The organism is Anaerosporomusa subterranea, from assembly GCF_001611555.1.
GTDB classification, from domain to species: domain Bacteria; phylum Bacillota; class Negativicutes; order Sporomusales; family Acetonemataceae; genus Anaerosporomusa; species Anaerosporomusa subterranea.
On sequence record NZ_LSGP01000017.1, the window covers coordinates 519044 to 749729 of the forward strand.

The 230686-nt window shown below is 47.9% G+C and carries 199 protein-coding genes (2 of these 199 cut by a window edge); 188 read left to right on the forward strand and 11 right to left on the reverse strand.

The window, feature by feature from the left end:
* From AXX12_RS09905 to AXX12_RS10130, 46 genes are all read left to right on the forward strand, one after another.
* Positions 1-131, forward strand: the final stretch of a protein-coding gene (locus AXX12_RS09905) for a TolC family protein (protein ID WP_066241697.1). The gene continues 1156 nt to the left of window position 1, outside the view; only the last 131 of its 1287 coding nucleotides appear in the window; its start codon lies beyond the left edge, outside the window; it ends in the stop codon at positions 129-131.
* Between the two features lie 542 nt (positions 132-673).
* Complete coding sequence (locus AXX12_RS09910; RefSeq protein WP_066241700.1) at positions 674-4999, forward strand: translocation/assembly module TamB domain-containing protein; 4326 nt, start codon at positions 674-676, stop codon at positions 4997-4999.
* 333 nt (positions 5000-5332) lie between these two features.
* Positions 5333-5971, forward strand: a complete 639-nt coding sequence (locus tag AXX12_RS09915) for a sigma-70 family RNA polymerase sigma factor (protein WP_066241703.1) — start codon at positions 5333-5335, stop codon at positions 5969-5971.
* A 584-nt stretch (positions 5972-6555) separates the two neighbouring features.
* Positions 6556-7116, forward strand: coding sequence for a hypothetical protein (locus AXX12_RS09920; protein ID WP_082816793.1), 561 nt, complete (start codon positions 6556-6558; stop codon positions 7114-7116).
* Positions 7117-7139: 23 nt separating this feature from the next.
* A complete protein-coding gene (locus AXX12_RS09925) occupies positions 7140-8888 on the forward strand; it encodes a BamA/OMP85 family outer membrane protein (RefSeq protein WP_066241708.1) in 1749 nt (582 codons plus the stop codon).
* Between the two features lie 327 nt (positions 8889-9215).
* On the forward strand, positions 9216-10502 hold the full coding sequence (locus AXX12_RS09930) for a hypothetical protein (RefSeq protein WP_156478626.1): 1287 nt from the start codon (positions 9216-9218) through the stop codon (positions 10500-10502).
* An 81-nt stretch (positions 10503-10583) separates the two neighbouring features.
* Positions 10584-11048 carry an OmpH/Skp family outer membrane protein gene (locus AXX12_RS09935; RefSeq protein WP_066241713.1) on the forward strand — a complete coding sequence of 155 codons (465 nt, stop codon included), beginning with the start codon at positions 10584-10586 and terminating at the stop codon, positions 11046-11048.
* 268 nt (positions 11049-11316) lie between these two features.
* Positions 11317-12231 carry a coiled-coil domain-containing protein gene (locus AXX12_RS09940; RefSeq protein WP_066241716.1) on the forward strand — a complete coding sequence of 305 codons (915 nt, stop codon included), beginning with the start codon at positions 11317-11319 and terminating at the stop codon, positions 12229-12231.
* Between the two features lie 51 nt (positions 12232-12282).
* Complete coding sequence (locus tag AXX12_RS09945; protein ID WP_066241719.1) at positions 12283-12702, forward strand: OmpH/Skp family outer membrane protein; 420 nt, start codon at positions 12283-12285, stop codon at positions 12700-12702.
* 176 nt (positions 12703-12878) lie between these two features.
* Positions 12879-13901 carry a UDP-3-O-(3-hydroxymyristoyl)glucosamine N-acyltransferase gene (gene lpxD / locus AXX12_RS09950; RefSeq protein ID WP_066241721.1) on the forward strand — a complete coding sequence of 341 codons (1023 nt, stop codon included), beginning with the start codon at positions 12879-12881 and terminating at the stop codon, positions 13899-13901.
* Between the two features lie 351 nt (positions 13902-14252).
* The gene (locus tag AXX12_RS09955; protein ID WP_066241724.1) at positions 14253-14876 is read left to right on the forward strand and encodes a YjbH domain-containing protein; all 624 of its coding nucleotides are present in this window, start codon (positions 14253-14255) and stop codon (positions 14874-14876) included.
* A gap of 17 nt (positions 14877-14893) precedes the next feature.
* On the forward strand, positions 14894-15754 hold the full coding sequence (locus AXX12_RS09960) for a lysophospholipid acyltransferase family protein (protein WP_231881858.1): 861 nt from the start codon (positions 14894-14896) through the stop codon (positions 15752-15754).
* Between the two features lie 467 nt (positions 15755-16221).
* Entirely contained in the window at positions 16222-18534 is a 2313-nt protein-coding gene (locus tag AXX12_RS09965) for a hypothetical protein (protein WP_066241729.1), read from the forward strand.
* Positions 18535-18711: 177 nt separating this feature from the next.
* Positions 18712-19476, forward strand: coding sequence for an amino acid ABC transporter ATP-binding protein (locus tag AXX12_RS09970; RefSeq protein WP_066241732.1), 765 nt, complete (start codon positions 18712-18714; stop codon positions 19474-19476).
* Positions 19477-19801: 325 nt separating this feature from the next.
* Complete coding sequence (gene lpxC / locus AXX12_RS09975; RefSeq protein WP_066241735.1) at positions 19802-20620, forward strand: UDP-3-O-acyl-N-acetylglucosamine deacetylase; 819 nt, start codon at positions 19802-19804, stop codon at positions 20618-20620.
* Between the two features lie 10 nt (positions 20621-20630).
* Positions 20631-21059, forward strand: a complete 429-nt coding sequence (fabZ, locus tag AXX12_RS09980; protein WP_066241738.1) for a 3-hydroxyacyl-ACP dehydratase FabZ — start codon at positions 20631-20633, stop codon at positions 21057-21059.
* A 193-nt stretch (positions 21060-21252) separates the two neighbouring features.
* Positions 21253-22077 carry an acyl-ACP--UDP-N-acetylglucosamine O-acyltransferase gene (gene lpxA, locus AXX12_RS09985; protein ID WP_066243024.1) on the forward strand — a complete coding sequence of 275 codons (825 nt, stop codon included), beginning with the start codon at positions 21253-21255 and terminating at the stop codon, positions 22075-22077.
* A gap of 183 nt (positions 22078-22260) precedes the next feature.
* Positions 22261-23064, forward strand: a complete 804-nt coding sequence (locus AXX12_RS09990; protein WP_066241741.1) for an LpxI family protein — start codon at positions 22261-22263, stop codon at positions 23062-23064.
* 307 nt (positions 23065-23371) lie between these two features.
* The gene (gene lpxB, locus AXX12_RS09995; protein WP_066241744.1) at positions 23372-24520 is read left to right on the forward strand and encodes a lipid-A-disaccharide synthase; all 1149 of its coding nucleotides are present in this window, start codon (positions 23372-23374) and stop codon (positions 24518-24520) included.
* Positions 24521-24523: 3 nt separating this feature from the next.
* A complete protein-coding gene (gene msbA, locus AXX12_RS10000; protein ID WP_074431351.1) occupies positions 24524-26257 on the forward strand; it encodes a lipid A export permease/ATP-binding protein MsbA in 1734 nt (577 codons plus the stop codon).
* Positions 26258-26566: 309 nt separating this feature from the next.
* Positions 26567-27862 (forward strand): 3-deoxy-D-manno-octulosonic acid transferase, encoded by a 1296-nt coding sequence (locus tag AXX12_RS10005; RefSeq protein WP_066241747.1) that lies wholly within the window; start codon positions 26567-26569, stop codon positions 27860-27862.
* 117 nt (positions 27863-27979) lie between these two features.
* Positions 27980-29149, forward strand: a complete 1170-nt coding sequence (gene lpxK, locus AXX12_RS10010) for a tetraacyldisaccharide 4'-kinase (RefSeq protein WP_066241749.1) — start codon at positions 27980-27982, stop codon at positions 29147-29149.
* A 3-nt stretch (positions 29150-29152) separates the two neighbouring features.
* Positions 29153-29899, forward strand: a complete 747-nt coding sequence (kdsB, locus tag AXX12_RS10015) for a 3-deoxy-manno-octulosonate cytidylyltransferase (RefSeq protein WP_066241751.1) — start codon at positions 29153-29155, stop codon at positions 29897-29899.
* A gap of 295 nt (positions 29900-30194) precedes the next feature.
* A complete protein-coding gene (gene kdsA, locus AXX12_RS10020; protein ID WP_066241753.1) occupies positions 30195-31019 on the forward strand; it encodes a 3-deoxy-8-phosphooctulonate synthase in 825 nt (274 codons plus the stop codon).
* Between the two features lie 181 nt (positions 31020-31200).
* A complete protein-coding gene (locus AXX12_RS10025; protein ID WP_066241755.1) occupies positions 31201-32172 on the forward strand; it encodes a KpsF/GutQ family sugar-phosphate isomerase in 972 nt (323 codons plus the stop codon).
* Complete coding sequence (locus AXX12_RS10030) at positions 32172-32717, forward strand: KdsC family phosphatase (RefSeq protein ID WP_066241758.1); 546 nt, start codon at positions 32172-32174, stop codon at positions 32715-32717. Before AXX12_RS10025 ends, AXX12_RS10030 begins: the two co-directional genes overlap by 1 nt.
* A 212-nt stretch (positions 32718-32929) precedes the next feature.
* Positions 32930-33823, forward strand: coding sequence for a lysophospholipid acyltransferase family protein (locus AXX12_RS10035; RefSeq protein ID WP_066241761.1), 894 nt, complete (start codon positions 32930-32932; stop codon positions 33821-33823).
* On the forward strand, positions 33820-34377 hold the full coding sequence (gene lptC, locus AXX12_RS10040; protein WP_066241764.1) for an LPS export ABC transporter periplasmic protein LptC: 558 nt from the start codon (positions 33820-33822) through the stop codon (positions 34375-34377). Before AXX12_RS10035 ends, lptC begins: the two co-directional genes overlap by 4 nt.
* Positions 34374-35108 carry an LptA/OstA family protein gene (locus AXX12_RS10045; protein WP_066241767.1) on the forward strand — a complete coding sequence of 245 codons (735 nt, stop codon included), beginning with the start codon at positions 34374-34376 and terminating at the stop codon, positions 35106-35108. Before lptC ends, AXX12_RS10045 begins: the two co-directional genes overlap by 4 nt.
* A gap of 23 nt (positions 35109-35131) precedes the next feature.
* Positions 35132-35851, forward strand: a complete 720-nt coding sequence (lptB, locus tag AXX12_RS10050; protein ID WP_066241770.1) for an LPS export ABC transporter ATP-binding protein — start codon at positions 35132-35134, stop codon at positions 35849-35851.
* 190 nt (positions 35852-36041) lie between these two features.
* Positions 36042-37130: an LPS export ABC transporter permease LptG gene (lptG, locus tag AXX12_RS10055; protein WP_066241775.1), complete on the forward strand. Its 1089-nt coding sequence runs from the start codon at positions 36042-36044 to the stop codon at positions 37128-37130.
* A gap of 222 nt (positions 37131-37352) precedes the next feature.
* Positions 37353-38606: a DUF3084 domain-containing protein gene (locus AXX12_RS10060; RefSeq protein WP_066241777.1), complete on the forward strand. Its 1254-nt coding sequence runs from the start codon at positions 37353-37355 to the stop codon at positions 38604-38606.
* Between the two features lie 595 nt (positions 38607-39201).
* Positions 39202-40707, forward strand: coding sequence for an ATP-binding protein (locus AXX12_RS10065; protein ID WP_066241780.1), 1506 nt, complete (start codon positions 39202-39204; stop codon positions 40705-40707).
* Positions 40682-42058: a sigma-54-dependent transcriptional regulator gene (locus AXX12_RS10070; RefSeq protein WP_066241783.1), complete on the forward strand. Its 1377-nt coding sequence runs from the start codon at positions 40682-40684 to the stop codon at positions 42056-42058. The genes AXX12_RS10065 and AXX12_RS10070 overlap by 26 nt, the downstream gene beginning before the upstream one ends.
* A 447-nt stretch (positions 42059-42505) precedes the next feature.
* Positions 42506-43687 (forward strand): acetyl-CoA C-acetyltransferase, encoded by a 1182-nt coding sequence (locus AXX12_RS10075; RefSeq protein ID WP_066241784.1) that lies wholly within the window; start codon positions 42506-42508, stop codon positions 43685-43687.
* A 263-nt stretch (positions 43688-43950) separates the two neighbouring features.
* Entirely contained in the window at positions 43951-44598 is a 648-nt protein-coding gene (locus AXX12_RS10080; RefSeq protein WP_066241787.1) for a CoA transferase subunit A, read from the forward strand.
* A gap of 12 nt (positions 44599-44610) precedes the next feature.
* Positions 44611-45258: a 3-oxoacid CoA-transferase subunit B gene (locus AXX12_RS10085; RefSeq protein ID WP_066241790.1), complete on the forward strand. Its 648-nt coding sequence runs from the start codon at positions 44611-44613 to the stop codon at positions 45256-45258.
* A 777-nt stretch (positions 45259-46035) separates the two neighbouring features.
* The gene (locus AXX12_RS10090) at positions 46036-47208 is read left to right on the forward strand and encodes an S-layer homology domain-containing protein (RefSeq protein WP_066241793.1); all 1173 of its coding nucleotides are present in this window, start codon (positions 46036-46038) and stop codon (positions 47206-47208) included.
* A gap of 348 nt (positions 47209-47556) precedes the next feature.
* Positions 47557-47973 carry a RuvC family protein gene (locus AXX12_RS10100; RefSeq protein ID WP_066241800.1) on the forward strand — a complete coding sequence of 139 codons (417 nt, stop codon included), beginning with the start codon at positions 47557-47559 and terminating at the stop codon, positions 47971-47973.
* A gap of 587 nt (positions 47974-48560) precedes the next feature.
* On the forward strand, positions 48561-49796 hold the full coding sequence (locus AXX12_RS10105; protein WP_066241805.1) for an S-layer homology domain-containing protein: 1236 nt from the start codon (positions 48561-48563) through the stop codon (positions 49794-49796).
* A gap of 718 nt (positions 49797-50514) precedes the next feature.
* The gene (locus AXX12_RS10110) at positions 50515-51051 is read left to right on the forward strand and encodes a hypothetical protein (protein WP_066241809.1); all 537 of its coding nucleotides are present in this window, start codon (positions 50515-50517) and stop codon (positions 51049-51051) included.
* Between the two features lie 163 nt (positions 51052-51214).
* Positions 51215-52441, forward strand: coding sequence for a capsular polysaccharide export protein, LipB/KpsS family (locus tag AXX12_RS10115; RefSeq protein ID WP_066241811.1), 1227 nt, complete (start codon positions 51215-51217; stop codon positions 52439-52441).
* Between the two features lie 264 nt (positions 52442-52705).
* Positions 52706-53851: a glycosyltransferase family 4 protein gene (locus AXX12_RS10120; RefSeq protein ID WP_066241813.1), complete on the forward strand. Its 1146-nt coding sequence runs from the start codon at positions 52706-52708 to the stop codon at positions 53849-53851.
* 100 nt (positions 53852-53951) lie between these two features.
* Positions 53952-54848 carry a UDP-glucose dehydrogenase family protein gene (locus tag AXX12_RS19830; RefSeq protein WP_231881859.1) on the forward strand — a complete coding sequence of 299 codons (897 nt, stop codon included), beginning with the start codon at positions 53952-53954 and terminating at the stop codon, positions 54846-54848.
* A 16-nt stretch (positions 54849-54864) separates the two neighbouring features.
* The gene (locus AXX12_RS19835; protein ID WP_231881860.1) at positions 54865-55329 is read left to right on the forward strand and encodes a UDP binding domain-containing protein; all 465 of its coding nucleotides are present in this window, start codon (positions 54865-54867) and stop codon (positions 55327-55329) included.
* Positions 55329-56291: a GDP-mannose 4,6-dehydratase gene (locus AXX12_RS10130; protein ID WP_231881861.1), complete on the forward strand. Its 963-nt coding sequence runs from the start codon at positions 55329-55331 to the stop codon at positions 56289-56291. The genes AXX12_RS19835 and AXX12_RS10130 overlap by 1 nt, the downstream gene beginning before the upstream one ends.
* On the opposite strand, the gene AXX12_RS10135 is transcribed toward AXX12_RS10130, so the two are convergent.
* From AXX12_RS10135 to AXX12_RS10145, 3 genes are all read right to left on the reverse strand, one after another.
* Positions 56292-57476: a glycosyltransferase family 4 protein gene (locus AXX12_RS10135; RefSeq protein WP_066241819.1), complete on the reverse strand. Its 1185-nt coding sequence runs from the start codon at positions 57474-57476 to the stop codon at positions 56292-56294. It abuts the gene before it with no gap.
* Between the two features lie 122 nt (positions 57477-57598).
* Positions 57599-58546, reverse strand: a complete 948-nt coding sequence (locus tag AXX12_RS10140; protein WP_066241821.1) for a glycosyltransferase family 2 protein — start codon at positions 58544-58546, stop codon at positions 57599-57601.
* A gap of 39 nt (positions 58547-58585) precedes the next feature.
* A complete protein-coding gene (locus AXX12_RS10145) occupies positions 58586-59644 on the reverse strand; it encodes an O-antigen ligase family protein (RefSeq protein WP_066241824.1) in 1059 nt (352 codons plus the stop codon).
* 350 nt (positions 59645-59994) lie between these two features.
* Here AXX12_RS10145 and AXX12_RS10150 point away from each other — a divergent pair, with 350 nt between their 5' ends.
* The 45 genes from AXX12_RS10150 (at position 59995) to AXX12_RS10370 (ending at position 112971) form a co-directional block, all read left to right on the forward strand.
* Entirely contained in the window at positions 59995-60918 is a 924-nt protein-coding gene (locus tag AXX12_RS10150) for a hypothetical protein (protein WP_082816795.1), read from the forward strand.
* Between the two features lie 515 nt (positions 60919-61433).
* Complete coding sequence (locus AXX12_RS10155; protein WP_066241828.1) at positions 61434-62906, forward strand: LPS-assembly protein LptD; 1473 nt, start codon at positions 61434-61436, stop codon at positions 62904-62906.
* A 377-nt stretch (positions 62907-63283) separates the two neighbouring features.
* Complete coding sequence (gene fcl, locus AXX12_RS10160) at positions 63284-64213, forward strand: GDP-L-fucose synthase (RefSeq protein WP_066241832.1); 930 nt, start codon at positions 63284-63286, stop codon at positions 64211-64213.
* A gap of 558 nt (positions 64214-64771) precedes the next feature.
* Complete coding sequence (locus tag AXX12_RS10165; RefSeq protein ID WP_066241834.1) at positions 64772-65146, forward strand: GtrA family protein; 375 nt, start codon at positions 64772-64774, stop codon at positions 65144-65146.
* 390 nt (positions 65147-65536) lie between these two features.
* Positions 65537-66259: a polyprenol monophosphomannose synthase gene (locus AXX12_RS10170; protein WP_066241838.1), complete on the forward strand. Its 723-nt coding sequence runs from the start codon at positions 65537-65539 to the stop codon at positions 66257-66259.
* A 142-nt stretch (positions 66260-66401) separates the two neighbouring features.
* Positions 66402-67151 carry a Wzz/FepE/Etk N-terminal domain-containing protein gene (locus AXX12_RS10175; protein WP_066241843.1) on the forward strand — a complete coding sequence of 250 codons (750 nt, stop codon included), beginning with the start codon at positions 66402-66404 and terminating at the stop codon, positions 67149-67151.
* A 94-nt stretch (positions 67152-67245) separates the two neighbouring features.
* Positions 67246-68604, forward strand: a complete 1359-nt coding sequence (locus AXX12_RS10180; protein WP_066241847.1) for a nucleotide sugar dehydrogenase — start codon at positions 67246-67248, stop codon at positions 68602-68604.
* A gap of 14 nt (positions 68605-68618) precedes the next feature.
* Positions 68619-69671, forward strand: coding sequence for a Gfo/Idh/MocA family protein (locus tag AXX12_RS10185; RefSeq protein WP_066241850.1), 1053 nt, complete (start codon positions 68619-68621; stop codon positions 69669-69671).
* Between the two features lie 101 nt (positions 69672-69772).
* Entirely contained in the window at positions 69773-70345 is a 573-nt protein-coding gene (locus AXX12_RS10190; protein ID WP_066241853.1) for an acyltransferase, read from the forward strand.
* Positions 70346-70539: 194 nt separating this feature from the next.
* Positions 70540-71628: a DegT/DnrJ/EryC1/StrS aminotransferase family protein gene (locus AXX12_RS10195; RefSeq protein ID WP_074431361.1), complete on the forward strand. Its 1089-nt coding sequence runs from the start codon at positions 70540-70542 to the stop codon at positions 71626-71628.
* A 131-nt stretch (positions 71629-71759) separates the two neighbouring features.
* The gene (locus AXX12_RS10200) at positions 71760-73073 is read left to right on the forward strand and encodes an oligosaccharide flippase family protein (protein ID WP_066241858.1); all 1314 of its coding nucleotides are present in this window, start codon (positions 71760-71762) and stop codon (positions 73071-73073) included.
* Positions 73066-74754: a D-glucuronyl C5-epimerase family protein gene (locus tag AXX12_RS10205; RefSeq protein WP_066241860.1), complete on the forward strand. Its 1689-nt coding sequence runs from the start codon at positions 73066-73068 to the stop codon at positions 74752-74754. The genes AXX12_RS10200 and AXX12_RS10205 overlap by 8 nt, the downstream gene beginning before the upstream one ends.
* Before the next feature lie 43 nt (positions 74755-74797).
* Entirely contained in the window at positions 74798-75412 is a 615-nt protein-coding gene (hisH, locus tag AXX12_RS10210; RefSeq protein WP_066241862.1) for an imidazole glycerol phosphate synthase subunit HisH, read from the forward strand.
* Position 75413: 1 nt separating this feature from the next.
* Positions 75414-76184: an AglZ/HisF2 family acetamidino modification protein gene (locus tag AXX12_RS10215; RefSeq protein WP_066241864.1), complete on the forward strand. Its 771-nt coding sequence runs from the start codon at positions 75414-75416 to the stop codon at positions 76182-76184.
* A complete protein-coding gene (locus AXX12_RS10220; protein ID WP_066241867.1) occupies positions 76181-77290 on the forward strand; it encodes an N-acetyl sugar amidotransferase in 1110 nt (369 codons plus the stop codon). The genes AXX12_RS10215 and AXX12_RS10220 overlap by 4 nt, the downstream gene beginning before the upstream one ends.
* A gap of 52 nt (positions 77291-77342) precedes the next feature.
* Positions 77343-78557, forward strand: a complete 1215-nt coding sequence (locus tag AXX12_RS10225; RefSeq protein ID WP_156478628.1) for a hypothetical protein — start codon at positions 77343-77345, stop codon at positions 78555-78557.
* Positions 78558-78572: 15 nt separating this feature from the next.
* A complete protein-coding gene (locus tag AXX12_RS10230; protein WP_066241871.1) occupies positions 78573-79637 on the forward strand; it encodes a glycosyltransferase in 1065 nt (354 codons plus the stop codon).
* The gene (gene wecB, locus AXX12_RS10235) at positions 79634-80755 is read left to right on the forward strand and encodes a non-hydrolyzing UDP-N-acetylglucosamine 2-epimerase (RefSeq protein ID WP_066241873.1); all 1122 of its coding nucleotides are present in this window, start codon (positions 79634-79636) and stop codon (positions 80753-80755) included. The genes AXX12_RS10230 and wecB overlap by 4 nt, the downstream gene beginning before the upstream one ends.
* Before the next feature lie 20 nt (positions 80756-80775).
* Positions 80776-81351: an acyltransferase gene (locus AXX12_RS10240; RefSeq protein ID WP_066241876.1), complete on the forward strand. Its 576-nt coding sequence runs from the start codon at positions 80776-80778 to the stop codon at positions 81349-81351.
* 3 nt (positions 81352-81354) lie between these two features.
* Positions 81355-81771: a sugar 3,4-ketoisomerase gene (locus AXX12_RS10245; protein ID WP_066241879.1), complete on the forward strand. Its 417-nt coding sequence runs from the start codon at positions 81355-81357 to the stop codon at positions 81769-81771.
* Entirely contained in the window at positions 81768-82889 is a 1122-nt protein-coding gene (locus AXX12_RS10250) for a DegT/DnrJ/EryC1/StrS family aminotransferase (protein WP_066241882.1), read from the forward strand. Before AXX12_RS10245 ends, AXX12_RS10250 begins: the two co-directional genes overlap by 4 nt.
* The gene (locus tag AXX12_RS10255) at positions 82890-84128 is read left to right on the forward strand and encodes a glycosyltransferase family 4 protein (protein WP_066241885.1); all 1239 of its coding nucleotides are present in this window, start codon (positions 82890-82892) and stop codon (positions 84126-84128) included.
* A 7-nt stretch (positions 84129-84135) separates the two neighbouring features.
* Positions 84136-84729: a GNAT family N-acetyltransferase gene (locus AXX12_RS10260; protein ID WP_197470690.1), complete on the forward strand. Its 594-nt coding sequence runs from the start codon at positions 84136-84138 to the stop codon at positions 84727-84729.
* A 36-nt stretch (positions 84730-84765) separates the two neighbouring features.
* Complete coding sequence (gene rfbA / locus AXX12_RS10265; protein ID WP_066241892.1) at positions 84766-85641, forward strand: glucose-1-phosphate thymidylyltransferase RfbA; 876 nt, start codon at positions 84766-84768, stop codon at positions 85639-85641.
* Positions 85638-86711: a dTDP-glucose 4,6-dehydratase gene (gene rfbB, locus AXX12_RS10270; protein WP_066241894.1), complete on the forward strand. Its 1074-nt coding sequence runs from the start codon at positions 85638-85640 to the stop codon at positions 86709-86711. The genes rfbA and rfbB overlap by 4 nt, the downstream gene beginning before the upstream one ends.
* 38 nt (positions 86712-86749) lie before the next feature.
* A complete protein-coding gene (locus tag AXX12_RS10275; protein ID WP_066241898.1) occupies positions 86750-87904 on the forward strand; it encodes a DegT/DnrJ/EryC1/StrS family aminotransferase in 1155 nt (384 codons plus the stop codon).
* The gene (locus tag AXX12_RS10280; RefSeq protein WP_066243035.1) at positions 87904-88536 is read left to right on the forward strand and encodes a sugar transferase; all 633 of its coding nucleotides are present in this window, start codon (positions 87904-87906) and stop codon (positions 88534-88536) included. The genes AXX12_RS10275 and AXX12_RS10280 overlap by 1 nt, the downstream gene beginning before the upstream one ends.
* A gap of 329 nt (positions 88537-88865) precedes the next feature.
* Positions 88866-90002 (forward strand): MBOAT family O-acyltransferase, encoded by a 1137-nt coding sequence (locus AXX12_RS10285; protein WP_231881863.1) that lies wholly within the window; start codon positions 88866-88868, stop codon positions 90000-90002.
* 8 nt (positions 90003-90010) lie between these two features.
* Positions 90011-91162 carry a hypothetical protein gene (locus tag AXX12_RS10290; protein WP_066241903.1) on the forward strand — a complete coding sequence of 384 codons (1152 nt, stop codon included), beginning with the start codon at positions 90011-90013 and terminating at the stop codon, positions 91160-91162.
* Positions 91163-91333: 171 nt separating this feature from the next.
* The gene (locus AXX12_RS10295) at positions 91334-93235 is read left to right on the forward strand and encodes a polysaccharide biosynthesis protein (protein ID WP_066241906.1); all 1902 of its coding nucleotides are present in this window, start codon (positions 91334-91336) and stop codon (positions 93233-93235) included.
* A gap of 324 nt (positions 93236-93559) precedes the next feature.
* On the forward strand, positions 93560-95020 hold the full coding sequence (locus AXX12_RS10300) for a PTS transporter subunit EIIC (protein ID WP_066241911.1): 1461 nt from the start codon (positions 93560-93562) through the stop codon (positions 95018-95020).
* A gap of 293 nt (positions 95021-95313) precedes the next feature.
* On the forward strand, positions 95314-96390 hold the full coding sequence (locus AXX12_RS10305) for a DUF871 domain-containing protein (protein WP_082816797.1): 1077 nt from the start codon (positions 95314-95316) through the stop codon (positions 96388-96390).
* Between the two features lie 108 nt (positions 96391-96498).
* On the forward strand, positions 96499-96888 hold the full coding sequence (locus AXX12_RS10310; protein ID WP_066241914.1) for a GxxExxY protein: 390 nt from the start codon (positions 96499-96501) through the stop codon (positions 96886-96888).
* 454 nt (positions 96889-97342) lie between these two features.
* A complete protein-coding gene (gene murQ, locus AXX12_RS10315; RefSeq protein WP_066241917.1) occupies positions 97343-98233 on the forward strand; it encodes an N-acetylmuramic acid 6-phosphate etherase in 891 nt (296 codons plus the stop codon).
* Between the two features lie 292 nt (positions 98234-98525).
* Entirely contained in the window at positions 98526-99044 is a 519-nt protein-coding gene (locus AXX12_RS10320; RefSeq protein ID WP_082816798.1) for a PTS sugar transporter subunit IIA, read from the forward strand.
* 276 nt (positions 99045-99320) lie between these two features.
* A complete protein-coding gene (nagA, locus tag AXX12_RS10325) occupies positions 99321-100490 on the forward strand; it encodes an N-acetylglucosamine-6-phosphate deacetylase (RefSeq protein WP_066241924.1) in 1170 nt (389 codons plus the stop codon).
* 304 nt (positions 100491-100794) lie between these two features.
* Positions 100795-102177: a mannose-1-phosphate guanylyltransferase/mannose-6-phosphate isomerase gene (locus AXX12_RS10330; RefSeq protein ID WP_066241927.1), complete on the forward strand. Its 1383-nt coding sequence runs from the start codon at positions 100795-100797 to the stop codon at positions 102175-102177.
* 192 nt (positions 102178-102369) lie between these two features.
* Positions 102370-103773, forward strand: a complete 1404-nt coding sequence (locus AXX12_RS10335) for a phosphoglucomutase/phosphomannomutase family protein (protein ID WP_066241930.1) — start codon at positions 102370-102372, stop codon at positions 103771-103773.
* 308 nt (positions 103774-104081) lie between these two features.
* Positions 104082-105032: a UTP--glucose-1-phosphate uridylyltransferase GalU gene (gene galU / locus AXX12_RS10340; RefSeq protein ID WP_066241933.1), complete on the forward strand. Its 951-nt coding sequence runs from the start codon at positions 104082-104084 to the stop codon at positions 105030-105032.
* A 401-nt stretch (positions 105033-105433) separates the two neighbouring features.
* On the forward strand, positions 105434-106750 hold the full coding sequence (locus AXX12_RS10345) for a glucose-6-phosphate isomerase (RefSeq protein WP_231881864.1): 1317 nt from the start codon (positions 105434-105436) through the stop codon (positions 106748-106750).
* A 524-nt stretch (positions 106751-107274) separates the two neighbouring features.
* Positions 107275-108354, forward strand: coding sequence for a hypothetical protein (locus AXX12_RS10350; protein ID WP_066241938.1), 1080 nt, complete (start codon positions 107275-107277; stop codon positions 108352-108354).
* 1277 nt (positions 108355-109631) lie between these two features.
* Complete coding sequence (locus tag AXX12_RS10355) at positions 109632-110123, forward strand: hypothetical protein (protein ID WP_066241940.1); 492 nt, start codon at positions 109632-109634, stop codon at positions 110121-110123.
* A gap of 5 nt (positions 110124-110128) precedes the next feature.
* Positions 110129-111373 (forward strand): secretin N-terminal domain-containing protein, encoded by a 1245-nt coding sequence (locus tag AXX12_RS10360; RefSeq protein WP_082816799.1) that lies wholly within the window; start codon positions 110129-110131, stop codon positions 111371-111373.
* Positions 111374-111408: 35 nt separating this feature from the next.
* Positions 111409-112065: a response regulator gene (locus AXX12_RS10365; protein WP_066241943.1), complete on the forward strand. Its 657-nt coding sequence runs from the start codon at positions 111409-111411 to the stop codon at positions 112063-112065.
* Between the two features lie 459 nt (positions 112066-112524).
* Positions 112525-112971: a glycosyltransferase family 2 protein gene (locus AXX12_RS10370; protein ID WP_066241947.1), complete on the forward strand. Its 447-nt coding sequence runs from the start codon at positions 112525-112527 to the stop codon at positions 112969-112971.
* Between the two features lie 284 nt (positions 112972-113255).
* On the opposite strand, the gene AXX12_RS10375 is transcribed toward AXX12_RS10370, so the two are convergent.
* A complete protein-coding gene (locus AXX12_RS10375; RefSeq protein WP_066241950.1) occupies positions 113256-113828 on the reverse strand; it encodes a hypothetical protein in 573 nt (190 codons plus the stop codon).
* Between the two features lie 168 nt (positions 113829-113996).
* Between AXX12_RS10375 and AXX12_RS10380 the strand changes: the two genes are divergently transcribed.
* The 23 genes from AXX12_RS10380 to AXX12_RS10490 all read left to right on the forward strand — a co-directional run bounded on the left by AXX12_RS10380 (position 113997) and on the right by AXX12_RS10490 (position 141916).
* On the forward strand, positions 113997-114338 hold the full coding sequence (locus AXX12_RS10380; RefSeq protein ID WP_066241953.1) for a ferritin family protein: 342 nt from the start codon (positions 113997-113999) through the stop codon (positions 114336-114338).
* A 16-nt stretch (positions 114339-114354) separates the two neighbouring features.
* Positions 114355-115191 (forward strand): family 1 encapsulin nanocompartment shell protein, encoded by an 837-nt coding sequence (locus tag AXX12_RS10385; RefSeq protein WP_066241956.1) that lies wholly within the window; start codon positions 114355-114357, stop codon positions 115189-115191.
* Positions 115192-115731: 540 nt separating this feature from the next.
* A complete protein-coding gene (locus AXX12_RS10390; RefSeq protein WP_066241959.1) occupies positions 115732-117615 on the forward strand; it encodes an ABC-F family ATP-binding cassette domain-containing protein in 1884 nt (627 codons plus the stop codon).
* A 343-nt stretch (positions 117616-117958) separates the two neighbouring features.
* Positions 117959-119335: a sigma-54 interaction domain-containing protein gene (locus AXX12_RS10395; RefSeq protein WP_082816800.1), complete on the forward strand. Its 1377-nt coding sequence runs from the start codon at positions 117959-117961 to the stop codon at positions 119333-119335.
* 322 nt (positions 119336-119657) lie between these two features.
* On the forward strand, positions 119658-120623 hold the full coding sequence (locus AXX12_RS10400; RefSeq protein WP_066241962.1) for a 3-hydroxyacyl-CoA dehydrogenase family protein: 966 nt from the start codon (positions 119658-119660) through the stop codon (positions 120621-120623).
* Between the two features lie 168 nt (positions 120624-120791).
* Complete coding sequence (locus tag AXX12_RS10405) at positions 120792-122192, forward strand: GntP family permease (protein ID WP_066241965.1); 1401 nt, start codon at positions 120792-120794, stop codon at positions 122190-122192.
* 42 nt (positions 122193-122234) lie between these two features.
* Positions 122235-123254, forward strand: coding sequence for a ketopantoate reductase family protein (locus AXX12_RS10410; protein WP_066241968.1), 1020 nt, complete (start codon positions 122235-122237; stop codon positions 123252-123254).
* Positions 123255-123306: 52 nt separating this feature from the next.
* Positions 123307-124233, forward strand: a complete 927-nt coding sequence (locus AXX12_RS10415; protein ID WP_066241971.1) for a beta-keto acid cleavage family enzyme — start codon at positions 123307-123309, stop codon at positions 124231-124233.
* 165 nt (positions 124234-124398) lie between these two features.
* Positions 124399-125697, forward strand: a complete 1299-nt coding sequence (locus AXX12_RS10420; protein WP_074431362.1) for an acetyl-CoA hydrolase/transferase family protein — start codon at positions 124399-124401, stop codon at positions 125695-125697.
* Between the two features lie 28 nt (positions 125698-125725).
* Positions 125726-126373 (forward strand): CoA transferase subunit A, encoded by a 648-nt coding sequence (locus AXX12_RS10425; protein WP_066241977.1) that lies wholly within the window; start codon positions 125726-125728, stop codon positions 126371-126373.
* Between the two features lie 12 nt (positions 126374-126385).
* On the forward strand, positions 126386-127042 hold the full coding sequence (locus tag AXX12_RS10430) for a 3-oxoacid CoA-transferase subunit B (protein WP_066241979.1): 657 nt from the start codon (positions 126386-126388) through the stop codon (positions 127040-127042).
* A gap of 47 nt (positions 127043-127089) precedes the next feature.
* A complete protein-coding gene (locus AXX12_RS10435; RefSeq protein ID WP_066241982.1) occupies positions 127090-128448 on the forward strand; it encodes a hypothetical protein in 1359 nt (452 codons plus the stop codon).
* Between the two features lie 397 nt (positions 128449-128845).
* Positions 128846-129478, forward strand: a complete 633-nt coding sequence (locus tag AXX12_RS10440; RefSeq protein ID WP_231881880.1) for a methyl-accepting chemotaxis protein — start codon at positions 128846-128848, stop codon at positions 129476-129478.
* Between the two features lie 17 nt (positions 129479-129495).
* A complete protein-coding gene (locus AXX12_RS10445; protein ID WP_066241984.1) occupies positions 129496-130296 on the forward strand; it encodes an enoyl-CoA hydratase/isomerase family protein in 801 nt (266 codons plus the stop codon).
* A 25-nt stretch (positions 130297-130321) separates the two neighbouring features.
* Positions 130322-132667 carry a 3-hydroxyacyl-CoA dehydrogenase/enoyl-CoA hydratase family protein gene (locus tag AXX12_RS10450; RefSeq protein WP_197470691.1) on the forward strand — a complete coding sequence of 782 codons (2346 nt, stop codon included), beginning with the start codon at positions 130322-130324 and terminating at the stop codon, positions 132665-132667.
* A gap of 14 nt (positions 132668-132681) precedes the next feature.
* Positions 132682-133830 carry a thiolase family protein gene (locus AXX12_RS10455; RefSeq protein WP_066241987.1) on the forward strand — a complete coding sequence of 383 codons (1149 nt, stop codon included), beginning with the start codon at positions 132682-132684 and terminating at the stop codon, positions 133828-133830.
* Positions 133831-134082: 252 nt separating this feature from the next.
* Complete coding sequence (locus tag AXX12_RS10460) at positions 134083-135339, forward strand: efflux RND transporter periplasmic adaptor subunit (protein ID WP_066241990.1); 1257 nt, start codon at positions 134083-134085, stop codon at positions 135337-135339.
* Positions 135336-138467, forward strand: coding sequence for an efflux RND transporter permease subunit (locus AXX12_RS10465; protein WP_066241993.1), 3132 nt, complete (start codon positions 135336-135338; stop codon positions 138465-138467). Before AXX12_RS10460 ends, AXX12_RS10465 begins: the two co-directional genes overlap by 4 nt.
* Before the next feature lie 482 nt (positions 138468-138949).
* Complete coding sequence (locus AXX12_RS10475; protein ID WP_066241998.1) at positions 138950-139528, forward strand: RNA polymerase sigma factor; 579 nt, start codon at positions 138950-138952, stop codon at positions 139526-139528.
* Between the two features lie 45 nt (positions 139529-139573).
* On the forward strand, positions 139574-139798 hold the full coding sequence (locus AXX12_RS10480; protein ID WP_066242001.1) for a DUF1659 domain-containing protein: 225 nt from the start codon (positions 139574-139576) through the stop codon (positions 139796-139798).
* 40 nt (positions 139799-139838) lie between these two features.
* Positions 139839-140051, forward strand: coding sequence for a DUF2922 domain-containing protein (locus AXX12_RS10485; protein WP_066242003.1), 213 nt, complete (start codon positions 139839-139841; stop codon positions 140049-140051).
* Between the two features lie 291 nt (positions 140052-140342).
* Positions 140343-140486 (forward strand): YvrJ family protein, encoded by a 144-nt coding sequence (locus tag AXX12_RS18775; RefSeq protein ID WP_074431353.1) that lies wholly within the window; start codon positions 140343-140345, stop codon positions 140484-140486.
* Positions 140487-140803: 317 nt separating this feature from the next.
* Entirely contained in the window at positions 140804-141916 is a 1113-nt protein-coding gene (locus AXX12_RS10490; RefSeq protein WP_066242006.1) for an HD-GYP domain-containing protein, read from the forward strand.
* A gap of 130 nt (positions 141917-142046) precedes the next feature.
* Here AXX12_RS10490 and AXX12_RS10495 read toward each other — a convergent pair whose 3' ends face one another.
* Positions 142047-142358 carry a hypothetical protein gene (locus tag AXX12_RS10495; protein ID WP_066242008.1) on the reverse strand — a complete coding sequence of 104 codons (312 nt, stop codon included), beginning with the start codon at positions 142356-142358 and terminating at the stop codon, positions 142047-142049.
* Positions 142359-142609: 251 nt separating this feature from the next.
* On the opposite strand from AXX12_RS10495, the gene AXX12_RS10500 reads away from it, so the two are divergent.
* Positions 142610-144340 (forward strand): amidohydrolase, encoded by a 1731-nt coding sequence (locus AXX12_RS10500; protein WP_066242011.1) that lies wholly within the window; start codon positions 142610-142612, stop codon positions 144338-144340.
* 152 nt (positions 144341-144492) lie between these two features.
* Here the strand turns inward: AXX12_RS10500 and AXX12_RS10505 are convergent, their stop codons facing one another.
* Entirely contained in the window at positions 144493-145323 is an 831-nt protein-coding gene (locus tag AXX12_RS10505; RefSeq protein ID WP_066242015.1) for a hypothetical protein, read from the reverse strand.
* A 598-nt stretch (positions 145324-145921) separates the two neighbouring features.
* On the opposite strand from AXX12_RS10505, the gene recD2 reads away from it, so the two are divergent.
* Entirely contained in the window at positions 145922-148081 is a 2160-nt protein-coding gene (recD2, locus tag AXX12_RS10510; protein ID WP_066242018.1) for an SF1B family DNA helicase RecD2, read from the forward strand.
* Positions 148075-148740: a ComF family protein gene (locus tag AXX12_RS10515; RefSeq protein WP_066242021.1), complete on the forward strand. Its 666-nt coding sequence runs from the start codon at positions 148075-148077 to the stop codon at positions 148738-148740. The genes recD2 and AXX12_RS10515 overlap by 7 nt, the downstream gene beginning before the upstream one ends.
* A gap of 356 nt (positions 148741-149096) precedes the next feature.
* Here the strand turns inward: AXX12_RS10515 and AXX12_RS10520 are convergent, their stop codons facing one another.
* Complete coding sequence (locus AXX12_RS10520) at positions 149097-149699, reverse strand: HD-GYP domain-containing protein (RefSeq protein WP_082816803.1); 603 nt, start codon at positions 149697-149699, stop codon at positions 149097-149099.
* Positions 149700-149996: 297 nt separating this feature from the next.
* Between AXX12_RS10520 and AXX12_RS10525 the strand changes: the two genes are divergently transcribed.
* From AXX12_RS10525 to AXX12_RS10640, 24 genes are all read left to right on the forward strand, one after another.
* Positions 149997-150425, forward strand: coding sequence for a hypothetical protein (locus AXX12_RS10525; protein ID WP_066242026.1), 429 nt, complete (start codon positions 149997-149999; stop codon positions 150423-150425).
* A gap of 85 nt (positions 150426-150510) precedes the next feature.
* Complete coding sequence (gene flgM, locus AXX12_RS10530; RefSeq protein ID WP_066242028.1) at positions 150511-150807, forward strand: flagellar biosynthesis anti-sigma factor FlgM; 297 nt, start codon at positions 150511-150513, stop codon at positions 150805-150807.
* Between the two features lie 17 nt (positions 150808-150824).
* Positions 150825-151313: a flagellar protein FlgN gene (locus AXX12_RS10535; protein ID WP_066242031.1), complete on the forward strand. Its 489-nt coding sequence runs from the start codon at positions 150825-150827 to the stop codon at positions 151311-151313.
* 9 nt (positions 151314-151322) lie between these two features.
* On the forward strand, positions 151323-153152 hold the full coding sequence (gene flgK, locus AXX12_RS10540) for a flagellar hook-associated protein FlgK (RefSeq protein ID WP_066242034.1): 1830 nt from the start codon (positions 151323-151325) through the stop codon (positions 153150-153152).
* 14 nt (positions 153153-153166) lie between these two features.
* Entirely contained in the window at positions 153167-154123 is a 957-nt protein-coding gene (flgL, locus tag AXX12_RS10545; protein ID WP_066242037.1) for a flagellar hook-associated protein FlgL, read from the forward strand.
* Positions 154124-154423: 300 nt separating this feature from the next.
* Positions 154424-154984 carry a DUF6470 family protein gene (locus AXX12_RS10550; RefSeq protein WP_066242040.1) on the forward strand — a complete coding sequence of 187 codons (561 nt, stop codon included), beginning with the start codon at positions 154424-154426 and terminating at the stop codon, positions 154982-154984.
* A 47-nt stretch (positions 154985-155031) separates the two neighbouring features.
* Positions 155032-155478: a flagellar assembly protein FliW gene (gene fliW, locus AXX12_RS10555; protein ID WP_066242043.1), complete on the forward strand. Its 447-nt coding sequence runs from the start codon at positions 155032-155034 to the stop codon at positions 155476-155478.
* A 1-nt stretch (position 155479) separates the two neighbouring features.
* Positions 155480-155740 carry a carbon storage regulator CsrA gene (csrA, locus tag AXX12_RS10560; protein WP_066242046.1) on the forward strand — a complete coding sequence of 87 codons (261 nt, stop codon included), beginning with the start codon at positions 155480-155482 and terminating at the stop codon, positions 155738-155740.
* A 241-nt stretch (positions 155741-155981) separates the two neighbouring features.
* Positions 155982-156797, forward strand: coding sequence for a flagellin N-terminal helical domain-containing protein (locus tag AXX12_RS10565; RefSeq protein ID WP_066242048.1), 816 nt, complete (start codon positions 155982-155984; stop codon positions 156795-156797).
* A 68-nt stretch (positions 156798-156865) separates the two neighbouring features.
* Complete coding sequence (locus AXX12_RS10570) at positions 156866-157921, forward strand: glycosyltransferase family 2 protein (RefSeq protein WP_066242050.1); 1056 nt, start codon at positions 156866-156868, stop codon at positions 157919-157921.
* A gap of 91 nt (positions 157922-158012) precedes the next feature.
* Positions 158013-159905 (forward strand): glycosyltransferase family 2 protein, encoded by a 1893-nt coding sequence (locus AXX12_RS10575; RefSeq protein ID WP_066242052.1) that lies wholly within the window; start codon positions 158013-158015, stop codon positions 159903-159905.
* Between the two features lie 82 nt (positions 159906-159987).
* Positions 159988-160770 (forward strand): glucose-1-phosphate cytidylyltransferase, encoded by a 783-nt coding sequence (gene rfbF / locus AXX12_RS10580; RefSeq protein ID WP_066242055.1) that lies wholly within the window; start codon positions 159988-159990, stop codon positions 160768-160770.
* Between the two features lie 3 nt (positions 160771-160773).
* Positions 160774-161781 carry a glycosyltransferase family 2 protein gene (locus AXX12_RS10585; RefSeq protein WP_197470692.1) on the forward strand — a complete coding sequence of 336 codons (1008 nt, stop codon included), beginning with the start codon at positions 160774-160776 and terminating at the stop codon, positions 161779-161781.
* Positions 161765-162574 (forward strand): radical SAM protein, encoded by an 810-nt coding sequence (locus tag AXX12_RS10590; protein ID WP_066242060.1) that lies wholly within the window; start codon positions 161765-161767, stop codon positions 162572-162574. The genes AXX12_RS10585 and AXX12_RS10590 overlap by 17 nt, the downstream gene beginning before the upstream one ends.
* A 15-nt stretch (positions 162575-162589) precedes the next feature.
* Positions 162590-163420 (forward strand): radical SAM protein, encoded by an 831-nt coding sequence (locus AXX12_RS10595; RefSeq protein ID WP_066242061.1) that lies wholly within the window; start codon positions 162590-162592, stop codon positions 163418-163420.
* Between the two features lie 160 nt (positions 163421-163580).
* Positions 163581-164387: a radical SAM protein gene (locus AXX12_RS10600; protein WP_066242063.1), complete on the forward strand. Its 807-nt coding sequence runs from the start codon at positions 163581-163583 to the stop codon at positions 164385-164387.
* Between the two features lie 56 nt (positions 164388-164443).
* Positions 164444-165238 (forward strand): radical SAM protein, encoded by a 795-nt coding sequence (locus AXX12_RS10605; protein ID WP_066242066.1) that lies wholly within the window; start codon positions 164444-164446, stop codon positions 165236-165238.
* Positions 165235-166731 (forward strand): aldo/keto reductase, encoded by a 1497-nt coding sequence (locus tag AXX12_RS10610; RefSeq protein WP_066242067.1) that lies wholly within the window; start codon positions 165235-165237, stop codon positions 166729-166731. Before AXX12_RS10605 ends, AXX12_RS10610 begins: the two co-directional genes overlap by 4 nt.
* A gap of 18 nt (positions 166732-166749) precedes the next feature.
* Positions 166750-167961, forward strand: a complete 1212-nt coding sequence (locus AXX12_RS10615) for a glycosyltransferase family 2 protein (RefSeq protein WP_066242070.1) — start codon at positions 166750-166752, stop codon at positions 167959-167961.
* A gap of 318 nt (positions 167962-168279) precedes the next feature.
* Positions 168280-168465 carry a YjfB family protein gene (locus AXX12_RS10620; protein ID WP_066242073.1) on the forward strand — a complete coding sequence of 62 codons (186 nt, stop codon included), beginning with the start codon at positions 168280-168282 and terminating at the stop codon, positions 168463-168465.
* 102 nt (positions 168466-168567) lie between these two features.
* On the forward strand, positions 168568-168948 hold the full coding sequence (locus tag AXX12_RS10625) for a flagellar protein FlaG (RefSeq protein WP_066242075.1): 381 nt from the start codon (positions 168568-168570) through the stop codon (positions 168946-168948).
* Positions 168949-168961: 13 nt separating this feature from the next.
* Entirely contained in the window at positions 168962-170485 is a 1524-nt protein-coding gene (gene fliD / locus AXX12_RS10630) for a flagellar filament capping protein FliD (RefSeq protein WP_066242077.1), read from the forward strand.
* A 28-nt stretch (positions 170486-170513) separates the two neighbouring features.
* Positions 170514-170915, forward strand: coding sequence for a flagellar export chaperone FliS (gene fliS / locus AXX12_RS10635; protein WP_066242081.1), 402 nt, complete (start codon positions 170514-170516; stop codon positions 170913-170915).
* The gene (locus tag AXX12_RS10640; RefSeq protein ID WP_066242085.1) at positions 170915-171250 is read left to right on the forward strand and encodes a hypothetical protein; all 336 of its coding nucleotides are present in this window, start codon (positions 170915-170917) and stop codon (positions 171248-171250) included. The genes fliS and AXX12_RS10640 overlap by 1 nt, the downstream gene beginning before the upstream one ends.
* A gap of 197 nt (positions 171251-171447) precedes the next feature.
* Here the strand turns inward: AXX12_RS10640 and AXX12_RS10645 are convergent, their stop codons facing one another.
* Positions 171448-171825, reverse strand: a complete 378-nt coding sequence (locus tag AXX12_RS10645; RefSeq protein WP_066242088.1) for a hypothetical protein — start codon at positions 171823-171825, stop codon at positions 171448-171450.
* A 421-nt stretch (positions 171826-172246) separates the two neighbouring features.
* Between AXX12_RS10645 and AXX12_RS10650 the strand changes: the two genes are divergently transcribed.
* From AXX12_RS10650 to uvrA, 20 genes are all read left to right on the forward strand, one after another.
* Positions 172247-172546, forward strand: coding sequence for a zinc-ribbon domain containing protein (locus tag AXX12_RS10650; RefSeq protein ID WP_066242091.1), 300 nt, complete (start codon positions 172247-172249; stop codon positions 172544-172546).
* A 477-nt stretch (positions 172547-173023) separates the two neighbouring features.
* Complete coding sequence (locus AXX12_RS10660; protein WP_066242096.1) at positions 173024-173797, forward strand: basic amino acid ABC transporter substrate-binding protein; 774 nt, start codon at positions 173024-173026, stop codon at positions 173795-173797.
* 351 nt (positions 173798-174148) lie between these two features.
* Positions 174149-174814 carry an amino acid ABC transporter permease gene (locus AXX12_RS10665; RefSeq protein ID WP_066242099.1) on the forward strand — a complete coding sequence of 222 codons (666 nt, stop codon included), beginning with the start codon at positions 174149-174151 and terminating at the stop codon, positions 174812-174814.
* A complete protein-coding gene (locus AXX12_RS10670; RefSeq protein WP_066242101.1) occupies positions 174801-175520 on the forward strand; it encodes an amino acid ABC transporter ATP-binding protein in 720 nt (239 codons plus the stop codon). The genes AXX12_RS10665 and AXX12_RS10670 overlap by 14 nt, the downstream gene beginning before the upstream one ends.
* Before the next feature lie 408 nt (positions 175521-175928).
* On the forward strand, positions 175929-176126 hold the full coding sequence (locus AXX12_RS10675) for a cold-shock protein (protein WP_066242105.1): 198 nt from the start codon (positions 175929-175931) through the stop codon (positions 176124-176126).
* Between the two features lie 297 nt (positions 176127-176423).
* Positions 176424-176945 (forward strand): ribosome hibernation-promoting factor, HPF/YfiA family, encoded by a 522-nt coding sequence (gene hpf / locus AXX12_RS10680; protein WP_066242108.1) that lies wholly within the window; start codon positions 176424-176426, stop codon positions 176943-176945.
* 331 nt (positions 176946-177276) lie between these two features.
* Positions 177277-179775: a preprotein translocase subunit SecA gene (secA, locus tag AXX12_RS10685; RefSeq protein WP_066242111.1), complete on the forward strand. Its 2499-nt coding sequence runs from the start codon at positions 177277-177279 to the stop codon at positions 179773-179775.
* Positions 179776-179922: 147 nt separating this feature from the next.
* Positions 179923-181036, forward strand: a protein-coding gene (gene prfB / locus AXX12_RS10690) for a peptide chain release factor 2 (RefSeq protein WP_156478630.1) whose coding sequence is annotated in 2 segments (ribosomal slippage) — positions 179923-179994 and positions 179996-181036 — 1113 coding nt in all. Because the reading frame shifts where the segments join, the coding sequence is not laid out codon by codon here.
* 14 nt (positions 181037-181050) lie between these two features.
* The gene (locus AXX12_RS10695; RefSeq protein WP_066242114.1) at positions 181051-181746 is read left to right on the forward strand and encodes an LmeA family phospholipid-binding protein; all 696 of its coding nucleotides are present in this window, start codon (positions 181051-181053) and stop codon (positions 181744-181746) included.
* Between the two features lie 215 nt (positions 181747-181961).
* Positions 181962-184013, forward strand: coding sequence for a DUF5693 family protein (locus AXX12_RS10700; RefSeq protein ID WP_066242117.1), 2052 nt, complete (start codon positions 181962-181964; stop codon positions 184011-184013).
* Positions 184006-185106, forward strand: a complete 1101-nt coding sequence (gene csaB / locus AXX12_RS10705) for a polysaccharide pyruvyl transferase CsaB (protein WP_066242120.1) — start codon at positions 184006-184008, stop codon at positions 185104-185106. The genes AXX12_RS10700 and csaB overlap by 8 nt, the downstream gene beginning before the upstream one ends.
* 157 nt (positions 185107-185263) lie before the next feature.
* Positions 185264-186106 (forward strand): YitT family protein, encoded by an 843-nt coding sequence (locus tag AXX12_RS10710; protein WP_066242123.1) that lies wholly within the window; start codon positions 185264-185266, stop codon positions 186104-186106.
* Positions 186107-186606: 500 nt separating this feature from the next.
* Positions 186607-187341, forward strand: a complete 735-nt coding sequence (locus tag AXX12_RS10715; RefSeq protein WP_082816806.1) for a site-2 protease family protein — start codon at positions 186607-186609, stop codon at positions 187339-187341.
* Positions 187342-187676: 335 nt separating this feature from the next.
* Positions 187677-188363, forward strand: coding sequence for a cell division ATP-binding protein FtsE (ftsE, locus tag AXX12_RS10720; RefSeq protein ID WP_066242125.1), 687 nt, complete (start codon positions 187677-187679; stop codon positions 188361-188363).
* Positions 188353-189240 (forward strand): permease-like cell division protein FtsX, encoded by an 888-nt coding sequence (gene ftsX / locus AXX12_RS10725; RefSeq protein ID WP_066242128.1) that lies wholly within the window; start codon positions 188353-188355, stop codon positions 189238-189240. The genes ftsE and ftsX overlap by 11 nt, the downstream gene beginning before the upstream one ends.
* Positions 189241-189310: 70 nt before the next feature.
* Entirely contained in the window at positions 189311-190441 is a 1131-nt protein-coding gene (locus tag AXX12_RS10730) for a murein hydrolase activator EnvC family protein (RefSeq protein ID WP_331711623.1), read from the forward strand.
* A 519-nt stretch (positions 190442-190960) separates the two neighbouring features.
* On the forward strand, positions 190961-192118 hold the full coding sequence (locus AXX12_RS10735) for a S41 family peptidase (RefSeq protein ID WP_066242131.1): 1158 nt from the start codon (positions 190961-190963) through the stop codon (positions 192116-192118).
* Positions 192119-192154: 36 nt separating this feature from the next.
* Positions 192155-193399, forward strand: a complete 1245-nt coding sequence (locus AXX12_RS10740) for a PDZ domain-containing protein (RefSeq protein WP_066242133.1) — start codon at positions 192155-192157, stop codon at positions 193397-193399.
* A gap of 234 nt (positions 193400-193633) precedes the next feature.
* Positions 193634-195727 carry an excinuclease ABC subunit UvrB gene (gene uvrB / locus AXX12_RS10745; RefSeq protein ID WP_066242136.1) on the forward strand — a complete coding sequence of 698 codons (2094 nt, stop codon included), beginning with the start codon at positions 193634-193636 and terminating at the stop codon, positions 195725-195727.
* A 196-nt stretch (positions 195728-195923) separates the two neighbouring features.
* Positions 195924-198743, forward strand: a complete 2820-nt coding sequence (uvrA, locus tag AXX12_RS10750; RefSeq protein ID WP_066242139.1) for an excinuclease ABC subunit UvrA — start codon at positions 195924-195926, stop codon at positions 198741-198743.
* 87 nt (positions 198744-198830) lie between these two features.
* Here uvrA and AXX12_RS10755 read toward each other — a convergent pair whose 3' ends face one another.
* Positions 198831-200699 carry a sigma 54-interacting transcriptional regulator gene (locus AXX12_RS10755; RefSeq protein WP_066242141.1) on the reverse strand — a complete coding sequence of 623 codons (1869 nt, stop codon included), beginning with the start codon at positions 200697-200699 and terminating at the stop codon, positions 198831-198833.
* Positions 200700-201008: 309 nt separating this feature from the next.
* Between AXX12_RS10755 and AXX12_RS10760 the strand changes: the two genes are divergently transcribed.
* The 9 genes from AXX12_RS10760 (at position 201009) to rd (ending at position 211182) form a co-directional block, all read left to right on the forward strand.
* Complete coding sequence (locus tag AXX12_RS10760; protein WP_156478657.1) at positions 201009-202400, forward strand: anion permease; 1392 nt, start codon at positions 201009-201011, stop codon at positions 202398-202400.
* A 35-nt stretch (positions 202401-202435) separates the two neighbouring features.
* Complete coding sequence (locus AXX12_RS10765) at positions 202436-203689, forward strand: 3-isopropylmalate dehydratase large subunit (RefSeq protein WP_066242145.1); 1254 nt, start codon at positions 202436-202438, stop codon at positions 203687-203689.
* 13 nt (positions 203690-203702) lie between these two features.
* Positions 203703-204209 (forward strand): 3-isopropylmalate dehydratase small subunit, encoded by a 507-nt coding sequence (locus AXX12_RS10770; RefSeq protein WP_066242147.1) that lies wholly within the window; start codon positions 203703-203705, stop codon positions 204207-204209.
* Positions 204210-204441: 232 nt separating this feature from the next.
* On the forward strand, positions 204442-205545 hold the full coding sequence (locus AXX12_RS10775; RefSeq protein WP_197470693.1) for a PrpR N-terminal domain-containing protein: 1104 nt from the start codon (positions 204442-204444) through the stop codon (positions 205543-205545).
* 331 nt (positions 205546-205876) lie between these two features.
* Positions 205877-207697 carry an excinuclease ABC subunit UvrC gene (uvrC, locus tag AXX12_RS10780; RefSeq protein WP_082816807.1) on the forward strand — a complete coding sequence of 607 codons (1821 nt, stop codon included), beginning with the start codon at positions 205877-205879 and terminating at the stop codon, positions 207695-207697.
* Positions 207698-207704: 7 nt separating this feature from the next.
* Positions 207705-208313, forward strand: coding sequence for a molybdenum cofactor guanylyltransferase (mobA, locus tag AXX12_RS10785; protein WP_066242148.1), 609 nt, complete (start codon positions 207705-207707; stop codon positions 208311-208313).
* Between the two features lie 961 nt (positions 208314-209274).
* On the forward strand, positions 209275-209829 hold the full coding sequence (locus tag AXX12_RS10790; RefSeq protein ID WP_066242151.1) for a LemA family protein: 555 nt from the start codon (positions 209275-209277) through the stop codon (positions 209827-209829).
* A 206-nt stretch (positions 209830-210035) separates the two neighbouring features.
* Positions 210036-210800, forward strand: coding sequence for a TPM domain-containing protein (locus AXX12_RS10795; RefSeq protein ID WP_066242152.1), 765 nt, complete (start codon positions 210036-210038; stop codon positions 210798-210800).
* A 223-nt stretch (positions 210801-211023) separates the two neighbouring features.
* Positions 211024-211182 carry a rubredoxin gene (rd, locus tag AXX12_RS10800; RefSeq protein ID WP_066242153.1) on the forward strand — a complete coding sequence of 53 codons (159 nt, stop codon included), beginning with the start codon at positions 211024-211026 and terminating at the stop codon, positions 211180-211182.
* Positions 211183-211599: 417 nt separating this feature from the next.
* On the opposite strand, the gene AXX12_RS10805 is transcribed toward rd, so the two are convergent.
* The gene (locus AXX12_RS10805) at positions 211600-212139 is read right to left on the reverse strand and encodes a DUF3231 family protein (RefSeq protein ID WP_066242156.1); all 540 of its coding nucleotides are present in this window, start codon (positions 212137-212139) and stop codon (positions 211600-211602) included.
* 140 nt (positions 212140-212279) lie between these two features.
* Between AXX12_RS10805 and AXX12_RS10810 the strand changes: the two genes are divergently transcribed.
* The 6 genes from AXX12_RS10810 (at position 212280) to AXX12_RS10835 (ending at position 217868) form a co-directional block, all read left to right on the forward strand.
* Entirely contained in the window at positions 212280-213299 is a 1020-nt protein-coding gene (locus AXX12_RS10810) for an alpha-hydroxy-acid oxidizing protein (RefSeq protein WP_066242158.1), read from the forward strand.
* A 9-nt stretch (positions 213300-213308) separates the two neighbouring features.
* A complete protein-coding gene (locus AXX12_RS10815) occupies positions 213309-213809 on the forward strand; it encodes a methylated-DNA--[protein]-cysteine S-methyltransferase (RefSeq protein WP_231881866.1) in 501 nt (166 codons plus the stop codon).
* Positions 213810-213940: 131 nt separating this feature from the next.
* A complete protein-coding gene (locus tag AXX12_RS10820) occupies positions 213941-214285 on the forward strand; it encodes a phage holin family protein (RefSeq protein ID WP_066242165.1) in 345 nt (114 codons plus the stop codon).
* Positions 214286-214598: 313 nt separating this feature from the next.
* Complete coding sequence (locus AXX12_RS10825) at positions 214599-215396, forward strand: Cof-type HAD-IIB family hydrolase (RefSeq protein ID WP_066242167.1); 798 nt, start codon at positions 214599-214601, stop codon at positions 215394-215396.
* A gap of 15 nt (positions 215397-215411) precedes the next feature.
* On the forward strand, positions 215412-216236 hold the full coding sequence (locus tag AXX12_RS10830) for an MBL fold metallo-hydrolase (protein ID WP_066242170.1): 825 nt from the start codon (positions 215412-215414) through the stop codon (positions 216234-216236).
* A 486-nt stretch (positions 216237-216722) separates the two neighbouring features.
* Positions 216723-217868: a glycerate kinase gene (locus AXX12_RS10835; protein ID WP_066242172.1), complete on the forward strand. Its 1146-nt coding sequence runs from the start codon at positions 216723-216725 to the stop codon at positions 217866-217868.
* Positions 217869-218100: 232 nt separating this feature from the next.
* On the opposite strand, the gene AXX12_RS10840 is transcribed toward AXX12_RS10835, so the two are convergent.
* Positions 218101-218883 (reverse strand): DUF3794 domain-containing protein, encoded by a 783-nt coding sequence (locus AXX12_RS10840; protein WP_066242174.1) that lies wholly within the window; start codon positions 218881-218883, stop codon positions 218101-218103.
* A gap of 265 nt (positions 218884-219148) precedes the next feature.
* Between AXX12_RS10840 and AXX12_RS10845 the strand changes: the two genes are divergently transcribed.
* The 12 genes from AXX12_RS10845 to AXX12_RS10905 form a co-directional block, all read left to right on the forward strand.
* A complete protein-coding gene (locus tag AXX12_RS10845; RefSeq protein ID WP_066242177.1) occupies positions 219149-220198 on the forward strand; it encodes a LacI family DNA-binding transcriptional regulator in 1050 nt (349 codons plus the stop codon).
* A gap of 19 nt (positions 220199-220217) precedes the next feature.
* Positions 220218-221399, forward strand: a complete 1182-nt coding sequence (nagA, locus tag AXX12_RS10850) for an N-acetylglucosamine-6-phosphate deacetylase (protein ID WP_066242180.1) — start codon at positions 220218-220220, stop codon at positions 221397-221399.
* A gap of 14 nt (positions 221400-221413) precedes the next feature.
* Entirely contained in the window at positions 221414-222364 is a 951-nt protein-coding gene (locus tag AXX12_RS10855) for a carbohydrate ABC transporter permease (protein WP_066242183.1), read from the forward strand.
* 34 nt (positions 222365-222398) lie between these two features.
* A complete protein-coding gene (locus tag AXX12_RS10860) occupies positions 222399-223229 on the forward strand; it encodes a carbohydrate ABC transporter permease (RefSeq protein ID WP_066242186.1) in 831 nt (276 codons plus the stop codon).
* A gap of 67 nt (positions 223230-223296) precedes the next feature.
* Positions 223297-224592, forward strand: coding sequence for an ABC transporter substrate-binding protein (locus tag AXX12_RS10865; protein WP_066242190.1), 1296 nt, complete (start codon positions 223297-223299; stop codon positions 224590-224592).
* Positions 224593-224654: 62 nt separating this feature from the next.
* Positions 224655-225812, forward strand: a complete 1158-nt coding sequence (locus AXX12_RS10870; RefSeq protein ID WP_066242192.1) for an N-acetylglucosamine-6-phosphate deacetylase — start codon at positions 224655-224657, stop codon at positions 225810-225812.
* A 34-nt stretch (positions 225813-225846) separates the two neighbouring features.
* The gene (locus tag AXX12_RS10875) at positions 225847-226593 is read left to right on the forward strand and encodes a glucosamine-6-phosphate deaminase (RefSeq protein WP_066242194.1); all 747 of its coding nucleotides are present in this window, start codon (positions 225847-225849) and stop codon (positions 226591-226593) included.
* Between the two features lie 21 nt (positions 226594-226614).
* Complete coding sequence (locus AXX12_RS10880) at positions 226615-227040, forward strand: ureidoglycolate lyase (RefSeq protein ID WP_066242196.1); 426 nt, start codon at positions 226615-226617, stop codon at positions 227038-227040.
* Positions 227041-227071: 31 nt separating this feature from the next.
* Positions 227072-228169, forward strand: a complete 1098-nt coding sequence (locus tag AXX12_RS10885; RefSeq protein ID WP_066242199.1) for an ABC transporter ATP-binding protein — start codon at positions 227072-227074, stop codon at positions 228167-228169.
* Between the two features lie 314 nt (positions 228170-228483).
* Positions 228484-229209, forward strand: coding sequence for a phosphatase (locus tag AXX12_RS10895; protein ID WP_066242205.1), 726 nt, complete (start codon positions 228484-228486; stop codon positions 229207-229209).
* Between the two features lie 177 nt (positions 229210-229386).
* A complete protein-coding gene (gene rapZ, locus AXX12_RS10900) occupies positions 229387-230265 on the forward strand; it encodes an RNase adapter RapZ (RefSeq protein WP_066242209.1) in 879 nt (292 codons plus the stop codon).
* Position 230266: 1 nt separating this feature from the next.
* Positions 230267-230686: the 5' portion of a gluconeogenesis factor YvcK family protein gene (locus AXX12_RS10905; RefSeq protein ID WP_066242212.1), read on the forward strand. The gene runs 933 nt beyond the window's last position; 420 of the gene's 1353 nt are visible here — the first part of the coding sequence; it begins with the start codon at positions 230267-230269; the stop codon falls past the right edge of the window.

A 230686-nucleotide genomic window follows, 5' to 3' on the forward strand; every position in this document is an offset into this window, starting at 1 on the left:
GCACTAACCTTGACGTCATTGACTCCCAAGTCGCTCTGACCCAAGCCAAGACAAACTATATCCAGTCTCTGTACGATTACAATACTAGCCGAGCCAAACTGGAAAAAGCCATCGGCGCTAAAGTACAATAAGTAATATATTGACCCAAGGAGGGGAAGACTGGTAGTAATGCCAATCTTCCCCTTTCTGTTTTGCATGAAAAACAGAAAGACGAAAATACCGGTTAACCACAGAGTACGCAGAGGTCGCAGAGGGTTACGGAGGGCTCGATTGCATGTCCTTATATTATACCGTGACCCTCTGCTGGTGGCCTCAGCGTACTCTGCGTACTCTGCGGTTACGTGCCCCAACCGCGTACTGCGGTTCGTTCTTTAGATCCCCTTCTGCGATTAAGTCATATTCTTCGTCAATATCCTTAATTTTCCAGCAGGAACAAACTGCCAGTTGTCGAAAGTAATATATATCTGTGCTAAAAGTAGTTTGTTAGAGCGTGTTTCAAAACACGCAACCATAAAAGTAGGGAGGCTGTTAGAAAATGTTCAGAGGCTAGGCGCTAGAGCCGGCGGGCCCGGAGGCGTACAGTTCGGGTACGTTGAGGAGACCGGTAGCTCTGGCAACAACGCATATGGGCATTTTCTAACAGCCTCTACTAAACAGGCAGGAGGTCTACAAGATGCGAAAGGCCTTCATTGTTGTTCTGCTGGTCATCTTGGCAACTTCCATCGCACTGGTTGCCACCTGGCAGACAAAAAGCGAATCCGTGATGGCCGGTGCCCGCGGCATGCTTGAGCAAGAAGTGACAAAAGCTCTCGGCGGTTCGGTATCAGTCGATGCAATTGAAATACAGGGCATTAGCAGTGTTGCTATTACCGGCATCAGTCTGCTCGATAAGCAAGGAGCGGTGATGGCCACCGCCGACAGCCTGAATGTTACCTTCAACCCGATATTGCTGTTGACTGGTTTAAATCCAGTTGATGCAATACATGGCGTAACCATAGAATCACCGCGCCTATATCTGCGCCAGCGCGCCGATATGGGCTGGAATCTAGCAGACTTGGCCAAAGATCCGGAGTCCGGCGGACAGCAGTTCGGCGGGCTAGTACGCGTTAATCGCGGCTGGCTGTCTGTCGAGACCCAGAAACAGGGCAATTATCAGGCTGATAACCTAAATGGGACGCTGGACTTTGCTGTAAAGCCATCGATTCAGCTAGACCTAAAAGGCAATCATAATGGCGCTTGGTTCGTAGTTGAAGGCTCAGTTAACGGTAAAAGCCGTGACGCGTTGACAGTCAGTATTGACAGCTTGGCATTGCCAGATTATCAGGCTATATTGCCAACTAATTCAGTGAAAATTACGGCTGGACAAGCTAAAAATGTCTCAATAACCTTGATCCGGGAAAAGGAAGACATTAGCTATTCCGGTGAAGCCTTTATCCAAGACCTAGCTGGTCAAGCTGACGATATTCCGGTGGAAAAGGCTTCTGGACTTGTTAGTTTTGATCACAACACAGTACATGTGTATAATGCCGATATGCATCTCTGGGGACAGCCACTTCGGTTAAGCGGTGATATTACCTATCGTGCCGATCAACCTGTATTTGACCTGAATTTGGCGGCTGAAGCGTTTGATGCTGGCGCTTTGCCAGTGGCGAACGGCCTAAGCGGATTGGCCGCCTTTGATGTCCATGTTAAGGGAACACAGTCTGATTTCAAAGCTCAAGGTGGACTCTCGATAGCGGCGGGCAGATACCAAAACTACCAGTTTGCCAATGCCGAAACACAGTTTGTTTACAGCGGCGGCCTGCTGCAGCTGATTGGCGCTAAAGCCAGCCTATATGATGGCCAGATAGCTGCCGATGGCGTAATTGATCTTGCCACAATGACCTCCGACTTACGTCTCTCCGGCCGACAGTTGGATGGCGCTTTACTGGCGTCAGCAGCCGGTCTGGCTGATACTGGTGCGAGAGTCGACTTTGATATGCTGCTGCGTGGGAGATTTGCCCTAGGTGCTGCTGATGCTACCGGAACCGTGACGTTGGGTGAAGGAAAAATGGCAGGCGTTCCATTCAAAGGCGGCTATGGCGGTTTTCACCTTCAACAGGGAATTTTGACTGCAGATTATCTTAATGCTGTGGTCGATTCTGGCATGGTCAGCGCGAAAGGCAGCTATGACATAAAGCAAGACTTGATCGCCGTTGACGTTGATAGCCACAATTTACCGCTACAGGCGCTCACACAAACTTTGCCCGCCGCCTTGCACGCCTCAGGCTCACTGCAGCTTACCGCCAAGCTTACCGGCAAGCTTGCTGATCCTCAGCTAGTACTGGCGCTAACTGCGGAGCATGGCGCTATATTGTCACAACCATTTGAACGTCTGACCGGAGCGGCCGAGGTCAGCCGCGAAAAAGTCATTCTGCGCAATTTCCAGGCCGTTAATGGTCTGACCACGCATACGATAGAAGGAAGTATCCAACTTACTGGCAAAAAAGACCTAAGTTTGGCAATCGCTACCCGTCATGCTAGGATGGAAAACTTGTTAAAACCTCTGTCGCTTAGCGAAGTGGTTACAGGCAATGTCGAGCACGATCTCTCAATTACTGGCACACTCGATAACCCGTCGGCTGATGGCATACTAGCTTTGACTGAGGGCAGTTGGCGGGGCTATCTGCTCAATAGTGTTAAGGGCGCCTACCGCTTCCGCGACGGAGTAGTTGAGATTCAAGATGCTGTTATCAACTCGTTGGATAACCAAGTTATTATCAATGGCACAGTCACAACAACAGGCAAACTAGCGCTTTCGCTAAATGGTAGTGACGTCGACTTGGCCCGGTTGCCTGTTCCTTACCCATACCCTGTCAACGGTAAAGCCGAGTTAGCGATAAGCCTAACCGGTACACTTTCCAATCCGCAATTGACTGGCCAGGCGATCATTCCCAGACTCACGGCTAATGGTCAAATATTTGAGCGAGTCGATGCCTCGCTTAACCTGAATGGCTCTTTGCTTGATTTCCCCAGCGCTACCTTTGCCCAGGGCCAGTCTTCCTTTAGCTTGACCGGCGGTATCAATCTGGCGTCAGAAGAAATCTATGGCTCGTTACGGGTAGAAAAAGCCCAAGCCTCCGCAATCGCTGCTCTAGCTAAATTAGACGATAAGGTGCTGCAAGGGGAATTCAGTGGTTATTTCACTTGGAATGGTACCCTGGCTAACCCGAACGCCACATTTGGCGGCACGGTTGCAAAAGGCGTAGTTAAAGGCTATACCGTCGGCGACATTGAGCTTGAAGCGTCGTTGACCAATCACGTAATTGAACTCGAAAAATTAATGGTCAAACAGAGCGATGGCCTGATGGCAGCCAAAGGCAAGATTGATCTGCGCGGAGACATCAATATTGAGGCTGGCGCACGTGACATCGATGCCGCCTTCTTTGCCAAATTATTTGATGCCAGCATCGAAACCAAAGGTAAACTAAGCTTTACCGCTCAGATTTCCGGCAAAACAGCCAATCCCCACACCGCAGTTTCCTTGGAAATCGCTAATGGCAGTATCGATAACGCCGGCTTTGATAATTTGTACGGCCTATTTATTCTCGATCAAGGAAAAATCCAGGTTAATCAATTGCTGCTGTCTAAAGGGGAATATAAAGCCAGCGCTTATGGCGTCATTCCACTGGCAGCGCTGAATAAAGAAAGCCGCAAAAAGGCTTCTGCTGCTGATGAGATGGACCTGACCTTCCGTCTAGATCATGCCAATTTAAGCATACTACCCATCTTAAGTAATGCCATATCGACTGCTTCTGGTGACACCAAGGGCGAAGTCAAAGTAACAGGCAGTCTATTCCAACCGAATTTAAATGGGCAAATCACGGTGAAAGATGGCACCATCAAGTTTATTGGCATTGAAGAACCTATCCAGAAAGTAACGGTTGATATTCAGCTTAAAGATGATACAATACAGTTACGTACCTTTGAGGGCGCCGTAGGGGCTGGCAAGTACCAGCTTACCGGATCGGCTGTTGTTCGTGACATGGCTTTGCATGACTATGACATGTCACTGATGCTTGATAAAGTATCACTAACACATAAGTACTTCAAAGGCCCAGTCAACGGGATGTTGACCTTAAGCGAAAAAGCAAACATGCCACATTTTGCCGGCAAACTGCTTCTTGCCAACACCACTGTCAATGTGCCGGTCGTGCCGCTGACGTCATCAGCAAATACGACGTTTGACATGGGGATGGATGTAGAGTTGGTGGTTGGTGAGAAAGTGCGTCTATACAACCCTGTGCTTTACGATGTTTGGGTCGAGGGCAAGGTTCATTTTAATGGTAGTCTGCAACAACCGGATGTATCAGGGAAGATTGAGTCCCTGCGCGGCACTCTTAATTATTTGCGGACCCAGTTCAAGATCAATGAGGCGACTGTCGCGTTTACCCAGTTTCGTTCCTTTGAGCCGGTCATCAACCTCAGGGCTTCGACCCGGCTTGAACAGACAGATGTGGACTTGGCGGTAAACGGCCCAGTCACAGCCATGGATCTCAAGTTGACCTCAGATCCGCAAATGAGCCAGCAAGAGATACTTTCTTTGCTGACCTTGCGCGAGAAATTTAGTGAACGACAAGCCTCTGGCAAACGCGATACCAGCCTTGGCCGCGATGAATTGGTCAGCATGCTGGACGCCGGACTGCAACTGCAGTTCTTTGCCGAGGTAGAAGACATGTTCCGTACCAGTTTGGGCGTTGACGAGTTCCGTGTCTTTCGAGGGTCGTCGTCTAACCCGCTATTCACGAGTGACCAGACTATAACTGATCAAGATCAATACAAGATTGAAATCGGCAAATATTTTACCGACCGCCTGTTACTTCGTTATACGACCGGCGTCAACTCCAGTGAGAGAAGTTATGGTGCACGCTATGACATAACTAAAAGCATGAGCTTGACCGCAGATGTTGATGAATTTAAAGAGCTTCAAGTAGGCATTGGTATGAGATTTCGATTCTAATCCAATCAGGCCGTTGATAAACGCCCATCTGCGTTGCACCCGCAAAGGGTATGCCGCCAACTCCATTGGACAGGACGTCCAGGTACCGCGAAGGCCATGGATGGCCGAGAGCGGTGAAAGGCTCTAAAGCGCCAAGAGTTGCGCAATCAGCCCTGCGGGAGCGCGCTTGCCGTACCCGACACGTACTGATGCTATAATACTTTCTTTCCTCAACTAGCATCAAGCTCATAGGTAACAAAGTCTGCGCGCGCTTGGCTTTCTCAACAAGTTGGCTGTTCCAAAAGAACAGTATACTACAATAATTAAGATTAGGTCTCCTGGGAGGTGGAATACATGTCGCTGAATAAATACTTAGCTGAACTGAAACAAGTACGCATGCTTGAACCTGAAGAAGAACGAGAATTGTGGCGTTTATATAAGAAAAACGGCGATCATGACAGCCGCCGTACATTGATTGAGCATTATCAGCCGTTAGTGTTTAAAACAGCTGCGCGCTGGCGTGGCAATGAGTCGGCGATCATGGATATTATCCAGGAGGGCACTATCGGTCTAATTGAAGCGGTGGAGAACTTTGACCCTGACCGAAATGTGGCCTTTAGTCTGTACGCTGTGCACCGTATCCGGGGCCGGATACTTAACTATGCCGAACGGGAAGGCGAATTGCGCTGTTTATCCATTGATAGCCCGCTTAATGACGAAGAATCTGTCACTCTTGAAAATCGTTTTTTGGACGGAGACCAAACAGTAGCTGCCCAGGCAGAAAATAATTTTTTGGTCAGTCAGGTGAAGACAGCCATGGAGCGTCTGCCTGCCAATGAACGGTTAGTCCTGAACGGAGTCTATCTCGCGGAGCAAGAACCTAAAGAATTGGCTGAAACGATGAACCTAAGCCTGTCTCATATCTATCGTCTGCAAAAACAGGGTGTGAGGCGAGTTAGAGGTATGCTCTCAAAGCTGATGCAACACTGGTAGAGTCTGTTACAAAACGCCCATCTGCGACGCGCACGGATGCGCTAGTGTCGAACGCGCCAAGGATGGCATAGCGTTCGACCGTTGCACCCGCGAGGGGTATGCCGCCAACTCCATTGGACAGGACGTCCAGGTACCGCGAAGGCCATGGATGGCCGAGAGCGGTGAAAGGCGCTAAAGCGCCAAGAGTTGCGCAATCACGACTACGTTTGCTTGCTTGCGTACCCCGTGTACGCGGTGATGCTAACAAACTAGGTGGCAACAATTGCTGTTACGTCGCATAGATAACAACGTTGCGCAAGCCTCGCTGTTCCTAGCGAAACCGACATGCTATTGCTAACAATTCGCAGCTAGTCGCATATGTAACGACATCTGGACATTTTCTAACAGACTCCTTTTTTATGGTTGCGTGTTTTTGAAACACGCTCTGGTAATGGCGCGATATCGCGAAAAAAAGCTAAAAGTGATAAATAATCGATGATAAGGCGAGATAATCGCTATTACCAGCCCGGTTTGCCCGATTTTGACCAGTCAAATAACCCCCACCTCTCCTGATTATATGAATGTGGTTGATAGGGGTGAGAGAATTGGCAGAGCAGAATGAAAAAAAAACCAAACACTTGCGCTCAGCCCGACAATGGCTGACGCGGGCTGAGGAATCGTTTGATAAAGATCGCGATGTTCGCGGCGAGTTGAATCTGTTTTTGGCTCAGGCTGAACTACAGCATGCGCAAGAAACCAGCCAAAACCGGGGATGGCTGAGAAAATATCCCGCTCTTCGCCATGGATTGGCTGCAATCGTTGCTGTGACGCTTGCCAGCACTGCCTATGGCGTGTATAATCAGTCAAATGATAACGACAGTATCCAACCCGCGCCTTCAACCATGGTTTCGCAGCCTGTCATCCGCCCTGGTCCTATCGAGAATAATGTGATTTCCTTGCAACCGCCGGTCGCCTCGCCAGCGTCGGCAGTCGTCTCACGACAGGAGGCAGAACCCGCGGTTCAGACTGCTCCCCTGCGACAACAAGCAGAGGCAAAACGACCTGAACCAGTAGCCGTTCCCAATAGTGAACAGCGTTCGCCAGTATCGTCTGAAGAGATGAGAAGTCTAATTCGGGCAGCCGGCAAATCCCTACGGGGAGAATAACACATGATTCGAGGAGGTTATGCATGATTACTCGTAGACATTATTCACGCTTCATGATCGTGGCCGTCGTCTGCCTTAGCCTGCTGGCGTCCGTAGCGCCCATGGCTTTTGCTGCCGATTTTACCGGCCAAACGGTCACATCGGTGAGCGTGAGCGGCAACACCAACGTCCCGGCTGACCAGATTATGGCGGCAGTCAAAGTCAAAGCTGGCGACAAGTATGATCTGGAAAAAATTAAATTGGACATGCAAGCAATTTACGATCTGGGACAGTTCCTTGACGTCTCGGTCAACTTCACACCAGTGCCGGAAGGCGTCAAGGTAGTGTATACTGTTCTTGAAAATCCGGTGTGGAAAGATGTTGTGTTTAAGGGCAACACTGTCGTGACGTCAGACAAACTACGCTCGATGATTACCTTGAAAAAAGGCAGTGTCACCAACACCCGTACCCTTTCAGCAAACATTCAGGAAATCCGGAAATACTATCACGACCAAGGCTATATCTTGGCGAAAGTCACCGATGTGGCCACCAGTCCGGAAGGCGTGCTAACCATTACGCTGAATGAAGGCATGCTCGAAGACATCGTGATCAAGGGTCATGAGAAAACGAAGGAATTTGTTATCAGTCGTGAACTGTATCAAGTAGAGAAGGGTAAACCCTTCAACATCAATAAAGTGAAACGGTCTGTGCAAAGAGTGTACAACCTTGGTTATTTTGAGGATGTCAACATGAAACTGGTTCCAGGCCGTGATCCAAATGCGGTTGTGCTGGAACTGACGATTACTGAACAAAAAACCGGCACCTTCTCCATTGGCGCTGGTTATAGTGAATCAGATGGCATGGTCGGCATCCTCGGCTTAGGTGACAAGAACTTCCGCGGCATTGGCGATCAAGTGAATGTCCAGCTCGAGTTCGGTGGCAAGGCCAATGATGGCAACAACTACAGCCTCAGCTATGTCCGCCCTTGGCTTGATGCCAAGCAGACCTCTCTTGGTCTCAATATCTATGATATGACTAACCGCTACGATGACTATGATGATAATGGCGATTACTTCTCAACCTATGACCGTAACCGCAAAGGCTGGGATATCACCTTGGGTCGTCCCACCGGTGAGTATATCCAGAACTACCTGACCTTCAAGCAACGCAAGGATACCTATGTTGAGCACGTGGATGGTATGGACTTGAAAGGCGCTCCGACATCAGAGTACACCAACTACTTGGCCGACAACTTCGGCCAAACCAATAGTTTGACACTGGCGCGCATTTACGACTCCCGCGACAATGTGTTTAATCCGACTGTAGGCAGTCGCGTTTCACTGACTGCTGAGTTCGCCGGCAAAGCGTTCGGCGGTGACTTTGACTTCAACAAGTATACAATTGAAGACCGCAACTACTGGAAAGTCGGCCCAGACCACGTCATTGCCTTGCGGGTGACAGGCGGTTATGCAGATGGCAAAATGCCGGAAAGTGGTCGGTTCTCGGTAGGCGGTTCTGACACATTGCGTGGCTATGAGGACGATCAATTCAATGGCGACAAAATGCTGGCTGCATCTGTCGAGTACCGTTTCCCAATTGCCAAAAAAGTACAGGGCGTTGTCTTCTCTGATATCGGCAACGCTTGGGAAAATGAAGGCTATAAGCTCAATGACCTAAAAGTTGGCGTTGGCGTCGGCGTACGCGTTCAGACTCCGATCGGCCCAATTCGTCTTGATGTCGCTAAAGGTGATGAGGGGACACGCACACACTTCAGTTTCGGCGGCCAATTCTAAGCGAAATCGGCGATACGCGGCGCCTAGCGTTGCACCCGCAAGGGGTAGGCCGCATTTCTAGAGCGCTAAAGCGCTAAGAACTGCGCACTTGGCCGACGGGTGCTGATCCTCAACGTACCCGCTGAACGTACGTTTCCGGTCATCCCCCATCGGCCGCCTAGCTAGGCTTGCGTCTCCCCAATTTCGCAGCTTAGTAATAATATACTTTGCAGCGAATTGGATTACGTAGAAGTCTGAGACAAAGTAACAGGTGTAGTGATAAAACAAACAACCACTCGAGTCAGGCCAGGCGGCCTGACTCGCTGTGCAGGGGGGACGGTGAATCCCTTGAGTCGACAAATAACGCTCGTAGTTGTGCTGGTGGCGGTTTGTCTGGCGGTGTTGCTGCCGGGAGCCGCATACGCCGCAGAGGGCGACACTGTTCAAACAATTAGAGTCGATATTGCCGCCAATCCTCCAGCGACGCCGCGAGTCTTGCGGCGGATTGAGGCTAGTGTTAAGACTGTTGGTCAACGCTTGCTGGTGGGTAAGAAAACTGAGCTAATCAGTCAATCTCACCAGACGTATGAAGCCTTAATGCAAGAGGTTCTTGATAGAGTCTTGGTTGGCTATTCGGTTCAGCAAGTTGCCATTACGCCTGGAGTGGCGACAAAGGTTGCCATCGTACTCGAACCATGGGGGGAGCGGGTTCGTGCTGTGCAGGTTAACATTGAGTTCTCAGCGGTAGACAAGCTGTTTATTCCGCTTTTGCGTGATGAGCTCGGTGACTTGGCAGCCAGTATCAACGGCATCCTGCTTGGTCTGCCGGTCGATTCGCTTGAATGGGCGGATACGGTAGCCAAAAACAGTATCCGTGAGCTGGTTGAAGCGCGTTTGCCGGAGTACCGGGCGGCAGTGGATATCGTGCCTGGTGAGCAGACTCAGGTCAGGCTGGTGTTTTCTCCGGTTGGCGCGGTCGTGCGTGAGGCTATGGTTTCCCTTCGCTCTGATTCTATGCCCAATCTGCTGCTATACGAAATGAAGCCTGACGTTGAAGCTTTTGCCAAGGCGTTGCGCGGCTTACCCACTGAATTCGTTTCCCGTAAACAGCTGGAGTTAACTGGTCAACTAGAGCAAATCGCCCTATCTCATCCTTACTCCCAGTCCTATCTTCTGAATGTCCGTGGCGAACTGATCCCTGGTCCGGATACACAAATCCACCTGCAGCTAGAAAGCCGGAAATACCGTGTCAATGCCGAAGCCAGACTTGACATGGGACGCGACAATGCAAACACCTCAGGGCATTTGCATGCAGGCAAATTTGTTTCCCCTGAGGATGAATTGTTTGTTGAGGTTGAACTGATCACCAACACCATGCAATGGCAGTTCAGCCCCGGCTGGGGCCATCAGATCGGACCCAATACTGTTGTCGGAGCCAGATTTAACGTGACTGACAACTCCCGTTATGCGTGGTTGGAACACCGTTTTGGTGACAATTGGCGGCTGCGCTTCGACCGTTCCTCAGAGAAAGACGACGATGAGATTGGCCTACGCTATAAACTGCATGACTTCCTCAGCGCCGAGCTTGTCCACCGACCACACGAGAATTTCATCCGCGTCATTGGGCAACTTTAGATTGAACCCACTAGCCTGTTCCTGCTATAATAGGACAGATGATAGATGCCGCCGTAAGGCGAAAAAGAGAGGGGAACAATTATGTTAAAAAACAAAAAGATGTTAAAAATGATCGCACTCGCCGTGGTAGCTATGTTTGTATTGGGCGTGGGCGGTATGGCGGTTATGCAAACCGGCACAGGACATGCTGCCACTCCGAACTCCAATGTCGGCAAAGTTAATATGCAAGCATTGATGACTGGTCATCCTGATTATGCAACAGCGCAAGAAAACTTCAAAAAAGAGAGCGCTCAAGCAGAAAAAGACTTCAACGAGAAATCAGCAACGATGGCTAATGATAAAGAAAAACAAGAATATGCAACCCAACTCCAACAACGCCTGCAATTGAAGGAAAAGGAACTAATCACCAGCATCCAGGACAAAGTCAACGCCGCCATTAAAGAGGTAGCCGATGCCAAAGGTCTGACAGTGGTCCTGCCAGAACAAGTCGTTGTTTACGGCGGCCAGGACATTACTCAGGATGTACTGAAGAAATTCAGTAAATAAGCAAGAAATGCTTAGTTTCCTTTCCCGTTTTCCTGAAGATCGATGAACCGGGCCGGGCCGGCAATTGCCGCGCTCGGCTCTTCACTAGTACTGTGTCGGAGCTAAAGCTGTAATAGGCTAGCGAGGAGAGTTTTCGCAAGATAAGGCGGAGAAATGAGGTGTACCGACAGTACGCCGATTGACGATAACGCCGTATTGCGGAAAATAACCCGCCAGAATATAGAAAACTAGCCCCGACACTGTACTGGATAAGGAGGAGGGAAGCAAGATGAACAGGGTAACGACTCGCCACAAGATGCTAGCGATTGCCGCCATGCTGTTGGTTTGGCTGACAGCAGGTTGTGCGAAAAAAACAGAAGTAGTGCAACCTAAGCCTGAAATGGGCATCCTGAATATGACAAAAGCAGTTAAAGCTCATCCTCGTTACACTGAAGTCGAAAAGTTGCAGGGTGAACGAGCTACACTGCTAGCCCAGCTATCGCGCCAGGAAAGCGAAACAATTGCTGCAAGTCAGCAGGCAGGGATTGACATGACCAATCTAAGTAAAGCGACAGACCAAGAATTCCAGACCAAAATGGCCAGTAAGCACGATGAGATCAACCGCCAACTTCAGGCTCAATCAGAGACACTGCGCCGTCAAATCAATGAGCAAGTTGATAAGTATGTTAGAGAACTGGACGAAAGCTACCAAAATCGCACCTTCGGGCTTCAAGTTAAGCTGAAGACCATTGATCTCAGCAAGGAAGAACAAGCAGCCATCCAGAAGCAGTTGGATGAAATCCAGAATGAGCGGATGGGGAAAATTGTCGCCAGGCAGCAAGAACTGACTGCCGGAATGAACGATAGCATGAAGCAAGCGGAACAAGCTGCAGCCAAGGACCTTGATGTATATGGTCAACAGCTAAAAAGTAATTTGTCTGCTGAATTAGCCCAAAAGGCGCAGGCGATGCAAACTCTGCCTGGTGGTGGACTGAGCATGCCGGCGGCCGACAACATACAGGGAAAGTTGGCGGCAAATCAGCGAGATTTAGCTAAGCTGCAGCAAGAGATTATCACAGACATTAAGCAACGTGCTGCTACGATAGCGACCCAATATGGACTAACTACCGTCCTCGCCGATGTGGAGATTTTCACCTCAGCCACGCGTGATATCACCACAGATGTGATTGCCGGGAGTAAATAATCAGGAATCCACGTATAATATGGGTACTCAAGATGAATAGGGGGATCAACCATGTTCATGAACAAAAAACTAGCTCTGCTCACTCTACTGTTGTTTACCGTCGTTCTGCTTGGCGGCTGCGCTTCTAGCTCAACTGCCGTTGGTGTCTTTGACGTCAACAAAGCAATGACAGAAAGCCCCAAGATTAAGCAATTCCAGGAACAGCTGAATACTAAAGGCAAAGAATTAAGCGACAAACTCGAAAAAGAAAAAGCAGGCATCAGCGCAGAAGAATTCCAAAAGCGCCAGGAAGCAACCTATGCGGAATTCCTAAAAAGCAAACAAGACCTCGAATCGCAAGTTGATGCAAGCATTAAACAATCCATTGACGAAGTGGCTAAAGAAAAGAAATTGGGCGTTGTGTTATATAAAAACGGTGTTGCCCAAGGCGGAGTCGACATCACTGACGACGTGATCAAGAAAATGCAGTAGTCCGATAGATGAAACGTTAGCGCAAAGAACGCGAAGATCGCAAAGCGCGCGAAGGGATAATTCTACCTCCGCTTTGCGCCGCTTGCGCTCTTTGCGCGCTTTGCGCTCAGCGTTATCCGTTCGCTTAAAGCCCCGCATCAAAGGTTTATTATATCGGTTGATGGGAGAGAATACCCGTGAAACTCAAACTATCGGAAATTACCCGTCTGGTTGGCGGCGAGCTGACTGGAGACGGTGACATCGAAATATATGGCGTAAACGCACTTACAGAAGCTAATAATGACGAGATTACTTTTGCCGTGCCGCCACATCTTGAAAAAGCGGTAGATTCTAAGGCGGCGGCCATCATACTAGCCCAAGCAATTCCTGGCTTATCGCAAGCTCAGCTTATTGTCGCTAATCCTCGAGAGGCGTTTGGTAAACTGTTGTCAGTGTTCGCGCCAACTGTACATATTGCCCGTGGCGTTCATCCCAGTGCCGTGCTCGGTGACAACGTTGTTCTCGGTGAGAATGTTGCGATTATGCCGCATGTGGTTATCGCCAACGATGCGGTGATTGGTGATAACACTGTTATCTATCCCTTCACCTACATCGGCGAAGCAGCGGTTATCGGTAAAGATTGCTTGCTCTATCCGTCCGTCACGGTCAGAGAACATTGCCGTCTCGGCGACCGAGTCATTATTCATAGCGGCAGCATTGTCGGCAGCGACGGCTTCGGCTTTGTCACAGTTGGCGGCAAACACCGCAAAGTTCCCCAAGTTGGCAATGCGGTCATTGGCGATGACGTGGAAATCGGCGCTAATGTTGCGATTGACCGAGCGACCACTGGCAGTACCATTGTTGGTAATGGCACAAAAATTGATAATTTAGTTCACCTCGGCCACAATGATGTCATTGGTGAAAATTGTCTGTTCGTCGCCCAAGTCGGTATATCAGGCAGCGTCAACGTTGGCAACAATGTCACCTTCGCCGGCCAGGTCGGCAGCGCCGGCCATCTCAACATTGGCGACAACTGTGTATTCGCCGCCCGAACTGGCATCATCAGCGATGTTCCGGCAAACTCCTTCTATGCCGGCTTCCCTGCCCGTCCACATAAAGAATGGCTGCGATCCGAAGCAGGCGGCAGAAAAGTCCCGGATATGGTAAAAAAGATGCGCGATTTGGAAAAACGCATCGCTGAACTCGAGGCAAACCGTTAAACGTAAGTACATGGGAAGATTGCTTCGCTACGCTCGTAGTGCGGCAGTCTTCTTTTATAAAAACGATAGCACGAGGCTCCACTAGTGCCACTAGCGTCACGATGACGACAGCAGAAGAACGATGGGATGAAATAGTGTAATGCCCACAATGTGGGCATTATAAAAGCCGTACCCCGTATAGTGGCGCTTGTGGCGTTAGTGCCGCTCGCGCTAGATCCTCCTTCCCGTTCTCAGCTCCGACATGTCATATTTTTACGCCTCTTTCTTTGCAGGATTCTCGCCCATTATGTCGAAACTTAACTTATTCCCCTCAGTGCCCCTGAGGGCTTATCTATTAAAGGAGGCAAGTCTGTGAAAAGAGCATTTTTTTATGTGCTATGCGCATTTTTCCTGTCAACGGCTACTGCCACGGCAGCGCCTTCGTTTAGCGGCTCAACCGGCATGATCAATACCCCGAGCGCAGACGCTTTGCGTGAAGGCCAATTTTCGCTAGGCTATCATGATTTTAAAGAGCAAAAAGTTGGTACCTTTAGCCTGAATCTCCTATCTAACGTCGAAGTTGGCGTTGCTCGCCATTTCCCAGACGAAGGCTCGAATCAAACTCTGTTTAATGCAAAATGGTCTATTGCTCCGGAAACGGTAGTTACCCCTGGAGTTGCAGTCGGCGTGGAGGGAATTGGTGATGGCCACAGATCCGCGTACGCGGTTGCCAGTAAAGCCCTGCCGTTAGGCTTTCGTATCCATGCTGGTGTGGGCAATGGCCGCTTCAACGGCGCGTTTGGCGCCGTTGAAAAGACGATTAATCCGGTTAGCCTGATCACAGGCAGCAACACCTTCCCGGCTACCACCTTGATTGCTGAATATGATGGAGATGGCATGAACTATGGTGCTAGGTTATCCATTGTTCCCGGCCTGAAGGTCGAAGCTGGTTGGCGTGACTCCAAGACCTATATCGGCGCCAGCTTCACCTACTAATAGTAATGACCTATCATTTGATTCGATTGTTATCCCGTATTGTCAATACGTTGCCGTTGTCGGGACGGCATGCGATTGGCAACTGTATTGGCGAAGTTAGCTGGCTGCTGTTGCCGCATCGCCGCCGGGAAATGGTTATTAACAATATTTCAAATGGACTAAGCCTCCATCCCCAAGACGCCCAGGTCATCGCCAAAGCCAGTACAACCCGGTTTGGTCGGATGATCATCGAAGTCTTTTACCAAGATAAACTTAACCTGAACTCGGTTAATGCCCTAGTTGCGTTTCGAGGCCGTGAACATCTCGATACAGCCCTGGCTGAAGGCAAAGGCTGCATTCTAGCCACAGCTCACAGTGGCAATTGGGAGATGATGTCAGCTGCTCTCTGCCTCAATGGCTATCCTCTGGCTGCGATTGCCCAGAAACAACATAACGAACAAATGGATCGCTTTATTAACGAGCAGCGGCGAGCGCCTGGCGCAGAGATCGTGTACCGTTCTGAGGTCAGGGACATGGTTAGGCTGCTTGACCGAGGCAAGATTATTGGCCTGCTGATGGATCAGGACGCTCATCAGAAAGGCGTGTTTGTTCCCTTCTTTGACCGCCTAGCTTCGACGCCAGCCGGACCGGCTGCAATTGCCAGGCTGCGCGGCGCGCCAATTGTACCTGCCTTCATTCATGAAGTCGCGCCAGGCAAACATGAAATCATCGTTCACCAGGCGGTAAGAGTTGCAAAAACGGCTGACCGCGACGCCGATATTTATGCTACAACTCTTCAATTGACCAACATTATCGAAGCCCATATTCGCCAATACCCATCAGAGTGGTTTTGGCTGCATAACCGCTGGAAAACCCAACCTCCTGGCTGCGGCCGCTGAGAAGGGCCCATCTGCGTTGTTAGCCCAAGAAATCCATTGCTTGCGTACACTAGTACGCGGCGCTGCTGGATTTCCTGGGCTGCCTAGCATCTGGACCCTTCTCAGCGCCCTCGCCCTGCTGTAGAGCTATCGGCAGATTATTTTGGCGATAAAAGAGGAACGCCACGTTGGCTTCGCCTCGTGGTTATTTACCGGGGAAGAGCGCCACATCGGCTTCGCCTCGTGAGGACACATGGTGTCATTGCGATCGCAGCGAAGCAGAGTGTGGCAATCTTCCCTGTTTTTTTATGTCTAAAGAGCTGGGATTCTTTTTGTTTTGTCTGGAAAAACTAGTGAATGAACATTTACGCTCAGTTGCCCTCAGCGCACCCTCAGCCTACTCTGCGTACTCTGCGGTTACGTGTTAGTCCCGCGTACCCTGCAGTTTAGTAATCCCTCGCAATTTTGCGCCAGAAAGGTGACTCGTCATGAAAAACTCCTTCAAAAAAGACATTGCAGCTCTGCTGATCATCAGCATACTTATCGGCTCCTTATCATCTGGATTCGTCTCGTATATATCCAATGTTTATTTCTCCAAAACGATTTCAAGCCTTGTCGGCGATTATGGCGAGTTTGATTTATTGCTTCAGGCCAGAGAAGAAGTCAGAGAAGATACGGCAGCCGAACTGCAACGGATCATTAACGAGTCTTTTCCAGGTGGGAAGGTGAAAGAGGGCCCGACCATTACCGGTAAAACAAGCTTTTTCATCGCTTTGCCCGATCAATTCAAGACACGTGCCATTTATGAAAATATCAACAAAACCTTCAGCAGTGTGCCGGGTGGCGCTGGGGTTGGAATCTATACCGAACCGCGTCTGACTATACGCGGCATACCCGAAGGCGCAAGACTTACTACACTTGAACAAATTGCCAAAATGGAAGGAGTTCGTTTTGCATTCTTGGATGGCTCCAAAGTTGGCGTTGTCTTAAATGCTATTGACCGCATCAGTCCGGTGAGTGTACAAATAAAAAACTATTTAAACCAATACCAGGTTGTAGAAATTACCTTTCCGGCTGGCAGCGAACCATCTAATGCGATCCGTACAGGTGACACGGTGGCGGGAGAACTGCAAAAGCAACTGCCGCAATCGTTAGCGCAAAATGTATCAATCAGCGGCAATAAGGATGAAATGGTCTACATGGTAAGCACCATGTTAGAGTTAAAACGTTTTTTGAACAGCTATGCATCGATAGTCACCATTCGACCGACTGTTAATAATTTGATAAAAGGTGAGACCTTAGTGTTTCAAGGCAAAGCGCCTGCCGCACCAGCCAGCGGCGCCGCCCCGGATAAGAATAATTTACTGGTGGAAATCACTGGAGTGCAACCGAATGGTGTCCTGGAAGGCCGTATTATGCAAGGAGATGCAACAGATCTTACTAATGCCAAAGGCTATCGTTTAGAAAATGGTGTAATTGGCACACATGCTGGTGATGCGACAGTCAAAAATCCTCGTTTGGAATTAGGTAATGGCCTCGGGGAGTCAGCCAAGCTGAGTGCAAGAGTCCCCAGCATGATAGAAGATGCTCAAAATCTCAGCGGAGTTACCAAGAGTGCGCTGCAGAATTATCGAGGCGCGGTGGATGCGGTACAGCGCACCCTAACCAACTTAAATTCGGTTGGCGCAGCCATACAAGCTGCCACCAGCGGTCTAGCGGCCATTGATACCGCACGGCTCGAGACGCAATTGAATAATTCCTCACAGGCTATGGAAAATGTTATTAACACCTTAGAAGTCATCAAACTGCTACAGGGCAGCATTAGCGGCACGGTTGACAACTTGCGATCTGCTCAAAATAATATCCTGAGCTTGCGTAGCGGCATCCGGGCTATCGGTAATGTGGCCACAGACGCTCGTAACGCACAGGCTAGCATTGATCGCATTGTCAGCACTGGCCAGCAAACGCTTGCCACACTAAAGGCATTCGATGTGGATGGCGCTTTATTTGTCCTGTCGAATGTGGATACTCGCTTGTCTGAGGTCAAAGCAATCAATATGCCGCTAATTACTGCGCAGATTCAGTATTTGGCTGCAGCAATACCGCAACTGAAAGATGATGAAATCAATCAATCTGTAAAATTGTTGGACAAGTTCATTGCCGGTCAGGTGATTCCCAGCGCCCGAATCCAAATTCTAATGAGTAACAACACGCCTGCGGACAGCGTCACTCCGCTAGTTGAAAAAGAGGTTGGACACAAAAACTTTGCCGTATATTCTGGCGCTTTGGGCGTTATCGAGCCAAATGTGCAGGGTGAACTATTGCAAGTCTTGCTCGAGGTCAAGGCAATCCTGGCGGGCATGACCGCTATTGTCATGACTGTCGCTTTTCTCGTGCTTGACCACACTGGCGTCATGGCATATATCAGGCGAAAACGTCTCCTTAAGACTGTCAAGCCTACTGGCTGGCGGAGAATAGCTGCTAAGCTGACTTCATCGTTTGTTGCTGCTGAAAAACGCTACGGTATGGCAATTGGCGCAGTCTTGCTCACCGCAATTTTTCTGTTAAGCGGCGGCGGCATTCCCTATCTGCCTTGGATTGGAGTTCCATTTATCGGCGCCTTAATCGGACTGGCGGTTGCACATTATGCGGAAAAGATTAGCCCGGTTTCGAGCGAGGAAGTCATGGCAGGCGAAGCGCTGGGCATGTCGATGGACGAGGTCATGCGCGAAATCGTCATTCCCAACGGACGTCCCGGCCTATTGCAAAAATTAAATCGGCGGAAGCTGAAAATCCGTTGATAGAGCGTGTTTCAAAAAAACACGCAACCATAAAAAAAGAGGCTATTAGAAAATGCCCAGATGCTAGGAACAGCGAGGCTTGCGCGGCGCCGCGTACATAAAGGTACGCAAGCAAGCAAACGCAGTCGTGACAACGCAGATGGGCGTTTTGAACAGTCGCTGATATGAGGTGAAGTCATGCTTTCAATAATTAATGCAACCAAACGCTTTGGCAGCATAGTCGCAGTTGACGATATCTCGCTCAGTGTTCACCCGGGCGAGACTGTCGTATTGATGGGGCCGTCCGGCTGCGGCAAGTCCACCACTGTCCGCATGGTCAACCGCTTGGTTGAGCCAGATGCTGGAACTATTATCTTAAATGGAACAGACATAACAAGACTAAAAGACGATGAACTGCGCAAAATGCGCAAGAAAATTGGCTTTGTTTTTCAACATTTTAATCTGATTCAGCGATTGACTGCAGCTGAAAATGTGATGCTTGGCCTGCTGATGGACGGCGTACCTATGGAGGAAGCCCGCTCTCGGGCGATGGCTGCCCTGGAAAGGGTCGGATTGCTCCCTGTGCATGATCATCGGCCCTCAGAGATGTCTGGCGGCCAGCAACAGCGGGTTGGCATCGCCCGTGCCATTGTCGCAGAACCGCCGCTAATGTTGTGGGACGAACCGACAGCCTCGCTTGATCCGATCATTGTCCGTGAAGTCCTAGTCATCATGGAAGAATTATCTCGCAACCAAAATAGCGCTATGGTCATCGTCACCCACGAATTGGCCTTCGCCCTCCATGCCGCAGACCGAATCGTCCTAATGGATTCAGGTAAGATCGTCGAAGAAGGCCCTCCAAAAAGTGTCTTCACCAACCCAGCCTCGGCTGTAGGCCAGAAATACAAAGAACTACTAGAATACCAAAGCAGCACGATGGGCAATAGCCTAATCGGCTGTTGACAATGTTTTACAGCAGAAAATAATGGGGGACGTTAACCACAGAGTACACAGAGTACGCTGAAGATTCGCAGAGGGCTACGGGTTTATGTACCATCCAACCCGAAACAATCCGATAACCCTCTGTTAACTCTGCGCACTCTGCGGTTGACGTTCTCTTTGTTCTCCAGGTCGCCTTCCCGTGGCTTCTTACATAAACTTCTTGCAGGAAATTCTGTTTTTTTGTAGAATAGGCAATAGAATGTCTTTCTAATCCTATCATCGCAGCAGGGCTATAATTATATCTCTTCACACATCGTGTTCGTATTTCATATTTTGGAGGAACTACATGCAGCGTCAAACTACTCTGGCCTCTGTGACACATTTTTCCGGTACCGGCCTGCACTCTGGCCGCAGTGCTTCGATTACGCTGAGACCGGCGCCTGAGGGAACCGGTATTGTTTTTGTCCGTACAGACCTGGCTGGTGCGCCTCAGGTGAAAGCCTGCACTGCTAATGTCACTGGCACTATGCGGGCAACGACTCTCGAACACGGAGCTGCGAAAGTGTTCACAGTAGAACATTTATTAGCCGCTTTTGCCGCCTTAGGAGTGGATAACTGCCAGGTTGATATCGACGCAGTTGAGCCACCAGTCGCAGACGGTAGCTCGTTACCCTTTATTCATCTAATTCAGCAGGCAGGGATTGTTGAACAAGATGCGCCTGCTAGCATCATTACTGTTCGAGAAGCCCTCGCTGTCCGATTGCCGGATAAATTTATCGCTATTATGCCTTATGACGGTTTTCGTATTAGTTTTACTTCCGTCAATCCTCACCCTATGTTGGGAGTGCAGTTTGGCGACTACGAACTGACTCCGGCTGTTTTTGAAACGGAAATCGCCCCCGCCCGGACGATAGGCTTTATGCACGAGGTGGAAGCCTTGCAAGCACAAGGCTTGGCCCTTGGTGGCACACTGGAAAATGCTGTTGTTTATGATCATGAAAAAGCATTGACTCCATTGCGCTTTCCAGATGAGTTGGTCAGACATAAAATTCTTGATGTTGTCGGCGATTTGGCCTTAGTCGGCAGAGTCCGTGGTCACGTCGTGGCCGTTAAGTCCAGTCACGCGATCAACACCGAGCTTGCGCGAATGATTAGTTCGCAATGAGGAGGCTATCATGTTAAACATCGAAGAAATCCAAAAGATAATTCCCCACAGATTCCCGATGCTGCTCGTGGATCGGATTATTGAAATTGAACCCTTAAAACGGGCAGTAGGCATCAAAAGCGTCACCATGAATGAGCACTTCTTTCAGGGCCATTTTCCTGGCAAGCCGATCATGCCTGGTGTTCTGCTGTTGGAGGCTATGGCTCAGGTAGGTGGTGTTGCCATGCTAGAACCTGAAGTCAATCGCGGTAAAATCGCTTTTTTTGCGGGCATGGACCGGGTAAAATTCCGCAAACCGGTTGTGCCAGGTGACCAACTCCGCATGGTCGCCGAGTTGATCAAATCTCGCGGCAATACAGGAAAAATTTGGGCAGAAGCATTTGTTGACGGCGAACTGGTTGCTGAAGCTGAGTTCATGTTTGTCCTCATTACTAATTAAGGGCCAAGGCAACAAAAAGAGAAAAAACGATGTAATCCGCTGCTTTTTGGCGAATGAATGATATAATTTTCGATAATCATACATTATGACTGAATACGACGCTCAATCGAATGCGAATTAACGGCGTTTTGGGTGGATTATAATAATGAAAAAGCAACTACGCAACCCGACTTATAGAGGAGTTGATCTAGTGATGAAACCGGAAACGGTCATTATACCGCTTCGGAAATTTCATGAAACCGCCGTTGTTCACCCAAACGCTCGTATTGGCAAAGATGTTGAGATTGGCGCTTATGCGGTAATTGGTGAAAACGTAGTCATTGGCGATGGTACTAAAATCGCCCCCCACGTAGTTATTGACGGCTGGACCAGTATTGGAAAAAACTGTGTGATCTTTCCTGGCGCTTCCATTGGCGCTGAGCCGCAGGACCTAAAGTTTCACGGCGAAAAGAGCTATGTATTTATCGGCGACAATACAAAAATCCGCGAATGCGCCACAGTTAACCGTGCCACCGGTGAAGGTGAAGAGACCCGCATCGGCAGTAATTGCTTAATGATGGCCTATACGCATGTTGCCCACAATTGTATCGTCGGCAACAATGTTATCATGTCCAATGCCGCCACTCTGGCCGGTCATGTTGTGGTTGAAGACAGAGCGGTTATCGGTGGCCTCGCTGGCATCCATCAGTTTGTTAAGATCGGCCGCAACGCGATGATCGGCGGCGCGTCTAAAGTTGTCCAGGACATCCCTCCCTACGTTATCGCTGATGGCCATCCGGCCAAGGTGCGGGGCTTGAACAATGTTGGCATGTCTCGTTCCGGCATGAGCGAATTAGCTCGCCGCAACATGAAAAAAGCCTACAAAATCCTTTATCGCTCTAGTCTCAGCTTGGCTCAGGCGATTGACACCATGGAACAAGAACTGGATTCCTGTGAAGAAGTTGAACACTTCCTCCGCTTCCTCCGCAACGCCGAGCGCGGCATCGCCCGCAGCCGCCGCGACAACGGGGAAGAATAGGCAAGGTTACTTTTACCGCAGAGTACACAGAGGGTTTGACAAGCACACAGAGGTCACGGTTTATGGCCTTATATAATAATACGGTAACCCTCTGCGGATTCTATATACTCTGCGTATTCTGCGGTTAACGTCCCCCGCCTTTTTAGAAGGCTGCATCACTGGTTTCTTTAAGGAGTGAATAGATTGAAACGGATTGGATTGCTGGCAGGCATTGGCCGTTTGCCGGTTGAATTTGCCCGTGCTGCTTGCGGCATGGGCTTTGCCGTGACTGCTATCGCGTTAACGCCTAGCGTTGATGCTGAATTGAAGACTGTTGTTACCGATTATCATGAGATCAGCATTGGTCAACTAGACAGAATTATCGCTGTACTCACTGCCGCTGGTGTTGAAGAAGCGACTTTGCTTGGCAAGGTGACCAAGGAATTGATGTTTTCCGGCCAGGTTACCGTTGATGACCGGATGAAGCGCATGCTCGCCGGTCTAAAAGACTTTAGTGATGATACTCTCATGCTGGCTTTTGTTAAAGAACTGGCTTCAGTCAACATCGGTGTTCTTGATCAAACGGCTTTTATCCGGGCCTTACTGCCGCAGCCGGGAGTAGTCACTAAACGCCAGCCTGCCCCGCAAGAATTGGCTGACATGGATTTTGGCCTTTCGATGGCTCGCGCTATCGGCGGTCTTGATATTGGACAAACCGTTGTTGTTAAAGACCGCGCCGTTCTGGCTGTCGAAGCCATCGAAGGCACTGATGCCTGCATCCTCCGCGGCGGTCAGCTCGGACGCGGCGACGTAACTGTCGCCAAAGCCGCCAAACCCAGCCAGGATCTGCGCTTCGATGTCCCCGCCGTCGGCCCCGATACCTTAAACTCCATGATCGCCGCCGGCGCCACCGCCCTAGTCATCGAAGCAGGAAAAACCCTTTTAGTCAACCGCAACCGTGTAATTGAACTCGCTGATGCGAATAATATAACTATTGTCGTAAAGTAGTAGGACCTAATCGAACCTAGCTCGTCTGTTGTTCCCTAGTGCTGTCCATACCTAGGGCGTTCAGAAAGGTCCAGATGTTGTTGCCTATGAGACTAGTCATGCACCTGATACGAATCAGTTGAATAGCATCACTAGGCAGCCCTGTGAAGCCAGCCGCGACGCGTACTGGGATGTACGCTAGCAATGTCTTCACTGGGATGATTGCGCAACTCTTGGCGCTTTAGCGCCTTAGAGTTGGCGGCATACCCTTTACGGGTGAAACGCAGGTGGGACCGGACTTGAAGAGCCCGATAAGGAGGATTGCGTAATGAAGATCATGTTCTCTGCCGGCGAAGCTTCTGGCGACCTTCATGGTGCCAGCGTCGCCAAAGCACTCAAGGCTCTTGCACCTGATGTCACAATGTTCGGCATGGGTGGCCGTCACATGGCTGAGGCTGGAGTAGAAATTGTCTATGACATTGCCGATCTAGGCGTTATTGGTATCGTCGAAGTCATCAAGAATCTGCCACGCTTGTTTCGCTTGCGTGATATGCTGGGCGAGATCATGGATAGGGAGCGCCCCGATGTCCTGGTTGTGATCGACTACCCTGGCTTTAATACCCGTCTGGCCAAAGTCGCTAAAGCCAAGGGGATTCCGATTGTCTCCTATATCAGCCCATCGGCATGGGCCTGGGGTAAGGGGAGGGCGAAGGAAGTCGCCCAGACTGTTAGCAAAGTGGCTGCTATTTTCCCGTTTGAAGCCGATGTATACCGTGAAGCTGGGGCGGATGTCGTCTTTGTAGGGCATCCGCTTTTGGATATTGTCAAACCGACAATGACTCGTCAGGAAGCCTTCAGTTTTTTCGGGGCCGACCCTGCCAGGCCGGTCCTGCTTTTATTGCCAGGCAGCCGCAAGCAAGAGATTGAAAACCTGTTACCTGACATATTGGATGCTGCCGCCAAGATCGCGGCAAAGCTGCCTGAGTGCCAATTTTTTCTGCCTGTCGCATCAACAATTCCGGAAAACATGCTAACCGATTTGGTCGCCAAACGCGGTTTACAGGTTTCCTTTACTCACGGCCATACGTATGATCTGATGAGCATCGCCGACGTTGCCATCGCCGCTTCAGGCACAGTGACGCTGGAAGCTGCGCTATTACAGTTGCCGTCAGTCATCATATATAAAGTGAACAGCTTGACCTACTATTTGGGTAAGCTATTAGTGAAAATTCCCCATATCGGCCTGCCAAACATTGTCGCCGGACGCAAGATTCTGCCAGAGCTACTGCAACATAACGCCAATCCTGACGCGATTGCTGAAGCTGCCTTGCCACTGCTAACTGATCAACAGACGAGGCAAACGGTATTGGCTGATTTGGCCATCGTTTCAGAAAAGCTTGGTTCTGGTGGCGCTGTCAAACGCGTGGCAGAGGTTATCTTGTCTGTGGCCGGCGACCAGCCGAAGAGAGGAGATTAGTTAGTGAATATCTATTTGCGGCTAATCCAATATGTTCGCCCATATATGCCACGACTGATACTTGGCGCAGTCTGCATTGCAGTTGTCGCTGGCACCAATCTATATGTGCCTTGGATCATCAAAAGCGTGATCGATGAGGTGCTTACCAACAAAGACTTGGATATGCTGAATGTTATTGCGCTTGGAATACTAGTGATGTACGTGATTCGTGGCATTTTTTTCTTTGGACAGAACTACCTATTGTCTTACATTGGTCAAAGGGTAGTTGTGGACATTCGTCAAGGCTTGTTTAGACACTTGCAGTCACTGTCCCTATCCTATTATGAAACCCGCCAGACTGGGGCGATCATGAGCTATGTGACCAACGACGTTGGCGCCATGCAAAATACGGTCTCTAAAGAACTGATTGACCTGTTCACTGAAGGGTTTATCCTAATCGGCTCGCTAGGCGTCATTTTCTACATTCACTGGAAACTGGCATTAGTCACGCTGATCACTATGCCGCTGGTCGCGCACGCGATTAATGTCTTTGGCAAGAAAATTCGTAAAGCTGGTAGCGTAAATCAGCAACGCGCTGCAGATATCACATCAGTTTTGCAGGAGACCATCTCTGCCGCCCGAGTGATTAAGTCCTTCTCTCGTGAAGATTACGAAATCGAGCGCTTTGCCAAGGAAAATGCCAGCAACTTCAAAGCCCAGATGAAATCAGTCCAGTTGTCGGCTACTCTCTCGCCAATCATTGAGTTTCTAGCTGCTATCGGCGTTACTGTCATCATCTGGTATGGCGGATTGGAAGTCATCAATGGCAATCTCAGTTCCGGTGAGTTGATTGCGTTTTTGATCTATGTTGTCAATCTCTCTAATCCTATCCGTCGTCTAAGCAACATCTACGCCAGCATTCAACGCTCACTTGCGGCAGCGCAACGCGTTTTTGGCGTATTTGATACTAAGCCGGAAATTCAGGAGATTCCTAATGCGCTTACCTTGCCTCGTATCGAGGGACGAGTCGAATTCAAAGACATCGACTTCGCCTACAGCAGTGGCGGCCTGGTTTTGACGCAAGTATCCCTGATGGCCAAGCCTGGCGAGATGGTTGCCATTGTTGGCCCCAGTGGCGCAGGAAAGACCACCATTGCCAATTTGATTCCTCGATTTTATGATCCAGTCGGTGGCTCGATTTTGATTGATGACATCGATATCCGTACCGTCACACTCAACTCACTGCGCCAGCAGATCGGCGTCGTACCCCAAGAGACGACCTTGTTTAATGGTACTGTCTATGAAAATATCCTCTACGGCGACCTGGACGCATCGCAAGAAGCCGTCTACGCAGCCGCTGCGGCGGCCAACGCGCATAGCTTTATTGCCGCCATGCCGGAAGGATATGACACCCACATTGGTGAGCGTGGCGCAAAACTCTCCGGCGGTCAGCGCCAACGCATTGCTATCGCTCGCGCTATTCTTAAAAACCCCCGCATCCTGATTCTTGATGAGGCCACCTCCGCCTTAGATGCGGAAAGTGAAAAGCTAGTTCAAGAAGCGCTCGACACACTCATGGTAGGACGCACCTCGTTTGTCATCGCTCACCGCTTGTCCACCGTCCAGCGCGCTGATAAGATTATCGTCCTCGACCACGGCCACATCGCCGAGCAGGGAACACACGCTGAACTGATGGAAAACGAGGGCTTATACAGCCAGTTATACAAACTAAACTTCGCTGGCAAGATGGAAGGGTAGAACGGGGCAGGGGGTACGCAACCGCAGAGTACGCAGAGTACGCTGAGGGTTCGCAGAGGGCTACTAGTTTATGAGGCGAAAAGGGGATAACAAAGAAAAAGATTGCTTCGTACCTCGCAATGACACGTTTAGAAATACTCTTCTTTGTCATTGCGAGGCACGAAGCAATCTTCCCCGGCGCTCATTCATATCTTCCAATCCCTGCAAATATCCTAGAACCCTCCGTAACCCCCTGCGATCTCTGCGTACTCTGCGGTACACGTATCTTCGTTCTTGTTAGTTTCAATAAAAGCAAGGGAGGAAACCAGCATGTGGCTGCTTTATAATCTAATTGGCATCTTGGCCGTCGTGCTGGCTACTCCGTTTTTTTTATATAGACTATTTAAGGAAAAAGGTTTTGGCCGACGCTGGCGGCAGAGCATGGGCTTTTTGCCGCCAGTGGTCTTGGAAGTTGTCGGCCATCGTAATTGTGTCTGGATTCATGCCGCCTCTATCGGAGAAATCGTGGCTGCTAGCCCGATAGTCCGCGAACTTCGCCGCCAAATGCCGGAACGGCCCATTTTGGTGTCTGTAGTTACGACAGCAGGCTATGCCATGGCTAATCGGATTATGGTCGAAGCTGATGCGGTTATCCACTCGCCAATCGATTTATCATTGCTGACCGCAAACGTTATTGATCGTATTCGCCCAGCAGCCTTTGTCCTAGTCGAAACTGAGTTATGGCCAAACTTTATTCGCAATCTTTCAAGACGCAAGATCCCGATCGTCATGGTTAATGGACGAATCAGCGACCGCAGCGTAAAAAATTATAAATATCTCGGCAAAGTGCTCAACGATATTCTTGCTGCTATCACCCTGTTTTGCATGCAGTCAGAGCAGGATGCCCGGCATATTCGCCTGTTGGGGGCAGATTCGGCCCGGGTTATCGTTACTGGCAATACAAAATTTGATCAAACCTATGGCGAAATCTCTGAAGTTGCTCGCCAGGAACTGTATCAGACCTTGCATCTAGATGCATCCGATCCAGTTATTGTTGCTGGCAGCACACATCCGGGAGAAGAAAATACCATTGCCACTGCCTTTGCCCTGGTACGTCAGCACTATCCAAACGCCCGACTTGTGCTCGCACCTAGGCAGATTTTGCGGGCAGGCGAAGTCGAAGCGCTTTTCAGCTCTTGGCAAGTAGTTCGGCGGACAGCACTGGCGAATTATAGCGGCGACAAGCCTGATGTGATACTCTTAGACACCATTGGCGAGCTAGGTGCGATCTATAGTATTGGCGACATCATCTTTGTCGGTGGCAGCTTGATTCCGCAGGGAGGACACAATGTCCTCGAACCGGCCGCGCACGCAAAACCGGTCCTGGTCGGACCTCATATGTTTAATTTTAAAGACAGCTACGCTCTGTTAACCCAGCGAAACGCATGCCTAACCGTCCAAAGTACAACCGAGTTAGCAGCCGCTATCAAAGATCTATTGTCAGACCACGACAAACGTAAACAGATGGGCGAAAACGCAGCTGCTGTCATTATCGAGAACCGGGGTGCCTCAACCCGCAGCGCTGCATTTATTAAAAGCATTGTTGAACAAGGAACGGAACACTAGCGCCACGAGACGCCACCATCGCCACTAAGGACATCTGTTTTGTGTCGATCGTGTATCACTAGTGCCGCTCGTGTTTATCGTATTGAGACAATCCAATTAACAGAAGGCGGAACCGTTATGAACCTACGTGAAGCCATAACCGCATATCTATACAGACTAGTTCATGATGAGGAGCGAGGCGTGGTTGCCACGCTTCTGTTAGCTTTGCTCAGAGTTCTGTCTCAGATATATGGCTGGGCAATCTCGCTTCGACTGTTTCTGTATAAAAAAGCAATCTTTAGTCAACATCGCCTACCTTGCCGAGTTATTAGCATAGGCAACATTACTGTTGGCGGCACAGGCAAAACGCCGACTGCGCAAAAACTGGCAGCTACGATCCGTGATCAGGGCTTCAAGGTCGCCATTCTTAATCGCGGCTATCGCTCAGACTGGAAAGGCGAAGTGGGTGTTGTTTCAGACGGCAAGCACATTTATATGACTGCTGGTGAGGCAGGCGATGAGGCCTACCAATTAGCCAAAAATCTGCCAGGCATACCAGTATTAATCGGCAAGAATCGCATCCTCAGCGGACAATACGCTAGCGAAGTTTTCAAGGTAGATGTAGTCATTCTGGATGATGGCTACCAACACTGGCAACTGGCTCGCGACATTGATATTGTGCTGATTGATGCTCTTAATATTTTTGGCAATAATTATTTACTGCCGCGCGGAACTCTGCGCGAGCCACTGCAAAACCTAGACAGAGCTGACGCTGTTCTGCTGACAAAAGTTGACCAGTCCAGCGATGCGGCGTTGACCACCATTCGCTCCACCTTGGCTCGCTATAATGACAAGGCCATTGTTCTGGAAAGTGTTCATAGTCCTCAAGGCTTCAGCGAGGTCGAATGTTGGTACAAAGACGCGTCAACTGCGATTCTGCCGCCAGATACCCTAAAGGAAGTCAAGGTTTTAGCCTTCTCCGGCATCGGCAATCCTTCGTCCTTTGAACAGACACTGTCCGACCTGGCAACAGACATGATTGCCGCAGTGCGTTATCCGGATCATTATGATTATGCGATGAGCGAAATGCAGCGGCTTATGCAGCAAGCAGTCGATGTTGGCGCTCAGGCGCTGGTAACCACAGAGAAAGACGCAGTCAAAATCCCGGCAGAATTCATCCATTCGCATCGGCCTTTACCAGTATATGTGCTAACCATCGAAGTCGAACTTACTGATAGTGCCGGTGAATTTATTGACTATATCAGACAGGCAATAACAGACGGCTCAATCCGCAAACAGGAGGGTTAGGACATGAACATCCTTTGTGTAATTCCTGCTCGCTACGCCTCTACGCGTTTGCCCGGCAAGCCGCTAGCTGACATCGCAGGCAAACCAATGATTCAACGCGTCTATGAGCGGGCTCTTGGGGCCAAGCGTCCGGCAAACTTATTGGTAGCGACCGACCACCAGGGCGTCTATGATGCGGTCACTGCCTTTGGCGGACAAGCTATGCTGACTTCGCCAGACCACCCGACCGGGACAGACCGACTGGCCGAAGTTGCCGCAAATTGTCCCGACTATGACATCATCATCAATATCCAAGGCGATGAGCCGCTCATCGAACCCGCGGTCATCGACCAACTGGCTGCAGCATTTGATACTGACCCTGATCTAAGCATGGCAACCCTGATGACCGAACTGAATGAAAGCGAATTCCAGATCCCTAGCGTCGTCAAAGTCGTCACCGATCTGTCCGGCTATGCCCTGTATTTCTCCCGCTCACTCATTCCTTACCCTCGCACTAAACCAGAAGCCATGCACTGGCATAAACACATTGGCGTCTATGCCTATCGCCGTGACTTCTTGCTAAAATACGCTTCACTACCACCTACCCTGCTCGAACAGACCGAGTCCCTAGAACAACTCCGCGCCCTCGACCACGGCTACCGCATCAAAGTACTAAAAACCGATCACCGCTTCATCGGCGTCGACACGCCGGAAGACCTGGAGCGGGTAAACGAAATCTACGCAAAGATGGAGTACGCTAACCGCAAATAGCCAGAGGCCAGAACGTGTTAACCACAGAGTACGCAGAGTACGCTGAGGGTTCGCAGAGGGTAATGCTCTTATTTGCCAACTCTGCTGGCAAATAGGTGGAACTAGAGAGTATGCGGAGCTGGGATACGCAAGCATATCATACTCGCTTTAAGACTCACCTTAACAAAAAACGCTACCCTCCGTAGCCCTCTGCGATCTCTGCGTACTCTGCGGTTACGCATGTTCGAACCTCGCGTACTCTACAGTTAAACGTTGCCTCCTCACCGGACCTCATTTTGAAAAGGAGTTGACCACTATGAATACAGTTTCTATCGGTTCTATCGCCGTTGGCGGCAAAAATCCCGTTGTCCTGATTGCCGGACCTTGTGTCATCGAAGGTTATGAGCGTACTCTGGCTATTGGCCGTGGCATCAAAGCCATCGCCGACCGTCTGGGCATGCCCTATATCTTCAAAGCCTCGTTTGACAAAGCCAATCGATCTTCGTTTAACTCATTCCGCGGCCCAGGCTTAACCGACGGTCTCGCTATACTCAAATCCATCCGCGAAGAGCTAGGTGTGCCGGTTGTCAGCGATATTCACTGTGCGACTCAGGTCGAACCTGCCGCTGAAGTTCTCGACATTTTGCAAATCCCGGCCTTTCTCTGCCGCCAGACCGATCTTGTCTACCAGGCAGGCTTGACCGGTAAAGTTGTCAACGTCAAAAAAGGCCAGTTCCTAGCCCCGCTGGATATGAAAAACGTCATCAATAAAATCCGTGAAGCCGGCAATGAAAAAATTCTTTTGACCGAGCGCGGCTTCAGCTTTGGCTACAACAACCTGGTTGTCGACATGCGCGCCCTACCGATCATGCGTTCACTCGGCTATCCAGTCGTGTTCGACGCCACCCACAGTGTTCAACTACCCGGCGGAGCTGGCACCTCTTCCTCCGGTCAGCGTGAATTCGTTCCAAACCTTACTCGTGCCGCCGTTGCCGCCGGTGTCGACGCCCTATTCATGGAAGTCCACGACAACCCAGCCGAGGCTCTGTCTGACGGCCCGAACATGCTGTACCTAGATCAACTGGAAGACCTGCTGAAAGATGTGCAGGCGATAGATAATGTAGCACGGAAACATAGATGACGAAGGGACGTTAACCAGAGGAACATTAACCACAGAGTACGCAGAGTACGCTGTGGGTTCGCAGAGGGCTCGGAATTATAACAAAAATAAATAGGGCAGCCCTCCGTAACCCTCTGTTAACTCTGCGTACTCTGTGGTAAAGAGTCCCCCGTCCCTTTGTCACTACTCGGGAGGTTTTACTATGTCCAATATTCTCGAACAAGCTAAAACCGTCCTCACCATCGAGGCTGAGGCAGTCACTGCGCTCATACCGCGGATTAATGGGCAGTTTTCTGCTGCCATTGATATGATTATAGCCTGCCAGGGGCGGGTTGTTGTCACCGGCATGGGCAAGTCTGGCATTATCGGCAGGAAGCTTAACGCGACACTCGCCAGCACTGGCACGCCGTCGCTGTTTCTCCACCCTGCTGAGGGCATTCATGGCGATTTAGGCATGGTGACTGCCAGTGATGTTGTCATCGCGATCTCTAACAGTGGCGAGACGTCAGAACTGCTGGCGATTCTGCCCTCTATAAAACGAATCGGCGCGCCGATCATCGCTTTTTGCGGTCGCGACCAATCTACTTTGGCTAAACATGCCGATGTAGTTCTCGACATCTCTGTAGAAAAAGAAGCCTGCCCGCTGGGGCTCGCGCCGACTGCCAGCACCACCGCGACCCTCGCCATGGGCGATGCTCTGGCTATTGCGCTGTTATCAGCCCGCAAGTTCCGGCCTGAGGACTTTGCTGTATTTCATCCAGGCGGCGCTTTAGGCCGTAAGCTCCTGCTGACAGTCGAAGCTGTCATGCACCAAGGCGAAGACAATCCACTTATTACACTCGATAAAACTGTCAAAGAAGCGCTATTTGTTATCACGGAGAAAGGTCTTGGCGCAACAACCGTTGTTGATGGCGGCAAATTAGTCGGCCTGATTACCGATGGCGATATTCGCCGCGGTCTGGAAAAAGGCCACGAATTTCTCGACAAACCGGTCGCTTCACTGATGACGAAGATGCCGCGCACCATTACTCCCGACCGACTGGCGGCAGAGGCGCTTCGGATCATGGAAAACAACAAGCCGCGTCCGGTCACCGTGCTGCCGGTAGTAGACAAAGAGTTCCAGGCGATTGGTATGATTCACCTTACTGACTTATTGCGCCAAGGAGTGGTATAATGGATAGAGTAGACCGCGCCCGCCAAATCCGGCTATTGGTTTTGGACGTGGACGGAGTACTGACAAATAACCAGCTGATCTTTGGTAATGACGGCGAAATCCTTAAAGTATTTCACTCACAGGATGGTCTCGGCATTGCGGCAGCGCATAAAGCCGGTCTTAAAACAGCTATCATTACCGGACGTAACAGCGAAATGGTTCGTCGCCGCGGTGAAGAACTGAAAATCGGCGACCTCTATCAAGGTAGCATGGACAAAGTGTCTGCTCTAAACGAACTGCTCAGCAAACACAGACTAACACTTGATAACATTGCCTATGTCGGCGACGATCTCAACGACCTGCCTGTTCTGTCACGCGCCGGCCTCGCCTGCGCGGTGGCCAACGCCGTACCTGAAGTCAAAGCCGCAGCCCACTACATCGCTAGCCACGAAGGCGGTCGCGGCGCAGTGCGCGAGATCATTGAATACATCCTCAAAGCCCAGGACAAATGGGATTGGGTAGTGGAACAATACATGGCCGTGGGGCCAATAGAGACCCAGCAGTAGCGGTTGAACGCGAACCGCAGAATACGCAGAGTTGTGCAGAGGGTTACGTATTTTATAATAATAAATAGGTCATCCCTCCATGAGCCCTCTGCGATCTCAGCGTACTCTGCGGTTAACGTCGAACCTTCTTCCCCTCTGGAGAGGGGTGGCGCGTAGCGCCGGGGTGTGTCGTGTTCCGCCACCAATCATAGATAGAGAGGAGGGGCTAATCAATGCAATACTGGATATTAAAAACAATCAGCCGCATACTATGCCTCCTCCCGTACTGCCTTCTGCTGAGCTTAGGGAAAGGACTGGGTCGCCTATACTACCTGCTGGCCAAATCGCAGCGGAAATTAGCCCTGACGCAGATCCAGGAACGGATGAACCTGTCGCCAGAGGAAGCAGAGAAGACTATTCGTCAGTTGTTTATCAACTTGGCGCAAACATTTCTCGAAATTATGTATATGCCCAGATTGAATAAGACAACGATTAATAACTACGTAGACATTGAGAACCGTCACTATCTTGACGCAGCCATGGCTGAAGGCAAAGGTATTGCCATCCTCGCAGCCCACTTCGGTAATTGGGAGTGGCTGGGGGCGGGTTTAGCATTGAATGGTTACCCGTTGGCTGCTGTTTTCAAAGGCCAGCCCAATGATCAACATACTCGTTTGCTTACTGAATACCGCCAGCATGTGGGAATGGAAGTGTATGCTAAAGGTGGCAACGAAGTGCTTGGCCTTGTCAAGGCCTTTAAGCGCGGCCAAGCTGTAGGTCTTATTTCCGACCAAAACGCCGGTAAAACCGGAATCACCCTCGACTTTTTTGGCAAACCGTCATCTACCCACAGCGGCATCAGCGTTTTTGCCGCCAAGCTAGGCTGTCCTGTAGTACCTATCTTTATTGTCAGACGCCCAGAAGGCGGTCATCGTATTTTGGTTCAACCGCCGCATCACTTTGAACACACCGGCCATCAGGCTGAAGACATAACTGCATTTACCGCTAAGATGAGCAAGATTATAGAAGACATCATTCGCCAATATCCAGATCATTGGATCTGGTTCCACAAACGTTGGCGTGACCCGCATCACGGCCGAGCCGCGAGTGGAGGTGATATGCAATGAACAAACGAACCGCCCTTGTATATGCCTTGGTAGGTCTATTCTTACTAGGCTGTCTGTATTATTTTTTCCGAGAAGAGACCATCGCTCCTGAGGCTTCCGGTCCACAGAATCCGTCTAAACGAGAAATATCGTTTGAAAAGACGGACCTGGTGGAGGAAAAAGACGGTAAGCGTCTCTGGGAGTTCAGCGCTGAAACGGCTACTGTAGATGAAACGACAAAAAAGATATACTTAACCAATGTCAAAGGGACCTTTTACCGCGACGATGGCAGTTCTGTTACTATGATTGCCCATAAGGGAGTTGCTGACACAGTCAGCAAAGAAGTTTTCCTAGAAGGTGAAGTGTCGGCGGTTTCGGCAAACGATGGTGCAACCTTCACCGCTCCACAAGTGCGTTGGGCCGGCCAGCTCCGCTGGTTCTTTGCTGACGGCGGTGTCAAACTCACTAAACAGGGCACTGTTATAACTGGTGATAAACTCGAAAGTGATGTCGATATGGAAAAAGTTAAAGTTCGCGGCAATGCAAAAGTCGTGAGCGGAGGGGGTGCCCTATGAAAAATAACCGATTGACTGTAGTAGGTCTGATTGTACTCACACTATTCAGTCTAACCACAGGCCTGCAAGCAAAAGCGACAGAACCGTTTCGTCTGGAAGCGGATGTCATTGACTACAACTCAAAGACCGGTCAGATGGTGGCCTCTGGCGCAAACGGCGTCAAACTGATTCAAGGTACTTTGACCCTAACCGGTTTAAAAGCTGATTATAATGCCAAAACCCAGGCAGGAATCATGACCGGTGGTGTCAAAGGCATTCAAGACAATATGACCTTAACGGCAGATCAAGTGGAAAGCCTGGAAGGCAACAAGCAAATGATCGCCACCGGCGACGTGGTATTGGTAAATGGCGCTGATCGCCTAACTGCCCCCAAGGTTGATTATTTCAGCGACCGACAGTTAGCTGTTGTCGAAAAAGACGCAAAACTGGTCAACGCTGATGGCACCATCACCGCAGACCGGATGGAGACATTTTTCCAGGAAAAGCGCTCAGTCGCTCAAGGTAATGTCAAGATTAACAGCGAACAGCGCAAGCTGCAGGCCAGCTCCGACCATGCCGTCTATTATGGAGCTAAGCCGGGAGAACAAGGGAAAATCGTGCTTACAGGCAATGCCCACGCCGTCCAGGACGGGAACACTATTGTTGGTCAAACCCTCACCCTGTATATGGATGACAAAGCAGTAGACGCTACCGGCCGGACGAAAATCGTCATCGCGCCGACCAGCAAGTAACCGCGAAAGGCGGCACAGTATAGATGTATATTGAAACTCAAAACCTGGTTAAAACATTTAAAGAACGTAATGTCGTCGATGGCGTCAGCTTGCGGGTTGACCAGGGCAGCATCGTCGGCTTATTAGGTCCGAACGGCGCCGGTAAGACCACAACTTTTTATATGATTGTCGGTCTGGAGCAGCCTAATGCAGGCAAAGTCTTCGTCAATGGCGAAGATATTACCAATTTGCCGATGTATCGCCGTTCACGCTATGGCATCGGTTATCTGCCACAGGAAGCATCAGTATTTCGCAAACTGAGCGTACAAGATAACCTGCTGGCTATTCTTGAGACCACTACATTGACGAAAGCCGAGCAGCATGATAAAATGGAAAGCTTGCTGGCTGAATTCAAAATCACGCATGTACGTGATCGCATGGGCTCGATGCTATCAGGCGGCGAACGCCGCCGTGTTGAAATCGCCCGCAGCCTGGCCACTGAGCCGGCCTTCATCCTTCTTGATGAACCCTTTGCCGGCGTTGACCCGCTGGCGGTGGACGACATCCAAGGCATCATCAGTTACCTGAAAACCCGCGGTATCGGCATTCTGATCACAGACCACAATGTCCGCGAGACACTCAGTATCGTCGACAAAGCCTATATACTCAACGAAGGCAAAATCCTTATCGCCGGCGATAGCGAAACCATCGCCAACAGCGACATCGCCAAAAAGTTCTATCTTGGGGAGAAGTTTTCGCTGTAATTTACTCATCAAGCCTCCTGCGGATTAGAAACAGAAATATGTTGCCGAGGCTGGGGAGATGCAAGCATAACAAGGCGCTCGCAGGGCCGGGACCGGAAGCGTACTGGAGGTACGCTGAGGATCACGGAACCAGGGCAACGCAGTTAGGCGCCGCATATCGCCAGCCGCAGGCTTGGGAGAAGAAAACTACATGCGTATATTAGATAAATACATTTTCAAAGAACTGCTCGGTCCATTCGTCTTTGGTGTTGGCGCTTTTTCAAGCATCTTCATCGGCGGCGGTACATTGTACCGCATCGCGCAGTATATCACCCAATATGGTGCAGGTGTTGATATTGTCATCAAGCTATTTGTCTACAGCCTGCCGGAGATCATCGTGATGACCTTCCCGATGTCGATGCTGTTAGCTTCGCTCATGTCCTTTGGCCGACTTTCGTCCTCGAGCGAAATCATCGCCATGAAATCCGGCGGTATTAGCTTTTATCGGCTGACTGCGCCAGTCTTTGTCGCCGCGTTGGCTGTCAGCATCTTCTCCATGGTGTTCAGCGAGAAAGTCGTGCCACAGTCAAAAGCAGCTTACAACAATTTAGTACGTTATGAAATCGAAAAGAACACCAAGCCGCGCTCACAAGAACACATTGTTATTAAAGAAGTCGATCAGGGAAGTCTTGAACGTCTGACGTACGCCCGCCGTTTTGAGGAATCTGACAGCACGATGTATGGCATTACCATCCAAGAGTTTGAAGCAGATAAACTAGTTCGCGTCGAGAATGCTGAGAAAGCCATATGGCAAGGTAGTCAGTGGATTATGCAAAACGGCGTCATCCACGATTTGTCCACCGAAGGAAAAGTTCAGCGCTCGCTGCAGTTTGATAAACAGATTATGCCGGTCGATAAAAATCCGCAAAGCATCTCTACTGCTCAAAAAAAAGCAGAGGAGATGAGCATCAGCGAATTAAAACAATACATTAAAACCCTTAAACGTGAATTCGTCAAATCTGGCAAATACGAAACCGAGCTGCACCAGCGAATCACCATTCCGATGGCCAGCCTAGTCTTTGCCATGATCGGCGCGCCGCTCGGATTGCAGCCGCACCGTACCAGTTCCTCCATCGGCCTCGGACTCAGCATTATCATTATCTTCGCCTATTATACTGTCATGACAATATTTAATGCCCTTGGCCAAGGCGGCGCCATCTATCCCATGCTCGCAGCCTGGATACCAAACCTGGCTGGGATCATCGCCGGAGTATTCTTGATTCGCAAAGCGTCGAGGTAAACGGGGACTTGGAATAGGCGGCTGCCTTAACCACAGAGTACGCAGAGTACGCTGAGGGTTCGCAGAGGGCTGCGTATTTTATAATAATAAATAGGTCATCCTCCGTTAACCCTCTGTGATCCTCTGTTAACTCTGCGTACTCCGCGGTTAACGTACCCTAGCCTAGATCCCTCTGCGGTTCAAATTTCCGTTTTTACACTCGTTCTTAGGAGGTGTGTCTTCATGTTCGGCATAGCATTAATCGTGGTTATCGTCATCATGGGTGGCGCTATTGCCTATATCGGTGACAAGCTTGGCACCAAAGTTGGCAAGAAGAAGCTGACTGTGTTTGGCTTGCGCCCGAAACACACCTCCATCTTGGTTACCATCATAACCGGCTTTCTGATCGCCGCAACTACCTTGGGCATTCTTACTCTGGTCTCTACCGATGTTCGTACCGCTTTGTTCGGAATGGAAGCATTAAAAGCTGAGCTCGGCTCACTTAGTGAAGAAGTGTTCAAACAAAACGGCGAGCTCACCGTCAGTCGGGAGGCGCTTGAAGCCAAAACCAAGGAATACCTTGAACTGACCCAAAAAATCCAAGAAACCGCCAAGCAGCTTACCGACATTTCCCGCGAACTGGAAACCGTCGCGGCAGAGCGCGACCGCGCAGCTGCAGCCCTGGGTAAAATCCAGACAGACTATGCCGTCGCCAAGAACGACCTGGGCAAGGCGCAACAGGAAATCGACGGTCTGGTTAAGACCAAACAACAGTTGGATCAGCGGGTGGCAGAGCTCAACAGCTCGAAAATAAAGCTGGAGGACGATGTCAAACGTCTCAACGACCTGACAACTAACCTCAAGCGCGGCATGCAGATTGTTCGTGAAGGTTCAATCGTCTTCCGCGCCGGTGAAGCGCTGGCAACCTCAGCCATCAGAGGCGGCGAAACACGCGACGCCACCGCCAAAGCCCTTGGCGAACTCATTCTGCGGACCAATTTTGTTGTTCTCGACAAAATGGGCATGTCAGACAAACGGGTTGAAGCCCTATGGATATCTCAAACCGATTTTGATGAATTGGTCAATCTGCTTGACCGCTCCTCTGACGAATATGTTGTCCGCATCCTGGCGTCAGGCAATACCATCTATGGCGAGCCTGTCATCGGCCAGTTTGAAGTTTTCCCCAACAACCTACTATATGCCAAAGATAAAGCTGTCTACAGCGAAACCATCACCGCACCGGATTCGCGCAAAGCCGAAGAAACGATGCTGCTGTTCCTGCAGAAAGTCAACGCCGAGGCCGTCCGCAAAGGCGTTCTGCCTGACCCGCTGCAAGGCACAGTCGGCGCCATCAGCGGCTCGCAACTCTTCGACGCCGTCAAACGACTGCAAGGCGTCCGTGGTCCTGTCACCCTCTCCGCTATCACCACCGACAACATCCACACCGTCGGCCCGCTCAAGATCAATATCGAAGTCAAACCTATGTTATCTAACTAACCTCAAGCCAGCGGTGCCCCCGCTGGCGTCAGACCGTTGATAAACGCCCATCTGCGTTGTTGCCCCCAAAATCCATTGCTTGCGTACCTGCGAACGTACGCGGCGCTGCTGGATTTTGGGGGCTGCCTAGTATCTGGGCATTTCTGAACGGTCTGGGAACGAGGTTTCTTGTTGCGCTAAAACGCTTTTGTCTTTCCTTATGCCGAGTTAAGTAGCGACCTATGCTGAAATATGGTAAAGTGTAAATAAGCAGACTTGGCAGTCGTTAGTCAATGATTCCCTAATACTCTAGAATAGTAGAAAAGATTTATTATAAGTATTTAGAAAATTTTCAATTAATAGAATTTTATAATCCGCAATGTTTCAGCCCATTGAAACGAATCCTGTATTCCTATCGTTGCCACTCCGTCCCCAGTATCCGTATTTCGTACATATTAAACCGTTCCTAGGGCGGTCAGACGGGTCCAGATACTAGGCAGACTCGGAGACCCAGCCGCGCCGCGTACGCGGGGTACGCAAGCAATGGGTTTCCGGGGATAACAACGCAGATGGGCCCGTATCACCGCCCGATAAGATCCGCACGAGGTGATAAGAAATGCCCCAAACCCTTCGTTCACGCTTACTCCTGCTCATCATCTTCGTCGTCGCTGTACCGGTCCTTGTGACTGGTTATTTTCTCACCCTCACAGCCGAAAAAGCATTGCTGATGGAAAAAGAACGCAAGCTGTTCGGTGCGACTTCCATGCTCGACAAGGCGCTTGTCGGAAATTACCGCGACATTGTCGAGGAATTTGCTGTAGCTAATGCGCCAAAGTCGATACAGGTTGCCGTTCTTAGCCGTGAGCTCCGAAAAATCACCGACCAGGTAGCCGACTCCTATCCAGGTATCGGCGTTGGCTACTATTCGAAAGAACTAGATGCGATATTGACCTATGGCCCTAGCCATACGTATGGCGATACAGTGGGTATAGCGATTGGTGACAGTCATGGAGGCCGCATTGTAATGGAAACTGGAAAGCCTCACGTTCAAGAGGGTTCCCTCGTGCGTGGTATGATTATGAATGCCATGTTCCCAGTCATTAGAGAAGGCAAAGTTATTGGCTATATCTGGGCCAATGAAATGACAGCAGACATCGAACAACAGATCGGCGCCATGAAGAAAAAGATATTTTTTCTACTTATCGTCGGAATAATCATTGGGATTGCCGGCGTATTTCACGTGATCGACCGCATCGTAGCTGATGTTGACAAGATAAAAACCGGCTTACGGACCCTTCGCGGCAAATTTCCTGACACGCTGCCGCTAATGCCGGGCGAAATCGGCGAAATTGCATCAGCCATTAATGATTTGGTGAGCCATTTGGCGGAAAAGAAAAAGCTCCAAGAGCAAGTCCAACATGCCGAGCGACTGGCGGCAGCAGGCGAAATTGCAGCCAGTCTGGCGCACGAGATACGCAATCCTTTAATGGCGATTAAGGGCTTTGCCCAACTGCTTAACGAGACCCGCGATCAGGACGAAACCGCCGAATACACAGGCATCATTGTCAAGGAAACAGACCGAATGAACCGACTTATTGAGCAGCTACTTTGCTTAGCTCGCCCAGCTTCAGATCAGGGCTTGAAAGCACCGGTCGATGTAACTACTGTTCTCGATAATGCGCTATTGCTAATTGAGTCCCAAGCCAGACGGAATCAGATTGTCATCGATCGCTCCTACTGCACGATTCCGCCTGTCATCGCCGACAGTGAAAATCTCAAACAAGTTTTCCTCAATATTATGATTAATGCTCTCCAAGCCATGGAAGCAGGCGGTCGCTTGACGGTGGCGATCGACTATCAGCCAGAGGATAAAATGATCAACATCCGTATTGCGGACAGCGGAATGGGCATACAGCCAGAACTGATTGCGCATTTGTTTGATCCGTTTTTTACAACAAAAGAAAAGGGTACCGGTCTCGGTCTATCGGTGGCACAACACTTTGTCCAAAACTGGGGCGGTAAAATCAGTGTTGATTCGACAGTCGGCGTTGGCAGTACGTTTACGATCAGTTTGCCGGAATCAGGAGGTATAGTCCATGAAAGCGAAAATATTGGTAGTTGACGACGAACTTCATGTGAGGCGGTTGCTGCAGGAAGTTGCCCAAAAAGCCGGCTATGAAGTACTCACTGCCGAAAATGGCTTAGAGGCAGTCGAAAAATCACGTAGCCAGCACCCAACAGTCATTTTGATGGACATCCTCATGCCGGTAATGGATGGAATGGAAGCGTTCACTGCCATCCATGAGGAATTGCCTGACATCGCCATTATTCTGATGACTGCTCACTGCACAGTCGATACGGCGGTCGAGGCCATGCAAAAGGGCGCTTTTGACTATCTGGTAAAACCCTCAAACATCAGCGAGGTGCGGGTGGTGTTGGAGCGAGCCGTTGAAATGAAGCGGCTCAAAGACGAGGTCGCCGTTTTGCGACATTCGGTCGGCGAAAAGCGACAAGCCAGTCAAATTATCGGTTCCAGTCCTCCTATGCAGCAGGTATATAAAACGATCGGCCGGGTTGCTCAGGCCAGTGCCACCGTCTTGATCACCGGCGAAAGCGGCAGCGGCAAAGGCCTAATTGCCAGAACCATTCACCAAAACAGCCTGCGCAGCGAAAAACCTTTTGTCGAAGTCAATTGCGGCGCTCTGCCAGGCGGCTTAATGGAGAGCGAACTCTTCGGCTATGAATGCGGTGCTTTTACCGGCGCTACCGCTCGAAAGCTGGGCAGGTTCGATTTAGCCAACCAGGGAACCATTTTTTTGGATGAAGTCGGCGAGTTGACGCCTTCGCTGCAGGTCAAACTACTACGCGTGCTGGAAGTGAAGGAGTATGAGCGGGTTGGTGGTACGGAGACGCTAAAATCAGATGTCCGAATTATCGCTGCGACTAATCGTAACCTGGAGGCAATGATCGAGCACGGCCAGTTCCGCGAAGATCTTTATTACCGGCTTAAGGTTGTTCCCATAAGCGTACCGCCATTGCGGGAGCGGCGCGAGGACATCCCTGCCTTTATTGAGTTTTTTTTACGACGTTTCGCCGCTGAAATGCATCAGGACCCGCCCTGCATCACTCCGGCGGCTGTTGAGCGCCTCAAAGCCTATAACTGGCCAGGCAACGTCCGGGAACTTGCTAATGTAATCGAGCGTTCTGTCATCATGTCAGGCGGCGTTATCGGCGTTGATGACCTGCCAAGACTGAACGAAACTAAGAAATCACCAGTCGAGATTCCTTCCACCGGTACCTTGCGTGAGATATTGCGGTCAGTGGAAAAAGAAGTGATCAACCGCGCCCTCAAACAACACAACGGCAATAAAGTGAAAACCGCCCAGACCCTAGACATGAGCCGCCGGGCGCTGCTCTATAAGCTCGGTGACTACGGCCTGCTCAATCCCACTGAGCCTCTGTCCAATGACTAAAAAGTAGTCACCTGTGCAAAAAACTGCGCAATAACGGCGCGGATTTACCGCAGAGTACGCAGCGTATACAGAGGAAAGGTTGCGATAACCGCAGAGTACGCAGAGTTAGCGGAGGGTTCGCAGAGGGTTGCGAAGATAATAAAATCGCAAAAGTGGTTAAAGCGGATACGCGCAAAGGGTTATTATTTTTTTACGGTTCATAAGGCTGTTTTCCGTTCCCTCTGTGCCCCCTCAGCGTACTCTACGGTTAACCAACCTACCCTTCCAGCGGAGCTGGAAAATACAGACCAGTAGCCCTCATCGTACCCTCTGCGCACTCTGCGGTTAGCGTTTCTCAAATCCGCGGACTCCCGTTAACGTATCCCCTATTGTGGCCTTTCTTCTTGTTCTTGGCACGAAATTTGCATACTTGCTAGTACATATGTAATGAAAGGAATGGTGTTAGCTATGCGTGAAGTGGTAATTGCCAGTGCGGTCAGAACTGCCATCGGCAGTTTTAACGGTGGACTTGCTTCCCTATCGGCTACCGATTTAGGCGCTATCGTTATCAAGGAGGCGCTCGAGCGGGCAAAAGTCGACCCTGCAAAAGTCGACGAAGTCATTTTTGGCAACGTTTTACAAGCTGGTTTGGGCCAAAACCCGGCCAGACAAGCCTCGATTAAAGCCGGCTTGCCGGTTGAAGTACCCTCTTACACCATCAATAAGGTCTGTGGCTCCGGTCTGAAAACTGTCAATCTGGCGGCGCAAGCCATCCTCTGCGGCGATGCCGACATCGTTGTGGCTGGCGGCATGGAAAGCATGACCAATGCACCATATCTCTTAGATGCTAAAGCTAGATGGGGCTACCGGATGGGCAACTCTAAAGTTACGGATGTCATGATCCAAGACGGATTATGGTGCGCGTTCAATGACTATCACATGGGCATTACTGCTGAGAACGTGGCAGCAAAATTCGGCGTTACCCGCCAAGATCAAGACCAGCTGGCATATGAGTCACAGACGAAAGCGACGAAGGCTATTGCTGACGGATTGTTCAAAGATGAAATCGTCCCTGTTACCATTAAAGGCAGAAAAGGCGATATCGTTTTTGATACTGACGAATATCCCAAAGCGAATACCACTGTGGAAAGCGTCGGCGGCTTGAAACCTGCCTTCAAAAAGGACGGCACAGTCACTGCGGCTAACGCCTCAGGCATCAATGACGGCGCGGCAGCTCTGGTCATTATGAGCGCTGAAAAAGCCAGAGAACTCGGCATTAAGCCTCTAGCCAAGATTCGTTCTTATGGTTCCGGCGGCGTTGATCCCAGCATCATGGGCATGGGACCTGTGCCTGCAACCCGCAAAGCTCTTGCTAAAGCCGATCTCAGCATCAACGATCTCGATCTCATCGAAGCTAACGAAGCCTTCGCTGCCCAATTCCTCGCAGTCGGCAAAGAACTCGGCTTCCTGAAAGAACGCGTCAACACCCGCGGTGGCGCTATTGCCCTTGGCCATCCAATCGGCGCCAGCGGCGCACGCATCCTGGTTACGCTTTTACACAACATGATTCAAAACGATAAGAAACTTGGTCTAGCAACCCTCTGTATCGGCGGTGGTCAAGGCGTTGCCACCATTGTTGAACGCGGCTAAAGAGACTTTGACTGTCATAGAAACAATAAGTTTGCGAAGCGGACTGAGGAAATGAAGATCACACAGAGGACACAGAGGTAGAGACTTAAAGAAGTTCTGCCAGCTGGCTCGAAAGATATAGCCTCATTATATAGCTTTCTCTGTGTCCTCTTTATCACTCTGTGTCCTCTGTGGAATATGTCCCTTAGTTTCTAAGACTACTGTTTCTTACTTTTTCCTGTATCAAGGGGTAGCGCCCCCTTTACCACGAAGGAGGTATACACATGGCTAAAATTGTTACGAAAGAACAAGCTTTAGAAAAAATCAAAAATAACATGACCCTGATGATCGGCGGCTTCCTTGCCGTCGGCACGCCGGAAATTCTGGTAGACGGCATGGTTGAGAAAGGTGTTCGTGACCTGACTGTCATCGCCAACGATACCGGCTATCCTGATCACGGCATTGGTAAGCTGGTCGTTGCCAAGCAACTGAAAAAGGCTATTGTTTCCCACGTAGGCACCAATGCGGAGACTGGTCGGCAAATGAACGCTAAAGAACTCGAAGTCGAACTAGTTCCGCAAGGGACTCTGGCTGAGAGAATCCGCTCCGGCGGTGCTGGACTCGGTGGCGTGCTGACCCCGACCGGTATTGGCACCATCGTTGAAGAAGGCAAACAAAAAATTACCGTTGATGGCCGCGAATTTTTGCTCGAGAAGCCCTTGAAAGCTGATGTCGCCCTGCTGCGGGCTGATATTGCCGACAAGGCGGGCAACCTGCTCTACCGTAGGTCATCACGCAACTTCAACCCTCTCATGGCCATGGCGGCGGAGACCGTTATTGTCGTGGCTAATAAAATCGTTGAAATCGGCGAGATCGACCCGGATCAGGTTATGACCCCCGGCATTTTCGTCGATATGATTATTCAGGGTTAGGGGGAAGATGAGATGGATGTTAAAACTATTATCGCAACACGCGTTGCTCAAGAATTTAAAGACGGCGACGTAGTTAACCTCGGTATCGGCATTCCCACCATGGCAGCCGATTTCATTCCACCGTCTGTTCACATTATTCTCCAGTCAGAAAATGGTTTTGTCGGCCTCAAAGCGTTAGAAGGCGAAGTCGACCCTGACTGCGTCAACGCCGGCGGCAAACCCGTATCCATTCAGCCGGGCGGGGCCGTATTCGACAGCGCCATGTCATTCGCCATTATTCGCGGCGGCCACGTCGCAGCCACCGTGCTCGGTGCACTCGAAGTTGACCAGGAAGGTAACCTCGCCAACTGGGTGGTTCCCGGCAAAATGGTCCCCGGCATGGGAGGCGCTATGGATCTCGTCGTCGGCGCCAAGAAAGTCATCGTCGCCATGGAACACACAGCCAAAGGTGGGGTGCCGAAAATCCTTAAGAAATGCACACTGCCGCTAACCGCCAAAAACGAGGTAGACCTCATCATCACCAACCTCTGCGTCTTCGAAATGACCCAAAACGGTCTGGTGCTAACCGAACTCGCGCCAGAAGTAACTCTGGAGCAAGTCAGGGAAGCGACCGAAGCTGATTATAAGGTATCTGAGAATCTAAAAACCATGGCTCTGTAAGAGTCGGAGCTAAAGACCTCACCCGTTGAAAAACGGGTGAGGTCTTTTTAAGTTCACCGATGAACGAACAACGGGAGACGGAGGACAGTAGCAGACAGTAGCACAAACGACACAAGCGGCACGAGCGCCACTATGCGGGTACGGTTTTTTATAATGGCCACATTGTGGGCATAGTGATATCGATCATCGTTCTTGCTCCGTCGTCATAGTGGGGCTAGTGTGGTTAGTGGCGCTAGTGCTACCGTTCTCCATTCTTGTTCTGTTCTACCTGCCTATCCCCAGAAAGTACCAGTTAGGAAAAGCAGGAGTTCAGTTATTGTCGTCGAATTATGTTAACATGAAACATATGAGATACTACGATCGCTAGGTCCATCCCCAAGCCTCTCAGAGGTCAAAGGACGATCTGGCAGACCCCGTTACTATCCAATGTGCGTGTCTTTGCTCCCATTCCCCTCTAGAGAGGGGTGGCGCGTAGCGACGGGGGGGTGTCGTTCTCTAGTCCATATGTTTCACTGCGCTGTACGAGCCGGTCCAATCCTGACTTTTCCAGCAAATTACCGGAATTTGGACCATTGCATTCAACAGCGTAATAGAGTTAACATAACCTTGTGAAGCGACAAGGTGCACCGGCTACGCAGCCCGGACAGATGAACTAGCGCGGAGGAAACGTGGATACTCCTGCGGCGAAACATCCCGATGGAAAGTGAACGCCAGTGTCCGGCGAGCCCCCTGTCGCCCGCGCCATCAAATATATTTTATTCGCAGGAGGAATTCCAAATGAAAAAGAGTCTTCTAAGAGCAGCTATCACCACCGCTCTGACAGTGGCCTTCGCAGTTCCTGCTTTCGCAAACCCGTTCTCTGATGTTCCTAGCAATCACTGGGCATACAAAGCAGTAAACGACCTACAAAAAGCTGGCATCGTTGAAGGTTACAATGGTAAATTCGACGGCAGCAAAAACATGACCCGTTACGAAATGGCTCAAATTGTCGCTAAAGCGATGACTAAGGCACAAACTGATGATCAAAAAGGCACTGTGGACAAACTGTCCAAAGAGTTCGCAGTTGAACTGATGAACCTCGGCGTTAAAGTTGACGGCCTTGAGAAAAAAGTGGACAACATGGTTAAAGTCTCCGGTGACGCTCGCGTTCGTTACTTCGACACTGACAACAGCGACGCAAACGACGCTGGTAGCATCACTGACTATCGTGCCCGCGTTAGCTTCGACGGCAAAATCAACGACAACATGAAATTCAACGCTCGTCTGTCAAGCGGCAACGCTGATGCTGAAGGAGCTTCCAAAGGCATCAATCTTGACACCGCTAACGTAACTTTCAAAACTTACGCTCTGGAAAACACTGTTGGTCGCCAAGACATCAAATTGGGTTCCGGCTATATCATGGACGCTCAGATGAACGGTCTGGCTTCCAAAGTAGGCGGCCTGAAAGTTTTCGGCGGTAACGCAACTCAGAACTTCTCCACCACTAAAGATGCAAACCAAGTAGAAACCGTATACGGTGCTGAATACGCTATGAACCTTGGTGGTGCTAAAATCACTGCTGACTACCTGAACAATGCCGACACTGACGAAGAAATTTACGGTGCTAACATCTCTGGTAAAATCATGAACGGTGTAACTGCTACAGCTGAATACTTCAAGAACAACGACCTGGATGCTGACTCCAAAGCATATGGCGTGAAGCTCAACAAACTCGGCCTATCTGCTACCTACCGCGATGTTGAGGCTGGCGGTTTGACTGCATACTCGGCTCTTAACAACAACCACTTTAACGAAGCCATGAATGAAGGCGGCTTCAAAGGCATGGAATACCAACTCGACAGAGAACTCGCTAAAAACACAGTCCTGACTGTGAAACACCAAGACTTCGAAAAACAAGACGGCGCTGAACTCGCAGGTCGTACCAGCGCAGTTGTAAACGTCAAGTTCTAATCCAACTGACGAAACTCGAATAAGTTAAAGAAGCAGTCCCGCAGGGTTCGCCCTGCGGGACTGCTTCTTTTTGAGACTGAAGAGGAAAAACACGTTATTTTTGGCCGCGAAAACAAAAAGGCCGCTACGCGGCTACGGTTAAAGTGGGCACGAAAATAAAGGTAATATTATATATAGCGCACGTTGTGCGCTTGTGGCCAGAACCCTTTGCGCAGGCGCGAAGCGCCTTTCGCGTTTTTGCGGCCAATAAAAAACCTGAATAAGATTTTAACAAACTCCATAATATACCATGAAGGACTTTCCAATCCGTAAGCGAATATTTGCCATGGAAAGAAAGGATGAATTTCCATGCAATCTTCCGCAACGCCATGTACAGTTATTGGTATTGATCCCGGACGTGAGAAATGCGGCATTGCCGTAGTACATAAGCAAAAAGGGATACTTACGCTTGCTGTTGTTCCCACAACCAGCCTCGCCACCGCAGTAGGCGACCTCGCCGCCCGTTACCAAACCAGCACCATCATCCTCGGTAACGGCACCTCTCACCGCGAAGTTAAGGCCGCTCTCGAGATGGCGGCCAACTCCTATACCATCCACGTCATTGACGAAGCCCACACCACCGAGCAAGCCCGAGTCCGCTACTGGACCGAAAACCCGCCCCAGGGTCTGCGCCGCCTGATCCCCCTTGGTCTGCAAACCCCACCCGAACCCGTAGACGCCTACGTCGCCGCCATCCTAGCCGAACGTTGGCTAATGAGAAGATAAGTGCGTTAACCGCAGAGTACGCAGAGTGAGCAGAGGGCTCACAGAGGTTGCTGATTATCTTGAAAAGATATCCCTAAACCCTCTGCATACCCCCTGGTACTCTGCAGTTACCGACCTCTCCTTCCAGCGAAGCTGGCAAATAAAAACCAGTAGCCCTCCGCGTACCCTCAGCGTACTCTGCGTACTCTGCGTACTCTGCGGTTGCGTTCCCACACCATACACTCTGTGGTTCCCCTCTAAACCTCGTTCTTATCCCTAATCCCCATCGTTCTCCAAAAAAACTGAAAAACTTTAAAAATATCTAGCAGGAGTTTAGCACCTAGTATAGAATATCTATCCTTAGCAGAAAATATTTGGTACATAGACCAATATTTTCTCACTAACTTTGATCTATATCCGAAGAGCATTGCAAGGGGAGGAAGGAGGTGTACCTTAGGTCCCGACAGCAATTCTCGCAGTAGGATGTTAGATATGAGTACCTTGGCAAGGAAATACAGATTGAGGCAACATGGAAACTCAGCTTGTTGTTTCCTATCCTTAGGCGCTCATAGCAACCAAAAAACAAAAAAACCTAAGGAGGCAAACAAATGAAAAAGACTCTTATCGTTACTTTAGCTCTTGTCTTCGTGCTCGGCCTCGCCGGCACCGCATTTGCTAACCCGTACTCTGACGTTCCTGCAGGCCATTGGGCTTACAAAGCTGTAAATGACTTGACTAAAGTTGGTGTTGTTGAAGGTTACCAAGGTAAATACCGTGGCAACGACAACATGACTCGTTATGAAATGGCTGCTATCACTGCTCGTGCAATGGCTAAAGCTGACAAAGCTGACGCTGCTAGCAAAGCTACCATCGACAAATTGGCTGTTGAGTTCTCCAAAGAACTGAACGACCTCGGCGTTCGCGTAGCGAAACTCGAGAAAAACCAATCCAGCTTCAACTGGAAGGGCGACTATCGTATGCGTTGGATTGATGCTGATGCTGCTGATGGCGATACCAGCACTCAACATCGTCTGCGTTTGTCCGCCACTGCCAAAGTTAATGATGACGTGACTGCTTATGTCCGCATCATGGCTTTTGATCACAAAAACCTCGGCCAATACCAAACAGCTGAAGGCAAGGACATGGAAATTGTCGACATCAACGCAAACTGGAAAGGTCTGCTCGGTTCCGACTCTATGACTTTTGGTCGTTTCAGCCACAAAATGGGCCAACTCGGCTACTACCTGGATTCCACTGGTAAAATCGACGGCTTCAAAGGCACCTGGTCACTTGGCGACAAAACGAAACTCAACGTTGGTTTTGCTGATTTCGGCATCATTAACGCTCCAGCTGTTGGTCCTAGCGGCGCAGATAGCTTCGAAATTGGTTGGGCTGAAGTTAGTCATAACTTCTCCGACAAACTGAAAGTTAGCGCTCTCTATGTTAAACCTGCTAGCTATGATTACAAAGTCATCGGTGGCGGCTTTACTTACGCGTTTGACAAAGACTGGGCGCTTGCAGCAGACTTCCAACAAGAGAAAGCTGATGGCGTAAATCTCGACGATACCCATGCTCGTCTGTCCTACAAAGGAGCGAAGGCTTCTGAAGTTGGATCATGGGGCGCATTCTTCGAGTATGCTAAGTTCGAAGGTATCCAGCTTGAAACTGGTGCCTCCACTAACATCGGCGCAAACACCAAACAAATGACTGTTTCCTACAGCACCACTCTCGCGAAAAACGTAGTGTTTGACAGCTACTACTCCTTTGATCGCAAAGATGCCATCGGTGGAGCAGACAAAGCAGATAAAACCTACACTCGCGCACAAGTTAACTTCCTGTTCTAATTTCGAAACAGGTGAAACCCGCTGGCTCTGCCAGCGGGTTTTTTTGCTCGTACGCCCAGCATGGGCGTCATCTCTAGGGTGAAAGTCCCGAACGGGGGCTGGCAAGCGCCTACCGTTAGCCAAAAGTAAGGGTGTCCGCCACGAGGCGGAATCTGAAGGAAGCTGGAGGCAAACGCTCGACCCGAGGTACACGAACCAATTTGAGGCTGTTCAGTCGGACGAGTCTCCACGACAAGGCAAAGTCCCAGTCGCCAAGGCTGAAGCAGTAGACTTGGGCGGGTACATGAGCGGAAAGATGACGTTCTTATCTGGGAGACCTGTGGGAAACGCTAAGTAACTTGGCAACCGCCATCTTAAGATGGTGCTGAACCCGCAGGAGTCAGCCGAGGTCATAGTCTAAAAGAAGGACGGACGATCTATCCTACAGAAGCTTTATTGACAGCTAGGGAGAACGGTCTGACTGCTGACTCGATTGCCATGGCGCATCAAACGTGCTCTATCTATAATGACCGATTATGTGGAATATGCGGGGAAGTTGTTGACGAGGAAGCTCGTAATATGGTACGGAATGCAATTAAAGTGTATTTTGGATTTGCTGTGATAGTGACCCGAAGCAAGTCTCCTTTACCAATTAGTAAAGGAGTGTTATGATATAGTACATAACAGATCGATCACCAGTCTAAGCTTGTAGCCAGCAGAAAGGAATGTTAAACATTTCATGCGCAAACTTTATTGGAGCCTTAGCCCTGTATCGATCTTATTACTCGCTCTTCTGCTATCAGTTATCCCTCTAGGCCTATGGCTATCGCCTGACTGGGCTGCTGAAAATGGACCGATTGAATGGGCCCAAACGGCTATATTAGCTGTTGGCTGTGTGACTGCCATCGGTGCGAATTTCTATGGAGTCGGGACGATTGCTGCGAGGCGCTTATTCCTCTGCAGCGCCCCCTTCTGGCTGATTCTCATTGCTCGGGAGCTGAGCTGGGGCCGGGTATTCTACCCGAATGGCAAAGGTGGTTTTTTGCCTCTAAAGCAGTTGTGGTACGGATCGTATGTCTTCCCAGGCATCGCTATTGTATTAGCTCTTATTGTGGCATATATGATCAAAAATGATTTACATAAAGAGGTAGTGTATTGGATAAAAGACGCTAAACGCTCAGCCGTTGATGGGATCATCTTGGTGGTCGCGGCAGTTGGTGCAGATTTATCTGAGCATAGCCTAGCTGGTGTGATTGGCGCAGGCTGTATTGTTTGAAGAACTAGCAGAAACGGTGGTCTACTTTGCCTTGTTGAGCTTAACTGTGAATCTTGGTTTTTATGCTGAGTTTCAGCCACGTGTGAGAAACTCTTTGCACATAAAGAATGGTTTAAGGCGAAATACTTGATAGAACGAGCAATTCGAATATAGGTGAGGCCGCATGAATAACAAAGATAAATCATCAGTTCTCTTTATATCACTAAATCCACATCAAAGGAAGTATTTTCATCGACTAGGTGCATCGCTTAAAGACCAATATGACGTTCACTATATTCATTATGGCGTATCCGATCTTATCGGCGCGCTGAGAAAACCTGCGCTACCAGAGATCGTAGCCTTTACTCAGGGCGAATTAGCAGTCATGCTGCGATTTTTGCTGTTAAAGGCAAAAAACCGCAAGTTTACTGGATTTCGCGCCTGGATGCACTCACAAGCAGTTCTGGAGAGCCAAGCGCATTATGCTACTCTTTACTTCTATGAATACATTCGCCGGTATAATATTGAACTTGTTTGTGTGTGGAACGGTACGCTTATTCCCTTGGCATCCGCTGCCAGAGTGGCGCGAAAGCTGGGGAAGAAAACCGTGTTTTTCGAAAATGGTTATCTGCCGTCAACGACAACAGTCGATCCGCAGGGTGTCAACAACCAAAACAGCCTGGTTGGAAAGCCGCGCTCTTTTTACGATGCGATCGTCCCCGACAGAGAACTACTAGATAATTTGTATCAGGGGACAGCCTCCATCCGCGCCCTTAAAACCAAGTGGTATCAGCGCCTGATAAAGAAGAAGCCTGCCGGTCAGCCGGAGACTTTTTTAATGCCTGAACGATTCGTATTTTTGCCCTTCCAGGTACATGATGATACGCAAGTGTTGCTGCACTCGCCTAACATTAAAACAATGGAGACACTAGTTGATTTTGTTATCGACGCAGTAAAAAAGTACAATTTGGCACACAATGCAGATCTCTGGATTATCGCCAAAGAACACCCTTCTGATTTTGGGCGTGTGGACTACACTTCGGTACAAGAGAAATACCGGAATGAAAAGATTCTATTCTTGCGATACTATCCGACTCCCGAATTGATTAAAAGATCATGTGGAGTCATTACTCTCAATTCCTCGGTTGGCATAGAAGCGTTGGTTCAGCATATGCCGGTTATTACATTAGGCAATGCCTTCTATAATGTAGAAGGTCTGGTGTGCCATGTGACTGAACCGGAAAAACTGCATGACAGTCTTAGCTTCGTAGATAATGACCCAGACCATGGCTTGATTGATCAGTTTTTGTATTATTTGCGTTACTGTTATTTAGCTCAAGGCTCCTGGCGACAGCCTGATGAAGAACATTATCAGAGTGTTGCAAAGAAAATTGCCGAAGTGGTGCAGTAGTGGTGCGTTTACGTAAAGCCCACGAAGCGCACAAGCGTCGCAAAGCGGAGGTAGCATTATAAACCTTTCCGCGCTTCGAGCTATGTTTTCCGTTTCCAAAGACCGCGCTTAGCGGTCTTTCCTATTTCAACTGTATTATTACAATATGACTCCGGCAGGGAATCGGAGAAAAATGTCGAAATATTAAAGGTTGTTTTATAGAGGAAAATTAGTCATCTGTGAAGATGAGGGAATCCTGTGTATAAATGGTCGGGAGGTTATATATTGTTACGGATTTGCATGGTGCTGCACCACTGCGAGCCTCCTTATGGAGGGCCGGAAGTTCAGGCACTGCGACTGGCAGTGCGATTTATGAACAGTGGGCATCAGGTTCTGGTTATCGCTAAAGGCAGCGGCAACTATCCCACCTTTGAGAAACGAGATGGAGTCCCAATCTATCGCCTAAACCATCCAGGTTTGGCTTCGGTCGAACTACTTTACCGATTATATGCTTTGCGCGAAGCGTTTGATATCATTCATGTGCACAGTGCGGGGCGCTTAGCAGCCTCAGCTATTCGTTTTGCCCATGCGTTTGATAAAAAGGTTTTTGTTAAAGTGACGATGAATGGCGGAATTGTCAAAGCAGTAAAGCCTGGGCCTCTTAGCTTCGTTAAAAAGCTAAGCCAATTCCGTAACAGCAAGGTCGAACTGTTGAAACGCGCGGATTCGATGATTGCCATTACTCAAGATATTGTGGAAGATCTACGGAAGCATGGTTTTCCAGAAGAAAAAATTGCCTATATACCTAATGGCGTTGACACCAGTCTGTTTTATCCCCCTTCCGATGAGGAAAAGCGGTCACTCCGTGCGCGTTTGAACTTATCGCAAGACAAAACGCTATTTATTTTCACCGGAAAAATTACCAGGCGCAAGGGGATCGATGTACTGCTTACCGCATGGCTGCAGACATCAGAAACACGTCAGCAGGCGGTATTAGTCATCATTGGCAGTGGTGTTGGACAAAAGGATAGTCTTGAGCAATATGCACACACTTTTATCGTAGAAAATGATCTTAAAGAATCCATACTGATGATCGGCGCTGTGGACAATGTAGAGGAGTTCCTTAAAGCAGCGGATGTATTTGTTTTTCCTTCGCGTTGGGAAGGACTGCCTAACTCTCTATTGGAAGCAATGGCCGCTTCTTTATTTTGCATTGCGTCGAACATTGAGGGTGTGAACGAATTAATTATCCCAGAGAAAACTGGAGTATTGACTCCGGTTGGCGATGCTGCCGCTTTGGCGCAGGCGCTGGATGAAGCTCGAAAGTGCCGTAACCTGTCGCTAGCTGTAGAAGCTGCCGTAGTTATTCAACGGGAGTTTAGTATTGAAGCAACGGCCCAGAAACTGGAGCAGTTATTTATACGGAAATAAGCCTAGAAATCCTCTGCGAACCCTCTGCGATCTCTGCGTATTCTGCGGTTAGAGCATCGTAGGTTCTAGAATTATAATAAATTTCATGGAGGTAATCCTCGTGCGAAGTGAAAAAGCCATTAATATCTGTGTCGTTGGTACCGGTTATGTTGGGTTAACAACCGGAGTTTGCCTTGCGGCCACCGGTCATCATGTGACCTGTATTGATACCGATGAGCGAAAGATTGCCATGCTCCGGCAGGGAAAAACCCCAATTTATGAACCAGGTATTGAAGACTTGCTAAAAACGAGTGCTGCCCGCATCGAATTTTCTACAACCCATACAGCTTGCCGTGATGCAGATGTTATTATCTTAGCTGTTGGGACTCCATCGACCATAACCGGCGAAGCCGATCTCTCTTATGTTGAAGCAGCAGCCACTGATGTTGCGAAAAATTTATCAGATACAAAACTGCAGGTAATTGTTAATAAATCGACTGTTCCCATCGGTACCGGTCAGCGGGTAAAAATGATTATCAATCGTGTATTGACGGCAATGGGAGAAGAAGCGCATTTTGCAGTGGCGTCCAATCCTGAATTTTTGCGTGAAGGGGTCGCCGTTCATGATACTCTCTATCCGGACCGCATTGTCATCGGGGCGGAATCAGTTGAGGCCATTAACTCGTTGCGGATGATGTATGCGCCGCTACTTGAACAGACCTTTACAGCTCCGCAGTGCTGTCCGCGCCCAGAGGGCTTTTCACTGCCCGCCCTAGTGACGACTGATTTAACCAGTGCAGAGATGATAAAATATGCCGCCAATGCGTTTTTGGCCACCAAGATTAGTTTCATTAACGAGATTGGTGGACTGTGCGAGAAGGTTGGGGCGGACGTGACCGAAGTGGCGCGTGGTATCGGCCTTGATAAGCGTATTGGCAGCCGTTTCCTGCAGGCTGGCGTGGGCTGGGGGGGGGAGCTGCTTTGGCAAAGACACGCTGGCACTTGTTGCTACTGGTAAAGAATATGCATATGAGATGCCGATCGTTGCTGCCGGAGTGGCGGTAAACCGGCGCCAACGTCAACGGGTAATCGAGAAGTTGCAAGAGTCGCTAAAGGTTATCCGTGGTCGTACCATCGGTCTTTTAGGATTGGCTTTCAAACCCGATACTGACGATCTCCGCGATGCTCCAGCGCTTGATATCATCGCCAGTCTGACTGCGATGGGGGCGCGTGTCAAGGCATACGACCCTATTGCTATGGATAACTGCAAAATGCGTTATCCATCACTTAATGTTGAGTATGAATCCGATGCTGCAAGTTTGGCAAAGGGCTGCGATGCCATCATCTTAGTGACAGAGTGGGATGAGTTCCGGCGTCTAGACTTGGTAAATCTCGCGGCTGGCATGCAAGGTGCAAAGGTTTTGGTAGATGCCAGAAACATTTATAAGCAAGCAGAGGCCGAAGCGGCCGGGCTTGTTTATCTCGGCTTCGGGAGGTAATGATGAAAAGTATCTTAGTCACGGGCGGTGCCGGTTTCATTGGCAGCCATTTAGTGGACAAGCTGTTGGCTGCGGGACATCATGTAACAGTTGTCGATGACTTCAATGATTTTTACGACCCCAAACTAAAACGGGAGAATATTCGCGAGCAGCTTTCTCAGCCTGAATACAAATTGGCCGAGGGAGATATTCGCGACTTGCCCTTTATGGAGAGCGTATTTGCACAGGGAAACTTTAATGCGGTGGTTCACCTGGCGGCTCGCGCCGGAGTTCGTCCATCATTGGAACAGCCGGTATTATATCAAGAAGTCAATGTTACCGGTACACAGAACATCTTTGAGTGCTGCCGTAAGTTTGGCGTGAAGAAATGCCTGTTCGCTTCCTCCAGCTCCGTCTATGGTGTTAACAGCAAAATTCCCTTCTCAGAAACCGACCCGATCTTTCAGCCCATCAGCCCCTATGCCGCAACTAAAGCAGCAGGCGAGCTAATGGCTCATGTCTACAGTCATTTGTACGGCATACGGATTCTTTGCTTGCGTTTCTTTACCGTATATGGTCCGCGCCAGCGGCCTGATTTGGCGATTCGCAAATTCACCGAAAAAATAGACCGGGGCGATACCATCCAAGTATTTGGCGATGGCTCGACTCGGCGAGATTATACCTATATTGATGATATTGTCAGTGGCCTGCTGCGGGCGCTTGAGTATGAACAGTCGATGTATGAGGTTATTAATCTGGGTAACTCGAACACGGTAGGTTTATCAGACCTGATAAGCACAATCGAAACGGCTCTGGGCAAGCGGGCGATAATCGAACGGCTGCCTGAACAGCCGGGCGACGTGCCGCAGACCTATGCCGACACAGAAAAGGCAGGCAGATTGCTTGGCTTTAGACCAAGTACACCTATTGACGTGGGCGTAAGCCGGTTTGTTAGCTGGTATCGAGGGAGACAGAGAAGCTAATTACCCTTCTGCTTTTATGCTGCTGGAATAGTGCGGTTTTCTAAGCCGATTGTATAAGCTGCATAAATCCTGGGCAACTATTTGGATATCGTACTGTTTCGTAATGAGATTATGAGCGTTGATACGTAACTGACCGGCCATTGCTGCATCAGACAACAGCCGCAAGACGCTTTCGGCCAACACCTTTGCGTCTCCTGAAGGAAATAGGAGGCCGGTTTTTTCGTGAATCATAATGTCTCGTGAACCCCCAATATCAGATGCCGCGCAAGCGCAACCGCAAGCCATTGCTTCTAAAAGTGCATTTGGTAACCCTTCTTTACGCGATGGAAAGACAAATGCGTCGCAGACAGCCAGGTAGGGGGCGGGGTTATTAACAGAACCCACGTAGGTGATGCTGCCTTCATTTGATTTTGATAGGCGGGCTAAGGCGTTTTCCATTTCACGTTCGCCATTGCCAATAACTACAAGCTGTGCGTTTGGATCTCTTTTCGTTATTTCCGGCCATGCGGACAAAACGAGATCAAACCCTTTACGAAAGACAAGCCTGCTGGAATACAACACGATTTTTTTGTCTGTAGGCAAGCCTAGTTCTTTTCGGGCATCGTAGATGTCGGAAGGGGCAATCTTGTAAAAACGTTGTCGATCGACGCCATTAGCGATGCGGAAAATTCGATCCGGGTGAAACCCTGATTCAATTAGTTCCTGCGATATTTCGTCACTGATCGCTAGATACGCTGACGCCAGACTTGAAATTTTGTTCATAATTCTTCTAAATACTCGTAACCATTTTGGAAAAAGCTTGTCAATTCCCATTCTTGCTCGGGTCCTGCCGCCAATAGTTATCTTTAGCACCGTTGGAATAGATAATAGTTTACTAGTGATAATGGCAACCGCTCCGGCGATGTGCTGACCATGGATATGTACGACGTCCAGCTTAGATTTATTTTTGCAAAGAATATAGATGATCCAAGCTAGATATGTCCCCTTAGGGCCGATCCGATAGACTTCCACGCCGTCAATCATTTCGTGCCGTTTGCTATTTGAAGAATTCCTCTTGGCAATAATGGTGAGGGAAAGCCCGTTGTCTGCCAGACCACGGGCTTGAGTAGTTGCCTGTAAATCCGCTCCGGTTGCCGGAAAATTACCTTCGTGGAAGGTTCCCAGAAGGAGCATGCAAATATTCATAAAACTACACTCCCGGTGCATGTAATAGAATACCTATAAAACGTTCCCACTAATAGGTTGCAACTAGAAGGACGACATATTTACAAATTGTATTAACTATCTTATAACCTGTTCCGTAGTCATTAGCTCGTTCCATGTTTCACTCGCTTACGAAATTTCTCCACCCGTGCTAATGTTACAAACAAAACCCAAGGTATACAGGGTAAAAAGGGGTGCTCCTTCTTATGAAAGTCACAGAGCCTTTGCCAAAAACCTCTGGCATCTGCTACATACCCTAGTCGCATTAGCTTGAAAATCATGGTAAACAGGACGGCGTACTTAATCTTGCAGAATTCCCTTACAGTAACTTTCTTGTTAACATCTAGACTACCAGGTTGGCGGTTATCCCAGCGGTCTATCAGAGTGAGGTCACAGTGGAAACGCCGCACCACATCGTGCGACAGGCTGCCTCCAGTATGATGATACTTGGTGAAAGGAAATTGTATACAGATACCTTTCCCGTCATACAGCAGTTTTAGCCATAAATCGCGATCTTCACCATTGATCAACGTTTCATCGAAGCCTCCCACTGCTTGGTAGACTTCACGTTTGACGAGTACTGAGGATGTATTTATTTTGTTACGGCGTAAAAACATCTTATGTTCCCAGATATAGAATATCGGTTTTTCTTTTATATCAGCAAAGGCTATGTGTTGTCCTGGCCGAACAATTACGTCCGTATTGCTGATTAATATAAGATTAGGAACCGCATCCAGATACTGAATTTGAATTTCGAGTTTGCGCGGATGCCACTCATCATCAGCATCCAAGAAAGCAATCCACTCGCCTTTCGCTGCTTGCACGCCTCGATTTCGCGCTGCACTAACACCACGGTTTTGCTGAGCAATATAGTGAACTTGTTCGCCAAAGGACTTGACACGTTCAGATGTGTCGTCACTTGAGCCGTCATCCACGACAATGATTTCTATGCAGCGATACGACTGATTTAGCACTGAACAAATTGCTCTCTTTATCGTTTGGGCGGCGTTATATGCCGGGATTATGACACTGACCAGAGTGTTTGACGACACTTATGTCCGCTCCTTTTATGTTCATTTAATCTACTGTGCTTAACTATTAATAATTTGATGCTGATTTTTAAAGCCAAAGCAACGTACTAAGCCTAAACAAAAGCCAAGTTGAGATATAAATAAAGCCCAAACCTCGCTACGCGTAAAGGCATAGTCTACTGTTCCGTTAATTATTAGTGCTATTGCCGCACAGGCCAGCCCCAAAACGAGATTGCGATAATAAGATGAGCCAATAGTTCTATACCCACAAATAATATAAACCATTGCTGCAAAGAAGAAACAAAAAAAGAAAATAGCAGTAAATAGCCCCCCTTCTGTTGCGAGCACCAACGGCGTACTATGTGCATGGGCCAAGATTTCTTTAGCCTGTGGCAGCATATAAGTCGGATAAACCTGTTTAAAAGTACCGAAGCCGATCCCTGTCCAAGGATAGTCCCTGATGATCTGTAGACTGCTAGTCCAGCCATAAAGGCGCTCAATATTATTCTGGTGATTCATTTGGAAGATACTAAAGAACCTTCTAATTCCATAGTTACTGCTAATGATAGTTGGTATCGCTGCTACCGAGCCTAAAGCCAACCACTTGTATTGCTTGTTTACAACAACCATCACCAGGATGACTATTGCAGTAGCAATCCAGGCTCCGCGTGTGAAAGTAAAGAATAACCCGGCAAGTAGCCCCAAAAGAGTTAGGCTAAGTAATCCCTTTACGAATTTGTTGCCAAAGTCTTTAGTAGAAAGAAGCGCTATGGCGATGGGAATACTCAATTCCAAATAATTCGCCGCATAATTAACATTTCCCACAATCGAACGAGGTCGTTTAATATTCAATGCAAAATGCTGATAAAGTAAGACACCGGCTATAACAAGGGCATAGGCTACTGTCAAAAATAAGATTACCTCCAGATATTTACGATATTTTCCCTGTTGTGCCGCTTTATAACTTACGTAAAATAAAATAATACCTGCCGCAAAGATCATCACTTTTTTTACACTGGCCATTACGTTTACTGAATAGAAAGTTGAAACTAGCGAAGAAACCAAGAAAGCTAACAAACAAAAAAATAGTACCCGTAGTAGTTTATCGCCTTTAACCACGTCTCACCTCTAAATATATATACATGCGTATATGATTAAATCGTCAAATTAACGATAAGGTTTGTTTCTGGTATAGTAATACTATACCAGAATACCACAACAATGGGCTATTTTAAACACGTAACTTCTTGCGAAGGGAGTATTTGTACCTGTTTCATGAAAGCGATCACTGCGTACTTGCGGTTTTACTCCACGGAATGCTGGATTATCCAATACTAAAGAAGGATTAGTTGAGTGTGCGGGGGATCATGCCAGAGATTCTTGCTGATAACTTTTGCCTAACATGATATAATACAAGCAAAACGGCTCGTACCGTTCTGACGGTACACGGCAAAGAAGGGAGCAATACGATGCGGATGAGACGTATATTATCGGTTTGGCTCATTTTAACTTTAATGCTGGCTCAGACAAGTGTTTTCGCCGCCCCGGAAAGTGATCTCACAGCCTTGGGCAAGACAAGCCTGCTAGAAAAAATTTACTTTGGCACTGAGCAGACAGGTCCGTTTGTTGAACGGGTTGCCAAGCTTGAAAAAGATATCCTGGGGAATGAGACCAAAGCATCCCTACTGGATAAAGTGGATACGCTATATAACTACACCAAGGTATCTTCGACTGCAACGCCTTCTTTTCTATTGAAGCTTAACTCAGCCGAATGGCTGTTCAATCACAGCATTTCTACCATGCCTGCTCAGAGCAGACTAGAAACACTGGAAAAGAATTTATTAGGATCTACCAGTTCGGGAGCGCTTGATGCCAGACTTGGCCGCTTGATGCAGGTGGCTTTTACCTCAGGACAACTTAACACCAGTTCGGTCTCTGTCCCGAAAGATACGCTGATAAAGATTCGAACCCTTTCAAAAATTGACAGCGCCAAGAGCAGGGTAGGCGATTTTGTCGCCTTCAAAGTGATAGATGATGTGTATATCAATGGCTATCTCGCCATTCCGGCAGGCACGCAAGGCAGAGGCCGGATATCGCAAGTTCAGCAAAAGGCTAACTTCGGTCGTGATGCAAAAGTGGAAATTGCCTTTGATTCTGTCGAGGCTTTGGATGGTACAATCGTGAAAACCTTAATTGGCGACAAAGCCAAAGAACAGACTCGCTCCCTCGCCTTAGCAGCAGGAGCATCTGTCGCTGGTCTGGCCATTCTCGGCCCCATTGGCATTGTCGGCGGCGCCTTCGTACACGGACAGGAAGTCGTCATCCCGACTGGAACAGACATGTTTATCCAGACGGCCGGAGCGACGGAGCTATATGGAGTGCAGATGAAATAGCTCCAAAGGCGTTGATATACCCCATCTGCGTTGCACCCGTAAAGGGTATGCCGCCAACTTCATTGAACAGGACGTTCAGGTGCCGTGAAGGCCATGGACGGCCGAGAGCGGCGAAGGCGCTGAAGCGTCAAGAGTTGCGCAATCAGCCCCCAAAGTCCATTGCTTGCGTACCTGTGAACGTACGCGGCGCTACTGGATTTCGGGGGCTGCCTAGTGATGCTAATCTACCTGTTCCTTCAGTCAGACGATCGTCTCGTATGCAACAACATCTGGGGCATCTGAACGCCTTGGGAGGAACAGCTAGACAACAAAAGCATAAATAATTTGGATATAAGAGCCTTTGGGCTCTTTCTTTTTATTAAAATTGGGAATAATATCCTTATAAGAGAACAGTGTGGAGCATCATGTCAAGTTTGTCCCTGGAATTACCGCTTAATTAATAGCAGGGAATTAGCTCCTTCTGTCGAATTTTATATAAATCGGGACCCTATTATAGCAACCATAAGGAGCAGACGATGCGTAAGAATAACAAGCGTGTACTAGGAGTTCTGGCGCTACTTTTGGCATTTGGGCAACTTCCCAGTGTTCAGCCGATTACGGCTCTGGCTGCCACTGCACCTAGCGTGCAGAACGGCAAATCGGCCGCGCCTGAACCGTCAGCCCCTACTGTCATCGAGGCTGACCAAGTCTATTTTAGCGATATGTCGGGCGATATGTCCGCTCGCGGCAATGTGAAGATTACACAAAATCAGGATACCATCTTGACTGAATATATGCGTGGCAACCAGAAGCAGACGACTATATGGGTCGACGGCAGCGCTACTCTCATCCAGCCGGATACGAAGATAACAGGCAATGGTCTGACGTATAACTATAACGCAAAAACCGGTGTGATTAACCAGGCAAAGGGTGTTGTTACAGAATTTGATATACCACCTGTAGGAACTAGGCCCGGCAGCGGTAATGTGAAAAGAAAGTTCTTAACAGGCAAAAACGTTGAACTTGCCCCTGGCTATTTGGTTGCTTCTGAGGCAACCTATACCGGGTGTGAGTTAGAAACGCCGGATTATCATATGAGTGCCGATAAAGTGGAGATTTGGCCTGGCGACAAGATGGTTGCTCATAATGCCAAATTTTGGATCGGCAATACAGTTGTCTACGCTACTTCCCGTTATGAGTCAAAGCTGGGTGAAAAGAACGGCTCTCCATTCCCTCACATTGGTTACGATGGGGATGACGGTGTATATATTCGTCAATCCCTCCAATATCCTATTGCTAACAACCTGAAGGCATATGCCAACCTGACCTATTACTCAGAGGCTGGCTTCAAGCCGAATTACGGCGTTAAATGGGACAAGTCAGATTACTATTTCGAAATTACGGCAGGTGACTTTAATGATGACGATGTCTGGATAGAAAAAAAGCCGGAGTTTAGATTTGGCCTTCCTACACGCCGTATTGGCACTACGCCGTTCAGCTATTACTTCACCGCTGTTTATGGTAAGTGGACTGAGAATAACAGGACCAGCTGGCACCAAGAATATGATCTGTATTTCTCGCATGATCCGATTCCCCTGGATAAAGCAAAAAGTCTGAACCTCTATCTGGGTACAGGTATTGAGCACATTCGTGAAAGTTATGATGACTCATCCTTTACCAGTTTGAAGTTTAACTCTTCACTTGGGAAAGCGTGGAATCCTAAATTATACACTTATATCGGTTACAATTATACACAAAATCAGTCAGCTGTTTTTACCTATGATCAAGCTGACGTGGCAACAGAATTAGTTGCAGGAGTTTCTTATACGCTGGATAAGAACCATACTGTGTACTACAGCCATAGTTATGACCTTGATGCACAGAAAACGTACAGCCAAACTTATGGCTGGAATCAAAACTTTCACTGTTGGGGACTCAATGCATACCATACTACGTATACAGATGGACAGGATTCGAAGACGTCTGTTAGATTAGTAACTAATTTCTAATAGCTAATGAACAGGAGGGGGCGCACCCTTCCTGTTTTCTTTTAAGAGTAAAGTTATAAGTTTTTTGAGGCCGCGAAGGCAGATGAAATAAGGAACGGATTTGAACCGCCAAAACGCAACAGGCGCTATGCGCCTGCGCCAGAAAGACGCAAAAAAGTAATAATATGCGCACATCTTGCGCATCGTACCCTTTGGCGGCGCACGTAGTGCGTATGGCGTTTTGGCGGTTCAACAATCGTTCCCATTCGTCGTGACTACGCTCAGCGGTTTTTCTTAAGGCGCCAACTTTAGGAGCTTATTGGAGATTTTTCTATCATGAGACGAATCGCGGACGCATATCCATGTAACAAACATCTTGTATGACTGGAGTGGGCTACTTGGAATTGTCGGCAAAAATCTACGTTGCCGGGGGACGCGGATTGGTCGGTTCGGCGATCATACGTAAACTGCGCCACAACGGCTGTGCCCATATTATTGAGAGATCCAGCAAAATGCTTGACCTCCGGGACCAGGCAGCTACCTTAAGTTTCTTTCGCAACGAGCAGCCAGAGTATGTCTTTGTCGCTGCCGCGAAAGTAGGCGGCATACTAGCCAACAACACTTATCCGGCTGATTTCATTTATGACAACCTCATAATGGAGACCAACATGATCCACGCTGCCCATGAAACTGGCGTGAAAAAAATGCTATTTCTAGGCAGTTCCTGCATTTATCCAAAATTTGCTCCTCAGCCGATCAAAGAAGAATACTTGCTAACTGGCGAACTCGAGCCGACAAATGAACCCTACGCCATCGCTAAAATTGCCGGCATCAAGCTTTGCCAAGCCTACCGAAAACAATACGGCGATAACTTCATCTCTGTCATGCCGACAAACCTATATGGCATCAACGATAACTTTGACCTTGAAGGAGCCCATGTCTTGCCCGCTCTGATTCGGCGCTTCCATGAGGCTAAACAACGAGGAGACTCCGCCGTTTCCGTCTGGGGCACAGGCACACCGCGACGAGAATTCCTCTATGTAGACGATCTTGCTGAAGCCTGTTGTTTTTTGATGGAGCACTATGATGACAGCGACATCGTCAACATTGGCACAGGCAGCGACATCACCATCGTAGAACTGGCCCACTTGCTGGCAAAAGTGACCGGCTATCAAGGCGATATTGTCTTCGACCCAACAAAGCCAGATGGTACACCGGTTAAGAGACTAGATGTCAGCAAAATAAACCAACTCGGCTGGCAAGCCAAGACATCGCTAGCCGATGGATTAGCGACAACCTACCGATGGTTTTGTGAATCAAAGAAATAATAGCAAATCAATCAAATGCACAAACTGAAGCTGACCGAGCTTTTCGGCCAGCTTCAGTTCTTTAACAGCAAACCCTTAGCGCAGGCGCGCAGCGCCCTTCGCGTTTTCGCGGCAAAAGAATCGTAACGGATAAATGTAGACTTGCTTCAGGTGGAGTTTTAACTCCATCTGAAGCTTAGTCGAATTTACTTCGAGCTACAGCCTGTTATCCCCGACCAGAGGGCGGGGTCTTACAGGCTGTGCGAAGGAAAAATCTCCGCAAGTACGATGGAACGCTAGCACTAGTTCCACTAGCGTCACTAGCCCCACTATGACGACGGACATACCACTATGTAGGCATTATAAAGACCGTACCCAGCATAGTGCCGCTTGTGACGCTAGTGCCGTTCGTGCTAATCGAATCTCACGTTCCCTCAGCGATCTCTCTCCGCTCTCTGCGTACTCCGCGGTTAACCGTATCCCTATAGCTTTCTTTTTTCTGTTTCCCCTGCTATAATAAGGCTTGTGTTAGCAGACACTTTGTATTTGTGTGTCTGCTCCTAGAAGGAGTAATTACCATTGCTTAAAGAATTTGTTAAGTTTTCTCTAGTCGGAGCTTCAGGAACACTCGTTAACCTGGCTATATATTCGCTTGCGATATATCTTGGGACAAACTATATGGCTGCCGCTACTATATCATTTCTAGTCGCCGTCACCAACAACTTTTACTGGAACTTCATCTGGACGTTCAAAGGTAAAGCCCCAGAAAAAAGCATCAGGTGGAAATACGTCAGCTTCTTCCTCATCAGTGTCTTAAACTTTGGCATCAACCTCATTGCCCTTAAATATCTGGTAGACGTATACATGCTAAATAAAATCCTAGCCCAGATCCTAGCCATCGGCGTGGCCAGCGTGTTTAACTTTTTGTTGAACTATTTGATAACGTTTAGATAAGTCGCGGAGGATACTGGGTTGCGTTAGCCGCAGAGTACACGGGTTGGGGCACGCTAACCGCTGAGTACGCAGAGTACGCTGAGGGTTCACGGAGGGTTACGGTTCTTTTTTTGCCAGCTCCGCTGGAAGGGCGGGCACGTAACCACAGAGTACGCAGAGTACGCTGAGGGCTCGCAGAGGGTTACGGCTCTTTATTTGCCAGCTTGCTGGAAAGGTAGGTCCGTTAACCGTAGAGTAAACTGAGTGCATAGAGGCACCCGTAGCGGGTTACTTGATTTATATATTATATAACCCGGAGCCCTCTGCAAACCCTCTGCGACCTCTGGGTACTCTGCGGTAAAACGTCCCCCCAATCTTCGGCGGCCATACAAACTAGAGGAGTGGATACCTTTGAAAACCCTCATCATAATCCCAACATACAACGAAAGACAAAATATCGAGCCCCTCTTTGAAGCTATCTTCACGGTTAACAATGATGTCAACATCTTGGTTGTTGATGATAATTCTCCGGACAAGACATACGAACTGGTTGACGAACTGCAACAGGGCCGTTACAAGGACAAAGTCTTCCTGCTCAGACGCGAAGGAAAGCTCGGCCTTGGCACCGCTTATGTTGCCGGGTTCAAATGGGCTCTGGCTAACCGCTACGACTACATCATGGAAATGGATGCAGACTTTTCCCACAATCCAATCTATATCAACGATTTCCTACGAGAAATAAAAAACGCCGATCTCGTCATCGGCAGTCGCTATGTTCCAGGCGGCGGGGTGGTCAATTGGGGAATCGGCCGCAAATTTATCAGCCGTGGCGGCAGCCTGTACTCTCGGACGATTCTTGGCTTGCCGCTTAATGATATTACCGGCGGCTACAAATGCTTCCGGAGAGAAGTGCTTGAAAGCATCAATCTCGACAGCATCAAATCGAACGGCTACTCTTTTCAGGTTGAGATGAATTACCGGACTTTTTTAAAAGGTTTCCGGATAAAAGAGATTCCCATCATCTTTGAGGACCGGCGAGTAGGCCAGTCAAAGATGTCACGAAAAATATTTATCGAAGCAATCATGATGGTCTGGCGACTGCGGCTTTCAAAGAGCGAACTCCGGCAATCTTAATAGTGGCATTTAGCTGTCGGTTTTCCGATGGCTTTTTATTTATAGAATTACGAAAGTAAACTTTTTTTGCTTGGAGGAGTTTGTGGGAAATTGTAGAATTAAAAGAATTTGATGATTATCTTACGGAAAGAGTGAAATTTAAATGAATAATGACTCGCAGGAGATCGGACTCGGAGAACTTTTTAGTATCATAAAGCAGTATAAGAAGTTCATTTTCAGCTTTATGCTGTTGTCACTTCTGGCAGCTGGAACATATTCTTACCTGAATCCACGCTATGATAGCAGTGCTATCGTTGCTATCGGGCACATAGATTTGTCTCCAACCGTATATCTAGAGGATCCAAATGAAGTTATGCGTCGGCTTAATAATGGCGCAGTTCAGGCAGCGACGGACACGAAAGTGCCAAACTACATAACCGTTAAGGCCCAGGCAAAGACGGCGGCTGCTGCAAAAGAGGCTGTGTCCCAGGCAACTGATGAACTGTTACAGCGGCACGATTCTTTGTTTGAGGAATCAGTGAGAAAGCGAAACCTGGAAAGAGAGGAAATTATCAATCAAATAAAGTCTAATGACTCCATCATAGCAACAATTGATAAGTTATCATATGACAAGCAGAATATTCCTGCGGTGGCATTAATGATTTATGAGAAGGGGCAACTAAGCCAAATCCAGATGCAATTACGACGGCAGATAATAGAAGTCGAAAAACGGAACTCTCCTCCGTACGTAAAAAAGACGTCATTAATTAGTTCCCCTAGTCTCCAGAGCAAACCGGCTGTTTCGCCGATAGTTATTTATAGTACAGCGTCGTTCGCTGGGTTAGCTTGCAGTATTATAATGGTATTCTTATATAGAGCTTTTCAGAGCATGCGAAAAGTTGGTTCAGCTTAGAACAATTATTATACAATTACTGCATATGAATTTAAGCGTTGCGATCCTATAAATAAAAATAGTCTAACTACCTATTTGAAAAGAGGAGATTAAATTGGATAATACACAAAAAAACAACGTACAATCGATAACGCATTTGGATCTATTGCTGAATAAGATTGCTAGTAAGAGTGCAGTTGTTGGGGTAGTTGGCTTAGGTTATGTAGGCTTGCCTCTGGCGGTGGAAAAAGCCAAAGTAGGGTTCCGTGTGCTTGGCTTTGACCGCAACGCATTTCGGGTCGGCCAAGTTAATCGTGGTGAAAATTATATCAAAGATGTAAAAAATGATGAACTAAAGGATTTGGCAGAGAAAAAGCAACTGACTGCGACTACAGATTTCTCAAGACTTAATGAAGTTGATGTGGTTGTCATCTGTGTACCTACTCCGCTAACCATAACCCGCGATCCTGATATTTCCTATATTGAAAATGTCACAAGCGAAATCGCCATATACATGAGACCCGGTCAATTGGTAACACTTGAGAGTACAACCTATCCGGGCACAACATCAGAAGTCATTCTACCGAAGCTTGAAGCAACAGGCTTGAAAGTGGGGAAAGACTTCTTTTTGGCGTTTTCTCCGGAACGGGTTGATCCAGGTAATCAACGCTATACGACCAAAAACACATCAAAAGTTGTTGGCGGCATAACTCCGGCATGTTTAGAGGTAGCGAAAACTTTTTATGAGCAGACGATACTCAATATTGTTCCCGTCTCTTCAACAGAAGTTGCCGAGATGACAAAAGTGTTTGAAAATACATACCGCGCCATCAACATTGCCTTAGTAAATGAACTCATGTTGCTTTGTGACCGCATGGGGATTGACGTATGGGAAGTTGTCGATGCTGCAGGCACGAAGCCGTTTGGTATTCAGACGTTTTATCCGGGGCCGGGTGTCGGTGGTCACTGCATTCCAATCGATCCGTTTTATTTAACCTGGAAAGCGCGCGAGTATGACTTCCATACTCGATTTATCGAATTAGCCGGTGAAATCAATATTCAGGCCTCTTATCATGTCGTAGAGAAAGTGAATAGGGAATTAGCAAAAGTCAAAAAATCCTTGAATGGCGCCCGAATCCTTGTTCTGGGTGTTGCCTATAAAAACGATATTGACGATTGCCGCGAGTCACCGGCTCTAAAAGTGATTGATCTGCTTTTAAAGCAGAATGCCGAAGTGTCTTATCACGATTCCTATGTACCGGAGATAAAGCCGCATGAACCCTATACATATTCTATGCAGAGTGTTCAACTGACCGATGAGTTGATTGAACAAGCAGATTGCGTACTGATCACGACAAATCATAGCCATGTGGATTATGAGCGTGTGGTTAAACACGCGCAAGCAGTAGTTGATACCAGAAATGCCTGCAAGAAACTTAGCCCGGAACTAAAGCAGAAAGTGACCAAGATCTAAGGAGCAATTTTGTAATGAAAACATATGGATTTGGCCTAATCGGCTGTGGTCGTATTTCAAAAAACCATTTAGAATCACTCAAAGCTCTGCCGGGTGCGAAACTAGTCGCAGTGGCTGATGTTAAAGCGGAAGTGTTGTCAGCGGCGGCTTCCAAGTATCAGTGCCAGGGCTACGAGGATTATCATGAGCTTTTAGCTAATCCCGAGGTTGAAATTGTCAATATTTGCACCGAGAGCGGCCTGCACGCCAGAATTGCCATCGATGCGATGAAAGCAGGCAAGCATGTACTGGTGGAAAAACCCATGGCTATGTCCTTGGTAGAGGCGGATGCGATGATTGCGACAGCAAAGGCTATGGGAGTAAAGCTAGGCGTCGTCCATCAGAACCGATTTAATACCGCAATAGTGAAACTCCGTCAAGCGTTGGAAAACAATCAGTTCGGCAAGCTAACCCATGCTTCAGCTATAGTACGCTGGAATCGTAATGACGAATACTACCTTCAGGCTCCGTGGCGCGGCACCTGGACTCAAGACGGCGGCTGCCTGATGAACCAGTCGATTCATAATATTGATTTACTGCAGTGGATGATGGGACCGGTGGAGTCTCTCTTCGCCTATACAGCTACGAATATGCGCAAAATCGAGGCCGAAGATCTTGGCATGGTCCTTCTCAAATTCAAAAACGGTGCGTTAGGCACCATCGAAGCCACGACAACCATCTACCCTAAAAACCTAGAAGAAACACTAAGTGTATTTGGCAGTGCGGGCTCAGCCTGTATTGGCGGTATTGCTGTCAATAAAATCGAAACCTGGCGCTTCGAAAGTGAAGACGAAGCCGCCGTAGTAGCGCAACAAGACAAAGAACCTCCTAACGTGTACGGCTTCGGTCATGCGGACATTATCAAAGACTTTATGGAAGCGATCACCGAAAACCGAGCCCCCGCCGTTAGCGGCCTCGAAGGCCGCAAAGCGTTGGAAATCATCCTGGCTGTTTATCATTCTGTAAAATACAAAAAAGAAATCACCTTCCCCTTAAAAGAAGAATTCACCATCGGTCTCGGTCTATAAAAACTCCTTTATATGTACCTTTGCGCAGGCGCGTAGCGCCCTTCGCGTTTTTGCGGCCAACAATAGACCTCCGTAATCCCATGAAAGCGAGGCTTCAACTCATGAGCGAACAAGCCCAAAAACCATACATGCTCCACGAATCTTCCTACGTCGATCAGCCCGCAACCATAGGTGACGGCACCCAAATCTGGCACTTCTGCCATATCTCCGCTCATACCTCAATCGGCGAAAACTGCCGCATCGGCCAGAACGTCTTTGTCGCCCCCCACGTCCAAATTGGCAACAACGTCAAAATTCAAAACAACGTCAGCGTCTACGAAGGAGTTATCCTCGAAGATTACGTCTTCTGCGGCCCCAGCATGGTCTTTACTAACGTCAAAACCCCGCGCTGTGAATACCCCCGCAATACCTCAGGCGACTACCTGACAACGCGCGTGAAAAAAGGCGCCAGCATCGGCGCCAACGCGACAGTAGTCTGCGGCACAACCATTGGAGAACGCGCCTTCATAGGTGCTGGTTCGGTAGTGACCAAAGATGTCCCCGATTACGCCATGGTCTATGGTAACCCCGCCCAAATCCAAGGCTGGGCCTGCGCCTGCGGCGAAGTGATGGTGAAAAAAGACGCAACTGAACTCCATTGCGACCGCTGTGGAACCCATCTTAATTTAAAGTAAAAAGAACCTTTGTAGCCCTTTGATCGTGCCCTTTACGCAGGCACGAAGCGCCTACTTTAACCGTTTTTGCGGTCAATAGATTCCGTCACCCTCCTGCACCCTCTGTGTTCTCCGCGTACTCTGTGGTTAGAGTCTCAAGGCTCTACCATCCCTCTTTGCTACTTATTTTGCAATTGTGAGGTAATGTCACTATGATGCCTTTTATCGACCTAAAAACACAACAAGACAAAATCCGCCCATCCCTCAACGCCCGTATTGCCAAAGTCCTCGAACACGGTCAATACATCATGGGCCCAGAAGTCTATGAACTAGAAGAAAAATTAGCCGCCTATGTTGGGGTGAAACATTGTATCTCCATGTCCAACGGCACAGATTCGCTCATGATTGCGTTAATGGCATTCGGTATCGGCCAAGGTGACGAAGTTATTACCACTCCCTTTACCTTTATTGCTACCGCTGAAGTAACAGCCTTTCTCGGGGCAACGCCGGTCTTCGTCGATATCGATCCCAAAACGTACAATTTAGACCCAAGCAAACTGGAACAAGCCATTACTCCAAGGACAAAAGCGATTATCCCAGTTAGCCTGTACGGCCAATGCGCCGATATGGATGCCATAAATACTATTGCAAATAAATATGGTATTCCGGTTATTGAAGACGCTGCCCAAAGCTTTGGTACTACCTATAAAGGGAAAAAGTCTTGTGGCCTTTCAACTATTGGCAGCACCAGCTTTTTTCCGACCAAACCACTAGGCTGCTATGGTGATGGCGGAGCTTGCTTTACTGATGACGATGAACTGGCAAGGAAATTGAGTCAGATTCGTTTGCACGGGCAGGATCGGCGTTATCATCATCCGGTCATTGGGGTAAATGGACGGTTGGATACGATTCAGGCTGCTGTACTTTTGGCTAAATTAGAAATCTTTGACGAAGAAATTCAATTAAGACAGGAAGTGGCGAAGAGGTATACGGAAACATTAAAAGATGTAGTAGTTACGCCGTATATTGCAGAAGGCAATACAAGTGTATATGCCCAATATACTGTCCAGGTAGATAATCGTGAACATGTGCAGGAGAAATTGAAGGAAGCAGGTATTCCAACGGCGGTGCATTATCCGATTCCGTTGAATCTGCAGCCGGTGTTTGCTGATTTGAATCAACCGGAAGGAAGTTTCCCAATAGCAGAGGAAGTTGCAAAAAGGGTTATGAGTCTCCCCATGAGTGCGTACTTGAATGAGACGGATCAAATGCAAATAGTTGAACGATTAAGAGATATGAAGTAGTTTTGGCGAGTGGTTCAATTTACATGGCACATCACAACGGTTGCGATGTGTCTATTGAATGTTGCTGGTAGTGATACTTTCTTAACTAGATATACTCTTCTGTATAGGCTAACTGAAAGGAATGTAACCATGTGTATGAGAGGCTAGCCGGTGTCTTCATAAGTTTAACTTGCTATTTGCGGAACAAGAAAAATGGACAAATTGCGCATGACTTTACTATATTAATGTCAGGGACGGTAATATCCCAGCTACTGCTACTGGCTAGTTCACCATTATTGACAAGATTATATACACCAAAAGATTTCGGGATATTTGGACTGTCGATGGCAATAACTAATGTTTTAGCACTTATTGTTACAGGACGTTATGAATTAGCTATTATATTGCCGAGGGAATTAACAGAAGCATTCAATATTGTTGTACTTTCTTTTGGTTTAATAATATGTAGTTCTTTAGTATTTTTTTTCGCAACCATTATTATTCCAGTCGAGTGGTTATTAGTTTTAGGAATAGAAGATATTGTCGGCCTATTATTCTTATTACCTTTATTAGTTATGTTTCAATCTTTGTATCAAGTCTTATATTACTGGTTAAACAGGCAACAGAATTTTCGTAGTATGGCAAAAACTAGGCTATGGATTGTCGTATTAGGTTCATTAATTTCTATAACAATTGGATATACAAAAGTTATATCTGGTGGATTAGTGCTAGCGCAAATTGCGGCCTATGCTATTGTAACGATAGCGATCATTCTAGGATCTCGGCACGAAATAAAGCCATTGTACAAAGACGTTAACTTTGATTCAGTCCGAATTCTAGCTAAGCGATATTTGAATTTTCCAAAATACCTAATCATTGCGCACTCTATGGAGACTTTATCCGCTCAGCTTCCGCTTATCATGCTAAATTCCTTATTTGGAAGTTCGATAGCGGGATATTTCTCTCTCACTCAAAGAGTAATTGGTGCACCCGTTGGGTTTATTGCAAAGACGATGGGTGATATTATGCGGGAAAGGTTTAGTTTTGAATATCGGGAACAAGGCAATTGTTACTTAGCGTTTAATAAAAGTCTAAAGTATCTTACAGTAATTGCATTTATTCCTGCGCTTATTTTCGGCTTATGGGGGCCTGAGCTATTTTGCATAGTTTTTGGGGAGAGCTGGGCAATGGCTGGAGTCTATGCAAGGCTGCTAACAATGATGACTTTTTTACAAATGATTGCAAGTCCTTTAAGCATTATGTATATTATAGCGGAAAAGCAAAGGGTGGAACTTTATCTGCAGTTTGCTAGGGTAGCAGGATGCTTTCTGGCAATTTATGGCGGGTATATTTATTCTAGTGAAAATCAGTTGGCAATGATATTATTTGGTATAGTAATGAGCATGGTATATCTTTTTATGATTTACCAGTGTAGAAAATGGGCTAAAGGAGTTAGCGATGCATAAGAAAACTATAGCTAAACTTTTAATTGTAATTTCTATACTTTTAATACCTTCTGTTATTTATATTTTATATAAAAAACCACAAGAAACTAAAACAATAATACGAGTAGAAAAACCAATACCAGTGTTATCGTATTCCGACAAAGTGTATCTTCCGTATGAGAATTTCCGCTATATTGATCAGTCGCAAGAGATAAGCCGTCTCTATGGAGAAGGGACAGAATTTATTGACCCCTGGTTAGAGGGTACTGCGATAATTACAGCATTTAATAACGGTTATAGAAACAATGATTCCAATAGCTATGTAGCTGGATTGAAAAGATTGGATAAGGTTTTAGCAGTATTTGATAAAAAGGGTGCTTGGCCTCATCCCCAGTATGGGAGTTATCCTGATGGATGGGTTAGTTCTATGGATGCACCTGTCATAGCTTTATGCAGTCAAGCCGCCTACGAAATTACAGGAGAAAAAAAGTACATCGAGTATCGTGAGAGAATTGTTCGACATATGCTGAAAACTGTAAAAGAGGGCTCATTTATCCTTCCACTAAAAAACGGGACACAGTGGTTAGCAGAATATGCATACCCATTATCAACAGAAGAAAATGAGTATTATGTTCTGAATGGCTTCTTAGTAGGATTGCAATCTATTTTGATGCTGGCAAATGCAACTGCAGATGAAGAATTATACGCTACTTATGACAAAGCATTATTAGCATATAAGAAGTTAGCGCCGGGCTATTGGTATAAGAGCTTTGATTGGTCGTATTATATGTTAAATCCTTTAACAATAATTGAACCCCATTATATGATATATGAGACTAAACAACTGGACGCTTTATATACTTTGCATTCTGATAATTTTTATGATGAAGAAGCCACTAAACATAGAATAGCTCTGACTAAAATTCTACCACTATACGCTGTAGATAATCAGTACTATCTATTGCGTGCTGGCGCTCCTCATCCTTATTACATTGATATTTTCCTCAATACCATTGAATTTTATGACGATCAAGGTAATATAACGGGTACGATAAAATCCAATAGAACGGGATCTTTTTTTGAACGAGCATTTATGCAAGGAAGTATTCCTGCCAATACTAAAGGTTATCACATGTATTCCCATAATGGTTCTGACGCAAAAAAATATTACTTATTTTCTGCACCAATTAGACAAATAAAATCTGACGATCAGTTAAAACCTTCCAAGATTGATTACACTACGAATGGTTTTAATGATGCTATACCTGTAGCAAAGAATGAATTCTCATTAAAACGAGAAGTTTCTAGTTCTGATGAGGGTACTATAGTTATAGAATTGGACAAGCCTTTACAAAAAAGTGTTGATTCTTTCTGGGGGATAGAAATAACTTCAGCAGAAGAGGCGCTAGTATATATTGTTTTATTTGATAATCAAGGAAATACGGCACACAGATATTATAGGCCGCTTGTTCAAGGAAAGAACCTTTTGCTATTGCACAGTTTAGGCTTTAATAATTTTGAAAACTTAAAGGGCGATATTAATAAAGTCCGGATAAGTATATTTACAGAGACGGAAGTTAATAAACACAATAAATCAGATTGGATGGTAGAGATAAATGGTGTATACAATTATCCTACATCAGCATCTGCTTTTATGCATCTGAAAGGTCATCCTGACTTAATTATAAATGAGCAAAAGTAAATAACTTTGCTAAACTGACAAGGGGTAGGAGTGCGAGCGGCGAATGGTTGTTATCATTGATTATGGCATAGGCAATGTCGGTTCAATATTAAATATGCTCAAACATATCGGCAAAGCTGCAACAATATCGTCAGATCCGGAAGTAATCGGTAATGGGAATAAGTTAATACTACCAGGGGTTGGAGCATTCGACACTGGTATGAGAAACTTAGGTGATCGACAACTAGTCAATTTATTAAATAAGGTTGTTGTTGAAGACAAAAAACCAATATTGGGAATATGCCTGGGGATGCAGATTCTCGGAACAGGAAGTGAGGAAGGTGAACTTCCAGGTCTTGGGTGGATTAATTTCTCTAATGTTAAATTTAGGCATGAGCGAGGCAGTGAATTAAAATTACCGCATATGGGATGGAATTTAGTTGGAATGCAAAAAAAATCTCCGCTCTTAGAGGGGTTGGATGAAAAGACTCGTTTTTACTTTGTCCACAGTTACCATGCATTATGTTTAGATAAGTCGGATGAGTTACTAACAACTAATTATGGCTATTCCTTCATATCTGCTGTACAAAAGGATAATATTTATGGAGTTCAATTTCACCCTGAAAAGAGCCATAAGTTCGGTATGCAGTTACTAAAGAATTTTGTGGAGAGATGTTAGTATGTATTTGCGTCCAAGGGTCATTCCTTGTCTGTTACTAAAGAATAATGGATTAGTCAAGACAGTTAAATTTAAGGATCCAAGATATTTAGGAGATCCTATTAATGCTGTACGCATATTTAATGAAAAATATGTGGATGAGTTAGCCATTTTGGATATTGTTGCGACGAAGGAAAAACGAAGCCCGAATCTGGAACTATTATCCCGCATAGCGGCAGAAGCTTTTATGCCGATGTGTTACGGCGGCGGTATAAGCACCCTTGATGAAGTAAAAATCATTTTAGGAATGGGGTTTGAGAAAGTAGTTATTAACACTAGTGCAGTAAAAAATCCAATGTTAATACAAGAAGCCAGTGGGCATTTTGGAAGCCAAAGTATTGTAGTATCAATAGATGTAAAGAAAAACTTTTTTGGAAAGTATCGGGCATATATTAATTGTGGAGAAGTTGCTACGGATTATGATCCCGCTGAACTAGCACGCAAAGTTGAACAGTTAGGCGCGGGCGAGATATTTCTAAATTCTATTGATAAAGACGGCACTATGAGTGGATATGATTTAGGATTGATAAAAAAAGTATCGGAGTCAGTTGGTATACCGGTGATTGCATGTGGCGGAGCTAGAAATGTGGATGATTTATCAATGGCTTTGCATAACGGTAAGGCAGACGCAATGGCCGCAGGCAGTATGTTTGTTTATTATGGTAAGCATAAAGCAGTCCTGATTACCTTTCCAAACGAAGAAGAATTAATTAAAGCAGGTGTATTTACATGAAGGAATATCAAGTTTGTAATCGTTGCATAATGGATACCAGTGATTCTGAGATTACTTTTGATGAATATGGGGTTTGTAATCATTGTCGGAACTTTGATGAAAATATCAGGCCGCGCTGGTTTCCAAACGAACAAGGTCAGCAAATGTTGTTGAGTATTGTCGAGAAGATTAAACAGGAGAATAAAAATAATGATTATGACTGCATAATTGGTCTTAGTGGTGGTGTAGATAGCTCTTTCTTAGCATATAAAGCTGTTCAGATGGGGTTAAGACTCTTAGCTGTTCATGTTGATGCAGGTTGGAATTCTGAGATTGCGGTACGTAATATTGAGAATATCTGCAAAAAACTTAATATCGACTTATATACACATGTTGTTGATTGGGAAGAAGTAGCTGAAGTTCAACGAGCGTTCTTGCTGTCTGGAGTAGCAAATCAGGATACGCCACAAGATCATGCGTTTTTTGCGGGTTTATATAATTATGCAGTGAAAAATAATGTCAAGTATGTATTAAGCGGATTGAATTTTGCAACCGAAGGCATTCTCCCTGCTTCATGGGGTTATATGGCCATGGATTTAAAGCAGGTAGAAGGGATATATGATCGGTTCGGACGTAAGCCGCTGAAGACATTTCCTAAGGTAAGCTTATTTAAATACCTAGTATACTATCCATATATAAAAGGGATGAAAGTAATTGCTCCCTTGAACTATATGCCCTATGATAAAGACGAGGCTATAAAGATTATGGCTAAAGAATTTTCGTGGCAATATTACGGTGGAAAACATTTTGAATCTAGGTTTACAAAATTCTTCCAAGCATATTATTTGCCTGCTAAATTTGGTTATGACAAACGTCGAGCTCACCTATCCAGTTTAATAGTATCAGGACAACTAACGCGCCAGGAAGCTCTAATAGAAATTGAGAAAGAGTTATATCCAATTGAACAATTGCAAGAAGATAAAGAATATGTTCTTAAGAAACTGGATTTAACGACTCAAGAATTTGATGAAATAATGAAAAGTCCTAACAAAACGTTTAGAGACTATCCTTCCAACCATTACTTGTTAGAAAAACTAAGAACTATTCGTGGTTTGCTAAAAAAATAATATGATTATGAAAATATCATATAATCGACTTGCCTTAATATGCAGTTTGTTTTTGTTTAAAATTTGCTTAGATGTATCATGTTATCTTACCAGTCCGTCATTCGGAGAATATGCACCAATAATTCAAATATCTTTGCTCAAGATAATGGAATCATATTTTTTACTGCTTATTATGGCTATTATCTTACCGGTAGATGGTTCGAAGTTTTATAGTTTTGTTTTAGGGCTATTCGTTATTTTTTCTGTAATACCTCACTTAACTATATATGGATTATCCGATCAATCAAGAGTATGGGTATATACAATTGAAAGCTTCTGGGTAATATTGTCTTTATGGTTTCGTAAAAGTGTTTTTGCTTTTAGGGTATATAAAATATATAGTACTAAAGAATTTAACGCCATTCTTCTTTTGGGAGGACTCATTTGCCTAGAATATTCTGTATTTGTTTTGGTTATAACGGGTTCATTTAATCTTTTCGATCTAACTAAAGTGTACGATGTGAGAATGGCTTATAAAAATCTTCAATTGCCGTTTGTACGCTATATATTGAATTGGACGGCATTGGTGATTATTCCCTTATTAGTTTCATATTTCCTCACAAAGAACCGACTTTTTTATTGTTTGCTGATGCTAGGGATGCAATTTCTACTTTTTTCAGCTACAGGAAACAAGAGCTACTTGATGAGCATATTTTTTGTGCTGGCAGCTAGAAAAATAGTAGAGCATAAGCGAAGTATAGTTTATTTATCTAATAGTTTAAGTGCCATACTGATAGCTAGCATACTATCTTTTTATTTGTTTGATGATGAGTGGTTGTCATATTTACTTAGCAACCGGCCATTTATTTTACCTGCTAAAATATCTTTCGAATATTATCAGTTTTTTTCGCAAGAACAGTTAGTTTTTTTGTCGCATAGTATATTCAGCTCTTTCGTTAATTATCCTTATAGTTTAGAGCCGATGTATCTACTCGGGCAAATATTCTATAATAATGAAAGAGTAGCCGCAAATACGGGTATGGTTGCTGATGCGTATATGAACTTTGGTTTTTTAGGAGTATTACTGGTACTAGTGCTGTTCTTTTTTGTGTTAACATTAATCCAAGTTTTGATATCTCAAAAAGATATGAAAATAGCAATTGGGGCAATATTACTGCCAATATTCTTCCTTTTTGAAGCTCCATTTTTGACTGCATTTCTAACTGGAGGATTAGGTTTTGCTATTTTAATATTATTTTTATTGCCAAATAGAAGTATAGCTAAATAGGGGTTTTTAATAAAAATGAGAATAGTTCATTTAAGTTCAGTACATGGACCATTTGACACTAGGATATTTCTAAAGCAGTGCAAAAGTCTTGCTCAAGCCGGCTATGAGGTGTCCTTTGTTGTTCCCCATCATGAGGATGTAGTCATTGAAGGTGTAAGTATACATGGTATTAAACGTAGTCAAAGTCGTCTAGCTAGAATGACCCAAGTAGTTTTAGATGTATATAAGAAAGCTTCTGAAATTAACGGCGATATTTATCATTTTCATGATCCTGAATTGATTCCTATTGGACTTGCTTTAAAGTATAAGGGCAAGAAGGTAATTTATGATTCCCATGAAGATTATCCATCGGATATTTTGTCAAAATATTGGATTCCGATTACACTTAGGAAAATTATATCTAATCTGTTCGCACTTCTGGAAAACTATTCGGTTTCCAAGTTTGATGCGGTAGTAACAGTTCATAAGGAAATTCAACAAAGGTTTGAATTAAGGCAGAAGAAGGTAGTTGTATTACATAACTACCCAATTAGCCAGAACATTGAACCACCAGAGAACTATAGTAGGAAGCTTGTTTGGTTGGGGATGATGAATGAAATTCGGGGAAGCAAACAGATAGATCAAGCCATGACACTATGTCCTGCTGCTGAGCTTGACATCATCGGACCTTCAGCCACGAACACGTGGAATTGTAGTAGGATTAATCTTCTCGGTAACTTTCCCTTCGAAGTTGCTCAAAAAAAAGCATCTACCTACAGGGCGGGACTTGTTACGTATCTGCCGGAACCAAACCACATAGATGCATTACCCAATAAATTATTTGAATATATGGCGTTGGGCATTCCTGTAATTGCTTCTGACTTCCCTAAGTGGCGTCAAATTGTTGAAGATGCACAATGCGGTATTTTGGTAGACCCAACATCTCCAGAGGCATTAGCGGAAGCGATGAAATGGATACTGGAGCATCCGGAAGAAACGCGACTAATGGGCGAGAATGGAAAGCAAGCGGTGTTACAGAAATATAGCTGGTCGGCAGAGAAAGCTAAGCTATTAAAACTATATAAGGAGATTTCCGAGTGAAGATACTTACAGTAATCGGTGCTCGTCCACAATTTATTAAAGCGGCGGCTGTATCGAGAGCCATAGAGGAACATAACCGAAAAGGAATGCAGCCTTCCATTTCAGAAGTGATTGTCCATACCGGACAGCATTACGATCATAATATGTCTGATATATTTTTTGAAGAAATGAAAATTCCCAGACCAAACTATTCGCTTGGCATCGGGGCGGCATCTCACGGTGCTATGACAGGCCGGATGCTTGAGAAAATTGAAGAGGTATTAGTTCAGGAAAAGCCGGATGTAGTTTTGGTCTATGGTGATACAAATTCAACTCTGGCTGGAGCGCTGGCTGCTTCAAAACTATCATTTCCTGTGGCTCATGTTGAAGCTGGTCTTCGCTCAATGAACTTCAGAATGCCGGAGGAGCAGAACCGAATTCTTGTTGATAGAATTTCAACCTGGCTGTTTTGCCCTACTGACCACGCGATTCAAAACTTAAATAATGAAGGTTTTAGCAATTTTATAGGCAAACAAAGCAACTCTCCAAAGGTGGTTAATACAGGAGATGTAATGTGTGATGCAGTCAGGTATTACATCTTACATGCAAAGCCGTCTGAGAAGATTCATGCGCTGATTGATAATCATAAATGCTTTTACTTGTCTACTATCCACCGTGCGGAGAATACCGATGACAGAAACAGACTGGAAAGCATCATAAAGGCTTTAGACGAAATCGCTGCTGATATTTCCGTTGTACTGCCATTGCATCCCCGAACACGTAATTTGCTAGATGAATACGGTCTTTTTCCAAAGCAAATTGAAATTATCGAACCAGTAGGTTACTTTGACATGCTAACGCTGTTAAGTCGATGCAAGGCGGTGTTCACTGATAGCGGCGGACTGCAAAAAGAGTCTTATTTTCTTCATAAGCCGTGCGTAACCCTGCGTGATGAAACCGAATGGGTTGAATTAGTAACTCATGGGTATAACGTGCTTTGCGGGGCGGACAAGCACCGGATTATTGAGGCAGAAAAAGGCTTTATCAATTCCAGTATAGACTGGAATAGCCAATTATATGGGGAGGGCCATGCTGCCGCAAAAATCATTAACGAGGTAATTCGGGGCTATCTGAGCTAGGTGTCCGAGGGGGTTGTGTCATGGAGAACGATCAGTACTATATGCATCCAAGCGCAATCGTAGAGCCGGGAGTGAGCATTGGAGACGGGACGAGAGTGTGGGCTTTTACTCACATCTTGCCCGGAGTTATAATCGGCAGTGATTGCAACATTTGTGACCATGTATTTGTCGAAACCGGTGTGAGCATTGGAAACCGGGTCACTATTAAGTGCGGCATTTACTTGTGGGAAGGAGTAGTCATACAGGATGATGTCTTCTTAGGCCCCAATGTTGTATTTACGAATGATAAGCGACCACGAAGCAAGCAATATCCTACAGAGTTTTTACAAACTGTAATCAAACAAGGAGCAAGCATTGGTGCCAATTCAACTATTCTTCCAGGCATATCTATTGGAAGGTATGCGATGGTTGGCGCCGGTACCGTAGTGACACGTAACGTCCCAGATTACGGATTGGTCTTTGGCAATCCTGGGCGCTTAGTTGGTTGGGTATGCCGCTGTGGGGAACGAATAGACGCATCATCTGACCATTCTAGCCTTCAGTGTTCCTGTGGTCTATATTATTCTATAAGCTCAGATGGTGTAATAGAGGAGTAAAAGATGAGTATTCAGGATTGCAGCATTATCAAATTGCCTAAGATTGTAGATTCTCGTGGTAATCTAAGCTTTATTGAGGGTGGAAGACACATTCCGTTTGCAATTAAGCGGATTTACTACTTATACGATATTCCCTCCGCAGGAACTCGAGGAGAACATGCTCATAAAGAATTGTGTCAGCTAATCATCGCTATTTCGGGAAGCTTTGACATTCTTATTGACGATGGGTCAAATAGAAAAACCTTAACATTAAATGAGCCCAATGAAGGCTTATTTATCACTAATATGATTTGGCGTGAAATAACGAACTTCTCAAAAGACGCGGTATGCATGGTCCTGGCATCTGAATACTACGATGAAAATGACTACTTTCGAACGTATGAGGATTTTCTAAAGGCAGCTAAGGGGGAAGAGGATTGAAGGCAAATGTACCGTTTTTGGATATCAGCGCTTCTTATAAAGAACTGAAGGAACAGCTGGACGATGCGTATCATCGGGTCATGCAATCAGGATGGTTTATAGCAGGCCCGGAGTTGGATGCATTCGAAAAAGAATTTGCGGATTACTGCGGGACAAAGCATTGTATTGGAGTTGGTAATGGACTCGAAGCACTGCACTTAGTACTGAGGGCATGGGGCATCGGTCCAGGAGATGAAGTAATTGTGCCTTCAAATACCTTTATCGCAACCTGGCTTGCAGTTACGTATACAGGTGCCAGGCCAATTCCGGTGGAACCTGATGATAGAACATACAATCTCAATCCTATGAAGCTGGAAAGCGCCATTACCGCTAAAACCAAAGCGGTTATTCCGGTTCATCTGTATGGCCAACCTGCAGATATGGATCCAATTAAGAAAATAGCCGGTAGATATTCATTAAAGGTTTTAGAGGACTCTGCTCAGGCACATGGAGCTAAGTACAAAGGAAAGCGGTGCGGAGGTCTGGGAGATGCCGCTGGATTCAGTTTTTATCCCGGAAAAAATCTTGGCGCGTTTGGTGATGGCGGAGCCGTAACTACTAATGATGCGGAATTGGCAAACACCATTCGCAAACTTCGCAGCTACGGTTCGGAGAAAAAGTATGTGCACGAGCTGCAAGGGTTTAATAGCCGTCTTGATGAAATGCAGGCAGCCTTTTTACGAGTACGTCTTCCGGTTTTGGATGCATGGAATGAGCGTCGGAGGACTGTCGCTGCGTTTTATCACGATACACTTGTACAAGTCTGTTCGGGAATTACTACTCCTCATGTGCCCAATTGGGCTGAGCCGGTTTGGCATTTATATGTAATCAGAATGCAAGAACGGGATCAACTGAAATCTTTCCTTGATGCAGAAGGAGTTGGCAACCTGATACATTATCCAATTCCGTCGCATGAACAAGCAGCGTATGCGTATCTCGGATATGGCAAAGATGCATATCCGCTTGCGAGCTGCCAGGCGCGCGAGATTCTCAGCTTACCGATAGGTCCCCATATGATAGGGCAAGAGAAATTTGTAGTAGATGCCATTACAAGCTTTAGGGCGAGGAGAACCAAGTAAATGCACGTTTTGTTTGTTTCTCAGCTTTTTGAGACAGGAAACGACCCAGGTTCTGACAGAAATTTGTATTTCTGCCGCCAGTTGCTGGCGCAAGGCCACAAAGTTACTGTTATCACCAGTAACGTCGACTATAAAAAAGCGACAGAGAAATTTCCGGGTGAAGGCTGGAAAGTATATCGCAACGTGGACGGAATAGACGTCTGGTATGTATACTCTTACTCAAATTTTCGCGGTAGCTTTCTGAAACGGTTTTGGTACTACATGACCTATATGCTGCCAACATTATTGGTAGGTCTGCAAATAAAAAATACGGATATAGTTTACGCTGTATCAACCCCTTTGAACGTCGGTTTCTTGGGCTATGTCCTTAGCCGGATCAAACGGATCCCATTCGTATTTGAAGTAACTGATGTTTGGCCGGATGCTGCGGTAGCATCCGGCGTTGTTAAGAGCCAACTGCTGATCAGCGCCGCAAAAGCCCTGGAAAGGTTCTGTTATAAAGCGGCGCATACGATTGTCGCTCTCACGGAAGGAATAAAAGACAATATTCATAATAAAGGAATTCCATTATCAAAGTTGGCGCTTATCACTAATGGAGTAGATTTAAGTCTTTTCCCAGGATCAAAAGTATTGGACGCTGAGCGTGATGAGACAAGAGATCAGCTCGATTTTGCGAATCGGTTTGTATGTATGTATCTTGGCGCACACGGAGCGTATAACGCCCTCTGGACGATAATAGAAACCGCCGAAGAGTTGAGGAATGATCCGAGATGTATATTCGTATTCGTTGGCGATGGGGATGAAAAGCCGCGTCTGCAGTCAGAAGTACAATTGCGCAATTTGACAAATGTCCGTTTCCTCGATTCAGTTCCGCGGTCGCAAACTCCAAAGTTATTAAATGCTGCAGACGCTTTTTTGCTGCCTAACCGGCGCGGCGAATTCTATACAGGTAATTTGCCAAATAAACTGTTCGATTTTCTTGCAAGCGGGCGACCCATTGTAGTTGCCGGCAAAGGAGAGACTGCAGATTTAGTTCTGCGGGCGAACGCCGGCAAAGTCGTTGATGCGGAAGATGGCAAAGCAATGGCGGCGGCTATTTCCGAATTAGCCAGTGCTGACCGAACACTGCTGGAAACCATGGGATTTTCCGCACAAAGCTATGTTACCATGAACTATTCTCGCGAAATATTAAGCAAGAAATATGTATCCATACTCGAAAATGCAGTCGGGGAAAAGTGAGGATATAATGATTAAGCCTGTTGACTTAGAACACATTCCTGAGGTAGTCGATATTCACATGAAAAGCTTCCCCGGCTTTTTTCTTAGTTTTTTAGGAGAAAAGTTCCTGCGGATTTACTATAGTTCAGTTTGTTCTGCACATGAAAAGATTGGGTTTGTTTATGTAGATTCGGAGGGTAAGACACTTGGATTTGTTGTAGGGACAAGCAATCCGGCAGGATTTTACACGCGATTATTGCGTAACAAATGGCCGAAGTTTTTGCTTGCATCTACTCAGGCAATTATGAGAAGTCCGAGGATCCTGCCACGTTTGGCAAGGGCAGTATTTTATCCGGGGAAGAATCCGAAAGGAGAGGAAGCCGCCGGACTCTATTCCATTGGTGTTGCCCCTCAGGCTCAGGGATTAGGAATCGGTAAGAAGCTTGTTATGGCATTTCTCAATGAAGCTAACCAAAGATCTTGTAAACAAGTTTTTCTTACTACAGATAGAGATGGAAATGAAGCTACCAATCAATTCTATACACATCTTGGTTTCAAGATATCAGCCCAGTTTATAACTCCTGAGGGCAGAAGAATGAATGAGTATACGATACGCTTTTAGTGCTGATTTGCATATAGGAGACTGGAGGAGTTTGTAATGAAAGGTATTATTTTGGCGGGGGGATCAGGTACAAGGCTTTATCCTATCACAAAGTCCGTTTCCAAACAACTTTTGCCGGTTTATGACAAACCTATGCTGTATTACCCACTATCTGTATTAATGCTGTCCGGGATTCGAGAAATTTTGATTATTTCTACGCCATCGGATCTTCCTAAAATGGAGCATCTCTTAGGTGACGGATCAGCGTTAGGGCTCAGTCTCAGTTATAAGGTTCAGATGGCGCCAAACGGACTTGCTGAGGCCTTTATTCTCGGCGAAGAGTTCATAAAAGATGATAAAGTCGCTTTAATCTTGGGCGATAACATTTTTTACGGACAGGGCTTTAAGCAGACACTTCAGAAAGCTGCCGGTACAGACAGCGGGGCTACAATTTTCGGATATTACGTTAACAATCCTGAACAGTATGGAGTAGCAGAGTTTGATAAACAGGGAAATGTCATATCTTTAGAAGAAAAACCATTTGTGCCGAAATCAAACTATGCGATACCCGGATTATACTTTTACGATAATAATGTAGTTGATATCGCAAAAAACGTGAGACCCTCTTACAGAGGAGAACTCGAGATAACTGATGTCAACAAGGAATATCTGAAAATGCGCAAGCTGAAAGTGGAACTTCTTGGCAGGGGCATTGCATGGCTTGATACCGGAACACATGAGGCGCTGCTTCAGGCCAGCAATTTTGTAGAAGTGATCGAGAAGCGTCAGGGCTTAAAGATCGCCTGCCTTGAAGAAATAGCATACAGGATGGGCTATATCGACACAGAACAAGTTGAAAAGCTTGCCGTTCCCCTAAGTAAGAATCAATATGGACAGTATTTAATGAACTTGGTAAAGAGGGATTCGGAATGAGAAAAGTATTAGTTACTGGCGGCGCGGGTTTTATCGGATCAAATTATATTTACTATATCTTTAATAAATATCATGGTGATATACAGGTCATCAATATTGATAAATTAACTTATGCCGGAAACTTGGATAACTTACGGAAACTTGATTCTCAGTATATTGACAATAAGAATTACGTATTTGAAAAAGTAGATATCTGTGACGAACAAGCAATTAAAAGAATATTTGAAACCTACAAACCCGAATATGTAGTCAATTTCGCGGCTGAGTCGCATGTGGATAGAAGCATTAGTGATCCTCAGCTCTTTCTAAAAACTAATATATTAGGTACCCAGATATTGCTTAATGCGTCATTACAATTTGGCGTTACGAGGTTCCATCAAGTTTCAACCGATGAAGTGTATGGCAGTCTCGGCGCGGCAGGACTCTTTACCGAACAGACTCCACTTGATCCACGTTCACCGTATTCTGCCTCAAAAGCCTCGGCAGATATGATTTGCAAGGCTTATTATGATACGTATAAACTGCCAGTCACTATCAGTCGGTGTTCGAACAATTACGGTGCATACCAGTTTCCTGAAAAACTGATACCATTAATGATAAATAACATATTGACTAACAAGCTATTACCAATCTATGGAGACGGTAAGCAGGTCAGAGATTGGCTACATGTAGTAGACCATTGTGAAGCGATCGAACAGATTATTATGCGGGGCAAACCTGGAGAAATATACAATATTGGCGGAAATAACGAGTCAACCAACATTGCAATTGTAAAATTGCTTATTGATAGTATCAGTGAGATTTTATCAAGTGATGATCTTAGGAAACAGCATGTCAGCTATAATTTGATTACCCATATTGAAGACCGTAAAGGACATGACAGGCGTTATGCTATTGACGCAAGCAAGATGCGGAGGGATTTTGGCTGGGAGCCCTCTATTAAGTTTCAAGATGGTATTAAAGATACTATTGTTTGGTATCTTAACAACGCCGATTGGCTTGAGAATATCATTACCGGCGACTATCAATTGTATTACGATAAGTTTTATGCCGGAAAATTAAGTTCCTAAGTCCTACTTTCTCAATAATCCTAAAGGAGGTCGTCAAGATGCCCAAATTTTTGCCGTTTGCCCTACCAGATATCGGTGAGGATGAAATAAATGAAGTAGTGAATTCCTTGCGTTCAGGCTGGCTTACCACTGGTCCAAAAACCAAACAATTTGAAGCAGATTTTGCCGCATTTATCGGTGAGGACGCTGAAGCAATCTCAGTAAATTCGGCGACTGCCGGGTTACACCTTGCCTTGGAGTCCATTGGTATTGAAGCTGGCGATGAGGTAATTACGACTCCCTACACCTTTACAGCCACTGCGGAAGTTGTCCGCTATTTAGGCGCTCATCCTGTATTCGTCGATATCTCTTCAGATAACTTTAATATTGATGTTACAAAAATAGAAGCTGCTATTACGCCGAAAACCAAGGCTATTGTTCCGGTTCATGTCGCCGGCTTGTCGTGCGATATGGCTGCTATACTTAGCATTGCCAAAAAGCATGGCCTTAGAGTGGTAGAGGATGCTGCACATGCACTGCCAACAACCTGTGGCGGAAAGCTCATTGGTAGGCTGGACAGTGATATTGTTGTCTATAGTTTTTATGCTACCAAGACGATTACAACCGGTGAGGGTGGTATGGTGGTTACTCGAAACCCTGAGCTGGCAAAGCGCTGCCGAGTCATGCGGTTGCATGGAATGAGCCGGGATGCGTTTGACCGTTATACCTCCACTAAACCTGCCTGGCATTATGACATTATTGCTCCAGGCTTTAAGTATAATCTGACAGATATTGCATCCTCCATTGGAATTCATCAGCTAAAGAAAGCATGGACTTTCCAGCAAAAACGGCAGCAGATGGCCGAGTTCTACGACAAGCATCTCGCTGATTTACCGATTATTTTACCGCCTCATTCGCAAAATGGGGATGTTCACGCTTGGCATTTATATGCGATCCGGCTTCAGCAGGACTGTGGAGTATCTCGCAATGATTTTATCCAGTGTATGTCTGACAACGGCATTGGCTGTAGTGTGCATTTTATTCCTTTACATATTCAACCATACTGGCGCGATACCTATAATTTGAAACCGGCTGATTATCCTAATGCGCTGGCGGCCTATGAGAGCGAAGTGAGCTTGCCTCTCTATACGAAAATGACGACTGACGATCAAGAGCGAGTCGTTGCAGCTATTCGAGCGGTACTCGGTAGATGATGGCTAAACGCATCTTTGACCTGATATTTACAATCCCAGGGGTTCTCGCCTTACTTCCGATATTTTTTGCGATATCTATCTGGGTCAAGCTTGATTCTCATGGCCCGGTATTCTTTCGTCAAATCAGGGTTGGGCAGTTTGGGCGGGAATTTAGAATTTATAAGTTCCGTACAATGATCGTTGACGCAGAACGTTACGGCAAGCAAATTACCGTAGGGCAGGACAAACGAATCACGCGGTCTGGCCAGTTTTTGCGGAAGTATAAGCTGGATGAGCTGCCACAACTGTTTAATGTTGTGCTAGGAGATATGAGTCTGGTTGGACCCCGGCCGGAGGTGCCACGATATATTGCCGAATATCCTGAGGATATTCGGCGCATCACATTGTCTGTGAAGCCGGGTATTACTGATCTTGCTTCTATTACCTTTAAAGATGAGAATGAGATTCTTGGAAACTCAGATTGTCCTGAACAGACATACATAAGGGAAATTTTGCCAATAAAGCAAGGCTTTTATGTTCGGTATGTCGGAAGTCGAAGTGTCTGGTTGGATACGGAGATAATTGTAAGGACATTGTTTGCTATCATTTGGCCTAATAAAGAACAAACGCGAAAGCAGAAGGTGTCGAGTTGAGAGAGCACATTTCCGGTTGAACTATCACCTTCTGATGTTGATTCGAGACAACAAGGGAGCATTGTGGTATGCTGTTCAATTCCTTCATATTCCTTTTTGCTTTTCTCCCAATAACATGGTGTATGTTTCGCGTAGCTGTAAAATATCGTTATTTAGATCTTGCGCTTTGGATTCTTCTGCTCGCATCCTTAGTATTTTATTCATACTGGAATCCCCCTTATATCCTATTAATTGTAGCGTCAATTATATTTAACTTTACTTTGGTAAATCAGTTCGATAGGTATCCGGCTAAAGCTAAAACCTTGTTATGGATTGGGATGCTAGTAAATTTGGCTCCAATAACCTATTTCAAGTATTACAATTTTTTTATTCACAATATTAATGATGCATTTCATACGAGCTTTATAAAACCTGAACTATTTTTACCTCTAGGTATATCTTTTTTTACCTTTCAGCAGATATCTTATCTACTTGACTATTACCGAGGAATTACCACTAAACCCCGTTTCTTGTATTATGCATTGGTGGTTTGCTTTTTTCCTCATCTTATTGCAGGTCCAATTCTTATCTATCGGGATATAATACCGCAACTTAAAGATTTAAGAACCTATGGCATCAGTTGGAGGAACATTTGTATTGGTCTTGGCCTTATCTCTTTAGGGTTATTTAAAAAAGTCGTAATAGCTGACTCTATATCACCATGGGTAGGGGAAGTATTTAATAATAATGAACCGCTGAAATTTTGGGATGCTTGGATAGGCGCCTTGTCATATACTTATCAAATATATTTTGATTTTAGTGGTTATTCGGATATGGCAATTGGCCTCGGAAAATTATTCAATGTATCGTTGCCGGTGAACTTTAATTCCCCGTATAAATCAACCTCAATTATCGACTTCTGGCGACGCTGGCATATAACCTTATCTAGATTTTTGCGTGAGTATGTATATATAGCTCTCGGCGGTAATCGTGGGACTGAACTCAGACGATATGTAAACGTTTTTACAACGATGCTGCTTGGCGGTTTGTGGCATGGAGCCGGTTGGAATTTCATTGTTTGGGGTGGAGCACACGGTCTTATTATCTGTATTAACCACCTTTGGCGAAAGGTAAATCAAAGACTCGGTATTCCAATTTTTAAGCCATTAGCTTGGCTAATGACGTTTACAAGTGTTATTTTCTGTTGGGTCATGTTTCGGGCTCAGTCATTTACACAAGGATGGGAATTTATTAAAGTAATGACCGGTCTTCAGACAGCTGAATTAGGAGTATTGCCTTTGAAACGGTTGGCATGTATTGCATTTCTTACTATTGCATGTTTAACTCTTCCTGAAAATTGGGAGTGGACTAATTTTAACAACAAGAAGGAAACTAAGGTTAAATTGGCTATTTGCTTTGTCTTAATAATTATCAGTGTTTTATTCATTAGCGAGAACCCATCCGAGTTTTTATATTTTCAATTCTGAGGTGGCTAATGTTTTATAAAAAAATTGCAAAAGCCTTTATCGGTGGCTTTATCGTAATATTTTTATCAATACTCGGAGGTTATATAATTATTGATCCTCTAGATATGTGGTCGGTTGCCAAACTAAGAGGGATTAATAATTACAAGGTATCTCAGCCATTGAATTTGGATTTATTTAAGCCTTATCAATATATGAATAGTAAACCTGATATTGTATTTCTTGGGTCGTCACGAGTATATGTAGGGATGCCACCATACTTTCCCAATAGTAGTGGAACGAAAGTGTACAATATGGGGTTTAGCTCTCTGACATTACAAGATGCGTACAAATATATTTGGTTTATGAATAGTGTTCATAAACCAAAACAAATTTATTTGGGATTAGACTTCTTCCAATTTGATAAAAAGTTTTCTAAATCTCGGCGAGTTGGGTTTTCTGCTGAACGATTAGAGAGGCTAAGTCAGAACCAACTAGAAGCCTTTTTATATAAAATTCATGAAACTATCGGTTTGCGCAAAATGTTAAGGAAGACAATTGCCGAAAGTAGGGAAAATCCAGAGTCACCACCGCTGTTTATTAATGGATGGGATGTAAGGCGTGGCGGAGCTCCTGCTCGCAATAAGGAAGAATTTCCAAGAACAGTGCAGGCACTTTTTGATGACTATCGCGGTTGGGAACTAGATAGTGACGCTATAGATACATTGCGAGAAATTGTGAATTTCACAAGGAAAAACAATATTCAGTTGGTGCTATTCTTTAATCCAATACTATCTGATCATGTAGCCGTTTTGGATATCAGCAATCAGCTGCAGAATTTTAATATGGTAAAGAATAGAGTTGCCCAGATAAATCCAGTATGGGATTTTGCTTTCGTAAACGGTTTGACGGCAGACCGATCTTGGTTTTATGAAGCATCTCATTATCGGGGGAAGCTTGGTGAAAAGATTCTTGAAGTTATGACTAGAAGCAATGATTCTGGGGGGGAAATCGGAGTCTTAATTAGCAAAACAAATGTGGTGCCAGAAATATCTGCCCAAATGGATGAGTATCAAGCATGGAAAGAGCGGCATTACAATTATTTTTCACTTCTAAAATATCACTATTTATCTAATATGTCAGTCACAAACAGTGAAATGATTAATTGGAAGTACTATGATTGATAACTCTGTAGAGGTGCATTCTTGCGGTTCCAGATGCAGTCAAAGACTTGGAATAAATAGGATGGGCTGGCAGGAAAATATCGCTTCTTAGCGAAACTTGAATAGTGATTGATTATCGATTATTGTTATATTATGTTGTAAATTAATTCCAAATGAAAAGGACGTACTAGAATGCGAACAAAGCTAATTATGCTTTCTCTCCTCCTGGTGGATATCTGCATAACAGCGGCTGTGCCATTTATGGCGATGTTGATCCGATTTGAAGGCAATATCAGTAATTCGTATTTACAAGTCATCATAGCGAATACGCCTATTTTTGTGGCGGTACGCATTTCTATTTTCTATTTTTTTGGTCTTTATCATCGTCTCTGGCGCTATGCAGGGATTAATGAAATGATCGTCATCATCGGCGCAGTCACTTGTAGTTCGTTGCTGTTAATGGTATATACCTATCTCAGTGGTGATGTTCTTCCAAGAAGTATCCATATTTTATCTTGGTTGATGAATACAGTTTTTATCGGAGCCAGTAGGATCTCTCTGCGGGTGGTGCACCATTTGCGACAGCGTCTGTCAGAGGAAACCGTGAACGTGCTAATTATTGGTGCCGGCGATGCCGGGGCGGTTTTGGCTAGGGAATTGCTGCAGCGGGAAGACAAGCGGAAGATTATTGGCTTTGTTGATGATGATGTGTACAAGCACAATAAGATGCTTAACGGCATAAAGGTTTTAGGCGCCCGCAAGGACATCTCGGCGATTATTCGCACTCATTTTATTAAAGAGATCATTATTGCCATGCCTTCTGCCGGTGGGGCGGTTATTCGAGAAACGGTGCAAGTTTGCCGGCAAACAGGCTGCTTGGTCACGATTCTGCCTGGTATTTATGAGCTGGTGGATGGCAAGGTTACTGTACAACAATTGCGGAAAGTGAATCTCGAGGACTTACTGCGGCGTGATGCTGTTAGTCTTGATACAGAGGGATTGCAGCGCTATTTATCAGGCAAACGTGTGTTGGTCACCGGTGCGGGTGGGTCAATCGGGTCTGAACTGTGCCGGCAGATTGCTAAATTCAATCCCGACTTGCTGGTGCTGCTGGGCAAAGGCGAAAACAGCATTTATGAGATTCACCGTGAACTGCAGGACTGTCACTTGCCGTTTCCGATTGAGCCGGTCATTGCCGATGTCCGGGATCAGGACAGGATTCGGTCGATTTTTTCCCAGTATAAACCGCAGGTCGTTTTTCACGCAGCTGCTCATAAGCATGTTCCGCTAATGGAGGCGCAGCCGGAAGAGGCAGTTCACAATAATGTTTTTGGCACGAAAACGGTGGCTGATGTGGCCAATGAATTTGGTGCTGAGACGTTTATTATGATTTCGACCGACAAGGCAGTCAACCCTACCAGTGTGATGGGGGCAACCAAACGGGCCGCTGAATTGGTGGTTCAGCATATGAATTCAATCAGCCGAACGAAGTTTGCCGCTGTCCGGTTTGGCAATGTGCTGGGCAGCCGGGGCAGCGTTGTGCCGTTATTCCGCAAACAGATTGCCGCCGGCGGGCCAATCACAATTACTCATTCGGAGATGAAACGCTATTTTATGACGATTCCCGAGGCTACACAACTGGTGTTGCAGGCAGGCGCTCTGGCTCACGGTGGCGAGGTCTTTGTCCTGGATATGGGAGAGCCGGTTAAGATTGTCGATATGGCGTGTGATTTGATTCAGCTCAGTGGATTGATTCCATTTCAGGATATAAAGATTGAGTTTACCGGTCTACGGCCTGGTGAAAAGCTATTTGAGGAGCTTCTTACAGCTGAAGAGGGGACCAGTGCAACGCGGCATCAGAAAATCTTTACCGCTAATCTGCACGCAGTCGATGGAAAACACATCCAGCACTGTCTGCTGGCGCTTTACGGTGCCACCCATCGCCATGAAGTAACCGCTGTTCTTGATGAATTGATTCCCAGCTACGCTGCCGCCCGTAAGAAACATTGCATTGGCGCCGATGGCAATGCGGGCGTACTGGAGCAGAAGCAACAATCTGCTACACAGGCAGAACGACAGTCTGCCGTTACATAAAGAGAGTCTTTTGGGGGATAATTGATAGAAAAAGAATCCGTCAGGAATTAATTAGCCTGGAATCCTCAGTATAGCGATCTTGACACTATCTTGCATACGACTCGTCAATGGCATCATTCTCATTCTAACGGGTATAACAACAATCTATAGACATTATTATGGTTAGTCGCCTCAGATATCAATTCTGCGGCGATTTTTTGTCCGACCTAAAAGCATAAGCTTGCTTATCCTTTATGCTGTAAAATTTAGCTAGGCATCTTTGAAAAGGGGATATGAACGGACGGCGAGAATACTAGTTCATTAAACCATTTTGGGGGAGACCTAATGCCACATACAAAAGAATTAGCTGTAAAGATAGTAGAATTAGTCGGCGGTGCGAAAAATATTGTTTCCGTGGTTCATTGCATGACACGGCTGCGCTTAACGTTAGCTGAGCGCGAGAAGGCGGTTATCAACCAGCTTAAGCAAACGCCCGGCGTGCTTGGTGTGGTCGAATCCTCAGGACAATTGCAAATTATTCTTGGGCCTGGTGTGGTCAATAAGGTGGCTGCCTGTGTTGAGGAAGTGATTGTGGAGGAGAGGCGTGAACCGCAGAGTGCGCAGTGTAATGAGAGGGACGCAGAGAGAACGGTAGTTATGGCTGCAAAGACGCAAAGGGCGCGTTGCGCCTGCATAAAGGGAACGGTGGTTAATGGTGGCGAGGATGCGGTTAAGGATCTGAAAGCTGCCCGGGACGAAAAAAACCAGACTCCGTTCAAGTTGCTTTTGCGCAAGCTGGCCAGCATTTTTGTCCCGTTGATTCCGGCGATTGTTGCTTCCGGCATGCTGGCTGGGATGACCAATGTCGCCATCCGTTTTGGGGCGGATGCGCAAGGCCCGCTGGTTCAGATTCTGAACGTGCTGGGGTGGGGAATTTTCTCCTATCTGGCTGTATTTGTCGGCATCAATGCGGCTAAAGAATTTGGCGGCACACCGGCGATGGGGGGGCTGGCAGGAGTACTAATCATAAACCCAGCGATTGCCGCAATAAGTATTGGCGGTGTTGCGTTGGTTCCAGGGCGCGGCGGATTAGTCGGTGTACTGCTGGTGGCTTGGTTTATGTGCTTTATCGAAAAAAGACTGCGGCGCTTTGTGCCTAATATGATTGACATCATTGTGACGCCAGCCCTTACTTTGCTCGTCAGCGGCTTTGCCACCTATTTTCTGCTCATGCCGTTGGGCGGCTGGTTGTCTGATGGGATTGTTCTGTTTTTTCGTGGCATGCTCAACTGGGGCGGCGTCATTGCTGGCTTTACGCTGGCAGGAACCTTTCTGCCTGTGGTTATGACCGGCTTGCATCAGGGACTTGTTCCTGTCCATATGGAATTTCTCAATACCTTAAAAGAAAATCCGTTACTACCGATCTTAGCAATGGCTGGTGCCGGACAAGTCGGGGCCGCGGTTGCTGTATATGTAAAAACAAAGAATCAACGGCTGAAAAACCTCATCAAGGGCTCGCTGCCAGTAGGTCTGTTAGGCATTGGCGAACCGCTCATCTTCGGCGTTACCCTGCCGCTGGGCCGTCCGTTCATTACCGCCTGCATCGGAGCAGGCTTCGGCGGCGCCTGGCAAGCGATTACCCACACCTCGACTATCGCTATCGGCATATCCGGCCTGCCGCTAGCATTTTTGGTGAAGCCAGGTGGAGTGGTTAACTATTTGATCGGGCTGTTCATCGCCTATATCGCAGGTTTTATAGTGACGTGGATCGTCGGCTTCGATGACCCGAAAGAAGAAGGGGTGTAGGGGAAGCACGTTTTACCGCAGAGTACGCAGAGTACGCTGAGGGTAACAGAGGGCTACTGCTTCAGTTAATTATATAAAGTAATTTTCTGTAAGCCTCCATGATTCCTCTGCGACCTCTGCGGCTCGGCCTACAGTTATAGATCCGAACGCCTAATATTCTAAACCTCGGCAAAGTACTCACCCTCCAACGGAGCTGGAAAATAAAAATCAGTAACCCTCATCGGACCCTCCGCAAACTCTGCGTACTCTGCGGTTAACGTCCCGGAATATTTTTACTTCAGGGAGTGGAAAAAATGATTAGTAAAGGCATTTCTCTCTACCCCGGTATGGGATATCCGCTTGTCGCTTCGATGGATTACCTCCGACTGGCGTGGCAGGCGGGGTTTAGCCGCCTGTTTACTTCACTGCATATTCCTGAGGCGGACAGCGGCAATTTGTTGGCAGAGTTTCGGCAGATTGCCGCCGCTGCAGTCGCCCTTGGCTTTTCTATAACCGCAGATATCTCGCCCCGTACTTTCAGATTGCTTGACGCAAGTTTAGATAACCTCGACCCAATTCGGGCGCTGGGGCTTGATGCTCTGCGTCTCGACTTTGGTTTCTCGCCAGCGGAAATTGCTTACTGGACATGTGCCAGCGGCTTTCGCATTGAACTCAATGCGAGCACTATAGACCTGCGCACTCTTGACGCCATTTTAGCCGCAGACGCTGACGTCAGCCGTCTGCAAGCTTGTCATAATTATTATCCAAGGCCGGAGACCGGCCTCTCTTGGAAACTATTTTGCGAACGCTCATTGCTATTCCGGGAACGTGGCATTTCGGTAGCCGCGTTCATTCCATCGTTGAAGAACCCGCGTGGACCACTATCAGAGGGGTTGCCGACTCTGGAGCGTCACCGTCACCTAAACCCGCTGACAGCAGCTAAACAGCTTGCTCATTCTGGCCTGGTAGACGCCATCTTCTTCGGCGACCCGCTGGCCGGAGCTGAAGAAATCCAAGCTGTTGGCGTGATCCAACCAGATTGCATCGAACTGCGGGTAACCGTCACTCCCAACCTAAGCCCTACCGAACGGGAAATCCTCTTCGCCCACCATGCCAATCGTACTGATCCTGGTGAATGGGTTGTTCGCTCCGAACCATCCCGCCATCTCCTCGCTGGCCGCGTGCCGCCTCGTATACCCCGCCGCCGCAACCGTGGCAGCGTGACAGTAGATAATGCGAACTACCTGCGCTACATGGGTGAACTGCAAATCGTGCGTCAGGACTTGGAGCCAGATGAGCGGGTAAATGTCGTAGCAGAGGTCGTGGCGGAAGAAGTGTTCCTGATCGACATGATCAAACCAGGGATGAAGTTTCGGTTTGTTGAGGGATGACGAGGAACAACGGAATACGACTAAATCGCAGAGTACGCAGAGATCGCAGAGGTTTCGCGGAGGGCACCTTATTTCTATATTTATTTAGAAGTAAGGGGATGAGTTTCTATGTTGGTTAGTCATTTAAATATTTGGACGGAAAGAGTAATTGGCGCTGGACTTGAGGTACATAGCATAATAGGACCTGGATATGTCGAGAGTGTTTATGAAGAGGCGCTAGCGAGAGAACTTGAGATTCGGAAGATTCCGTTCGAACGCCAGAAAATCATTTCTTTGCATTATAAAGGTGTCAAAGTGGGAGAAGGACGGCTTGATTTTCTAATCAATAAACAGCTAGTAGTAGAACTAAAAGCAGTGGATTGTTTCACAGAAGTTCATAGAGCTCAAGTTATCTCTTATTTAAAAGCAGCTAATTTGAGACTAGGCCTACTGATGAACTTTAATGTACCGAGTCTGAATTTAGGTCTCAAAAGAGTTATTCTAACCAGAAGAAGATAAAAGACTTTAAGCATAGGTACGTCTAACCGCAGAGTAAGCAGAGAGCGCAGAGGGTTCGCGGAGGGTTGCGAAAGGTTAATTATGCTAATTTTTATGAAAAAGTAGTCCCCATCGGGCCCTCCGCAAACTCTACGCACTCTGCGATTAACGTCGCCTACAGCTATAGATCCGAACGCCTAATTTCCTAACCCTCGGTAATGTACTCATCCTTCCAGCGGAGCTGGCAAATAAAGAACCGTAACCCTCTGCGAGCCCTCAGCGTACTCTGCGTACTCTGCGGTTAACGTCGCCTACAGCTATAGATCCGAACGCCTAATTTCCTAACCCTCGGCAATGTACTCATCCTTCCAGCGGAGCTGGCAAAAAAAGAGCAGTAGCCCTCATCGAACCCTCTGCAGACTCTGCGCACTCTGCGGTTAACGTGCCTACAGTTATAGATCCAGGAGGCAATTGCATGAATCTTGAAAAGCTGCTTACCGAATCCCGCAACCCTGATACTCTCGACATCGACCGTCTCTCTACTCTCGACGTTGTAACAAAAATAAATAGTCAAGATCAACTTGTTCCCTTAGCGGTTTCGAAAGTACTCCCCCAAATCGCTCAGGCAGTCGACTGGATCGTCGCAGCAATGGACAATGGTGGACGACTGTTCTACCTCGGCGCGGGTACTAGTGGCCGGCTCGGCATACTTGATGCTTCCGAATGTCCACCCACGTTCGGCACTCCGGCCGAATTAGTCCAAGGCCTGATAGCAGGCGGTGAAACGGCAGTGTTTCGGGCAGTTGAGGGAGCCGAGGACTCGCTAACTCTCGCCGCTCAAGACCTAACCGATCGTAACCTCTCACCCAATGACATCGTCGTCGGCATTGCCGCTAGTGGCCGCACCCCCTATGTTATCGGCGGTCTCAGTTTTGCCAATAAAACCGGTTGCCACACGGTTGCCCTCGTCTGCTCGCCAAACTCCGAAATGGCCGTTATTGCCGATCTAACCATTTGCGTCGAAGCTGGACCTGAGGTGATCATGGGCTCAACCCGTCTCAAAGCCGGAACAGCCCAAAAGCTCGTTCTCAATATGCTGACCACCGCGACTATGATCCGGCGTGGCAAGGTCTACTCAAATCTGATGGTTGATGTGCAGGCAACAAATAAAAAACTAATCGAACGCGCTAAACGCATTGTTAGCCTAGCCACCGGCGCAACCCGTGAACAAGTTGAAGCTGCTATCGAACAAGCAGGTGGCTCGGCGAAAGTCGCAATTGTAATGATACTGGCAGGGCTGTCAGCAGAAGAAGCCACGGTGAGACTAGAACATGCCAATGGCTTTGTGGCTAAGGCGATCAGATAAGAGCGGAGACGTACTTAACCGCAGAGTACGTTGTGACGAGGTACGCCTAACCGCAGAGTACGCAGAGATCACAGAGGGTTCGCTGAGGGTTACGGCTATGGGAATTTTCTCTCCATTTCAAGAAATGGAGTTTGAAAAGTCTAGGAAATTAGCTTACCTTTCCAGCGGAGTTAGCAAATAAAGAACCGTAGTCCTCTGCGAGCCCTCAGCGTACTCTGCGTACTCTGCGGTTAACGTTCCCCAACCCCTGTACTCTGCAGTTCGGACCAATTTACGTTAAGGAGATCAGCACATGTTAAACAAACTTTTTACAAAGATCAGCGGTGGCAGCACATCTGGCACTCCTGCCGAAGCCAATGCCGTCTATGCTCCCATGACTGGTAGTATCGTTATTCTCGACCAAGTCCCCGATCCTGTCTTTTCCGGCAAGATGTTAGGCGACGGACTTGCTATTCTGCCTTCCTCCGGCGACGTACTTGCGCCTTTTGACGGTGAGGTTGTCTCGTTGTTTCCCACCGGTCACGCTATTGGCCTCGTATCCGACGGCGGTATAGAGTGCCTCATCCATATCGGTATAGATACAGTCGAATTCAACGGGACTGGTTTCACGGCAAAAGTAGAGCAAGGTGACAAGGTTAAGAAGGGGCAACTGCTCATCAAGGCCGACCTGGCGGTCATTCGTGCTTCCGGCAAGGATATCATCACACCGGTAATCATCACTAACCCGACTGTCTGGCAACCGGTGCAGCTCACAAGCGGCGAAGTGCAGGCGGGAAAAGATATCGTTTTCAGAGTTGCTAAAAAAGGCTAGGAACGACAGAGCGGCATAAAGATAGTACATTATTGGCCCGTAAGGCTCGCAAAGAACGCAAAGCAAGGATTCGTATATAAATGCATAACGCCGTTAGCGCTAACCATGCCTTAGTCATAGCGACGCTAGCGATCATTGTGGGTGCAGCGCTATATAATTCGTAACCCTCAGCGCACCCTCTGCGGTCTCTGCGTACTCTGCGGTTAGCACTCTTTACATGCGCTAATCGTTCTCGCCTCAATTATCCGCATCCAAGAAATTAGCAGAGGTGAAAACATGAACAACGGACGGATTACTCACGCGAAGGTGGTACTGTCTGACCAAGTGCTAGATGATGAAACTGTTATTATTCGTGGCGGCAGAATTGTTGCTGTTGGCTCGGCGCCAGCAACTGACGGCTGTGACGCCTGGACTGTTGACGCCGCCGGTGACTGGATCGTCCCTGGCCTCATCGATCTACACGTACATGGTGCAGGCGGTTGCGACACCATGGATGGAACGCCCGAAAGCCTAACTGCCATGTCTCGAACTTTGCTTTCCCAAGGCACCACAGCCTTCTTGACCACGACTATGTCAAGCTCTCCTGATACGCTGGCGACTGTGCTGACCAATATCGCGGCAGTACAAAAAGCACAGACTGATGGAGCAGAAATACTTGGCGTACATATGGAGGGGCCATTTCTGTCACCAGCCTACAAAGGCGCGCAGACGGAAGAAGCCCTTTATCCTGCTGAAAGAGCCGATGAGGCGGCAGTTTTTGCTGCTCTGGCAGAGCGTTACCCGGGCCTGGTGCGAATTCTGACTCTCGCTATCGAGCGACCAGGCGCAGCTGAGTTAGTCCGATTGTGTCGTCAATTTGGCATTATTCCCTCAGTCGGTCACTCTGAGGCCACCTATGAGCAAATGCGCCAAGCTGTCGAATGGGGTGTTAGCCAGGTAACCCATGCCTTTAACGCCATGCCATCGATTCATCACCGCCGCCCCGGTTTGCTGACTGAAGCGTTGAAAAATCCGGCAATCAGATTAGAGCTCATCGCTGACGGAGTGCATATTCACCCCGCCATCCTCGAACTGGTTCTTGGTATTAAGCCAGAACCTAGCGTCCTCCTAGTGTCAGACGGTACACGGGCTGTTGGCATGCCAGACGGCGAATATGATCTAGGCGGCCAAATGACATATGTTAAAAACGGTATCGCTACCCTGTCTGACGGAACCATCGCCGGCAGCGCCTTTCCCCTCCTCCAAGGTGTAAAAACCCTCGCCAAGATCGGCTACGACCTCCCCAGAGCCATTCGTCACGCCAGCCTCTACCCAGCCCAACTTTTAGGCATCGAAGATCACCTAGGCAGCATCGCCCCAGGAAAAGAAGCAACACTGGTCCGGCTAGATTTTGCGCTGAATATAAAACAAGTCTGGCAAAGAGGGATGTTAGTGAGTTGGCGTTAAACGGCATAGGACGTCTTTTGAACCGCCAAAACGCAACAGGCGCTGTGCGCCTGCGCCAAAAAGAAGTAATATATGCGAGCTTCGTGCGCACCGTATCCCTTTGGCGGCGCACGAAGTGCGCATGGCGTTTTGGCGGTTCAAAAAAAACATCTTCCCTAAAGCCCTCTCGCAAATTATCTGCCTCTTTCGCCAGCAGGGAAATCCTTCCTTGTTGGCGAAATATTTTTTTAGTAAAAAATAAAGAATGAGTGCTTATCTTATTTCATAACACTAAAGAATAAATGCTGCAAAGGAGCGATATAGCATGAAAGTGATTATCTTGGCAGGCGGCGGCGGCACTCGACTCTTTCCATTGTCCCGCACCTGTTTTCCTAAACAATTCATGAAAATTGATAGCAAGGACTCGCTGTTAGCGCAAACCGTACAGCGTTTTTTGCCTGTGGTAAAACCCTCTGACGTTGTGATCGTGACCAATAAAGAATACATGCACCACGTAAAAGCGGACCTGGCAACGGCCAGAGCCTCGGAAGCACACATTCTGCTCGAGCCCGAAGCTCGCAATACAGCACCAGCGATTGCGTTGGCGGCACGTTATTGCCAGGATGTTTTGGGCGCGACTGATGATGAAGTTATGTTCGTCTCACCTGCTGATCATGTGGTTCATCCGATCGAAGACTTTATCCGCTCTGTCCGTCAAGGCATTGAAGCTGCTCGCTTGCAAAAAGTTGTCACCTTTGGTATCAAACCCACCGGCCCGGAGACCGGCTATGGCTACATCCAGGCAGGCAAACCCTTCGACTTTGGCTACACTGTGAAATCCTTCCGCGAGAAGCCTGACCGTGTCACCGCTGAGTCCTATGTGGCGGCTGGCAATTACTTTTGGAATTCTGGCATGTTTGCCTTTACTTTGGGCTGCTTTTTTGAAGAACTGAAAACCCATCAATCCGCGATCTACGAGCAGGCTCAAGCTTCGTATACCGAAATGCTGACCGCGTTTGCCGAGATGCCCAGTATTTCAATCGACTACGCAGTTGCTGAGAAATCCTCCCGCGTTATCACCATCCCGCTTGCGTCCTACTGGAATGACATCGGCTCCTGGGATGCCATTTATGATGTATTGCCTAAAGACAGTTCAGGTAACGCCATTAGAGGCGATTGTATGCCGATCGATTGCCGCAATAGTTTGATGATGGGCCAAAGCCGTCTGATCGCCGGTATCGGCCTGCAAGACGTGCTAGTGGTCGAGACTGACGACGTCATTATTGTTGCGCAAAAAGGTGAGTCACAAAAGGTTAAAGACCTAGTCGCTAAACTCAAGGCTCAAGGCCGCCGAGAGGCTGATGAGCACACCACCATGTACCGCCCCTGGGGCAGCTACACTGTCATGGGCGAGGGCCCAGGCTACAAGATGAAAAAAATCGTCGTCATCCCCGGCGCCAGCCTCAGCCTGCAAATGCACTACCACCGCAGCGAACACTGGATCGTCATCGCCGGTACCGCCAAGGTCACAATTGATGAAGACGAGCAAATGGTGCATGAAAACGAAAGCGTCTACATCCCGCAGTCGACCAAACATCGCTTAGAAAACCCAGGCAAAATTCCGTTGGAGATTATCGAAGTGCAGAATGGCAAATACCTGGGTGAGGATGATATTGTACGGTTTGAGGATATATATGGAAGAGCATAGAGAGGTGTAGATGACGTTTAACCGCAGAGTACGCAGAGTAAACGGAGGGTACACAGAGGGCTACCGTACTGATTTATATTATTATATAAAATAAAATTTTTCGTAACCTCTGTGAACCCTCTGCGACCTCTGCGTACTCTGCGGTTAACGTTCCTCCGTCCTATTCAGTCGCTAATAGAAAGGAGCAATACAATGCCTATTACTTTTGGAACTGATGGTTGGCGTGGCGTTATCAGCGAGGACTATACCTTTAGCAATGTCCGCTTAGTCGCTGAAGCCATCGCTGACTATATTATAAAAAATGGTGAACAAGACAAGGGTATCGTCGTCGGTTATGACGCTCGCTTCCTTGGCAAGCAGTATGCTGAACAGGTGGCAGCCGTGATCGCCACGAAAGGTGTGCCAATCTGGCTATCTGATGATATCTTGCCCACGCCGGCTCTTACTTGGCAGGTCAAAGACCGCCAAGCTGCCGGCGGCGTCATGGTGACTGCCAGCCATAATCCGGCAGAATACAACGGCCTAAAGTTCAAAGCCCCTTATGGCGGCTCGGCTTCACCGGAGATCATGGCTGCGATTGCCGACTGCGTTCGGCCTCTTGAAGCCAGTGGGCGTTTGTTCGAGAAAGTCGTTCTGCCAGCTAACGTCGAGTTCTTCTCGTCAAAAGAAAGCTATTTGGCTCATGTCCGCGATATGCTTGATAAAGAGGTGCTTTCCTCGTTCGGCGCAACAGTTGTCTTTGATGTCATGCACGGCGGAGCCATGGGCTATACTGATTCCTTGGCACATCAGTATGGCCTCGATCTGATCGAAATCAGAAGTGACTACAATCCCTCTTTCGGTGGCGTCAACCCCGAGCCAATTGATAAAAACTTAGTCGCCCTACGGCAAGCGATTGTCGACAACAATGCTGTTATCGGCTTGGCCACAGATGGTGACGGCGACCGAATTGGCGCGATGGACGCTGATGGACGATTTATTACCGCTAACCAGATCATGGCCTTGTTAATTAAACACTTCATCGAAAAACGCGGCTGGAGCGGCGGTGTAGTTAAAACACTCACTGTGTCCGAACTCGTCAAAAAAACAGCCGAAAAATATGGACTGAAAATCTACGAAACCCCGGTCGGCTTCAAGTATGTCGCCAGCCTAATGCTGAGCGAAGATATCCTCATCGGCGGTGAAGAATCCGGCGGCATCGGCCTGAAACACTACATACCCGAGCGCGACGGCGTCATGCTCGGCTTCCTGCTGATCGAAATGGTAGCAGCCTATGGCAAAACCTTGGGACAGCTCTTGGATGAACTGATGGACGAAGTCGGACATTACCATTACCTGCGTGAAGATCTGCACATTGCTAATGACATCAAGCAGCGCCTAATGGCCAAACTGAACGCCAAACCTTCCTATCTACTCGGCTATAAAGTCCATTCCGCCGACTGTCGCGACGGCTGCAAATTCACTTTAGACGACGGCTGGATCATGTTCCGCGCCTCCGGCACCGAACCAATTGTTCGCATCTACGGCGAAGCCTCGACATTTGACCAAATTGAGACAGTGATGAAGAAGGCGATCGAGTACGCGGAGAACTCGTAACCGCAGAGTACACGGGGGTGGCACGTAACCGCAGAGTACGCAGAGATCACAGAGGGTTCGCAGAGGGCACTGTTTTATATGGTGCTCTAGCGCTCCCACTTCGCGAAGTAGGAGCTTAAGATGATAATTTAGTAGCCTCTGTGGTTAATGGACCTACAATTTTCCTTTCCAGCGGAGCTGGCAGATAAAGACCGTAACCCTCTGCGAGCCCTCAGCGTACTCTGCGTACTCTGCGGTTAGCCGTACCCATCACTGTAACTCATCCTGCGGACCCTCGCCCAACAGACTGTAATGAAAGGCGATTGACTATGCAAAAAAATCGTAAAGTTCGCAAAGCAGTCATCCCCGCGGCAGGTCTTGGCACTCGATTTTTGCCTGCTACAAAGGCTCAGCCGAAAGAGATGCTGCCGATTGTTGATAAACCTGCTATCCAATACATTATAGAAGAGGCTATTGCTTCAGGTATTGAAGACATTCTCATCATCACCGGCCGCAACAAGCGGGCGATTGAAGACCACTTTGATCGCAATGTTGAGCTGGAATTGTTGCTTCGCTCACAGGGCAAATATGATCTGCTAGGTCTCGTCGAAGAACTTTCGAACGTCACCATCCACTATATCCGCCAAAAAGAAGCCAAAGGCCTCGGCCACGCCGTCCTCTGCGCCAGACACTTTGTTGGCAATGAGCCGTTTGCTGTGCTGTTAGGCGACGACATCATCGATTCCCAGACCCCTTGCCTCAAGCAACTGATCGATGTCTATGAAGACTGCCAGGCCAGCGTCCTCGGAGTGCAGCAAGTGCCTAAAGAAAAAGTATCGAGCTATGGCATTGTTCAGCCGGAGCCCTATAAAGAAAACATCTGGCGAGCCATCGACTTAGTCGAAAAGCCGCCAGTCGCTGAAGCGCCTTCCCGCCTCGCTGTGCTCGGACGTTATATCATCGAGCCCGAGATCTTCGATCTGCTCGAGACCACTCAGCCCGGACGCGGCGGTGAGATCCAGCTGACTGATGCCCTGCGCCGCCTGGCTGCCGAGCGGCCTGTCTATGCCTACAATTTCGAAGGCCGCCGCTATGATGTCGGTGATAAACAAGGTTACCTCGAAGCCACCGTCGAATTCGCCCTCAAACGCCCCGATCTACGCGAACCGTTCACCCGCTACCTTCTCGATACCCTCGGCAAGCTGATCATCCCCGCCGAAGCCGCCGGCAAGGCAATAGAGAAAAGAGGCTTGGCGAAGCTAGAGAATCCAGGAGTGTGAGGAAGCCGGAAGAATACGTTAATCGCAGAGTGGCGGGGTTGGGCACTAACCGCAGAGTGCGCAGAGTACGCTGAGGGCTAGAAGAGGGTTCCGGTCTTTATTTGCCAGCTCTGCTGGCAAGACTAGATTAGATATTATAGAGCATCGGTTTAACTGACATATATTTTGTCGTAACCCTCAGCGAACCCTCTGTGATCTCTGTGTACTCTGCGGTTAGCCGTACCTCGTCATCCGTAGTTCACTAAATCCTATTGGGAGGAGATATTATGACTTATCGTCTAACCCTACCCTCAGGTTTTATCTACGATTACACTAACCTCTTCGGTGAAGGGAAAGTCACCGCCGAGGACCTTGCATCCCTGTCCGACCGTCTGGATCAAGCCCATGCCGCCATTACTCAAATGCGCGCAACCGGCGAGGTTAGAGGACACCTTTCCAAAGACGGTACTCCTGAGCTTGTCCTGTTTACGCAACTTCCCTACGTCGAGGACGGCAACCTTAACAACCCGGCTTCAATCCAGCGGCTGAAGGATTTTGGCCAGTCTCTGCGCTACTCCACCGACGCGGTGGTATCCTTTGGTATTGGCGGTTCCTACCTTGGTAATAAAGTTCTATTTGATGTCCACGCCGGCGAGTTCTGGAATTCTAAGTCTACAGCCGAACGGAACGGTTATCCTGAACTCTATTTCAGTGGCAACAACATTGATCCACAACGCACCACCGACCTGATAGACTGTTTAAAACGCAAAGCCATCCAAAAGGTCGCCAGCGGTGAAACCTATAAGGTTACGCTCATCGTTATCTCTAAATCCGGTTCAACACTTGATACCATGTCATCCTTCATGGTGGTCTGTGATGCGTTACAATTGGCCAATATTACTGTTCAAGTTGTCACCGTCACCGACCCGGCAGAGGGAGCCAATCGCACTTTGCTAAAAAAACTCGCTGACGACCAAGGCTGGCCCAGCTTCAGTGTACCTGACGGAGTCGGTGGACGTTTCAGTGTCTTTTGCGACGTGGGCCTGGTCACAGCCGCCTGTATCGGTTTTGACATCGACGCCTTCCTGGCTGGCGCCCGCGACATGGACCAAGCCTGTCTGACCGGCGAACCTAGAAGTAACCCGGCTCTATTCAATGCCGCGCTAAAATACCTGGCAGCCGAAAAATATAACCGTGATATCGAAATCTTCATGCCCTATGGCGACTACCTAAAATCGGTCGCCGAATGGTATGTCCAACTGCTGGCCGAATCTCTCGGCAAACGCGCCGACCGCGAAGGCAACACAGTCTACTATGGACGCACTCCGGTCGTCGCTGTCGGCACCACCGACATGCACGCCCAGACCCAGCAGCACCAAGACGGCAAAAAGAACAAAGTTGTCCAGTTTGTACAGTTGGCTGACTGGTCGACCAATCCCCTCGTTCCCAATGTTTTCCCCGCTGTTGCCAAATTAGCGGAAATAGCCGACTTGACGATGAGCCAAGCCCTAGACGCTGCTCTCGATTCTAACGCCGAAGCCCTTGCCGCTGATAACCGTTTTAACGCTGCGTTCATCCTCCCAAGACTATCCGCCTACCACTTAGGCGAGCTTTTGTACCTGCTGGCTCTGTCAGTCGCCTACGAAGGCGAGTTAGCCAACGTCGACGCCTTTGACCAGCCGGGAGTGGAAGCATACAAGAAGATCCTGGGACCACGATTAAAGGCGTTGAAAGCGTAGGAGATCGAGGAGAAGAACGAATTTCTAAGCTGCCAAAAAAAAGACGTCCCTGGTGCTACTGTAAAGCCAGTAACACCAGGGAAGTTGTACGTTAATTGGTAGGATAATGAGCTCGGATACTACCCCCGCGTTTTGCAGTGATTTGATCGATGACTATGACCATCAAACTTGCGCCAAATAATATGCCGATCAAGAAGCTAACCCAAGTCAACGGTTACCACCTCACTGTTGGTGCTACCATATAATGTAAATTTATATGCAAATCTGAATAATTGCAATATCTTTTTTCCGACAGTTTTTGCAAACAAAATTTCTGTACTGCAAGATATGTCATTAGTTGACACCTGGCCCGAACAATAGTAACATGAGTCGCCATTACATGATAATAATTGCTACTTTTGTATTTGTTTACATTATGGCGGAGCAAACCGGCGAATAAAGGGAAAATTTTTTCTTCAGCGAAGTACTCATGATTGGTCGGTGGGGCGGTATTTTGCGATACATAACAAACGGGAGCTACCAGTATGAAGAAACTTGTTTTTTATATTTCTGGATTTGGTTTTGGCCATTTGACTCGGTCGATTGCGCTGATGCAGGAACTTCTCCGGCAGCGGCACGATATTCATATAACTGTGAAGTGTCATTCGCAGCATATGGCGCTGGCTTTGGCGTCGTTTAGGGAACAGTTAGAAGCGGTTACAGTGCTACCATTTGATCTGGGGTTTCAGATTTGCTTTAATGCGGTAACAGCTACGGTGGATTATCGGGCGACGCTGGAGAGTGTGAAATCCTGGCTTGAGCGATTGAAATTTGGGGCTGAAGCTGAGGCTTCGGCCTGTCGAGGGGCTGGCTATTCGCTGGTTTTATCTGATATTGCGCCTGAAGCGTTTGTTGTCGCAAACAAGTTGGCAATTCCGTCGATTGGTATTTCCAATTTTACCTGGTATGAGCTTTGCAGGGAGTATGTCGGAGCTGAGCGGGTGGAGGGGCTCAAAGCGATGTATCAGACGGGGTCTGCCTTTTTTGAGTATCCGTTGTCAACTGATGCGGAGATCCCGATTGCTAACAAGCAGCCGGTAGGGCTGCTGTCTCGGCCGCAGGAGCTGTCGCGGATTCGCGAGCTTCAGGTGAAATATAAACGGCCTGGTCGTCTGCTGCTGTTTTTGAGCATCGGCGGGGCGTTGAGTTTACAGAACCTGTCACTTTCGCCTGAGCTGGATTATCTGTATACGCGAGGGATTGATCTGGTGGCAGCTGAAAATGCGATTCCCGTTCCGGAGGGTACGCTGGACACTCAAAACTACTTGGCGGCATGTGATGCTGTGGTCACTAAATGTGGCTGGTCAACGGTGGCGGAGGCTCTTATTGCACGCAAACCGCTGTATCTGCTCACATCGAGGGATGGTTGGCTGGAAGAAAAGTATATGTTGCAGGAACTGGCCGGTCTTGGGGTATCACAGGTGATCGAACCGAGTGAGCAGGTTTGTTTGGAATCTGATTTGTTTGCGAATATCGATACGCTACAGGCGGCGTATGCGACGATACCGGAGAGATATACGGATCAGGCTAAGAAGATTGCCGTAAGGGCTTTAGCATATTTGTAAGCGGCAAGAGGAATTGCGCATTGGGCTAGGGTTAAGGAGGGTTGCTTCGCTGCGGCCTCGAATGCTATGCCCTCCATGGCGCATTCGAGATTAGGCCTTCCATGGCCGTCATCGCAATGACAGAAGCGGAATGTCACTGCGAGGGACGAAGCAGTCTTCTTTTTCTATGCCGTCGCAATACCAGCAGGTCTTTTCCGACAAATTTTGACGGCGGTTCCTGTCGCTTGTAGATAGGTTAGGACTGCGACTGTCAGATCATCGTGTGATATGCCCTGTTGGTGGCTTGTCCTGCAGAATGAGTCGGGAAAAAGTGATTGCACAGGTTGATGGAATAAGTTTACAATTACAGTATATGGTAATTGCGGGGAGGAATTTTCGTGAGCCAGACTACTGTAACTGAACAACCAACTATGAAGTTGGTTTATGAAGGAAAGACAACAGCACGAGTGTGGAAATGCAGCTCATGCGGGCTGAAGCTGTTTTTAGCCCAGAAGTCGGAGTATCCGGGGATACGGTGTTTATGCGGCCGATCCTACTGGAAATCTTGCCCCGAGGATTCAGGGCGTTGATATACCCCATCTGCGTTGTTGACCCTGAGACTCCATTGCTAGCGTACCCGTTAGTACGCGTCACTGCTGGAGTCTCAGGGTCGCCTAGCATCTAGGGCATCTGAACGCCCTGAAGGAAACGACGGCAGAGCGTTGATAAGGGCCCATCTGCGACGCGCATGGACGCGCTAGTGCCGAATGCGCCAAGGAAGGCATAGCACTCGGCCGCTGTTGCGATCGAAAACTCATACTAGCGTACCCGTCAGCATGCGTCGTGGCTGAGTTTTCACCTGCGCCTAGTGATGCTATTCGGCTTATGCAAATCAGGGGAGATCAGGGTCTCATAGGTAACAACATCTGAACCCTTCTGAACGCTCTGCGGGATACGGGGTGACGCGGGGATTGCGTACGGGAACGGGGGACGGCATTGCTTCGCTCGCCTGGACGGGTGCTAGCGGGTGCTTCCCTAATGGCTTCCTTGGAGATAAAGTTTTAATAGTCAGTATGGGCTCTCCTGAGTGGAGAGCCCATACTGACTATTTCTTTATCTTTACGAAATGGGACTAGATCCGCTAGGTCATAGGACTCACCTGCCTATGTCTTTTGTCGCATTTAGTTTACTTTTTGTCAAAATAATCCGCGAGTGGGGGATAAATTACAGGATTTTGTTTTCTTTTGTAGAATGATAACTAATCAGATGTTTGTGAATAAATGGCAGGTGAGATAATTATGGCGGCTCGGCCGCTAGTGAATAGGATAAGCCAACGCAAGGCTGTATTACTAGCTGGCGTGTTTGTGGTTGCGGCGTGGGTTGCGCATCCGTTTTTTGTGCAATCGTCTGCGTCGGTTCAGCCGCCTGCGCCGCTTGCTGTTAAACCAGCGGCTGTGTCAGACAATCGACCGGTAATGCCGCAAGGATTTCAACAACAGTTTGTGATTCGCGATCCGTTTCAGATGCCGCAAGAGGCTTTGCCGCCGAAAGCGGTTGTTTCCAGTAATAATGGTTCTTCGGCTGTGGCGTCGCCTTCGGCGCAGATGTATCAGGTGACTGGTATTGCGATCGGCAACGGGACTGCGGCCGTAATCCTGGAGTCGAGCGCTGGCAGTCGTACATATCGGATCGGAGAATATGCCGGTCAGTATCAGATTCGGGACATTACAGCAAATTCGGTTCTCCTTGTCGGACCCAATGGATCACATGTGCTAAAGATGAGAAGGTGAATACAATGTACAGGAATGATTTGGGTCGACGTGTAGCCGTTCTTCTGCTATTTTTCTTTGTTCTTACTGTTGGAGTTGTTCCGGCTGGGGCTGAGGTGCCACGTGTGACGATCAATGTGACTAATGCTGAAGTTCGGGATGTCTTGACTACTCTGACCGGGGTGGGCGGGGCTAGTATTATTCTTGATGATTCTGTTGTCTCTGATAGTTCTAAAGGCGGCGGGCGGATAACCTTGCAGCTTACCAACGTGCCGGTTGAAGAAGCGATTGACATGGTTACCAAGGTTAAAGGCTTGGCATATTTGCGTCAGGGAGATATTTATATCATCGGCACTCAGGAAAGAATCAACAAAGGGTTTGAGTCTGTCCGGATTGTCAAAATCAAGTATGCTAAGGCTGATGACGTAAAAAAAGCCTTGGTGCTTATTATCCCAGAAGATCGATTGAAAGTGGACGAGGCGAATAATTCGTTGATTTATACCGGCTCTGCTGCTGAAGCGCTTCGCGTCGAGCAGGCGATTGCCGCGATTGATGTGCAGTATAAGCAGGTTACGCTCGAGGCCCAGGTCATGGCGGTTAACAAAGGGGCCGCCAAAAGTCTCGGGATGGAATGGCAGTGGGCTAAACTGCCGATGGTAAAGACTGATTCGACAACAACAACTAACTCTAGCGATTCAACAGATACACGGGACTATCCTGGAGTTTTTCAATTTGGTCGCAATCCTGAGGGACTCAGATACGAATTCCAATTTCAAGCGACATTAAATGCCATGATTAACGACGGCGACGCCAAAATTCTCTCTCGTCCCAAAGTTACAACACTAGATGGCAAGCAGGCTCGCATCATGGTGGGTGACCGGATTCCTGTGCTGGTCGAGCGGACGGAAAATAACAAGACCACGACCACCATCGAGTACGTCGATGCCGGTATCAAGCTTTCGTATACGCCACGGATTAATGAAAATGGATTGATTACGGCGGCTGTCCGGACTGAAGTCAGCACTCCCACGCTAGTGCCGGAAATGAAAGCCTACCGCATCACGACCCGTGAGGCGGAAACTACCGTCCGGATGAAAGATGGCGAAACCATCGTTATTGGCGGGTTGATTGGCAGTGATGAGTCCAAGCAGTTTTCCAAGATTCCGGGTCTGGGCGATCTGCCGATACTCGGCGCGCTTTTCCGTAATACCAACCAAACCAAGAATGAGACAGAAGTCATTATCATCTTAAAAGCAAAGATTGTTGAGTGACTGTTTAACTAAACTGGGATAAGGAAGTGAACGCAGTGCCCATCACCATTTTGATTGTTGATGATCATGCGTTACTGCGGCAGGGCATCAAAAAGGTACTAGATCTAGAGAGTGATCTCTCGGTCATCGGCGAGGCTGCTGATGGTGAAGAAGCCATTAAGCTGGCCTTGCAGTTAAAGCCTGATGTCGTGCTGCTTGACGTCAACATGCCGAAGAAAAACGGGTTGGAAGTTACGAAAGAACTCAGGCAGCTAGCGCCTCATATCAAAATCGTGCTGTTGACCATTCACGATGACGAAAACTATGTCATCGAAGTCGTCAAAGCTGGAGCTACAGGCTATCTGCTGAAAGACATTGAGCCGGGCATGTTGATTAAAGCGATTCGTAGCGTGCACTCAGGTGAGTCTTTCATTTATCCAACGCTGGCCAGGCGATTATTTTACGAAGCGGATAATGTGGGAAAAAGACCTGAACCGTCCCGCACCCGTGGCCAAGACTCACTAACCATGCGCGAGATCGAGGTGCTGCAACTAATCGGCCAAGGCCTGAGCAACCAAGAAATGGCGCAAAGATTGTTCTTGAGCGAGAAAACTGTGAAGAACCATTTGACTAATATTTTTCGTAAAATTAATGTGTCTGACCGGACACAGGCGGTCATATATGCAATAAAACACAAGATCGTCCAGGTCTAGGGGGGACCGTATAAAAAGTCCATCTGCGTTGTTAGCCCCGAAAATCCATTGCTTGCGTACCCGTATCGTACGCGGCACTGCTGGATTTTCGGGGCTGCCTAGTGATGCTACCAAAATCAGTGTTTCACTTTGGCAATCTGTCTCATAGGTAACAACATCTGAAGCTTTTTCTACTAGTCCCCAGGGGCCGTTTTTCGAGGGAATGAGCGGGGAACTGGGTATGACAGAAGATGGAGAGGCATCGCATTGCTTCGCTCGCGACAAAATAGTACCCGAGGGCGTTCAGAAAGCCCCAGATACTAGGCGGCCTCGCGAACCCAGCAGCGACGCGTACCGGGTGTACGCTAGCAATGGGTTTACGAGGCCAACAACGTAGATGGAGCTTTATCAACGCCCGGAAAGCACGCGACGCCGTGCGTTGGCATATAGTATCCTATCCCAGAGAGGGGGTAGGATACTTTGTTTTTGTCATATACGGCGAGTGTTATTCTACTGTCACTGGCGATTTTTGGGTTGTGGTGTTTGGCTATGGAGTGTTGGCAGTGGTATATAAAGCCGCGTGTGCTGCATTTGCCTAGCGCCAGCTTTTTGTTTATTGTCCGGAATATGGAACAGGAAATTGAACAGATGATGCGCGGCATCTTGCGGGAAATGGAAATGGCCAGCATCACCTGCGAGGCAGTTGTCGTCGAGGCAGGCTCTGACGATTTGACTCCTCGCATCCTGGTTTATTTGGCTGGCGAGAGTTCTCTACTCAAAGTAGTACATTTACCGCGTGAAGAACGCCCGATTAGTAAAGCGCTGCCTATCTGCGAAGGGGCGGCAGTGTATGTGTTTGATCTGGTGAATAGGATGGATGCCAGGGAGTGTCAGGCAGCTGTCCACGAAATCCTTGCACGTCGCTGATAAGGGCCCATCTGCGTTGTTGCAATTGCGAACCTATTGCTTGCGTACCCCGCGTACGCGGCGCTGCATGGTTCGCAATTGCGCCTAGCATCTAGACCCTTCTGAGCGACGTGCGGGCACGCCGTTGATAAGGGGCATTGGCTGCGAAACCGCGAAAGGCGCTGTGCGCCTGCGCGAAGAGGACCGCAAAAAAAATAATATGTGAGGTACGTGTGCATCGTGTCATTTGGTCGTCCATAGTGGCGCTAGTGACGCTTTTGACGTTCGTGCTATCGTATTGTCGGTTATGTATAGTTCTGAGTTTTTAACGCCAATATATCCTGAAAAACCTCGACCAGCTTCCGGCTAATTGCTACAATCTCTGGCTGTGCGTTTGCTTGTGTACCGTAGGATTGTTTGCCAGCTAAGAGGCGTGCGGCACGTAGGTATTTTTCGATGGTGGCGGGGGTCCAGAGAGTGGGGATTTCAGCCCCTGATTTGAGGATAATCAGCGCTTTGTGTGGTTGGGTGGAAGTGCTGCGAACGCTGGCGACAGAGCAGGCGTTGACATAGCCGGTGCAGTTGTCGCGACTGACCTGCGGTGTTCGGACTTTTACCGGGACAAGTACGAGGTCGTCTGCTAGCGGCAGAATGTGGAGAATGCGTTGGCCTGTCGCTTGTTCGGTTTGCTGCTTGAGGGCAGTCAGATCAACCGCGCGTTCTCTGGCCAACCGGCGTAGTACGGTTCGAATCCCGACAGGGGAATGGGTACAAGTTCCGGTAGCCGTTAGGAGGATAGTGCTGTCGCCATTGGCGCCATAACAAGGCAAAATTGCCGCAAGAGTTTGCGACGTATTGGCTATAATAGTAGTGTTCATAGATCAGCCTCCATTACTGTGACATAGTCGTCTGGGAGGACGAACGTATGTTCGGCGGTGATTTTATAGTAGCAAATATTCAGATATCTGGCAAGCGTTTTTTGGAAGGATTCCAATCCGTGTTTAGCGAATAAAATTATATAATCTGTTGTAAAGGAGTGAAAGAAAATGGCGTATGGAAAATCAGCAGTTGCGGCAAAGTCTGCAACTGGTATGGAGGAAGTATTGGTTTGGCTCCGGGAAGATTTGATGGGCGAACTGGAGGCCATCAACCAATACCAGGTACACATTGATAATATCGACGACGTTGAGATTAAGGAACTATTGGCCCACATCCGGGATGACGAGAAAGAGCATGTCGCCGAGATCACTCACTTGATTGCTCGCATTGATGCGATTCAACGGGAAAAGTTTGCAGAGGATCACACTATGGAAGCTAGTGAGCGGATCGCAGGCGGAGAAGACGAATCAAAAGTTCTTACTGTCGGCAGTATGCTCGGCCGTAAATAGAGGGGAGGAATATAACGTGGATTTTCTCGACAGACAAGCTGCGCCATTGACAACAGAGGAATGGAGCCGGCTCGATGAGGCTGTGGTTTCGACCGCGCGTCAGATTCTGACTGGTCGCCGGGTCGTGGAAGTGCTCGGCCCGCTAGGGTCAGGCGTCTATAGTGTGCCGTATTCCATCTTCTCAGGCAAGTCAGCCGCTGGGATTGATATGATAGGCGATAAAGAGGACTTCATCGTCGAAGCCTCGCGCCGCGACATGGCAACTCTGCCAATGTTATATAAAGACTTCAAAGTGATGTGGCGCGATGTGGAAGCTGACCGCCATCTAGGTCTGCCGCTTGATGTCAGCACAGCATCTGTGGCTGCCAACTTTGTCGCTGTACAGGAAGATAATCTGATCTTTAACGGTAGCAAAGAACTCGGCCATGCTGGTTTGATGACTGTGAAAGGGCGTCAGACAGTAACTCTAACCGATTGGGAACAACCAGGAGCGGCGCTGGCTGATGTGGTTAAAGCTACCGGTGCGCTGGCTCAGGCCGGACATTATGGTCCGTATTCGCTGGTAGTTAGCCCAGTTCTGTTTGGAAAAATGGTACGTGTGCTGCCTAATACGGGCATGCTCGAACTCGATCAGGTAAAAGCACTAGTGAGTGGCGGTGTTTATTACAGCAATGTCCTAAGTGGCGCGAAAGCCGTGCTGTTGGCAACTGGCTCGCACAACGTCAGCTTAGCCATTGGTCAGGATATGGTTACCGCTTACCTCGGGCCAGCGAATATGAACCATGTGTTCCGGGTGCTGGAAACGGTGTCACTTCTGGTGCGACGGCCGGAAGCAATCTGCACCCTCGAGTAGGGTAAAAGCACCGATACGCGGCGCCTAGCGTTGTTGGCCGCGCTCTTCGATCCTCAACGTACCGTCCTGCGTACGCCTCCGGTCTCAGAGCGCGGCCGCCTAGCTATGCTTGCGTCTCGGCGCTTTTACTCGTGGGAAGAATGGGGGATACGTGGCGTCTGGCGTTGTTAGCCTCAATCCTCGGTCCTCAACGTACCCCTGAATGTACGTTTCCGGCCTCAGCTCGCGTCCGCCTAGTGATGCCGTTTTGCTTCTCTGTATCAGATACTTAACAAGTCTCATAGGTAACAACATACTTGCGTCTCGACGCTTTTACCCGGGGAGAGGCAGGCAGGGGCACCCGCAGAGGCTACTGATTATATAAAAATCGTAACCCTCCGCGAGCCCTCTGCGACCTCTGCGTACTCTGTGGTTAACGTAATCTCCCATCGTTACCCCGCGTTACCCAGTGGTCGCAACTATCGCCTAGTTATGGTACAATAGAAAATAATAAACTGGGGCTCCGCTCAGGCGGAGCCCTTATTGTGTTGAGGTAACGTTATGCCATTAATCGTATCCAATCTTGCAAAATCTTTCGGTATTCGCACGCTTTTCAGCGGTGTCAGCTTTGAACTGCGACGCGGCGAAAAGGTGGGACTGGTCGGCGCGAATGGGACGGGGAAGACGACTCTTTTGCGCTGTTTGCTTGGCCATGAATCGCCTGATAGCGGGTTAGTCAGCATGGCGCCGGGGGAAACCATCGGCTATGTTGAACAGGACAGTGGACATAAAAGTGAAACCCTGTACCAAGAACTGCGTACAGCCTATCACGATTTGCTGGCTGCTCAGGACGACATGCGACGGTTGGAAGGGGTCATTGCTGCTAAACCGGCGGGCGATGCGCTGGATCAGGCACTGAAGCAGTATGCCAGCGTGGTCGAGGTCTTTGAACGAGGCGGCGGCTATGAGATGGAGAATCGGCTGCGGCGGGTAGCGTTTGGTCTTGGCTTCACAGAAGCTGACCTCGAACGTTCGGTCAGCTCATTTTCCGGCGGGCAAAAAACCCGGATCGCGCTGGTACGGGCACTGATTCGACAACCTGACTTTTTGTTTCTCGACGAACCGACAAACCATTTGGACATCGGCATGGTTGAGTGGCTGGAGGAGTTTTTGATCGGGTATCCGGGCGGCGTTTTGCTGATCTCACATGACCGTTACTTCCTGGATAAGGTCGCAGGCCGGATGTTTGAACTTGAAAATACGAGACTTACCGTCTATAGCGGCGGCTATAGTGAATATGTCATCCAAAAGACCGAGCGCCTAGCGGCACTTGAGTCTAGTTATGAAAAACAGCAGGCTTATATTGCCAAAACCGAAGCCTATATTGACCGTTATCGGGCTGGAATTAAATCCAAACAGGCTCGCGGTCGCCAGTCGCAACTCAATCGGTTGGAACGGATCGAGGCTCCGGCCATGGTGGCCACGCTACAGTTTGCTTTCCCAGATGTCAGCGAGTGCGCCGAGCGGGTAGCAGAGGGAGAATCGCTGACATCTAGCTATGGTGAACGGATAGTCTTTGAAAAGCTGTCTTTCTTGATCCGGCGCGGCGAACGGGTGGCGCTAGTGGGACCAAACGGAGCGGGTAAAAGTACATTGCTGAAAGTGTTGACAGGCGATGTGTCGCCAGTCAAGGGGCGAGTCAAACTTGGCAGCCGAGTCAAGATTGGCTATTTTGACCAGGAGCACCAAGGTCTTACTCTATCACAAACTGTGTTAGATGAAGTGGTGAATACCTTTGCCTTCAGCCCGGAGCGAGCACGCTCGGTGTTAGGCGCATTCCTGTTCAGTGGCGACGATGTGTTTCGACCGATTCGCAATCTAAGCGGTGGCGAGAAGGCGCGCCTATCCTTGCTTAAGCTTTTGATGTCAGGAGCAAATTTTTTAGTATTGGACGAGCCGACAAACCACCTAGATATCCCATCACGGGAAGCGGTGGAAGATGCACTGCTGGCTTTTCCTGGCACTGTGCTCACCGTATCGCATGACCGCTATTTTCTCGACAAAGTTGCCGACAGAGTGCTGGCGTTTGATGCAGCAACTCTTGTCGATTTCCCGGGGAATTATAGCTATTACCGAGAACGGCAGGCGCTGCGGCCAACGTTAAAGCCGGCTACGAAGGCGGAACCAGTCATTAAACAACAAGATGTTCCTGCTGTCAGTGAACGCAAAGCTTCTAAGCAGAGGCCTGAAGATATTGCTAGGAAAGTCGAAAAATTGGAACTGGAAATCCGCGAATGGGAAGCCATGCTTAAGATGCTGACCGTAAAGCTAAATGATCCGGCAAACTTCTCTGATCCGCAGAAGACCCAGGAGTTGGCTGATGAGTATGCGAAGATGGAGGGGGAGTTAGCGAAGAAGTATGATGAGTGGATGGAACTGCAGTGACGCGCCATTGATAAGGCACCATCTGCGTTGTTCTCCTGCGGTTACTTGCTTGCGTACCCCGCGTACGCGGCGCGGCGTAATCCTCGTCGTGCCTAGCATCTAGCACCTTCTAAATGGCGCGTGAACGGGACATTGATATACCCCATCTGCGCAATAGCCCCGAGGCCCCCTTGCTAGTGAAGTTCACTCGTTGCAGTTGGGCCATCGGGGCTATGTTAACATCTAGGGAAAACACGGAAGGACTCTACAATCAGCTTGGCATGATACTTGCAACAGTCTTGAATTACCGACAAGTTGTCGCGGTTTTTACGGATTTTGCTACAAGTATGGGGAGGCGATACGCGTGCTGGATTTTTCTCAGAGTAAAGAGATGATTTACAAGGCATTGGAGTCAATGGCGGGGTTTGTAATTACAGACACGGAAGGGCGAATTGTTTATCTGAGTCAACGTTACGCAGATATTCTTGAAGTGGATGCGGCAGAGGCGGTAGGGAAGCTTGCTGCAAACATTATCCCCCATACTCGCATGCAGATTGTGACTCAGACTGGGCGTGAAGAAATTGGCATGATCTTTAAGCTGAAGAACGGTGAGAGTATTTTAGTCAATCGAATTCCTATTAAGGTTGATGATAAGGTAATTGGCGCTTTTGCGTTTAGTACTTTTTCCACCGGTGAATTAAATACTGCGGCGACAATTGACCGGGTACAGCGTCTGAACCAGGAAGTTTGCCAGTATAAGAAAGAATTAAAGGAATTGCGCGGGGCGAAATATTCGATCGATCAGATTATCGGCGCCTCACCAGCTATTCATAAGATAAAAGAAACAATACGAAAGGTATCACAGACGAAATCAACAGTGTTGATTACCGGTGAGACGGGAACTGGTAAGGAACTGGTGGCACATGCCATCCATCAGTTGAGTCCGCGAAACCATCATTCGTTCATTCGTGTGAACTGTGCGGCGATTCCGCCGGACTTGCTGGAATCTGAGCTGTTTGGCTACGAGGAAGGCGCTTTTACCGGGGCAAAGAGAGGCGGAAAGCTTGGCAAGTTTGAAATGGCCAACTATGGCACTCTGCTTCTTGATGAGATTAATCAGATGCCCATCTATCTTCAGTCTAAGCTGTTGCGGGTTATTCAAGAAAGTGAGGTAGAGCGGGTAGGCGGCAATAAGCTCATCGACATTGATGTCAGGCTAATCTTTACCACTAACCAGGATTTATTAGAACTGGTACGCAAGGGCGATTTCAGGGAAGACTTGTATTACCGGATCAACGTTGTTACTGTCGATGTTCCACCGCTTCGCCACCGAAAAGAGGACATACCCTCGTTGGTCAATTATTTTGTAAAGAAAATAAACCGGGAAATTGGCTTACATATTACCAATGTTGAGGACGAAGTGATGAATTTGTTTCAGACTCATGACTGGCCGGGAAATATACGAGAACTAGGATATGTGCTTGAGCGAGCTGCCAATATCCAATTATCGGGCAGTATCGGAATGGATTGTTTCGAAAATCTCATTCTGCGAATTCAAAACGAGTCTTCTAATGTATCACGTGATTCAGGACTGGCGTCTGCACGGGCGCAAGCAGAGAAGGAGAAGATTTTGCAGGCGCTCAATATGGCAAACGGCAATGTGAAATTGGCTTCACAATTCTTAAAGATACATCGCAGTGTGCTTTATGATAAAATTAAAAAATATTGCATAACAATTTAACGGAAAATTCAGTCGGAAATACCCGACAGTTGTCGGCGACTTCCTACGGATCTTGGGCTGCTTAGGACCTATATAGAGCGTTTTTCTCAGAACTCGGAGTCTAATTGAAAAAAATTAGACTCTTTTTTATTTTCCTATAATTATGTTCTGCATCCTTTTAGGATTGGTTGGAAAGTAACTTGGCTGGGAGGATTGGTTGTCTATAGTAGCGCTAGAGATGCTAGTGGCGTTGGTGCTATCGTGCTCTGTACTTTCCAAAAGACCGTGCGTGGTTTTTTCTGGCATGGTTTGTGCTATTTAGTATGGCAAGGAGGTGAAACTGATGCAGACTTCTCAGTTTACAAAAATTGCATGTATCGGTTCCGGTCTTATTGGGGTTGGGTGGACGGTTAACTTTATTGTCAAAGGCTATAGCGTAAATCTCTATGACATTAATAAACCGCAATTAGAAACTGCTGCGAAGCTTATTCAACGCAATTTGGAATTCCTGGTTGCCAAGGAGGTTCTGACCCAGGAAGGCGCGGCGGAGGCGGCGAGCCGGATTTTCTATTACACTGATCTGGCGGAGGCGGTCAAAGACGTTCAGTTTGTTCAGGAGGCCGGTCCGGAACGCTATGATGTAAAACAGTCAATTTTAGCAGAAGTCGAAAAGCACGTGTCAGACGAAGTGGTGTTTGCCAGTAGCACGTCAGGTCTCTTGTTAACGGAAATTGCAAAACATGCCAAGCATCCTGAGCGGTGTCTGGGGGCGCATCCCTATAACCCGGTTCATTTGATTCCCTTAGTCGAAATAACCAAAGGCGATAAGACCAGTGAGAAGTATGTGAATCTTGCCTGCGAATTTTATCAGCAGCTTGGTAAGGAGCCGATTGTTTTGAAAAAAGAGGCGCTTGGCTTTATAGCTAACCGATTGCAGGTTGCTCTTTACAGAGAGGCAGTAGAGTTAGTGATGCGAGGCGTGTGTACTGTTGAAGAAGTGGATAAGGCGGCTCTGTTTGGCCCCGGCCTACGGTTTGGTATTTTGGGCCCAAACTTAATTTTTCAATTAGGCGGAGGGGCGCACGGTATTACAGGAATTTTAACCCATATCGGGCCTTCGGTAGAAATGTGGTGGGCGGATATGGCCGACTGGAAGAGGTTTCCTGAAGGCTGGATCGAGATGGCTCAAGTTGGAGTGGACAAGGCAATGGCTAACAGGGATAAACAAATCGGCAATACAAACGAAGAAGTTTCCCGATACCGAGATGATATGCTGGTAGAAGTATTGAAACTCCACAAAAAATTATAGAGGCTGTTATAAAACGCCCATCTGCGTTGTTACTCCTGCGGTTACTTGCTTGCGTACATGCGCGTACGCGGCGCGGCGTAATCCTCGTCGCGCCTAGCATCTGAACATTTTCTAACAGCCTCTTATAGCGCGTGAACAGGATTAATTCAGTTTGAAAGGGGTATTGGAATGGAAGTAATCGGTATACTCTTGAGTTTATTTCTGTTGATGTATTTTGCCTATCGCGGCTTTTCCGTCATTCTGTTCGCTCCGATTTTTGCTTTGCTAGCTGCAGTCAGCCAAGGATTCTCAGTTATGCCTTCCTATACTGAGCTGTTTATGGGGAAAGCAGTCGGTTACGTTAAAGCATATTTCCCGGTTTTTATCCTCGGGGCAGTATTTGGCAAGGTCATCGAAGATACCGGCATGGCCAAATCTATCTCTCAGGCGATTGTCAGAGCTGTAGGCAAAGGTAAACCGCAGGCGATTATAGCGATAGCCATTACGGGAATTGTACTTACATATGGTGGGGTAAACACCATGGTTGCCGTTTTTGCCATATATCCATTTGGCTGTGCCTTGTTCAGGGAGGTTGGTATACCGAAGCGCTTGCTGCCGGCAGCAATACTTTTCGGTGCGGGGACCGTCACCATGGATGCTTTTCCTGGTACTCCGCAGATCCAAAATCTCATACCTACCACTTACTTTGGCACAAATGCCTATGCAGCTCCTATCAATGGAATTCTAGGTGGATTACTTGTTCTTGGACTGTGTTTTGCCTGGCTAAAATGGCGGGTGGATCAGTCAGGAGAGGAGGGATATGGCGAAGGACATACCAATGAGCCAATCGAGTCAAATAACTTTGAGCCCCTTGATTGGAGGCTTGCTGTTATCCCTCTCGTCACAGTACTCGTTTTAAACTATGTTATGACACGGCTTTTCTATTGGGATCCCAATCTTTTGCTTCCTTTCCAAAGTATGAAGCTGCCAATGGTAGCGGCCAGCATTAAAAATGTTATCGCAATTTGGTCTTTGATTATCGCGGAAAGCGTCGCTATCTGCTTAGCGCTGCTTATCGGCTTTAAAAACATCAAGGGTGGCGGTAAACTTGCCAAGACTCTTAACGCAGGTGCCGTCGGTTCGTTGCTCGCTGTCATGAACGTAGCGTCTGAAGTAGGTTATGGGAATGTTATCGCTTCATTACCAGGGTTCTCCTCTATTGCTAATTTCCTGTTTTCAATCAAGATGGGCAACTCTCCGCTGCTGTCTGAAGCCGTAACGGTGAACGTGCTAGCTGGGATAACGGGGTCTGCTTCTGGCGGGATGTCGATCGCTTTAGACATTATGGGTAAAGAGTGGCTGAGCATGGCAAATGCTATTGGTTTGTCGCCAGAGATGCTCCACCGGGTCGCATCAATGGCATCAGGAGGCATGGATACGCTACCGCACAATGGAGCGATTATCACTGTGTTGGCAGTTTGCGGCCTTACCCATAAACAGTCTTATTTTGATATTTTTGCTGTTACAGTTTGTAAAACCTTTGCCGCCTTCATGATCATAGTGTTTTATAGCCTTACAGGTCTTCTTTAAAAAAGACTTGGTCACTTGTAAATAAAAGGAGAGATGAATAATATGCGTGCAGCAATCATGGGAGTGGGCTCACTAGGAACGATCATGGGCGCACTAATTACAAAAAATGGCGGGGATGTTGTGCTGATTGATACGAACAAACAGCATGTCGATGCCTTAAATGCAAAAGGAGCCACAATCACAGGCAAGCTGGAACTAAATGTTCCGGTTAAGGCGATTACGCCAGACCAGATGTCGGGAATTTACGACATTGTGTTTTATGTTGTTAAGCAGACCTATAACGAAATCGCGTTAAATCAGCTATTGCCTCACCTCAGCCCAACCAGTACAGTCTGTACTTTGCAAAACGGGGTGCCTGAAGATGCTGTCGCAGAGATCGTGGGCAGAGAACGCACATTAGGTTGTACGGTAGGCTGGGGTGCTACTTGGATCGAACCAGGCGTATCAATGCTGACATCTGAGCCGGGAAGCATGTCGTTTGATCTCGGCGAGCTCGACGGTACGATCAGGGAGCGTACGCATGCAGCCGCGAACCTGTTAAACATGGTTGCGAAGACGGATATTGTGCCGAATCTGGCAGGTATTCGCTGGACTAAGCTGCTGATTAATGCAACCTTTAGCGGTATGTCGGCAGTGCTAGGCTGTACATTTGGCGATATTCTCGATAACGAAAAGGCGCTGATGTGCGCGGCTCATATCGGTAACGAAACGATTACGATTGCTGCGGCCAGAGGCATAAAGCTGGAGCCGCTGCAAGGCCACGATATTACGATTCTTGCGTTCGGCAGTAAAAAGGAACGAATCGCTAAATTGGGGATGTATAAAGCTATCTTTGGGCCGCATCGTCAATTGAAAGCAAGTATGCTGCAAGATCTTGAGAAAGGCAGAAAGACAGAGATTGATGCAATTGACGGTGTTGTAGCCCAATGGGGCGAAAAGCTAGGTGTCCCAACGCCGATTAGCCACAAAGTGGTGGAAGTGGTCAAAAGTATCGAGGCTGGACAGAATACGTGTTCTTTCAAAAACCTCGAGTATTTTATACTGCCTGAGTTAACCGAGTAACCCAATTCGCGCGATTAAAACAAAAAAATATATTTAGGGAGGTAATCAAACCATGGCAATACCAAACTCAAAACGTATCATCAGTTGTGCGATCACCGGGTCGATTCATGTGCCCAGTATGTCGCCATATCTTCCCATCACACCGGATGAAATTGCTCAAAATGCGATCGATGCCGCCAGTGCCGGAGCGGCGATCGTACACATTCATGCCCGTAACCCGGAAACAGGGCAGCCGTCTCCTGATATGAATCTGTATCGCCAAATTATCGAAAAAATTCGCGCCAAGAACGAAGATGTAATGATTTGCATCACTACCGGTGGCGGCGCTGGCATGACGGTTGAACAGCGGGCTGCGGTTATTCCTGAGTTTAAGCCTGAACTGGCTTCGATGAATGCAGGCTCAATCAACTGGGGACTGTTTCCGGCAAAAGAAAAAATCAAAGAATTCAAGTTCCCTTGGGAAAGCCAAATGCTGGATATGACTAAGAATTTTGTGTTTGAAAATACCTTTGCCGCGATGGAAAAAGTCTGCAAAATTATGAGTGAAAACGGCACAAAGCCTGAACTCGAAGTATATGATACAGGCCATCTGTATAACATCGCTTATCTAATTCAGGCCGGGATCGTTAAACCACCGATTACCATGCAATTCGTCACCGGCATCCTCGGCGGCATCAGTTCTACCCCTTATGACATCATGAATTTGCACACAACGGCCGAGCGGCTGTTTGGCAAGGGACAATATGCATGGTCGGTAATCGGTGCAGGCAAGGCCGAGTACCCTGCCGCTATTATGGCCTTGATTCTCGGCGGCCACGTCAGGGTGGGATTGGAAGACAACTTGTACCTGGGAAAAGGTACGCTCGCTAAGAATAATGCGCAACTGGTCGAGAAGATGGCCCGGATCATGGGGGAATTGGATCTGGAGCCGGCTACGCCGCAAGAAGCTAGGGAACTGCTGGGCCTGCCGCGGAAATAGCGGTGTGCAACAGTTTGTAGAGTAAGTCCGGGAGTCTGGAGAAGATCGCCGCGCTTCGAACGCGGGCGCTATGCCATGGACGGCATAGACGCTCGACTGAGCGCAGCGACGCGGCGATCTTTCCCTCGTTTTACTTTTAATTTTTTCTTGAAGGAGGCGCTACCAATTACTCGATACCAGGAGAAGTACAATTCCAAAAAAATAACAATGGATGAGGCACTGGCTCTAATCAAATCCGGCGATGAGATTGTTGCGGGATTTTGCGGGGGCGAGCCCATGGCCATCCTAAAGCAATTACATACCATCAAGGATCGAGTCACCGATGTTACGGTCTGGTACTCATTAGGAATGGGCAAATATGAATTTTTTACTAATCCAGAGTTGAAGCTGCATTTTACTACTAATAGCTGGTTTCATGGCTTTGGGGCAAGAGAGGCGCATTCTCTGGGCACTGTGAGCTTCCAGCCAGGCCATCTGCACAATGCCTTTACCCGAAAGATTGAAGTCAAACCGCCGAATGTCTTTATCGGCACCGTAACTCCTATGGATCAACACGGCTATGTGAAAACTTCACTCAGCGTGTTGTATGAAAAAACATTTGTTGAACATGCCGATTTAGTGATTATGGAAGTAAACCCTCATTTGCCTAACGTGGGCGGGGATACGGAATTGCCGATTGATCTGGTAGACTATTTTGTCGAAGTCGATCGTCCAATCCCGGTATTGCCGACCGCAGAGGTCCAAGAACTTGATAAAATCATTGGCGGCTATGTGGCGAGCCTGGTGAATGATGGAGACACTATTCAGCTAGGAATCGGCGGCATCCCTAATGCCGTCGCCTTAGCCTTCATGGACAAAAAGGATCTTGGCGTTCACACGGAGATGATCACCAGCAGCATGGCCGCTCTGGCAGAGGCTGGAGTTATCACCGGCAGCAAGAAAAGTTTGCACAGAGGCAAGATGATCGGGACTTTTGCCTTGGGGAATCAGAAACTATATGATTTTCTAGATGGCAATCCCTCGGTGCAACTGCTCAGGGGGAACTATGTAAACAATCCGTTTGTTATCGCCAAAAATGATAATATGGTTTCCATTAATACAGCGCTGCAAGTGGACTTGAGCGGACAAGTTTGCTCTGAGTCGATTGGGCTCAGGACCTATAGCGGATCAGGCGGGCAAAATGATACGGCTGAAGGTGCCATTCATGCGAAGAATGGCCGGTCAATCATCGCCTTGTATTCAACAGCTAAGAACGGAACGATTTCCGCTATTCAGCCATGGTTGACGCCGGGAGCGGCGGTTACTTTATCCAGAAATAATATTGACTATATTGTTACCGAGTATGGCATTGCTCCGATGAAAGCGAGAACGATCAAGCAAAGGGTGGAAAACCTGATTGCCATCGCTCACCCGGATTTCCGCAGCGAATTGCGCGAGATGGCATTTAAACATGAGATATGGTGACACAGACCAGGAGAGAGGAGCCACTGCTATGAGTAAGATTAAGCAGTATGAAGAGGCCGTTGCCCTGTTTGCGGATGGACAAACGATCATGATTGGCGGGTTCCTTGGGACAGGGACTCCGGAAAGTCTGGTAGACGGACTAGTTGCCAGAGGGGTTAAGAATCTGAACATTATTGCCAATGATACCGCGTTTCCTGAGCAAGGCGTAGGGAAATTAATCACAAACAAGCAGGCTGCTAAAGTGATTGTCTCTCATATCGGAACCAATCCGGAAACTGGCAGGCAATTTAATCAACAGGAGTTGGACGTGGAATTTTCGCCGCAAGGCACTTTGGCTGAACGGATTCGCTGCGGAGGGTCGGGCCTCGGCGGCGTACTGACTCCGACCGGCGTGGGTACTGTTGTCGAGCAGGGCAAAGAAAAAATCGTGCGGGGAGATAAAGCCTATCTGCTGGAACTTCCTTTGAAGGCCGATATTGCCCTGATCAAAGCCTGGCGAGCTGATACGGTTGGTAACTTGGTGTATCGGCGGGCGGCGAGAAATTTCAATCCGCTCATGGCCATGGCTGCTGAAATGGTCATTGTTGAAGCGGAAGAAATTGTTGAGGCAGGGAGCCTGGATCCGGATGAAATTATGACTCCCGGCATTTTTGTTGACATGATAATTAGGGGGTAAGGAGGTTTTTTCATGGCTACTCCGCGGGAGATTATTGCAAAACGGGTTGCGCGCTTTTTTAAGGCTGGCGATGTTGTCAATCTAGGCATTGGCATGCCGACAGCCGTAGCAAATTACTTACCCCAGGACTGCGATATTTTGTTGCACTCGGAAAATGGGTTTATTGGTCTTGGACCTACGCCGGCAGCGAATATGGCGGAAAAGGATGTGGTCAATGCCGGAGGTGCGCCGGTCAGCATTGTGGCAGGCGGAGCTTGCTTTGACAGTGGGCTGTCGTTTGCTATCGTCCGGGGCGGTCATTTGGCGGCAACAGTGCTAGGCGCGCTAGAAGTGGATGAGCAAGGCAACTTAGCCAACTGGATGGTGCCAGGTAAAATGGTGCCAGGCATGGGCGGTGCAATGGACTTGGTAGCTGGTGCGCGTAAAGTGATTATTGCGATGGAACATGCGACCAAAGACGGCGCGCCGAAGATTCTCAAACAGTGCAGCTTACCGTTGACTGCAGTTGCTGAAGTGGACTTGATTGTCACCGAACTGGGAGTTATGGAAGTAACGCCAACCGGTATTGTACTGAAAGAGTTAATGCCGGGAGTATCGGTTCAAGACATTCAGGCAAAGACAGAGCCAGTTCTCATTATTCCTGATGTGATCGAGTGTATGGAGTCTTAGATCTGCTAAAAAGCAGAATGAGAATAGTAAAATGAGGGGGAAATATTGTGCGTCGTACACTGTTAGCCGGATTTCTAGTTGCCTTCTTATTTATGTGTGTTTTGCCTGTGTCGGCAAATCCGAGTAGCGCCTTTTCTACGCTGTCACCCGCTCACTGGTCCTATGATTCTATGAAGGAACTCATTCAGTCTGGCTTGGTTGCCGGTGATGTTGACCGGTTTAAGCAGGGAAAAACACTCAGTCGCTATGAAATGGCGATTTTAGTGGCCAATGGCAATACCCGCATTGCCGATGCCACTGCCGAACAAAAGCAAATACTCGCCAAATTAACCACTGAATTTGCGCCTGAGCTGGACAAGCTTGGCGTAGCGCCGAAAGCGCCACCAGCCGCTAAAAAACTAAACATCATGATTGAACAGCGACTGCAATACAACTATACCAGCCTTGGAAAAACTGACGGCGGTAAATGGCCTGCCGGCAATGTTGTCGACCAAGACCAGTTTTCTGAACGGCTGCGGGTGTATTTGGATGCTCCGCTAGGTGACCAATGGCATTTCAACGCCCGGTTCTATCAGCAGAAGTTAAATTGGGGCGCAGATACAAATAATAGCTCCGGCGGGGATACTAACGGAAGATTTGACCGTTACTATGTGACAGGCAAAGATATTTTAGGCGGTAATCTAGAAGTTGGTAAAAATTTCTTATATCCAGGTAAAGGAACCTTCTTTGGCAACATGGGCGACATCGATGGTATCATCTACACTGCCAAAATGGATAAACTTAAGTTTCGCGGAGCGTACGCCAAGTTGGACTTCGTCACTAACGGCTCTGCTCCCGCAGGCGCTCTCCATTTGGCTGAAGTCAGTTATAAACCGACCCCCACCTCAGACCTTGGCGCCTATGTGTTGTCACATGAGTTGTCGCCTGGGAACAAAGATATTGATCTGTTCAGCGTTAACGGCGCAGTTCAACTGAGCGACAAGTTTTCTCTCTCCTATGAGTGGGCGAGAAATAACGCTGACGGCGCTGCATATCATGGTAAGTCAGGCTATATTGTTGCTCTGCAATCCCGCTACCAAAATACTTGGCGGATGCCCCCGATCTATGACGGCGCGGTGAATCCGTTCAAAAAAGGCGATTCGGCTTGGGCGATTTCTTACCGGCACATGCCAGCCGGAGTGTCCGGCCAGTTTAATCGTGGCGCGAACTCTATCGCTCCGCTATCCACTGATTCTTTAGGCGGCTATCAAAATAATTTGAATAACGTCAATGCTTGGCGTGCGGATTACTACTGCGTTCCCTGGAATAATGTGGCTTGGGCTGTAGTCTATGACCGCTCGAAAGAGATTGATAACAAGTTTACCAATAATAGTATACAGACGGCGTTTATCTTCCTATTTAAGTAATAGCAAGCATTAAAGCGGACCCGGCTGCTGCGTGCCGGTTGGTGTAGAGGGCTAGGTTCTATCTTCCTATTTGGATTGAGGATTTGACGGATGAGTGTCAGCACTCCTCCGTCACTTATCTTTTTCGTTGCTATATCATCGACATATAGTCGTAATAACAGTATTTGAGGAGGATATCATGGACGAGGAAGCTCAAATTCTTGAACATTTTTTGCACGTGTTTCCACTACTGAACAACTACTCTATTAATGAATTGGGCGTGGTCGTAACTAATCGTGAGAAGTATTTGTTGTTTAAGCCGGGTAAAGGTATGACCGATGTAAAGATTCCGGCAGGAACTCTATTGAAACCTGGTACGGCAGTGCTTCAAGCTATGAATGAAAATCGGCGGGTGGTCATGCGTGGCGATAAAGCGACCTTTGGTCTGCCCTATATTGCTTGCGCCTACCCGATTCACGGCTCACGGGGCGAAGTCATTGGCGGCGCGGTGCTCTTGGAGACAGTTGACAAACAAGATGAGTTAAAGGATTTAGCTGTCAGACTTAATGATGATATCAATGTTTTAGCCAGCACGACCGAAGAACTATCCGCCCAGGCGCAAGAAATCGCAACTGTCAGTGACAGTTTGGCCAAGGTGGCAAGTGAGTCGCAAACCCGAGTGAAAGAAACCGGTCAGGTGATTAGTCTGATCAAATCCATTGCTAACCAGACCAACCTACTTGGCCTAAATGCAGCCATTGAAGCCGCCAGGGTGGGCGATCAAGGGCGCGGTTTCGGTGTGGTGGCAGATGAAATCCGCAAACTGGCTTTAAGCAGTTCTGATTCAATCAGAAAAATTGAAGACATCATTAACACAGTGCAAAATGACAGTGCAGTGACTGGACAACAGTTGGCTTATGTCAACGAACTAGTAACTCAAATAGCGATCGCCATCACCAGCGTTGCCCAAACAATCGAGAAATCCAGCCAATTGACCGGCGATCTTGATCACATGGCCGAACGGCTGGTATCAGATCGAAGCGCAGGATAGACAAGGGAGGGTGAAGTATGGAGTTTGCCAAAATTGCATTTCAACAACAGCAGGGAATCGCTACCATTACGATTAACAGTCCGCAAAATTTAAACGCGATCACAGCCGATGTGGCTGAGGAGATGCTGGCGGCGTTGGCGGTTTGTGAGTCAGAGGAATCAGTGAGGGTTGTCGTGATCACTGGCGCAGGGCGGGCTTTCAGTTCAGGAGGCGATATCGCGGCAATGAAACAAGCATTAGCTCAGGGCAGTGCGGCCATCATGCTAGGGCCAGGCGTTAAAAAGGTCAGTCAGTTGGCTCTAGCAATCCGCAACCTGCGCAAGCCGGTTATCGCAGCTGTGAATGGCTTTGCTGCCGGGGCAGGGGCTAATCTAGCGCTGGTGTGCGATTTTCGCATCGCTGCCGAGCAGGCGCAGTTTATCGAGGCTTTCATTACTATTGGGCTGGTGCCGGACATGGGTGGAGTCTATCTGTTGACAAAGGCTGTTGGCTATGCCAAGGCGACCGAACTGTGCATGACCGGAGCTCCGCTCACTGCCCAGGATGCGCTGGCGTTTGGCTTGGTTAACCAGGTGGTGCCGGCGGAAGCGCTGGCGGAAGCGGTGGAGAAGTTCGCTCAAAAGCTCGCGGCAATGCCGCCCCTGGCTCTAGGCAGGATTAAAGCTTTGATTAACCGGGCGGCGTTTGACCGTTTTGAAATGGACTTGAGCAACGAGTATGAGTATCAACTGGCAAGCGCGGCAGAAGCGGATTTTATGGAAGGAATTAACGCATTCCTGGAAAAAAGACAGCCTGTCTTCACCGCGAAAGCGCGTTGAGGGGCAGCGAAAAGGAGGGTTTGTTGTGCTTGACATTCGAAAAGCAGCCGTCATCGGGTCAGGGGTAATGGGGGGAGCAATTGCAGCCCACTTGGCCAATGCCGGACTTGTGGTGACTCTTTTGGATATTGTTCCTGCTCAGCTTCTGGATGCAGAGGCGAAAAAGGGGCTCACTCTGCAGGATAGGGTGGTGCGCAATCGCATTGTTCTGCAGGCAAAGGAGAAAATGCAAAACCCCAAGTCTATGCAGCTTTATACAAAAACTAATCTGGAGCGTGTCACTTTCGGTAATCTGGACGATGATCTGGAACTCTTGCGGCAAGCGGATTGGGTCGTGGAAGCGGTAGTTGAAAATTTGCCAATAAAAAAAGAATTGTTTATCAAGATAGCGCCGTATCTCAAGCCGAATGTCATCTTGACTTCCAATACATCCGGTATTTCTGTCAACGCGATGAGCGAAGTCCTGCCTGAGGAACTCAAGCCAAACTTCTTAATTACGCATTTCTTCAATCCGCCGCGACATATGAGATTGTTAGAGTTAATCCCTTCACGCCATACAGCGGGCGGTCTGCTGGAATATGTGACCGAATTCTGTGAGGAGAAGCTTGGCAAAGGAGTCGTATTGGCAAAAGATACGCCAGGGTTTATTGCCAACCGGGTTGGGACGTACGCCTTGACGCTCACTATTCATAAGATGCTGGAGTATGGATTACGGTTTGAAGAAGTGGACGCCCTAACTGGCAGTGAAATCGGTCGGCCGAACACCGGAACATTCCGTTTGCTGGATATGGTTGGATTGGATACGCTCAATCATGTAGCGCCATATCTGAAAAGTAATGTCAATAGCGACAAGGAAAAAGCAGTACTGGCTCTGCCGGATTACATCGGCAAAATGCTGGCGGCTGGTTACCTGGGTGATAAATGCAAACAAGGCTTCTACAAAAAGGTGGAAGCCGAAACTTGGGTAATAGATCCGGTTACTCTGGAGTATGGGCCGAAGAAAGCTGTGGAATCTGCTGGCTTGGCTGCGGCTAAGGCGGCGAAGTCTTTGCCGGAGAAGCTTGACAGCATGATCAATGCTGAAGACCAGGCGGGGCGTTTTGTCTGGGATTGTATTAAGCATACGCTGTTGTTTGCCGCCAGCCTAATTCCTGCGGTGGCTAATGACGCGACTGCCATTGATAACGCTATGAAGTGGGGTTACAACTGGAGTGTTGGCCCGTTTGAGTTGTGGGATTTAATCGGGGTCAGAAAATCTGTCGAGCGGATGCAAGCTGAAGGTGAAACCATTCCCGCATTGGTAACAGACTTACTCGCTGCCGGTAAAACCTGCTTCTATGACAAAGACTCCGCTGTGACAACCGGCGAAAAAATTACTGTTATGCAGCTGAGAAAACAGTCTGAGCCGATCCTTGCAAATGCTGACGCCTCGCTGCTGGATTTGGGAGATGGGGTTGCCTGTTTTGCCCTTCACTCCCCGAACAGCAGCATCACTGATAACGCGATTGCTTTGATGAATCAGGCAATTAGCGAGGTGGAAGCCAACTATAAAGGTATGGTTATTGCCAGCAGCGGCAAGAACTTCTGCGTTGGCGCGAATCTGCAATTGGTCTTGGGGCTGGCGCAGGCGAAGAACTGGGCTGGACTGGAAAATCTGGTCAGTAATTTTCAGGATATGAATATGAATTTGAAGTATTGTTCCAAGCCAGTTATCGCCACGCCATACGCTATGACACTTGGCGCCGGCGCGGAGATGGCTATGCACGCGAGGCAAGTTTGCGTTTATGGCGAAACCTATTTAGGATTGGTCGAGATTGGGGTCGGCCTGCTGCCAGGCGGTGGCGGGACCAAGGAACTGCTATTGCGGACGACTGAGACGGCGCAGGCGGATGCTAAAGTTGACTTGACTCCGTTTGTCAGCAAAGCATTTGAGACCATCAGCACCGGTAAAGTATCTGCCAGCGGTTCAGACGCAATCCAAATTGGCTATCTGCGCTCAAACGATATCCTGGTCATGAATAAAGATACTCAATTACACCAGGCTAAGGCGGCAGTTTTACACCAGGCGCAGTTCCTCGATCCGAAGTACCGCACCCGGCAGTACCGCGTCGGCGGTCGAGGTTTGCTGGCTCTGTGTCAATATGTTTTATACAACAAGAAACAAGGCGGCTTTATCTCGCCCTATGACGAATATGTCGCCGGCAAGATTGCTCATGTGCTATGTGGCGGTAACGTGGCGGACAATACCCTGGTGACAGAACAGTACTTGCTGGATTTGGAGAAAGAAATGTTTGTCAGCCTGTGCGGCGAACCGAAGACCCAGGAACGGATGATTCACATGCTTAAGACAGGCAAGCCGCTAAGAAATTAGGAGGAGGTGTGGTTATGAATGATGCTGTAATTGTATCTGCCGTTCGAACGCCTGCTGGCAGGGCGCCGAAAGGTGTCTTCAAAGATGTGCGTCCTGACGAACTGGCTGCCGTGGCTGTCGCCGGTTGTCTGGCTAATTTGCCCCAGAATGTGGCTGAGCATATTGATGATGTCATCCTGGGTTGTGCGTTTCCTGAATTGGAACAGGGCTTTAATGTCGCCCGGACTGTAGCGGTCCGTGCCGGATTACCTTACTCGGCTGCCGGGATGACAGTAAATCGATTTTGCTCGTCCGGTCTGCAGGCGATTGCTGCCGCAACAGCAGAGATTGCGATGGGATGGGCTGATGTGGTAATCGCCGGCGGGGTTGAGAGTATGAGCATGATTCCGATGGGCGGCATGAAAATGACTCCTAATCCGTATCTGATGGAACAAAATCCGGGTTATTATCTGGCTATGGGGTTGACGGCAGAAGAAGTTGCTACGCGGTATGGAGTGACGCGCCAGATGCAGGATGAGTTCGCCTATAGTAGCTGCCAAAAAGCGGAGGCGGCTATTGCTACGGGCAGATTGCAAGGGGAAATCTCGCCGGTAATGGTGAGTCGGGAGGGGCGTCAAACCCTTGTCGCTATAGACGAATTGAAGAAGGGTGCGACTCTGGAGGGGCTGGCGGCGTTAAAGCCGGTTTTTAAATTAAATGGCACAGTGACCGCAGGCAATGCATCGCCAATGAGTGACGGAGCCAGCGCAGTTATGATCATGTCTGAGAAAAAGGCGCAGGAACTTGGGGCTAGGCCCTTGGGAAGATTAAAGAGTTTTGCTGTTGTCGGCGTGGAACCGGAAGTGATGGGGATTGGGCCAATAAAGGCGATTCCCAAAGTGTTGCAGCAGGCAGGTCTTAGTCTGAAAGATATCGGCTTGATTGAGCTAAATGAGGCGTTTGCTACACAGGCAGTTGCCTGCATCAACACACTAGGTATCAATCCTGAGATTGTGAACGTCAATGGAGGCGCCATCGCCCTAGGACATCCGCTCGGATGCACCGGCGCCAAATTAACAACGACTTTGTTACACGAAATGGCGAGACGCAAGGTTCAGTATGGCATCGTGAGCATGTGCATTGGCGGCGGCATGGGGGCTGCCGGGGTGTTTGAACGGTTGTAGCGGAATAACGGTATACCCCGGCAGCGCGCTCCACCCTCTCGGTAGTGGGAAAGTTGAAAACGTGCGAACATGGAAGAAGATCGCCGCGCTTCGCGAGGACTGAAGTACGTGGCGATCTTCTACTTTAACGGCTTTTCTTGATAATGAGGTTGAGAAGATAACGCTTTTCAGTCACAATTCTGTCAAATTTGCGAGTTACAATTACATCCAATACATAGTGTGCGATTTGGCAATGGCAGAGGGGTGATCCGGATGGAAGAAAACAAAACAGTGAAGCGGCGCAGTTTGACTGCTGGCGGCAAGGGTAAGCTGGTGGCTGGGATTTGTTTGCTGGCGTGTTTGGCATTTGGGCTGCATTGGGTATTGGCGAAGCCGGCGAGCAGTCAGAGTCAGCGACCGAGTGATATGAAGCCGGCGGTGAAAGTGGCTGTTTTAGAGAAGACGGATCTGTCGAAAAAGATCCAATTGACAGGGAAAACTGTGCCAGAGGCGCAGGTGGATATTGCTGCCAAGTATTCAGGTAAGATTTCGCAAGTGTTGGTGGCGTTAGGGCAGAGCGTGACGCCGGGGCAGGTGCTGCTGGTGCAGGATACGAGTGACGTCGAGGCTGCTTTGGCGCAGAACTCGGCGGCTTTGCGGGGTGCCGGCGCGGATGCTTTGCAAAGTGATGCCACTTTTCAGGCCAGTTATCATAAGGCAAAGGCTGACTATGACCGGGCGCAGACGAACGTAGGGCGGTATCGCAGCTTATTCGAGATGGGGGCTGTCTCTAAAGAGGCTTTGGATAAGGTGGAAGAACAACTGACTGCCGCCAAGGCTGACCTAGATATTTGGTCAAATCAGATGGTTGGCGGTAGCGCGGCTGCTGTGGTCTCGAAACAAGCGGCATTTGAGCGTGCTACGGCTTCTGTGGAGGCACTTAGACAACAGCGAAGCGACATGATTATCCGCGCGCCGCGGGCAGGCGTGATCGGCTTCCGGCAGGCTGAAGTCGGTGGTATGGCGCAGGCTGGGCAGAAGCTGTTAGCCATTGTTGATAATAGCAAGATTTATGTCGATAGTTCGGTATCGGAAAAAGATATTGGTCAGATCGCCTTAGGCACGCCGGCGCAAGTCTCTGTTGACTCGCTGGGTAAGGCCTATAGCGGCAAAGTCATTTATATCAGTCCGTCGATGGACAGTGCGACCCAGGCGTTTACGATCAGGCTGGCGCTTGAGGCTGCCGATGAAAGCCTGAAGGCAGGCATGTTTGCCAGAACAGATATTACGGTTGTTTTACGAAAAGATACTCTGATTGTGCCAAAGGAAGCGGTTGTTTCTCTCAACGGCATTGACCGCGTGTTTGTCATTGATGCCCAGAACCAGGTGCAGGAACGTGTGGTGAGGCTTGGTTTTCGCAATGACAACAGTATCGAAGTTATTGAAGGGCTAAGCGCGGGCGAAAAAGTGGCAATTACTAATATTGCCCGACTTAAAAACGGCAGCGCCGTCACCGAGGTGGCGCCATGAACATCACGCGGTTTTCGATCAAACGACCAGTCGGCATTAGCATGATCATTCTGCTGTTTGTCGTTTTGGGTCTGTATAGTTTGCAGCATATCGGCGTGGAACTGTTGCCGGCTTTGAATACTCCCTATGTCACGGTCAGTGTCCGTTATCCGGGAGCAGGCACGAAGGAGATGGAGTCCCAGGTTATCAAACCGCTGGAGGATGCGCTGTCGTCGGTGGCTCATCTCAAACATATGACCTCAATCGCCAGTCCGGAAAATGCTCGCGTTATTCTGGAATTCGATTTTGCCGCTAACGCGGATATCGCCTCCATCGATGCCACTAAGCAGGTCAACTCGGTCAGACGTAAGCTGCCTGATGGCATTGATGAGCCGGTTGTCATTAAACGGGATATTAACTCATCGCCTGTGCTCGAAATCGCGGTTATGGCCAATGAGCCGCTGGCTGATGTCTATATGAAGGCTGACAATGTATTCAAGGAACGCTTGCAACGGGCTGATGGCGTGTCAGAAGTGCAACTGTACGGCGGGCGAGACAAAGAAGTCGCTGTCGAGGTTGACCGTGGCAAGCTGCAGTTTTACCAGCTGGCCTTGAACCAGATTGTCAGCGCGATACGCAGTGAAAATGTGCTGCTGCCGTCAGGGACGATTTACAGTGAAAAAACGCAGGCCGATGTCCGGCTGCTGGCTCAATACCAGACCCCGGCTGAGATCGGCAAGCTGCAGGTAAACAACGCATCAGGCACAGCAGTTTCCCTGGACGCTGTCGCTGATATTCAGGAAAAAGACGCTCGCGTCAGCCGCTATAGCCGCACCAACGGCGCTGATGTCATTTCGTTGTCTGTCTATATGAACAGTGACGCCAATATCGTCAACACGGCCAAGGCCGCTCTGGCGCAGTTGGATACGCTGCGAGCGGAATACCCCAACTATGATTTTGTCGTGATTACCGACACTTCGAAATATGTGAGCGATTCGCTGTCCAATACCTTCGGCAGTCTGCTGGAAGGTCTCTTCACCACAGGGTTGATCCTGTATCTGTTTTTGCGCGGCTGGCGCTCGACTGTGGCGGTTATTATCGCGATTCCCACTTCGCTGATTGCCACCTTTTTTGCCATGTATATCGCCGGTTTTAGTTTTAACATGATGTCGCTAATGGGGATGGCGCTCTGTATCGGCATACTCGTCGACGACTCGATCGTGGTACTGGAAAATATCCACCGCCACTTGCATTTAGGCAAACCGGCCGATATTGCCGCTGAGGAAGGACGAAATGAGATTGGGATGGCCGCGATCGCCATTACACTCTGTGATGTCGTGGTCTTCATGCCTATCGCCTTTATGACTGGCATGACGGGACAGTTCTTCCGGCAGTTCGGTCTGACGATCGTGTTTGCCACCTTGTTTTCCTTGTTAATTTCCTTTACCTTAACGCCGATGATCGCCTCCAAACTGTTCAGAAATGGGCTGTGGACGCCAAAGGGCCGGGTCTGGGAGTTTATGGACCGGTTGGAACAGACGGCAGTCGAACGTTACGAAGTATTGCTGCGGCAGGCGCTGGCAAATCAAAAGAAAGTAGTCGGCGGAGTCATGGCATTGTTTGTCTTTTCCCTGTCGCTGTTGCCGCTGGGCGTGATTGGGTCTGAGTATATGCCGCGGACAGATGAAAGCAGTTTTCGGATATCTGTAGAGCTGCCGGTCGGGCAAAACCTTGACCAGACCAATCAGGTGGTGGCCTCGTTAGAACGAATGGTAGCCGATATTCCGGAAGTGACAAATTATCTGTCAAGCGCAGGCAGTCCGACCAGCAATAACGGTTCTCTGTCTGTCAGGCTGGTTGGGCGAAAAGACCGTAATCGCAGTGTTTGGCAGATCACTGACGAGATTCGCGCCTATGCAGCGAAAAATCTGCCAGGTGTGACCGTACGAGTCAATGAAACGCAGTCTTCTGTGGCTGGCGTGTCGGGAGCCGGCATGGGTGGGGGCGGCGGCTCGCCGGTGCAAATTCAGCTTTTAGGCGCGAACATCGATAATCTCGTCAAGGCCAACAGCCAAGTCAAGGCAATGTTGGCTACGGTGAATGGAGTCAAAGATATTCGCAGCAACTACACTGAGGGCTTGCCAGAGATTCAACTGTCAGTTGATCGGGAAAAGGCGAAGTTCTACAATACTTCAGTAGCCGAAATCACGAGTGTGTTCAACGCCGCTATTGCCGGCCAAGCCGCCGGAGTGTATGCGAATGACCCCAACAACGACGGACAGGATACCGATATTAAAGTCAGGTTGAAGGGAAGCGACGGTTTTACCGTATCGGATTTGGAAACGATCCCAGTCATGGCGGGGAAAAATTATATCACTCTTGGCAGTGTGGCGTCTGTCAGTGAAGGAACGGGGCCGGTCTCCTTGTACCGGGTGGATAAACAGCGGGCGATTACCCTGCAGGCCAATATCACCGACCGACCGCTACAGGAGGTGATGAATGACATCTCAGCAAAGCTGACACCTGCTGTGTTAGGTGAAGACATTAGCTACCGTTTTTCCGGTCAGGCGAGCAGCATGAATGATACCTTCAGTGAGATGTTCAAAGCGTTGGCGCTTTCGCTTACTCTGGTGTATATGCTGCTGGCGGTTCTCTATGAGTCGCTCTTAACGCCGCTGATCCGGATGTTCTCGCTGCCGCTGGGATTGATTGGTTCGCTGATATTCTTAGCGATCACCGGCAATAGCATTAACCTCTACTCCTTGATTGGCATCCTGGTCATGGACGGATTAGTAGCGAAAAATGGAACCTTACTGCTCGATTACACGCTCACATTAATGGACGAAGGCGTCGGCGCGCTCGACGCGGTGATCGAGGCAGGCAAAACCCGGCTGAAACCGATTTTTATGACCACTATAACTATGGTAGTCGGCATGCTGCCGACCGCGCTGGCTATGACTGAGGGATCGGAAACCCGGGTAAGCATGGCCTGGGTCTTGATTGGCGGGTTGCTGACATCGACAGTGTTTACATTGATTATTATACCGATTGTGTTTTTGTACTTCGAGACCACGGCGAAGAGACATTGGAGTGGGATGTTGCAGATGGCGGCTCGGGCGAAGGCTAAGTTGCAGGCGGTGCTGGGGTAGAGGCGCAAAGTAGGCGGATACCTTAGCACTAGCGACACTAGCGGCACAATGGGGGGGGACGGAGAACGGTAGCACGAGCGCCACTATGCGGGGTACGGTTTATAATGCCCACATTGTGAGCATAGCGCTATTGTCCGCCGTTCTTTTCCGTCATCATTGTGGGGCTAGTGCGGCTAGTGGCGTTTGTACTATCGTCATTTAATTCCCCTCTTGAGAGGAGTGGCCCGAAGGGACGGGGTGTGTCGTTCTCAACTCCCGAAGTATATATATCAAAGCGGTACTTGACTTGAATGGGATTCAGGTCAGGTACCGCTTTTTCCTTTGCCCAGCTATACATATTCGATCGCCACGGTCTAGGCTTTATGCTCACTCGCGCGTCGACTGACGCTCGCTCGGCTTTTGCCGGTAATTGGCCGCACGTGCTATTCTGCCTTTAGCGCTAATACAGAGGAACCGGTTCCTCACCTAAGGGTGAGGGTAAGTTGGATTTACAAAAGTTGGTTTTACAGGCTCAGGTAGGGGATGCAGTGGCATATGACACAGTTTGTCGACAGTTTCGTGGCTTGGTTATGAAGCAGGCCAGACAGGGACACTTGGCGGGAATTCGTGAGGATGCGGAAAGCGAGGGTTGGTTGGCGTTGGCGCAGGCGGTGAAGGACTATGATCCGGCGCGCGGTGTTCCCTTTGCCGGGTATGCTGAGCGTTGCGTTAGCTATCGGCTGTGGAATGTGTTTAAAAAAGAACGCCGTCGCTGGCAGACTGAGTCGCCGTTAGAAGACGACCGGACAGATGAGGACGGCGAGAGCGATCGACCAAGCCTGCTTGAACGCCTAGCGGCATCAGATGATGTGGTTGGCGAGGTACAGCGGCGGGAACAAAGAGAAGAGTTGAGGCATGCGTTAACTATCCTGCCAATTCGACAGCGCCAAGCGGTCACGGCGACGATAATTGGCGAAGGGAGGCTAGTTGATTTGGCTGTTGAATGGGGCATCAGTATCCAGGCAGTGCATGCTACACGTAAAAAGGCGCTGTTGAGTTTACGACAGTGTTTTGAGGTTTAAATTCGCTTCTGCCAGGAATGTATCTGATTGAAGGGAGGTGAGAACATGGCAATAGTCAATATGCCGCAGGCAGCACGCCTGCAGATCAAAGTCCAGACTGGGCTCAACGCCAGCGGCGCGCCGGTGTACCGGGTGCGTAGCTTGCAGAACCTCAAAAATGGCACTGTTGATGATTCAGTCTATGCAGTTGCTCAAGGGCTGGCCAGTCTGCAACAGCACACTGTGGTCGCGATTTCTCGTCAGGATGATGCCAATCTCATCGATCAGTAATATGGATCGGTGAAATAAGTAGTAAAGGAGGTGAAATCACATGGTAAAGACACTGGAACTGGTTTTTCGCAATGAGTCAGGCCAAGAAGTAACCCTCAGTCTGGCCGACCCGAAGGACGCGCTAACCAAAGCCGAAGCCCAGACTGTCATGCAGGATATCATCGCTAAAAACATCTTCACCAGCAAAGGTGGAGATTTGACAGATGCGGTGGATGCGCGGGTGCGGAGCAGAGACACTGTATCACTAGCTTAGGGCAGACCGTTGATAAGGGCCAATCTGCGTTGCACCCGTAAAGGGTAGGCCGCCAACTCTAAGGCGCTAAAGCGCCAAGAGTTGCGCACTCAGCCCCGAGTTTCTCTTGCTTGCGTACCCGTATTGTACGCGCGCGCAGGAAACTCGGGGCTGCCTAGTGATGCTATCCCGCCTGTCTTGTCAGGTAATTTCTAGTCTCATAGGTAACAACATCTCGACCCTTCTGAACGGTCTGCACGAATTTTAGATAAACGGAACGATAAACTGTCGTATGCGAAAGGAGGCATCAGTATGGAAAAACTGCTTGAGTACTCGGCTAATTACGGGTTTCCGATGGTGGTCGCAGGCTATCTGCTTGTCCGCATCGAAAGCAAACTGGATAAGTTGGCGGCCAGCATCCATGGCCTCGCGAATGTGATTGCGTCGAAGTTGTGATAAAACAAGGCAACAAGGGGACGGTTCTTCTGCATCATTAATGATACAGAAGAACCGTCCCCTTGTTGCCTTCTCTCGAATCCTGCCTGAACCGTATGGACTATGATGACAGTAGCAATTGAGACCAAAGACCCATGGATACAGGACCTTAGTCTCTGGCTGTATGCCTATTAACAGGATACTATTATTTTAAGTCTTTAGATATGGATGTAATTTGTTGAGTTTAAATAGATGTCGTTCAACCCGTTTTTCGCGGATTTGGTGGAAGGCGGGTTCTTAATATTTGTCAAGCGTAAGATTTGAGGGGGCATTTCCAAATGCAGAGGGTATCATTACCATTTTTGCAAGCAGGCATGATGGTAGCAAAAGGCGTTTATAGTTCAGACGGGCGGCTTTTGTTGAGCGCCGGGACAATACTTGCCGAAGGGACTATCCCGAAAATGCAGAACCTCGGGGTTGGTTCAGTCTATATATGCAATCCTCTGTTTACCGATCTGGAAGTACCAGAGCTGATTAATATTGATACTCGCGTCAAGACGATTCAGGCGCTGCAGAGCGTCGTACGGAAATTTGAGAAGACGAATGAGCTCAATATTGAGCCGCTGAAAGGGGCAGTGCGGCAGCTCGTTGCCGAGATAATCAGTAACCGCGAAGCAATGATTCACCTTATTGACTTAAGGACCTTTGACGACTATCTTATTGCCCATTCGGTCAATGTTTGCATATTATCGTTATTAACAGCTGTCAACATGGACTACAATGAAGCTAAGCTGGTTGATTTGGCAATGGGCTGTCTGTTGCATGATTTAGGAATGACGGCAGTTCCGGAAGAGATCCGGGCCAAGGTGGGCAGCCTTACGCCAAAGGAAAGTTCGATTGTCCAGACACATGCTGAGGTCGGTTTTAATTATATTCGCAAGGTAAGGGATATGTCGGTTCTTGCCGCCCATGTCGCGTTCCAACACCACGAACGGTTTGACGGCAAAGGATACCCTCGGCAGATGGCGGGAAACGAGATTCATGAGTATGCACGAATTGCCGCCGTTGCCGATATCTTTGATGCCTTGATCTCTGATCGACCGTATCGCAAGGGTATGCTGCCTCACGAAGCGTATGAAATCTTAATGACACTAGGTGATTCGCTTGTGGATCGGGAAATCGTGAACATATTTTTAGAGCATGTTGCAATCTACCCAATGGGCAGTGTTGTGCAACTAGGCAGTAACGAGATTGGGATTGTAACCACAGTTTTACCTAAAATGCAGTCACGGCCGATCGTCAAACTGTTGACAGACACAAACGGCGAGCTTTTGCAGGAACCTCGAGAAATTAACCTGGCCGAGCATTTGACCTTATTCATAACCAGGGTATTGAAGGAACAAGAGATCTTTGAACTGGGGAAGTCAGTAAGAGATGAGCAAGAGAGTTGAGACAACGAAAAAGCCTGCGAGCATCGCAGGCTTTTTAAACTTCTCGGGATCAGTGGGAGTAGACGTAAGAGGATAACACTAGCCCCACAGTGCGCCACTACTAACCGTTTCTGCATTTTTTCCGCTTGTGCTAACGCGCCATCAACTCTTCATCCATCTCGTATGAAGAGTTGATGGCTTTTTGCAGGGCATCGGCGCTGATGCCTTGGTCCCAGTGGTCGAAGTAGCAGGGGAAGCTGGCGCCGCAGGTTTGACATAGGACGTATTGACGGGATTCTTTTTGCTCGCGGTTGTCATAGAGATAGGGTAGGAATTCGTTGCGGTTGCATTCTCCGGGTGCGTTTGCATCAATTGCATAGGAATATTCGTAGGTGACCTCGTATCTTAATAGTAGTTGGTTATTATTGCAACTTGGACAGACGATAGAGTTCGTTTGCTGCATAGTACACCTCCTGTTTCGGCTTACTGTTAGTATGTCCGATCGCGAAACTGAGAATTCGGGAATACTAAAGAGAACGAAAGACACGTTAACCGCAGAGTACGCAGATTTCGCAGAGGGTGCACAGAGGGTAATGGAGATTGATTATTGGACCGAAAGGCGCAAGAGTAAAGGAATAAGGCTACAGAGAACACGAAAAAGGGCGCATTAATCGCTGAATGTGCAGAGTTTGCGGAGGGTGGCTGCCAAGGCTAATGGACATATATATAAAGGCAGGCGAGAAAGTGGCTGGTAATTTAATCGCAGATATCGTTTTGAAAAATGGGTTTGTTTATACGGCTGATGCTGGCGATTCGGTGCATGAGGCGACCGCTATCTTGGGCGACCGCATTTTGTTTGTTGGCAGCAATGACGCTGTGCAGAGGTATATTGGGCCTGCGACTAAGCTGATTGATTTGGGAGGCAAGCTCGTCATTCCGGGGATGATTGACTCTCATATTCATCCGCCTGGATTATCGCTGCTTGAACTTTATGAGGTGAAGCTGTTCGACAGCTCAACTTTTGAGGGTTATCTTGACGCTGTTAGAGAGTTCTTGCTCCAGAATCCAGACACCAAATTGGTCTATGGTCGGGGCTGGTCATGGGGGATTCTCCAAGGGGAGGAACTGAATAGAGGCCCGCGCAAGGAATATCTTGATGGGATTTCCACCGCAATTCCGATCGTGCTACGCGCGAATGACGGCCATACGCTGTGGGTCAACTCCAAGGCCCTGGAAGTCAATTGTGTTACTGTGGAGACAGACGTTCCTCACGGCGGCGTGATTGAACGCGACCCGATCAGCGGAGAGCTGTGGGGCACGCTGAAAGAAGCGGCGATGGGTCTGATTGCGCTGCCAGAATATAGTATTGAACAGTATGTGGCGGCCATGTTGAATTTTCAGCACAAAATGCATCGCTATGGCATCACTGGCATACTGACTATGGGAAGTCTAACGTTTAAAAATATTTTTGCCGCCTGTGAGGCGATGCGGCAGCAGGGAAAACTGCGACTGCGCGTCCGGGGGGCTGTCAGTATTACGCCGAACGAGGATGTTAAAGCACAGCTTGCAGCCATTGCAGAGCTGCGGGAGCAATACGCGGCTCCGCAACTGAAGCTAATTACAGCGAAGTTTTTCACCGATGGCGTGGTGGAGGGTGGGACTAGCCATTTGCTGGCGCCTTATACTTCGGCTTGCGGCAAAGGCGACAACCACTATGGCGAGTTTCTCTGGGATGAGGAAAAACTGCAGCAGGCGTTTACCCTGGCCAATACGGATGGGCTGCAGATTCATGTTCACTCGACAGGAGACGCATCCACCAAGAAGGTACTCGATGCGCTGGAGTATGCGGGTACTGCCGCTCCAGTAGGAGATTATCGCAATACGATTACTCATCTACAGTTGGTTGATAACCAGGATATTCATCGTTTTAAGGACCTCAAAGTGATTGCCAGTGTTCAGCCCTATTGGCAGTTCAAAGGGCCGAAATGGTGGCGGCAGGTAGATTATCAATTTTTGGGCGAACGGGCAGAAAGGCAGTTTCCACTGGGATCGTTCTTCAAAAGCGGCATCACAGTCGCATCATCGTCAGATTACCCGGCAACTGTTGAGGCCTATCCGCTGCGGGCGATTGAGATCGGTGTCACCCGCAATCTGGATAACGGGCCGCTGTTTGGAGTTGAGGATATTACCGATATCGATGATGAACGCTATCTACTGAATAAAAACGAGCGGGCGACAGTAACGGGAATGGTCAAAAGTTTCACCATCAACGGGGCGTATATGCTGTTTATGGAAAACGAAACCGGGTCCATCGAACCCGGCAAGTTGGCTGATTTGGTTGTGCTAGATCAGAACATCTTGGCGATCAATCCGTTGGATATTGATAAAACCAAGGTGATGCTGACGATTTTCGGCGGGGAAGTCGTGTATGAGAATAAAAATTGAGGCGTTACGGAGATAATGTGGACGTAGATTACACTAACCGCAGAGTGCGCAGAGGTCTCAGAGGGTACGTGGGATTATTGCAACAGTCCGGAGTCTTCTGCGAGTCCCTCTGTGTACTCTGCGTACTCTGCGGTTCGGTAGCCTCGTCTTCCCTAAAAAGTGCTGTGGTTGTCTTTATAAACACACGCCAAATGCTTACTGCAAGCCACTCCACCGTGTTGGCAGGAAATTAGGCTGTCGGGGTGGCAGTGAAAGCTACTGCTGTCAATAGGCAGTATCAGCGAGAAGACAAGCTCGATCTGGGTTGCGCTTCCTTCGATCAGCATTGTTGTGGCTCCTTCTGCGCCAAGGATGCCGCCGGCGGCGATAACTGTGGCTTTTACCCCAGTTAACGCTTCGATTGCTTCTTTTTCTGTGATGATTTTACCGGTGAGTGGCAGCACGCCGACCGCCATGCCCATAGACTTCTCGATGCGTTTACGGCCGGCGAGTTTGCAGTTTTCTATGATTGAGCCGGGGATAAGCTTTTCCAGTCCAGCGGCGATAATTGTTTGGATGCCTTCGCTCCATAAGATGCCCAGAGCATTTCCGGCGGCGCTGCCACCCTCGAGTCCGGCCAGCAGACCGGCTACCCCGTGCTGATCAATGGCATTGGCGCCGGTGATGAAGACGTCGGATGATTGCAGAGTCAGTAATTCTTCGGTTAGCGAGGTATCAATCGCTCGCCAATCACCATTTTCAATGACGACGATGTGCGGAGCCTTTGCCTGGGTTGGCGCAGTTCGCGCGCCACCTGGGACAAACCGCCCGCCTAGTCGCATTTGGGGAACGCCTAGAGTTTTGGCGATATATGCGACAGTTGTGCCAGACTTAAGGACAACTTTGCCATGCTGGAGGGCGTATTCAACTGCCGGTAGCTTCAAAATGGCGGCGGCGATGATGACCTTTGCTTGACCTGGTGTCAGGGTTATTTGAGCAATCATGGAAGCCTCTCCTTTCTGAGTAGAAATTAGCAGTACGATGAGCACAAGCGGCACTAGGCTTATAAGAAATACCTCTGCGAGGTCTTTTTATGGAACGGAGTAACGTTTATAGCGCAAAGATCGCAAAGCCTGCGAAGCGCACAAAGGGATCTTAGTTAATAAATACTGCTTTGCGACGCTAGTACGCTTCGCGGGCTTTGCGCTAACGGACTTCTACGGTTATAATTTCTGGACGTACAAAAAACCTGGCTTAGAGCATTGCTAAGCCAGGTTTCTATACACTTATTTCATTAAAACGGCCAAGGATAAGCAGGTAAAAAGCAATCCGCTGGCTAGTATGCCATGCACCAGATGCTGTTCTAAATGATTAGGTTTGATAATGCTGCGGTGTTTGTAATACTGGTGAGTATACATTTCTTCTTGCACGAGCTTTACCCTCCGGTCCGCATTTCAATAACCAATGCATACATACGACGCGGGAATAGAAAATCCTGCTGGTTTTGGTAAAAAATATGTAGGATTTACAAACTATTATTAATAATGGCATAATAACATATAAAAGGGATTTTGGACGTGCAACTGGGCGTGGAGGATTTTCATGGAGAACATCACCGGTACAGTGGAAAATATTGTTTTTCAAAGTGCTGATAGTTTATATATTGTGTTTCGGCTGCGTCTCGCGGGTGAGAAGTCTTCCGTCGCCGTGGTGGGGAATTTAGCAGCGCCGCTACTGGGTGAGGAGATTGACATCAGCGGCGATTGGGTTGAGCATCCCCGCTTTGGGCGCCAGTTCAAGGCAGTTTCTTTTCGCCGGATCGCTCCTTCGAGTTTGGCAGGAATTGAACGCTTTCTTGGCTCAGGCGCGATTCGCGGTATCGGTCCTTCGTTGGCTGAGCGGATCGTCAAGCAGTTTGGCAAACAATCGCTTGAAATTATCGAGCATACACCCGCTCGGCTGGTAGAAGTATCTGGTATCGGCGCGAAACGGGCTGAGATGATTAGCGCTTCCTATAGTGAGCAAGCCGAGCTGCGAGAGATTATGCTGTTTTTAGAGATGCATGGGGTATCCGGCGCTTATGCGCCAAAGCTGTATAGTCACTATGGCACTCAGGCGATCACAATTTTGGAGCAGAATCCCTACCGGTTGGCGGAAGAGGTGGAGGGCATTGGCTTTCGCAAAGCGGATCAAATCGCAATGGCGCTGGGACTGGAGAAGAACCATCCTGACCGCTTGGCGGCTGGGATTCATTTTGCTTTGCTGCAGATATCTCTGGCAGGACATTGTTGTGTTCCAGAAGAGGCCTTGGTCGAGGAAACCGCTAAACTGCTCGTGGTGGAACGAATCGAGGTTTCGCTGATTCTGTCTGATTTGATGAAACAACAGTCTCTGTGTGTGGAAGATTACCATGGTATGCTGCTGTTATACCCAAGGCATCTCTATTATGCGGAGAAGCGGGTGGCGGAGCGCCTGCTGCATTTGCGGGACCGGGCGCGTCCGCTGCTGTTTGCTGATGCAACAGATATGGTGGAACGTTGGCAAAAATCAGGCGGTATTCTTCTGGCCGAGGCGCAACGTCAGGCCATCGCGGCTGCTCTAGAGCACGGGGTGCTCGCGCTAACTGGCGGGCCGGGCACAGGCAAAACGACAACTGTAAAGGGGATATTAGCTGCTCTTGAAGAACAGGGCTGCAAAATCCTGCTTGGCGCGCCAACTGGCAGAGCGGCAAAGCGGTTGCAAGAGACGACCGGTCGCGATGCGGTCACTGTTCACCGTCTGCTGGAGTCGAGTGGTGGTCCGGAGGGAGCGCCGGTTTTTCTGCGTGATGAAGATAATCCGTTAGAGGCTGACGCGATCATTCTTGATGAGGTTTCGATGATGGACATATCGCTGATGCACTACTTTTTGCGGGCTGTACCTGAAGGCTGCCGAGTGGTTCTGGTCGGCGACGTCGATCAACTGCCAGCTGTGGGGCCGGGATCGGTATTGAAAGATATCATTGATTCCGGCGCTGTGCCAATCGTGAGGCTGACTGAGGTATTTCGCCAAGCAGGCGAGAGTATGATTGTTGTCAATGCGCATCGCATCAACCGCGGACGGTTGCCAGATGTGACTTCCAGCCTGGATTTTCAGTTCTTGCCCTGTGAGGATGCAGAAGAAGCGGCTAAGCTGGTGGTGGAACTGGCTAGTAAAGAATTGCCTCAATCCGGCTATGACGTTTGGCGGGATGTGCAAGTACTGTCTCCCATGCATCGATTAGCCTGCGGCGTGGAAAATCTAAACAAACAATTACAGGCGGCGCTGAACCCGCCTAACGAATATTCGGCAACGGTTGCAGGGATTAACCAGGTTTTCCGTACAGGCGATAAGGTGATGCAAACTCGCAATAATTACCAGAAGGGCGTATTTAATGGTGATATTGGTTTTATCATCTTGATCGAAGATGGCAGGGTGACTGTGCGCTATCCGGATGCTGATGTCATCTATGAACGGAGCGATATGGATGAGTTGCATCTGGCGTATTGCATGAGTGTGCACAAAAGCCAAGGCAGTGAATATCCGGTTGTGATCCTGCCGTTGGTAGCTGGGCATCACATCATGCTGCAACGCAATCTACTGTATACGGCAGTTACCAGGGCTAAAGAGCGGGTTATTCTCCTCGGTTCAAAGGCGGCGCTGAATACGGCTTTGGCCAATGATCGCACCAAGCGCCGCTATTCGCTGCTGGCGCAGCGACTGCGGGGTGAAGCGCTGTGCTGAGAAGCTGGTGGACAGCCCTGCTGGATCTTTTCTATCCGCCGCGATGCCCAGCCTGCCAGTCTGCGGTAAGCGTGCAGGGTGGTTGGTGTCAGCGTTGTATGCCTGAGAAACTTTCGTTACGCGAATTGGCCCCAGGTGGGCATCGACCAGCAGCGCTAGCGATGTGTCTGACCATTTTGCCTTATGAGGGAGCGGTTAAGCACTTGCTGCATCGACTGAAGTTTCAGCCTGATCCCCAGGCTGCTAACTATTTTAGCTGGCTGCTGGACAACAAAGTGAATTGGGCCAAACTGCTTTGTCCTGAGCTGGTCGTGCCAGTACCGCTATCAGTAGAACGGGCGGCTAAACGCGGCTTTAACCAGACGGAACTGTTATTTCGCCCATGGTGCCAGGCGCATGGTTATGCATGGGCCGAGGTGCTGGCGCGCCATCGCGACACACTGCCGCAGTGGCAGCTCTCGCCAATCGAGAGACGCCGCAATATCAAGGGTGCGTTTGTCGTATTGCAGCCGGAATTGGTGCAGGGGAAAACAGTATTGCTGGTGGACGATATATTGACAACTGGCTTTACCTTGGCCGAGTGCGCGCGGACGCTGAAAAAGGCAGGAGCTAAAGAAGTACACGGCTTGGCATTGGCGAGTGGGGCGGCGGGGTGGTAAAAAGTCAACCAAGGGCGCGAAGGCTGTAAAGGGTACGAAGGGAACAATAAGAATTGCTTTAACCGCAGAGTGCGCAGAGTACGCTGAGGCTGCGCAGAGGGTTACTGAATAACAGAGATGAAAAAAGTGCTCATTCCTCGCGAAAAGAGCACTTCAAGTTTAGAACGATCCTTCAGGGCGTTCAGATGCCCCAGATGCTAGGCAGCCCCCGCAATCCAGCGGTGCCGCGTACGTTCGGGTACGCAAACAATGGATTGCGGGGGCTGATTGCGCAACTCTTGGCGCTTTAGCGCCTTAGAGTTGGCGGCATACCCTTTACGGGTGCAACGCAGATGGGGTATATCAACGCCATGAACTTATTTCAATCCCATGGCCTCAATGAAGGCCTTAACCACTTCTGTGTCATACGCCGTGCCAGACATGTCCAACAATTCCCGGGTGGCGTCGCCGTTGGTTTTGGCCCAGTGCTGGGTGCAGGGGTTGATGTATCGGTCGTAGCCGTTGGCTACCGCGATGATGCGGGCGCCAAGCGGGATGTTAACACCTTTTAGACGGTTGGGATAGCCTTTGCCGTCAAAACGTTCGTGATGATAACGGATATAGGGAATCAGGTCCTGACAAGGACCTATATTCTCAAGCATCCAGCTGCCAGCGTTGCAGTGGTTGCGGTAGGCGCTGTTTTCGCGGGTTGATAAATAGGGGAGCTTGGCAAATACCGCGTTCGGCACAGTCAGGTGACCGATATCATGCAGCAGAGCGGCATGACGGATTCGCTCAATTTCTTCCCTGGGCAAACGCATTTTAGCGGCGATGCTGACTGCATAATTCGCCACTTGCTTGCTATGGAGAAATAATTTTTGGTTTTTCATCTGGAGTAAACGCAACAAACTTGCGATGATTGTCTCCAGCGATTCATTCTGTTCCGGACAACCGTTAGTTGCCGGCATCAGTGATGGCATATACACGGCAAACTACCTTTCGTTACGCACTCCTGGCATAGTCTCATCTATCAGTATAACTCAGAATCATGGTCCTGAAAAGTATTAATCCAGAGTGTGTTGCCAATGGAATTTCTGGGAGATTATAAAACCGCACACTTTTAGCTTTTACTTGATACCACAAAAGTTCCTAAAATCCTGCAAGATTCGCGGGAAAAGATTTTTTCTTGCAGGAAAATGGGACTGGAGCCCTAGAAATAATATAGCGTAAAAATGTATAATTACTATAAGATGTGGTATTCGCAAGGAGGTCGGTCCATGGCTCTCAAATATTGCCCGGAATGTGACAAGCTGTACGCGGAAAATCCAGTCGGCATTTGCCTTGCTTGTCAAGATGCGGAAGAACCGCTGGTCGAACAAGTTCGTGAGTTTTTACGGGAATCCAGAAAAGCTACGATTGAGGAAGTACATCAAGCTACCGGAGTGAAGCATAAAACCATTTTGCGTATGATCCGTTCAGGACGAATTCAGAGTGAGCATGGATTTTCAATATTCTTTAACTGCGAGAAATGCGGTTCACCGATCCCAGATGGCCGGTTTTGCGATGCCTGCAGCCGCAAGCTTTCCGGAGAACTACTGGAAAAAGTGCGGGAAATGGCCAAAGAAGCTCAGCCGGAACCTAAGCTAGACGTACGCGTAAAGACAGGCAGCCGGATGTATACCCGGGATGGCTCGGATCAAAGTTAATGAAAAGAAATTTTGCGGCGGGGGTTAATTTCCTCGCCGTTTTTTTCGATAACTAAGATAAGCGGAGTAATAAGGGGTGTTTTCCATGATCATATCCGGCAAACAAATACAGGATGCCTTGAAAGTATATGCAGATCAAAACCAAAAAGCCAAACCAGCAGCTCGTTCGCAGCAATCTGTCAGCAAACGGGATGAAGTTGTCTTATCGCCCAAGGCGCAGGAGTTTAGCCAACTGCTGCAAAAGCTCAAGGCAATGCCTGAGGTTCGGGAAGAGAAGGTTGCAGAGCTCACAGCGCGGATTGAGGCTGGTGAGTATGCTGTTGATGCAAAAGACATTGTCGAAAAGATGCTTGGAAGAACGTTAGTTGACCGCTTGCGTTAATTTGAGAGGAGAACTCCATGTGGGATAATTTGATTTCCTTGATGGCAGAGCTTGTTGCCGTTTACCGGGTTATTTTAGAGATTAGCCGAAAAAAAAAGCAGGCACTCGTCTCTGCCAACGTTGAAGAACTTGACCAATTGATTAAACAGGAAGAAAACCTGATTTTGCAAATTGGGAAACAAGAAATGGTGAGAAACAAGATTTCGCTTGATTTAGCGGCTGTGTATGCTTTGCCACCGGAGGAATTTACTCTTGCAAAGGCGAAAGAATTGGGCGGAGCTGAAGTCGCCGCGAAATTGCAAGCGTTAGAAAATGAATTAACTTCTATTATCAACGATTTGGCGCCGCTGAATAAAATGAATTCTGAGTTGATTCAGCAATCGCTGAACTACGTTAATTACAGCCTCAATTTGCTAACACAGAATTCCACAGGGACGAATTATGGAGCAAAAGGCACTGATAAATCTGCTCCACGGCCAAATGCGCTGATTGATGCGAAAGTGTAGGAGGAAATAATGGGCTCAACGTTTGGTGGACTAAATACTTTAGTTCGCGGCTTGTATGCGAACCAAGTTTCTCTTAATACTGTAGGACATAATATCTCGAATGCGAATACCGAAGGCTTTTCACGTCAAGAGGTAAAGCTGGTTACTACTGTTCCGCAAAAGGTTTATGGCAGTAGTGGTTCATATCAGCTTGGCACAGGTGTGGATATCCAGTCGATCACTCGGTCGCGGGACGTCTTCGTTGATCGTCAGATGTGGCAGGAATCCTCTTCGCTTGGTTATGGTGAGGCAACCTATGATCTCCTTAGTCGGGTTGAGGGTGTATTTGCTGAGCCGACCGATACAGGGATTCAGACTGTGTTGAACAAGTTCTGGACTTCATGGCAGAATCTCTCGACAAATGCTTCCAATGAAAGTGTGCGTACAGCAGTGCGCCAGCGCGGGGTTGAACTAGTTGATGCAATTCAGCACTCTGCTCAACAACTGAAGGATATGGTGAAAGATATTAATTCCACTTTGGAGATAAAAGTGGATCAGGTTAATCAAATTACCTCGGAAATTGCTTCCATCAATAAACAAGTCACCCTCGTCGAGGTCGGCGGCAAGGACCATGCCAATGATTTGCGTGATCGGCGGGATTACCTGACTGACCAGCTTTCGAAGCTAATGAAGATCAACGTTTATGAAGATAAAGATGGCAATTATAATATTAATTCCGGCAACCTTACGCTGGTTAGCGTAGCTGAGTCTGTCACTCTTGATACTACAATGGATAAAGGTTCTTCAACGTTTACTTACTATGGCATCGAAGTGAATAAGATTATTATTGCTGAAAACAGCGCACTAGGCACACGCGGCAAGGATGCAAACTTTATCGGCGGTGAGATTACCGGATTGTTAGAAGCGCGCGATTCGACCGATACCGGGGTTCGCGCCTACCTGGACCAAGTGGATACTATCAGCCAATTTTTGCTGAAGGATTTTAATGAAGTACATAAGGCAGGTTATGGCACAGACGATTCAACCGGAACGCTCTTCTTTGGGGAGCAAGCCAATGCCGCAAATTATGCCGATCCAACTTGGAAGCCTGCCGATTATAAGGGCGGTTGGATTGAACAATTGACCGTGAATAGCGACTTATTCAACACGGCGGATGGTCTGCAAAAGATTGCCGCAAAAACGCAGCCGGGCACGCTGGAAGTGACACAAAATCATGTGGCAGCTGGCAAACTTTCTGTGAATGGCTCTTATACGGGGCCAGGCAACCAGACATATATTGTGAGAACTGACACTACCGATGCAAGCGGCAACGTGTTAACGGCAAGCTATTCCGTGGACGGAGGATCAACCTGGACAGCAGCGGCGAAGGATACTACGGTCGCAACCCCGCCTTATACCTTCAAATTAAATAATGGGGTTACGGTAAATATCGCGACATTAGCGGTTAACGCCGGAACGACGCCCGGCCCAGCAGATACCTACACCTTTATGCCAACCCAAGGCAACGCCAGTGGCGATAATGCTATCTTAATGGGCAACCGGTTAAAGACAGATAAACGCGACTCGCTAGGTAAAGCGACGCTAGACTCGTATTATAATGCTTTGACTGGCACCCTTGGGGTACAAGTCCAAAATGCAGAGCGTTTGATCGATAATCAAACAACATTGATAACCCAAATCACAAACTGGCGCGAGTCGACGGCAGGGGTCAATATGGATGAAGAGATGAGCGATATGATCCGTTTCCAGAAAGGCTATTCTGCCGCTTCCCGTGTTGTAACAGCAATTGATGAAATGCTCGATAAACTGATCAACGGCACCGGTGTTGTCGGACGATAAGGAGTGAACCTACATTGCGTATCACAGAAAATATGATGACCTTCAACTATCTCAATAGCCTAAACAAAGCGTTAGAACGGCAAAGCAGCTTGCAGGAACAGATGTCAGATGGTAAGGCGATCCATCGCCCGTCTGATGATCCGATTAAAACTATACGTAGCCTGCGGTTCAACACCAATCTGGCCATGAATCAGCAATATACTCAAAATATAAAAGATGCACAGTCTTGGATGGAATCGACAGATGCAGCGATGAGCGACACTGGCTCTGTGATAATTCGCGCCCAGGAACTGGCTGTCAAGGCCGGGGGTGTTAACAATGAAACTAGCTATAAGGCGCTTGCTGCTGAAATCGACGGGCTCATCAATCATCTAGTGCAAGTCGGCAATTCACAAGTTGGCGACCGTTACATCTTTGCTGGACAGATGGATAAAACCCGGCCTTTTGAGCGCAAGACAATCACCGACGCGGTGACAGGCCTGCCCAAAGATGTCGTTGTCTATAGCGGTGACATGAATAAAATCTCGATGCCGGTTCAGCCAGGTGCCGCAAATCCTGACCAGGACAGCGTGAACGTGACTGGTGAACAGTTGTTTGGACCGATTGTACAGAATGGGGATAATCAAACTCTTGATGTCTTTAATCATCTGATTGCCCTCAAAGAGGAATTGCAAAAGGCCACCCCAGACCAAAGCTGGATTTCTAATACCGCTTTAGGCAATATTAGCAGCGACCATACCCGGATTTTGGCAACACATACTATTGTTGGCGAACGCATGTCCCAGTACGAAATGACCGCAAACATGATGAGCAAGGCAGAAACCACGATTACTGACGATATTGCAGCCAATGAAGATATCGATTTGGCTCGGGCGATCATCGATTTTAAGACGAGTGAATCTGTATATAACAGCGCCCTTGCGGTTGGAGCACGGATTTTGCCAAAGTCACTGATCGATTATTTGAGTTGATGACTCGCTCTAAGAGGCTGTTGCAATAGCAGCAGCCTTCCAACGGATAACGAGACTAGTTGAAAAAGTTTCAGCTGCTAGGAACAGCGAGGCTTGCGCTACGTTGTTACCTATGAGACGTAACAGCAATTGTTACAAATTGGTTAGGTAGCATCACCGCGTACATAAAGGTACGCAAGCAAGCAAACGTAGTCGTGATTGCGCAATTCTTGGCGCTTTAGCGCCTTAGAGTTGGCGGCATACCCCTCGCGGGTGCAACGCAGATGGGCTTTGGCAACGGTCTCCTAGGGGGGATCGGCTATGCTTCGCCTGAATATATCTACTCAGCCGACTGTGTTAAGTGCTTCTATTCAAGAACCGCAAATTAATCTGAGAACGACATTGCCGACCGTTCAGCTCGATACAGAGGCGGCTACGCTTGAAATTTCTTCCCCGAAAGGCGAACTTAGTATTGATCAGACCCCTTGCCGGTACTCCCTTGGGATAAAGAATATGAGCGACTTTGTCAGAGATTTTGCGCAAGAAGGAAAAAACGCAGTTCTTGCAGGAATTGCTCGTATGGCTAACGAAGGAGATCAATTAGCCGATATCAGCAAATATGGCGGAGATCCGATCGTGAGTCTAGCGATAGCTCATTCCACTCCGGCTAAAGGAGAATTGACTTTAGGTTGGATCGAGAATCCAATCATCTCCTACCAACCCAAAGCAGTTACGTTCAAAGCCACTGACCCTCAGGTTAACCTTGAACTGAAGCGGGGTACAGTTGAGAATAACTTCCAGTGGGGGACTGTAAGTTTTCAAGTGACCCAGTACCCTAAAATTACGATGTGGACGACAGGTTCCATTGATATGCAAGTTTAAACGGCGCTGGCGAAAGCCAGCGCTTCAATGCTAATGAGGTGATAGTAGTGTATATTCATTCTACCCGGTTGGGGAAAATAGAGATTACTGAAACGGACAAAGTCTCATTTCCTGAAGGCCTGCCCGGTTTTGTCGACGAAAAAGAATTTGCTGTGCTGCCGGAAGGAGACAGCCCATTTGCCTTTTTACAGTCCCTGCATGAACCGGATTTGACATTCCTTCTGGTTGATCCTTTTGCCTTTTATTCGGAGTATACCTTTGAATTAAACGACGAAACAGTGGAGAGGCTTGCATTGAAGGACACGAACCCGCCCCAGGTCTGGTGTATTGTCACTGTGCCGGAGCAGGTCAGAGATATGACGGCGAATTTACTCGCGCCGGTCCTTATGAACAGAAAAGACAACGTGGCACGGCAACATGTGATTGAAAACTCCAAATACACAACTCGTCACCGTCTTTTTGTTGAGCCAAACTCTCCGGAAGGAGGAGTGTGATATGCTGGCATTGACTCGTAAACCAGGTGAACGAATTGTCATTGGTAATGACATTGTTCTAACTGTCGTGGAGGTCAAGGGCGAAACAGTGCGCCTTGCCATCGACGCGCCGCGTCGCGTATCGATATTTCGCGGCGAGATATATGACTCGATCGTACAAGAAAACCGTAAAGCCGCCATGCCGATGGCAGAGGGCCGGGATTTATTGCGCAATCTTAAGGGGAATATTGCAAAGAGAAACGCCGATAAGAGCGATAAATAGATGTGGAAGATAGCCGCGTCACTTCACGCGGCTATCTTCTTCGCGCTATTTCTGAAGCTGCCTTGAGTTTAAAATATTTATTTTTTTATTTAGTACCCTATTAAGATTTTGTTTAGTCTTGTCGATATAGTAAATGAGATGGTAAACGGACAACTTCCCCGGGCGGCCGACCGGGGAAATCCGACACCATACATATTGGGCAAGGATGCCTAATTAACAAAATTCAAGGAGGAATAACCCCATGATTATTAATCACAATATGACAGCTCTGAATACCCATCGTCAACTGATCACTAACAACAATGCATCAGCTAAATCTCTGGAAAAACTGTCTTCAGGTCTTCGCATCAACCGCGCAGGTGATGATGCAGCAGGTCTGGCAATCTCCGAAAAAATGCGCGGTCAGATCCGTGGCTTGGATCAAGCCTCTCGGAACGCGCAAGATGGTATTTCGATGATGCAAACAGCTGAAGGTGCGTTGAATGAAACCCACAGCATTCTGCAACGTATGCGGGAACTTGCGGTACAATCATCCAGTGATACCAACGTTACTGTAGACCGCGCTGCAATTGATGAAGAGTATCAAGCGTTGGTAACAGAAATAGACCGTATTTCTGACGAAACAGAGTTCAACACACAAAAACTTTTGGATGGAACTACAACAGCAGTTGATTTCCAAGTTGGTGCAAATGTAGGCCAAGTCATATCATATACGTTTTCCAACATGGATAGTGCGACTATTATGGGAGCAGCAGCTGGCGATTTAACAAGTAAAGCAAACGCGCAAACAGCACTTGCTGCAATCGATACCGGTATTGAGGCCGTATCCACTGAACGTGCAAAAATGGGCGCATTGACTAACCGCTTAGAACACACTGTTAACAACCTCGGAACTACCAGCGAGAACCTGACTGCTGCTGAGTCCCGCGTCCGCGACGTAGACATGGCGAAAGAAATGATGAACTTCCAAAAGAACAGCATTCTTCAGCAAGCTGCTACTGCAATGCTGGCTCAAGCCAACCAACAACCGCAAGGCGTTCTTCAACTGCTCCGGTAATCCAAACCATAATAACATTGTTAGAGCCAGAGATGAATTCTCTGGCTCTAACTCTATAGGTGAGATATATGCATGAAATCAGTCTTTGTATGATTGTTAAAAACGAAGAAGATAACCTTGCACTTAGTCTTGAACGTGTTGCCCAAGTGATCAAAGATATAGTGGTTGTTGATACAGGGTCGAAGGATAGAACTAAAGAGATAGCAAGAAAATTTACAGAAAAAGTCTATGATTTTCCTTGGTGTAATGACTTCTCAAAATCTCGGAATTTCGCATCGTCAAAAGCTGATAATGACTGGATTCTTGTATTAGATGCCGATGAGGTATTAGTATACTACGATTGGGATAATATTGTTTCTTTTATAGCTGGAAACGCGACAAGGTTGGGTACTATTGAAGTCGTTAGTGAATTCGAATCTGACTCGACAATAACAAGGTCTACTGAAGTAATTAGCAGGCTTTTTAATAGAAAATTTTTTCATTATACGGGAACTATTCATGAGCAATTAGTTCGTTATGATGCGAAAGATGCATCCAGGGCAGCAACATCGGTTAAAGTTGAACATTCGGGGTATTCCAAAGCGGCACTAGCTAAGAAAGATAAAATTAAAAGAAATGTTTCATTACTCGAAGCGGCACTGCAAGGCAATCCAGAAGATCCATACTTACATTATCAATTAGGCAAGATTTATTTTACAGCAAAAAGATTTGTTGAGTCTTGCGAAGAATACTATATAGCTATTTCACTACGACCGAACCATTCTTACTCATATGTCGAAAACCTGGTTATAAGTTATGGTTATGCACTTTTGAAGTGCGAGAGGTATAAGGACGCGCTTGTGCTTCTGGATTATTATAATGATTTCAATTGCAGTGCGGACTATTTATTTATCACTGCTCTCATATTAATGAACAACAGCCAATTTCAAGATGCGGTCGAACAGTTCTCAAAATGCCTGGGTTGCGAAAAAGCGAGACTGGAAGGAGTAAACACCTATCTGCCGCTTTATAATATGGGGGTAATACATGAATGCCTTGGCTATATGACTATAGCTAAAGAGTACTATAGGCGGTGCGGAGATTACCAACTGGCTAGGCAAAGATTAAAGGTGTTGTCAGATTGACAGAGCCGAGGACAGTAAAGTATCTATTGGTAACCTGGTTGATGCAGTTGCGATTGATAACCATAGGCCAACTTAAATAGAAGGAATTATTATGAGAGTATCAGCATGTATGATTGTAAAAAATGAAGAAAGAAACATAGCCAGATGTATAAATAGCTTTCGTGACATTGTCTGTGAGACAATTGTGGTTGATACCGGTTCTACTGATCAAACCGTTATGATTGCTAAAGAGTTAAAAGCCAGAGTCTTTCACTTTACTTGGATAAATAATTTTGCCGCGGCAAGGAATTACGCAATTTCCCGAGCAAAAGGGGATTGGATTATTTTTTTGGATTCTGACGAGTACTTTGCCGAAGGAATGGCCGGAAATATTCCCAAGCTAATTGAGAGAGTACAGGATTCCCATGATAGCATAGCCTGTAAAATGATTAATATAGAGACTTCGAATGGTAAACATTTGGATGAAATTATTCATATACGGATTTTCAAAAATAACTCCAATATACACTACGTGAATCCTATCCATGAAACACTGATAAATAATCGAAAAAAGCTAACTGCTTTTTTAGCGGAAAAAAAAGAATTACTGATATATCATACTGGATATTCTCTGAGTAATAAAAATCTGAAGTCGGAACGAAACCTAGAATTATTATTACAAGAGCTCCCTGATGCACCCCGAGACCCTAAGATTTACCACTATATTAGCGATGGTTATCGCGCATTGGAAAACTGGGAAGAAACGGTAAAATATGCTCAGATGTTTCGACAAAGTGGTAGAACTATATTTGGCTGTAGCATTCAGTCACATCAAAACATGATCACGGCCATGTTTCAACTCCGGTATTCAACTGATGATATTATGCGGGAAATTGATATCGCTGCGAAAGAATTTCCTAAGAATCCTGTTTTTTATTTTTATAAAGCAAAATTACTCTATCGTGATAAAAAATATGATGCAGCGTTTTCGGTATATGAAACTACTTTAAGACTACAAGAGGTTTACAATGGCATTGAACTCAATTCAATGCCACAATATATTCATCAAGCATATTTTTATATGGGTGTGATTAGTGAACACCGTAATGCGGATGAGCAGGCAATGGATTTTTACTTTGCGTCATTGAAAAATGAAAAATACAATGCTGAATGTTTTCAACGTCTATTTATGCTCATTAGACATCAGGCTCCTCAAGATATCATAATGTTCTTAAATATACTTTATGACAAAACGGATCAGAATGATCTAGAGTTTTTGGTAGCACAGTTAGCAAACTGTGAAGTTGCAACAGTGTTTGGGTATTATGCTAATTTGCGATTAAAAAATCATGAAAAATATGATGTACTAACTATTCAAATGCTGCTTGCCAATGGACGCTATGAAGAGGTATTGCCTAATCTTTTGAATTTCTATAAACAGAGGCCGGATATCGACTTTGCTATATTAATTGCTGTTGCTGCTTTGTTAGGAAATAATCCGAATTACGGAGCGAACTGTTGCGGACAACTTCCGCCATCCATAATAAAGACTACGAAAATGTATACCGATAAGGATGGCACTTTGAATTCTGAAGATCAGATTTATTATTTTCAACTCTTGGCTAAGTTTATTTTGTGGGCTGATAATGAAAGCCTGGATCGACTATTGTCACTTTCATCTCATTTTGAGAATGATGTGTCAAACAATATCGGTACAATCTTTTTTAATCGCAAATATTATCAGACAGCATTGCGTTTTTATGATCAAGCTATCAGCAATGGCGAGAGCCCTGGTGAAAAATATGCATCATACTATTTTCAAAAAGGGTATTGTTTATATAAACTAAAAAACTATGAAGCTGCTGTTGAGAGCTTTTTGCAGTCGTATAATTGTGGATATCGCGATAATGATATTTATGAATTGTTGCGCTGGACTTTAGCTGTTGGAACCTTGTCAGATGCTTTAGGTAACCGAGCAAACGGAGTATTAAGGGGCGCTTTGTAATTGCGCCAGTTGACTTTATGGCATCTTTCTTGCCTATAGCCTATGCTATGCTTAGAAACATTGCTGTATTGGAGGTAAGGTTATGAAAGTTGTAATTCTCGCTGGAGGTTTTGGTACACGCATCAGTGAAGAAAGCCATCTGAAACCAAAGCCGATGATTGAAATTGGTGATTCTCCCATTTTGTGGCATATCTTAAAGAGCTACAGCTACTTTGGCTTCAATGATTTTATCATTTGCTGCGGTTATAAAGGCTATGCGATCAAAGAATATTTTGCAGATTACTATTTACACCGCTCCGATATCACATTTGATTTTTCCAATAACAATGAAATGACTGTTCATAGCAATGTTGCGGAACCTTGGCGTGTTACGGTTGTGGATACAGGACTAGAAGCACAGACAGGTGCAAGGATCAAACGAATTCAGAAATATGTAGGCAATGAAGCTTTTATGATGACTTATGGAGATGGCGTTTCTGACGTTAATATTAATAGCCTTCTCAGTTTTCACAGAAGTCACGGGAAGCTTGCGACATTGACCGCAATACAGCCAGGAGGACGGTTTGGTGTTCTGGATATTGATGAGCACCAGACCATTAATCGGTTTGCCGAGAAGGCAAAGGAGGACGGCGGTTGGATTAACGCCGGGTTTATGGTGTTGGAGCCGCAAGTGTTTAATTTTCTGGATGATTCGGAGAGTCTGATATTTGAGCGTGAACCATTGGAAAGGTTGGCTGCAGACGGTAATTTGGCTGCGTACAAACATAGCGGATTCTGGCAATGCTTGGATACGCTCAGAGATAAAGGCCGGTTGGAAACCATGTGGAATTCCGGCAATGCGCCGTGGAAAGTTTGGGAAGGATAACAGTTGACAAAATCCGCTTCGCCAACGGATGTAGCTACAACGATATTTAACCCCGTAGAAAGTGTGGGAGACTTGATGATCTCAGTCATTATGCTGACCTATAACCGTGAGAATCTCGTCGGACGGGCGATTGAGAGCATACTCAATCAGACATTTCGCGACTTCGAGTTCATTATGGTGGACAACGGCTCGACTGACCGCTCCGGTGCGATTGCCGACGAATACGCCGCGAAGGATTCCCGCATCCGCGTCCTTCACTGCCGGTGCGGCAACATCGGCTCCGGACGCAACGCGGGACTTGATGCGGCACAAGGCGATTACATCGCTTTTGTTGATGACGACGATACCTGTGAGCCGGATTTTCTGGAATTTTTGTACAAGCTGGCGGTGGAAAACAACGCGGCGGTTTCTATCTGCGGAACTTTAAGCAACAGTTCCGATCAACGTGCTTCTACAGATATAGTGGAGCAAATGACTGTAATGAATACGCAACAAGCCATTATTACATTGATGTGGAGGAAACTTTATAACACTGGATTTCCCACCAAACTCATAGATAGCTCTCTGTTTCGAAATATCCGCTTTGCTGAAACGGGAAAATATGATGATATTTCTCTTATGTATAAGGTTCTAGCCGGAGCGAAAACTGTTGCTTACCATGGTATGCCTAAGTATCATGTCTATCGCCACGCCGGGAATAACTCATCAGTCACTACAAAGGACAACCTGATTACTGCGGAATATTTGGATGCGTATCGCAAGGCGTATCGAGAGCGTACACACTGGTTAGGTGCGCGTTTTCCCAATCAATCGGATTATTGGTGGTATTTTTACTGGTCTTTCCAGATTTCAATGGTAAATAAAATTGTTACAAACAAAATCAAGAATTGTGAGATTCATTTGGCAGAAATACGCAGCGAGCTTGCAGAAAATCGTAGTAGATTTTTAAACAGTTCACATATATTAGATTTTGAAAAGAAATGGATGGAAATATATGTTAAGGCTAGGTAAGTTTTCTCTGATTATTGTTACCCGGTGTAATTTAAGATGCAGGCTGTGTTGCGAGTACGTGCCGCAGAACAAGGCTTTTCCTGATATGACAGTCGAAGAAGCAAACAAAATATTATCAGCAGCTTTTGCTGTAGTGGACAGAATAGGAACTTTGCACCTTACAGGCGGGGGTGAGCCCTTTCTGCATCCACAGCTTGCCGGGCTGGTAGAGACAGCTATGGAATATAAAGATCGTTTTGACCGATTAATGCTATTTACCAATAGCACCATTCCGGTTTCCAATGAGTTATTGGATGTAATTAAGCGTTACAAAGAGAAGATTCTTGTACAAACGTCATTGTACAATGTCAGACCCGATCAGGAAGAAGCGACATTGAAGCTGTTAACCGAAAACAAAGTGACCTGCAAGGTGGAGAAATATTATGGTGACGATCAGTCTTTTGGGGGCTGGGTGGATTTTGGCGGATGGGAACCTTACCGCAGATCAGCAGCAGAATTGGAAAAGGTGTTTCGTACGTGTTCGGTAACAAGGGTACTTCAGGGGAATTGGCGCACTCGAGACGGAAAAGTGCATTGGTGCACACGTTCCCAGCGCGGTATGGAATTGGGACGCTTGCCAAACAACGCTGATGATTATGTGGATTTGCTGGATCCTTTTGAAAGCCGTGAAACAAAACGTGCGAAATTTTTAAAAATCGGCAATGCGAAATACATATCCGCCTGCGAATATTGCAGCGGCGATGCCGGTACGCTGGAGCTCACCAAACGCTATCCGGCTGCCGAACAACTTTGAGAGGAGGTCGCAGCTATGCCAGAAAGGCTGACGGCTAAAATATTTGATTTTTATATTACAACAAAATGTACGATGAACTGCGAGCTTTGCGCAGCGGCTGTTCCTTACAATCCAAGACCGTGCCATACACTGAAAGAAAACGCTTTTCGGGAAATAAAAGAATTTTTTAGAATTTGGGATTTTACTGAACGAGTAGAGTTTATCGGCGGGGAGCCTTTAATGCATCCTCAAATACTGGAAATCATCGAGGAAACGCTGAAGTATCGCAATCAATTTGAACGGCTGAGAATTACCACCAACGCTACCATTGTGCCGCAAGATGAGTTGTTGGAGCTTGCACGCAGTTGCGGTAAATATTTTGACTTTATTGTAGATGATTATGGCGAGCACTCCAAGAATCTGCAGCCACTTGTCGAAAAACTTGAGCAATATGGAATCCCTTATCGGGTGGATGTATATCATGGGGAAAATCAGCGCTACGATGGGTGGATACACTTTGGCGATTATGAGGATTATGGATATTCGACGAAAGAGGTAGAGCGCATATTTCAGCGATGCATCGCTCCTAAAAATGCATTTACCTGTGTAAATGCCGGAAAAGCATTTTCGTGTGTTTATGCGATGTCACTTTTTTTGGCGAAGGGTATTCTGCCTGAAAAAGGAGAGTATATTGATTTGCTGGACGATACAGTATCTCTGGCAGAAAAACGCGAAATCGGGACAGGCTTTTGCACCAAGCCGATTAAGGCATGCCATTATTGCAAAGGATTTGACAGCGAGAACAGTGAACGTTATCCTGCCGCCAAACAGTTGCTCAGAAAAAGGGGAGACCTTGCTGGAGTATAAGGATGATTCGCAGGTGTTGGAGGCTATCATCAGGAGGCTATCATCAAAGAAGCAAATCCGGACTATCATGTTGTGCATAAGTGAAAAAAACTGTTTGCATCGGTCTAATCAATTGCGTTTTTCCTTGCAAAATGAGTGGTCAAATAGTTGGAGGTAAATTATGGCTTTCAGTACAAAAATGGTTACGGTTTTTACAACGACACATTGTACATTGAATTGCAAGTATTGTGGGTCTGCTATGCCGAAATTCAGGGAGGCCGGTATTACATATGTTGCCGATGTACAGCAGGTTAAGAATTGTATTGACGAACTGTTCAAAATTTATGATTACATAGATCATCTTGATTTTACTGGTGGAGAACCCTTACTGTGGAGTGGTCTGGCAGAGAGTCTGACTCATGCGTCGCAATACCGGGATAAATTCGGATTTTTGCGTGTGTTGACTAACGGTACACTACTCCCATCCCAAGAAATGTTGTCTGCTATCGCTCCGATTCATTCGCAATTTGATTTTTTTATCGATAATTACGGTGCATTATCTCAAAAAGTAACAGAGTTAAAGTCTATCTTGAATGAGAACGGCATTTCCTATCGTGAAACAGTGTACGTGGGAGAAAATCAGGATTTTGGCGGCTGGATTGATTTTGGTGACTTAAACTATAATGGTTATTCTGATCAAGAGTTAAAGCAAGTATATGGCAGTTGCCTTCAGGCTCATCATATGTGCCTTACTATTTTTGACGGGCATCTGTACAACTGTACGATAGCTCCTGTGGGAATGGCTTTAGGAAAAATTCCTAAGGATGACCAAAATGAAACAGTGCCTTTGTTAGATCAAAGTGTTACGTTAGAGGAAAAGCGAAGAATTGCACACCAATTTGGGAAGTATATATTGAAGGCTTGTCAGTATTGCAACGGGTTTGACAATAAAAATGCAGCCCGATTTCCGGCGGCAGAACAGGCATGAATCGACAATTGAGAGTATCAGAGCCAAAAAAGCATTCATAACAGAGGGTGATGAGATTGGTCGTCAGTACCAAAGTGATAGCGGTGATTGTAACTACAAAATGCACCTTGCGATGCAAGAAATGCGTTTTGGGCATTCCTTATTTCAAAGAACAAAAACATGATACTCTTGAAAATATCATTTCGGAGATTGGCTCCATTTTTCAGATCTATGATTTTGTGGAGCGGGTCGATATCAGCGGTGGGGAAGCGCTGTTGCATCCTGATATCACACAAATCATTGATTATACCGCAAAATTTAAAGAGCAGTTTGGTTCTCTGCGAATTATTTCTAACGGAACCATACTGCCTGGAGCCGAATTGTTGAGCCTCATGCAACGGCATGGTGAGCAATACGGTTTTTTACTGGATGATTACGGACACCTTTCCCCTAAAATTGTCCGTACCCAGGAATTGCTCAAAGAATGTTCTATACCTTACAAGGTGAATATCTATCATGGTGAGAACCAATACTGTGACGGCTGGATTGACTTTGGCGATTTTAAATATCGTGGTTATTCTGATGAACAAATAAGTCGGGTGTTTCAAAATTGCCATACTTCCCAAAATCCGTGTATTACACTTTTTGAGGGAGACGCTTATTTTTGTGTGCGTTCGATGCTGGGATATAAATTCGGACATTACGATCTATCTGCTGTAGAGCGCATAGATCTTAGACAAAATCACCAATTACTTGCAATAAACCGACAAAAAGCGGCTACTTTTGGAAAGTATCCTCCTGTGGGCTGCAAGCACTGTAATGGCTTTGATACTCAGAATTCGGCACGATTTCCGGCGGCAGAACAACTATGACAATATTTGATAACATTTTTCCTCTGGGAATAGGCACCAACCGATTTAAAATCAATGGCCCCAATGACAGTCAGGGAATTGAGGTCGCCGCAGCAATGGTAGCGGCAGCATTGGATGCCGGCCTATCCTACATTGATATAGGCTACAGCTATTCCAGAGGAATGGCGGAAACGGTTTGCAAGCTTGCTTTTCAGCGTACAAAAGCAACACGTAATGTCACAATCAAGTCGTCTTTTATAACTGATACTAAAGCAGATGATGCCTTGCGAAGGGTGGAGACTTCTTTTTCAAATATGGCCATTGACCATGCTGCTTACTTTGTAATTTGGAACATTGAAAGCTATGCGCAGTTTGCAGAAATAATGCGTAAGGGTGCTTTATATGAAGGCGCGTTAAAGGTCAAGGAACGCGGCCTCATTGATCATATTTGCTTTTCCACTCATGCCCCTGCCGCAGAAATTATCAAAATTATCGAAAGCGGTGCTTTTGAAGGCGCGACAATATCGTTTTCTGTATTAAACAGTAGTGTAATGCAGCCTGTTTTGGAATGTGCTGCCCGAAATAGTGTTGGAATTGTGGTTATGAATCCCCTGGGAGGGGGGATTGTGCCGCAAAACAGCGAGTATTACTCCTTTTTAAAAAACCAGAGTGACAACAGTGTGCCAACGGCTGCACTCAGGTTTGTGGCGGCACATCCTGCAGTAAATATTGTATTGTCCGGTATGAGTACAATGGAAGAGTTTCAACATAATTTAGGTGCATTTCAGGAAGGCAATGCGGAGTCCGATCAAGACAGGATAAAACGTGTGCACACTGGCTTACGAAGGCTTGACGGTTTTTGTACAGGATGCAGGTACTGTGAGGGATGCCCTGCCCAAATACCTGTTTCCTCCTTTATGCAAAGCAATAATTCCAGGTTATTTCAACCGACACCGGCATATAATCGGACAGAACCGGAGCTTTTAAAAAATATCCAATTATTTCGCAAGCTGTATCTGGATTTTCATATTTTACCTGAGAGCGGCAATAATCCTTGCATTCAATGTGGAAAATGTGAAAAGCATTGTACGCAAGGACTAAAAATAATCCAAGTAATAGATGAAATCTATACCAATATGCAAAGAAGAGCCTTTTTGCAAAATGCTCGCCGAGAACGGCTCAAGGAATTGTTGCATAGTAAAAGCTATAAGCTGGTAGGTTTTTATCCAGGAGCCGGATATTCTAATGAAATTGTCCGTTTGTATAAAAGCTTTTTTGGGGAGCCGGATTTTAAAATCGTTTTCTTTGACAGCAATCCTCGATTATGGAATACTGTCAATGAGGGGATTACGGTTTATCCGCCAGATCAGATCGAATCATTGCATCCTGAAATAATAGTCGTCAGTAATTACATTTATCAGGATGAAATCTATAATAGCATTAAGCATCACGAGAATGACGGTATTCTTGTTGTGAAGCTTCATCATCCTGATGACGTGCCTTGGGTGTTTTAAGAAAGGGAGATATAAGCTATGAGCAGACTGATTGTATTAACAGTGGCCTATAATGCTGGGAAAACTCTGCGCCGCGCTATAGACAGTATTATCAATCAAACATACCATGACTGGATATATTATGTCATTGATAACGGCTCTGCTGATAACACCAGGGAAATTATCACAGAGTATGCGCAGCAGGATAAGCGAATTCTTCAGAGGAACTATGATGAAAATGATCTCTATAGAATTTTTGATTTTATTCAAGAGATTGTGCAGGTCGGCGAAGGCGATTTTTTAGTTATTCTTGATAGCGATGATGAATATAAGCTAAATTTCTTTTCCGACATGTTGCAGTTTGTGCAGGAGCATGATTTGGATTTTGCGACCACCGGAAATGAGTTCATTAGTGCAAAAGACGGAAGATTTTTAGGAAACAGAGCATTTAACAATAATGCATTGTGTATAGGAGAAACTTTTTCGCATATTGAAACCTATTATGGCTTGATTCGGCCGGTATGGGCGAAATTTTTTTCAATAAATCTTTTGAAAAAGATAAAATTTGATTATTTGTATGATATCAGATACGGTGCGGATACAGCATTATGTCTTGATGTGCTAAAAAATTGTGAAAAATTTGGTATACTGGCGGGTACGTATTATAAATATTATGTGAATCCTAAATCGGATTCCTATAGCTATTCTCCGCAACGTGTACAAGCCGATCAAATAATATTTGATCTTGCATCGCAATTTCTTGTCGCCAAATGCGGTCATGTAAGCCGTCGCAATGTCGACTTTTTGCTGGCTGTCTATATGAATGCACTAAAAGATACACTGCAGATTTTATTGAATACACAGATTAGCGTTTCGGAAAAATTGTCAAATTTGATAAATGTTTTTTCTGATGATTATACAAAGATTTTGATTTCTCGCGAAGATTTTGGTGTGGAGCTTGGCCAAGCTTTGGAAATGCAAAGACAGCGTAAAGAATTATTTGCAACTGTGGCTAATTGGCTTCTTACCCTCCAAGAAGTGCCGGACGAGTTGGTCGAGGGGTACTGCGACACAGGCGAGCTGCTGTGTGCCGCCGTAGAGAATGGGGACGGTTGGTTGTGCTTCAAGAAATTGAGGGTACGCTTTTTAATAGAGCAAAACCATAAAGATGAAGCAAAGGACAAGCTGGTAGAGCTTATAGAACTGATTCCGAATGACCCCGAGGTAATTGCGTTTCAACAGTCCCTCTAATGGTTGTGGTGGTTTTCGGCGAAGGTAGGTGAAAGCGGTCGCGTTAATTTGGGGACCGGTGACGGTTCTAGTGCTGAGAAAGTGGCGGTCGTCACCAATATTCTGCCTCTAGTTCAATATTAGTACCTGTTTTTAATATCTAAGTGATGAATGAAAATTACGGGAAGTTGTTTTCGCACAGTCTGATGTTCTATTTTGTCACAATAATAGTGAGGCAGATGATTGTTGAGGTTTCAAGAGTTATTGCGGGGCACTGGGGAATGCCACGGGTGTCATAAGGTCGGTTATATGTACGTTTATTCCAAGGGAGGTTCTGATATGGATATAGCTGCTTTGTCGATTATGCTTAGTCAAAGTAACGTGCAGCAACAGGCTGGTATCTCTGTGATGAAACTGGCTATGGGAGCTGCGACTGATCAGGCTGATTCTCTTACTGCTATGATGAAGGCTACGGAACTGTCGATTCAGCCGTATTTGGGTAGCAATGTTGATGTACAGGTATAAATGAAATCCGCTATTAGGCGGATTTTTCTTATTTTAGTACTAAAGATTTTGCTAAAATCTGTCGATAACAATAATAGAAGTAATGTTACCGAGGTGAAATGAATGGAAATCGGCAACCACAGAATAACAGAGGCTTCGATTGCCGCTACAGCAAGGACTGCGCCTGTAGCCAGTGAGACGGTGAAAGCGGAGGCAGGGATGCCTAAACTTAAACTTACGGACAAAACTGATAAGCAGAATCAAGAATCGAAAAAACTTGAAGCTGGCGATGTGAAAGAAATAACGCAAGCGCTGAATAAGTTTTTTCAATCGATGAATGCAGATTTGCATTTTGAAATACATGAGGGGACGCAGCGGATGATTGTTCAGTTGGTGGACACGGCAGAACACAAAGTCCTAAAGGAGTTTCCACCGCGCGATTTTCTAGATATGGTGGCTAAAATTCGTGAGTATGTCGGTGCGTTACTAGATAAACGTGCCTAAGGAGGAATAGATCATGGCAATTCGTACATATGGTTTAAGCGGTTCCGGGATGGATGTCGACCAGATGGTAAAAGATATGATGAAGGCTCGTCGGATACAGTATGACAAGATGTATCAGGAGAAAACCCGCCTAGAGTATAAGAAAAAGGATTTTAACACTATTTATACCACGCTTAAGGAGTTTCGGGAGAAGAATGTATTTGACTTCCGTATGGCCAGCCAACTGCGGCCCATGAAGGCCACGGCAAGTGATTCGTCGGTGGCAACGGTAACGGCTAATGCGGATGCGGTGCCGATCAATCACACGGTAGAAGTAACCTCTCTGGCGACGGCGGCGATGAGCAAAAGCGCAGCGACGATTACGACAAGCGCTGACAAGTCCACTCTTGCCAGTCAGTTTGGCCTGGACTCGTCGGCATCGTTTGACGTGACACTTAATGATGGCGTGAACACGAAAACAATCACGGTTGATCCGACTAAGAGCATCCATGAGTTGGCGGCAAGCATCAATAATGCCGGACTCAATATTCGTGCCAACTATGACACGACACTTGACCGTTTCTACTTGTATAATTTACAGACCGGTTCAGCCAATAAGCTGCAGGTGACAGACGCGTCAGTTGATGTTGGGGGGGCGGCGAAACAGTTCTTTGGCGACGTGCTGAAACTGGGGGCTGTCGATACTGCTGGCACTGACGCGATGATCAAGATCGATGGAGTGGAGGCGACTGCACAAGCATCCAACAAGTTTACAGTTTCAGGTCTCACGTTTGATCTGAAGAAAACCGGGACAACGACAATCGACGTGGGTGCTGACGTTGATAAAGCAGTGGAGAACGTCAAAGCGTTTATCGAGTCGTATAATTCTACCGTCAAAAAAATTACTGATGAATTGGGCGAGAAATATTACCGGGACTTTAATCCGCTGACCACCGACCAAAAGAAAGACATGAAGGATGACGAGATTAAGGCTTGGGAAGAAAAAGCTAAGAGCGGGATGCTGCGTAATGACGCGATGCTGCGGGGACTTGTCGGTGATTTACGCATCAACTTCGCTGAGCCCGTGTCAGGTCTCAATGGTAATTATAAAAGTGCCACTGACTTGGGGATTACGACCGCAAGTTATGTTGATGAAGACGGCAAGTTTGTGGATATAAGCTCTCTAGGCGGCATGTTATCTGTGGATGAGAAAAAGCTTCGCACCGCTCTGAATTCAGATCCAGATGCTCTGTATAAGATATTTGCCACAACTGGCGCGACCAATAAGGAGAGCGGCGTTTCACGGCGACTCTATGATACGCTGAAGGCTGGGCTTGACAAGATTGTCGTGACTGCAGGCAGAAGCGCCGATTTAACTGGCGATACGGACAGCACGCTAGCCAAACGGCTGGATGACATGAATAAGCGGATGAGTAACGAGGAGCGGCGACTGAAAGATCTCGAAGCCCGCTACTATCGCCAGTTTGACGCGATGGAAGTTGCTCTGCAGAGGATGAGTAGTCAGAGTAACTGGCTGGCGCAGCAGTTTAGCAGCTAATCGAGCATAGACATTTAGGAGGCAAATCATGAACGCGATGAATATGGCGAATGCATATAAGAACCAACAGATTATGACCGCATCGCCTGAAGAATTAACCCTGATGCTCTATAACGGCGCGATCCGCTTCACTAGTGAAAGCATTCTGGCGTTGGAACAAGGTGATATTTCTAAGTCACATGCCGCAAATGTGCGGGCGCAGGACATTGTCCGCGAGTTTATGATTACATTGGATATGAAGATCGAATTGTCGAAAAACTGGATGTCACTCTATGACTATATCGAATACAACCTGGTCCAAGGCAATGTGAAAAAAGACAAGACCATGCTTGAAAATGCTAAAGGCATACTGTCGGATATGCGTGACACTTGGGTTGAAGCGATGAAACAGGCGCGCCAACAGCGTTTGCAGACAGCGGTTGGCCGCTAATGGGCTCGCCTGATCGGTCGGCGGCCAGTCTATGGCAAGATTATCTGTTCTTGACAAACGAGATGTTTAAGTTTATTTCCCGGCGTGAGTTGGATATGTTTTATACGCTGCTAGAACAGCGAGCTGGGATGCAGCCACTGTTAGAAGCGGCTGATATGGATTTCCAACAATCGCCGGCAGGGAAAGAATTATTTAGCCAGTTAGCTGCGACGAATCAAAGGATTAGTGATCGACTGAAGCTGGTATATAACCAAGCCGTTCGCCAGTTGGAGGTTGATCAGTCCTATGAGGGGGCGGGGCTAGGAGCAGGCGCAAGGTTAGATGTACAGAGATAACTAGGCCATCCATGGCCGTCGTCGCAATGACACTATTGCGAAGGTCAAACTTTAGTTTGTCATCGTGAGGAACGCAGTGATGTGGCGATCTTCTTGCAGTTTTGGGTAGTTGCACATAAAGAGTGGATAAAAGCTAAAAGCGGTCACGGGGTAAAAACCTCATGACCGCTTATTGTTAACATTTGTTGAGTTTTATTTTATCGCTTTAATCGCACTAGTTCCGCTTCTTGGTGGAAGAGGCGGGAGTTGAGGACTTCCAATTTTGAGTCTAAGGCAGCGACGTCGTCTTTCGTCGCGAGATTAGCGAGGGTGTCTTTAGTAACAGTGGTGTGCAGCAGACCATCAAATTTCGCGTCTAATTCTTCCGTGCGATGCAGGAAAACTTTGATGAACTGGGTATTTTCATCAAGTTGGCCTTTAACTTCGCTCATCTGGCTATTGATTTCACCCATTTGGCTTCTGACTTGGCCGAGTTGGCCCCTAACTTCGCCTATTTGGGTTTTAACTTCAGCGAGTTGGTCTTTGAAATCAGCCATTTGCTGGAGTACTATTCTTTGAAATTCTTCATTTGTCATAGCATCCACCCCAGTCTGCAATATAACGTAATTATATCATCACGTGCAGTCACAGACAAGCAAAGTGTTTTTTCCTTGCATTTTCCGCAAGTCGCTCCTATAATTGATATGAGAGAACCTGTTGCTTAGGTCTGTGGTTGAAAATCGATGCCAGTCGCAGGCGAAACGATCCACGTAAGAAGCCCAAAGCGGCTTTGATCATGGTGCGGCTTAGAGATAAGCCCTGCCGAACTGAGAAGTGGGAGGCGGAGCTGTGATGTGTGAAAAACACTCACAACCCCTGTTCCGAATTGGTTCGAGAGGAGTAGTAGTGAGGGGATTGATTTCCTAGTAGCGAACCTTCCAGCAGGCGGGTGTGGGGTCAAAGACCAGGTCGGCTAAGCAATGGTCCTTATTTTCTGAGGGTGAGGGGATTCTTGTAATGGCATTCCAAGACAGAACTTTAAAATGTAAAGACTGTGGTGTGGATTTTGTCTTTACAACCGGTGAACAGGAATTTTATGCTGAAAAAGGTTTCGAAAACGACCCGGTTCGCTGCCGCGAGTGCCGCGATGCGAGAAAACGCGGTCGTGAAGGCGGCTCAATGACAGCTGGTTCATCGCCGCGCGAAATGCATGACGCTGTTTGTGCTGAGTGCGGGGTCACAACCCAAGTCCCGTTTAAACCGCGCAATGACCGGCCGATCTATTGCCGTGATTGCTTTACTGCTAAACGCGGTTAATAGCCAGGACGTCCATATAATCTGATCAGCGCGATCCAACTACATGCAGACCCGGGAGCGAAACGCTCCCGGGTTTTGTTGTAAGAATTTAGGAACGGAACACTAGCGTCACTATGGAGTCGATTGGCCGCGAAAACGCGAAAGGCGCTACGCGCCTGCGCGAAGGAAACTCGAAAAAAATGCGCAAGCATGTGCGCATCGTATTACTGGTCGTCCATAGTGGCGCTTGTGATGCTAGTGCGGCTTGTGCTAAACGTATCACTCAGCGCGGTTTTTCCTTATGCAGTCAATTATCCACAGAAAAAGTGCAGATAACTGGGGTTATTAACAGACTTATCCACAATATTAACAAACAGGTTGTCCCAAGGCTGTGCAAAAAGTCTATCGAAAATAGAAGAAATAATGTAAAAAGTGCTTGATTATTTATTCAATAAAGATGTATAATTATGAACATAGAATTCCAAGGAGGAGATATTCATGAAAAAGATTGCTTTGTTACTTGCGGCGCTTATGGCGCTAACGTTACTGGCGGGTTGCGGTGGTCAGCCTGCGAAACCGGCTGAGCAAGCTAAGTCGAAAGTTCTGAACGTTGGAACCGATGCGGGTTTTGCTCCATTTGAGTTCCAAGACGAAGTCAGTAAGAAGTATGTTGGTTTTGATATAGACCTGATGGAAGCGGTCGGTAAACAAATGGGCTATGAAGTAAAAATTCAAAGCATGGGCTTCGATGGACTTATTCCTGCACTTGAAGCAGGTAACATTGATGCGCTGATTTCGGGGATGACGATTACGCCGGAGCGCGCTAAGAAGGTCAACTTCTCCAAACCATATTATAAATCCGGCCTGTCAATCGTTGTAAAAATGGATAACAATAACATCAAAGACTTCAAAGCTTTAGAAGGCAAGAAGCTTGCAGTGCAAATTGGCACTACTGGAGCGATGGAAGCCAAGAAGGTTAAAGATGCGACTGTTCGTGAATTTAATACAGCTCCGGAAGCATTCATGGAACTCAAAGCTGGCGGCGTGGACGCAGTTGTCAATGACCTGCCAGTTAATGAATATTACATTGCCAAAGCTGGCGCGAAAGATGCCAAGGTTGTTGGCGAACCGCTGAACTCAGAAGAGTATGGCATTGCTACTGCAAAGAAAAACACTGAGTTGATCGAGAAAATCAACAAGGCGCTGGATGAGCTAAAGAAGAATGGCGAGTATGAGAAGATATATGTGAAATGGTTCGGCAAAAAGCCCTAAAAGGGCGTTGATATACCCCATCTGCGTTGTTAGGCCCACGGCTCCCCTTGCTTGCGTACTCGTATTGTACGCGGCACTGTGGGGACCGTGGGCCTGCCTAGCATCTGGGGCATCTGAACGCCCTTTAATAGCGTGTGCGCCGAAATTGATGATAAGGTAAATACGTATCAGTACTCCTCTGCGGGCGCCTCTGCTTACTCTGCGTACTCTGCGGTTGCGTACCCATGGCTTCCCCTCTCCATGCATTTCTTATTGACACCTTGGTCCTGTGATTTTATAATCGGTATATGCATGAATATGCGAGTGGTATTTGACCTATATTTTAGTTAAAAAATGGGTGGGTGAGAGTGCGTGAATTTTGATGTTGATTTGATTGTACGTTCGTTCCCGCTGCTGCTGATGGGCGCTGGGGTTACGGTGCAGATTACGGCGCTGAGCGTCGGTTTTGGTTTGTTGATTGGTATGTTTGTCGGTATAGCTCGGCTGGCCAAGTTGACACCGTTGCGGCTGGCGGCTGCGGTGTATGTGGATTTTATACGCGGCACACCGTTATTGGTGCAGATCTTTATCATTTATTTTGCGTTACCGATGATTCTTGGAACTCGCATTGATCCCTTTGTTGCTGCGATTACGGCTTGCAGTATCAATAGCGGCGCCTATGTCGCCGAGATTTTTCGCGGCGGCATCCAGTCGATTGACAAAGGACAGATGGAGGCTGGGCGTTCGTTAGGAATGAGCTGGGGGCAGACGATGCGTTATGTTATTCTGCCGCAGGCGTTCAAGCGGATTATTCCGCCTTTGGGTAATGAATTTATTGCGATGCTAAAGGATTCTTCGTTAGTGTCGGTGATCGGCTTTGAGGAATTAACTCGCCGCGGGCAGTTGATTATTGCCAGGACATATGGCTCGTTTGAGATTTGGATGGCGGTGGCGTTTATCTATTTGATCATGACGTTGACGATTTCCCGCTTGGTAAATTACCTGGAGCGGAGGTATAAAATCGATGATAAGCATTAAGCAAGTGCATAAAAAGTTTGGCCAATTGCATGTCTTAAAGGGTATTGATCTAGAGATTAGCGAACGGGAAGTTGTGGTCATTATTGGTCCAAGCGGATCAGGCAAGAGTACGCTTCTGCGCTGCATTAACTATCTGGAAGAACCCACTGATGGGCAAATCACGGTTGACGGCATTCCCCTGACAGGCGAATCCAGCATCAACGCTGTTCGCGCCGAGGTGGGGATGGTATTTCAACGGTTCAATTTGTTTCCGCATATGACGGTACTGCAAAATATTATGCTAGCGCCGATGAAGGTACGCAATCTCAGACAGGCTGAAGCAGAGGAAGCGGCGCTTGCATTACTACAAAAGGTTGGCTTATCGGATAAAGCCAATGCCTATCCGGAGCAACTTTCCGGCGGCCAGCAGCAACGGGTGGCTATCGCCAGGGCGCTGGCGATGAAACCGAAAGTGATGTTGTTTGATGAACCTACTTCAGCGCTTGATCCGGAGATGATCAAAGAAGTGCTCGATGTCATGAAAACGTTGGCCAATGAGGGTATGACTATGGCAGTCGTTACTCATGAGATGGGCTTCGCCCGCGAGGTCGGCGACAGGGTGATTTTCATGGACGAGGGACGGATTGTCGAAGTTGGCACACCAGAGCAGATATTCTCGGCTGCGAGGGAAGAGCGGACAAGGGCATTCCTCTCGAAAATACTTTGACAATGCGTTGATATACCCCATCTGCGTTGTTACTCCTGCGGTCCTCACTCCGACGTACTTCCAGTACGACTCCGTTCCGGTTCTCGTCGTGCCTAGCACCTGGGGCATCTGAACGCATTGTCGGGAAACAATTAATACCCAGAGTACCTGCGAGTACACTGAGGGCACCCGCAGAGTACTACGGATTTTGTTATTGACGAACCCTCTGTGTCCACTACTCTGCGACCTCTGTGTACTCTGTGGGTAGGCCGGCCTTCGTCTTTCCCTGCTCCCCTTGATTAACATATTTTTATAAATGCAAACTATTTTCTGAGAATCGCCTCCGTTTACTGGACTTTGCTATATTGACTGTGCTAAAATACGGTTGGTGCAACGAATGGTTGCAGTATTTTTTAGGAGGAATCTCAGATGAACGGTAAGGTTAAATGGTTTAGTTCAGAAAAAGGGTTTGGATTTATCGAGCGGGAAGATGGCGGCGACGTGTTTGTTCACTTCTCGGCGATTGCTGACGAGGGCTTCAAGACACTAGTAGAAGGCCAAGCAGTAGAGTTTGACGTTGTCGAAGGCCAACGCGGACCACAAGCTTCTAACGTTGTAAAACTGTAATACATATGACGTGTAGCCCGGCAGAAGACTGCCGGGCTTTTTACGTAGGTGGATAGGAAAAGGGGACGTTAACCGCAGAGTACGCTGAGGGCACCCGCAGAGGGCTACCGATTTATCATATATATAACCGTAATCCTCCGCGAACCCTCTGCGACCTCTGTGTACTCTGCGGTAAAACGTAATTTCGTCTATTTCTAATTTTACGGAAAAGGTAAAATGTGCGAAATATTTAACAGGAATTTTGTCATTTATGGGGAATACTACTTAGTAGAACCATTGGAAAGGAGCTGACGCTCTATGGCAATCACAGTACGTGGAAAAAACATTGAGGTAACGCCGGCGCTGAAGGATTATGTGTCCAAGCGTATCGGCAAAGTAACAAAGTATTTTGATGTTCTGGGCGAAATTACTGCTGTCTTGACTGTGGAAAAAGGCCGCCATATCGTGGAAGTGACTGTGCCTGTAAACGGGATACTGCTCAGAGGCGAAGAAGCCACTACAGACATGTACACCTCGATTGATCTTGTCATAGAAAAACTCGAGAAACAGATTGAAAAATATCGGACACGGTTGTCGCGTCGCATGCGCGAAGGTTCGTTCCGGACTGAGCTTGTTCCCACTAGCGTAACTGAAGAAGAAATCCGAGTTGTGAAGACTAAGCGCTTCCCTGTCAAACCGATGGATATGGAAGAAGCGATCATGCAAATGAACTTGATTAACCACGATTTCTATGTGTTCATAAACTCCGAGTCAGAAGATGTGAATGTCGTGTATAGAAGGAAAGATGGACATTATGGCCTGATTGAGCCAGAGTTCTAACACAGTCGCTGATAGACTCCATCTACGTTGCACCCGTAAAGGGCAGGCCGCCAACTCCATTGAACAGGACGTTCAGGTGCCGCGAAGGCCATGGACGGCCGAGAGCGGCGAAGGCGCTAACATCTGGAGCCCTCTGAGCGAGTGTTGCAACATAAAATTCATTCAAAAAAACCGGGGGAAATCCCCGGTTTTTGTTTATACTAAACGAGAGTGTGGATAACGGTTGTATAGCACCGGTTTTTGACTTTTTTGGGCCTCTCTGTTAAAATGATATAATAGTTATAAGTGCGTGTTTATTGAACACGCTCACAAAGTCAGGAGATGATTCCGTTTGCTGAAATTCCTTAAAAGTATATTTGGCGATGATAATGAACGTGAAATTAAGCGAATGATGAAATACGTCCAGGCGATCAATGCGTTTGAACCACAGTTTGAAAAGATGAGTGACACCTCGCTGGCAGCCAAGACAGCAGAATTCCGGCAGCGGCTGGAGGAAGGGCAGACGCTTGATGATTTATTACCAGAAGCGTTTGCCGTCGTGCGAGAAGCCTCTCGCCGGACGCTGGGCATGCGGCATTTTGACGTACAGATGCTGGGTGGCATCACGTTGCATGGCGGCAATATCGCCGAGATGCGGACTGGCGAAGGCAAGACCTTGGTTGCGACGTTGGCGGTTTATTTGAATGCCCTGACCGGCAAGGGCGTACATGTTGTCACTGTTAACGATTACCTGGCTCGCCGCGATAGTGAGTGGATGGGTAAGCTGTATCGTTTTCTGGGACTGTCAGTTGGTCTGATTGTGCATGGCCTCGATTTCTTAGATCGCAGGATGGCCTATGCCGCGGATATTACCTATGGCACGAACAATGAATTCGGCTTTGACTATTTGCGCGACAACATGGTGATCGATGCTGATCAAATGGTGCAACGTCCGCTGAACTATGCGATCGTTGACGAGGTTGACAGTATTCTGGTTGATGAAGCGCGGACGCCGCTGATTATCTCCGGTCCTGGCGAAAAATCGACTGATCTCTATTTCACCCTTGCTAAAGTGGTGCCTCGGTTAAAGGCTGTTGAAGATTACACTGTTGACGAAAAATTGCATACAGTTGCACCGACAGAAAGCGGTATCGCCAAAGCGGAAAAAATACTCGGCGTCAAGAACCTATATGAGAGTGAAAACATGGAACTGTCGCATCATTTCAACCAAGCACTGCGAGCGCACGCGTTGATGCACCGTGACAAAGACTATGTTGTTAAAGACGGCGAAGTCATTATTGTTGACGAATTTACCGGACGGCTGATGTTTGGACGGCGTTATTCTGATGGTTTGCACCAAGCGATTGAAGCAAAAGAAAACGTAAAGGTTGAGCGTGAGAGTCAGACTCTGGCATCAATTACATTCCAAAACTATTTCCGTATGTATAAGAAACTGGCGGGTATGACTGGCACGGCCAAAACCGAGGAAGAAGAATTCCGCAAGATTTATGGCCTAGATGTTATCGTCATCCCGACCAATAAGCCAATTGTGCGTGAAGATTTGCCTGATGTGATTTATAAGACCAAGCGGGCCAAATACCGGGCTGCTGTACGGGAGATCACTGAACGCCATGCGACAGGTCAGCCGGTGCTGGTAGGTACAACTTCGATCGCTCAGTCGGAAGAACTGAGTGACCAACTGAAGAAAAAAGGCGTGCCACATAATGTGTTAAATGCCAAATTCCATGAGATGGAAGCACAGATTGTTGCTCAGGCCGGTCAAAAAGGCCAAGTGACGATTGCCACCAACATGGCTGGTCGCGGTACCGATATCGTGCTTGGTGAAGGTGTTCCTGAATTAGGTGGTTTGCACATTGTCGGTACTGAGCGGCATGAGAGTCGCCGAATTGACAACCAGCTACGCGGTCGCTCGGGTCGTCAGGGTGATATGGGTTCTACGCGTTTTTACCTGTCGCTTGAGGATGACTTGATGCGTCTGTTTGGTTCTGACAATATTGCGTCAGTGATGGATAAATTGGGCATGGAAGAAGATGAGCCAATTGAGCACTCGCTGATAACCCGCTCGATTGAATCTGCCCAGAAAAAGGTTGAAGCGCGAAACTTTGATATCCGCAAACAAGTACTCGAATATGATGATGTGATGAACCAGCAGCGTGAGGTCATCTACTCGCAGCGCCGTCAGGTTCTGCTGGGTGAGAATTTGCGTGAATCGATATTCCCGATGATTGAGAAAATTGCTGATCGGGCCATGGAATTATATGCAGATGAAAAAGTCTATCCCGAAGAGTGGGATCTTGCCGGGCTGATAAATTATTGTGAAGAATACTTTGCTCATGAAGGTGAACTGAAGGTCGAAGAACTGGCCAAGCTGAGCCGGGTCGAATTGCGCGAGGCGTTGAGCGATGCTGCCAACCGCGCTTATGATGGGCGTGAGGCGTTGTTTGGGTCAGACAATATGCGTGAGCTTGAGAAAGTAGTCATGCTGAAGGTCGTCGATGCCAAGTGGATGGATCATTTAGATGCGATGGAAAATCTGCGCCAGGGTATTGGTCTGCGAGCGTATGGTCAAAAGAATCCACTCATTGAATACAAGATTGAAGCATATGATATGTTCCAACAGATGATTGAAAGCATTCAGGAAGATGTCGTCCGCTATATGTTCCGGGTGAATATTATCAGCCAGCCGGAGGATCATTTGCAGCAAGCTCACACCAGTCATGGCGACGAAGAAGCGGCTGCTAAAGAGCCTGTCCACGCTGATCATATCGGTAGGAATGATTTATGTCGGTGCGGGTCAGGGAAAAAATTTAAGAAGTGCTGCGGCAAATAGAAGAGGTAACGTTTAGCGCAAAGAACGCGAAGGTCGCAAGCGGCGCAAAGCGGAATAATGAAAATGCCTTCGCGCCGCTAGCGCTCTTTGTGGGCTTTGTGCTAAGCCGTATTCAGTAAAAATGTTAATTTTTGGAGTTGAAGAAACGTGTTATTAGATGACTTAAAACGAGATATTGACGAGTTGGCCAAGAAGCTTGATGAAGTGAGTGTTTCCCTTTGACCTCGCTCACAAAAATGAGCAGATAGAATATCTTGAAAATAAAATTCAGGCGCCAGGTTTCTGGGATGATCCCGAGGCGGCGCAGAAGGTTATGCAGGAGCTTACTGGTCTGAAGGGCAGTATCGAGGATTTTGAGCGGATGCGGCATCGTCATGAAGATGTCTATACTCTGTGGCAGTTGGGCATGGATGAGCAGGATGATAGTGTTTATGCTGATGTAAGCGAGGGCTTGAAAGCACTGCAGACAGAGGTTGAACACATGGAGCTGGCGCTGCTGCTGTCAGGCGAGTATGATGCGAATAACGCGATTATTACATTACATGCAGGCGCTGGCGGCACCGAGGCACAGGATTGGGCCCAGATGCTGCTACGGATGTATGTGCGCTGGGCTGAACGCAGCGGCTATAAAGTGGAGACACTGGATCTTCTGCCTGGCGATGAGGCTGGAGTTAAGAGCGCCACGCTCATGATCTCTGGCCGCAACGCTTATGGTTATTTAAAAGCCGAAAAGGGTGTTCACCGGCTGGTGCGGATTTCGCCGTTTGATTCCTCGGCTCGCCGTCATACGTCGTTTGCGGCACTTGATGTCATGCCAGAGATTGACGACAATGTCGAAATTGTTATCAACCCGGTCGACTTAAAAGTCGATACTTACCGGGCGAGCGGCGCAGGCGGTCAGCATATCAACAAAACCGATTCGGCTGTTCGTATGACCCATTTGCCCACCGGAGTCATTGTGCAATGCCAGAGTGAACGCTCGCAGATCCAAAACCGAGAGCAGTGTATGCGGCTACTGCGGGCAAAGCTGTTTGAACTTGAATTGCAGAAGCAGCAGGACAAGAAAGATGAAATTGGTGGCGAGTACCATGCGATTGAATGGGGCAGCCAAATTCGCTCTTATGTGTTTCACCCCTACAGCTTAGTCAAAGACCATCGCACAGGATTTGAAATTGGTAATACACAGTTGGTCATGGACGGCGGGCTGGATGGGTTTATCGAAGCGTATTTGAGGCATATTAGCCGCAAGGATAACGAATAAGGAGCGTGTAAACGATGAGCAAACGGCTATTTTTGATACTGTTCGCTGCGGTAGGTATCGTGCTGGCCGGGCTTGCTTTATTTTTACCGCAGATTGTTTCCCAAGCGGTGGCGCAAGGAATGAGAGGGGTGCTCCACAGCAATCAGGTCACTGCCCAGGTGGAGAAAAGCCCTTCCTTTCTGCTGCTTGATGGGCAGTTTGACAGGGTTCGGCTGACGGCAAAGGATGCCAAGCCGGATAAGATATCATTTAGTGATATGCAGGCCGATCTCAGCGGGGTCAAGGTCGATATGGCAGAATTAGTTTCTTCACGTCGGGTTGTATTGCGTGAGGTAAAAGAAGCGAGTTTGACAGCTTCGGTTGCACAAGATGAGATGGCGAGATATTTGAACCAGACCGTCAAAGGCGTAAAGAACGCTAAAGTAACTGTTCAGGCTGGTAAGGTTCAGGTTGCTGGTACGTTTGGCATCGGGCAAATCGCGCAAATGACGGTGACTCTCGAAGGCCGTGTGGTGGCAGATGGCCAAAAAATCAAGATGGTAACTGAGAAAATCTTGCTGAATAACTCACAGGTTGGCAGTTTAGGCGGATCATTGTTGTCTGACATCCAGTTGGTTGACGTGAAATCGCTGCCGTTTGGGGTTACGGTCCGGGATATTGTAGCAGACCAAGGCAAGATTACGATATTTGCTGATAATAAGAAACTATAGGTCCAATATACATCTAATATCTCGTACCTAGGCCTCTGAGAAAGGTCGAGATGTTGTTATCTATGAGACAGGTTACAAAAATGAAGCGCTGGGTTTGATAGCATCACTAGGCAGCCCCAAAAATCCAGCAGCGCCGCGTACGATACGTGTACGCAAGCAAGGGATTTTTGGGGATAACAACGCAGATTGAAGTTTTACATAAGGTGGAGAGACTCATGGCCTACTTTCGTTATAACCGTATCTTGCTGTTTTTTATTGCGCTGGGTTTAATTGCCTCTTTGGTCATTGTTTGGCAGAGGCACAAGGTGGAAACTTCGAATTCGACGGTTGAGTTGGTGATGGATTATGAGGATATTAGCGAACTGGCGCAAATTGAGGGTACCGATCGCACCGGGCTATTCAAACAGTTTCGCGAGGCTGGCATTACCACGCTGGCGGTGTATGATGTTACACTGGAAAAACTGCATAAGTCAGGTCAGGTTAGCGTAATTGCCGGCAGTGATTTACTGAGTCAAAGCCGGACAGGTCTGATAGATGATTCGCTGTGGCGGAAATGGCTGGCGGCGGGTCAAATTGCGCCTGAGTTCGTCTACGTAGCAGGCGCGAATACTGCTGAATTTAACGAAGTACGCACAGATTTACTGCGCCGTTTTGCCGGGCGTGTCACCGAATTGGGCGGCGGCAGTCTACCGGTGCTGGCGATTAAAGGTAATTATGAGAAGTTAATCAAGGTTGACCTAGGAATCTCGTCAGCTGAGGTGAAAGAGACTGCGGCGCAGGGCTTTTATGTCATCCCTCGACCGGTAAATTATACACAAGTGCAATCAGACGACATTCGGGCGTTCTTTTCCCGCATCCAGGGAGTGAACGCAGTGTCGGCGGTGATCTTTTCCGGGAAGGAAGCCTTAGGCTATCCGCAACTGACCGAACAGACTTTAGCGGGAATTAAACAACAGAATCTTACCATAGGACTGATCGAACATCCGGTACAACTGCAGTTCTATCCTCAGGCTGGGCTGTTGCCACTAGTGCCAGAGAACAACTTTAAAGTGGCTCGCGTTTACTCTATCCCCAAAGATGAACAGCCGAAGCTGCTGCTTGAAGCGGCTACTAATCGATGGGCGCTTAGTGACCAGGAGCGCAATATCCGGATCAACCTGATGCGAAACTATGATAAGCCGGATCCCGGGAAGACGCTGATTGAAACAAATCTGCAATATGTGAAAGCAACTAAAAAGGCCATCGAAGCCAAAGGCTACTCCATTGGCAAGGCTGGGGTGTTTGCTCCGTATTTCCCAGCTCCTTGGCTTTTAGCACTGGCTGCGGCGGGAGTTATTGCCGCCGGGACATTGTTCTTGACGCAGATTTATCCGTTATCCAGACAGATACAATATGGGATTTTTGTAGTGTTGTCTCTTATTTTCGTTGCGCCGATTCTAGCGGGTGGCGGCACGCTGGTGCGCCAGATCGCCGGCTTGGGCGCCGCAGTGTTATTTCCTGTGCTGGCGATGACCTGGCAGTTGGATCGTTGGCGGCATGCACCGCAGGAGGGTGAATGCTGGATTAAGCGCGTCCTACGAGATGGCGTCGGTGGACTGGTGCTGGCCTTTTTGGTTTCCTTAATGGGCGGACTTTACTTGGCTGCACTGTTGGCAGATGTGCGTTTTTTGCTTGAAATGGAGATTTTTCGCGGTGTTAAGCTAACCTTCATCTTGCCGCTAATGCTGGTGGCGATTGTGTATTTGACCCGCTTTAATTTATTTGAGCCGCAAGATGATCGGGATGCGGGCCGGATTATCCGTCAAGTCATTAATTTGCTGAATTATCCTGTGTCAATTAAGGTGCTAATGCTTTTTGGCGTAGGCGCGCTTGGCGCATGGATATTTATCGGCCGTTCCGGTCATACGGCCGGTGTTCCCGTCCCTACGTTCGAGATCAAACTGCGAGCGTTTCTGGAACAGGTAATGTATGCTAGGCCGAGGGAAAAAGAGTTTATGATTGGTCATCCTGCCTTTTTGCTGGCGGCGATGGCAGCGGCGCGTCAATGGCCGAGATTGTTGCACTTTTTATTGGTGATCGCGGCAACAATTGGCCAGTCGACCTTGGTCGAGACGTTCGCCCATCTGCGAACCCCAGTTCTGATGTCGTTAATCCGCGGCATTGACGGTCTGTGGCTGGGAGCTTTAGTTGGCATCGTGTTGATAGTGGCAGTGCATTTCCTGGCTTGTTTGTCGAGCACCCTCATGAGGAGGGCCTTCCATGAGTAAGATTGTCATTTCGGGTTATTACGGCTTTGGCAATGCTGGTGACGAGGCTATGCTGGCAGCGATGATCGGCTCTTTCCGCCGTTTGGAGCCAACTGCCGAGTTTACCGTCCTGTCCGGTAATCCGGCGGAAACAGAGTCCCGGCACGGTGTCAAGGCAGTGTACCGAATGAACGCTCTGGATATTTTGCGAGCAATCGCAGGCTGCAATTTATTAGTCAGCGGTGGTGGCAGTCTGCTGCAGACGGTCACCAGTGAACGTAGTTTGTACTACTATTTGAGTGTTATGCTGATGGGCAAAACCTTCGGCAAGCCGGTCATGATCTATGCACAAGGGGTTGGCCCGGTACGAGGCGCAGCTGCTCGCAACGCGGTGCGCTGTATTGGTAATAAACTGGATCTGATTACAGTGAGGGATGAGGGCTCACTGCTTGAACTCAAGTCGATCGGCGTTTCTCAGCCGCCCGTCTATGTCACCGCTGATCCGGTATTGTCATTGCCACCGTCTGATGGCGCTTTCGGGCGCAAGGTGCTGCGACAGTACGGCCTGGATCAGGGAGGACCGGTGATTGGTCTCTCGGTGCGGGAATGGAAGGACATGGCCCATTATAAGAAGGTGTTTGCTGGGGTGGCTGATCAGTTGGCTGCTAAAGGCGCTCAGCTAGTCTTTATTCCGATGCAAAAGCCGGATGTTGAGGCTGCGACGCGTATCGTTGCCTATATGCGGCAACCGGCAGTGGTGCTAACTGAAGAATATCGAACTGATGAGTTGTTATCTTTAATGGGGAATCTGGATATGCTAATAGGGATTCGCCTACACGCGCTGATCTTCGCGGCTGTCATGAATGTACCGTTGATTGGCGTGTCCTATGATCCGAAAATCGAGCGGTTTCTGGAAAGTATCGGTCAAAGCGCTGTCGGCACTCTCAATGATATTACAGTTAACGGCCTGCTAAACCAGGTGCAAACCGTATTGTCCCAAGCAAGCGATGAGCGTCGCCCGCACGATCAAGTTAAAGAATTGCGCCAGCAGGCGTTTAGAAGTGCGGAGCTGGCGGTTGGGCTAATGCTGAGAAAAGCGAAACATAAACTGTAGGTCCGTTTGCCGTAGAAGGTACGTAACCGCAGAGTACGTAGAGTACACTGAGGGGACGGGAGGGCTACTGGTTTACTTAATTATTAATAATATCGATTCATAGCCCTCTGCGATCTCTGCGTACTCTGCGGTTAACTTCGTATAAGGGATGATGTGAGTGACTGGAAAGCTGCGTGACTATGCGGGCATAACACTGGGGGCGCTGATTACCGCCGTAGCCTTGAATATGTTTCTCGTTCCCAACAGGATCGCCGATGGCGGAGTTAGCGGACTGGCAACTGTTTTGCACTATGTTTCCGGTTGGCCAGTTGGGGTTATTATGCTATCTCTTAATATTCCGCTGTTACTGTGTGGAATAAAAGTTTTAGGTGCTTCGTTCGGCATTTATACTCTTTACGGCGCAGTTGTGCTTTCGTTTGCGGTCGATTTGTTGGCTCCCCATATACCGGTCTTGACCCGGGACTTATTATTAAGCTCAATTTACGGCGGTGTGCTTACTGGACTTGGCATGGGGCTTGTATTTCGTGCTGGCGGAACAACAGCCGGAACTGATGTGGCTGCCGCAATTCTTCATAAATGGTTCGGCATCAGTTTGGGGCAAGCTCTCCTGGGTGTCGACGTTTTTGTTATCACGTTAGCCGGAGTGGTTTTTCGCAGTGCCGAGCTACCCTTATATGGTTTGATCTCTCTGTATATTACCACTAAGATCATCGACTTGGTTCAGGAAGGCTTGAGCACGTCTAAGGCATTTCTGATTATGTCTGATTTAAACCAAGAAATTTCTCAGGCCATTCAAAAGGAAATTGGCCGGGGAGTCACCTTCTTTCACGGTAGGGGCGGTTATTCCGGTGACAGCCGGGATATTTTGTTCTGCGTCGTATCGACCCGCGAAGTCAGTCGGGTCAAAGACATTGTCTCTCACGTTGACCGCCGCGCGTTTGTGATTGTGGCAGATGCGCATGAGGTTCTAGGCGAAGGCTTCAAAGAACTCCGCTACTAGTGCGAGCGGCCTGATAGACCCCATCTGCGTTGCACCCGTAAAGGGTATGCCGCCAACTCTAAGGCGCTGAAGCGCCAAGAGTTGCGCAATTAGCCTCGGAAATTCATTGCTTGCGTACCTGCGAACGTACGCGGCGCAGCTGAATTTCCGGGGCTGCCTAGCATCTGGGGCCTCTCTGACCGCTCGCGGGCAGAGTACGTGGTGATGCTAACTAGCCAGTTGGCAGTAATCGCTGTTACGTCTCATAGGTAACAGCATAGGCGTAATCCTCGTCGCGCCTGGCATTGCTTGCATCTCGGCGCCCTCCGCACGAGGTTTTTGCGAAGGGTTTGGGAACGGAACGGTCTTTGACTTGAATTGTCCGGTAGATAAAGCAAAGTTCTGATGTGAGTCCACTCCGCATAAGCATAGTGAGAACGTCTCTTTTCCGGTGGGGTGTGAGGCGGCTTGCTGCGAAGTGGTTTTTTTGTTTTAAAGCTGAGCTGTTCGGAGGTGAAGCTGTGGGGTGGTTTAGGGTGATCCACGTTGGGCGGGATGTGCTACGCCGGGCGGGGTTGTGTCTGGGCGGGATTATCACCATGCTGGAGATTGATAGCGTGCTGTCAACCACGGCTTCGATGCTGCTTTCGATTGCAATATATGCTGTAGCATTTGGTTGGCGCTTCGCGATTGGCTTTGTCATACTTTTGCTGATCCATGAGCTAGGTCATGTAGTAGCGTCACGGATAATGGGCATCCGCACTTCGGCTCTGTTATTTATCCCTTTTATCGGGGCAGTGGTGCGTTTGGCGACGCCACCGCAAACGTTAAAATCTGAGGCGAATATCGCGCTGGGTGGACCTGCCTTGGGGACTTTGAGCGCTTTAGTTTGCTTAGCGGTGTATTTTTGGACAGATGGTATTCTGATGTTGGCATTGTCTTATACTGCGTGCTTGATTAACCTGTTTAACCTAATTCCCTGTGCGCCATTTGACGGGGGCAGGATCGGTGCTGTCATTTCACCATATTTCTGGCGGATGGGCAGCTTGGTTCTGCTCCTTGTGCTACTATTTACTAAAAATATTATTATCCTATTAGTATTTTTGTGCTCGTTGACAAAGTGGGGGCAAGCGAATCAAGATATTGAGTATTACCGTCTGACGATTGGGCAGCGACTAACGGTGGCTTGGCAATATTTTGGCCTTTTGTCAGTGCTGGGTGTATGTACACTGTATTTATCGCAGTTGATGCGCTAGGGCGAATGAGGAGAAGTTTTAATAACTGAGTACGTTAACCGCAGAGTACGCTGAGGGTACACAGAGGAAAGCCGCAGAAGTTAACAAAAGAATATTTTTGGCCGCGAAATCGCAAAAGGCGCTGCGCGCCTACACAAAGGGAATGCGTAAAAAATGAAACTATAGTCGCACTAACGTGGTTCAATAATCTTAGTGTTTCTGGGCTCGCTGACTTCGTACAAGCTCTTTGTCGAATAATTCCTAAGTCGTTATTGGTCAATGGAAGAAGGTTTTTATGCAAAAATGTCGAAACTTTAAATTTAGCTTATTCCAAACCCCTTCAAGGAGAACGCTTAATGATAAAAATGGTCAATGTCTCTAAGATTTACGGCGCCGGTTCGGTTGCTCTTTCAAATATTAGTATTGAAATCCCCAAGGGTGAATTTGTCTTTGTTGTTGGTCCAAGCGGGGCCGGCAAGTCAACTTTTATCAAACTAATTACTCGCGAGGAAGAGCCGACTAGCGGTCAAATTATTGTAAATGGGCGGAATCTGAACACGATGAAGCCTCAGGAAGTCCCCTATTATCGCCGCGGATTAGGTATTGTCTTTCAGGATTACCGATTGTTGCCCAATAAGACGGTGGCGGAAAACGCTGCTTTTGCTATGGAGGTCATTGAAGCGCCGCGTCGGGAAATCCAGCGGCGGGTGACTCATGTGCTCGATTTGGTGGGCTTACGCCAAAAGGCGACTCGTTATCCCAACGAGCTGAGCGGCGGTGAGCAGCAACGGGTGGCGATTGCGCGCGCGATTGTCAATAATCCGATGGTCGTTATCGCCGACGAGCCAACTGGTAACCTTGATCCAGACACCTCGTGGGAAATCATGAAAATTTTTGACCATATTAACAAAGCCGGGACGACCATCGTCATGGCAACACATGACAAGACGGTTGTCGATTCGATGCGCCGCCGGGTGGTGGCGATAGAAAAAAGCCGTATCGCCCGCGATCAATTGAAAGGGGTATACGGCTATGAAGATTAGGACAGTTGAATATTTTGTCCGGGCAGCCATTTCGTCGCTCCGCCGAAATGGCTTGATGAGCGTGGCCTCCATTACAACGGTGGCGTTGTCACTGTTGATTTTAGGCATGTTCTTAATCATGGTGCTCAATTTGAATAACATGGCTTCGGTTTTGGAGTCTCAGGTACAGATATCTGTATATCTGAATGATAATCTGAAGGAAAGCGAAATTCGTGCGCTTGGCGATAAAATTGCCAAAACGCCCGGGGTGCAGCAAGCGACTTTTATCAGCAAAGATCAGGCGCTTATTCGCTTTAAGGAGCGCTTGGGCGAACAACAGGGCATTCTGACAACGTTGGGCGATTCAAACCCGCTGCCGAATGCATATGAAATCAAAGCAGACGATCCTGATAATGTTAGAACAATTGCGCAGCAGATTGGCCAATATGACGGGGTTGAGAATGCAAAATTTAGTCAAAATGTGGTTGATCAACTCTTTAGCTTAACTCGCATGATACGTATAGTTGGTATTGCTTTGATCATTTTTTTGGCATTCGCCGCCTTGTTTATTATCTCGAACACGATCCGCATCACCGTGTTTGCCCGGCGTAAGGAAATTGGCATTATGAAGTATGTCGGTGCCACCGACTGGTTTATTCGCTGGCCGTTTCTCATCGAGGGAATAATCATGGGCTTTACCGGATCGATGATTGCTGTTATCCTGTTATTTCAGGCTTACAGCACATTGACGCAACGGGTGTACGAAACCTTGGCATTTTTGCCGATTATTCCTAAATACCCGTTTCTTCAGATCATCAGCGTTATTCTGATGGTTGTGGGGATGCTCATCGGGGCAACAGGCAGTACGATTTCTTTAAGACGGTTCTTAAAGGTTTGATCTTCTAGGATGGATTGTCCAAAGTGCCACTTGCCGTGATGGGTGGTGTTCGAAGGGGGATGCTTGTTTCGTGTTTAACCAGTCAAAAAAATTGGCAGCAGCTATGGTGGTTTTTCTTAGTTTGCCGCTAATCTCTCCCGTGTTGGCGAGTGAGATTGAGCAAAAGCAACAGGAGCTACAGTCAATCCAGCAGAGAATGCAGGAACAGCAAAGTCGAGCCAAGCAAGCACAGCGCAAAGTAAACAGCGTATCTGAACGGCTGCAGTCTGTGCAGACTGAGTTGGATGGCGCGTTGTCTGATTATAGCGAGATTAGTCGCGAATTGGAAGAGAAAGAAACGCAAATTGAAGCGAATACAGAAATTTTGGCGACAGCAGAAAAGAATCTGGTTAAACGGACTCAGGTGCTGAATCGACGGATGCGTGACATCTACGAAAATGGGCAAATTAGTTATCTGGATGTTTTGCTAGGGGCGGCAGATTTTTCCGATCTAACGACCAGGGTGGATTTGTTGAAGCGAATTCTCAGCCAAGATGCAACCTTAATTGCTAGAGTTAAAGCAGAACGGCAGTTAGTCATCCAAAAGAAGGCCGAGTTGGAACATGACCGGGCGAGAATTCAAGAATTGCAGAAGGCCGCGAAAGCCAAGAAAAGTATGATAGAAAATCGGCGTGACGCGCAACAGGCAGTGCTCGATGAGGCAGTCAATGAGAAAGAGACGGCTGACCAGGCTTATCAAGAACTGCTGGAAACTTCGCGTCAGATTGAGCGGATGATCCGCAACGCTGGCAATAAGGGTGGCTCAGCCCAGGCGACCGGCTCGATGGTTTGGCCTACTGGCGGCCCGGTGACTTCACCGTTCGGTTGGCGGACCCATCCGATCTTTGGTACGCAACGATTACATACCGGTATTGATATTGGCGCTGATTATGGCGATGATGTGGTGGCTGTGGATAGTGGGGTTATTATCTACGCGGATTGGATGGGCGGCTATGGCAAGGCTGTTATCGTCGAACACGGCGGCGGCATTTCTACTCTTTACGCGCATAACTCCGAGTTGCTGGTAAGCGAGGGACAAACAGTGCGTAAGGGGCAGACGGTGTCCAGAGTCGGTTCGACCGGATATTCGACAGGTCCGCATTTGCACTTTGAGGTTAGACAGAATGGATCGCCAGTGAATCCGCTAAGTTACCTGCCTTAGGCAGGGGTACGTGTGCTTACGCTCGCTGATAGGCCTCATCTGCGTTGCACCCGTAAAGGGTATGCCGCCAACACTAAGGCGCTAAAGCGCCAAGAGTTGCGCAATTACTCCTGCGGTTACTTGTTTGCGTACGTGCGTGTACGCGGCACGGCGTAATCCTCGTCGTGCCTAGCATCTAAGACCTCTGAGCGAACGTAAGCACACGTACGGAGAGGTTTACAAATAGGATTCGACCTAAGGGCGGCAATAGCCGCCTTCAGGCTTTTTGGAAACTCTTACGCGGTCTTCCTATGCGTCGACCGTTCAGAAGTACCCATATGCTAGGCAGACCCGAGAATCGAGCCGCGCCGCGTACGTGGGGTACGCAAGCAAAAGATTTTCGGGAATAACAACGCAGATGGGTACTTATCAACGGTCGACTCGAATAGTGGCGCTAAGTTTTGCATATCATGGATTCATAGACATAGATAAAGGCATAATAAGGCAAGCTGAATATAGCTGCCGCGGGTGGTGTTTTTCGTGAAATCTAAATGGAAACTGGTTATAGGCGCAGTCACTTTGGTAGTGGCGACCTTTATCCTGACAGCAGGCACATTTGCCTATCTATTTCAATCGCAGTCCCTAGATGCGGCCAATAGTCTCCGCTTATATCGCGCAGTTGACCTGATTAAATCGAAATATATTGAAGAAACGTCGATGGATCAACTCATTAATGGCGCGATTAAAGGCATGGTCAGTTCGCTGAATGATCCGCACTCGATCTTCATGGACGCGAAGATGTTTAAAGAATTCATGATCGAAACTGAGGGTGCTTTCGGCGGAGTCGGTATTGTCATTGGCTCCAAGGACAAGGTGCTGACTGTAGTGTCGCCTATCGAAGGGACGCCTGGTGACAAGGCAGGCATTAAGAGTGGCGACCAGATCATTACCATTGATGGCAAGGATACCAAGGACATGGCCTTAGACGAGGCGGTTAGCAAAATCCGAGGGCAAGAAGGCTCTACTGTTATTCTGGGGATTCGCCGTTTGCCTGCCCAGGAAGTGAAAGATTACACTCTGACTCGTTCCAACATCCAGATTAAAACTGTTGCCGGCAAGGTGTTGCCTGACAAGATTGGTTATATTCGTATTTCAATGTTTAACGAGCATACCGGAGCTGACTTTGCGAAAAAATTGCAAGAGCTTGACAAAGAAGGTATCCAGGCGCTAGTGCTCGATTTACGTGATAATCCTGGTGGCCTGTTGGATGAAAGTGTTAAGGTCGCTGGCAAGCTGATGCCAAAAGGCCCGGTAGTATCGGTAGTCACTCGTGACGGCAACCGCGAAACGCATACTGCAGGACTCGATGCTGCCAAATATCCGATTGTTGTGTTAGTGAATGGCGGTAGTGCCAGCGCATCAGAGATTGTGGCCGGAGCTTTGCAAGATACGGGCGTAGGTACCTTGGTCGGGGTCAAGACCTTCGGCAAAGGGTCTGTGCAACAGATTCTGCGTCTTGATAGTAGTACAGCAGTCAAACTGACGATTGCAAAATACTATACTCCTAAAGATCGATCAATCAATGGGGTAGGTATTGAGCCTGACGTAAAAGTGGAGTGGCCTGAACCGCGTGAGCTAGGCAAAGATCCGCAACAAGACAAAGCGGTCGAGATTTTAAAAGCAAAGCTGAACAAATGAGACAGCCGGGCAGCGGCTGCTTGAGGTGAAATACCAGTGTTTCCGTTTTTTGAAATAGCATATCTGATAATCAGCAGTTCGTTTTCGATCTTTTTCGAACCGATGTTTTGGCTAGTGCTGCTGCTGGTCGGGTTTCAATATCGCCAGCAGCAACGCAGTCAAGAGCGAATGTTTGGCGTAGCTGTGTTTGATTGGAAAAAACAGATGGTGCGCGCCGCTTGGCTAGGCCTGATGGGCGGGTGGCTGGGCAGCCTTTTGCTGACTCTGACCGGTGTCTCGGTAAATCACTTAGGCCTGAGTTATGTCTGGCCTGTTGCTATAGCGTTAATGCTGATTCATGCGCGCTTTCTATGCTTTGCCTATGCAGGCGGATTAGTGGCAATCTCGTATCTTTTGTTTGGTTGGCCGGTAATTAGTGTGCCTCACATCTTGTCACTTGTTGCTATTTTGCATATTACAGAGAGCTTTCTGATTGCGATCAGTGGACGATTTAGTGCGTCGCCGATCATTTTGCGGCAAGGAAACCGGTTAGTTGGAGCATTCACGCTGCAAAACTTTTGGCCGTTGCCGCTTGTCATCTTACTTGTTGTTGGCTTGCCGGCGGACAAGGTCCCGGAAGGTATGGTGCATATGCCGGACTGGTGGCCGCCACTTGCCTTCGGCATGGAGCCGCCGGAAGGAAAGCAGTGGGTGCATATGCTGATTCCGATTGTCGCTGCTTTAGGCTACTCGGATATTGCTGTATCGACCCGGCCAGAGCAGAAACGGATGCAGTCAGCTTTGTATCTCTTCCTCTATAGTTTGGCGTTGTTAACCTTGGCGCTGCTATGTGGGCGTTATTCTTGGCTGCAGCTGCCGGCGGCAATTTTGTCGCCGGTGGGGCATGATCTCTTGATCTGGTGGCAAAACCGGCGTGAGATGCGCGGAGAGCCGCTATTTGTGCACGGCGAAGACGGTCTGACTGTGCTGGATACGGTGCCCGGCAGTCCGGCGCGAGTCGTTGGCGTGCGTCCAGGTGATGTTTTACTGTCATTATATGGCATGCCGCTTACTAGTGCGGATGAACTCGTTGAAGCTATTTCCTATGCGCCGCGAAACTTTGTGCTGTGTTGGCGACGGGAAGGTAAGGATATGCAGGCTCAGACTTCGTTTGGTGATGGCGAACGCTGGTTAGGCGTGATTCTGGCGCCGCGGGGCAATGAAGAGTATGTCGAGTTGGAGACCGAATCGTTTGGTCTAGTAAGAAGGATTAAAAGTTGGATTAACCGCTGGCGGCGTTAGCCGATGATCAGTAAAGTCAAGCCCAGCTGTAATCTTGCAGCCTAGCAATCTAGCCTTTTGAAAGGCGGGGGAGCTAGGCCTTATCTCTATCTGAGGGCTCGGCTATGGCAGGGCCTATGTGGAATGTATTTACAGGATGTCAATTTTTCTTTTCATTCAAGGTAATCTATCTTATAATAGTAATTATCTCTAATATTCAATACACACCGGTTTGGTGATTGTAGGTGAAGCTACATGGCGGTTGTGCCTAAACTAAAAACAATATATCAAGAAGGCGGCGTCCCTTTTAAAGTCGAGGCTCCGTTTGTCCCGACCGGCGATCAGCCGCGGGCAATTGAAGAGTTGGTCGCCGGAGTAAACCGCGGCGACTGGGCTCAGGTGCTTTTGGGGGCGACCGGTACAGGCAAGACGTTTACGATTGCTAAACTGATTGAGCGAGTGCAAAAACCAACCTTGGTTATTGCCCACAATAAGACACTGGCTGCTCAGTTGGCTAGTGAGTTCAAAGAGTTTTTTCCCAACAATGCGGTTGAGTATTTTGTTAGTTATTATGACTATTATCAGCCGGAAGCGTATATTGCGCATACGGATACCTATATCGAAAAAGACGCGTCAATTAATGATGAGATTGACAAACTGCGCCACTCGGCGACCAGCTCGTTGTTTGAACGGCGCGACGTGATCATTGTGGCCAGCGTGTCTTGCATCTATGGCTTGGGTTCGCCTGACGAATACCGCGGCTTGGTGCTCTCGTTGCGGCAGGGTCAGACCCGCGACCGGGATGACATTTTGCGCAAACTGGTTGCTATCCAATATGAACGCAATGACGTAAATTTTGTCCGTGGTAAATTCCGCGTGCGCGGCGATGTGGTCGAGGTATTTCCCGCCGGCTATGCGGAGCGGGCTGTCCGGATTGAGATGTTTGGCGATGAAATCGAGCGGATTCTTGAAGTAGATACGATGACAGGAGAAATTCTGGCTGAACGCAAGCATATTGCCATCTACCCGGCCTCTCACTTTGTCACCTCTCGCGAAAATCTGGAGCGAGCGGTTGTCGATATTGAGGCTGAACTAACTGAACGCTTGGCTTGGCTGCGAGCGAATAATAAGCTATTAGAAGCGCAGCGCTTGGAGCAACGTACGAATTATGATCTGGAAATGATGCTGGAGATGGGTTATTGCAGCGGCATCGAGAATTACTCGCGGCACCTGACTGGCCGGAAGGCGGGCGAGTCGCCATTTACGCTGGTGGATTATTTTCCTGAGGATTTTTTGATTGTTGTCGATGAGTCGCATGTTACTATGCCGCAGGTTCGCGGCATGTACGCCGGCGACCGTTCTCGCAAGGAAAATCTGATTGAGCATGGCTTTCGCCTGCCGTCTGCCTTTGATAACCGACCGCTGATGTTTGATGAATTTGTCGAACGGATCAATCAGATTGTTTACGTGTCCGCTACTCCTGCTACCTATGAACTGCAGGCAGCCAGTCAGGTCGCCCAGCAGATTATTCGCCCGACCGGGCTAGTTGATCCGGAGATTGATATTCGTCCGATTCAAGGTCAGATGGATGATTTATTGGGTGAAATCAAAGAACGGGTCGCTAACCACGAACGAACCCTGGTGACGACTCTGACCAAGAAGATGGCTGAAGATCTGACTGAGTATTTCAAGGAAATGGGTATCAAAGTACGCTATCTGCACTCAGAGATTGTTACCATCGAACGCGGCGAGATTATCCGTGATTTGCGGGCAGGCGTATTTGACGTGCTGGTAGGCATTAACCTGCTGCGCGAGGGCCTAGACTTGCCAGAAGTTTCGCTTGTCGCGATTCTCGATGCTGATAAAGAGGGCTTCTTACGTTCTGACACTTCGCTGATTCAAACCATCGGTCGCGCTGCCCGTAATGTGCATGGACGGGTTATCATGTATGCTGATCGGATTACCGATTCGATGCGTCGGGCAATTGATGAAACCAACCGCCGCCGGGAAGTGCAGACCGCCTATAATATTGAACATGGCATTACGCCCCAGACGGTGCAGAAACGGGTCAAAGATTTAATTGAAACCACTAAAGTTGCGGAACAAGCAGCTCCCTATACGGCTGACCGCTGGAGTAAGATGACTGCGCCAGAGGCTCAGGATATCTTGGTCAATCTGGAAAAAGAAATGCGTCAAGCCTCCAAACAACTTGAATTTGAACGAGCAGCTGAATTGCGCGATATGATTGTTGAACTTCGGCAGAAGTTTGGCGTGAGTCTGGGGACGGCGAAGACGAAGGAAAAGGGAACGAAAAAGTCAGGGAAGATCGCCACGCTTCGCTCGCGATGATAAATACCCGGGCTTGCTTATGACGTGATGTATGGAATTTGTGAAATTCTTAGATGGAGCTGCGTTTAACACAAAGCGTACAAACATTGCAAAGTGAATAATATAAAAATCTGACTATCCCCTTTACTTGCGAACACATGTGTGTATATAATGAGAATGTATGTTCGTAACAACAAGGTGAAGAAAGGCAAAGAAATTGAAAGATAAAAACAAAATCATTGTCAAAGGCGCCAGGCAGCACAATCTAAAGAATATTGATATAGAGATCCCGCGCGACCAATTGGTCGTCATCACTGGATTGAGCGGATCGGGCAAATCGTCGCTGGCGTTTGATACGATCTACGCTGAGGGGCAGAGACGCTATGTTGAGTCGTTGTCGGCTTATGCCCGCCAATTTCTTGGACAAATGGACAAGCCGGATGTTGATTACATCGAGGGCTTATCACCAGCAATTTCTATTGATCAGAAAACAACTAGCCGTAATCCTCGCTCGACAGTCGGTACGGTAACGGAAATCTATGATTACCTGCGCCTGTTATTCGCACGCGCTGGTCGGCCGCATTGTCCGAAATGCGGTAAACCGATTACCCAGCAGACGGTTGAGCAGATTGTTGATCAACTGATGGCTCTGGGAGAAGGCGCTCGTCTAACGATTCTTGCTACCATTATCCGCGGTAAAAAGGGCGAGCATCAAAAGGTGCTTGAGGATATTCGCAAAGATGGCTTTGTGCGGGTCAGGCTGGACGGTGAGATCCGTGAGCTGTCGGATGATATTAGCTTGGAAAAGAATAAAAAACATACAATTGATGTTGTGGTTGATCGGATTATTATCCGCGATGCTGTGGAAGGCCGCTTGGCCGATTCGCTCGAGACCGCGCTGCGCTTGGGAAAAGGTGTGGTATCTGCACTGCTGGCCGATGGCAAGGAACTGACCTTCAGCCAGAATTTTGCCTGCGTCGAGTGTGGCATCAGTTTGCCCGAGATCGCACCGCGTATGTTTTCCTTCAATAGCCCTTTTGGGGCCTGTCCGGATTGCACCGGCTTGGGTAACAATATGGAGATTGATATTTCGCTGGTTGTGCCTGATGCCACTAAGTCGCTGATTGACGGGGCGATTGCGCCATTATCGAAGAATACCAATTCCTATTTCATGTGTCAGCTTGAGGCCGTTCTTGATGCCTACGGTCTTTCCCTCTACAATACCTGGGACAGTTTGCCGGCAGACATGCAGCAGATCATCCTGTTTGGCGATGGCGAGAAGCGTTACAGCTTTACTTATGAAAATATGTATGGTGAAGAGCGGACCTACCATACCGCCTTCGAGGGCGCGGTGCCGCTGTTGAATCGCAGATACCGCGAGACCAACTCAGACTGGTCGCGGGAAGAAATCGAAGAATTTATGAGTTCCAAACCGTGTCCTACCTGCAAAGGAGCCAGACTGAAGCCAGAGTCTCTGTCAGTGTTAGTGGGTGGGAAAAACATCTATGATGTGACTCGGTTGACCATTGCCGATGGATATGACTTTTTTGAGAACCTGCAATTAACTGAGCGTGAACAAACCATTGCCCGCCAAATACTCAAAGAAATTAAGGCCAGGCTGGGTTTTTTGATTAATGTCGGTCTGGATTATCTTTCACTTGATCGCGAGGCAGGCACTCTATCCGGCGGTGAAGCGCAACGTATCCGGCTGGCCACTCAAATTGGCTCCGGCTTGGTTGGCGTGCTCTATATTTTGGACGAGCCCAGTATCGGTCTGCACCAACGCGACAACCAAAGACTGCTGTCAACACTCGAACGACTGCGCAACCTGGGGAATACTTTGCTAGTGGTCGAACACGATGAAGACACGATGCGGGCTGCTGACCATATTATCGATATCGGACCGATGGCCGGAGCGGCCGGTGGGCATGTGGTGGCCCAGGGAACGATTGCTGATATTATCGCTGTTGAAGAATCGATTACCGGCCAATATTTGTCAGGCAAGAAGAAGATCCCTGTGCCGGAGGTCAGACGCCAACCGAATGGTAAGTGGCTGACAGTGGCAGGAGCGAGAGAAAACAACTTAAAAAATATTGATGTGGCGTTTCCATTGGGCTTGTTCACTGCCGTTACCGGCGTGTCCGGATCTGGCAAAAGTACGCTGGTGAATGAGATCCTGTTCAAGGGACTGGCCAACCGGCTATATGGCGGCAGGCAGCGCCCGGGCGACCATGACACCATTCATGGCCTTGAGTATATTGACAAGATTATTGATATTGATCAGTCGCCGATCGGTCGCACGCCACGCTCCAATCCAGCGACTTATACTGGCCTGTTTGACACGATTCGCGAGGTGTTCAGTCAAACGTCAGAAGCGAAAATGCGAGGTTACAAGCCAGGTCGCTTCAGTTTCAACGTGCGGGGCGGCCGTTGCGAAGCCTGCAAAGGTGATGGCATCATCAAGATTGAAATGCACTTTTTACCAGATGTTTATGTCCCCTGCGAAGTCTGCAAAGGGGCTCGCTATAATCGCGAAACCTTGGAAGTGCGTTATAAAGGCAAGACGATTTCGCAGGTACTGGATATGGTAGTTGACGAAGCGGTTGAGTTTTTCCGGAACATTCCTAAGCTTAACCGAAAACTGCAAATTTTGCAGGATGTCGGCCTTGGTTACATCAAGCTGGGCCAACCAGCAACCACTCTGTCAGGTGGTGAGGCGCAGCGGGTCAAGCTCAGCACAGAATTGGCCAGACGCAGCACAGGCAAGACGCTGTACATCTTGGATGAGCCGACAACCGGCCTGCACACAGCCGATATTCACCGTTTACTCGAAGTATTGCAGCGGCTGGTGGACGGCGGTGACAGCGTTGTCGTCATCGAACACAATCTGGATGTTATCAAAACAGCCGACTATTGTATCGACCTTGGACCAGAAGGCGGCCAGCGCGGCGGCATGGTAGTCGCCAAAGGCACACCTGAGGAGATTGCGGCAACTGAGGCTTCGTATACAGGGAAGTTTTTGAAGCCACTGTTATAGACGAGCATCTCGAAAGAGCGCGAAGTAACGAGAAGGGGGCCGGTTCTTTGCATCATTAATGATGCAAAGAACCGGCCCCTGTCTCGCTTAATTTAAACCTAGGCGTTTGAGTTTGCGCCAGAGAGTAGAGCGGCTTATGCCAAGTATTTTTGCAGCTTCTGCATATCTTCCTTTGGTCAAAGCGAGCGCTTTGCGAATTTCTTCTACTTCATTCGGCAGTATGCTAGCATTCAGCGGATTGCTATTGTCTTGATCTTCAAGAACTAAATTAATGATCGCTGCATTGATGATTTCGTGCTTGTGAACAGCGATTATCCGCTCAATACTGTTTTGTAATTCGCGGATGTTGCCAGGCCAGGGGTATTGGGTGAGTGTTTGAATTGCGGAAGATCCCAGCTTCAGGTGGCGTTTTACAATACCTGCGTGCTCCTCTAAGAAAAACTGGGCGAGGGATTTAATGTCGTCTTTTCGATCCCGCAACGGTGGAATTCGCAGTTGCAGAACATTTAAACGGTAATACAGATCAGACCGGAATTTATTCTCATTTACAAGAGTCTTCAAGTTCTTGTTTGAGGCGGCTATGATTCGAACATCGACCGGGATAACGCTGTCACTACCTAAACGCATCACTTTTTTCTCTTGTAACACCCGTAGCAATTTGCCCTGTGTGGGATACTCCATTTCGCTAATTTCATCAAGAAAAATAGTTCCGCCATGCGCTAATTCAAACAGCCCTGGTTTGCCCTTTGGGTTGGCGCTAGTAAAAGCTCCTCCCACATAGCCAAAGAGTTCGCTTTCTAGTATTTGGCTAGGTAGCGCCGCACAGTTGATAGCAACAAAAGGACCTTGGCGGCGGTCGCTATAGTTATGGATACTCTGAGCAAACACCTCCTTGCCAACGCCTGTTTCTCCTAAAATGATAATCGATGACTGGGTCAGGGAGAATTCTTTCGCTAATTCGATTGTTTGTTTTATTACAGCACTTGTACCGATAATGTCATCAAAGCGAAAGCGTGCCACATGGCCGGAAGCGTAAATTCGACGACGTACCCGAGCCTCCATCTGTTGGATCTGGGTTACATCTTGAAAGGTGGCTACAGCGCCGGCAGATCTGTCATTTACGATGATAGCTACTTTATTGCAGAGGACATCAACTTCATTAATTTTTAGAATTTGCCCTAACTCATCTTTTCCGGTATGCATGACTTGCGCTAAGTTCAACTCAGGCCATACATGGGTAATTCTTTTTCCAATCACTTTGCTGCTATCCATGCCAAGGATACGCTCTGCTATTGGGTTAAAAAAGCTAATGCGATACTCGCCATCCACGAGGATGAAACCTTCATATGCATAATCAAGGACTGCCTGAAACAGGCTGGTCTTTGTTTTTTCTAAGCTGCGTGCATGCGCAATTCGTTTTGCTTCCTGCGCCGCTTGCAGAATCCCTTCTGCGCCGCTATCAATCAACTCGAAGGGATAGTTGTGTTTTTGAGCAGCTCTTCCTGTAATAAAGCCGCCAATAACGACATCTACGCCGTCACGGAAAGCTTGCAAGACTTGGCCATCTGCTTCGTCTTCCGCATGAATGGGAAAACAGCGGATATCTACGCCTAAAATTGGACCCAGAAAGTCAATGCCGTGAAGGATGGACGGGAAGGATACTGCTCCGATACTTCGTCCATGCAACTTTGCCTTCTCAACGGTACGAATAATATCAAACCCGGTGATGGGAATCTCGACAATCGTTGCTTCAAGCCCAGCATTTCTTAGAGCGGAGGCGGTTCCACCGCGAGTGATGATAATTTCTGTGCCTTTTGCAATAAGAAATGAGGCGATAGCAACACCCTCGCTGAGCAGACCTTTTTCAATATGAATGTCACTGTGCTGAGTCTGAAATAACTCGTGGGCTCTCTCAAACATACTGATATCCGGAGCTAAAAAGGCTATGCGCGACATGACTTGCCTCCCATTGCCACACTATGCAACGTTTTTGATTTGATTATAAGGGGTTAAGTGATAGATAGCAACAGTGGGAAATGATGGACCTTGAAATTTGTTTGAAAGAATCAATAGCGGATTCATGGAATGGTGCAACGTATTGAAACGTTATTTTTGAAATATGAAGCAAAAAATGTTGCAGGGCTGTAAAATGATCTGACCAATGTCTTAAAAATAAGGTGAAAATACTGATAATTAACGATGGCACGCTTCTTGCAATAAGTAACAGAGTACTATCAGAATGGGGAGGTTGAGTTAGTGAATAATTTGACTCGTGGGCTTATCGTTCTTGCCGTTGGCGCAGTTATTTGGTTTTTGCCTGTACCGGCTGGTTTAAAGCCTGCTGCTTGGCATTTGTTGGCGATCTTTGTGGCAACTATTTTGGGTTTTATTTTGCAACCATTGCCCATTGGGGCGATAGCATTTTTAAGTGTAACTTTCACCGCATTGGCGGGAGTATTGAAGCCAGCGGAGGCGCTGTCCGGGTTTAGCAATGGCACGATTTGGCTTATCGTTTCAGCCTTTTTATTTGCTAAGGGCTTCATCAAAACTGGCTTGGGACGACGTATCGCTTACATGTTGATCCGCTCTATGGGTGACAGCACATTGAAATTGGGATATACGCTTGCTTTGAGTGATTTAATTATAAGCCCCGCAACGCCCTCCAATACAGCTCGTGCTGGCGGAATCCTATTCCCAATTGTAAAGAGCCTATCTGCTGCCTTTGATTCCGAACCCGGACCATCGGCTAGAAGAGTGGGTGCTTACTTGATACAAACTGCATATCAAGGGAACACGATCACTTCGGCCATGTTCATGACTGCGATGGCGGGTAACCCGCTAATCGCGTTATTGGCTTCAAAAACACTTAATATCAATATCAGTTGGGGGTTGTGGGCTACTGCAGCGATCGTACCTGGAATCATATCGCTCATCGTTGTTCCCTACTTCCTGTATAAATTCTATCCGCCGGAGATAACCCATACCCCGGAAGCTAAGACACTAGCGGCGAAAGAACTTGCACAAATGGGTGCTATGTCGTTGGGTGAGAAAATTGTTGCCTCTGTGTTTGTTGGCGCACTGGTATTGTGGAGCACCTCCCAATTTACAAAGATTGATGCGACCGTTGTCGCGATGCTGGCAGTTTCTATTATGATGATGACAAAGGTTTTGGAATGGAAGGATGTCCTTGACGAGAAGGGAGCGTGGGACACGCTTATTTGGATGGGTGCCTTAATCGGTCTGGCTGATTACTTAGCCAAGCTGGGCTTTATTCCTTGGTTTGCAAAAGCCGTAAGTGCTAGCATAGTTGGAGTTCCTTGGATGCAAGCATTTATTGTACTGCTTGTCATTTACATGTATGCACACTATGGATTTGCCAGCCTAGTGGCGCATATTACAGCAATGTATGCTGCGTTTGCATCTGTTGCTGTGGCCGCAGGCGCACCAGCATACTTAGTAGCTTTGGCCTTGGCGTTTATGTCCAATCTTTGCATGTCTCTTACCCATTACGCGGCAGGGCCGGCTCCCATTTATTTCGGCTCAGGCTATGTTGACCAGGGAACTTGGTGGAAGTTAGGTTTCATGGTTTCTGTTATCAATATGATCATTTGGGTGGGAATCGGATCTTTCTGGTGGAAAGTCCTGGGTTTGTGGTAAAATCAAAATGAGGACATATTTAGAGGAGGGTTATCATGCACGCAATTGAAAAAATCCTGGCCAAAGCGGCAGGAAAAGAATCGGTGGTCACTGGGGAAATTGTGAACTGTGTAGTCGACTTAGCCGGTATCAATGACCTATACCTGCAAACCGTACGCTCCTTTTTTGAGATGGGCGGCGTAAAAGTTCATGATCCCAGTAAAGTGATTATGTTCCTTGATCATTATGCGCCCGCTTCCTCAATTGTTCAAGCTGACAATCAAAAACAGTTCCGCGAATTTTGCTGGGATCAGGGAATCGATCTGTTGATGGACATTAACGAAGGTGTCTGCCATCAGGTTTTGGCAGACCGTGGATTGTCATATCCCGGCGAACTTATTGTGGTAACTGATTCGCATACGACGACCCATGGTGCGTTTGGCGCCTTCGGAACTGGTGTTGGCGCGACCGATTTAGCGATTATTTTAGCTACCGGCAAGTTGTGGTTCCGGGTGCCTGAGGTGATTCGCATCAACTTTGAAGGCAAACTGCCAAAGGGCGTTTATGCAAAAGATATTATTCTCCATGCCATTGGCGAGCTCGGCGCGGACTATGCCGTTTATAAAGCTGTCGAATTTACCGGTTCCACGCTAAAGCAATTAAGTGTGTCAGAACGGATGGCACTTTGCAATATGACGACTGAAATGGGTGCGAAGACCTGCTACATTCAGCCTGATGAGATTACCATGGAATTCCTGAAGGAAAAAGTAACCAGGAATTATGAAATCGTGACAACTGATCCAGGTTACCAGTATGCAGCTGAACATACCTTTGATGTATCCAAGCTGAAGCCACAAGTAGCAGCACCGTTTAGCGTGGATAATGTAGCTGATGTCACGCAATATATCGGCCGGAAAGTCGATCAGGCATATCTGGGATCCTGTACCGGCGGACGGGTTGAGGATTTAGCGATTGCGGCTAAAATTCTGGCTGGCAAACAGATTAATCCCCGTACTCGGTTGGTGGTAGTTCCTGCTTCTCGCGGCGTGTTGCTGGAAGCAATGGAAAAAGGCTATATGAAAACTCTGATTGAGGCGGGCGCGACTTTTGTAACACCAGGCTGTGCGTCATGCCTTGGCACTCATCAGGGGATGTTGGCATCAGGCGAAACCTGTATTTCCTCTACCAACCGCAACTTCCCTGGCCGTATGGGCCATACCAAAGGGGAAATCTTCCTTGGTTCGCCAGCTGCCGTAGCTGCCGCTGCGCTAGAAGGTAAAATTGTTGATCCTTCCCAATATCTTGACTGAGGAGTGTTGCATGATGGAAAAAGTAGCTAAAGGCAGAGCATTTGTATTTGGCGAGAATATCGACACTGATCAAATCTATCCGGGGCGGTTCGTCGAGTTAACTGATGTCGAGGATGTCGCGAAACACGCGATGGAAGGGGCGGACCCCAACTTCGTCAAGGAGTTTAAAAAGGGCGACATCATCGTTGCCTCAACAAACTTTGGCTGCGGCTCTAGCCGTGAGCATGCTGCAATTACCTTAAAAGCGGTAGGTGCTGGGGCGATCTTGGCCGATTCGTTTGGCCGCATTTTCTACCGTAATGCAATTAATTTGGGTGTACCACTGCTTGTTTGTCCAGATATCAGCAAGGTAGTTAATGATGGAGATATTGTAAGCGTTGACGTCGAATCAGGCAGAGTTGTGAATGAAACGACAGGCGCAACCGCCCAGGCTCAGCCAATGTCCGAGTACGTAATGAATATCTTAGCGAGCGGCGGCATAAAGCCACTGATTAAAGAGCAACTGGAGAACGCGAAGTAAAACAGGTCATTATACGGAGGGATCAGCAGCAAATGTTTTGCGGCTGATCCCTTTCGACATGTTGGTAATTCAAGCATAAATGCTAGATAAGTAACTGCCTAAAAGCTTAGGGCAGTTCTTTATCTAGCGAAAAATCGACAATGAATTCGGAATTATGTAATTAGTTTGTGTACGTAAAAGAAGATTTAGGATATAATTGCCATATGAGGAAAGGGTAGAACCTAATGGAGAAATGATGACGAGGGGGGCGATCACTATAGAACCGATTCTTTTTGTTGCGCCTTCACCGAAGATGGCGGAAGAGGCTAAACAGATTACTGCTGCGATGGGGATAAGTCTGGATATTGTAACGAGCAATATGGGGGACGCGAAATCGGTAGCTCTCTCCTATCCTGATGCGAAGATTATGATCAGTCGTGGTGGGACGGCTCAAGCTTTGAGGCAGTTGTCCGGCAAAACAGTAATCGAAATTACGGCTACAATATGCGATATTCTTGATCCAGTTCAAAGAGTTGCTATTGCGGGAGTAAAGAAAATAGCGGTTGTAGCGCACCAAAGTGTGCTCGCAGTCGTGGAACGGGACCTCCATGTCACGGAACTTGATATTTTTATGCGCCCGTGGCAGAACGCAGATGCTTTGCCAAAGATGATGGAACAACTATCCAAGGTGGGGGTTAGCGGTATTGTTGGCGATAATGCTGCCGCTAAAATGGCGAAAGAGTATGGAATGGTAGTTGAGAGTCTTGAATCGGGTTCGGATTCAATTAAACGATCAATCAATGATGCTGTTAAAATAGCCAGTGCGCAAGAAGCTGAGCGAATACGGGAACAAGAAAAGGCACAACAAATTCAGCGTCATGTGGCCAGTATGTATACCGCTCTCGAGCAGGCTGCAGCTGCTGTAGAAGAATTGGCAGCATCTTCCCAAGAACTCGCGACAACAAGCCAAGAGACAGACAACATTGCCAAAACAGCCTCTAGAGAAGCCAATAATACCACCGAAATAGTAGATGTGATTAGGCGTGTTGCTCAACAGACGAATTTACTGGGATTAAATGCCGCGATTGAAGCAGCGCGAGTGGGTGAACACGGGCGGGGTTTCTCGGTAGTAGCCGAAGAGGTGCGCAAGTTGGCGGCTGAAAGCAATCAGTCTGCCCGTACGATCAGCGAAATGGTGAATAAATTTCGCAACTCAGTCGAGTACGTTCAGAAGAACGTCGAAAATAGCAATGCGATCACTCAACAACAAGCAAAGGCTACGCAAGATTTAGCGGCAATGCTTGATGGAGTAAGGATGGTTGGCGAAAATTTACTGGCTTTAGCTGATAGCAACTAACCAGTAGATGGCTTATCAACAGCGTCAGGGCGTTGATAAAGGCCCATCTACGTTGGCACCCGCAAGGGGTATGCCGCCAACTCTAAGGCGCTAAAGCGCCAAGAGTTGCGCAATATCCCCGCGAACCAATTGCTAGCGTACCCTTTAGTACGCGTCACTGCTGGGTCCGCAGGGCCGCCTAGTATCTGGACCTTTCTGAAAGCCCTTGCAAATAGGTTTATCACAGTCTGAACGTCTAGAACTTCTGGACGTTACTTTTTTTGGGCTCGTTGCAATGGTATACTAGAGGTATGAATAATAGGTTATTACTTTTCTTCATCCGGGGTGACGTATGGATATAACAGATAATCTGGAACTCTCCGAGAAGCTATCAGCTCTGCCTGACCGTCCTGGCGTGTATCTGATGAAAGATGCACAAGGCAAGATTATTTATGTCGGTAAGGCGATTAACCTGAAGAATCGGGTTCGTTCCTATTTTCAATCGAGCCGCAATCATTCGCCGAAAGTTAAATCGATGGTTTCGCGGATCGCGGATCTCGAGACCGTGATTACCGCCTCGGAAATTGAAGCACTGATCTTAGAATGCAATTTGATCAAAAAGCATCATCCGCGTTACAACATCAGTCTACGGGATGATAAGAGCTTTCCCTATATCAAAGTAACGGTCAACGAGGAATTTCCCCGCTTATTTCCGACGCGACGGGTGCAAAAGGATGGGGCGCGTTACTTTGGACCCTACACAGATTCGGGCGCCATGCATGAGACGATTCGCCTATTGCGGCGCCTGTTTCCAATTCGGACTTGCCGTAGTATGGACGTGCCGCGGCCTTGTCTGCAATTTCATATTAAACGCTGCCAGGCGCCTTGCGCCGGACTAGTCGATATGGCAACGTACGGCGAGATGATCCATTCGGTATGTTTGTTTCTAGAGGGGCGCAGTGATGCGGTTGCCCGTAATTTGCGCATACAGATGGAACAGGCCGCTGACGACTTGCAGTTTGAAAAAGCGGCTCTGCTTCGTGATCAATTGGCGGCGGTCGACAAGGTAACAGAGAAGCAGAATATTGTCACCGGATCAGGTGATCATGATGTTCTTGGGTTGGCGCGTTCCGCTTTTGGCGCTTGTGTGCAGGTTCTGTTCATCCGGGCGGGAAAAATGGTGGGGCAAGAGCGGTTTTTACTGTCAGGCAGTGAACAGGAAGATGATGCCGCCGTCCTGGGCGCGTTTGTCCAGCAATACTATAGTCAGGCGAGCTTTATTCCGCGCGAGATTCTGTTGCCGTTTCCGTTGGCTGACCATGAACTGATCAGTGGCTGGCTGAATGAACAAAAAGAAGGCAAGGTAGAATTGGCAATCCCTAAACGGGGGACAAAAAAGGACCTGCTGGCGATGGCTGCGGGTAATGCGGCAGAGGCTCTGTCAGCCCAGGAGGCAAAGGCCGAAAGCCAAGAGGCCAAAACAACAGGAGCGGTTGCTGAACTAGGCCGCTATTTAGGTTTTGGCCGCGATCCGGTCCGAATCGAGTGTTTTGACATTTCGCATATTCAAGGGGCGGAAACGGTTGCTTCGATGGTCGTATTTGAACATGGCGAGGCCAAGAAAAGTGACTATCGACGTTTTAAGTTAAGAACAGTTGAGGGCAAGCCTGACGATTTTCGCTCGATGCAGGAGGTTGTGTCTCGTCGCTATATTGATTCAGACCTGGCCGGGTTGCCTGATTTGGTGATTATCGACGGCGGCAAGGGGCAACTGAACGCATCTCTGGCGATTATCCGGGGAGCAGGTTTAACGATGCCGGTGGTCGGCCTGGCGAAAGAGTTTGAACATATTTTCCGTGAGGGCGAGAGCGATCCGGTCATTTTGCCGCGTCATTCGCAGGCTCTGTATCTGGTACAACGTGTGAGAGACGAGGCCCACCGGTTCGCGATAACCTATCATCGCAAATTGCGGGCTAAACGCAACATGGTGTCAGTGCTTGACCACGTTGCCGGTATAGGCCCGAAACGGCGTAAGGCGTTGTGGGATCATTTCAGCAGTTTGGCGAAAATGAAAGCAGCGACTGTTGAGGAACTGGCGCAGACTCCCGGTATGACCCTCCCCGCCGCCGAGGCTGTATATCGATTTTTCCGTGAAAAGCCAACACGGGGGTGATGATAGAATGGGGGCTCTATTCTCGCGGAATCTCGTTCCTAGGCCTAGCGGGATCATTCTGGCGGGTGGTAAATCCAGCCGCATGGGCAGTGATAAGGCTTCTTTGACATGGGGAGACAGCGATATTCTGCACCGACAGTTAACTGTCTTGGCAACTGTCTGTGCTGAACTGATCGTGGTCAGCAATGAGCTGAGGTATATTCGCTTTCCTGCTGTTCGCGTTGTAGCAGATCGGTATGCAGACTGCGGCCCACTTGGCGGATTGGAAGCCGGTTTAGCCGCTGCTCAGCCAGGATTGTGTTTTGTTGTCGCTTGTGATATGCCATTTCTCGATGCTGGGTCTGTATCCTATATTAGTCAGGCTGCAAACGGCGTTGACGCCGCCGTGCCGCTGGTCGACAATCGCTGGCACCCGCTGTATGCGGCCTATCAAACAACCTGTCTGCCGGTGATTCGATCGCAGCTTAAGGCAGGGCGTCTGCGAATGAGTGAACTTTTGTCAATTGTTCGTGTGCGAACAGTTGCTGCTGAGGAATTGCTACCGTTTAACCGCGAATTGTTGATGCTGCAAAATATCAATACGCCGGATGAGTGGAAAGCAGTGCGGCGATTATAGTAGCCCTTTTCGAGTTTCCGAGAGAGGGCAGGAACAGTGGGTTGTTCCTACACCGCACTCTGCAGTTAGCGTGCTTCGCTCTCTAGAATTCCACTTATTTCATGGGTTAAAGGCTGGATTCATTGCCATACTATTTAGTGTAAAGGGTTTGTATCGGTCGAGCCAAGAGCATTGTCGGAGCGTGAGTTCTGGCCTTGTTCGGCCAACGATAGCCGTCGGATTCACGGTTCGGCGTCTGTCAGCGGGAAGACTGTTCCCTGTCCACTTAGTCTGTGCGTGACGTAGTTCGTTCTCTCACAGCGCGGATGGGTCGTGGTCGAGCCAAGATTGTCGCAGGTTCTGTAGAACCTAGTTCACAGGGTTGCTTCAGCCAGTGAGCTGTAGTATCTCCTGTAGGTATCTGCGGCAGTCGGTCAAAGGTGTCTGTCGGTTGTCACACTTCTCTGTAACCGGTTGGTTGCAGCGATTGTGGGGACGGGCTGTATGCCGGAGAGAAGATCGTTACAAGCCTTTTACGTTAAAACCGTTGATAAGGGTCCATCTGCGTTGTTGGCCCCGCTGACCCATTGCTAGCGTACATCCCAGTACGCGTCGCTGCAGGGTCAGCGGGGCCGCCTAGCATCTGGGCCCTTCTGAACGGTTTTAGGGGTTGTGGCGGAGTACGTTAGAGAACGACGTAAGCAACGTACGGAGCGACCTGAAAATATAAAAGCGGGAGAAGATTGCATCACTCCGTTCGCAATGACAATTTAAGGACTGTCATCGCGATGACGGCCATGGATGGCATAGCATTCGGGGTCGAAGCGCGGCGATCTTCTTGCTTTTCGCGTCCTGCCTGGCATTTTTTCTTTTGCAATGCGGCTAACATCGCGTTATTGGGCAGAATATGGTATAATCGAAGCGTGGCAAAATTGCGATCTTGTCACATTTTTAGTGAAAGACATAGGAGGTTATTTGTGGTATGAACAAAACAACGATAATTATTTTGGTTGTTGTGGCATTGTTGGCTGTGTTTGGCTTTTCCAGCTACAACGGCTTGGTCGGGGCCAATGAATCGGTTAATGGTAAGTGGAGCCAAATTGAGAACCAACTGCAGCGGCGCTCTGACTTGATTCCCAATTTAGTGAATACAGTTAAAGGATTTGCGGCGCAGGAAAAAGAAATCATTCAATCAGTGGCTGATGCACGCTCAAAGCTGGCAGGCGCGAATGGGCCAGCGGCTAAGGCGCAGGCCAATGGTGAATTGAATGGCGCACTGAGCCGGTTGTTGGTGGTTGTGGAAAACTATCCGCAGTTGAAATCTGACGCTAACTTCCGTCAATTGATGGATGAACTCAGTGGCACCGAGAATCGCATCGCGGTTGCTCGCCAGGATTATAATAATGCTGTTCAGAGTTTTAATACGAAGATCCGTTCGTTCCCAACCAATATGTTTGCCGGTATGATGGGCTTTGGCCCTAAGGAATACTTCAAAGCTGAGGAAGGGGCAAAACAGGTGCCGCAGGTTAAATTTTAGCGGCGCGGTTAGGAGACTAGGGGCGTTTTACCGCAGAGTACACAGAGGGAACGTTGAGTACACAGAGGATTTAGAGTGATAGTTCTATAAAAAAACGTAGCCCTCTGCGGGTACCTCTGCTTACTCTGCGTACTCTGTGGTTAACGAGTTCCTTAACTCTTTAAGACTGTAACTTAAGCAGCCGGCTTTGAGGTGGTGAACGACAGATGAAAAAGTGGCTGGTCTGGCTAATGCTTGCGCTGTTCCTGGTGTCAGGCACGGTAGCGTTTGCGGAACCTAAGATCCCGCCGAAGCCGACAACGAACATTTATGTGCAAGATTATGCCGGAGTATTATCTGGTGAAACAAAGTCTCGCATTCAGTCGTTAAGCAGTAACTTGGCGCAAAAGACAAAGGCACAGGTAGTAGTCGTTACTGTAAAGTCGATAGAGGGAGCGGCGCTGGAAGAATATGCGCTGGCAATGCTGCGGCAGTGGGGCATTGGTGATGCACAGTTAAATAATGGCGTTTTGCTGCTAGTGGCTACAGGTGATCGGCAATCCCGTGTCGAAGTAGGCTATGGCCTTGAAGGAAGGTTGCCTGACGCAAAGACCGGGCGTATCCAAGATGAATATATGATTCCCTATTTCAAAACAGGGGATTATGATAAAGGGGTATTAAACGGTTATCTGGCCATAGCTGGCGAGGTTGCCAAAGAGTATAATCTGGAGTTGAAAGCAGACGCCCGTCCTGGGCCACAGTCGCGTCCAGCGCAACAGTCAGGCGGATGGGATGATCTTCCGTGGTGGCTGAAAATCGTGCTGGGGGCTGGCCTGCTGGGGCTTGTCATCATTGACTGGATATTTTTCGGTGGTCGCATTACCTATCTGCTATTTATGCTTTTGCGTGGTGGTAAAGGCGGTGGCGGAGGTGGCGGTGGTGGATTTGGTGGTGGATCTGGCGGCGGAGGCGGCTCGAGCCGACGCTGGTAGAGGCTGTTACAAAACGCCCATCTGCGTTGTCACGACTACGTTTGCTTGCTTGCGTACCTTTATGTACACGGCGCGGCGCAAGCCTCGCTGTTCCTAGCATCTGGACATTTTCTAACAGCCTCTCTTTTTTAGGGTTGCGTGTTTTTACACGCTCTGGTAGCGGGTATTAGCCGGTGGTTAGTGCCAACGGCCGATATAGATTATACAGATTGGAGTGACAAATATGGAACAATGGGTTTGCGAAGTTTGCGGTTATATTTATGATGAGGCGGTCGGTGACCCTGATTCCGGTATTGCCCCAGGCACCAAGTTTGCCGACATTCCTGAAGACTGGGTTTGCCCGGTGTGCGGAGTCGGCAAGGACCAATTCTCCAAAGCTTAATCGGGCGTTGATAAGGACCCATCTGCGTTGTTGCACCCGAAAACTCATTGCTTGCGTACCCCCGTACGCGGCGCTGCTGAGTGTTCGAGTGCGCCTAGCATCTAGGCCCTTCTGAACGCCCTTGGGTGCGACGAAGACTAGGACGAAGAACCCCACTGCTGGCTTTTGTGCCGCAGAGGGGTTCTTTTTTTGATTTACGTTCCCGAGGGCGTTTAGAAGGGCCCATATGCTAGGCGTGACGAGCACGTGAGCGGCGGCGTACTGGAAGTACGCAGAGCGAACGCGCACAGGAGTAACAACGCAGATGGGCCCTTATCAACGTCCGCAGGAAGAAAAAGGGCCGGGGATGGTTATCCCCGGCAGCATAGAGGAGTGTATGGAGGGTGGGACAGCATTGCTGCCCTGACCCGGGGTTGGTTAGTGTTTGACTTTGTCGAGGTGTGGCAGCCAGCCGCGATTGAGCGCTAACTGCAGGATGCGGAAGTCAAAGTCTAGGCCTTCATCTAGACGCTTATGGTAGCCCATAGCGATATTGGGCTGATAACTCTGATGGAGTGCAGACAGGATAGCCATTTGGGCGGCTTTGGCCATGGTGGCGAGTCCTAACACAATTTCTTCATCAGTCATCCGGGCATCAGGCGGGATGTCAAGCGGCGTAGCCTGTAGTTTGCGTTCCTGAAAATAGAAGTGCGGTAGTTCGCCGCCATTATCCTGCAGTATCTTTTCACACACTTCAATTGTCGCTTTATTTTGTTCCTCTAGGGCTTCACGTACCAATAGCCTAAGCTCAGGGTCACGGGCATGGTTATACATAATACTCAATACGGAGCTGTTCATTCGCCCTTGGGCGATGATGCTATAGGCGGCAGTTGCTTCCAGATAGCTGGGAGCTTCTCTGTCAAACATAGCGCTGGTAACGCTATGAGCTTTGGCGTTAACCTTATCCATCATAGTCATGACGGTTTCCTCCTCGCTAGCGATAAAATGATTTCTTTTCACGGATAGCTTGGACCAAAAACCAAAAAATCATGCATTAGCAGGATTTTTTGTGGCCGTTCAGAATGTATACGTCATGACGATGAACGGGGGGATAATATATGGATTGGAAAACATTACGTACCACTGCGCGCGAGAACTTTAAAGGCGCCTGCAGGGTTTGCCCGGTCTGCAATGGGGTGGTCTGCGCCAGTGAAGTGCCGGGAATGGGCGGTTTAGCTACCGGAGCTTCGTTTCGTAACAATGTCAGCGCACTGGCAGAGGTAAAGCTGAGTTTGCGGACAGTTCATGCAGTATGTCAGCCAGACCCATCTTATTCCCTTTTTGGTCATCAGCTTACTTTACCAGTAATCGGCGCAGCTATCGGCGGCATTGCGTTAAACATGAACAACGCTATGACAGAGTCGGATTATGCACAAGCAGTTGTTAGCGGCTGCCGGCAGGCGGGCACTGTATGTATGACTGGCGACGGCCCGGTGCCTATTGTCTTTGATTCTGGTCTAGCTGCTGTTCGCGATTCCGGTGGTATGGCAATTCCAATTATCAAGCCGCGCGAGACGGAAAAGATTGTTGAACTGGCGAAGCGAGCCGAAGCAGCGGGCGCAATTGCTTTTGGCATTGACATTGATGCAGCCGCTCTGGTCAACATGACTAACGCTGGACAACCGGTTGGTCCAAAGACTAAACAAGACTTGGCATATATTAAACGTCATACCGCGATCCCGTTCATTGTGAAAGGCATTATGACTGCTGATGAGGCTGAAGCCTGCCGTGACGCCGGAGCTGACGCGATCGTGGTGTCGAATCACGGCGGACGGGCGCTTGACCATACGCCAGGCACGGCTGAGGTTCTTCCCTATATTGCTGAAGCTATTGCGGAAAGCCAGATGACAATTTTGGTTGACGGCGGTATTCGCAGCGGCGCAGATGTGCTGAAAATGTTGGCTCTTGGCGCAGATGCTGTATTGATTGGACGTCCCCTAGCCCAAGGCGCGGTCGGCGGCGGGGCGGAAGGCGTAGCGACAGTCCTCGCCAAAATAAAAAGTGAGTTAATAGCGGCGATGGTTTTGACTGGAACGGCGAGAGTGACGGATGTCTCAGAAGACGTAATTTGTCTTTAAGGAGCAATAATGATGCTAAATACCTTGTCATTGCACCATACAGCTTGGGGATATGTGGCAGCTGCTTGGTCGACGACCGGACTTTGGGAATTGACCTTTCCCCTGTCTACCCCAGAGGCGGCAAAGAGTTCCTTGCTATCGCTTGTTAGCACCGAGGCAACAGGCAAAGCAGTGAATTTACTTGATCAAGAACTGAAGGCATATTTCATAGGAAAACTGACTACGTTTACCACTGTAGTTGACTGGAATGGCTATACACCCTTTCGGACGTCTATTTTGCGCTACACCGCGGCGATACCATACGGCGAAGTCCGAACTTATGGTGAAGCAGCAATGGCGGTTGGTACGCCGCAGGCGGCACGGGCTGCTGGCGGGGCACTGCACAATAATCGCACGCCTATTATCATTCCCTGCCATCGAGTGCTTGGCGCAAATGGCAGTCTTGTTGGCTTTGGCGGCGGACTGGATATGAAATCAGCATTATTAAAGCTAGAAAAACAACCAGTCTAAGCAACGGTGTAATACTATTTATTACTTCGTATTGTCAGACAGGCCCAACACGGATATAATATATTCGTACTAGAAGAGTTTTCACGACATACTATACCTAACGACACTGTTCGTATTTCGGAGGGCAGTCTATGAGTGGTTTTCTGTTGCGCATTATTATCAATGCTGCGCTGCTAGTTCTTGTTGTCTTTGAACTTCCCGGTATTTTTGTCGATACCTTTGGCGGAACGCTGTTAGGGTCAGCGATCATTGGTTTTGCGAATGCTTCCATTCGTCCGATGCTGTCAGCGCTTTCCGCGCCCTTGAATAGTATGACGCTGGGAGGCTTCACAGTTGCCACCAATATTTTTGCACCGCTGGCAGTGGTAACAACACTTCCGGGCTATCAGATTTCAGGCGTTTTTTCGCCGCTGATGGGTGTAGTGTTTTTGACGGTTTGTAGTATAGCACTTACCAAAACCATCCAAGACCGGTGATTTTGGCCGTTGATAGACCCCATCTGCGTTGCACCCGTAAAGGGTATGCCGCCAACTCTAAGGCGCTAAAGCGTCAAGAGTTGCGCAATTAGCCCCGTGTCCCCCTTGCTTGCGTACCTGCGAACGTACGCGGCGCCGCGGGGGACACGGGGCTGCCTAGCATCTGGGGCCTCTGAACGCCCTAAATCACGGAGGAGATAGCGGAATACGTAGAGAAGTACTTGGGGAATCTCGTTTAGCTGATGCTAAACATCGAGGGACGACAAACGTTGAAAAAATAGATCTCGGATTTAATGGAAATGGAAGTGAATTCATGATTAAGCTTGTAGCTCTGGATATGGATGATACATTGCTGAATAAGCAAGCTGTAATTTCACCACGGAACGCTGAAGTGATTCGGCGCGCGATGGCGCAGGGAGTGACGGTGACGATCGCGACAGGAAGAATGTTTCGGTCGGCGCGGCCATTTGCTGAGGGGTTGGGGCTGGACGTGCCCCTGATCACGTATAATGGGGCTTTGATTCGAGGTGCTCTGTCAGGTGAAACGCTGCTTGACCGGCCGATTGCAGCCGATATTGCCGGTGAGGTGTTGGCTCTGTTCCGGGAGAAGGGCTGGTATATTCAGACCTATGTTGATGATGTTTTGTATGTGGCTGAGATGAATGACAAGGTTCGTTATTATGAGCAGTTGGCTAAGGTATCAGCGACGGTGCTGGGAGATGTTTTTTATACTCGGCTGCAGACCCCGTCAAAGATGTTGGCTATGGCGGAACCGGATCAGGTGACGATCATGAAGCAGACACTGCAAGCACGCTTTGGTGATCTCCTCTATCTGGCTGTGTCAAAGCCTACTTATCTTGAAATGGTAAATCCTGCCGTCAATAAGGGGACAGCGCTTGCCTTTTTGTCTGAACGGCTAGGGATTAGCCGCGAGGAGATTATGGCAGTAGGGGATTCGTTTAACGATCTGGATATGATTAAATATGCGGGATGGGGAGTAGCCATGGGCAACGCCCCAGATCAAGTAAAGCAGCAGGCCCAGGCTGTAGTTAGCGCTAATGACAACGATGGCGTGGCGGAAGCATTTGAACAATTTGTATTCGATCATTGAGCGTTGAGGTGAAGGATGAAGATTACTGTTGTTCTGGACAACTGTATTGCGTTTGGCAGCAAGAAATCCTTTCGGGCTGAACACGGCCTATCTCTGTTGATCCAGCATGCTGGTTTGCGTTGGTTGATGGACGCAGGGCAGACTGATTCCGCGTTTTATAACCTTGGACTTCTCGGTGTGACACCTGGACAACTTGAAGGGTTTATCGTCAGTCATGGTCATTATGACCACACTGGCGGCTTGGTTGCGATGCTGGCGCAAGCCGGTAAAACACTGCCTGTCTATATGGCGCCAGGTATCTTTATGCGGCGTTATTCCCGTTCCGGCGGGGTACAACGCTATATCGGGGTTCCCTACGCGCGAGAAATGCTAGAATCAATGGGGGCAGATTTTTGTCTGGTCGATCAGCCACGCCAGTTAACTGAGAAGTTATGGATAAGCGGACCTGTGCTGCGTCAGACTTCCTTCGAAACACCAGATACAGGGTTTGTCGATGAAACAGGAGCCGAAGATATCGTGACTGATGATATGAGTTTGTTCTATGCTGGAGAAAATGGATTAACTGTGATTACCGGCTGCGCGCACAGCGGTTTAATTAATATTATCAAGTATGGACTGGCAGTGACTGGCTGTAAACAACTGCATGGCATTATTGGCGGTACCCATCTTGGCTCCGCATCACCTGAACGCCAGGATGCAACCCTTGATGCGCTGGCAAGCTTTGCCCCTAACTTTGTCGCTGCCAACCACTGCACCGGCTTTGCAATGATGACACGACTGCAAGCTATGTTTGGCGAAAAATTTGTGCCAGCGTTTATCGGAACTGTATTGGAGTGTTAATCATCGGGCTCTTCAAGTACGTGGCCCATCTGCGACGCGCATGGATGCGCTAGTGCCGAACGCGCCATGGATGGCATGGCGCTCGTGCCGTTGTTATCTCCGAGGCCCCATTACTAGCGTACCCGACGTACGCGTCGCGACTGGGCCCACGGAGCTGCCTAGTGATGCTATCCAGCCTATGCGCAACAGGGTAGCAAGAATCTCATATGTAACAACATATGAACCCTTCTGAACGCCCTAGGTTACGTAGATGAAGAATGAAAATGGCTAAGTGTTCACAAGACTGCAGCTTTTGCGATGCTAATGAATTTTTAGAACTACTACCGCCGCTAAGTCTCATATGTAACGACGGTTTTTTCTTTTTCCAGGGCAAAAGGAATTTGTTGTTCTAGCGTAGAATGGTTTGCGTAGTTGTACTCGAACGGCATGAGTAGCTTATCCAGCGAATAGAATTTAGGCGGACGACTATACGAAAGGGATGATTCTATGCGTATTGTGGTAGCCCCAGATTCGTTTAAAGGCAGTGTGTCAGCACTAGGTGTGGCTGAGGCGATGGAACGCGGCATTCGGCAAGTATTCCCTGATGCAGTGGTGATAAAAGTCCCGATTGCTGACGGTGGAGAAGGTACGGTGGAGGCGCTGGTCGCTGCCACAGGCGGTCAAATTATCAAACAAACGGTCGTCGGGCCACTAGGTGAGCCGGTAGAGGCATACTGGGGCGTCTTGGCTGATGAGGAAACTGCAGTCATCGAAATGGCAGCCGCATCCGGCTTGCCCCTGCTGTCCAAGGAGAAGCGAGATCCGCGATTGACTACTACCTATGGCACTGGTGAATTAATTAAAGCAGCGCTTGACCGGGGATTGAAGAAAATTATCATCGGTATCGGCGGCAGTGCTACGAATGATGGCGGGACAGGGATGGCTAGAGCGTTAGGGGCTCGTTTCCTTGACAAATTAGGCCAAGACTTGCCTGAAGGCGGTGCTGCGCTGGCTAACCTGTCCACCGTTGACCTGTCCGGTCTTGATCCTCGCTTGTCTGAAGTTACTCTGTTGGTTGCCTGTGATGTGGATAATCCGCTTTGTGGTCCGCGTGGTGCATCGGCGGTATATGGGCCGCAAAAAGGGGCTACGCCGGATATGGTGCAGCAGCTTGACAGCGCTTTGGCTTGCTATGCTAATGCGGCAAAGGCAGCAACTGGCCGTGATGTCGCCCGATTGCCAGGCGCTGGCGCAGCTGGCGGCTTAGGCGCGGGTTTGCTATTCTTCACCGCTGCGGCGTTACGCCCGGGAGTGGAGATCGTGCTAGAAACAGTTGGTTTCCGAACCATGGTTGAAGCTGCAGATCTCGTCATCACTGGTGAGGGGCGAACTGATTTTCAGACAGCCTTCGGCAAAGCACCGGTCGGCGTTGCGAAGATCGCCAAAGAGTTCAGGAAGCCTGTGATATGCTTGTCCGGTGGCCTAGGAGATGGCGCAGATGACGTGTTGGCTCAAGGTATTGATGCGGTAATGAGTATTGTACCAGGACCGATGGCACTTGAAGATTGTATACTTGGCGGTACAGAATTACTAGAGGCAGCAGCAGCTCGGCTTTGCCGGGTGATAAAAGTGGGAAGGTCGCTCGACTGCTAAGTCAAAGAATGCAAAGCAGGAAGAAAATCGCCGCGCTTTACTCGCGATGACACGGGTTGTCATCGCGAGCGAAGTGCGGCGATCTTCCTTTAAGCGTATAAAGTTATGAGGTCTTCTGAAGCCTTGTAGCGCAACGAACGGAACACTATCGCCACGAGACGACACTATCGCCACTAAGGACATCCTCCGTTTTGTGTCGCTCGTGTGTCGTTAGTGCCGCTCGTGTTCATCGTCAGCCTTTCGGTTGATAAGGTAGTTGGCCGTATGGTAAATGATGCGCGTTGGGTAGCCCGCCGCCCGCATATAGCATAATTTGGCGGTCTACCATGACTTTGACGCAAATTCGAATAATAACTGTGGCGTCTATTTCGCGGCAACCGCGGGAAGGCTTGTAGGGTTTCGGTTTAGGTTTGCAAGACGGTTTGCAACCATCATGGCAATCTGGTTTGTGATGATCGTGGCAATCGTGATCGTGACAATCATGGTAATGACCATCATAGTCATGGCAATCATCATCGTGCCAATCCGGCTTGCAATCACAGTCATCTTTATGGTGATGCGGCTGTTTTTTCCATGCAGGTATTTTGTAACTTGCGCGGAGTTTGCGTAAATGGTGTTTGCGCATCGAGTAATCAATAAATTCGACAGTAGCGTGCGCATCTGCATCAGCTCCATAAGTACAGCCAGGAATATGGGCGGCAGCGGTAAAACGCACATGCCGTGCTTCCACAGCGTGCACCGGCTGTGATGGCAGACAGGCGACATAGAGAGCCTTTAACTCAAAATGACCGCGAACAATCACTTTATGCGGAATAATCTCAACATCGGTGATACACAACTTTTTGACAAGCACATCAACAACCTGCTCAATCGCCGGCTTGTGCTTGGGAACCACTAAGCAGATCTCGATGACCTTCTGAACATCCTCCTCGCCAATCACCTGCTGTACAACAATGCATGGCGGTGGCGGCGGCTTGATGCAGTTGGGCGGCAGGTAAGAATACCGTTCGTCCATTCTACTCCCCTCCTCGATGGTGGTGATTATATATATGCAAAAAGAGGATTCAACGTGAGTCCGAGTCTTGAAAAAGAACTAGTTTCAGAGAAATTGTAGTGCTCATTACTATTCAAATAATAAAACGGATTCGTATAGCATAATAAATATATAATAGGCAAATATGCGTAATTATTTAGAAAATTATGAGCATATGAGCAGGATTTTTTAGCAATTAGTATAATGATATAAAAAGTAAACGTTTACTATGGAATAGGTGAGACTTGTGAAACAAGAACATAACCGCCCTACGATTAAGGAAATAGCAAAAAAGGTCGGGACGTCAACCGCGACTGTTTCTCGGGTTTTGCGTGATGTCGATTACCCGGTCAGCGTTCAACTTCGTGAGCGGGTAGTCACAGCAGCCCGGCAAATGAACTATACCCCAAACCTTATCAGTCGGTCTTTGAAAAATTGCACTAGCAATGACATCGGTGTGATTATACCAACGGTATCAAATCCGTTCTATTCGTTGCTGCTCGCAGGCATTGAAGAAGTTCTTAATGATCAGGAATATAGTCTGTTTTTGTGTAATTCCCTGCGTGATGAAAACAAAGAAAGAAAATATGTGGAGTTGTTGCGACAAAAACAGGTTCAAGGCTTGATTATTTCGCCGATCGGCGAAACCCCTGGCTACTTGCAAGCACATATCGATCAAGGTCTCAAGGTAGTTATATTCGACCAAGCGGCATCTGGATCCGGTTTCAGCCGGGTGACTGTTGATTATGAAAAAGCTAGTATGTTGGCGGTAGATCATTTGCTGCAAAAAGGCCACCGTGATATTGGATTCATGTCGGCGCCATTGACGCGAATGAACCGAAAACTAACTTTTAACGGCTACAAACATGCACTTCGGTTCCATAACTTACTGATTAATCCAGACTGGGTCTATGTGACGAATACGGAATTTGAAACAAATGGGATTTTTTATGAGTTTGAAAACGGCCAGGACTTAGCCAGAGAATTCATAGAATCGCCAGTCAGGCCTAGCGCTGTAATTGTCATCAATGATATGACGGCATACGGAGTCCTTAATGAACTGAGACGGAAAAATGTGAGCGTGCCGCAGGATTTGTCGTTAGTCAGTTTTGATAATATTATTTTCTCAGAGATTACCAATCCGCCGCTAACCACTGTCGGTTTTTCCGCATATGAAATGGGAAGATTGGCGGCAGTGCAATTGCTTCGTCAGTTACAAGGCTTGTCTGACGCAATTGAGGATATTATTTTGGAGCCTGAACTTATTGTGAGAGGCAGTGTTGATATAAGGCGATAAACGACGAGGGGGATCATTTGTGAGAACGGTAATACAAAATGGGAAATTGATCACACCACATCGCGTCATTGATGGAGGAAGCATAATCATTCAAGATGGCCTGATACTCGGGCTAGTCGAAAGCGGCGATGTCTCCGTTTCTTCAGATGATTATTGTATTGACGCCCAAGGGTACTACGTTTCACCAGGCTTTATCGACATGCATGTCCATGGTGGCGGCGGCTATGATGTCATGGACGGGTCTGTCGATTCAATCTGTGGGATGTGTCAGGCGCATGCCGCCTTTGGTACAACCGCCATTATACCTACTACCCTCGCTGCCGACTGGGACGATATCTTGCTAGCGATTGATGCGATTAGGGCTGCTAAAAATAATAGCATTGGAGCTAAGATATTGGGCGTCCATCTGGAAGGACCTTATTTCTCCCAAGCGGAAAGAGGGGCGCAGAGCGCTTCCCATTTGAGAACTCCCAATCCGTCTGAATACATAAAAGTCTTAGATTACTGGGACGGTATTGTCATCATGGCTTTGGCGCCAGAACTGGACGGCGCCTTGGAGTTAGGCAGAGAATTGCGCAAACGCGGAATCCTCGCGTCCATTGCGCACTCCAATGCCAACTATGATGAGATAGTTCGAGCGGTGGAAAATGGCTTTACAAATATTACTCACTTTTACTCTGGCTGTTCTATCGTTCACCGTAAGAACGCCTACCGCTACGCCGGGGTTGTCGAGAGCGGCTATTTGATTAATGAATTGACTGTGCAGGTAATCGCCGACGGCAAACATTTGCCGTCCAGCTTGTTGCAATTGATCTACAAGCTAAAAGGCTCTGACAAGATCGCGCTGATCACCGACGGCCTTAGCTTTTCAGCCGCAGACGTAAAGGAAAATACGCTGTATACGCAAAAGACCGGGGTTCAGGTTATCCTCGAAGATGACGTTATGAAATTGCCTGACCGGTGCAGTTTCGCCGGCAGCATCGCTACCACAAATAGCCTTGTTCGCAATATGATCAAGCTCGCCAATGCACCGTTAACCGAAGCTGTAAAAATGGCTTCACTGACTCCGGCCCGGATTCTAAATATCTCTCACAAAACAGGGAGCTTATCGGTTGGTCTGGCAGCGGATATTGTGTTGTTTGACGAAGATATCAATGTCAGTTTGACTATGGTCGATGGCAAGATTGTCTTTAAAAAGTGATTGGAGGGACGAATATGGAGACGAATCCCGCACTCGCGACTCCTCAGCCAGGTATTCATGGGTCAAAGCTAACACCATGGCATCGCCGAAAGAAGAAAATTGCTGGTTTCTTGTTTGTTCTTCCTGCCGTTTTGTTCGTGTTCTCCTTCATGTTTTATCCGCTTGCCTATTCTCTGTACATAAGTCTGCATAAATATAATTTTGTATACGATAAGGAACCCCAATTCATCGGATTGGGTAATTACATAGAGGCGTTTAATGATCATACCTTTTTAGTTTCTCTCGGGAATACGTTCATTTTCGCCTTCTTCTATGTGTTGATTATTCTGTTAATTTCCCTCGCGCTAGCGTTGCTGCTATTTCAAAAGATTCGCTTCAATAATTTCTACCGAACGGCTATCTTTGTTCCCATCGTTGTGCCGCTTTCCTTGTCCGCCCTTGCCTTTCTCTGGATATTGCAGCCAAATTACGGGCTGCTTAATCATATCCTCGGTGAAGTCCTTGGTTTGAAGATGCTGACTCATCAATGGCTTAACGAAGGGTTTACCGCGATGGGGAGCCTCATTGGCGTGGGGTTATGGGCGACGATTGGCTTTGAAACCATCTTGTTCCTCGGTGGATTGCAGTCAATTCCTACAGACATCTTGGAGGCGGCTGAAGTGGATGGCGCCAGCGGTCTTAAGAAAGTCTTCTATATTATCTTGCCAAATCTGCGCGAGACCTTTATTCTGACAGGTATTTGGGCGATTCTTCACGGCGTTAAGGTATTCATCGAACCAATGGTTATGACAGCGGGCGGGCCAGGTGAAAGCACGCTAGTGCTGTATCAGCATGTATATTATACGGCGTTTACCTACTTCGATATGGGTTATGCCTCGGCGATGGCATACATTTTAGGGGCGATCGCTATGACGCTGTCCGCCGCGAACTACCTATACAACCGTACAAAGGAAGAAACCGAATAATCCGCCTGCCATACTGGCAATAGGAGGTGCACAGATGAAAGGAAAATTTTCAGCGACTAGGCTTACAATTCACCTGGTTCTCATCTTTGTTTGCATCATATTTATTACGCCGTTCGTATACGTATTTTTCAACTCATTTAAGCCTACTCCGGAAATTTTTTGGGTTCCGCAGAAATTTTTGCCTCAGCAATGGATATTGGATAACTATACACAGATTGGAGAAAAGGGGCATTTTGCCGATTACTTTCTCAACAGCATTATTATCACCTTGACATCTGTATCCTTAGTGCTTGTGCTTAGTTCGATGGCGGGCTACGCGTTTGCTAAGCTTCCGTTCAAGGGCAGACAACTGCTATTATCCGCCATGCTGATGACCATTACGATACCGTTGGCAGTCTGTTTAATTCCCATGTTTCTTATGGAAAATGCAGCAGGCTTGCTGAACACCAATTTGGGGCTAATTCTCCCCAACATCGCGGTAGTACTCCCGTTTGCGATATTTATCATGAGGGCTTCATTTGTTTCCATTCCTAAGGAAATTGAGGAAGCTGCCGAAATCGACGGTTGCGGTGTTTTCCGGACATGGTGGAATATCATGCTGCCTATGGCTAAAAACGGCTTGATCACCGTTCTAATCATGTCGTTTAACTCGATTTGGGGTGAATACACCTTGGCGCGAACTTTGGCCACCGACCAAGAAGCAATGCCGCTTTCGGTCGGGCTGACACTAATGAAAGGGGAGGTGTGGGATTTCGGTACCCTGGCAGCCGTTATTATCCTTACCATGCTGCCGCCAATCACTATATTTATCATCTTTCAAAAACGTCTTGTCGAAGGGATTACACAAGGAGCTGTCAAGGGTTAGTAATTTCTGGAGTTTCTGTTTGTGGCATATCATTTTCAAGAAAAATGAAAGGTGGGGACCCATTATTATGTCAGGTAAAAAGCTCGTCGTTTTGGCTATTTTGATTGCATTTGCAGCAGGTTTAATTTTGGCCGGATGCTCATCCAAACCATCCAGCAATGCTGGAACCAGCGCCAAGGTTATCCGCGTTGGCGCCGAGGCATGGATGGTTGATAAGCTGTATCTGAAAAAGAGTGCTGATAATTTTATGGCAAATAACCCAGGCATTGAAGTAAAGATTCAGCCATATGCGGATCGGCAGGTTCTATCTAACTTCGCTCTGCAATGGAGCCAGAACAAATCAGATGTCGATGTCGTGCTCGTTGATGGCGCTTCGACTGCGGCCCAATTCCTGGCAAAAGACTTAATCATCGATTTCAATAAAACAAAATTCTTTGAAGGTCCTACAGCCAAAGAAAATTTTGTTGGCAAGACCTTAGAGTTTTGCGCCGTTGATGGAATTCAGTTCGCGCTTCCGATTGGTCTAGAGGCCTATGATATCAATGCAAATAAAAAGCACTTCGTTGAAGCAGGTCTAGTCGATGCGAATGGGAAGATCCTCGAGCCAAAAACTTGGCAAGAAGTATATGAGTTCGCTAAAAAGATGACCAAGCGGGAAGGGGACAAGGTAGTTCGTCATGGCATGACTATCCAATGGGGACCTAATGCATACAGCGTTCTAAACTCTGTTGAACAGGCTGCACGCGGCAGCTTCTATAAAGCTGACGGTAAAACGAATACCTTTGACACCCCGGAAATGCGGGAGATATTCCAAATTTGGCGCAAGGGCGTTGAAGACGGTACCTTCTCCATTGACACCTTCACTAACAAGGACGCAGGCAGAAACAACTTTAACGCCGGACAAGTGCCCATGCTGTTGCAAAGTGCTGCTCACGTAGCTGAAGCAGCACCAACCGTCGGCAAAGAAAATTTGACTCTGATTTCGATGCCAGGCGCAAAGAAAAATGGTTCGTACGGATTCTCCGCTGGGATCATCGTTCCGAAAGCCTCTCCCAATCAAGAGCTTGCACTCAAGTTTATCCAGCAGGGTTTGATGTCTGATGTACAGGCCGGAGCTGGAACCCAATGGGGTAAACTCCCGGTACTTAAAATTCACTTTAACAAAATTGATGCGGATTGGAAGACGCATATCTACAATTTAGTCCAAATATCCAAACCAAATCCCTTTTACAAAGATCTGCCGAAAATTTCGGTCGAAACGACGAAGCTGCTGCAAGAATATCTCTTAGGCAAACAAGATTTAAACACATTTATTGCTAACCTGGAAAATGTCATCGCCAAGGCGGACAAAAACGTCAGATAAGCCGATTTGTCAGGGGGGGCCTTGGAGTTCCCCCTGATACTAATCAGGATGAGGTGGTAATAATGTCCCAACAGTGGCAGGGGCGCCATTGGAGAACAGGGCAGTCCATCGCCGTGACGGTGCGAGATGGGGTCATTGCTGACATCAAGCCTTGTTCCGATACGGAACCCTGGATCGCTCCGGGGTTGATCGACGTACAGGTAAACGGGGCAGGCGGATTCAACTTTAACGGGCCAGACGCAGCGCCCGAAACGGTCGAAAATGTAGTTCGCATCTTGCATAGTCACGGGGTAACCCGCTTCTGCCCCACCGTAACAACAGCAACAAAAGACAGTATCCTCAGAAGTATTCGGGCAATAACGGTGGCTTGTGAGCAGAATTCATTAGTTAATCATGCAGTTTTGGGTATTCATGTGGAAGGACCATTCATCTCTGCGGAAGCAGGACCTCGCGGCGCGCATAATTCGGAATGGACGCGCGACCCCGATTGGCAGGAATTCCTGGATTGGCAAGAGGCGGCAAAAGGCAGAGTAGTTATGGTCACTCTTGCTCCTGAGCGGCCGGGTGCTATTGATTTCATCAAGGAGCTTAGCAAATCCGGCGTTATTGCGGCCTTAGGCCATACCGCCGCGAACGAGGCTCAAATTTTGGCGGCAGTCAAGGCTGGTGCCAGTATGTCCACTCACCTGGGGAATGGAGCGCACCCATATATCAAGCGACATCCTAATTACATCTGGTCACAACTGGCCAATGATCAGCTATGGGCCGGACTGATTGGGGATGGGTTTCATTTGCCGGCGTCAACTCTAAAAGTCATGATGCAGGCAAAACGGGATAAAGCGATTTTAGTCAGTGACGCCTCCTATCTTGCTGGCATGCCATCAGGAGAGTACACGACCCACCATCACGTTAAAGTGGTCTTGGAATCGAACGGGCGCCTCCACCTGAAAGCCACTCCTGACATTCTTTCTGGGGCTGCCATGTTATTGGATACTTGTGTTCAGAACTTGGTTAATATGGGTGTAGCGTCCATTGCGGAAGCCATCGAAATGGCAGCAACAAGGCCGGCACAGTTGTTGGGAAGCAAGGATGGGGGCTCGATCGATATAAATAACTGCGCTGACTTTTTTCTCTATCGTTGGCTGGATGATGGCCCCGGGGGGACACTTCAAATTTGCGAGACAGTTACAGCCGGAAACACTGTTTACAAGAACGAATAACAGTAGATATAGTGAAGATAGAGAGGTGTGTACGATGAAACTTTGCATTTGGAAAGACGCAGATGAACTTGGCAGACAAGCAGCAGCTTTCACCGCCACGGCGATTCAGCGTGCGATCGCTGAAAAAGGCTGTGCGAGATTGCTATTATCAACCGGCGCCTCCCAATTTGAAACATTTAAGTATCTAGTGACTACAGATGTTCCCTGGGAAAAGGTTGAAATGTTTCATCTTGATGAGTACGTCGGCTTGCCGGAGACGTGCCCTGCCAGCTTTAGGAAATACTTGAAAGACAGATTTGCTTCTAAAGTGTCTTTGGGAAAGGCTTATTTCGTTTGCGGTGAAGGAAACGTTGCACGGGAGATCCAAAAATTAACAGACGATATCACGAAAGCGCCGATTGACATCGCACTAGTTGGCATTGGTGAAAATGCACACATCGCATTTAATGATCCGCCAGCCGATTTCTCCACAGAAGAAGCCTACAAAGTAGTAACCTTGGATGAACGTTGCAAACAACAGCAGGTGCGTGAAGGCTGGTTTCCCTCCATCGATTCCGTGCCGGAACAGGCGATCACAATGACCGTGAGGCAAATTCTAAAAAGCAAGATTATCTTATCTTGCGTACCTCATCGGATCAAAGCGGAAGCAATCAGGCAGACTTTAGAGAACGATCCTACCAATATTATCCCAGCGACGATTCTGAAGACACATCCCAATTGGACCTTGTATCTGGACGAGGAATCGGCTAGCCTAATACCCCAAAAAGACTCGCGAGCATAAGTGGGTATGGAGAGTGAAACCGTGATACTAATTCAACCATTGCTCGAAGAACATTTCTCACGCTTCGGAGTTATCTTTCGGCTCAACCGTTCCGACCCACAGCCGTTTCAAGTGCAGGTAACGGAAGAAACTCCAGTCGGATGGCGGGTCGCGATGATGAAGGTAAGCGCTCGGGTAATCCAGAAGATCAGCTGTCACCCGAATACCATGGAAACATTTGAACCAGTTCAGGGTGTTTGCTTGCTCGTTGTGGCAGAACCCCAGAAACCACATGAATTAGCGGCTTTTGTTCTTGACGCTCCCGTCTGTATTAATAAGGGCGTGTGGCACTGTGTGATTACACTTTCAGATTATGCTATTGTCAAAGTTACTGAGAACTCGACTGTAGACAGTATGACAGTTGAGTTGGAAGGAACGTTACGAGCTGGATTGAGGGCAGAAGAATGACTCTACACAACAAGAGTGGGAGGAGGACATCATGGCCGGGTTAGCCTTACGAAACTTAGTGAAAAAGTTTGGTAACAATACAGTAGTGCATAACTTTGATCTTGAGATTCAAGATAAAGAATTTCTTGTACTTGTTGGTCCCTCCGGTTGCGGGAAAACAACTACCCTGCGCATGATTGCCGGTCTTGAGGATATCACTGACGGAGAGATATTTATTGGCGATAGATTGGTCAATGATATTCCATCCAAAGATCGGGATATCGCGATGGTTTTTCAAAACTATGCGTTATATCCTCACATGAGTGTTTATGATAACATGGCCTTTGGGTTGCAACTGCGCAAGTTTCCGAAAGCTGAGATTGAGAGGCGGGTCCAAGAGGCGGCTAAGATTCTAAGCATCGAACACCTGCTAGAGCGAAAACCAAGAGCGCTTTCTGGCGGTCAGCGTCAGCGCGTTGCCCTTGGCAGGGCAATTGTTCGCGAACCTAAGGTATTCTTGATGGATGAACCTTTGTCTAATTTGGATGCGAAATTGCGGGTGCAAATGCGCGCAGAACTTTCCAAATTGCATCAACGGCTACAAACAACTATTGTTTATGTTACCCATGATCAAACAGAAGCCATGACCATGGGAAACCGTATTGTTGTTATGAAAGACGGCTACATTCAACAAGTTGACAAACCGATGAATTTGTATCATCACCCCAAAAACTTGTTCGTCGCCAGTTTTATCGGCTCGCCTGCAATGAATTTTCTAAGAGTCCGGGTTGTATCTGAAGACGGCTTCCTCTGGCTGGTAAATTCATCCACCCGGCTGCAGCCAGCCCCCGCTCACCAAGAGGCGCTTAAAATGCGTATCGGACAAGACGTTATTTTGGGAATTCGTCCTGAATATATCCATGATGAATCCGCTTTTATTGAAGAGTTTCCGTTCTGGTCAACTGATGTGATGATCGATGTGGTCGAGCCGCTTGGCATAGAGACCAATGTTTACTTTTCCCTAGGTGATGATAATCTCATTGCGCGGTTCAAAGGAAACAGTGACGTTCGTGTGTTGCAACGGCATAAGGTGGGATTTGATCTTCTTGCGGCCCATTATTTTGATCCGGAGACGCAGGAGATTATTTAACATGGTATGGCAATCGGTCAAAATGAACATATCCTGTACAAAGAAACTCTGCTAATTGTGGCAGGGGTTTCTTTGTTTATGAGATGGTTTAAGATTTGCAGGGTTGCAGGTGGTGCAGTGACGGCCGAATGCTATGCCATCTTGGCGCATTCGGCACTAGCGCATCCGCGCGCGTCGGTCGACCGTCTATGCCATCCATGGCACGCTCGACACTAGCGCATCCGTGCGCGTTGCAGATGGGCCCTTATCAGCGCCACCATTTTGCTTTTTTGGCGGTTCTGGCCTATAATGGATTATGAAGGGAGAGTGCTTATATGCAATTTATTGCTGACCTTCATGTACATTCTGTAGCTAGCGGTCATGCGTACAGTACGGTGACTGAAAATGTCCGTGCTGCTGCTGAACAGGGCTTGGAGGTGATCGCCCTGACTGATCACGGCCCACAAATGCCTGGTGGGCCGCATGCCTACTATTTTGGTAATTTGGCAGTCATTCCAGAGACGCTGTTTGGCGTTCGTGTGCTCAAGGGAGTCGAAGCGAATATTTTGGATCGGCAGGGTACGCTGGATCTGGAAGACCAACGGCTGGCCAAGTTAGATATTGTTCTCGCGGGACTGCATACCTATTGCGCACCCTATGGATCAGTGGAAGAAAATACCCAGATGCTAGTGAACGCTATTCGGAATCCGTGGGTGGATGCTATCGTACATCCGGGCAACCCAGAGTATCCGGTGGATTTTTCGGTCATTGTCAAGGCTGCGGTCGAGTTTGATGTGGCTTTGGAGATTAATAACAGTTCGTTGACCGTAAGCCGTAAAGGCAGTTTACCATTCTGTGATACGATCGCCGGTTTGGCTAAGCAGTATGGCGCGAAGGTCATGTTGGGAACTGACAGCCACTTCGCGACCCATGTTGGCGATTTCGGCGCTGCCGTTCCTCTGCTGGCAAAGAACGGAATTGAAGCTGATCAGGTTCTTAACACCTCTCGGCAGAAGCTTAGTGATCATTTAACGCGACGGGGTCGGGTAATTACAGTATAAGAGTCTGTTGCAGAAGCAACAGACTTCCTTAAAAAACAAGAGACTAGTTGAAAAAGTTCCAGTTGCTAGGAACAGCGAGGCTTGCGCCGCGCCGCGTACAAAAGGTACGCAAGCAAGCAAACGTAGTCGTGACAACGCAGATGGAGGTTTTGCAACGGTCTCATAGGAGGTACAGCGATGGAACCATTCCGTTTAGTCATTGTAACCGGCATGTCGGGAGCAGGAAAGACCCAGGTTATGCGCTCACTTGAGGATTTGGGCTATTTTTGCGTTGACAATTTGCCGCCAACGCTGATACCAAAATTTGCAGAGATATGTTCCCAGTCTGGCGGACGCGTTAACCGCATCGCTCTGGTTGTCGACATTCGCGGCGGCGAGTTTTTTGATATGCTGGTACAAGTTCTTGAAGACATGGAAAAATTGGGCTACTTCTATGAAATATTGTTCCTCGAAGCATCTGATGAAACGTTGATTCGTCGCTATAAAGAAACCCGCCGCCGCCATCCAATGGCGCCCGATGGACGTGTGAGTGAAGGAATTTGCCTGGAGCGGGAACGCTTGGAGAGAATTCGGGGCCGTGCTAATCACATTATTGATACCTCGGATATGTCAACCACTCAATTGAAAGACAAAATTACGGCTCTGTTTGTCGATGATTCTACGCAAGAACGAATGACGATTAATGTGGTTTCCTTCGGTTTTAAACATGGGATACCGCTTGATGCAGACATGGTATTTGATGTTCGATTTTTACCCAATCCGTTTTATGTTGAATCGCTGCGTCGTCATAGCGGACAGGAAGCGCCAGTACGCGAATATATTTGGAAATGGCCGATTACCCAACAATTTCTCGAGAAGCTGCAGAGCTTGTTGGATTTTCTAGCGCCGAACTTCGTTAAAGAAGGGAAGAGTCAATTGGTTATTGCAATTGGCTGCACTGGCGGCATGCACCGATCGGTGTTTGTGGCAGAGCAGATATATACGAATCTTAAAGCCAAAGGCTACAAGGTCAACCTCGAACACCGGGATATTAAGCATAACTTGACTGAGGTGTAGTATGCGGCCGCATTTTAAGTGGCTAGCTCCGGGCATGAATCTGAAGCGTTGGCTGCTTCTGTTTGCGCTGGGAGTTTTGCTCTTCAGCCTCGGATTAGCAATTGTTTTTAATTATCAATATATCGGCATGTTGGAAAATGCCATTTTTCTTTGGGTTTATCGCCTCACTGGGCAATACCTGTCAACAGGAATGATCCTCGTCGGCATGGGCATTGTCACCGCTGGCGTTGTCACGATGGCTTATGCAACGCGAAAGTTGATTCTTTCGATTATTAGCGTGCTGCTGCCGGAAGGATCAAATGGCCTAATTAACCTGATTTACGAAAAACGTCGGCTAAATCGGGGGCCGTCGGTTGTTGTCCTCGGCGGTGGTACGGGGCTTTCGGTGTTGCTCAGAGGGATCAAAAAGGCAACAGATAAT

Coding starts and splice junctions, on each gene's coding strand:
- AXX12_RS10330 (WP_066241927.1), top strand. CDS start 100,795: ATGAAAGTGATTATCTTGGCAGGCGGCGGCGGCACTCGACTCTTTCCA.
- AXX12_RS10625 (WP_066242075.1), top strand. CDS start 168,568: ATGGAAATCGGCAACCACAGAATAACAGAGGCTTCGATTGCCGCTACA.
- AXX12_RS10255 (WP_066241885.1), top strand. CDS start 82,890: ATGCACGTTTTGTTTGTTTCTCAGCTTTTTGAGACAGGAAACGACCCA.
- AXX12_RS10405 (WP_066241965.1), top strand. CDS start 120,792: ATGGAAGTAATCGGTATACTCTTGAGTTTATTTCTGTTGATGTATTTT.
- AXX12_RS10360 (WP_082816799.1), top strand. CDS start 110,129: ATGTACAGGAATGATTTGGGTCGACGTGTAGCCGTTCTTCTGCTATTT.
- AXX12_RS10820 (WP_066242165.1), top strand. CDS start 213,941: ATGAGTGGTTTTCTGTTGCGCATTATTATCAATGCTGCGCTGCTAGTT.
- AXX12_RS10645 (WP_066242088.1), bottom strand. CDS start 171,825: ATGACAAATGAAGAATTTCAAAGAATAGTACTCCAGCAAATGGCTGAT.
- AXX12_RS10700 (WP_066242117.1), top strand. CDS start 181,962: ATGGCCTACTTTCGTTATAACCGTATCTTGCTGTTTTTTATTGCGCTG.
- AXX12_RS10295 (WP_066241906.1), top strand. CDS start 91,334: ATGCGAACAAAGCTAATTATGCTTTCTCTCCTCCTGGTGGATATCTGC.
- AXX12_RS10155 (WP_066241828.1), top strand. CDS start 61,434: ATGCGTAAGAATAACAAGCGTGTACTAGGAGTTCTGGCGCTACTTTTG.
- AXX12_RS10220 (WP_066241867.1), top strand. CDS start 76,181: ATGAAGGAATATCAAGTTTGTAATCGTTGCATAATGGATACCAGTGAT.
- AXX12_RS10400 (WP_066241962.1), top strand. CDS start 119,658: ATGCAGACTTCTCAGTTTACAAAAATTGCATGTATCGGTTCCGGTCTT.
- AXX12_RS10100 (WP_066241800.1), top strand. CDS start 47,557: ATGCAATCTTCCGCAACGCCATGTACAGTTATTGGTATTGATCCCGGA.
- AXX12_RS10280 (WP_066243035.1), top strand. CDS start 87,904: ATGGCTAAACGCATCTTTGACCTGATATTTACAATCCCAGGGGTTCTC.
- AXX12_RS10835 (WP_066242172.1), top strand. CDS start 216,723: ATGCGTATTGTGGTAGCCCCAGATTCGTTTAAAGGCAGTGTGTCAGCA.
- AXX12_RS10190 (WP_066241853.1), top strand. CDS start 69,773: ATGAGCGAACAAGCCCAAAAACCATACATGCTCCACGAATCTTCCTAC.
- AXX12_RS09935 (WP_066241713.1), top strand. CDS start 10,584: ATGTTAAAAAACAAAAAGATGTTAAAAATGATCGCACTCGCCGTGGTA.
- AXX12_RS10590 (WP_066242060.1), top strand. CDS start 161,765: ATGTTAAGGCTAGGTAAGTTTTCTCTGATTATTGTTACCCGGTGTAAT.
- AXX12_RS10390 (WP_066241959.1), top strand. CDS start 115,732: ATGCCATTAATCGTATCCAATCTTGCAAAATCTTTCGGTATTCGCACG.
- AXX12_RS10135 (WP_066241819.1), bottom strand. CDS start 57,476: ATGAATATTTGCATGCTCCTTCTGGGAACCTTCCACGAAGGTAATTTT.
- AXX12_RS10550 (WP_066242040.1), top strand. CDS start 154,424: ATGCTTCGCCTGAATATATCTACTCAGCCGACTGTGTTAAGTGCTTCT.
- AXX12_RS10045 (WP_066241767.1), top strand. CDS start 34,374: ATGAAAAATAACCGATTGACTGTAGTAGGTCTGATTGTACTCACACTA.
- flgK (WP_066242034.1), top strand. CDS start 151,323: ATGGGCTCAACGTTTGGTGGACTAAATACTTTAGTTCGCGGCTTGTAT.
- AXX12_RS10455 (WP_066241987.1), top strand. CDS start 132,682: ATGAATGATGCTGTAATTGTATCTGCCGTTCGAACGCCTGCTGGCAGG.
- AXX12_RS10130 (WP_231881861.1), top strand. CDS start 55,329: ATGATGAAAAGTATCTTAGTCACGGGCGGTGCCGGTTTCATTGGCAGC.
- ftsX (WP_066242128.1), top strand. CDS start 188,353: ATGAAGATTAGGACAGTTGAATATTTTGTCCGGGCAGCCATTTCGTCG.
- AXX12_RS10115 (WP_066241811.1), top strand. CDS start 51,215: ATGAATAACAAAGATAAATCATCAGTTCTCTTTATATCACTAAATCCA.
- AXX12_RS10565 (WP_066242048.1), top strand. CDS start 155,982: ATGATTATTAATCACAATATGACAGCTCTGAATACCCATCGTCAACTG.
- rfbA (WP_066241892.1), top strand. CDS start 84,766: ATGAAAGGTATTATTTTGGCGGGGGGATCAGGTACAAGGCTTTATCCT.
- AXX12_RS10610 (WP_066242067.1), top strand. CDS start 165,235: ATGACAATATTTGATAACATTTTTCCTCTGGGAATAGGCACCAACCGA.
- AXX12_RS10345 (WP_231881864.1), top strand. CDS start 105,434: ATGCGCGCAACCGGCGAGGTTAGAGGACACCTTTCCAAAGACGGTACT.
- AXX12_RS09945 (WP_066241719.1), top strand. CDS start 12,283: ATGTTCATGAACAAAAAACTAGCTCTGCTCACTCTACTGTTGTTTACC.
- AXX12_RS10495 (WP_066242008.1), bottom strand. CDS start 142,358: ATGCAGCAAACGAACTCTATCGTCTGTCCAAGTTGCAATAATAACCAA.
- AXX12_RS10815 (WP_231881866.1), top strand. CDS start 213,309: ATGATGCTAAATACCTTGTCATTGCACCATACAGCTTGGGGATATGTG.
- AXX12_RS10570 (WP_066242050.1), top strand. CDS start 156,866: ATGCATGAAATCAGTCTTTGTATGATTGTTAAAAACGAAGAAGATAAC.
- AXX12_RS10650 (WP_066242091.1), top strand. CDS start 172,247: ATGGCATTCCAAGACAGAACTTTAAAATGTAAAGACTGTGGTGTGGAT.
- AXX12_RS10595 (WP_066242061.1), top strand. CDS start 162,590: ATGCCAGAAAGGCTGACGGCTAAAATATTTGATTTTTATATTACAACA.
- AXX12_RS10260 (WP_197470690.1), top strand. CDS start 84,136: ATGATTAAGCCTGTTGACTTAGAACACATTCCTGAGGTAGTCGATATT.
- AXX12_RS10230 (WP_066241871.1), top strand. CDS start 78,573: ATGAGAATAGTTCATTTAAGTTCAGTACATGGACCATTTGACACTAGG.
- AXX12_RS10415 (WP_066241971.1), top strand. CDS start 123,307: ATGGCAATACCAAACTCAAAACGTATCATCAGTTGTGCGATCACCGGG.
- AXX12_RS10350 (WP_066241938.1), top strand. CDS start 107,275: ATGAAGAAACTTGTTTTTTATATTTCTGGATTTGGTTTTGGCCATTTG.
- AXX12_RS10185 (WP_066241850.1), top strand. CDS start 68,619: ATGAAAACATATGGATTTGGCCTAATCGGCTGTGGTCGTATTTCAAAA.
- lptG (WP_066241775.1), top strand. CDS start 36,042: ATGCGTATATTAGATAAATACATTTTCAAAGAACTGCTCGGTCCATTC.
- AXX12_RS10485 (WP_066242003.1), top strand. CDS start 139,839: ATGGTAAAGACACTGGAACTGGTTTTTCGCAATGAGTCAGGCCAAGAA.
- csaB (WP_066242120.1), top strand. CDS start 184,006: ATGAGTAAGATTGTCATTTCGGGTTATTACGGCTTTGGCAATGCTGGT.
- AXX12_RS10770 (WP_066242147.1), top strand. CDS start 203,703: ATGGAAAAAGTAGCTAAAGGCAGAGCATTTGTATTTGGCGAGAATATC.
- AXX12_RS10480 (WP_066242001.1), top strand. CDS start 139,574: ATGGCAATAGTCAATATGCCGCAGGCAGCACGCCTGCAGATCAAAGTC.
- kdsA (WP_066241753.1), top strand. CDS start 30,195: ATGAATACAGTTTCTATCGGTTCTATCGCCGTTGGCGGCAAAAATCCC.
- AXX12_RS10195 (WP_074431361.1), top strand. CDS start 70,540: ATGCCTTTTATCGACCTAAAAACACAACAAGACAAAATCCGCCCATCC.
- AXX12_RS10805 (WP_066242156.1), bottom strand. CDS start 212,139: ATGACTATGATGGATAAGGTTAACGCCAAAGCTCATAGCGTTACCAGC.
- AXX12_RS09965 (WP_066241729.1), top strand. CDS start 16,222: ATGAAAAACTCCTTCAAAAAAGACATTGCAGCTCTGCTGATCATCAGC.
- AXX12_RS10535 (WP_066242031.1), top strand. CDS start 150,825: ATGTGGGATAATTTGATTTCCTTGATGGCAGAGCTTGTTGCCGTTTAC.
- uvrC (WP_082816807.1), top strand. CDS start 205,877: ATGGATATAACAGATAATCTGGAACTCTCCGAGAAGCTATCAGCTCTG.
- AXX12_RS10825 (WP_066242167.1), top strand. CDS start 214,599: ATGATTAAGCTTGTAGCTCTGGATATGGATGATACATTGCTGAATAAG.
- AXX12_RS09910 (WP_066241700.1), top strand. CDS start 674: ATGCGAAAGGCCTTCATTGTTGTTCTGCTGGTCATCTTGGCAACTTCC.
- lpxB (WP_066241744.1), top strand. CDS start 23,372: ATGAAGATCATGTTCTCTGCCGGCGAAGCTTCTGGCGACCTTCATGGT.
- rfbB (WP_066241894.1), top strand. CDS start 85,638: ATGAGAAAAGTATTAGTTACTGGCGGCGCGGGTTTTATCGGATCAAAT.
- AXX12_RS10205 (WP_066241860.1), top strand. CDS start 73,066: ATGCATAAGAAAACTATAGCTAAACTTTTAATTGTAATTTCTATACTT.
- AXX12_RS10310 (WP_066241914.1), top strand. CDS start 96,499: ATGTTGGTTAGTCATTTAAATATTTGGACGGAAAGAGTAATTGGCGCT.
- fabZ (WP_066241738.1), top strand. CDS start 20,631: ATGTTAAACATCGAAGAAATCCAAAAGATAATTCCCCACAGATTCCCG.
- AXX12_RS09915 (WP_066241703.1), top strand. CDS start 5,333: ATGTCGCTGAATAAATACTTAGCTGAACTGAAACAAGTACGCATGCTT.
- AXX12_RS10640 (WP_066242085.1), top strand. CDS start 170,915: ATGGGCTCGCCTGATCGGTCGGCGGCCAGTCTATGGCAAGATTATCTG.
- fliS (WP_066242081.1), top strand. CDS start 170,514: ATGAACGCGATGAATATGGCGAATGCATATAAGAACCAACAGATTATG.
- AXX12_RS10775 (WP_197470693.1), top strand. CDS start 204,442: ATGATGACGAGGGGGGCGATCACTATAGAACCGATTCTTTTTGTTGCG.
- kdsB (WP_066241751.1), top strand. CDS start 29,153: ATGAACATCCTTTGTGTAATTCCTGCTCGCTACGCCTCTACGCGTTTG.
- AXX12_RS18775 (WP_074431353.1), top strand. CDS start 140,343: ATGGAAAAACTGCTTGAGTACTCGGCTAATTACGGGTTTCCGATGGTG.
- AXX12_RS10505 (WP_066242015.1), bottom strand. CDS start 145,323: ATGATTGCTCAAATAACCCTGACACCAGGTCAAGCAAAGGTCATCATC.
- rapZ (WP_066242209.1), top strand. CDS start 229,387: ATGGAACCATTCCGTTTAGTCATTGTAACCGGCATGTCGGGAGCAGGA.
- AXX12_RS10035 (WP_066241761.1), top strand. CDS start 32,930: ATGCAATACTGGATATTAAAAACAATCAGCCGCATACTATGCCTCCTC.
- AXX12_RS10335 (WP_066241930.1), top strand. CDS start 102,370: ATGCCTATTACTTTTGGAACTGATGGTTGGCGTGGCGTTATCAGCGAG.
- AXX12_RS10465 (WP_066241993.1), top strand. CDS start 135,336: ATGAACATCACGCGGTTTTCGATCAAACGACCAGTCGGCATTAGCATG.
- AXX12_RS10245 (WP_066241879.1), top strand. CDS start 81,355: ATGAGTATTCAGGATTGCAGCATTATCAAATTGCCTAAGATTGTAGAT.
- AXX12_RS10500 (WP_066242011.1), top strand. CDS start 142,610: ATGGACATATATATAAAGGCAGGCGAGAAAGTGGCTGGTAATTTAATC.
- AXX12_RS10695 (WP_066242114.1), top strand. CDS start 181,051: ATGAGCAAACGGCTATTTTTGATACTGTTCGCTGCGGTAGGTATCGTG.
- AXX12_RS10375 (WP_066241950.1), bottom strand. CDS start 113,828: ATGAACACTACTATTATAGCCAATACGTCGCAAACTCTTGCGGCAATT.
- AXX12_RS10520 (WP_082816803.1), bottom strand. CDS start 149,699: ATGCCATCACTGATGCCGGCAACTAACGGTTGTCCGGAACAGAATGAA.
- lpxA (WP_066243024.1), top strand. CDS start 21,253: ATGAAACCGGAAACGGTCATTATACCGCTTCGGAAATTTCATGAAACC.
- AXX12_RS10355 (WP_066241940.1), top strand. CDS start 109,632: ATGGCGGCTCGGCCGCTAGTGAATAGGATAAGCCAACGCAAGGCTGTA.
- AXX12_RS10615 (WP_066242070.1), top strand. CDS start 166,750: ATGAGCAGACTGATTGTATTAACAGTGGCCTATAATGCTGGGAAAACT.
- AXX12_RS10765 (WP_066242145.1), top strand. CDS start 202,436: ATGCACGCAATTGAAAAAATCCTGGCCAAAGCGGCAGGAAAAGAATCG.
- hisH (WP_066241862.1), top strand. CDS start 74,798: ATGGTTGTTATCATTGATTATGGCATAGGCAATGTCGGTTCAATATTA.
- AXX12_RS10830 (WP_066242170.1), top strand. CDS start 215,412: ATGAAGATTACTGTTGTTCTGGACAACTGTATTGCGTTTGGCAGCAAG.
- AXX12_RS10490 (WP_066242006.1), top strand. CDS start 140,804: ATGCAGAGGGTATCATTACCATTTTTGCAAGCAGGCATGATGGTAGCA.
- murQ (WP_066241917.1), top strand. CDS start 97,343: ATGAATCTTGAAAAGCTGCTTACCGAATCCCGCAACCCTGATACTCTC.
- AXX12_RS10440 (WP_231881880.1), top strand. CDS start 128,846: ATGCGTGGCGATAAAGCGACCTTTGGTCTGCCCTATATTGCTTGCGCC.
- AXX12_RS10105 (WP_066241805.1), top strand. CDS start 48,561: ATGAAAAAGACTCTTATCGTTACTTTAGCTCTTGTCTTCGTGCTCGGC.
- hpf (WP_066242108.1), top strand. CDS start 176,424: ATGGCAATCACAGTACGTGGAAAAAACATTGAGGTAACGCCGGCGCTG.
- AXX12_RS10070 (WP_066241783.1), top strand. CDS start 40,682: ATGAAAGCGAAAATATTGGTAGTTGACGACGAACTTCATGTGAGGCGG.
- ftsE (WP_066242125.1), top strand. CDS start 187,677: ATGATAAAAATGGTCAATGTCTCTAAGATTTACGGCGCCGGTTCGGTT.
- lptB (WP_066241770.1), top strand. CDS start 35,132: ATGTATATTGAAACTCAAAACCTGGTTAAAACATTTAAAGAACGTAAT.
- AXX12_RS10445 (WP_066241984.1), top strand. CDS start 129,496: ATGGAGTTTGCCAAAATTGCATTTCAACAACAGCAGGGAATCGCTACC.
- AXX12_RS10460 (WP_066241990.1), top strand. CDS start 134,083: ATGGAAGAAAACAAAACAGTGAAGCGGCGCAGTTTGACTGCTGGCGGC.
- AXX12_RS10175 (WP_066241843.1), top strand. CDS start 66,402: ATGAATAATGACTCGCAGGAGATCGGACTCGGAGAACTTTTTAGTATC.
- AXX12_RS10275 (WP_066241898.1), top strand. CDS start 86,750: ATGCCCAAATTTTTGCCGTTTGCCCTACCAGATATCGGTGAGGATGAA.
- AXX12_RS10620 (WP_066242073.1), top strand. CDS start 168,280: ATGGATATAGCTGCTTTGTCGATTATGCTTAGTCAAAGTAACGTGCAG.
- csrA (WP_066242046.1), top strand. CDS start 155,480: ATGCTGGCATTGACTCGTAAACCAGGTGAACGAATTGTCATTGGTAAT.
- AXX12_RS10380 (WP_066241953.1), top strand. CDS start 113,997: ATGGCGTATGGAAAATCAGCAGTTGCGGCAAAGTCTGCAACTGGTATG.
- galU (WP_066241933.1), top strand. CDS start 104,082: ATGCAAAAAAATCGTAAAGTTCGCAAAGCAGTCATCCCCGCGGCAGGT.
- AXX12_RS10755 (WP_066242141.1), bottom strand. CDS start 200,699: ATGTCGCGCATAGCCTTTTTAGCTCCGGATATCAGTATGTTTGAGAGA.
- AXX12_RS10085 (WP_066241790.1), top strand. CDS start 44,611: ATGGATGTTAAAACTATTATCGCAACACGCGTTGCTCAAGAATTTAAA.
- AXX12_RS10060 (WP_066241777.1), top strand. CDS start 37,353: ATGTTCGGCATAGCATTAATCGTGGTTATCGTCATCATGGGTGGCGCT.
- AXX12_RS10410 (WP_066241968.1), top strand. CDS start 122,235: ATGCGTGCAGCAATCATGGGAGTGGGCTCACTAGGAACGATCATGGGC.
- AXX12_RS10855 (WP_066242183.1), top strand. CDS start 221,414: ATGGAGACGAATCCCGCACTCGCGACTCCTCAGCCAGGTATTCATGGG.
- lptC (WP_066241764.1), top strand. CDS start 33,820: ATGAACAAACGAACCGCCCTTGTATATGCCTTGGTAGGTCTATTCTTA.
- AXX12_RS10810 (WP_066242158.1), top strand. CDS start 212,280: ATGGATTGGAAAACATTACGTACCACTGCGCGCGAGAACTTTAAAGGC.
- rfbF (WP_066242055.1), top strand. CDS start 159,988: ATGAAAGTTGTAATTCTCGCTGGAGGTTTTGGTACACGCATCAGTGAA.
- recD2 (WP_066242018.1), top strand. CDS start 145,922: ATGGAGAACATCACCGGTACAGTGGAAAATATTGTTTTTCAAAGTGCT.
- AXX12_RS09940 (WP_066241716.1), top strand. CDS start 11,317: ATGAACAGGGTAACGACTCGCCACAAGATGCTAGCGATTGCCGCCATG.
- AXX12_RS10870 (WP_066242192.1), top strand. CDS start 224,655: ATGTCCCAACAGTGGCAGGGGCGCCATTGGAGAACAGGGCAGTCCATC.
- AXX12_RS10110 (WP_066241809.1), top strand. CDS start 50,515: ATGCGCAAACTTTATTGGAGCCTTAGCCCTGTATCGATCTTATTACTC.
- lpxC (WP_066241735.1), top strand. CDS start 19,802: ATGCAGCGTCAAACTACTCTGGCCTCTGTGACACATTTTTCCGGTACC.
- AXX12_RS10075 (WP_066241784.1), top strand. CDS start 42,506: ATGCGTGAAGTGGTAATTGCCAGTGCGGTCAGAACTGCCATCGGCAGT.
- AXX12_RS10840 (WP_066242174.1), bottom strand. CDS start 218,883: ATGGACGAACGGTATTCTTACCTGCCGCCCAACTGCATCAAGCCGCCG.
- AXX12_RS10675 (WP_066242105.1), top strand. CDS start 175,929: ATGAACGGTAAGGTTAAATGGTTTAGTTCAGAAAAAGGGTTTGGATTT.
- AXX12_RS10150 (WP_082816795.1), top strand. CDS start 59,995: ATGCGGATGAGACGTATATTATCGGTTTGGCTCATTTTAACTTTAATG.
- AXX12_RS10430 (WP_066241979.1), top strand. CDS start 126,386: ATGGCTACTCCGCGGGAGATTATTGCAAAACGGGTTGCGCGCTTTTTT.
- AXX12_RS19835 (WP_231881860.1), top strand. CDS start 54,865: ATGCCGATCGTTGCTGCCGGAGTGGCGGTAAACCGGCGCCAACGTCAA.
- AXX12_RS10320 (WP_082816798.1), top strand. CDS start 98,526: ATGTTAAACAAACTTTTTACAAAGATCAGCGGTGGCAGCACATCTGGC.
- AXX12_RS10795 (WP_066242152.1), top strand. CDS start 210,036: ATGAAAAAGTGGCTGGTCTGGCTAATGCTTGCGCTGTTCCTGGTGTCA.
- AXX12_RS10305 (WP_082816797.1), top strand. CDS start 95,314: ATGATTAGTAAAGGCATTTCTCTCTACCCCGGTATGGGATATCCGCTT.
- fliD (WP_066242077.1), top strand. CDS start 168,962: ATGGCAATTCGTACATATGGTTTAAGCGGTTCCGGGATGGATGTCGAC.
- lpxK (WP_066241749.1), top strand. CDS start 27,980: ATGAACCTACGTGAAGCCATAACCGCATATCTATACAGACTAGTTCAT.
- AXX12_RS09970 (WP_066241732.1), top strand. CDS start 18,712: ATGCTTTCAATAATTAATGCAACCAAACGCTTTGGCAGCATAGTCGCA.
- AXX12_RS10065 (WP_066241780.1), top strand. CDS start 39,202: ATGCCCCAAACCCTTCGTTCACGCTTACTCCTGCTCATCATCTTCGTC.
- AXX12_RS10790 (WP_066242151.1), top strand. CDS start 209,275: ATGAACAAAACAACGATAATTATTTTGGTTGTTGTGGCATTGTTGGCT.
- AXX12_RS10300 (WP_066241911.1), top strand. CDS start 93,560: ATGCCACATACAAAAGAATTAGCTGTAAAGATAGTAGAATTAGTCGGC.
- AXX12_RS10670 (WP_066242101.1), top strand. CDS start 174,801: ATGATAAGCATTAAGCAAGTGCATAAAAAGTTTGGCCAATTGCATGTC.
- AXX12_RS10575 (WP_066242052.1), top strand. CDS start 158,013: ATGAGAGTATCAGCATGTATGATTGTAAAAAATGAAGAAAGAAACATA.
- AXX12_RS10005 (WP_066241747.1), top strand. CDS start 26,567: ATGTGGCTGCTTTATAATCTAATTGGCATCTTGGCCGTCGTGCTGGCT.
- nagA (WP_066241924.1), top strand. CDS start 99,321: ATGAACAACGGACGGATTACTCACGCGAAGGTGGTACTGTCTGACCAA.
- AXX12_RS10525 (WP_066242026.1), top strand. CDS start 149,997: ATGGCTCTCAAATATTGCCCGGAATGTGACAAGCTGTACGCGGAAAAT.
- AXX12_RS10240 (WP_066241876.1), top strand. CDS start 80,776: ATGGAGAACGATCAGTACTATATGCATCCAAGCGCAATCGTAGAGCCG.
- AXX12_RS10875 (WP_066242194.1), top strand. CDS start 225,847: ATGAAACTTTGCATTTGGAAAGACGCAGATGAACTTGGCAGACAAGCA.
- AXX12_RS10090 (WP_066241793.1), top strand. CDS start 46,036: ATGAAAAAGAGTCTTCTAAGAGCAGCTATCACCACCGCTCTGACAGTG.
- AXX12_RS10885 (WP_066242199.1), top strand. CDS start 227,072: ATGGCCGGGTTAGCCTTACGAAACTTAGTGAAAAAGTTTGGTAACAAT.
- AXX12_RS10895 (WP_066242205.1), top strand. CDS start 228,484: ATGCAATTTATTGCTGACCTTCATGTACATTCTGTAGCTAGCGGTCAT.
- AXX12_RS10290 (WP_066241903.1), top strand. CDS start 90,011: ATGTTTTATAAAAAAATTGCAAAAGCCTTTATCGGTGGCTTTATCGTA.
- AXX12_RS10865 (WP_066242190.1), top strand. CDS start 223,297: ATGTCAGGTAAAAAGCTCGTCGTTTTGGCTATTTTGATTGCATTTGCA.
- AXX12_RS10030 (WP_066241758.1), top strand. CDS start 32,172: ATGGATAGAGTAGACCGCGCCCGCCAAATCCGGCTATTGGTTTTGGAC.
- AXX12_RS10860 (WP_066242186.1), top strand. CDS start 222,399: ATGAAAGGAAAATTTTCAGCGACTAGGCTTACAATTCACCTGGTTCTC.
- AXX12_RS10600 (WP_066242063.1), top strand. CDS start 163,581: ATGGCTTTCAGTACAAAAATGGTTACGGTTTTTACAACGACACATTGT.
- AXX12_RS10425 (WP_066241977.1), top strand. CDS start 125,726: ATGAGTAAGATTAAGCAGTATGAAGAGGCCGTTGCCCTGTTTGCGGAT.
- AXX12_RS10660 (WP_066242096.1), top strand. CDS start 173,024: ATGAAAAAGATTGCTTTGTTACTTGCGGCGCTTATGGCGCTAACGTTA.
- AXX12_RS09925 (WP_066241708.1), top strand. CDS start 7,140: ATGATTACTCGTAGACATTATTCACGCTTCATGATCGTGGCCGTCGTC.
- mobA (WP_066242148.1), top strand. CDS start 207,705: ATGGGGGCTCTATTCTCGCGGAATCTCGTTCCTAGGCCTAGCGGGATC.
- AXX12_RS10215 (WP_066241864.1), top strand. CDS start 75,414: ATGTATTTGCGTCCAAGGGTCATTCCTTGTCTGTTACTAAAGAATAAT.
- AXX12_RS10080 (WP_066241787.1), top strand. CDS start 43,951: ATGGCTAAAATTGTTACGAAAGAACAAGCTTTAGAAAAAATCAAAAAT.
- uvrB (WP_066242136.1), top strand. CDS start 193,634: ATGGCGGTTGTGCCTAAACTAAAAACAATATATCAAGAAGGCGGCGTC.
- AXX12_RS10025 (WP_066241755.1), top strand. CDS start 31,201: ATGTCCAATATTCTCGAACAAGCTAAAACCGTCCTCACCATCGAGGCT.
- rd (WP_066242153.1), top strand. CDS start 211,024: ATGGAACAATGGGTTTGCGAAGTTTGCGGTTATATTTATGATGAGGCG.
- flgM (WP_066242028.1), top strand. CDS start 150,511: ATGATCATATCCGGCAAACAAATACAGGATGCCTTGAAAGTATATGCA.